Source organism: Pseudomonas sp. GW821-FHT09E12 (assembly GCF_059416085.1).
In genome coordinates, this window is the sequence record NZ_JBWKOM010000010.1 from 1 (window position 1) to 227,901 (window position 227,901).

Below are 227,901 nucleotides of genomic sequence, written 5' to 3' on the forward strand. Positions count from 1 at the left end.
GCGTTACACGCTGCTGTCAACACCTCTTTTTCTCCGCTTTCGACCGAGAAGATCGAATCGTTAACTCGGCGAAAACTGACTGCCGAATCAACTCCTTCGGGCTTCGATGAACTGAAGCGTAACCACTGTCGAAAACCTCGTAACTCGTTGAATCTCAAGGAGTTTTCTGTTTCGACTGCGCCGGAAGTGGGGCGAATTATAGACTTCCAGAATCTGCCGTCAACCCCTAATTTGTCTTTTCTATCAATAACCTGCAAAAACAGATGAATCCTTCTCTATATAAGAAGAGCAGAAACATCATGAGCAATATATTGCTCAAGCGTTTTTAGTTGAGCATCATGTCGGCGCACCAAACCTCCCCCCTTGACCCGGATGATGCCTTGCCATGAATGACCAGCCCCGCAGCCTAGCCTCGACCCTGTTCCCGGTGGGACTGCTGCTTATTGCCATGGCCTCCATCCAGTCCGGCGCCTCCCTGGCCAAAAGCATGTTCCCGATCGTGGGCGCACAGGGCACCACCACACTGCGCCTGATTTTCGCCAGCATCATCATGCTGCTGCTATTGCGCCCATGGCGCGCGAAGCTCACCGCCAAGTCCCTGCGCACCGTCATCGTCTATGGCATGGCGCTGGGTGGAATGAACTTTCTCTTCTATATGTCGCTACGCAGCGTTCCTCTGGGAATCGCCGTGGCCCTGGAATTCACCGGCCCACTGGCCGTGGCCATTTATGCTTCGCGAAAAGCCATCGACTTTCTCTGGATCGCCTTGGCGATTATCGGTCTGCTGCTGTTGATTCCAACCAGCGATACGAGCGCTGGTATCGACCTGATCGGCGCGGGTTATGCCTTGGGAGCCGGGGTGTGCTGGGCGCTCTATATTCTGTTCGGGCAAAAGGCCGGGGCCGACAATGGCATCCAGACTGCAGCGCTGGGCGTGATGATTGCTGCCTTGTTCGTTGCGCCTATCGGCATCGTGCATGCCGGGGCTGCCTTGCTGACGCCCAGCCTGATCCCCATCGCCATCGGCGTGGCCATTCTCTCCACCGCCCTTCCCTACAGCCTGGAGATGGTCGCCCTGACCCGAATGCCGGCGAGAACCTTCGGCACGCTGATGAGTATCGAGCCTGCTTTTGGTGCCTTGTCCGGGCTGCTGTTCCTCCACGAATTCCTGTCGCTCGCGCAGTGGCTGGCTATTGCCTGCATCATCCTGGCGTCAGTGGGTGCGACCCTGACCATGCGCAGCGAATCGAAACCTTTGGTCGCGGCGGATTGATTCCTGGTTGTACATAGCTCTGGTATTTGCCGCTCAATTAGGCCATGTTTAGGCGCTGTAACTCAGCGCCAGTCATGGATTTTTCAGGCAAGGACCGCACAGACGCCAAAGTGACAGCTAACGCAGTCGAACCCGGACAACAGATCCGGGATCAGCAATAGGGACAGGAATGAAACGTTTTTTGATTCTGTTAGCCGTACTGGCCATCGCAGGTTGCGCCGCAACTTCGAAAACCGAGGTCAAGCGCGGAAAGAAGGGCCTGCATATCAACTGCTCCGGCCTGTCCTCCTCCTGGGACAAATGCTACGCCAGCGCTGCTACCTCCTGCGGCCCCAAAGGCTACAAGGTGATCGCCAAATCCGGAGATGCAGTGGAGGACCCGGGCGACTATCCCTTCGGCCTGAATCCCGCCGGCTATACCAGCCGCAGCATGATCGTCATCTGCAAGTAGGCAGCACCTGCCTACTGCACATCCTGCATTGGCAATTGACGAACAATTTCGTCATGGCTCGACTTCAGGACCTGGCGCTGAATATCCGGACTGACCAGCATTCGCGCCACCACCAACGCCCCCACACATTGCGACAGAATCGACCAGGCCAGGCTGTCGCTGCCCAGGGTGCGCGCCCAACTCTGCTGCAAACGGCAAATCCAATCTTGCGCCTGCTGTCGAACCACCTCGTCCGCCCGTGAGATTTCCGCGCCCAAGGTTGGCAAGGCGCAGCCCGTTTCAGGGCTCTCGACATGCGCCATGCTCAAGTAGCGCTTGAGACAGCGCTCAAGCCGCATCCGGTTTTGCTCACCATCGCCCCCCAGACGCTCAAGGCTCTGGCTCAGCTCCCGTTCGACAATAGAACCGAACAGCTCATCCTTGGATGAAAAGTGGCTGTAGAACGCCCCACCACTCAGCCCGATCGCTTTCATCAGGCCATCGACCCCCACAGTCGAAAATCCTTCTTTTTTCGCTGACACTGCGCTGCTCTGCAGCAGCCGTTCCCGGGTTTCCTGCTTGTGACTGGCTGAATAACGCATGACGCCCCTCTCCTCTCTTCGTCTTGACGCTCGGCGGATCGTAGCATAACGTTCGTTTAGTTAACGACCGTTTACCAATAGAGCGATCCCACCATGACTACAGCCACAGAGAACAAGAAAGTCGTTTTGGTCGTCGGAGCCGGCGATGCCACAGGCGGTACAATTGCCAAGCGTTTTGCCCGGGAAGGTTTTGTCGCCTGTGTCACCCGACGCAGCGCGGACAAGTTGCAGCCCCTGGTGGAGGCCATCCAGCAATCGGGAGGCGAAGCCCATGGGTTCGCCTGCGACGCTCGAAAAGAGGAAGAAGTGATTGCCTTGATCGAACAGATCGAGCGCGAGATCGGTCCGATCGAAGCCCTGGTGTTCAATATCGGCGCCAACGTGCCCTGCAGCATCCTTGAAGAAACAGCGCGCAAGTACTTCAAGATCTGGGAGATGGCCTGCTTCTCAGGTTTCCTCAATGCGCGAGAAGTGGCCAAGCGCATGGTCACTCGCAAACGCGGGACCATCCTGTTCACTGGCGCCACCGCGGGCTTGCGCGGCGCTGCGGGGTTTGCCGCCTTTGCCGGAGCCAAGCATGGCATTCGCGCACTGGCGCAAAGCATGGCCCGGGAGCTGGGGCCGTTGAATATCCACGTTGCTCATGTGGTGGTCGATGGCGCCATCGACACGGACTTCATCCGCAACAGTTTCCCGGAAAAGTATGCGCTCAAGGATGAGGACGGCATCCTCAACCCCGAACACATCGCCGACAACTACTGGTATCTGCACAGCCAGCCCCGGGATGCCTGGACCTTCGAACTGGATCTGCGGCCCTGGAACGAACGCTGGTAAACCCTGCGCCACAACAACAAAAAGGGAGCATCACCGATGAGCAAAACCGTCGAGTTCTTTTTCGACCTGGGCAGTCCGACCTCTTACCTGGCCTACACCCAATTGCCAAAGATCTGTGCCCAGACAGGCAGCCAGCTAATTTATCAACCCATGTTGCTCGGTGGCGTGTTCAAGGTCACGGGCAATGCCTCGCCGATCAGCATCCCCGCCAAAGGACGCTACATGCTTCAGGACCTGGCGCGTTATGCCAAACGTTATGAGGTACCACTGGCATTCAACCCGCACTTCCCGATCAACACCCTGCTGCTGATGCGCGCGGTGACCGGCATGCAACTGCGACATCCACAGCGTTTTGTTGCCTTTATCGACTGTCTGTTCCACGCACTCTGGGTCGAGAAGCGCAACCTGAACGATCAGGCCATCGTTGCCGCGGTACTCAGTGAGGGGGGATTCGATCCGCAAGAGGTGCTGGCCCTGACCAACGATGAAGAGGTCAAGAACGCCCTCAAGGACAAGACCGAACAAGCCTTGCAGCGCGGCGTTTTTGGCGCGCCGAGCATGTTCGTCGATAACCAGTTGTTCTTCGGCCAGGATCGCCTGGACTTTGTCCTCGAAGCCCTGAGCTAAGTCAAAGCTTCGGTAAGACAAACAACGCAATTCGCGCTGCCGGCCCAAAGCCGGCAGCGCGATTCATGTTCAGAGGGTTGCGGTACGGGTATTCAGCCATTCCAGCGCCGCGCCCTGCAGCAGCGGACTCAGGCGCCGACGCACTTCAGCGTGGTAGGCGTTGAGCCACTCACGCTCGTCCTGGGTCAGCAGCGAAGGTTCCAGGCAGCGGCTGTCGATCGGGCACAAGGTCAGGGTTTCGAACTTGAGGAACTCGCCGAATTCGCTAGTGCCTGCCTCAAGGTTCATCGCCAGGTTTTCGATGCGCACGCCCCAACGGCCCGGACGATAAGTACCCGGCTCGATCGAGGTGATCATCCCTGGCTGCATCGCGGTTTGCGGTGCTGGCGCCGCCTGATAGGCGATCACTTGCGGGCCTTCGTGGACATTGAGGAAATACCCCACGCCATGACCGGTGCCGTGCCCGTAATCCACGCCTTCGGCCCAGATCGGCGCGCGGGCGATGGCGTCCAGCAACGGCGACAGGATGCCCCGCGGGAATTGCGCCCGGGACAAGGCGATCACGCCCTTGAGCACCCGCGTGCAATCGCGCTTCTGCTCGGCGCTCGGGGTACCGACCGGGACCATGCGGGTGATGTCCGTGGTACCGCCCAGGTATTGGCCGCCGGAATCGATCAGCAGCAGGCCATCACCTTCGATCACCGCATACTCTTCTTCGGTGGCGTGGTAATGCGGCATCGCGCCATTGGCGTTGAACGCGGCGATGGTGTTGAAGCTCAGGGACACATAACCGGGGCGACGGGTGCGCGCCGCGGTCAGGTGCTCGTCGATGGTCAGCTCGGTAATGCGTTCACGGCCCCAGGCCGATTCCAGCCAGGCGAAGAATTCGCAGAGCGCCGCACCGTCCTGCTCCATGGCCTGGCGGATATGCTCGGCATCAGCCAGGCTTTTACGGGACTTGGCCAAGGTCGTCGGATTCAGGCCTTCCAGCAGCGTCACACCATCCCCAAGGTTATCCAGCAAACCGGCGGTAACCCGCGCCGGATCCACCAGCAGGCTGGCGCCGTCGGAAATCGCACTCAGGGCCGCGGCCACTTCGCTGTAGTCACGCAGGGCGATGCCGTCCTGTTCCAGCACGGCACGCAAGGCATCATCGACTTTGCTCAGCGCCACGAACAGCGTCGCCTGCTGTTGGCTGATCAGGGCGAAAGAGACGAACACCGGGTTGAACGAGACGTCACCGCCGCGCAGGTTGAACAGCCAGGCGATGTCGTCGAGGGTGGCGATGAAATGCCAGTCCGCGCCTCGCTCTTTCAGGGTTTCGCGCAGCTTGCCGAGCTTCTCGACCCGGTCGACCGTGGCCTGGGGCGGCAAATGCTGGTAGATCGGCTGGTCCGGCAGGCTCGGGCGGTCGCTCCAGACTTCGTTCAGCAGATCGATATCGGTGCGCAGGCGAGCACCGCGCTCCTGCAGCTTGTTGCCCAGGGTACGCGCCGAAGCCAGCGCCATCACCGCGCCGTCGACCGCGACCACGCCCCCTTCCGGGGTCTGCTCGGCCAGCCAGTCCAACGGGCCGGGCTGGCCCGGCAACAGTTTGACCAACTCGATGCCGCTGCCCTTGAGTTCCTTGGTCGCCTGCTCCCAATAACGGCTATCGGCCCAGACCCCGGCGAAATCCGCCGTCACGATCAGGGTGCCGACCGAACCGTGAAAACCCGACAGCCACTGCCGGCCTTGCCAGTAACCGGGCAGGTACTCCGACAGGTGCGGGTCGGCCGACGGCACCAGCAGGGCATGAATGCCCTCGCGGTTCATCAGCTCGCGGGTGCGCGCCAGGCGCTGGGGGACCACTCCATTGGTCAAGGGCTGCGTACTCATTGTGTCTCCTGCTACCAGGTCAATCATTGTTATTGGATACCGAGGGCATCGACCCTCAGGGTTGGGCAACCGCCCAGAACGCCGGTGCACTGGCGGATGAAGCCTTGATCAGCTGGACGGCCTGATCGATGTCCTGCTCGGTGGTGAAACGCCCCAGGCTCAGGCGGATGGTCCGCCCCGCCGCCCGGGCGTCGAGCCCCAACGCCAGCAACACATGGGACGGCGCATTGCTCGCCGAGTTGCAGGCCGAGGTCGCGGAAAACGCGATGGAGGCACTCAGGGCCGCCGGGTTGAACGCCCCTTCACCGAAGGTGAGGCTCAAGGTGTGGGGAATGCGCTGGGCCGGGCTGCCGTTCAGGCGCAGCCCCGGCACGTCGGCCAATTGTTCGAGCAGACGCTCGCGCAGACGGGCGATGGCCGCCGCTTCTTCGTCGAAATGTTCGGCGGCCAGGGCAAAGGCGGCGCCCATGGCGGCAATCTGATGGGTCGCGAGCGTCCCGGAGCGCAAGCCGCCTTCATGGCCGCCGCCGTGGATCTGCGCCTGCAAGCGCTGCTGCGCGCGCGGGCCGACGTAGAGCGCGCCGATGCCCTTGGGGCCGTAAATCTTGTGGGCGGAAAAGGACATCAGGTCCACCGGCCACTGCGCCAGGTCGATCGCCACCTTGCCCGCGCCCTGGGCCGCGTCGACATGCAGCAGCGCCCCGCGCTCACGGACCACACGGCCAATGCCCGGGATGTCGTTGAGCGTGCCCAGTTCGTTATTGACCAGCATCAGCGACACTAGGAAGGTGTCGTCGCGCAGGGCCTCGCTGACCGCCTCGGGCGTGATCAGCCCGTCGCTGTCCGGCACCAGGTAAGTCACCGCCACGCCGGCAGCCTGCAACTGGCTGGCGGTGTCGAGAATGGCCTTGTGCTCGATCTGGCTGGTGATGATGTGCCCGCCGGAGATGCCCCGGGCCTGGGCCACGCCCTTGAGCGCCAGGTTGTTGGATTCGGTGGCGCCGGAGGTCCAGACGATCTGCTCGGGCGCCGCGCCCACCAGTTGGGCGACCTGCTGGCGCGCCAGCTCGACGCTGCGCCGGGCCTGTTGGCCGAAGGCGTGGGAACTGGACGCCGGATTGCCGAAGTTACCGTTGAACCCCAGACATTCCACCATCACCTGAATGACTCGCTCGTCCACCGGCGTGGTGGCGGCGTAGTCGAAATAGAGAGGACGTTTATTCATCGCAAAAATACCCGCAGAGCCTGTTCCAGGATCAAGGTTCGCTCGGTGCCGAACGCTGATACGCGCCCTTTCGGCAACGCAAAAATGGCAGACCGTCAGCAATACCCGATCGGATGCAGTTAAAGAAGGACAACTTCATTTAAAAGTGCGTAGGAACGCTCCCGAGGGGCAGCTTAACAGGCTCCGGGAGCCGGGTTAAGCGAGGTTCGGCCAGGGGGCCGAAGAACAAGGCGCAAGGCGGGGAAAATCATCACAGGGTTTTGCCGATGCTCACCGGCAGTCCGTCAGCCTGCGCAGGCAAGGCCGTGGCAGATCGACAAATCAGCTGGCCCGGCCATGCAGGGTCACGCTGTGCTCGGCGTTCATTTCGCCCTGCCGGTCGAAACCGAAGGTCCGTTGCGGGGCAAGCAGCTCGACCTTCTTCTGTTGGTATTCGTCAAAGGACAGCCCGCGCCGGTTCAGGGCTTCCAGCGCCAGTTCGCGGGTTTCCTCGGCGGTATAGGGACGCGACTCCGGGCCAGGCTGGCTGGCACAACCGGCCAGCACCGCAGTGGCGACAAGCAAGGAAAAGACAAGCGAACGGTTCATGGCAAAAGCTCCTGGATCTGGGCTGCGAGGCAATGGACACAGGCTACCGTCGCCCTTCCCGGGGCAGAAATCATCACGCTCGATAGTGGCTATCGATTCCCCCTATCGCAGCCCATCGCAGGCGCACATATTCCTAAAAGACCTATAAATATGGAAATAAAGTATTTTTTAGGAATATAAGTAAGCCTTTATAACAGGTCCATCGCGCCGCCTGCTGTTGCCTGAGCAACTGTTCACCAGGCAACAGCCAATCAACAAAACAGTGTCTTCCCAACAACAGCCCGCTCCTGCAACAGCGCCACAAGCCCCGCCACTCAAGGCTTTGCGTCGCTGGTACAGCTCTTGCTCAAGCCCTGGGACTACTCACTGCTCGTTGAGCCCTGTTCAACAAAGGAACTGATCATGTCGCGTCCATTAAAAGTCGTTGCCCTGTCCGGTGGAACCTGGCGCCCCTCGCGCACCCTGGTGCTGACCCAGGCGCTGCTCGCCGAACTGGCGGGGCAATTGCCGATCGAGAGCACGCTCATCGAACTGGGCGACATCGCCCGCCCCCTGGGCGCGGCCCTGTCCCGCCAGGAGCTGGCGGCGGAAGTCGAAGCGCAGTTGCAAGCCATCGAAAGCGCCGACCTGCTGATCGTCGCAGCGCCCGTGTACCGCGGTTCCTACCCGGGCCTGCTCAAGCACCTGTTCGACCTGATCGACCTCAACGCGCTGATCGACACCCCGGTGCTGCTGGCCGCCACCGGTGGCAGCGAGCGTCATGCCCTGGTGCTGGATCACCAGCTGCGGCCGCTGTTCAGTTTCTTCCAGGCCCTGACCCTGCCCATCGGGGTCTATGCCACCGAGGCCGACTTCGCCAACTACCAGATCACCAGCGAGCCCTTGAAGGCCCGCATTCGCCTTGCGGCAGAACGCGCCGCGCCGCTGTTCGGCGTGCATCCGAAAAATCTGCTGAAAATCGCTTAAGGACCTGTCATGGATGTTTTCTGGTTTCTTCCGACTCACGGCGACGGCCATTACCTGGGCACCACCCAGGGCGCGCGTCCGGTCACCCTCAACTACCTCAAGCAAGTGGCCCAGGCCGCGGACAGCCTGGGCTATCACGGCGTACTGATCCCCACCGGGCGTTCGTGCGAAGACTCCTGGGTGATCGCCTCGGCGCTGGTGCCCCTGACCGAACGCCTGCGCTACCTGGTGGCGATCCGCCCGGGGATCATCTCGCCGACCGTCTCGGCGCGCATGGCCGCCACCCTCGACCGGCTGTCCAACGGGCGCCTGCTGATCAACGTGGTGACCGGCGGCGACCCTGACGAGAACCGTGGCGACGGCAGCTTCCTCAGCCACAGCGAACGCTATGAAGTCACCGACGAATTCCTGAGGATCTGGCGCCGGGTGCTGCAAGGCGAAGCCGTGGACTTCGAAGGCAAGCATCTGCATGTGCAGAACGCCAAGGCCCTGTACCCGCCGGTGCAGAAACCTTACCCGCCGCTGTATTTCGGCGGGTCCTCGGACGCCGCCCATGACCTCGCCGCCGAACAGGTGGACGTCTACCTGACCTGGGGCGAACCACCGGCCGCGGTCGCCGAGAAACTCGCCGACGTGCGCGAACGGGCCGCCCGCCACGGCCGCACGGTGAAGTTCGGTATCCGCCTGCATGTGATCGTGCGCGAAACCGCGGAAGAGGCCTGGAAGGCCGCGGACAAGCTGATCGAACACATCAGCGACGACACCATCGCCGCCGCGCAGCAATCCTTCTCGCGCTTCGACTCCGAGGGCCAGCGGCGCATGGCCGCCTTGCACGACGGGCGGCGCGACAACCTGGAAATTGCCCCCAACCTCTGGGCCGGCGTCGGCCTGGTGCGTGGCGGCGCCGGCACCGCGCTGGTGGGCAACCCTGAGCAGGTGGCGGCGCGGATCAAGGAATACGCGGACCTGGGGATCGAAAGCTTCATTTTCTCCGGCTACCCGCACCTGGAAGAAGCCTACCGCTTTGCCGAGCTGGTGTTCCCGCTGCTGCCGGAGCCCTACGCCAGCCTGGCCGGGCGTGGCGTGACCAACCTCACCGGGCCGTTCGGCGAAATGATCGCCAATGACGTGCTGCCGAGCAAAAAAGCGGCTGGAGCTTGAGGGTGTTTATCGCCTGACAGAACGCTATCGCGGGCCAGCCTCGCGCCTACAGAAACCACCTGCACCCTGTAGGAGCGAGCTTGCTCGCGATCGAGCGCCCCGCGCTCGCCTCACAGCCCCACCGATTTCACGGCCCAATAACCGGCCCCGAACGAGGAACACCGCGTGACTGCCAAGCCGCAAAGCGCCTTGTTGTCCCCCTTGCAGACCGCCCGCCAGCTGGCGGCCGAGTTTGCCCTGACCGCCGTCGAACGCGACGAACGCGGCGGTACCCCGAAAGCCCAGCGCGACGCCCTGCGCCAGAGCAGCCTGCTGGCCCTGAGCATTCCCACCCAGTACGGCGGCCTCGGCGCCAGCTGGAGCGAGACCCTGAACATCGTCCGCGAGTTCGCCAAGGTCGACAGCTCCATCGCCCACGTCTTCGGCTTCCACCACCTGATGCTGGCCACCGTGCGCCTGTTCGCCCGCCCGGAACAATGGCAACCCTGGTTCGAACAGACCGCGCGCAAGAACTGGTTCTGGGGCAACGCCCTCAACCCGCTGGACACCCGTACCGTGGTGAAGAACCTCGGCGGCTGGCGCGAGTTCTCCGGCAAGAAGAGCTTCTGCTCCGGCGCCAGCGATTCGGAAATGCTCATCGCCTCGGCGGTCGACGAAAGCAACGGCGGCAAGCTGCTGATTGCCGCCATTCCCAGCGGCCGCAGCGGCATCACCCTGCACAACGACTGGAACAACATGGGCCAGCGCCAGACCGATAGCGGCAGCGCCAGCTTCGAGCGGGTGCGGGTCGAGGAATCGGAACTGCTGCTGGACCCGGGGCCCTTGAGCACGCCCTTCGCCTGCCTGCGCCCACTGATCGCCCAACTGACCTTCACCCACATGTTCCTCGGCATCGCCGAAGGGGCTTTTGAAGAAGCTCGCCAATACACCCTCACCGAAACCCGGCCCTGGCATAAGTCCAGCGCGCAGGAGGCCTATCAGGACCCTTATGTGCTGGGTCATTACGGTGATTTCTGGGTGGCCCTGGAAGGCATGCGCCTGTTGGTGGAGCGCGCCGCGGAGCTGCTGGACAAGGCCTGGGCCAAGGGGCCGAACCTGAGCGCCGAAGAACGCGGCCACCTGGCCACGGCCATCGCCACCGCCAAGGTCGCCACCACGCGCCAGGGCCTGGAGCTGTGCAGCCGCCTGTTCGAGGTCACCGGCGCCCGCTCCACCCACGCCTCCCTGCGCCTGGACCGGCATTGGCGCAACCTGCGCACGCAAACCCTGCACGACCCGGTGGATTACAAACTCCATGAGTTGGGTGACTGGGCCCTGAACCAGTCCCTGCCGACCCCGACTTTCTATTCCTAGCCTTCTGTTCCCGGAGCTTGTCCATGCAGCTTTTGACCCTACCGCCCTCGCCGGCCCTGGCCACCTCGATCCGGGCCACCGCCCAGGTGTTCGAAGACCCGAAATCCCAGGCCTTGCTGGCGCATCTGCAGCAGGTCGCGCCGAGCGAGGCCAGCGTGTTGATCATCGGCGAAACCGGTACCGGCAAGGAGCTGGTGGCGCGCCATATCCACAACCTCAGCGCCCGGCGCAACCGGCCCTTCGTGGCGGTGAACTGTGGCGCGTTCTCCGAGTCACTGGTGGAGGCCGAGCTGTTCGGCCATGAAAAAGGCGCCTTCACCGGGGCCCTGAGCGCCAAGGCCGGCTGGTTCGAAGAGGCCAATGGCGGGACCCTGTTCCTCGACGAGATCGGTGACCTGCCGATGGCAATCCAGGTGAAGCTGCTGCGGGTGCTGCAGGAGCGCGAAGTGGTGCGCCTGGGTTCGCGCAAAAGCATTCCCATCGATGTGCGGGTGCTGGCGGCAACCAACGTGCAACTGGAGAAAGCCATCAACGCCGGGCATTTTCGCGAGGACCTGTACTACCGCCTCGACGTCGTCAGCCTGGAACTAAGCCCGCTGCGCGAGCGCCCCGGCGACATCCTGCCGCTGACCCGGCACTTTATCGAGGCCTACAGCCAGCGCCTGGGCTACGGCGCCGTGACCATCAGCAGCGAGGCCGAGCACAAGCTGCGCAGCTACGGCTGGCCGGGCAATATCCGCGAACTGGAAAACGTCATCCACCACACCCTGCTGATCTGCCGCGACGGCGTGATCGAGCGCGACGACCTGCGCCTGTCGAACATGCGCATCGAACGCCAGGACGACAGCCACCACAGCCACGACGACTCAGCCGAAGCCCTGCTGGAGCGAGCCTTTCACAAACTCTTCGAAGAGCAGGCCGGCGCCCTGCATGAAAAGGTCGAGGACGCGCTGCTGCGCGCGGCCTACCGCTTCAGCCACTACAATCAGGTGCACACCGCCAACCTGCTGGGCCTGAGCCGCAACGTCACCCGCACCCGGCTGATCAAGATCGGCGAACTGGCGGTGAACAAGCGCCGCCCGCCGGAAAAACCCGGCCAGCACGAGCGCACCCTGCAACTGTCGATCTAGCTGGCCAAACGGCAATGCAACGCGTTGTCCGGGCTGCGCTCGATGCTGCGCACCACCTGGAACGAGCCGAAGGTCACGGTCTTGGCCTGGTAGGCACGCAGCAGTTGCCAGAAGTCCTGTTCGCCCTTCTCGAAACTCTGGAAGGCCGCCTCGCCGGCTTCCCGGGTTTGCCATTGCAGGTAGTTGAGCACTCGCCGGCCGTCCTCGCTGGCCTGCACGCTGCCACTCAGGAAGCCCGGGTAGCCCTGGGCCAGGCGCTCGGTCTGCTCGGACAGCGCCGACACCAGGCCGGATTGTTGATGGGGCTCGATTTCGAATTCGATCAATTGCGTAAAGCTGCGGTTTTGCGCAAACGCGTGCATGGCAAGTCCCCACTGACGGATAAACGGAATCTTGTGATTCGAAGTTCCGCAGGGTAAAACCTCCAGTTAAGTAAAGGTCAAGCGACTTTTGCTCATTCCCCACCCGCAGGAGCGCTGCATGCCCAGCCCCGAAACCGTGCACAAGGAACTCACCGTCGGCCAAGTGGCCGCCCGCAGTGGCGTAGCGGTCACCGCCCTGCATTTCTATGAAACCAAGGGGCTGATCAAGAGCAACCGCAACGCCGGCAACCAGCGCCGTTATCCGCGGGAAGTGCTGCGCCGGGTGGCGCTGATCAAGGTGGCGCAGCGCCTGGGCATTCCCCTGGCCGAGATCGGCCAGGCCCTGCGCAGCCTGCCGGACCACCGCGCACCGACGGCCGCCGACTGGAGGCGGCTGTCCGAGCAGTGGAGCCAGGAGCTGGATGAGCGGATCAAGCAACTGACCCTGCTGCGCGACCGCCTCAACGGCTGCATCGGCTGCGGCTGCCTGTCGATGCAAGACTGCCCGCTGCGCAACCAGGGCGATCAGTTGGGCGAACGCGGCCCGGGCGCGCGATTGCTGGAAACCGATTGAGCGGGCGGCCCATCGGTTTCCCCAGCCAGACCGCAGCCTGTGGCAGCGGCTGCACCTCTTCTCCTGATCGCTGGCTCACTGTTGCCAGGCGAACACCTCGTCAGCTCAAGCCAGGCAGTGGACTGCCCGGGCCTATAGTGAACCGACCGGAAAACCGGCCAGGTTCACTTCGACAAACCCATGACAAGAAAGGAGAACCGAGATGAGCGTCAAACCCATCCCCGAGGGTTACCCCAGCATCACGCCCTACCTGGGGATTACGCAGGCTGCCGAGGCTATCGAGTTCTACAAGAATGCCTTCGGCGCCATCCAGGTCATGCGCCTGGACATGCCCGACGGCAGCGTCGGCCATGCCGAGCTGCGCATCGGCGACTGCCCGATCATGCTGGGAACGCCCTGCGATCAGGGGCCACTGAGCAATCCCGACCAATCACCCGCCGTCGGCCTGCACCTGTACGTCAACGATGTCGACAAACAGTTCGCCCAGGCCATCGCCGCTGGTGGCCAGGTGGTGTCCGAGGTCAAGGACCAGTTCTACGGCGACCGCAGCGGCACCCTCAAAGACCCGTTCGGCCACCTGTGGTTTCTCGCCACCCGCAAGGAAGACCTGAGCGAAGAGCAGATCAAGCAGCGGGCCATGGAGATGTTTAAACAGCAGGGATAAGCCCTGTGCCTGAAAACCGTTGATCGCGGGCAAGCCTCGCGCCTACAGACGCGCGTGCTTCTGTAGGAGCGAGCGGGCGGCGATCCGACTTGCCCGCGATAGCCTCCCCCGGACCGTCCCCCTGCCATTGGTCGCGCGGAAACATTTACTTTCATATCGTCTTTCGGGATTTACGATTCTCATTCGTCTTAATTAGATGCAGCAGGTCGCGTTGGCGAAGGTTACGCCGCGGGTTTCTCTCCGGGCTTACCAGCCGCCCGCGGCTCCACTCCTCGAATCAAGACGCGTGCTCAATGTCGAAGAAGTCCCGCTCGAAAATCTGGTTTCTCGTTCACAGCTGGCTGGCCCTGCCCATCTGGTTCTTTGTGCTGATCGTTTGCGTCACCGGCACCCTGGCCGTGGTCAGCCAGGAAATCGTCTGGCTGGCCAACCCCGACATCCGCGCCAGCAAACCCACAGGCGACGCCCAACCGCTGAGCTACGACCAGATCGTCAAAGCCATCAAGCAGGCCGAACCGCAGACCCTGGTCGAAAGCATCAGCACCCCCGACGAAGCGCATTTTGCCCTGACTGTGGGCGTCAGCTACCCCGATGGCCGTTCCGTCGAGGTCTATGTCAACCCGTACACCGGCGTCATCCAGGGCGTCAGCCCGCAATTCAACTTCCAAGCCTTCACCCGCGCCCTGCACGGCTGGTGGCTGGTGCCTTTCACCAACGGCTACAGCTGGGGCTGGTACCTGGTATCGCTGCTCGGCCTGCCGATGCTGGCCTCGCTGGTCACCGGCCTGGTGGTCTACAAGAAGTTCTGGAAGGGTTTCCTCAAGCCGACCCTGCGCCTGCGCCATGGCGCGCGGATTTTCTGGGGCGACTTGCATCGCCTGAGCGGCATCTGGTCGATCTGGTTCATCGCGGTGATCTCCATCACCGGCACCTGGTTCCTGATCCAGGCGATTCTTGGCGACAACCAGATCACCCTTTCCAGCGAACCCATAGTTCCGGTGATCGCTCGCGAAAGCGTGCCGACCTCCGCCGACGGCAGCCCGGCGCCGATGATCGGCGTCGATGAAGCCATCCGCATCGCCACCCAGCAGATCCCGGGGTTCGAGGTCAGCTTCGTCATGCTGCCGAGCAATGCCTACAGCCACCTGTTCATTGGCGGCCGCGGCTGGTACCCGCTGATGTACCAGACCGCCAACCTCAACCCTTACAGCGGCTCGGTCGATACCATGCACCTGTTGTCCCATCGCTCGGCCCTGGAGTTCGTCACCGAGTCCATGCGTCCGCTGCACACCGGTGATTTCGGCGGCATCTGGATCAAGCTGATCTGGTGCTTCTTCGGCCTGCTGCTGAGCATGATGGTGCTCAGCGGCCTGCTGATCTGGACCAAGCGCACCGCCCTGGCCACCGCCGCGGCCATCAAGCGCAGCCACAAGACACCGCGCCCCACCCTCGCCCAGCGCCCGGTTGCGGCCCTGCACAGCGACACGCCGGAGGGCAACCTGTGAGCAAGACAGACAACCCAATGCCGGTTTCGCCCCTGCGCCAATTCTGGCTGAAATGGCGTTTCCACCTGAACATCCTGCTGTTGCTGGTCCCCCTCGGCTTCATGCCCAAGTACTTCGCCGACGCGGCGCTGGCCCGTGGCGACAGCGGCCTGGGCGAACGCGAGGTGGGCGAGGTGCAGGTCGGGCCCTGGAGCCTGCGTCTGGCCGAACTGCGCAACCAAGCACCGCAACTTCAGGGGCCAGCCGGCTATATGAAGGGCTTCAATGCCGCCCTGTGCGACGCCTGCATCGACCAGGTCAAGGCCACCTACCTGCGCATCGGCAAACCCCGCAGCCTGCGCGCCGCCGGGGTGATCTTCTTCGGCACCCCGTACCGCATGGGGGCCAGCCTGCCCGTTCCGGAAAAGACCAAGGCCGACGCCGAGCTGTGGATAACCATGGAAGGCTGGGACGGCAGCCTGCACCAGGCAGCCATCCCCCTGGGCCAGGCATCCCCGGCCACCCTCGCCTGGCTGAACCAACAAGGAGGCAAACCATGATTGCTGTACCCACCGCCCGCCTGCGCCTGCTCGGTGCCGGCGCACTCCTGCTGGCCAGCGCCCTGTTCAGCGGCGGCGCCCTGGCCCATAACCCGATGTGCGAGTGCAAGCAGATCGACGGCGAGCAGATCCGCTGCACCGGCGGCTTCTCCGACGGCAGCGGCGCCCCGGGAGTGACCCTGGACGTGATCGGCTACGACGAAACCATCCTGGTGCCCGGCAAGCTGGGCGCCGACTCCACCCTGACCTTCAAGAAACCCGACGCCGAGTTCTACGTGCTGTTCGACGCCGGCCCCGGCCACGTGGTCGAGATCGACCAAGCCGACATCGAGGCCCCATGAGCACCTCCACCCACCAAGTTGTGCGCCCGGCCGGCGCCGGCCATGAAACCCTCTACGTCCTGCTGCTGTGCCTGTTGATCCTCAGCGTGGCCAGTGCCGTGGTGCTCTGGCACGGCGAAAGCAGCGAAGTGGCGAGCATCGACAGTCATCAGCTGGACGCCCGCCGCGACCTCACCGCCGGCGAACAGGGCCTGTACGCCGACCTGCGGGTGACCCTCGACGAAATCCGCCTGCTGCGCGAAGAAGCCCAGGCCCTGCCGACGCCCGAACAACTGGCCGAGGAAGGTTTCGCGCCCTTTGCCCAGGACGCCAGTTCGGTGAGCCGTGGCGGGCATGCCTGGCAACTGCGGCAACAGGCCTATGTCGGCCTCAGCCAGAACAATCAAGTGGCCGGCTCCTTCCTGATGCGCATCGCCGCCGATCCGGCCGCCGCCCCGGACATCTGGCTCAACCGCGGCCCGTCCCTCGCCGCCCCCGACGACCTCAGCGACGCCGCCCTGGCCAGTGCCGGCTGGCAGCAGGTGGTCGCGCAATTCGATGCCGGAGTGACCCGCCAGCATCGCCACTGAACCCACGCATTCACCCGAGAGAAGACCGCTAGCCCATGCCTATTTCATCTCAACGCCGCCCGCTCCTGCGGGTGCTGCTGGTCAGCCTGTTCGCCCTGTTGCTCAGCCCTCTCGCCACGGCCGACCAGGCCAAGCGCCTGCGTATCGGCATCACCCTGCACCCCTACTACAGCTACGTGGCCAACATCGTCGGCGACAAGGCCGAGGTCGTGCCGCTGATTCCCGCCGGCTTCAACCCCCACGCCTATGAACCGCGCGCCGAAGACATCAAGCGCATCGGCACCCTGGACGTGATCGTGCTCAACGGCGTCGGCCACGACGACTTCGCCGACCGCATGATCGAGGCCAGCGAACGCCCGGACATCCCGGTGATCGAGGCCAACCAGAACGTGCCGCTGCTGGCCGCCACCGGCATCGCCGCGCGCGGCGCCGGCAAAGTGGTCAACCCGCACACCTTCCTGTCCATCAGCGCCTCCATCGCCCAGGTCAACAACATCGCCCGCGAGCTGGGCAAGATGGACCCGGCCAACGCCAAAACCTACACCCAGAACGCCCGCGCCTACGGCAAACGCCTGCGGCAGATGCGCGCCGACGCCCTGGCCAAGCTGACCAAGGCGCCCAACGCCGACCTGCGGGTGGCCACGGTGCACGCCGCCTACGACTACCTGCTGCGCGAGTTCGGCCTGGAAGTCACCGCCGTGGTCGAGCCGGCCCATGGCATCGAGCCCAGCCCGAGCCAGTTGAAAAAGACCATCGACCAGTTGCGTGAACTGGACGTCAAGGTGATCTTCTCCGAGATGGACTTCCCGTCCACCTACGTCGACACCATCCAGCGCGAGTCCGGGGTCAAGCTGTACCCGCTGTCGCACATTTCCTACGGCGACTACAGCGCCGAGAAATACGAGAAGGAAATGTCCGGCAACCTCGACACCGTGGTCCGGGCGATCCAGGAGGCCGGCGCATGACCGCCCTGCACAGCCTGGCCCGCGGCCCGTCCATCGAATTCGACCAGGTCAGCCTGACCCTGGGTCGCACCACCATCCTCGACAACGTCAGCTTCAAGGTGCAACCCGGCACCGTGCATGCGCTGGTCGGCCCCAACGGCGGCGGCAAGAGCTCGCTGATCAAGACCCTGCTCGGGCAGATGCCCCACCAGGGCCAGTTGCGCCTGCAATGGCCGGGCGAGCCGGGGGTGATCGGCTATGTGCCGCAAGCCCTGGAATTCGACCGCGGCCTGCCGATGACCGTCGACGACTTCATGGCCGCCATGTGCCAGCGCCGCCCGGCTTTCCTCGGCCTCAGCCGGCATTACGCCGCGGCCATAGGCGAAGCCCTGGAGCGGGTCGGCATGCAGGACAAACGCAAGCGGCGCATGGGCGCCCTGTCCGGCGGTGAACGCCAGCGGGTGCTGCTGGCCCAGGGGCTGATCCCGGCGCCACAACTGCTGGTGCTGGACGAACCGATGTCGGCCCTCGACGAAGCCGGCATCCAGGTCTTCGAGCGCCTGCTCGGCGACTGGCGCCAGGCCGGGATCACCCTGCTGTGGATCGAGCACGACCTGGAAGCGGTCGGCCGCCTAGCGGACCGGGTCACCGGCCTGCATCGCCGCGTGCTGTTCGACGCCCACCCGCAGCAGGCGCTGACCCCGGAACGCCTGCTGACGCTGTTTTCCACCCACCCGCGCAGCGCGGATATCGTCAGCGGGAGTGTTGCCTGATGAGTTACGAAGCCTTTCGTCTGATGATCCAGGGCTGGGCCTCCTCCGGTTACCTGCCAGAAGCCCTGGCCTATGGGTTTGTGGTCAACGCCCTGCTCGCCGGCTTGCTGATCGGCCCGGTGCTGGGCGGCCTCGGCACCCTGGTAGTGGTCAAGCGCTTCGCGTTCTTCTCCGAAGCGGTGGGCCACGCGGCGCTGACCGGCGTGGCCATCGGCATCCTGCTCGGCGAACCCTACACCGGCCCGTACGGCAGCCTGTTCGGCTACTGCCTGCTGTTCGGCATCCTGCTCAACTACCTGCGCAACCGCACCGGCCTGGCGCCGGACACCCTGATCGGCGTGTTCCTGTCGGTGTCCCTGGCCCTGGGCGCCAGCCTGCTGCTGATCCTCGCCGGCAAGATCAACGTGCACATCCTGGAAAACGTGCTGTTCGGTTCGGTGCTCACGGTCAACGGCAACGATCTGCTGGTGCTGCTGATCGTCGGTGCCCTGGTGATGGGCCTGAGCCTGCCGCTGTACAACCGCATCATGCTGGCCAGCTTCAACCCGCAACTGGCGGCGGTGCGCGGTGTCGCGGTGAAAACCCTGGACTACCTGTTCGTGATCCTGGTGACCCTGATCACCGTGGCCGCGGTGAAAGTCATAGGCGCGATCCTGGTCGGCGCCCTGCTGGTGATCCCGGCGGCGGCCGCGCGCCTGCTGAGCCAGTCGCTCAAGGGCTTTTTCTGGATCTCGGTGCTGATCGCCACGGTCAGCACCCTGTGCGGCATCCTGCTACCGATCCTCTTCGACCTGCCCGTCCCCTCCGGCGCCGCGATCATCCTGGTGGCCGGTGTCGCCTTCGCCCTGGCCGCCGTTGCCCGCGGCATTGTCCCCAGCCTCAAAGGGAATATCGGATAAATGCACAGTTCATTACGTCACCTGACACGCCCCCTGACTTTGGCCCTGGCCCTCGGCGGGCTGAGCAGCGCGCCGGCCCTGGCCCAGCCGGACCGTTTCGAACCGATGCGCGTCACCGCCAACCAGAGCCTGGGCACCACGGCGCTGCACAGCGCCAGCTCACCCAAGCCGCTCACAGTGCTGGCCTCGCTGCCGGTGACCTTCGGCCTCGGCCAGTTGCTGCTGCAAGGCACCGATGTGCGACTCGAACGCGCCGCCCCCGACAATCTGCCGGGCTCGCGCCAGACCGCCTACTTCACCGGTCGCGGCGCCCCGGCGCTGCATAAGCTGGCCCTCGACGCCGACGCGGTGATCGGCCTGCGCTCGATCTGGCCGGACGACCCGCTGTACCCCAATGCGCGGCGCAGCAACATCCGCATCGTCGAAGTCGATGCCGCGCGCCCGGTGGATGGCGCCCTGCCCGGGGTCGCCCTGCAGCCCGGCAAGAGCGACGGCCTGAACAGCCAGCCGTGGCTGTCGAGCAATAACCTGGGACGCATGGCCGATGTGCTGGCCGCCGATCTGGTGCGTCTGGCCCCGGCCGCCAAGCCGAAGATCGACGCCAACCTGGCCAGCCTCAAGCAGCGCCTGCTCAAGCTCAGCGCCGATAGCGAGGGGCAACTGGCCAATGCCGACAACCTCAGCGTGCTCAGCCTCAGCGACCACTTCGGTTACCTGGTCAGCGGGCTCAACCTGGAGCTGCTGGAGGTCGACGCCCGCGCCGACAACGAGTGGACGCCCGAAGCCCTGCAGCAACTGCAAACCCGGCTCAAGGACAACGACGTGGCCATCGTCCTGCACCACCGCCAGCCGTCCGACGCGATCAAGGCCGCCATCAGCGCCGCCGGCAGCCAGTTGCTGGTGCTGCAAACCGACAGCGCCGACCCGCTGGCGGAGTTGGAGAACAGCATCGGCCAGATCACCAGTGCCCTCGCCCCGAAAACCTGACCCGCCACGCCCCGTAGGAGCGAGCTTGCTCGCGATGAACGTCAACGATGACGCGTATTGCCTGAGTGGACGCGTTGTTCTTGCATTTATCGCGAGCAAGCTCGCTCCTACAGGGGAAATGGCGCGGCTTACAAATTCCCCCAAGAATCGCCCGCTTCGGTGGTGCTAGCCTGCTGCTCCCATTGAACGGACAGGAAGCCCGCCATGAGTGACTACCTCAAGCTCAACCAGGCCAACTGGGACGAGCGCGCACCGCTGCACGCGGCCTCGCCGGACTACCAGGCGCAAATGTTTGTCGACGACCCGCGGCACCTGTCCGAGGTGGTGCGTTTCGACCTGCCACTGCTGGGCGACATCAGCGGCCTGCGCGGTGTGCATCTGCAATGCCATATCGGCACCGACACCCTGTCGCTGGCCCGCCTCGGCGCGCGGATGACCGGGCTGGACTTCTCCCCCGCGTCCCTGGCCGAAGCCCGCAGCCTGGCGGCGCGCACCGGGAGCGCCATCGAGTTCGTCGAGTCCGACGTCTACAAGGCCTGCGAGGTGCTGCCCAAAGGCGCGTTCGATCTGGTCTACACCGGTATCGGCGCTCTGTGCTGGCTGCCCAGCGTCGACACCTGGGCGCGTAATGTCAGCGAATTGCTCAAGCCTGGCGGCCGGCTGTTTATCCGCGAAGGCCACCCGATGCTCTGGGCCCTGGACGAAAGCCGCGAGGATGCGCTGGTGGTCGACCTGCCCTACTTCGAGCGCAGCGAACCGCTGGTGTGGGACGACGACAGCACCTACGTCAGTACCGACCGACCGCTCAAGGCCACGGTGACCCATGCGTGGAACCACGGCCTGGGGGAAATCGTCAGCGCGCTGCTCAAGCACGGCCTGGACATCAGCGGCCTGGTGGAACACCAGAGCATCCCCTGGGAAGCCCTTCCCGGGCAGATGCGCTGTGACGAACAAGGCGAATGGCACCTGCAACACGCCCCTTGGCGCCTGCCATTGAGCTACACCTTGCAGGCCGTCAAACGCCTGGGCTGACGCCCACAAAAAAGCCCCGCTTCTCTCACGAGGGCGGGGCTTTTTGCTAACGGCACCTGATCAAATTACCTGTAGGAGCGAGCTGGCTCGCGATAGCGTTATCCGCCTCGACATCCGGCGTTGGCTGGTGGGTCGTTATCGCGAGCAAGCTCGCTCCTACCCAGGTACGTAGCCGCTGCCGCAGGCTGCGATCGACCGGAACGGTCGTCAGCGATCTTAAGAGCGCCGAAGCCCTGGCGGGCTTATCGCAGCCTGCGGCAGCGGCTACAGGTCAACGTCAGTACGCGGTAATCAGTTGGCCGCCTGGGCGTCCATCTTCTGCCGCAGGCTCAGCGGACGCATGTCGGTCCACACCTCTTCGATGTAGGCCAGGCACTCCTTCTTGAAGCCGCTCTTGCCCACGGTGCGCCAGCCCTGTGGCACAGCTTTGTAGTCCGGCCAGATCGAATACTGCTCCTCATGGTTGACCACTACCTGGAAGAGGATGTCCTCGCGGTCGAATACTGAAGTCATTACGTGTCTCCATCGCTATAAGGCTCGCTGCGCTGAACGCGCAGCGGTTGTGAATAAGGAACGTTCCAGGCCCGTGGAAAATTAGAGGCTGGCGACCGCCGCCGCCAACGCCCGGCTGAAAATATCCGCCACCTGATCGATTTGCGCCGCGGTGATCACCAGCGGCGGCAGGAAACGCACCACGCTGCCATGGCGTCCGCCCATTTCCAGGATCAACCCGCGCTTGAGGCATTCACGCTGCACCAGCGGCGCCAGGCGGCTGAACTGCGGCGGATGGCCCAGGGCGTCTTTCTCGCCGGCCGGGTCCACCAGTTCGATCCCCAGCATCAGGCCGCGCCCGCGAATGTCGCCCATCTGCGGATAGTCGCGCTGCAGGATCCGCAGGTGCTCGCGCAAACGCTCGCCCATGGCGGCGGCATGCTCGGCCACCTGGTGTTCCTTGAGGTAGCGCATCACCGCGGAACCGGTGGCCATGGCCATCTGATTGCCACGGAAGGTGCCGGCATGGGCACCCGGCAGCCAGGTGTCGAGCCAGTCGCGGTAGACCACCACCGCCATCGGCAGGCTGCCGCCGATGGCCTTGGACAGCACCACCACATCCGGAATGATCCCGGCGTGCTCGAAGGCGAACATCTTGCCGGTACGAGCGAAACCGCTCTGGATCTCGTCGACGATCAAGGCCACGCCGGCCTTTTCAGTGATCCGGCGCACGCCGCGCAGCCAGTCGAGGTCGGCGGGAATCACCCCACCCTCACCCTGCACCGCTTCGACGATGATCGCCGCCGGCAGCTGCACGCCGGCTTCCGGATCGCTCAGCAGGTTTTCCAGGTAGCTCAGGTTGGCCTTGACCCCCGCTTCGCCACCCAGGCCGAACGGGCAGCGGTAATCGTAAGGGAACGGCAGGATCTGCACGCCGTTGGTCAGCAGCGCACCCAGCGGGCGCTTCGGCCCCAGGCTGCCCATCAGGCTCAAGGCACCCTGGGTCATGCCGTGGTAGGCACCCTGGAACGACAGCACGGTGCTGCGGCCGGTGGCGGTACGGGTCAGCTTCAATGCCGCTTCCACGGCGTCGGTGCCGGTGGGGCCGCAGAACTGGATTTTCGCCTCGGCGGCCAGGGCCGGCGGCAACAGGCCGAACAGGTCCTGGACGAACTGGTCCTTGACCGGGGTGGTCAGGTCCAGGGTCAGCAGCGGCAGCTCATCGGCCAGCACCTGCTGGATGGCCTCGATCACCACCGGGTGGTTGTGGCCCAGGGCCAGGGTCCCGGCACCGGCCAGGCAGTCGATGAAACGCCGGCCTTCGACGTCCTCGACATGAATCCCGCTCGCCCGCTTGAGCGCCAGCGGGATCCGCCGCGGATAGCTGCGGGCATTGGATTCCTGCTGGTTCTGCCGGGCCAGCAACGGCGATTCGGTGAACTGGTAAAGCGTCTCGGCAGGCGCGGGACTGGTCCGCGCGGGCTGATCGTCGACAAGGCTGGTAGCAACTGACATCTCTCGAATCCTCACGCTGATGAGTTGAGCGAAACCGCACACCACACAGGTACGCAGCCGGTTCAGCGCGCACTCGCAGGTTTTCCTGTTCTGGAAACGCATCAGCGACGAGAGGATTTACACCCCGGAGAGGTTTATTGCGTATCAACCATAAAGGTTGTGGCGAACATGAGAATGCCATCGCGGGCAAGCCTCGCTCCTACAGATATCACTTCTGTAGGAGCGAGGCTTGCCCGCGATGAGGCCCTCAGGCCGCTTGCAGCGGCATGGTCAGCTCGACCCGCAAGCCATCGGGCCGGCTGTCGAAATGCAGCACGCAACCGCAGCGCTGGACAATCGCCTGGACGATGGCCAGACCCAGGCCGCAACCGGTGCTCTGGCCGTTGCGCCAGAAGCGCTGGGTCAGGTGCTGCAAGTCATCCTCGGGAATGCCGTCACCGTGGTCGCGCACCTGGAAACGCACGCGATTGCCGATGGTTTCCAGGTTCAGCTCCACCGGTGCATCGCTCGGGGTGTGGCGCAGGGCGTTGTCCAGCAGGTTGCGCAGCGCGGCGATGGCCAGCACCGAGGGCATTTCCAGCGGCGCCGCCGACACCCGCTCGTCGATATGCAGCCTGACCCGCTGCCGGGCGCCGCTGGCGGCGTCCTGGATCGCGGTTTTCGCCACCTGTTCGGCACTGCACTGCACGCCGTCCTCGAACGACAGGCTGCCTTCGACCCGCGCCAGCAACAGCAGCTGCTCCAGGGTCCGGTGCAAGCGGTCGGCGCCTTCTTCGGCGCGCGCCAGGGATTGATCGCGGGCCGCGCCGTCGGTCATCCGCGCCACTTGCAGGTGAGTCTTGATCGCCGTCAGCGGGCTGCGCAATTCGTGGGCGGCGTCACCGGTCAGGCGGCGCTCGCGTTCGAGGGTCTTGCCGATGCGCTGGAACAGTTGGTTCTGGGTTTCCAGCAATGGCCGCAGCTCGCTGGGCAGCGGCTGGATCTGCAACGGCTCCAGGGAGTCGGCGCTGCGGCGCATCAGGGCATCGCGCATGCGGCTCAGCGGCGCCAGGCCCTGGCCGATCCCCAGCCACAACAACCACAGGCAACCGAGCAAGGCCACGCCGACCGGCACCGAAGCCGCCAGCAGCACCGACATGTTCAGCGCTTCACGCTCGACCTGGCGATCGGCGGTGGTGATACGCAGGTCGCCCCGGGCCAGGGTGAAACTGCGCCAGCGCACACCGTCGATCATCTGGTCGTGAAAGCCCATGCGCTCGGCTTCGAGTTTTTCGTCGGGATGGTTATGGCTGCGGGCGAGGATCTCGCCGCGCAGGGAGCTGACCTGGCAGGCCATGCCCCCGGGAATGTTCAGCTGTTCGGCGCTGAAATGGGTGCCCTCGCCCTTGCTCGGCAAGGCCGGCAATTGCTCCAGCAGGCCGGCGACCATGCGCGCCGACGCCACCAGGCGCTGGTCGAGGGAAAACATCATCTGGTTGCGCAGGTCACTGAACATCCAGGCCGCGGCCAGCGCCCAGATCAGCACGAAAGCCGCGCCGATGGTCAGGCTCAGGCGCAAACGCAGGCTCATCACTTACGACTCCTCCCCGCCATCCGCCGGCCCCAGGCGATAGCCCAGGCCGCGCACGGTCTCGACGATGCCGTTGCCGAGTTTGCGCCGCAGGTGGTGGATGTGCACGTTGAGGGCATTGCTTTCCAGTTCGTCGTTGAAACCGTAGACGCTGTCCTTGAGCTGCTCGCTGGACAGCACCCGGCCACGGTTGTGCAGCAGCGCCTGGAGCAGCGCCTGCTCGCGTCGCGACAGGTCCACCGGCTGGCCGCCGAGCTGGGTTTCGCGGGTGCTTGGGTCGTAGGTCAGGCGGCCATGCTCGATCAGGTTGACGCTGCGCCCCGCCACCCGGCGCAACAGGGTATGCAGGCGCGCCGCCAGTTCCCGCAGGTCGAAGGGTTTGAGCAGGTAATCGTCGGCGCCGGCCTGCAGGCCGTCGACCCGGTCGGTGACCGAGTCCCGCGCGGTGAGGATCAGCACGGGGATTTCCAGGCCGTTGTGGCGCAGTTGCTTGAGCAGTTTCAGGCCGTCCTCGTCGGGCAGGCCGAGGTCGAGCACCATCACGTCGAATTCCGCCACGCCGAGCATGGCCCGCGCCGCCGAGGCGGTGGCCACGTGCTCGACCGTCAGGCCCTGGGCCGTGAGGCCGGCCACGATCCCGCTGGCAATCAGCTCATCATCTTCACAGACAAGTACGTGCATGGTGGAACCTGTAGAAAAGGGGTGCATTAAAACCAGCGCCGATTAAGCCGACATTATGCCTGCACCGCTAGTGCCACAAGGCGTGCAGGGTTAATCATCGGTTAATCGCCATCGGCCATTGTGCGGTCACTTGCACCGGTTTAAGGTTTTTCCATGCGTCGTCTGTTCATCCTGTTGTTCATGCTGCTGTCGGGCCTGGCCCAGGCGGGTAACAACCCGTTCGAGGTCAAACCCGACTTTCTCCCGGTCGGCAAAGCCTTCGTCTTCACCTCCGAACGCCTGGCGTCGGGGGAAACCCAGCTGTTCTGGCAGATCGCCGACGGCTATTACCTGTATCAGCAACGGCTGAAATTCGACGGCCTGGCGGAGGCGCACACACCGGCGCTGCCCGAGGGCGAGGCCCACAGCGACGAATTCTTCGGTGCGCAGCAGGTGTATCGCCAGGGCCTGGAACTGAAAATCCCCGCCGGCGCCACCGGCAAGGTCAAGGTCGGCTGGCAAGGCTGCGCCGACGCCGGCCTGTGCTACCCGCCGCAATCTCTGGAAGTGGACCTGGGTGGCAGTCCGGCCGCCGCCAATGCCACCGAAGCCAGCGACCAGGCCCTGGCCAGCGGCCTGCAACAGCGGGCCCTGGGCTGGAGCCTGCTGGTGTTCTTCGGCCTCGGCCTGCTGTTGGCCTTCGCCCCCTGCTCGCTGCCGATGCTGCCGATCCTCGCTGGCCTGGTGGTGGGCAGCGGCGCCAGCCCGCGGCGCGGCTTCGCCCTGGCCGGCAGCTATGTGGTGTGCATGGCGTTGGTCTATGCCGCGATGGGCGTGCTGGCCGCGCTGCTCGGCGCCAACCTGCAAGCCCTGCTGCAACAGCCCTGGCTGCTGGGCAGCTTTGCCGCGGTGTTCGTGATCCTCGCACTGCCGATGTTCGGCTTCTTCGAGATGCAATTGCCGGCGGCCCTGCGCGATCGCCTGGAAAACGCCAGCCGCTCGCGCAGCGGCGGCAGTCTGGTCGGCGCTGGGGTGCTCGGCGCCCTGTCCGGCCTGCTGGTCGGCCCGTGCATGACCGCGCCGCTGGCCGGCGCCCTGCTGTACATCGCCCAGAGCGGCAATGCCCTGCACGGCGGGCTGATCCTGTTCGTCATGGGCCTGGGCATCGGCCTGCCGCTGTTGTTGCTGGTGACCGTGGGCAACCGCTTCCTGCCCAAGCCCGGCCCGTGGATGAACCTGCTCAAAGGCGTGTTCGGCTTCCTCTTTCTCGGCACCGCCATCGTGCTGCTGCGCCCGGTGCTCGACGAATCGCTGTGGATCGGCCTGTGGGGCGCGCTGGCGCTGGTCCTGGCCTACACCGCCTGGCAGCAGATGCGTGCGGCCGGGCGCGCCGGTCATTTGTTCGGCGCAGGTTCAGTGGTGTTCGGCCTGTGGGGCAGCCTGTTGCTGGTGGGCGCCGCCGGTGGCAGCGACGACCTGTGGCGACCGCTGAAGGTCTACAGCGGCGGCAATGGCGTGGCGACCGTCAGCGCCCACGACGCCTTCAGCACCGTCAACGACCCGGCCGCCCTGCAAGGCGCCCTCGACACCGCCAGGGCCCAGGGCCAGTGGGTGCTGCTGGACTACTACGCTGACTGGTGCGTGTCCTGCAAGATCATGGAAAAACAGGTGTTCGGCCAACCCCAGGTCCTCGAGGCCCTGAAAGACGTACGCCTGCTGCGCCTGGATGTGACAGCCGACAACGCCGCCAGCCGCGAACTGCTCAACCGGTATAAAGTGCCGGGGCCGCCGAGCCTGCTGTGGATCGGCCCGGACGGCGAAGAACGCCGCAGCCAGCGGATTACCGGTGAGGTAGACGCGGCTGCCTTCCTGCAACGCTGGACCGCTACCCGAGAAGCCCGTTGATGCTGACCTTTACCATCGGCACCTTTGCCATCGCGCTCAACCACCTGCTGCTGATCAGTGCCCTGGCGCTGGCCACCTTGGTCGGCTGGCGAGTCGCCAAGCGCGGTGGCGAGAACCCGGAATCGGTGCTGTTCGGCCTGTTCCTGCTGGGCATGCTGGCGGCGCGCATCGGCTTCGTGGTCGCCTACTGGAAGCATTATCGCCACGACCTGTGGCAGATCATCGACCTGCGCGACGGCGGTTTCCTCGCCTGGCCGGGGGCCATTGTCCTGCTGCTGGCCGCTCTCGCCTGGGGCTGGCGCCGCCCGGCCCTGCGCCAGCCGCTGGGCGCCGGGGTCGGCAGCGGCCTGGCGTTCTGGCTGCTCGCCACCCTGTCCCTGAGCCTTTTCGAACAAGGCACGCGGCTGCCGGAAATCGCCCTGCGCAACCCCGACGGCGCCACCGTGCAACTGACCAGCTACCAGGGCAAACCCCTGGTGATCAACCTCTGGGCCACCTGGTGCCCGCCCTGCCGCCGGGAAATGCCGGTGCTGGAAAGAGCCCAGCAGCAACGCCCGGACCTGACCTTCCTGTTCGTCAACCAGGCCGAAAGCATGCAGAGCGTCAGCACCTTCCTGGCTACCCAGGAGTTGAACCTGAACAACGTGCTGTTCGACGGCAGCGGCCGCCTGGGCAAGGCCGTGGGCTCCATGGCGCTACCGACTACGCTGTTCTACAGCGCCGACGGGCGCCTGCTCGGCAGCCACCTGGGCGAGCTGTCCGAGGCCAGCCTGGCCCGCGCCCTGGAACATTTCGACTCAGCGCATTCGACCACGGCCACGCAGGCCGCCCCTTCAAGGAAATTGCCATGCCTTTCATCCGCCACCTGCTGAGCCTGTCCCTGGGCGCCGCCCTGCTCCAGGCCCCGCTGCTGCACGCCGAAGAACTGCCACTAGCAATCAAGAACATCGAAGCCAAAGGCGCCAAGATCGTCGGCAGCTTCGATGCCCCGGACGGCCTCAAGGGCTATGCCGCGCAGTACCAGAACCGCGGCATGGCCCTGTACCTGACGCCGGACGGCAAGCATGTGCTGCTGGGCAATCTGTACGACGCCGACGGCAAGGACCTGAGCGCCGAGCCGCTGCAGAAACTGGTGTACGCGCCAATGGCCAAGGCCGTCTGGGCCAAGATGGAAAAGAGCAACTGGATCGCCGATGGCAAGGCCGACGCGCCGCGCGTGGTCTACCTGTTCAGCGACCCCAACTGCCCTTACTGCAACATGTTCTGGGAACAGGCGCGGCCCTGGGTGAACGCCGGCAAGGTCCAGCTGCGGCACATCATGGTCGGCATCATCCGCGAAGACAGCCCGGGCAAATCCGCCGCCCTGCTGGCCGCCAAAGACCCGCAGAAAGCCCTGCAGGACCACGAGAAAGCCGGCAAGGGCAGCAGCCTCAAGCCCCTGGCCAAGATCCCCGCCGAAGTCCAGGCCAAGCTCGACGCCAACATGGCGCTGATGGACGAACTGGAGCTGTCCGCCACCCCGGCGATCTTCTACATGGACGACAAGGGCGAGCTGCAACAGCAACAAGGCGCACCCGCGCCGGACAAGCTGGGCAAGATTTTCGGGCCCAAATAAATGAGATGCGCCACGACCTGACCACTAATGGCCTTTAGCCTTAACGACAGCGTTACACTACTGCCTTTATTCACGCAGACAGGGATGTGACGTTTTGACAGCTCAAGGACAAGCTAGGCTTTTAGACATTCTCGACTACTGGCACAAGGTGGAATTCTTTCTACCTTATGCCCTCGGGAAATATGTTGAGGACTGCAAGAAATGGGAGACCCGATGGCTCTCCCAGGAAATTCTCCAGCAGAGCAAGGACAGCCACTGGCGCAACTTTTCCATACCTGAAGACCTTCAAGTCAAAGGCTTCAATCTCTATATCGGGGTCTTTGACGCCTCCGTCATTGCGACTCTTTGCGAACCGTATCTGGCCGCTTTATCGGTAGACGAGAACACCTTCTACGAAGAGCAGGAACGGGTGGAGCTTGAAGGGTTTACCTGCTTCGCCAAGATCAAGCTCAATGCGCAAGCCGTCCCGCAACTGGATGCCGTGTCACTGTCGACGGCTCCCTGGGCCCTGGGGCAAACGGTGAGCAAAGGGCTTGGTGCGCTTGGCCATCAAGCCTTCGAGGACGCCAAGGAGCAGTTGGTCAAACTGCTGCACAACTTCCACGGACAGCGTCAGCAAAACGATGACCCAGCCTTGATGGCCGAGGAAGTCATGCATCTGCATCAACTGCTGTGCAACTGGGCCAGTTTCACGCCAGAGCAAAACAGCGGTAGCTCGGTCGCATTGCTTCAAGTGCTGACCCAGCCCAAGGTCGAGAAACCACTCACGCAACCCTCTACGGCACAGGCAACGGAAGTCGAGGACGAAGAGGAGCCCGATACCGAGATCGACATCCTCAACAGCTTTTTCATAAAAGACATCGAGCGTGCGATCGCCAGCCTGCAACGCGCAGAACAGCCGCTGCCTTTGCTTCAATACCTGGGCGAAGCCGACCCGGGCAAAAGAATCGACCTGTATACCGACAATGGCCGCAAGGCCATTTACCAGGCCCTGCAACCGCAATGCATAAACCCCGGGCATTGGCCGGATGAGCCGGGCCATGCCATGAGCCTGATGCAACAGTTCGCGATCAATACCGCGCTCGGCACCTTGGAAAACAGCGGGGTGTTCTCCGTTAACGGACCACCCGGGACAGGCAAAACGACGTTGTTGCGCGACATGTTCGCCGAGAACATCGTGCGTCGGGCGCGGGTATTGGCGGGATACAGCGAGGCGGAAGATGCTTTCGTCGGCGGGAAAAAACCGCAGGTCACCTTCAAGGGCATGCCGAATACCTACACCATCCGCGCGCTCAAACCTGAGTTGACCGGCTATGAAATGGTGGTGGCCTCCTCGAACAATGCCGCCGTGGAAAACATTTCCCGAGACCTGCCCAAACGCAAATCCCTGGGAAAATGCTGGAACGACGTGCAGTACCTGCAACCGGTCGCCCATAAGATTGCCGCACAAAAAAGCGATGGCAGCATCAGCGACCTGTCCGACGAGGACAAACCCTGGGGCTTGATCTGCGCCGCACTCGGTAATAGCAACAACCGAAAGGTCCTGCAGGAACGCATGTTCTTCGCCCCGGTAGACTCCACCGAGCCCAATCGGCCACTGACGATTCGGCAATGGGTGGATGAATACAAAGGCCCCACCTTCAAGGATGCCAGCGCAGCCTTCAAAAAAGCCGATGAGGCGGTCAGCAAAGCACTGGAGGAACGAGCCCGTTACGCCAGCCTGCTGGAAGAAATGGCGGCTACCGATGAACAGGCCTTCCTGCGCCTTCAGCAACACTCATTCAATCAGGCCGAACAGACCAGGGCGTCCGCCCAGCAAGCCCTCGACCAACAGCAACAGCAACTTCAAGCAACGGCGCAACATCTGAGCAGCCTTCAGGAACTGGAGCGCTTGATAGATCGCAGCCGTCCGGTCTGGTGGAAGCGCTTGTTCAATACTCAAGCAGCTAAAACCCACCGTGACGAACAACTGGAAAATGCCCGGCTTCAGCGTCTGGCGCATGAAGAGATCAACCGCGCGAAAAGCCTTCTGAACAAAAGCCTCAGACCAGAACTTGAAAGCGCGCAAACCGCATTGCTGTTCTGTAGAAGCGAACTCGATACCCGTCTGGCGCAATGGCAAGACAAGTGCCGATGCCTGGACGACTTCGCCAGCCGCCTGGGCCGTCCGGATTTGCCAAGTCAGCTCAGTGAGCTGGAGAACAGCGAGTTCCAGATCAATGGGCTTTGGCATGATGAAGCACTCAATCGCTTGCGCTCGACCTTGTTCGCCGCGGCTTTGACCCTGCATGAAGCCTGGCTGGCCGAGGTGGCGCCCTCGGGCTCGAACGGCAAGGGCTTCAGCGCCAACCTCGCCGCCATCAGCCTGTTGCTGAGCAACAAGACACCCGAGGATGAGCGACTGACCCAGGTGCTCTGGCAAAGCCTGTTCATGGTGATCCCGGTGGTCTCGAGCACCTTTGCCTCCTTTGCCAACCAGTTCCGTGGGTTGGGTGCTGGCTCTTTGGGCTGGCTGTACATCGACGAGGCGGGACAGGCCGTGCCCCAGGCCGCCGTCGGTGCCTTGTGGCGGGCGCAAAGAGCCATGGTGGTGGGCGACCCCCTGCAAATCGAGCCGGTCTTCACCCTGCCGCAACGCCTGGTCAAGACCCTGGGCCAGCTATCGGTACACACGGCGAACGATGCCTTCGCCCCCAATCGTGTGTCGGTGCAAAGCCTGGCGGACCACAACAATCTGTATGGCAGCGTGTTCAAGAACGACACCGATCAAGAGCTGTGGATCGGCAGCCCGTTGCGGGTCCACAGACGCTGCATCGAACCCATGTTCAGCCTGTCGAATCAGATCGCCTACGGTAACAAGATGGTCTTTGGCCTGCCCAATGCCCACGCCGAACAGGACGCCCCTGTGTACAGCTCCAGTTGCTGGGTCGATATCCCTGGCAATGTCGAACACAAACAGGTTGTCCCCCAGCAGATCGAGTTCATGGTCGATCTGCTCGGGCAGCTGTACCTGCGCGATGGAGAGCTGCCGCAGCTGTACGTGATCTCGCCGTTCAAGGCCGTGCGCCTGGCCCTGCAAAAAGCCATACGCATGGCGGCCTGGGCCCGGCCCAACCATCGCTCGAAATTACCTGCGGGCGAGTTGAAGCAGTGGTTGAAAGCCTCCATCGGCACCGTGCATACCTTCCAGGGTAAAGAACAAGACACCGTGTTCATGCTGCTGGGGGCAGACACCGAGCATGCGGGAGCGGCGCAGTGGGCCGCCTCCAAGCCTAACCTGCTGAACGTTGCCCTCACCCGGGCCAAACGTCGGGTCTATCTGGTGGGGGATTTTGAACTGTGGGGGTCGCTGCGCTACTTCGATGCGGTGAGTCGCGGCAAATTCCCGCTGCAAAGAATGGGGCCTGCTGCCTTTCTGGCAAAACTGAATGCTTTGGAAGAACAGGCCTAAAGTTGAACACCGTCAGCGCCTGACGCTGACCTGAGCGCTCGCCCCCACGGATACCTGATTGTGAAACGACCATCAGGCCCCCGTGGGGGCGAGCCCGCTCACGATGCGCGCTTCAAAAAACAGTATCGGTTCAACGGGCACCGCGCCCATCCAGCAACGCATCCACCACCGCCCTGGCCATTTCCACGGAATGGACCATCGACCAGATCAGCCCACGCTCCAGGCCACTGCCGCGTTCGGTGATTTCATCGCTGACTTCTTCAGCGCATTTGAGCAAGAGCGAGACATGCACCAGGGCTTCTTCGGCGCTGATGCCTTCGCGCACGTGGAACAAGGAATCCTGGGTGACGCGTACCGACGAAGTGGCAGGCAGAGATGCAAACGGCACAGCCTCGACAGACTGCTCGGCCAAGGACTGGCGCAGGGTCTGATTGGCCCGTTTCAGTTCGGGAAAACGGTAGGTGCTGGGGGAATCGCTGGGTGGATCGGGAACTAGCTTTTTCATGGTTGAGTTCCTTGCAGAGAAAAGGAACTGACACCGTTCGCTTGCACACGAATTAAGGTGGCAGCCGTACGCAGGTGTGCAAGACCGAGTCTGCAAGAACACCCGGCAGATCCGAAGATCTCCCGCGCACGGCCGCCATAACACCGCGGACATGAAAACGCTCAATCAACTCTGAGCGTTTATGCGTCTTTGCAGAATTCGGACTTGCACATCCGAGTCATCGATTTGGCGATGACCCAGGCAGCCTAGCCCCGCATACAGGCGCACTCAAGCGCGCAGAAGTTTCTAGGAAATACCTTACAAAAGAAAGCGAATCAGCCCCCTGTAGCCGCTGCCGAGCCTGCGAGGCTGCGATCGGGCTGGGCGGCATTCCGACGAAGCGGCCGCAAACCAGGCGCCGGTGTTTCGCCTGACACACCACGTTGGCAGGTTTGGCGCCTGCTGCGCAGTCGATCGCAGCCTCGCGGAGCTCGGCAGCGGCTACAGGGGCGTCAACATTCGGCATTTGTGCGTAAGGCTCAGGCGAACTCGTCCGGCGCTTCGCGGGCGAGGATGTTTTCCAGCTCGCCGGTGTCTGCCCGTTCGTTGAGGACAGCGCTGACCTGATCGACCCAGACCTTTTCCGAGGCAATCCCGGCCCACGACTGGCTGCCGAAGCCGTGATACGGCCGGTCATCGAAGGTGCTGATCAGCAGTTGGTTGAAGCGCACCGTTTCCAGGTTCTTGCGCTGGATCTGCATCTGCAGAGCCCCCAGCACCTTCTGCTGCTCTTGCGGGTTCGGGCGATAGCTGAAGAGCCGCGGCGAGCTGAGCACCAGGAACTCCGGTGGAAGGTTTTCATCGATGGCCGCCTGCAAGCGGTAATGGCCATCGAGAATCAGGTGGCAGCTCAGGCCGCTGACGTACCACAGCAGGATGGGCGGCAAGCTGCCCTCGCGGGCTTTCTTGCGCCACCATTTGAGGCGCCCGGAATGCGGGTCCACTGCATGCAGGCCGACCACCGCGCCGCCACTCTCGCCCAACTCGACCCAGCGCGCCGCACCGGGTTGCCGGTTGTCGAGGATGTTACGGCCGTAGATCGCCCACTGCGGCATATGGCTCAGGGCGTCTTCGCCGCCCTTGAAGTACCAGGCTTCGGTGCCGCTCAGCAACGGCCGCATCGGCTTGAGGGATTCCGGGCGCAGGGCCCGTACCAGCCAGTAGCCGGGGTAGAAAAAGTCCGGTTGGTGCTGCATCAACTGCTGGACGAAAAAGCGGCTCCAGGCCTTGAGGCGCAGGGCCGGGTCGAGGCGTAGCTGTTGCTCCACCTGGGGCGAATCGATGGGGCACACCAGGGTTTGCGGCCATTGCTCCAGCAGGTGATTGCGTACCAGCCACACGCCGTAAAGGCAGCGGGACATGGTGCCCCAGAGCAGCGTCTGGTCACCCAGCACCAGTTGCATGCGGCGGTGGTTGCCACTGAGCAGGCGCAAGTCCGGCTTGCCGCTGGCTGGGCGCTTGACCTCCACCCCGAGGCCGTTCCAGTTGCCGGCCAGATCCTCGATATCACGCCAGTGAATGTGTTCCGTCATCGCCCCTGTCCCTGAATGAAAACGCCCGGCGCAGGTGCTTGGACCTGCGCCGGGCGCGACTATAGCAGAGGGTCGTGTGGTGGCCGTGGGATCGCATCGCGGGCAATCGAGCGTCGACCGGCCGCTCCTACAGAAGAATGCGATCCACCAGGAAAAATACGGTTTCTGTAGGAGCGCAGCTTGCTCGCGATAACGTCAGCCCAAACGCCGCCGAGGCATCAGCAGGAATGCCGCTCAGCCAAAAACTTCAACAACGCCTCGGTGACAAACGCCGGGTTCTCCAGGTTGGAGATATGCCCCGCTTCGGGCACCAGCTGATAAGGGCAACCAATCAGCTCGGCCATTTCCCGGGTTTCCGCAGGTGGGCGCGGTTTGTCCTGGTCGCCGCACAGCAGCAAGGTGGTCTTGGGGTCCAGCTGGTCCAGGCGCGATAGCAGGTCTGCGCGGCTGAAGGTGATGCGGCCCATGGGCACCACGCTTTCGCGCAGGCGTTCGCTGGGCAGTGCCGCGAGGACCGCGCGGAAGTCCTGGTACAGCGCCGACTGCGGGTCGATGCCAGGACGGAAGAAAATCGGTACCACGATGTCCAGCAGCGGCGACGGGATGGTCCCCGCCTCTTCGATCTGCTTGAACAACGAGAAGTAGTACTGGCGGGTCGGCTCGGGCTCGGCCCCGAGGTAGGTGTCCATCAGCACCAGGCCATTGATGCGTTGCGGCGCCGCCAGGGCCAGGCGCGCGCCCCACATGCCGCCCACGGACAGGCCGACCAGGGTGATGCGTTCGATCTCAAGATGATCCAGCAGCGCCAGCACCTGCCGGGCGATGTCATCCAGTGAAGTGGTGCCTTGCGGCAGCGCGCCAGATTGGCCGTGGCCCCACAGGTCCAGGGCGATCACCCGGTACTGCTTCGACAGCGCCTCGATCTGCGGCGCCCACATGTTCAGGTCCCACAGGTAGCTGCCGGCCAGCAGCACCGCCGGGCCGCTGCCCTGGTCCAGGTAGTGAAGGGCTTGTCCATCAATAGTCGCGAAGGGCATCAACTGTCTCCTGTCAGGTGGGCTGCGAAAAAGCCTCGGTAGACTGTGCCAGTGAAGGGTTGCCGTCAATCGGACAAGTCCGAAGGGCCGTGCAGGCCGTAAGACTTTTTCGCGAGCAAGCTCGCGCCTACAAAGGATGATGAAATCCATATAGGCTGCTGAACGCCTGAACGATGTGTATAACTCCCCTCCAGAAGGGGTAAATAGACTCAACGTTCATATCAGAGAGTGCAAGTTGATCAGAGTCCTTTCATCTTCAACGATGACTCACACTTTGAGCTATATCGGGGTTGCCGCAATAATGATCATCTCGTCCTGGGAAAAACTGTTGGTTACAACTTGCGGACAGCGGAAACAGGCATCGGGGCCCTGTTCATTCCACCAGCGACAGGAGGCTCTTATCGAGCAACGGGGAAGTTTGTCTGTGACCGTTTTTAATTTCTCTACGGTGCGCGATACAAGCTGGCAGCCTCCTTCCTTGTAGTGCTGGCATCGCATTTCCGCACAGGGTGCGGAAATGCGAAATACCTCTGCCGGACTGACAGGGACTGTTGATTCAGCCAGCTCTTTCGTCATGGGTATTGCTTGTGAAAGGTAAGCTACTTCAGGAGCTGCCACCGTGCCATTCACCACCCCGAATATTTTCGCTCCTTCCCATTCCGGCTGAGCACTTGGGCACAGAAGCGCCTTATTTCGACCGTTCTCAATCAATCGGCGGGATTTTTCCAACGATTTGGGTGGCATTTTATTCCCTCCACCAGCATTCCTTCTGTCCCTATTGGCTTGACGAAAAAATGCCGAAAAACCTAGACCTTGCCAATATTGGCAACTTCCTTGAGTTCGCCTACCGCGCTTTGGGGGAGCACTTGAATGTTGAAGTCAATCCTTCCACCATAAATAAGGATTTTATCGCGCAACGCTTCTCCACGAGTATCAAGCGCTCTTTGCAAACCGGTAGCGATTGCAGTGCTTATATCGGCAACAGACAAATTCGCTGTGACGCGGTCAAACTTTTCATTGGACATTTTAATTCTCCAAAACATAGCCGTTGAAATAACTGGAGGCGTGCAAGCAGAACATCAATGGCGTTTTGGTGTCTTGGGGGCTTGGTAATGGCTCGCTTCAAACAGCTCCATGTCCATAAAAACTCCAAAATAACGATCTGCCATTATTGCTGGCGCGGCAATGACTTTGATAGTCAACCCACTGTAAGAGCATAGCCACTAAAGTTAGCGTCAAAAGTCAAATTTGGAAGATGGATTAACTCGAATCACTATAAGTGAAAGACTGAATCGCCCTGATCGCGGAGATACTTCAAAATTTCATTGCGAGCCCCATGAGCAGTTCTGCGAAGGACTCTAATCTCGCACGGTGAGGGATGAATAATTCGACCCGAAGGGCCGAGTTTTTTAGAACAGCGACATCTGCCGCGTCGATGTTGTCGGCGCATTCGAAGCGCGAGCGGTAGCCGGTTTCAAAGATGGGCAGCGGATAGCCGTGGAGGTGACGGTAGCACTCGGGCCAGCCGGGAGTGAGCAGGGCCTCGATGGTAAGGCCCTGCCAGGTTAAGGTTCAGAGTTGGGCGCCATCATGGCGCCCGATTGGGGTGTCCAGGATTATCAGGCCAGTTCAGCTTGCCCACGATAGGGCCAGCACTGGCAACGCTGATTACAACCCCTCCAGCTCCGCCATCAGGTCGCTCAGGCGATCGACCTTCTCCTCGCTGATTTCACTGCTCGCCAGGCCGTCGATGTACTGCGCCAGCTCCTCCACCGTGCTGCACTCGAACATCGCCCGCAGCGGCACGTTGCGTTGCAGGGTTTTCTGCACCCGCGAGGCGATCTGCGTGGCCAGCAGCGAATGCCCGCCCAGCTCGAAGAAGTTGTCCTGGACCCCGACCCGCTCGACCTTGAGCACCTCGGCCCAGATAGCGGCCAGGGTCTGCTCCAGTTCGCTGCGCGGTGCCAGGTAGTCCTGGCTGTGCAGTTGGCCGATCTCCAGGGCCGGCAGGGCCTTGCGGTCGAGCTTGCCGTTGGCGTTGAGCGGCAGGCGCTCCAGCCACAGCCAGTGCAGCGGCACCATGTATTCCGGCAGCTCGACGCGCAGGCGTTGCTTGATGCGCTCCAGGCGTTCCGTCGGGTTCAGGGCCGAGTCGCTGGCTACCAAATACCCCACCAAATGCTTGCCGTTGACGCCTTCCTGCACGCCGACCGCCGCGTCGCGGACTTCCGGCTGTTCGTGCAGGCGGGCTTCGATTTCCCCCAGCTCGATGCGGTAGCCACGGATCTTCACTTGATGGTCGATGCGCCCGACGTACTCCAGCACGCCATCGGCGCGGCGCCGGGCCAGGTCGCCGGTGCGGTACAGGCGTTCGCCCGGGGCACCGAACGGATGCGGCACGAACACCTGCGCGGTGCGCAGCGGATCGCTGACATAACCACGGCCGACCCCGGTACCGGCGACGCACAGCTCGCCCACCGCGCCCAGTGGCACCAGGTCCAGCGCGCCATCCATCAGGTACAGGCGGTTGTTGTCGGTCGGCGTACCGATCGGCAGGTAGCTGCCACGGGTCGAGGCCATGTCGACGCGGTAGAAGGCCACGTCATCCGAACACTCGGCCGGACCGTAGGCGTTGACCAGGCCGATCTGCGGGTAACGCAGCAACCATTGGTGCGCCAGCTCCGGCGGCATCGCCTCGCCGGTCGGCAGCATCCAGCGCAGGCCATCGAGGTCGATGGACTCCTGGGCGAGCATGCCCTGGATCAGCGACGGCACGCTTTCCAGCACGCTGATGCCCTGCACCTGCACATGGGCCAGCAAACCTTGCGGGTCATGGGCGATGGCGTTCGGCACGATGTCCACCCGCGCGCCGAACAGCGGCGCGGCGAGGAACTGCCAGACCGAAATGTCGAAGCTCTGCGACGCGGTCTGGGCGATCACATCGGCCTCGCTCAATTGCAGGTATGGCACCTTGCTCAGCTGGTTGTTGAGCATGCCGCGCTGCTCGACCATCACGCCCTTGGGCAGGCCGGTGGAACCCGAGGTGTAGATCACATAGGCCAGGTTGTCCGGGCCGCTGTAGATCTCCGGGTTGTCCTGCGAATGATCGGCCGCTTGCACCTCCTCCCACACCAGCAAACGTGGTCGGTTGGCGCAGGCGAACTCGTCGAGCAAGGCTTGCGCCTGTGTCTGGCAGGCTGCGGTGCACACCAGCAACGGCGTGCGGCTCAGCTCGATGATCCGCCCCAGGCGCTGGCCCGGCAGGCCCGGGTCCAGCGGCAGGTAGCCGGCGCCGGCCTTGAAGCTGCCGATGATCATGCCCAGCAGGTCCAGGCTGCGCTCGGCCAGCAGGGCCACCGGCTGGTCCAGGCCCACGCCGTTGGCGATCAGGGCGTGGCCCAGGCGGTTACTGCGCTGGTTCAGTTCGGCATAGCTGTATTGCAAGTCCTGGCAACTGGCGGCGATGCGTTGCGGATGCGCCACCACCTGGGCCTCGAACAGTTCGACGTAGCTGCGCTGCAGCGGGTACTCATGCTCGCTCTGGTTGCAGCCGGCGAGCAGGAAGTCCTGCTCTGCTGCGCCCAGCAGCGGCAGCTCGGCCATGTCGCCATGGAAGCCCTGCACCAGCGCCAGCAGCAGGCGCTTGAACTCGCCGAGCAGGCGCTCGATGGTCGCTTGCTCGAAGTAGCGCTGGTCGTAGGACAGGTGCAGCCCCAGGTCATCCCCCGGGTAGCACACCGCGGTCAGCGGGAAGTTGGTGTGGGTGCGGCCGGAATCCGAGGTGGCGTTCAGGCTTTGCGCGCGGTCCAGCACCGAGACTTCCACCGGTGCGTTCTCGAACACGAACAGGCTGTCGAACAGCGGCTGGCCCTTGGGCAGTTCGCTGTTTTCCTGGATCGCCACCAGCGGCAGGTATTCGTACTCGCGCAGCTCCATGTTGCGTTCCAGCAGGCTGCTGAGCCATTGACGCACGCTCAGGCGCTGGCCGTCCTCCGGCAGTTGCACCCGCAGCGCGATGCTGTTGATGAACAGGCCGACGGTGCGCTGCATCTCGGGCATTTCCACCGGACGCCCGGCCACGGTGACGCCGAACAGCACATCACGCTCGCCGCTCAGGCGCCGCAGGACCAGGGCCCAGGCCGCCTGGGCGAAGGTGTTGACGGTCAGCTGATGCTGCTGCGCCAACTCACGCAGTTGCGCGCCGTCGCGGGCATCGAGCCGGGTGTAGCAATCACCGACGATCATGCCGCCGCTGTCGCCGGCGTGTTCGCGCAGGAACGGCCGGTCGCTTGGAATCGGCGTGGTGCGCTCGAAGCCTTGCAGGTTGTTTTTCCACCACTGGCGCGCCTCGGCCAGGCTCTGGCGTTGCAGCCAGCCGATGTAGTCGCGGTAGCGGGGCGGCACGCTCAACTGGGCTTCGCGACCTTCGCCCAGGGCGGTGTAGATCTCGAAGAAGTCGTTCATCAACAGCGAACGGCACCAGGCATCGATCAGGATGTGGTGGTTGCTCATCATGAACCAGTAGCGCGCGGCCCCCACGCGGATCAGCCGCAGGTGGAACGGTGCCTGGCTGAGCAGATCGAAACCGGCCTCGCGTTCGCTTTTCAGCAACGCCTGCAGCTTCGGTTCCTGCTCGTCTTGCGCGACAGCGCTCCAGTCCAGGAACTCGATCGGCGTGCTGCCCGGCTTGTGGATAACCTGCAGCATGTCTTCGCCGACGTTCCAGCAGAAGGACGCGCGCAGGGCTTCGTGACGGGCCACCACCGCCTGCCAGGCCTGGGCGAAACGCGCCGGGTCCAGCTCGCTGTTGATGCGGTAGCGGTCCTGCATGTAGTACAGGCCGGTGCCCGGCTCCAGCAGGGTGTGCAGCAGCATGCCCTCCTGCATCGGGGTCAGCGGGTAGACGTCCTCGATGGCACTGGCCGGCACCGGCAGCGCGTCCAGTTGCGCCTGGGTCAGGTGCGCCAGGGGGAAGTCCGACGGCGTCAGGCCGCCGGCATCGTCCTCCAGGCAATGGACGATCAGGCTGTGCAGTTCGCCGAGGTAGGCCTGGGCCAGCGCGTCGATGCTCTGCACATCAAAACGCTCGCCGCTGAAGGTCCAGCGCAGCACCAACTCGCCGGCGTAGACCTGGCTGTCGACGCTCAGCTCGTTGGGCAGCGGCGCTTCCGGCGAATGGGCGGCGCCCGCCGGCTCGTCCAGCGGACGGAACAGCGCGTCGCTGGCAAAGCTCTGGTCGAACTGGCCCAGGTAGTTGAAGGTGATCGGCGCCTGCGGCAAGGCCGCCATGCGTTGCTGGATCGCCCCGTCGGCCAGGTAGCGCAGCACGCCATAACCCAGGCCTTTATGCGGCACCGCGCGCAGCTGTTCCTTGATCGCCTTGATCGAGGCGCCCTGCCCGGCCGCCGCTTCGATGGCCAGCGGGGTCAGGCGCAGCGGGTAAGCGCTGGTGAACCAGCCGACCGTGCGAGTCAGGTCGATCTCGTCGAACAGGGTTTCGCGGCCATGGCCTTCCAGTTGGATCAGCGCCGACGCTTCGCCGGTCCAGCGGCACAGCACGCGGGCCAGGGCCGTCAGCAGCAGGTCGTTGACCTGGGTGCGGTAGGCGCTCGGCGCCTGTTGCAGCAGCTGCCGGGTGCGCTCGGCATCCAGTTTCACGCTGACGGTCTGCGCATGTTTGCTCTGCCGCCCGCCCTGGGCGTGCTGTACCGGCAGCGTCGCCGCCGGGCCAGCCAATTGGTCCTGCCACCAGCTCAACTCTTCGCGCAGCGACTCGCTGCCGGCATAGGCCTGCAGGCGTGACGCCCAATCGCGCAAGGCGCTGGTTTTCGCCGGCAGGCGCGGCGTCTGCTGAGCTTCAAGCTGACGGTAGAGGTTTTGCAGATCCTCCAGCAGCACCCGCCAGGACACGCCGTCGACCACCAGGTGGTGGATGGCGATAAACAGGCGTTGCTGCGCATCCGGACCGTCCACCAACAGCGCGCGCAACAGCGGTCCGTTGGCCAGGTCGAGGCTACGCTGCGCCTCGGCGAACAGCGCCGGGCATTGCTCCATGGAAGCCACGCGCAGCTGCATCAGCAGTGGCGCCTCGGACAGCGGCTGGTGCTCGGCCCGCCATTGGCCGTCGACCTGGGTGAAGCGCAGGCGCAGGGCGTCATGCTGGGCCAGCACCGCGTGCAGCGCTGGCTCCAACAGCTGCCCATCGAGCACCTGGGTCGGCGCCAGCAGCAGGGCCTGGTTCCAGTGCTGACGCTCGGGGATCGCGCTGTCGAAGAACCAGTGCTGGATCGGTGTCAGGTGCGACTCGCCGCTGAGCAAGCCTTGCTCGGCGACGATCCGCTCGCTGCGGCTGGCCACCGCGGCCAGGGCCTGCACGGTCTGATGCTGGAACAGGTCCCGCGGGCTGAAATGAATGCCCAGCTGACGGGCGCGGCTGACCACCTGGATCGACAGGATCGAGTCGCCGCCCAGTTCGAAGAAGTTGTCGTGCAGGCCGACCTGCCGCAGGTTCAGCACGTCGCACCAGACCTGGGCCAGGGTCTGCTCCAGCTCGTTGCTCGGCGCCACGTACTGCTGGCGGTTGAGTTCCAGGTCCGGGGCCGGCAAGGCGCGGCGGTCGAGCTTGCCGTTGGCGGTCAGCGGCATGCTCGCCAGCAGGACCAGGTGGGTGGGCACCATGTAATCCGGCAGGTGGATTTTCAGCTGGGCCTTGATCGCTTCGCGCAGGGCCGCCTGTTGCTCGTCACTCTGTTCGGCGACATCGGTCACCCCATCCACGACCAAATACCCGGCCAGCTGTTTGCCGCCCGGCATGTCCAGGGCCAGCACCACCGCTTCGCGCACCGCCTCATGTTCCAGCAGGCGGTTTTCGATTTCCCCCAGCTCGATACGGAAGCCACGAATCTTCACCTGATGGTCGACCCGGCCGATGTATTCCACCTGGCCATCGGCGCACTGGCGCACCAGGTCGCCGGTGCGATACAGGCGCCCGCCAGTGGTGCTGAACGGGTCGGCCACGAAACGCTCGGCGCTCATGCCCGGACGCTGGTGGTAACCCTGGGCCAGGCCGGCCCCGCCGACATACAGCTCACCGGTGGCGCCTTGCGGCAGCAGGGCCAGATCGGCGTCGAGAATGTAGGCCACGCGCTCACCGATCACGGTGCCGATCGGTACGCTGCCAGCGCCCTCTTCCAGTTGTTCCGGCGCCAGGCTGGCCAGCGGCATGACCACGGTTTCGGTCGGGCCGTAGGCGTTGAAGAACAGGCTCGGTTTGAACGCCGCGCGGATGCGGCTCAGGTGTTCGCCGGTCAGCGCCTCGCCGCCGGTGATGCACATGCGCACCGGCAGGGTCTGGTCCTGGGTCGCCAGCCACTGCGCCAGCTGGCTGCCGTAGCTCGGGGTAAAGCCGAGGATGTTGATGCGGTGCTCACGGATCAGCTGGCAGATCTCTTGCGCATCCCACTGCCCCTGCGCCCGCAGCACCACCTGGGCGCCGCTGAGCAACGGCACCAGCAGACGCTCGGTGGCGGCGTCGAAGTTGATGGAATAGAAGTGCAGCTCGCAGTCGTCCGGCCGCATGCCGAAGCGCTCGATCACCGCGCGGCAATGCATGGCGATCTCGCCATGGGACACCACCACGCCCTTGGGCTTGCCGGTGGAGCCCGAGGTGTAGATCAGGTACGCCTGGTGCTGCGGCAGGCTGATAAAGGGCAGCTCGCTGGCCGGGTAGTTGGCCAGTTGCGCGCCGTCCTCTTCCAGGCACCAGCGCGCCACGCTGGCTGGCAACTCACCCAAAGCCTGGAACATCGCCGCGTCGCTGAGCAGCAGGCCGATACCACTGTCTTCAATCATGTAGTGCAGGCGGTCCAGCGGGTATTCCGGGTCCAGCGGCACATAGGCGCCGCCGGCCTTGAGAATCGCCAACAGGCCGACGACCATTTCCAGCGAGCGCTCCAGGGCCAGGCCGACCCGCACCTGCGGGCCGACGCCACGCTCACGGAGCATCCAGGCCAGGCGGTTGGCGCGGCTGTCGAGCTCGGCGTAGCTCAGGGTCTGCCCGGCGAATGTCAGGGCCGGCGCGTCCGGGCGCAGCAGCGCCTGTTCGCTGAACAGGTGGTGGATGCACTGGTCCAGGCGGTGTTCGCCGGGCTCGACGCCCAGGCTGTCCAGCAGTTGCTGTTGTTCGACGCGGTCGAGCAGCGGCAACTCGCTCAGGCGCTGCTCGGGGCTCTCTATCAAGGCCGCGATCAAGGCCTCCAGCAGGTTGCGCCAGTGCGCCGCCATGCGCGCGATGCGCGGCTCGTCGAACAGGTCGGTGCTGTAGGTCAGGCAGCAACCCAGGCGATGATCGAGGTCGGTGACTTCCAGGTTGAGGTCGAACTTGGTGGCCCGCGCATCGTTGGCCAGGTACTCGACCGTCATGCCGGCCAGGCTGCGGCTCTGCTGGAACTCCCAGCGCTGGACGTTGCACATCACCTGGAACAGCGGGTTGTAGGCGGCGCTGCGCGGCGGTTGCAGGGCTTCCACCAGATGGTCGAACGGCAGGTCCTGATGGGACTGGCCTTCGATCACGGTGTGCCGCACCTGCTCGAACAGATCAAAGACGCTCATCTGCCCGTCGAGCTGGCAACGCAGTACCTGGGTGTTGAGGAAGGCGCCGATCAGCCCTTCGCTTTCCGGACGGATGCGGTTGGCCACCGGCGCGCCGATGCGCAGGTCGGTCTGGCCGCTATAGCGATAGAGCAGCACGGCCAAGGTCGCGGTCATGGTCATGAACAGGGTCAGGCCATGTTCGGCGTTGAAGCGCCGCACCCGTGCCGCCAGCTCGTCGCTGAGGTCGAAGCGGTACAACTCGCCCTGGTGGCTCTGCACCGGCGGCCGCGGACGGTCGCCCGGCAGTTCCAGCAGCGGATGTTCGTTGCCCAGTTGCACAGTCCAGTAATCCAGCTGGCGCTGACGCTCGCCGGACTCCAGCCACTGGCGCTGCCAGACGCTGTAATCCAGGTACTGCACCGGCAGCGGTTCCAGCGGCGAGTCGCGGTCGTCGATAAAGGCTTCGTACAACGCGCTCAGCTCACGGGCGAAGATGTCCATCGCCCAGCCTTCAGTAACGATGTGGTGCAGGGTCAGCACGAAGTAGTGCTCATGCTCCGCCGCCTTGACCAGGCAGGCGCGCAGCAGCGGACCGGTTTCCAGGTCGAACGGCCGGTGCGCCTCGCCGTCGGCCAGCTGTTGCAGGCGTTGCTCGCGGGCCGTTGCATCCAGCATGGAGAAATCCTTCCAGCCCATGCGCACGCCGGTTTCCCCATGCACCCGTTGTTGGGCCACGCCGTCGACGCTAGGGAACGTGGTGCGCAGGGTTTCGTGACGCAGGATCAGCGCCTGCAGCGCCGCCTCGAAACGCCCGACATCCAGCACGCCCTTGAAACGCGCCATGCCGCCCACGTTGTAGGCCGGGCTGTCCGGCTCCATCTGCCAGAGGAACCACATGCGCTGCTGGGAATAAGACAACGGCACAGGCTGGCTGCGATCGACCTTGGCGATCGGCGGCTGCTGGTTGCGCTTGCCGGTTTCCTGGATCAGCCGCACCTGCTCGGCGAAGTCGCCCAGCTCGCTGGCTTCGAACAAGGCCCGCAGCGGCAACTCGACGTCGCAGGCCTGGCGGGTCCGGGAAATGATCTGCGTGGCCAGCAGCGAGTGGCCGCCCAGGGCAAAGAAATCATCGCGCAAGCCGATGCGCTGCTGCCCCAGCACCTCGCGCCAGATCGCCGCGATCTGCTGTTGCAACTCAGTGACGGGTGCAACGTGTTCACGCACCTGCCATTGCGGTTCCGGCAAGGCGCGGCGGTCGAGCTTGCCGCTCGGGCTCAGGGGCATGGCCGAAAGAAGCATCAGTTGCGCCGGCACCATGTACTCCGGCAGCTCACTGGCCAGGGCGGTTTTCAGGCGCTCGATCTGCGCACCCTCCTCTTCCCCATCCGCGTTGGCGGTGTAATAACCAATCAGTTGCGCACCGGCCGCGGTCTCGCGCACCAGGACCGCCGCCTGGGCCACGCCCTCCTGGGCCAGCAGGCGCGCTTCGATTTCCTGGGGTTCGACCCGAAAGCCGCGCAGCTTGACCTGCTGATCGAGACGCCCGAGGTATTCCAGCGCACCATCGGCCGCCCAGCGCACCCGGTCGCCGGTGCGGTACAGGCGCGCGCCCTCGCTGCTCAGCGGATCAACGACAAAACGTTCGGCGCTCAGCCCCGGACGCCCGAGGTAACCACGGGCCAGGCCGATCCCGGCAATGCACAGCTCGCCCGGCACGCCGGTCGGTACCGGGTTGAGGTCAGCGTCCAGCACCCGGCAGATCACGTTGCCCAGCGGACGGCCGATGGGCGAACGCTGGCCATCGACACTACGGCAACGCCAGTGGGTAACGTTGATCGCGGTTTCGGTCGGGCCGTAACGGTTATGCAGTTGAGCGTTCGGCAGCTGCTCCAGCACCCGGTCGCGCAATTCGGCCGGCAAGGCTTCGCCACCGGAGAACACCCGGCGCAGGCTGCTGCATCCGGCGCTCAGCGGCTCCTCGACGAACAGCTGCAACAGCGGCGGTACGAAGTGCAGCGTGGTCACGCCGTATTGCTGCACCAACTGGGCGATGCGATGCGGGTCGCGGTGTTCGCCCGGCGCGGCCAGCAGCAGGCGGCAGCCGGTGATCAGCGGCCAGAAGCACTCCCACACCGACACGTCGAAGCTGATCGGCGCCTTTTGCATCAGCACATCGCTGGCGTCCAGGCGGTAGCTGTTCTGCATCCACTGCAAGCGTTCGCTCAGGGCCGCGTGGGTGTTGCCCACGCCCTTGGGCTGGCCGGTGGAGCCGGAGGTGTAGATCACATAGGCCAGGTTGTCGCCGTGCAGGTGCAGGCCCGGCGCATGGCTCGGCCAGCCGTCGAGCTTGAGGCTGTCCATGGCGATGGCGCTGACGCCCTCGGCCTGGGGCAGGCGCTCAAGCAGGTGGGTCTGGGTCAGCAGCAGCTCGACGTCACTGTCGGCCAGCATGTAGGCCAGGCGCTCGGTCGGGTAGTCCGGGTCCAGCGGCACATAGGCGCCGCCGGCCTTGACGATCGCCAGCAGGCCGATCAACAGCTGCGGCGAGCGCTCGGCAGCGATGGCCACGCAGACATCCGGGCCGACCCCTTTGTCGCGCAGGTAATGGGCCAGGCGGTTGGCCTGGGCATGCAGCTCGGCAAAGCTCAGCTCGCCGCCCTGCCACACCAGTGCGGTGCGTTCCGGGGTCTGCTGCAGTTGTGCCTCGAGCAGCTCGGGCAGCCATTGGCTGGCCGCCGCGCACGGGGCTTCGCTCCACTGTTGCTGCTGCGCCTGCTCGCAGGGGTTGAGCAACGGCAGGTCGGCGATGGCGGTTTGCGGACGCGCGCAGGCTTCGCGCAGCAGGCTGACGAAATGCTCGGCCAGGCGCTCGACGGTCGCGGCCTCGAACAGTTCGCTGGCGTAGTCGAACGACAGGCTCAGGCGGCCGTTGCGGTCTTCTTCACTGTGCAGTTGCAGGTCGAACTTGGCCTCGCGGCTGTGCCACGGCAACTCCTCGGCCAGCAGCCCGGGCAGCCGTCGCAGGGCGCTGAGGTCGCGCTGCTGGTGGTTGAACATGACCTGGAACAGACCCTGTTCGCGGGCCTGGGGAAAGGCTTCGAGCAGTTGCTCGAACGGCAGGTCCTGATGGGCCTGGGCCTGCAGCGCGGCCTGGCGGGTCTGCGCCAACAGATCAACGAACGGCAGGCGCCCGTCCACCTCGGCGCGCAGCACCAGGGTGTTGATGAAGAAACCGATCAGGCCCTGGGTTTCCAGGCGCGGACGGTTGGCGTTGGGCACGCCGATGCGGATGTCGCGCTGGCCGCTGTAACGATGCAGCAGGCTCTGGAACGCCGTGAGCAATAGCATGAAAGGTGTGGATTCATGGGCCTGGGCGGTCTGGCGAATGGCTTCGCTCAGGCTCGCGCCCAGGCGCAGGCTGTGCCGCGCGGCGCTGTGTTGCCGTTGCGCCGAACGCGGGTGATCGGTGGCCAGGCTCAGGCTCGGGTGCTCGTCGCCCAACTGCTGTTTCCAGTAGGCCAGTTGCCGTTCGCCTTCGCCCTGGGCCAGCCACTGGCGCTGCCAGCTGCCGTAGTCGGCGTACTGCAACGGCAGCGGCGCCAGGCTCGCCGCCTGACCTTGCACGGCGGCGGCATACAGGCGCGAGAACTCGTCGATCAGCACATTCAGCGACCAGCCGTCGGCGATGATGTGGTGCAGGGTCACCAGCAGTTGGTGTTCCTCGTCGTCGAGGCGCACCAGGGTCACCCGGAGCAGCGGGCCTTGTTCCAGGTCGAACCGGGTACGGGCCTCATCCTCACGGATCTGTTGCGCCTGCGCTTCGCGCTCGGCCGCCGGCAGGTCGCTGAGGTCGATCACCTGCAGGTTGAATTCGCTGGCCGGCAGGACCTGTTGCAACGCCTGGCCGTCGCGCTCGAAAAAGCGCGTGCGCAGGGATTCGTGGCGTTCGATCAGTTGCTGGAAGCTGGCGCGCAGGGCGTCTTCGTCCAGCTCGCCACGCAGGCGCAGGCCACCGGGAATGTTGTAGGCGCTGCTGTGCGGGTCGAGCTGCCAAGTGATCCACAGGCGGTTCTGCGCCAGGGACTGGGGCAGCGCCTCGGTGCGCGACAAGGCGTTGATCGCGCCCTGGGCCAGGCCGCCATCCTGTTGCAACTGGGCGACCTGTGCAGCGAACGCGCCGAGGGTCGGCGCCTCGAACAGCAGGCGCAGGTTCAGCTCCAGGCCGAGTGCTTCACGCAGACGCGCGACGACCTGGGTCGCGGCGATGGAGTTGCCGCCCAGCAGGAAGAAGTGATCGTCGCTCGCTACTTGCTCGACTTGCAGCTGTTCGCGCCAGATACGGCCGATCAGCTCTTGCAGTTCGCGGGGCGCTTCGCCACTGGCCTCGCCGACCGCCGCCTGGCGATCGGGGAGCTTGTTATCGGAGAACTGGGCGTAACTGTCGAGGCTGCCATCGGCCAGGCGGTTGCGGCAGGCCGAACGTTGCAACTTGCCGCTGGACGTCTTGGGCAAGGCGCCGGGATTGAGCAGGACCACCACGCTCGGCGCTTGCTGATAGGCCTCGGCCACGGTCTGGCGAATCAGCTTGATCAGCGCGTCCGGCGTGAGGATCTTCTGCACGCTGCGGCTGATTTCCGCGGCGATGCCGATGCCTTCCTGGCCCTGCTCGGTGACGGCGAACGCCGCGACCCGGCCCTTGCGCACCACCTCGACCTCACGCTCGATGGTCTGCTCGATGTCCTGTGGATAAAGGTTGTGCCCACGCACGATCAGCATGTCTTTCAAGCGGCCGGTAATGAACAGCTCGCCATCGCGCATGAAACCCAGATCGCCGGTGCGCAGCCAGGTCCGGCCGGCATGCTCGACGAAGGTCTTGGCCGTGGCCTCGGGGTTGCGCCAGTAACCATGGGCGATGCTCGGGCCGGCAGCCCAGACTTCACCGACCCGGTTCTCTTCCAGCTCGGCCAGGGTATTGGGCTCGACGATCAGCACCGCGTGCTCGGGCTGGCTGGTGCCGCAGCTCATCATGGCGTTGCCGGTGCCCGGCTCGGCGCGGTTCTGCGCCAGGGCCTGCTCGTCCAGGCGCAGGGCCGGGATGCCCTGGCCACGGGTGCCGCCGGCGACAAACAGGGTGGCTTCGGCCAGGCCATAGGAGGCGAAGAAATGATTCGAGGTGAAACCGCAGGCGGTGAACTTCTCGGCGAAGCGTTCCAGGGTGTCCAGGCGGATCGGCTCGGACCCGGAATAGGCCACGCGCCAGCGGCTGAGGTCCAGGCGTTCCAGGGCCGACTCGCTGACCCGCTCGCTGCACAGGCGGTAGGCGAAGTCCGGGCCACCGCTGATGGTGCCGCCGTATTCGCTGATCGCCTCCAGCCAGCGCAACGGTCGGCCGAGGAAATACGCCGGCGACATCAATACGCAGGGCACGCCGCTGAAGATCGGTTGCAGCAGGCCGCCGATCAGGCCCATGTCGTGGTACAGCGGCAGCCAGCTGACGATCACGTCGTCGGGGTTGAGGTCGATACCGAAGCCGCGGCGGATCAGCAGTTCGTTGGCCACCAGGTTGCCGTGGCTGACTTGCACACCCTTGGGCAAGGCGGTGGAGCCCGAGGTGTACTGCAGGAAGGCGATGTCGTCGGCCCGCAGTTCGGTGGCGCTCCAGCCTTCGGCCAGGCTCGCCGCCAGGGTGTCCACACAAAGCAGTTGCGGCGCGTCGGCACCTTGCAGCTCGTCCATCTGCGCCAGGGAATCGCGCAGCCCGCTGCTGGTCAGCAGCAGCCGCGGCTCGGCGTCGGCGATGATCGAGATCAGTCGCTCCTGGTGATGGCGTCGGCTCGACTCCGGTGGATAGGCCGGCACCGCGATAACCCCGGCATACAGGCAGGCGAAAAACGCCGCGACATAGTCCGGGCCGCTGGGGAACAGCAGCACCGCTCGATCGCCCAGAGCGGCATTGGCCTGCAGCGCGGCGGCGATGGTCCGGGCACGCAGATCCAGGTCGCGATAACTGAGGACCACGCTCTGATCCTGCTCTTCGGCAAGGAAGCGCAAGGCCACTTGATCGGGGGTCTGAGCCGCCCGGCGTTGAAGGGCTTGAGCCAGAGTGCTGGGGAGTTCGAACGCGTCCATCATGGGGTTTCCTGCGCGGATTGTGCTTGCACGTAGAGCCGCGGGAAAAAACCGCGACCGTTACATAAACCTTTGAAAAATAAAGGCCCCTGCCCTCGGAATGGGACATCTGGAGAGCGCTGTGGCGGGATGTTCCACCCGGAACCTTTCTCCAATGAGAACGGATGGCGTCTTGAAATAATTAGTCCGCACTCTGCCCTCGAACCCCTTCACAACGTGCGACAACGAGCCGCAGTTCTCACTCTGCACCAAAGATGCTCATTAATTCTCTTTCTCAATTGACAATCATTATCATTCAACATAATTTGTCGCTCGATGTGTAAGACGAATCTGAAATTTCTGTCGTCCTACTAACCCTTTTGCAGCAAGGTGATTTCCATGACGGAACAAGTATCCACAAGCAGGTGCGATTCACCGCTACTCCAGGCCTTTGTCGACAACCGCCTGATCCTGGTCAAGATCGCGGCGCGCATTACCGGCTGTCGTTCCCGTGCCGAAGACGTGGTGCAAGACGCGTTCTTCCGGCTGCAATCGGCGCCGCAGATCACCTCATCGTTCAAGGCGCAGTTGAGCTATCTGTTCCAGATCGTGCGCAACCTGGCGATTGACCACTATCGCAAGCAGGCGCTGGAGCAGAAGTATTCGGGCACTGAAGAAGAGGGTCTGAATGTGGTCGTGCAGGGAGCGTCGCCGGAAACCTCACACATCAATTTCTCGACCCTGGAACACATTGCCGACGCGCTGACGGAGCTGCCCAGCCGCACCCGCTATGCCTTCGAGATGTATCGCCTGCATGGCGTGCCGCAAAAGGACATCGCCAAGGAACTCGGGGTCTCGCCGACACTGGTGAACTTCATGATTCGCGATGCGCTGGTGCATTGCCGCAAAGTCTCGGGCAACCGCGCCGACACCTACGCCCGCCACTGATCCGCGCCGCACGCTACTCCCGCACCTGATCGCGATAGCCACCGTCAGCCACGGCGCTACCGCGAACAGGAAGGCTCCCGCCAGATCTTCTCGACCGCCTGATGCCGTCCGTCCCCCCGCCCCTGCGCCAGAATCAGCAAGGCGGCGCGCTTGTGGGAAAAATCGAAGGCTCTCCCACAATGCAGGCAACGCTCCTGCTGCTCGAGCCTCTGGCCAGCGTCCTCGGCCAGCCATTCGCTCGGCCCGTGGTCGAGGCATAACGAATGCACCAGGGTCGATAACCAGCCGGCCATCCACTCGTCACGCCACCCTTCTTGCCCACGCAAGGCTTGCAGCACCTCGCTGCCCGCCGGTGGCAGTGGCGTGCCAGGCCCGCGGCTGGCACCGCTCGTTTCAATACCGGCCAGGCGCAGCGGTTGCAGGCCAGCGGGATCAGCGGCGCAACGGCAGGTATCGGCAACGGCCACAGCGGACAGCGTATCGAGAGAGGACATGGCACGGACTCAGCGTCATCAGTGTTCAACCAAGTGACGTGAGCCGCACAGGGAAATTTAGGCAAGCCGCCCTGCGGGCGGCTTCATTTGGCCGGTGGCATGACCACGATGCGGTAGGGATCGAAGATCTTCAGCAATTCACCGCTGTCGCGCAGGCGTCCCAGCAACTTGGCGAAGTCTTCGCCGCTGATCGGCGCCATGGGGCGAATCAGCGCGTAGTGGTGGTAGACCTGATCGATCCGATCGGAGGCGAACAATTGCTGCGCCGTGTCGGCATTGTGCGAAAGGAAATCACTGAGGTAGGAACGGGTCACCAGCGCAATGTCGGCACGACCGCGCAGCACCATCAGCAGGTTGCTGTCGTGGGAATAGGTCAGGGTCGCGTTGTAGGTGTCGGCCAGGTACTTGGGGTCGGCATTGAAGTTGGCGAACGCGTAGTGGTAACCGCTGAACAGGGCCAGGCGCTTGCCCTTGAGGTCGGCGAAATACTCCTGGCCGCGGCCGGGCTCGCGCTGGGCGGTGAAGATCTCGGCATCTTCCAGGCCCATGTCGACGCTGGTATGGGGAATGTTCTGCCAGCCCCAGGCCGGGTTCTCGAAAATCGCCATGTCGACGCGGCCTTGCTCGAAATCGCGAAAACGCCGGGGAATCGAGGTCGGCACCAATACGAATTGGTAGTCGCTCTGCAGCGCGTTCAAGGCGTCCACCAGTTGCGGCAGCAGCCCGGTGTCGGCGCCCTGCTCGGGACGCACGGTATAAGGGGGAAAATGCGCCGCCCCCACGCGTACCAACTGCGCAGCGCAGGCCGGAAAAACCGTCAGGGTGGCCAGGCCCCACACCAGCACTCGCAAAGCCGTCCGCATTGGCGAAGACATCAAGGCAACTCACCTCAAGATAAAGAAACAGGGCAATGCCATTAAAACTAGGCGGTTTCCCTGGCTTCAACAACTTTCCACTGAAGAATTAATTACTTGCAGGAGGCCTACGGCTCCTTGAGCACCAGGGTTAGCGCTTCCTCGGCCAGTTGCTCGAGGGTCATGCTGCCCTCGGCGCGAAACCAGGTGGTGGTCCAGGACAGCGCCCCGGTGAGAAAACGCCGGGTAATGAACACATCGCCCTTGATAAAGCCGGCCTCCTTGGCCTCGCCCAGCACCTGCAACCAGATCCGCTCATAAATGTCGCGCAGCGCCAGGACGTCGGCCTGACCCTGGGCCGACAACGAGCGCCATTCGTAGACCAGCACCGCCATGGCCTCGCCGCTGCCACCCATGATCGATTGCAGCTCGCAGCGGATCAGCGCCAGCACCCGCTCGCGCACGCTGCCGGCCTCGGCCAGTTCGGCGCGCATCAGGGCGGTGTTGTAGTGGATGGTTTCCTCCATCACCGCGCGCAGGATGTCGTCCTTGCTCTTGAAGTGATGAAAGATGCTGCCCGACTGGATGCCCACCGCGCCGGCCAGGTCGCGTACCGTGGTGCGCTCGTAGCCTTTGTTGCGAAACAGGTGAGCCGCGGTTTGCAGCAGCTTGCCGCGGGCGCTGTCCGGATCGGTCAGTTGCCCGTTGGCGACCAGCTGGCGCATCACCAGCAAGGCTTTTTGCTCGTCCACGGCCTCTCTCCTACATTCGCTCGATCGTTATGCGGTGCAGCCTCCTGAAACAGGGAGCTTGCGCGCGCAATTTAAGCCCGTGGGGACAACCAAGCAAGCGCTTGGGAATAAGATATTTCCGACGTTTACAAACCAAGCGCTTGCTTGGTAGTCTCGATCCAGTTCTGTCATCGCGTCTTTTTATCGAGTCTTTTATCGAGAGCCCCAGCCATGACCAAGACCCTTCGCATCGGTTGTGCCAGCGCCTTCTGGGGCGACACCTCGAGCGCCGCCGCGCAACTGGTGGAGGGCGGCCACCTGGATTACCTGGTGTTCGACTACCTGGCCGAGATCACTCTGTCGATCATGGCCGGCGCGCGGATGAAGGATCCCACTGCCGGATACGCCACGGATTTTGTCGAGGTCTTGAGCCCGCTGCTGGGCGAGATCGCCCGGCAGGAGATCCGGGTCATCAGCAACGCCGGCGGGATCAACCCGCAGGCCTGTGCCGCGGCCCTGCAAGCGGCCTGCGACCAGGCCGGCGTAGCCCTGAAAATCGCTGTGCTGCTGGGCGACGACCTGCAACCCCGCTTCAAGCAACTGAGCGGCAGCGGCATTCATGAAATGTTCAGCGGTGCGCCGCTGCCGCCGATGTGCGTGTCCACCAACGCCTACCTCGGCGCCCCCGGGATAGTCGAAGCCCTGAAACTGGGCGCCGACATCGTCATCACCGGTCGCGGGGTCGACAGCGCGGTGGTCAGCGCCGCGCTGGTGCATGAATTCGGCTGGTCCTGGCACGACTACGACAAACTGGCCCAGGCCGCTCTCGCCGGGCACATCATCGAATGCGGCGCGCAGTGCACCGGCGGCAACTTCACCGACTGGCGCGACGTGCCGGACTACGAACACATCGGCTTTCCCATCGTCGAGGTCAGCGCCGACGGCCAGTTCGTGGTGAGCAAGCCCGAAGGTTCCGGTGGCCTGGTCACGCCGCTGACTGTCGGCGAACAACTGCTCTATGAGATCGGCGACCCACGGGCCTATCTGCTGCCGGACGTGGTCTGCGACTTCACCCAGGTCAAACTGCGCCAACAGGGCAAGAATGCGGTCAGCGTGCATGGCGCCAAGGGCCTGCCGCCGACCGGCCAGTACAAGGTCAGCGCCACTTACCCGGACGGTTTCCGCTGCACCGCCAGTTGCCTGATCGCCGGCATCGACGCGGTGGCCAAGGCGCGCCGGGTCAGCCAGGCGATCATCGACAAGACCACGCAAATGTTCGGCCAGCGCGGCTGGGCGCCCTACAGCGAAGTCAATATCGAACTGCTCGGCAGCGAAGCCACCTATGGCCCCCATGGTCAGCGCCAGGACAGCCGCGAAGTGGTGATCAAGCTCGCCGTGCGCCATCCGGACAAACGCGCGCTGGTGCTGTTTTCCCGGGAGATCGCCCAGGCCGCCACGGGCATGGCCCCGGGCCTGACCGGCATCGTCGGCGGCCGGCCCACGGTCTATCCGCTGATCCGCCTGTTCTCGTTCCTGATCGACAAAAACGCCTGCACCCTGGCAGTCGAGATGGCCGCCCAGCACCACCGGGTCGAGCTGCCCGAGCTCGACAGCCTCGACGCCAGCGCCCTGCCCGCGCCCCATGCCGTGGCCAGCCCCGTGGGCCGCGCCGACGCCAGCGTGGCGCTGGTCAAGCTGGCGGTGGCGCGCTCCGGCGACAAGGGCAACCACAGCAATATCGGGGTCATGGCCCGCGACCCCGAATACCTGCCGTGGATCGCCGAGGCCCTGACACCCGCCGTCGTGGTGGACTGGATGAGCCATGTGCTGGACCCGGTGCATGGCCGGGTCCAGCGCTGGTACCTGCCGGGCACCCACAGCCTGAATTTCCTGCTGGAGAACGCCCTCGGTGGCGGCGGTGTCGCCAGCCTGCGCATCGACCCGCAGGGCAAGGCCTTCGCCCAGCAGTTGCTGGAAATCCAGATCCCGGTGCCGCAGAGCATCGCTGATACCGTCAACTGAAGGAGGCTTTTCGTGGGCTACGACTCGATTTTCAAACCCGACCTGTTCGCCGGCCAGACCCTAGTCGTCACCGGCGGCGGCAGCGGCATCGGGCGCTGCACCGCCCATGAACTGGCGGCCCTTGGCGCCCGGGTGCTGCTGGTGGGGCGCAAGGCGGACAAGCTGCACAAGGTGGCCGCGGAGATCGCCGAAGACGGCGGCCAGGCCAGCGGGCATGCCTGCGATATCCGCGACGAGGAAGCGGTCAAGGCCCTGGTCAGCGAACTGATCCGTGACCACGGCCCCTTGCATGGCCTGGTCAACAACGCCGGCGGGCAGTACCCCTCGCCCCTGGCCTCGATCAATCAGAAAGGGTTTGAAACCGTGCTGCGCACCAACCTGGTGGGCGGCTTTCTCATGGCCCGGGAAGTCTTCAACCAGTCCATGAGCAAGCACGGCGGCAGCATCGTCAACATGCTCGCCGACATGTGGGGCGGCATGCCCGGCATGGGCCATTCCGGCGCCGCGCGTTCGGGGATGGACAATTTCACCAAGACCGCCGCGTTCGAATGGGGCCATGCCGGGGTGCGGGTCAACGCCGTGGCGCCGGGCTGGATCGCCTCCAGCGGCATGGACACCTACGAAGGCGCGTTCAAGGCGGTGATCCCGACCCTGCGCGAACACGTACCGCTCAAGCGCATCGGCACCGAGTCGGAAGTCAGCGCCGCCATCGTCTTCCTGCTCAGCCCGGCGGCGGCCTTCATCAGCGGCAGCACCTTGCGCATCGACGGCGCCGCCAGCCTGGGTAGCCGTGCCTGGCCGCTGCACAAGGCGTCCCACAGCGAGTCCTACAACGGCTTCCACCGCGCCTACCTGCCGGACGTGCTTAAGGACGAGCCACTCAAGGACGGGAAATAAGCCATGCCAGTCATACAGTCCCAGCTAGATCCCCACGGCCCGCAGTTCCAGCAGAACCGCGAGGCGATGCTGGCCGGCATCGCGCAGATCCGCCAGCTGGAACAGAACCTGCTGGCCAAGGCCGCCGAGGCCAAGGCGAAATTCGAAAAGCGCGGGCAACTGCTGCCCCGCGAACGCCTCAATCTGCTGCTCGACCCCGGCGCGCCCTTTCTCGAACTGGCGAGCCTGGCCGGCTACAAGCTGCACGACGACAAGGATGGCAGCCAGGCCGGTGGCGGGTTGATCGCCGGCATCGGCTACGTCAGCGGCGTGCGGGTGCTGGTGGTGGCCAACAACAGTGCGATCAAGGGCGGCACCATCTCTCCCAGCGGCCTGAAAAAATCCCTGCGCCTGCAGCAGATCGCCATGGAAAACAAACTGCCGGTGGTGACCCTGGCCGAAAGCGGCGGCGCCAACCTCAATTACGCAGCGGAGATTTTCGTCGAAGGCGCGCGCAGTTTCGCCAACCAGGCACGCATGTCGGCCATGGGCCTGCCGCAGGTCACCGTGGTCCATGGCTCGGCCACCGCCGGCGGGGCCTACCAGCCGGGGCTGTCGGATTACGTGGTGGTGGTGCGCGGCAAGGCCAAGCTGTTTCTCGCCGGCCCGCCATTGCTCAAGGCCGCCACCGGCGAGGTGGCCACCGATGAAGAACTGGGCGGCGCCGAGATGCATGCGCAGGTGGCCGGCACCGCGGAATACCTGGCGGAAAACGACGGCGACGGCGTGCGCATCGTGCGGGAAATCCTCGCAGCCCTGCCGTGGAATGCCCGGCTGCCGCTGCAGCCACCCCGGCCTTATGCGGAGCCGCTGTACCCGATCGACGAGCTGCTGGGGCTGATTCCCGACGACCCGAAAAAGCCGTACGACGCCCGGGAAATCATCGCGCGCATCGCCGACGGCTCGAATTTCCTCGAGTTCAAGGGCGAGTTCGACCAGCAGACCCTCTGCGGCCATTTGCAGATCCAGGGACGCCCTTGCGGTTTTATCGGCAATAACGGGCCGATCACCCCGAAAGGCGCAAGCAAGGCCGCGCAGTTCATTCAGTTGTGCGACCAGAGCGGCACCCCGCTGCTGTTTTTCCACAACACCACCGGTTTCATGGTCGGCACCGAGTCGGAGCAGCAGGGCGTGATCAAGCACGGTTCCAAGCTGATCCAGGCGGTGGCCAATGCCCGGGTGCCGAAGCTGACAATTGTGGTCGGCGGCTCCTACGGCGCCGGCAACTACGCCATGTGCGGCCGCGGCCTGGACCCGCGCTTCATCTTCGCCTGGCCCAACAGCCGTACCGCGGTGATGGGCGGCGCCCAGGCCGGCAAGGTGCTGCGCATCGTTACCGAGGCCAAGCACGCCAAGCAGGGCCAGGCGGCCGATCCGCAGATGCTGGATATGCTGGAACAGGTCACGGCGCAGAAACTCGACAGCCAATCCACGGCCTTGTATGGCAGCGCCAACCTGTGGGACGACGGGCTGATCGACCCACGGGATACCCGCACCCTGCTGGGTTATCTGCTGGATATCTGCCACGAGGCGCAGGTGCGTCAGCTACAACCCAATAGCTTCGGCGTCGCACGGTTCTGACCTGTAGCCGCTGCCGCAGGCTGCGATAAGACCCGAAGGGTCTTCGAGGGCCTCAAGAGCAGGTCCCCTGAGGGGCCGATCGCAGCCTTCGGCAGCGGCTACAGGGACAGCGAGCAGTTCCGCAACGACGGTGTTTTCGGCCTGCGGCAGCGGCTACAGGGGTAACAAGGTTCAGGGATTGCGTCACTCAACTTGAGGAGAACAATAAAAATGATCTTCACCCAGGAACATGAAGAACTGCGGCGCACGGTGCGCAACTTTGTCGAGCGCGAGATCAACCCGCATGTCGAGGAATGGGAAAAGGCCGGGCGCTTTCCGATCCACGAGATTTTCCGCAAGGCCGGCGAACTGGGCCTGCTGGGCATTTCCAAGCCGGAGAAATTCGGCGGCATGGGCCTGGACTACAGCTACTCGATCGTCGCCGCCGAAGAGTTCGGCACCATCCATTGCGGCGGCATCCCGATGTCCATCGGCGTGCAGACCGACATGTGCACCCCGGCCCTGGCGCGCTTCGGCTCCGACGAGTTGCGCGAGGAGTTCCTGCGCCCGGCCATCAGCGGGGAAATGGTCGGCTGCATCGGTGTCTCCGAAGTCGGTGCCGGCTCCGACGTGGCCGGGCTCAAGACCACCGCGCGCAAGGACGGCGACGACTATGTGATCAACGGCAGCAAGATGTGGATCACCAACTCCCCCAGCGCCGACTTCATCTGCCTGCTGGCCAACACCTCGGACGACAAACCCCACGTCAACAAGTCGCTGATCATGGTGCCGATGAACAGCCCCGGCATCAGCCTCAGCCCGCACCTGGACAAGCTCGGTATGCGCAGTTCGGAAACCGCCCAGGTGTTTTTTGACAACGTGCGCGTGCCCCAGCGCTATCGCATCGGCCACGAAGGCGCGGGCTTCATGATGCAGATGCTGCAATTCCAGGAAGAGCGGCTGTTCGGCGCGGCCAACATGATCAAGGGCCTGGAGTATTGCGTCGACAGCACCATCGAATATTGCAAGGAGCGCAAGACCTTCGGCAGCGCGCTGATCGACAACCAGGTGATCCACTTCCGCCTGGCCGAGCTGTCCACCGAAATCGAATGCCTGCGGGCCCTGGTGTACCAGGCCACCGAGCAATACGTGCGCGGTCAGGACGTCACCCGCCTGGCGTCCATGGCCAAGCTCAAGGCCGGGCGCCTGGGCCGCGAAGTCAGCGACAGCTGCCTGCAATACTGGGGCGGCATGGGCTTCATGTGGGACAACCCGGTGGCCCGCGCCTACCGCGACGTGCGCCTGGTTTCGATCGGCGGCGGTGCCGACGAAATCATGCTGGGCATCATCTGCAAACTCATGGGCATCCTGCCGGGGAAAAGAAAATGAGCCGCCTGCCCGCCTGCGAAACCCTGCTGCTGGCGCCCCGTGGCGGCGTCCTGTACATCACCCTCGATCGCCCGGACAGCCGCAACGCCATGAGCCTGCACATGGTCGCCGAACTGCGCGCGGTGCTGGCGGCGGTACGCGATGACCGCGGCATTCGCGCCCTGGTCCTGAGGGGCGCCGGCGGGCACTTCTGCGCCGGCGGCGACCTGAAAGACATGGCCAATGCCCGTGCCCAGGGCGCCAGTGCCTATCAGGAACTGAACCGGGCGTTCGGCACACTGCTCGAGGAAGCCCAGCACAGCCCACAGGTGCTGATCGTGCTGCTGCAGGGCGCGGTGTTGGGTGGCGGCTTCGGCCTGGCCTGTGTCAGCGATATCGCCATCGCCGATCATCAGGCGCAGTTCGGCATGCCGGAAACCAGCCTCGGCCTGCTGCCGGCGCAGATCGCGCCGTTTGTGGTCAAGCGCATCGGCCTGACCCAGGCCCGTCGGCTGGCCCTGACCGCCGCGCGCTTTGATGGCAACGAAGCCGAGCGACTGGGCCTGGTGCATTTTGTCGAAGACGGCCCAGAGGCCCTGGCCGAGCGCCTCGATGAGGTGCTGGCCCATGTGCTGTGCTGCGCGCCCGAGGCCAACGCCGCGACCAAAGCCCTGTTGCTGGCCAGCGCTGAAGAACCGCTGGCGCCGCTGCTCGATCGCGCGGCGGAACAGTTTGGCGCCGCCGTCACCGGTGCCGAAGGCATCGAAGGAACCATGGCCTTCGTGCAGAAACGCAAACCGGCGTGGGCCTCATGAGCCCCATCGCGAGCAAGCTCGCTCCTACCGGTCCGTGACTGGCCTACGCCTTTGTAGGAGCGAGCTTGCTCGCGAAATGCCCGACCAAACACCACCGATCTCAGGAAACCACCTCATGCCCGCCTTCAGCAAAATCCTGATCGCCAATCGCGGTGAAATCGCCTGCCGCATCCAGCGCACCGCCCAAGCCCTGGGTTATCGCACCGTGGCGGTGTTCAGCGATGCCGACGCCGATGCGCTGCATGTGCGGATGGCCGACGAAGCGGTGCGCATCGGCCCGGCGGCGGTCCAACAGTCCTACCTGAACAGCCAGGCGATCCTCGACGCGGCCCGGCGCACGGGCGCCGACGCGCTGCATCCCGGCTACGGCTTTCTGTCGGAGAACGCCGAGTTCGCCAGCGCCTGCGAGGCAGCCGGCATCACCTTTATCGGCCCCAGCGCCGAGGCCATCGAATTGATGGGCAGCAAGCGCCTGTCCAAGCTGGCGATGCTCGCGGCGGGCGTCCCCTGCATCGCCGGTTATCAGGGCGCGGAACAGGACGATGCGACCCTGCAACGCGAAGCCGAACGCATCGGCTACCCGCTGATGATCAAGGCCAGCGCCGGTGGCGGTGGACGCGGCATGCGCCTGGTGCAGCGAGCCGATGAGCTGCTGGCCCAGGTGCGTACCGCGCGCTCCGAGGCGCTGCACGCCTTCGGCAGCGACGAGTTGATTCTGGAGCAGGCGCTGATCGAACCGCGGCATGTGGAGATCCAGGTGTTCGGCGACCGCCACGGCCAATTGATCTACCTCGGCGAGCGCGATTGCTCGATCCAGCGCCGTCATCAGAAAGTCGTCGAGGAAGCGCCCTGCCCGGTGATGACCGCCGAGCTGCGCCAGGCCATGGGCGAGGCCGCCCTCAAGGCCGGTCGGGCGGTGAATTATGTCGGCGCCGGCACCGTGGAGTTTCTCCTCGATGCACGGGGGCAATTCTACTTTCTGGAAATGAACACCCGCCTGCAGGTCGAACACCCGGTCACCGAAATGATCACCGGCCTGGACCTGGTGGCCCTGCAACTGCAGGTGGCGGCCGGTCAACCGCTGCCGCTGCGCCAGGAACAGCTCGAACTCAAGGGTCATGCCATCGAAGTGCGGCTGTATGCCGAGGACCCGGCGCAGGATTTCCTGCCGCAAACCGGCCAGGTACGGCGCTGGGAACCGGCGCTGGGTGCCGATGTGCGCATCGATCACGGCCTGCTGGAAGGCCAGAGCGTCAGCCCGTTCTATGACCCGATGCTGGGCAAGCTCATCGCCCACGGCGCCACCCGCGAAGAGGCGCGCCGCAAGCTGTTGCGCGCGGTCGAGGACTCGGTGCTGACCGGCGTGGCGAGCAACCAGAAGCTGTTGGCGAACCTGCTTCGCCACCCTGGCTTTGCCAGCGGCGAATTCAGCACCGCCTTTATCGCCGAACATTTCACCGACGATCCAAGCCTGCGCCCGCAACCGCCAAGCGGCGCTGAACTGGCCCTGGCCGCGGCACTGTTTTATCAGCACGCGGCCCAGCGTCATGGCGCGGCGCTGGCCGGCTGGCGCAACAACGCCAGTGTGCCGCTGCACTATCGCCTGGGCTCGGGTGAAACCCTGTGGAACCTTGAACTGAATAACCAGGCCGGAACGCTGCGGATTCAACACGCCGACCAAGGCTTCGAGGTACAGCTGCTGGAGACGGATGGCCGCTGGGCCTGCGCGACCATCGACGGTATCCGCCGCCGCTACGCCTACACCCTGGAAGCCGGGCAGCTCTGGCTGTTCACCCGTCCTGGCAGCCTGCACCTTCAAGACCTGAGCCACGCGCCGGTCGCCAGCCAGGACGGCGCCCACAGCGGCATGCTCAAGGCGCCCATGGACGGCGCCATAGTCGACGTACTGGTCAGCGAGGGCGCGACCGTCAGCAAGGGGCAACTGCTGCTGGTGCTGGAGGCGATGAAAATGGAGCATCCGCTGAAGGCCGGGATCGATGGTGTGATCAAGCGGCTGCAGGTCAACCTGGGCGATCAGGTGAAAAACCGCCAGATTCTGCTGGAGGTGGAATAAGCCGCTAGGCGCAGACGTCGGGTTTGGCTACGCTCAAGCCTCATCGGGATGTTGAAGCTGGAGCCTGTGATGCCCCACTGGTTGGTAATTGATCTGGAAGCCACCACGGACGAAGGAGGCTGGCCGCTGACCGACATGGAAATCATCGAGATCGGCGCCACCCTGGTGAACCGCGAAGGGCGTGAACTGGACCATTTCCAACGCTTCGTGCGCCCGCTGCGGCGGCCGATGCTGACACCGTTCTGCCGTGAGCTGACCCACATCACCCAGGCCCAGATCGACGGCGCCCAGCCGTTGAGCGAAGTCTGGCCGATGTTCGAACGCTGGCTGGGCCAGCATCACACGCGCCTGGAGGGCTGGGCCAGCTGGGGCGACTACGATCGCAAGCAACTGCTGCAGGAGTGGCAACGCTCGCAACTGCATAGCGCCCTCGCCCAACTGCCGCACATGAACCTCAAGCAACGCTTCGCCAAGGCCCGCCGCCTCGAACGACCGCTGGGTCTGAACGGCGCGCTGCAACTGGCCGGGCTGCAGTTCACCGGCCAGCAGCATCGCGCCCTTGAAGATGCCCGCAATACGGCGCGTTTATTGCCTCTGATTCTTCCCGGCTGATCCGTCCGCGCAACAGGTGACGCATCTGAAGGCCTTGTGCATACTGGCCGGCCTTTTTGACCCCTTTTTGAGGAATCGCCCATGTTTAAAGTCAACGAGTACTTCGACGGCACCGTCAAGTCGATTGCCTTCGGCACGGCCGAAGGTCCCGCCACCATCGGCGTCATGGCTCCGGGCGAATACGAGTTCGGCACGGCTCAACGGGAAATCATGCACGTGGTTTCCGGCGCCCTGACCGTCAAGCTGCCTGACAGCAACGACTGGGAAACCTTTGCCGCCGGCAGCCAGTTCAACGTACCGGCCAACAGCAAGTTCCAGCTGAAAGTGGCCGTCGACACCGCCTACCTGTGCGAATACCGCGGCTGATCCTCGGCGATAAAAAATGCCCGTATCTGGCGATACGGGCATTTTTCGTTTCTACGCCACCGACTATTCCAGCACCGTGACCGGCATGCCGACTTCCAGGCGGCCAATGCCATCGTTCACCAGGTTCTGCCCGAACATCGCCCCGCCTTCTTGCGCCCGGTACTGCTGCAGCGTGGCCAGCGGTTCACGGTCGGCGCTGCGCTCGCCGGTCTGCGGATCGATGGTGGTGAGAATGCAACGCGCACAAGGCTTGACCACCCGAAACTCGATATCGCCGATGCGGATGCGTTTCCAGCCATCTTCGGCAAAGGCCGGGCAGCCCTCGATCACCAGGTTCGGGCGAAAGCGCAGCATTTCCAGGGGACGGCCGACACGACTGGACAGGTCTTCCCGGGAGGACTCGCCAATCAGCAACAGCGGAAAACCGTCGGCGAAGGCCACCTGATCGTCATCCTTGCCGTAACCGGCCTGAGTGGTGCGCGCACGCTCCGGTGGGACCTGTACCAGGCGGGTCGGCTTGCCGATGAAATCGCTCAGCCAGGCATGGGCTTCGTCGCCGGCATCCGGTACGCGCAGGGTATCGCGCCAGATGGTCACGCCACGTAACGGGGCATCCGCACCAGGCAGTGGCACATCGAGGGATGGGTAGCCGGGAGCACTGAGGGTCAGCCCTCCCTCGGCGTTCCAGAGCGCCGAAAGCTGGCTCATGTGCGGGACCGCACGCTGGGTCAGGAAGCGTCCGCTGGGCTCATCGACCAGCATCCAGCGTCGGTCTCCCTCCAGCCCCAGCCTGTCCAGCGCGACCTGTTGCAGGGACTCGCCCTTGCCGGATTTCAAGGGGTATCGATAAAGCGCGCTGAGACGCATGGCCAGCTCCCGGGTGGCAAAGAAAGCAACCTTATACGAGCCGGCCCGCGAATCAAAGAAGCAGCTGCCGCGCAGGCGTCGCTCCGGCCACGGCTCCCGTCAGGCGGGAACTTCGTCCAGCATCAGGCGCTGGCGCACCACGTCGACCAGTTTGTCCGGCTGGAACTTGGACAGGAAGTTGTCGCAACCGACCTTCTTCACCATCGACTCGTTGAAGCTGCCGGACAGGGAGGTATGCAGCACCACATAAAGGCCGCGCAGACGAGGATCATTGCGGATTTCGGTGGTCAGGCGATAGCCGTCCATTTCCGGCATTTCGGCGTCGGTGAACACCATCAGCAGCTTGTCGGTCATGTCGACCCCGGTATCGGCCCAGGCCTTGAGCATCTTCAGGGCCTTCAGGCCGTCGCTGGCAATGTGCATCTTCACCCCCAACTGACCCAGGGTGTCGCGCAATTGCGACAGCGCCACGTTGGAGTCGTCCACCAACAGCACTTCACGGCCGCGGGCACGTTCGAGGACCGGATCGTCGAGCTTGTCGCGCGACACCTTGGCGTTGTACGGAACGATTTCGGCCAGGACCTTTTCCACGTCGATGATCTCGACCAGTTGATCGTCGACCTTGCTGATCGCCGTCAGGTAATGCTGGCGCCCGGCACTGGTCGGTGGCGGCAGGATGGCTTCCCAGTTCATGTTGACGATGCGGTCGACACCCCCCACCAGGAAGGCCTGCACCGAGCGGTTGTACTCGGTGACGATGATGGTGCTGTTGGGACCCGGCACCAGCGGCCGCATGCCGATCGCCTGGGACAGGTCGATGACCGGCAGCGTCTGCCCCCGCAGGTTGACCACGCCACAGACGAACGGATGGCGCTGGGGCATCAGCGTCAGCTTCGGCAATTGCAGGACTTCCTGCACCTTGAACACGTTGATCGCGAACAACTGTCGCCCGGCCAGACGGAACATGAGGATTTCCAGGCGATTCTCACCCACCAGTTGTGTGCGTTGGTCTACCGTGTCGAGAATGCCGGCCATGTAATGACTCCTGGGCTTGTTCTGATGAATTCACTAACGTGGGTTATCGGCGCAATTCACCGAATCTTGACCCGCATACAAAATGCCATGCAAAGGCATTGATGTCACATTAACATCATGCTTTACTGGCTTCGCGATTTCACTCACACAACTTCCCCGCCGCGACCTCTATTTCAGCGCTTGGTTCCCCTTTATAAGGGAATCCCCTATCGGCAATCAGGACCAACCTGATATTCGCAATATCCAATAGCCATTAATGTGACGCCATTCTCATTGCATGAATGGAGTCAGGCTTTTGTTTGTGATCGCAGGAAGATGGGCTGGTGCCCCTTCGAGCCCCCCCGCCTCCGCTGTCCAAGCGTGGCCGACACACCGTGCTCGGCAGTCTGTCGCCTGCAGACTAAACACCAGCACAGCGTCTTCGTCCATTGAGAACCAATCAGATTCGTCCTATATCCCACGGCATAACCGACGTAATACCTTACAGCCGCTCACAAAACGGACCATTCCATCATCTGACGTGGCGTCGTGGAGACAAGCATGCTGATCGACGATAAAGAGTGGCACCAGTCACCCGACTTTCTGCTTGAGGCAGAAGCACTATTGGCCAAGTCTGTTGAATGCCTGAACCATCTCAACCTGATCAGGAACGATCAGGACGCCATCGATTGCATGTTGTCCACCCTGCTCAAACTGGCCGAGAAAACCGACGGGCTGGCGCTGCGCAGCACCGCCGAATTCTCGCGCCAGGTTCATGCGTTGCTGGATCACTCCCATCCTCATCCGGACATGAACGAGCAGATCCTCGACACCCTCGGGGAATGCTTCAGCCTGATGGCCTGGCAGCTTGAACTCGTCGATCCGGTGACTGGGCAGTTGAACCTCGATGGCAACGAACAGGCCACCCTCATCGAATCCCTCGCCGTGCAAATCGACCCTCTGCCCGCCCCCCTGTCCTGCCACCAAAATTCGTTCAAAGTTTTTTCGATCGCCAAGAGAAACGCATAGACCCTGTCGTTAATACCTAACTTCAGTCGTTAGATATGTCGTGACATTGACCAGCATCATGTCGTTATCCAATATTTCATGCCTGTTAACGACAGAACCAACTAACACAACTAAATAAAACCAATCCCGAGACTTCAAGTGTTCTGAATCTCGCCTACCCGTTCGCCAAGGCCAGATACAGTCACTGTTTGAGCGGAGCCAGTTAAAACAAGCGAATCGGAACATACGTCCCAAAAGGCAATATTCCTGACCCGCTGGACATATATAGAGGCGCGACCAACGGTAGCTAAGCTGATACTATGCCAGCCACTAAACGATATCCTTAATGGCACTGTGATTTCAGATTGATCTTGTTACACACCTGATCAGTGCAAGGCTTGCTCCCAACGAATAGACCGCGTTAATTGAAGCCGCATACTCAAATAATACCGTTTTCCAAACCGGGGCCCGTCAGTCGACTTGACCGGTCTCCCCGCAGCGAACATTCATTGGCTCCATCCGCTATGTACGCCAGCCTCAAGTCAACTGCCACCAGGCTTCTCTCTCGAATAAACCTGCGCTGGCTCAACCTGTTGCTGTGCTCATGCTCGGCACTTGGAAGTCTGGCCGTCTATTGCCTGTCGACGACCTTTCCCCTCAGCCTGCTGATCCTGAATCTGGCGGCCCTGGCCAGTGTCTGGGCCTATTACGGCGATTCGCGCAATTCGATCAAGTTCCAGCCTCAGGAACTGGCGGATCGCTTGCTGGAAGTCCAGGAAAACGAGCGCCATCGCCTCAGTCGTGAATTGCATGATGATATTGGTCAGTTGTTGACTGCCGCCAAGCTGCAAAGCGAATGGCTCAAGCGCCGCCTGCCCGAAGACCTGCAACAGCATTGCACGACGCTTCAAAGCACATTGGAAGAAACCCTGGCCAAGGTGCGCGATGTATCGGCCATTCTTAATCCCCGGCAATTGGCCAGCCTGGGCCTGGAAGCCAGCCTGCGGGCACACTTGCTGAAGACCCTGGAAAACACTTCCGTGCACTGGAGCCTGGAATGCAAGCAACGCCTGGCAGGCATCCCCGAGGAGATGGCGGTGGCCGCCTTTCGCATCACTCAGGAAGCCGTCACCAACATGCTGCGCCACGCCCAGGCGGATAACCTGCTGGTACGCCTGCAACGCCTGCCCGAGGGCCTTTCGCTGTTTATCAGCGATGATGGCTGTGGCTTTTCCCCAGCGGCCAATCCTGGCGCGCAAGGACAACGCGGCATGGCGGGCATGGCGGAAAGAATCGCGCAACTGGGTGGCACCCTGAAGGTTTCCAGCCAGCCCGACCAGGGCACACAAATCGAAGCACTCTTCCCCTGGGCGCCTCGCGCACTCGAACGGGCCAGTACGAATAAGGTTTTACATTGACCTGCAATTTACTTCTGGTGGATGACCACTCGCTCATCAGGGCTGGCGTGCGTGCCCTGGTCATGGACATTCCTGGCTATGCCGTGATCGGCGAAGCCAACGATGGCGCACAAGTACTGGAAATGGTCGAGAGGCTGTCGCCGGACATTATCCTTCTGGATATTTCCATGAAGGATATCAGCGGCCTTGAAGCCCTGAAGAGACTCAAGGTGGTGCATCCGCAGAGCAAAGTACTGATTCTCTCGATGCACACCGATCCGGCGCTGATCATGCAGGCCCTGGAATCCGGTGCTCATGGTTATCTGCTCAAGGACACTACCGCCAACGAGCTCGAGCACGCGCTCGACGCCTTGCGCAACAACGAGCGTTATCTCAGCCCGGCCATTGCCCACACGGTGATCAACCAGGCGCTGATCCGCGTGCAGAAGCCCCATCCGGAACCCGTCGAAACCCATAACCTGACCGCACGCCAGCTGGAGATCCTGCGCCTGATCGTTCGCGGCAAATCGACCCGCGAAATCGCTCATGGGCTTGGCCTGAGCATCAAGACCGTGGAAACCCACCGCTCGCAGATCATGAAACGCCTGCAGATCTATGATGTGGCCGGCCTGGTCCTGTTTGCCGTCCGCGAACAGATCATCAGCCTCGACGATTAAGACGCCGAAGCCGCCAACAGCGGGGAGTCTTCCGGCAAATGCACCCGCAATGCCCCTGGGAGCGCGCGAAAACGCAGGTTTTCGCCTTGCAGGGGCTCACCGTCGAGATTGATATCCAGCCCCTCGGACACCTTGATTTCAACCCAGGGCAGGCGCGTGCGCACAAACAGGTTGTCGATCCCCCAGCCGCCGGCCAGCAGGTCCTTCAAGGTCCCCACCAACTCCTGGGGGGCCGGCAGGATACTGACATCCAGCAATCCGTCATCGGCCATCGCCTCAGGGCACAGCAGATGACCACCACCGGCCTGGCGCCCGTTGCCGATCCCCAGGGCCAACAGCTCGCCGCGCCAATGGAAATCCGGCCCCTGCAGTTCACCGTATGCCGCATGCAGTTCGTTGAAACGAGACAAACCAGTGAACAGATAGGCCGCGCCCCCTAGAATCTTTTTCAGGTCCTCGGAGGTATTGGCCGTCACCTGGCTGCCGAACCCGCCCGTGGCCATGTTGAGAAATACCTGGCCACCGACCTCGCCGAGGTCGATCGCCCGTGCCGGCACGTCGAGCAGGTTCAATGCCTCATGGGGCAGCAACGACACGCCGGCCGCCCGCGCGAAATCATTGGCCGTCCCCAGCGGCAGCAATACCAGGCTGGCATCGTTGGCCTGCGCCGCCATGGCCTCGGCGATATCACGCAAAGTGCCATCACCGCCCCCCGCGATCAGGCGGGTGTAACCAGTCACGAGGGCTTCATCCACCAGGCGCTGGGCGTCGCCCGCCTCCCAGGTCAGGCGGACCGCCAGCTCCCAACCCTCTTCACGCTTGCGTTCGACAGCGTCGCGGACCTCTTCGTTGAGGGCCTGCTTGCCGTGCAGTATCAGCATCGCCTTGCGTTCGCTCATCGCTCATCACTCCTGTCATTCGAGGGCCATTGAAGGATGTTGACCCTCGGTCCATGAGAAAAAGTCCGATCGGGATGTAATCAATTTGTCGCCGTCAGGCCGTCTGCTGGCTGACCGGTAACTTTTCTGACCGCAGATTGAGAATCACCTGAATTGACCCGAAACAGACAATCGGAGAATGTTCATGGCAGGCGAACGACGCCTCAAACAGGGAAGCGAAACACATGGATGACAAGAAATGCTTTGAACGCTCGAACTCCGCGCTCACTCGGCTGGAAGGGAGCATCCTGCTCAGTACAGGCAAACACCCGGAACTGAGTGTCCATCAAGTACATACCCGTGACCACGAGCATAAGCCCGACAGCAAGCTTCATGCCTTGCTCAAGAAGCTCGCGTGGGTGTTGGCCTATGCCGGGTTTCTATCGGCACTGCTGTCCTGGGGACTGAACAGCCGTTTTGGCTTGCTGATCCTTTTACTCCTGCGTTGATAGGCAGGGCCCTGGAGGATGGACCCGGCGCTGCCAACCAGGTCCGCCTCCCCTGGAGTCAGCCCAGGACTTCACTCAATGGGATGAAGTTGACCCAATCGCCCTCAACCAGCGTTCGCTCTTCCAGTACCTCGACCAGCCCCTCGGCCCAGGCGGCACTGCGCAAGACCCCGGAACTCTGGTTCCGGTAGATGATTGCCCTGCCCTGCTCCAGACGCCCACGCAGATACTCTCGTCGATTCCCCGGTTTCGACCAGGCAAACCCGGCTGGAACCTGGAACTGCAAGGGCTGCAGCTCCTTCACTCCCTGGCGCCGCAAAATATAGGGGCGAGCCAGCAAGGCAAAGGTCACCAGTGTCGAGGCCGGGTTACCCGGCAGGCCGATCACCGGCACGCCGCGGAAATGCCCGAAGGTCAATGGCTTGCCCGGCTTGATCGCCAGCTTCCAGAGCGCAAGCTCGCCCTCTTCTCTTAAGGCGATGCCCAGGAAATCCGCCTCGCCCACCGATACACCACCGGTGGACAGGATCAGGTCCACATCCGCCAGTTCGGCAAGGCGCCGCCGGGTCGTGGGCAGATCGTCGGGCAGGATCCCGCCGTCGACCACTTCACAGCCCAGCCGCTGCAACCAACTGCACAGCAGGACACGGTTGCTGTTGTAGATCTGCCCTGGACCCAGCGCTTGCCCGGGTTCTACCAGTTCGTCGCCGGTGGAAAGCACGGCGACCCGCACTCGACGCACCACCTCCAGTTCCGCGCAACCCAAGGAAGCAGCGAGCCCCAGCTCGATCGGCCCCAGCTGCGTTCCGGCCACCAATACACACTCGCCGACCTTGGTTTCCTGGCCTTGGGGACGAATGTTCTGCCCGGCGCTGAGCGGCTCGGTAAAGGACACCCGCCCATCGGCCTGAACCTCGGCGTTCTCCTGCATTTCCACGCAGTCGGCTCCCGCCGGGACCGGCGCCCCGGTGAAGATGCGTGCGCAGGTACCGGGCGCCAAAGGCTCAGGCGCCTGGCCGGCGAAAATGCGCTGGCTGACCACAAGGGCCTCACCACTCCAATCCGCGGCACGCAAGGCATAACCGTCCATGGCGCTGTTGGGCCAGGGCGGAAGATCCAGGGTGGAAATCAAATCGTCGGCCAAGACCCGGCCTTGAGCTGCCGCCAGCGGCAGCCGCTCGCGCTCGAGAATGGGAGTAGCCTCGGCCATCTCCAGCAAACGGGCCAATGCGGCCTCGACCGGCATCAAGGCACCGGTCTTGCCCGGCTTACCCACGGGATTCACAAGGTGCCGCCTGTTTCAGGTGCGTGACGAAATTGCACGGCCGGTGCCGCGAGTCCAGCTGCTCGGCGAGGATGCCGTCCCAACCGGTACGCACCGCGTTGGTCGAGCCCGGCAGGCAGCACACCAGTGTGCCGTTGGCCAGCCCGGCCAGGGCCCGCGACTGCACGGTGGAAGTGCCGATGTCGGCCACCGAGATCTGACGGAACAACTCGCCAAAACCGTCGACCTGTTTGTCGAGCAGGCAAGACACAGCTTCCGGGGTGCTGTCGCGGCCGGTAAAACCGGTGCCGCCAGTGATCAGCACCACCTGGACCAGGTCGTCGGCGATCCAGGTCGCCACTTGTGCGCGAATCTTGTAGAGATCGTCCTTGAGCAGGACGCGCGCGGCCAGGTTATGGCCTGCAGCGCTCAGACGATCGACGAAGACCTGGCCGGAGGTATCGGTCTCCAGGGTCCGGGTATCACTGACAGTCAGCACCGCGATATTCAAGGGTGCAAAAGGTACATCAGCCTTGGCTTTCATAGGCTCGATCCAGTTGTAGGAGAAACAGCCCGGTGTTATATCACAGCGCTCTCTTTGACCGCCCCTGTGGAGACGTGCCATGACCCCGCGCACAGATTTGCCACCCTGCTCCATTCTGCTCCTGGCCGGTGGACGCGGCCAACGCATGGGCGGAAGGGACAAGGGGCTGATCGAGCGGCAGGGCCGGCCATTGATCGCCCACCTGCATCGACTGACCCGCGGCCTGAGCGATGACCTGATCATTTCCTGCAACCGCAATCGCCGGCAGTACGCGCCTTATGCCGACCAACTGGTGCAGGACGAAAGCAATGACTTCCCGGGGCCGTTGGCAGGTATTCGTGCCGGATTGGCCGTCGCCCGGCATGCCCGACTGCTGGTGTTGCCTTGCGACGTGCCGCGCATCGATGCGCAACTGATCGACGCCATGCGGCAAAGCGCCGCCCTGCATCCGGACAAACCGCTGATGCTGCGCCATGGCGAGCACTGGGAACCCTTGCTGTGTATCATTCCGCGCACGCTGCTCGGCACCTTCGACGGAGCCTGGCAGAACGGTGAGCGCAGCCCCGGACGTATCATGCGCGGGCTGGATGCTCAGGCCCTGCAATGTCCGGCAAACGATCCCCGATTGGCTAATCTGAATACACCAGAGCTGTTAAGCCAGCAGCACGGCGTGTCAGAATGCCCTTAACTCAAGGAACTTGCAGGCGTTGTATACGTCTCAAGCACAGCAACTAAAAGTATTCATCTCGGAGACACATAATGATTCAGCGGACTCTCGCCACTCTCATGCTTGCACTGGGCCTTGCCACTCTCGCCGGTTGCGCATCGCCTACTGTGATCACCCTGAATGACGGTCGCGAAATCCAGGCCGTCGATACGCCGAAATACGATGAGGATTCCGGTTTCTACGAGTTCGAACAACTGGACGGCAAACAAACCCGCATCAACAAGGATCAGGTTCGTACGGTAAAAGAGCTGTAATCCATACCGTTACAGCCTCGAACGATAAAGCCCGCTTTCGCGGGCTTTATCGTTTCTGGCAGCAGCAAGCAGTTGCCTGGATTACCACTGCAAGGTGATCCGACTCTCGAACTCGCGCTCCTCCCCTGTCAGCGGGTCGGTAAAACGCAGGCCCTGGGCCAGCAGCTTGAGCGGCTTGGCGTAATCGTCCTCCACATCCTTGAGCGCATTGGGATAAAACGGGTCGTTGCAGATCGCCGCCCCCAGCGCACTCATGTGCACCCGCAACTGGTGCTTTTTGCCGGTCACCGGATACAGCCCATAACGCCAGAGGTCACCGTTCTTTTCCCGGACCTCCAGTGCCGTTTCCGTATTAGGCGTACCAGGTCCTTCCTGCATGCGGAAAAAGGGTTCGCCATCGACCAGGCGGCTTTTATGCACCCGTGGAAACTCAAGACCGGGCAAGGCCGGTGCGATGGCCTCGTAGCGCTTGTCGATCCTGCGCGTAGGGAACAGCGACTGATAGGCCGAGCGGCTTTGCGGATTGGCCGAAAACAACACCAGGCCCGCCGTATGCCGGTCGATGCGATGCAGAGGCACCAGGTGGGGATTGTCCAGGCTGCGGATCAAGCGGCGCAGCAAGGTTTGCTCGACATACTCCCCCGCCGGGGTGACCGGCAGGAAATGCGGCTTGTCCGCCACCACCAGGTGCTCATCGACGTAAAGAATCGACTCCTGCACCGGGATGATCTTTTCGTCGGGCACTTCGCGAAAATAATGAATGCGCAGGCCTTCGCGGTACGCCAGGTCGACACCGATCGGTAGTCCCTGTCCATCGAGCACCCGGCCACGGGCGATCCGGCTCAGCCACTGCTCGCGGCTGATGGTGCTGAAATGGTCACACAGGCAATCCAGTACGGTTGGCCATGAACCGGGGGGCAGGTACAGGGTGCTGGCCTGATGCTGTGTGGCAAAAAAAGGTACGGAAGACATACAAAAGCTCGAGCGGACAATGCAGAGCGGCATTATCCAACATGGGTCCCGGGGAGCCTAGGAGAGTTTCACCCTCCAGAACCTGCGACTAAGCCCGGGCCACGCCGGCTTGCGCGGCGGCATCGGTGAACTCCTTCAGCCAGCGCAGCACATCGACCGCCTCCCAGCGAGCCGGGTCATACAGCGCATACAACAACCCCTGGTACCCCACCACGTCCAGTTGCCGGTGATAACCCGCACGCTGGAACAGGGCTTCGATTTCGGCAAAGCAGGTATTGAAATGCAGCTTGTTGAACGGTGTCTTGCCTTCCGTGACCAGGCCGTCCAGGCGCAGTTCGAGTACCGCTTCGCGCACCACATCGGCGGACATGCGGTTCACACTGCTCTTCAATTGTTCGACATTGACCATCATCAGTCCTTCTACCCTCTCATTCATCCACTGAGCACACGCCCGGCGCATCGATATCAGCCACGGCCGACATAACTGACCACCCACAACACCACGCCCCAGATTTGCGCCGAGTCCCGATCGTCCAGGGGGATCGGTGCAATCGAAGGTCGCGCCGCCTTGAGCAGCAGCCCACCCTTGGGATCGGGCGCCAGCAGGCGCACGCCATAGGCGTCTTCGCCATCGAGATGGGCCACCACATACTGATCCACCGCCGGGGCCGCCGAACGATCGACGATCAGCCGGTCGCCGGGATAGATCCCGAAGCCCAGCAGGCTGTCGTCATCCACCAGCACCGCGCGGATCTGCGGCGCTCCGAGCCCCACGGTACGATCCAGGGAAAAACCGCCTTCGAACGTGAGCCCGGCGGCAAATCCGTCGTGCCCTGCATGCTCGGGCGACAGGTGTTGCAAACGCTCGGCGCGGGCGAGGATTGTGAGAGACATGACGAACCATCCCGATAACTGTACGCTTATACAGTAAACGAATAATCGGGATCCCGCCAAGGGATTGCAGCGCAGGCGACAAACGGAAAGGGTCGTGCCAGCGACAGGCCGGCTCAGCGCAGGAAGGCCACCACCTGCTCGGCATCGAACGGCCAGCCCAGCTCGGCGCCGTTGTCCACGCGGTGCAGGACCGGGATACGCAGGCCATACACCTCGAACAGGGTTTCGTCTTCCGCGATATCCACCAGCTCGACCATCAGCCCGTGCTCCACCAGCGGCATCAACTCCGCCTCGGCGAGTTCGCACAGGTGGCAGCCCAGGGTGCCGAACAGCTGACATTCAGGAGGCATGACATACAGACCGAAAAGAGACAGGCGCTTATTCTAGGCCCGCGGGAAAAAGCCGTCGACCGATGAACGCAGCACCCTGCGGTCAGCAGCAATCATCGACAAGCATTCTGCCAAACAGCTGATGCAGGTCAGCGCCGCCAACTTGCGGTTGAGCGACCCTCGCGGCTTTTTTTGCCTCTACGCTCTGTCATTACAACCCGCCGCCCGGAGATGTCTGTGTTCGCCAATCTGTTGATCATCCTCGCTTCATCCCTGGTGGTGATCGCCCTGTTCCGCCGCCTGCGCCTGCCGCCCGTGCTGGGCTACCTGTGCGTAGGCCTGCTGGTGGGGCCGACCGCCTTCGGCTGGGTCAACGACAACGAAAACCTGCCTGATCTGGCGGAGCTGGGGGTGGTGTTTCTGCTGTTTTCCCTGGGACTGGAGTTTTCCGTATCGAAAATGCTGGCCCTGCGCCAGGTGGTATTCGGCCTGGGCAGCCTGCAAGTGCTATGCAGCGGCGCCATCCTCGGCGGCCTGCTGATCCTCGCCGGTGTGCCGCCGATCCCGGCGCTGCTGCTCGGCGCGGGCCTGGCGCTGTCCTCCACCGCCATTGTCAGCAAGGAGCTGGGCAGCCTCGGGGAAATCTTCAGCAGCCACGGGCAGAATGCGATCGGCGTGTTGCTGTTCCAGGACGTGGTGGCCGTGCTGTTGCTGACCCTGGTGCCGGTATTCGCCGGCAACACCGAACAGGCCTGGTACTGGGCCCTGCCCCTGACGCTGGGCAAGACCGCCCTGCTGTTCATCGGCCTGGCGCTGGCCAGCCGCTGGTTGCTGCCACGGCTGTTCCACGAGGTGGCCGCCTCCCATTCCGCCGAGCTGTTCGTGCTGCTGGCCCTGGTCATCGTCCTGCTGACCGCCTGGCTGACCCACCTGCTCGGCCTGTCCCCCGCCCTTGGTGCGTTCCTCGCCGGCATGCTGCTGGGGGAAAGCCGTTACCGGCACCAGATCGAGGCCGATATCCGGCCGTTCCGCGACATTCTGCTGGGGCTGTTTTTCGTCAGCATCGGCATGTTGATCGACCTGCAATTGTTCGCCAGCCATGCCCTGTTGATCCTCGGCCTGACACTGGCCCTGATGCTGATCAAGGGCGCCGTGGTGGCACTGTTGCTCAAGCTGCGCGGCAGCGACGGCGAGACGGCCTGGCGCAGTGGCCTGGCCCTGGCCCAGGGCGGCGAGTTCTGTTTTGCGCTGATGGCGCAGATGCAGCAGAGCCAGTTGATGCCAGCCGAGCTGAGCGGCCTGCTGCTGGCCGCGACCTTCTGTTCGATGCTGCTGACGCCCCTGCTGCTGCGCGCCGCGCCGGAGATTGCCGCGCACCTGCACCGCAAGCCGAACCAGGAGGCCCACCTGGAAGAAATCAGCGCCCTCAACGCCACATTGCAGGACCATGTGGTGATCTGCGGATATGGCCGCGTCGGCCAGTCGATCGGCCGTTTCCTGCGCCGCGAACAGCAGCGCTTCATTGCCCTGGACGACGACCCGGTGCGGGTCCAGGAAGCCGCGGCCGGCGAAAGCTGCGTGCATTACGGCGACTCCCGCCGCGCCGAGCTGCTGGCGGCGGTCGGCCTCGAACGCGCGCGCCTGCTGGTGATTGCCGTGGACAAGACCGACATCGCCCTCAACGTGCTGAAAAGCGCGCGCCGGATCAACAGCGAAGTGCCGATCCTGGTGCGCACCCGGGACGACAGCCAACTGGCCGAACTGAAAGCCGCCGGTGCCAGCGAAGTGGTGCCGGAGCTACTGGAGTCGAGCCTGATGCTGGCGTCCCATGCGCTGGTGATGCTCGGGCTGCCGGAACACCAGGTACAGATCAAGGTCGATGAGGTTCGCCACAACCGCTATCGCCTGCTGCATGGTTTCTACCATGGGGCGCAGACCGACCTGCTGGACAATCGCGGCCAGCCGCGGGTGCTGATGCATGCGGTCAATCTCGGCAGCGCGGCCCACGCCTGCGACCTGGCCCTCGGCGAGCTGGCGCTGGAGCAATTGGGCGTGGATGTGCAAGGCGTGCAACGCGATGGCCGCGACCTGGAGCTGGCCGCCGGCACCCTGCTGCAAGCCGGTGATACGGTGTTGATGTCCGGCCCGCTGGCGGCCATCGAAGCGTCGGAGGCGCGCCTGCTCGGCGGCCAATGATCAGCGGCAAGCAGCCCTGGCCGGGTACTCCAGCCAGGGCCGCATGGGCTCAGTCCTGGCTGACCGCGCCGATCTTGTGCAGCGACAGGTCGGCGCCGTAGTACTCCTGCTCCTGCGTCAGGCGCAGGCCGCAGAGCGCCTTGATCGCGCCGTACACCATAAAGCCGCCGACCAGCGCCACCAGCACGCCCAGGCCGGTACCGATCAACTGGCTGACCAGGCTGACGCCGCCCAGGCCGCCCAAGGTGCTCTGGCCGAAGATCCCGCAGGCGATACCGCCCCACACGCCGCACAGCCCGTGCAGTGGCCAGACACCCAGCACATCGTCGATCTTCCAACGGGTCTGGGTGGCGATAAAGCACCAGACGAACAGCGCGCCGGCAATCGCCCCGGTGATCAGCGCGCCCACCGGGTGCATCAGGTCGGAGCCGGCGCAGATCGCCACCAGCCCGGCCAGCGGGCCGTTGTGCAGGAAGCCCGGGTCGTTGCGCCCGACGATCAGCGCCGCCACGGTGCCGCCGACCATGGCCATCAGCGAATTCACCGCCACCAGCCCGCTGACCGCCTGCAGGGTCTGCGCGCTCATCACGTTGAAGCCGAACCAGCCGACAATCAGGATCCACGACCCCAAGGCCAGGAACGGGATGCTCGACGGCGCGAATGCCACCAGCTTGCCGTCGCGATAACGACCGTTGCGCGGCCCGAGCAACAGCACCGCGGCCAGCGCCAGCCAGCCGCCCATGGCATGCACCACCACCGAGCCGGCGAAATCATGGAAGCCCGCGCCGAAGCTCGCCAGCAACCAGGCTTGCAGGCCATAGTTACCGTTCCACACCAGGCCTTCGAAGAAGGGATAGATAAAGGCCACGATCAGCGCCGTGGCGCAGAGCTGCGGGACGAACCGCGCACGCTCGGCGATGCCGCCGGAAATGATCGCCGGGATGGCCGCGGCGAACGTCAGCAGGAAGAAGAACTTCACCAGTCCGTAGCCGTGATCGGCGCTGATCACCGCCGCCGGTTGCAGGAAGCTGACGCCGTAGGAGATCCAATAGCCTATAAAGAAATAGGCCAGGGTCGAGACCGCGAAGTCGCTGAGGATCTTCGACAAGGCGTTGACCTGGTTTTTCTGGCGCACCGTGCCCACCTCGAGAAAGGCGAAGCCGGCATGCATGGCCAGGACCATGACCGCACCGATAAGGATGAACAGGGTATTGGAACCATGGACCAGAGTGTCCACAGCGCTTTGCAGATTTTCCATGGAATGGGCAGACCTGATATTCAGGAAAAAGCCGCGAGCCGCTCGAACGTTTTTTGCACCAACTTGGCACCCAAGGTCCTGTCGACCCAGGTATTACGACCCATTTTGGCGCGACGCTTTTGCGAGAGGGATGTATCGCTCGGGGTGTTTCCATAAGTGTTGATTTTTTAGGGTAAGGTTTTAGCTGCCAGGCACCGCATCCTGCGCGCTTTCGGCGCAACCACCCGTGTTTACGCACCAGGACAAAGCAAAAGCTGTACCAGACAATTGCACTGAACCTTCGCGCAAGGCTCATACTCGAACCCTTCAGAACGCCACTACGGAGATAACCATGGCCAGCAAAACCACCAAGACAGCTCAAGAAACACTGATGGCGGACTTTCAGGCACTGGTCAGTGACACGGAACGTCTGCTGGAACACACCGCCACCCTGGCTGGCGACCAGGCAGACCAATTACGCACACAGATTCACGACAGCCTGCTGCGCGCCCGCGAGACCCTGCAACTGACCGAACAATCGCTGCGCGAACGCGGCCAGGCGGCAGTCACCGCCACCGAAGACTATGTGCAGAGCAACCCCTGGCAAGCAGTGGGCATCGCGGCGGGTGTGGGCTTTCTGATCGGCCTGCTGGCGACCCGGCGCTGATATGGCTATCGATGAATCCGGCTCCACGGCGGGCCAAGGCTCTTCAACGCGGCGCCTGGGTGCTGCTTTCCTGGGTTTGTTGCACAGCCACGTCGAACTGTTCGGCATCGAGTTGCAGGAACAGAAAGCCAGAACCGTCAGCCTGCTGCTGTTCGCCGGGCTGGCCCTGGTGTTCGCCCTGCTGCTGTTGATAGGACTATCGGCGCTGGTGCTGATCCTGTTCTGGGACACCTATCGCCTGACCGCCATCATCGGGCTGTGCGTCTTCTATACGCTGGCGGCGCTGTTCTGCGCCCTGCGCCTGAAGGCGGCGATTTTCGACGAGTCCTCGCCCTTCCACGCCACCCTTGAAGAGCTGGCCAACGACAGGGAGCGCCTGCTGCCATGAGCCTGCCTGACATCCCGCAAACCAACTCCCGGCGCGAGATGCGCAAGGCGCTGATCCGCCTGCGCATGGAAATGCATCGCCAGGAAATCCGCCACGAATCCCAACAGTTGTTGCAACCCTTGCAGCGGGTCCGTGGCCTTGGCCAGAGCTGGCAACAGGGCTTGGGCATCAAGCACGCGCCGTTGTGGGGCGTGGCTGCCGTGACCCTGTTGGGTTTTCTCACCGGCAAAGGCGCCAAGAGCGGCAGCGTCAGAAGCTTCGCCCGGCTGGTGCGGCTCAGCGCCGGCCTGTTGCCGCTGATCAAGCTGGTCATGCAAGGCTCTTCGAACAAGCACTGAGCCGGCGCCATCTGGCTGCATTCTTGCAATCATTCCCGCAATAGCTGCGCACCCGACCTCTCCCGCGAGAGGTCGGGTCGTGCCTGCCTGTTGCGTCGGCGCAGCGCCAGAATCAACAAGATCAACCAAGGAGGCCCCGTGATCGACGGGCAACCGCTTGCCTGCTTTCAACCCTTCATCGACACCGCCACCGGCCGTATTGCCGGTGTCGAAGCCCTGGGCCGCCTGCGCCAACCGAACGGCCAGCTGCTATCGGTCGGCCCATTGTTCAACGATCCCCGGACCTCCTCGAGTGCCCTGCGGCGGCTCGACCGGCTGATTCGCGCCGACGCCCTGGGCCGCCTGCATGAAGCGCCCGCCGACTGGTTCCTGAGCATCAACATCTCGCCCCGCTGGATCAGCCGCCTGCGCGCCGGCCAGCCCTTGCCGAGCCTCAGGCAATTGCAGCAACAGGGCGTCGATCCGCGGCGCGTGGTCTTCGAAATCACCGAACTGAGCGGCAACAGCCAGCGCCTGAGCGAAGTGGTGGCGCGCTACCGCGAAGCCGGCGTGCGGATCGCCATCGACGACTTCGGTGCCGGTTACTCCCAGCTCGACCGGGTGCTGGCCCTGCAACCGGACATTCTCAAGCTCGACATGCGCCTGTTCCAGGCCGCGGCCCGTGGCGGGCCCAGCAGCGACGTGGTCAAGGCCCTGGCGCAGATGGCCGAGAAAACCGGCTGCTGGATCATCGCCGAGGGGGTCGAGAGCGAAACCGAACTCAACTTCGCCCTGGAATGCGGCTCGCGGTATGTCCAGGGCTTCCTGTTTGCCCGGGCCGAGCAGGCGTTCTTCGCCAGCGACGCTTTCGTCGCGCCTTTTGCCCGGGTGCGCCAGCGCTATGTGCAACAGAAACTGGCCGAGCGCGGACGCCTGATGCAGATGCGCCAGCAACTCGCGGAGCTGATGACCCTGCTGCAGGACTGGGCCCAGGCCCGGGCCCCGATCGAACGGTTGCCCCAGCTGGATGCCTTTCCCTGGTTGCTGCGCTTCTATCAATGCGATCGCCACGGCACCCAGCTGACACCGAACCTGGAATGGCGCCACGACCGCTGGCAGGCCGACCACAGCTACGTCGGCCACAACTGGTCGTGGCGTCCGTACTTCTACCACCTGCTGGCCGAGGGCTGGGACGAGCGGCGGCTGACCCTGTCGAACACCTACCGCGACGCCACCAGCAACCAGTACTGCCTGACCGCCGGGCAGTTCTTCGACAATGGCCAGCGCCTGCTGCTGATCGATATCGATGCCGCGGGGCTTTAGTGGCGTGCGTGGTCGGCCCCGTTATTCAGCGTGTTCCCCTTGCAGGCGCTGGCGTGAACCGGGAAGCTAGCCCATCAGTCATTCGACGGAGAGACCCCGCCTTGGATTGGCATACCCTGCTTACCCGCGAACGCCTCGGAAAGCCGCTGCACAGCCCTGAAGAACTGGGCCGCAGCCCCTTCCACAAGGACCACGACCGCATCATCTTCTCCGGTGCCTTTCGCCGCCTGGGCCGCAAGACCCAGGTGCACCCGGTGTCCAGCAACGACCACATCCACACGCGCCTGACCCACTCCCTGGAAGTCAGCTGTGTCGGTCGCTCCCTGGGCATGCGGGTCGGCGAGACCATTCGCGACGCCCTACCCGAGTGGTGCGAACCCAGCGACCTGGGGATGGTGGTGCAATCGGCCTGCCTGGCCCACGATATCGGCAACCCGCCGTTCGGCCACTCCGGCGAAGACGCGATCCGCCACTGGTTCCAGCAGGCCGCCGGGCGCGGCTGGCTGGACGCCATGCACGAAAACGAGCGCAACGACTTCCTCAACTTCGAAGGCAATGCCCAGGGGTTCCGGGTGCTGACCCAACTGGAATACCACCAGTTCGACGGCGGCACGCGGCTGACCTACGCCACCCTCGGCACCTACCTGAAGTATCCCTGGACCGCGCGCCACGCCGACTCCCTGGGCTACAAGAAGCACAAGTTCGGCTGCTACCAGAGCGAATTGCCGTTGCTCGAACAGATCGCCACCAAGCTCGGCCTGCCGCAACTCGAGGAACAACGCTGGGCCCGCCATCCGCTGGTGTACCTGATGGAAGCCGCCGATGACATCTGCTACGCCCTGATCGACCTCGAGGACGGGCTGGAGATGGAGCTGCTCGACTATGCCGAAGTCGAGTCGCTGCTGCTCGGGCTGGTGGGCGACGACCTGCCGGAAACCTATCGCCAACTCGGCCCGCGGGACTCGCGCCGGCGCAAGCTGGCGATCCTGCGCGGCAAGGCCATCGAGCACCTGACCAACGCCGCCGCCCGGGCCTTCGTCGAACAGCAGGACGCCCTGCTCAGCGGCACCCTGCCGGGCGATCTGGTGGAGCATATGCACGGCCCGGCCAAGCGTTGCGTGCTCAATGCCAAGGACATTGCGCGCAAGAAGATCTTCCAGGACAAGCGCAAGACCCTGCACGAGATCGGCGCCTACACCACCCTGGAAATCCTCCTCAATTCGTTCTGCGGCGCCGCGCTGGAACAACACGGCGGACGCACGCCGTCGTTCAAGAACCGGCGGATTCTCGACCTGCTGGGCAACAACGCGCCGGATCCGAACGGTTCGCTGCATGCCTCCTTCCTGCGCATGATCGACTTCATCGCCGGCATGACCGACAGCTACGCCAGCGAAATGGCCCGGGAAATGACCGGGCGTTCCAGCCCGCAATGACCCGCCGTCGAGCGGCTACCTCGCGTTATCGAGGTGGCCGTTCGGGCGGTTTCTCGTGAGTCGACAACTAAGGGATTCCCCTAGTCTGTTGTAAGGCAGTAACCGGACACCGTCGTTACTTCAACTTTGAGATCCCGGCCATTTCACACTGCATTGAGAGTGCCGTTCACTTCCAGCAAGTTCGCCAGACACCATCCAGATCGACAATATTCCACGCAACCGCGCCCAGCTAGAGCACTTGCTCTATAACTAGCGATATTGACCGATACATGCCGCCCGACAAGCAAGCCAACTAGGCTGAATTAAACAGATCGTTAACGCCACAACCAAACATCCTACCTTTACCTTTCGATACATCTGCCTAGCCTTCAGGCAGAAACCCTTGCAGCACAAGGCCCCTACGGATCCACCACGATTACAAATTCCGTACAAATCAACTTTATCGTTTCCGCTAGTCTCGAACCGTAATGGGTTAACCAGGATTAATTTCACTCCGCGACAGATCGTTCCCCTTTCATGACCCTGCCCGAGTGATCGGTGCAAAAAACAAATAGCAAGCGAACTAAGTACCTACACTAAAACTTCGGCTTCACCTGTTAGTTCAGCAGGCATTTGCAAAATAATTTCACCTCTCGCTGTAACAAAGAGCGCGCCCAGGACTCAAGCGTCAAAATGGAAGTGAGTACACGGAATGAATCCGTGTCGATAAGTTGTTCCCGCACTTCCTCATCCGTTTTCCACTATTAAGGATGTCGAGTGCCCTATACGTCCTCAAGTCACCCAAGCTGTCACCCTGGCCTGCGCGGCTGGTTGCTGCTCTCGCTGCTGGCCGGGGCCCTGCCCGTGGCCGCCGCCGATATGCCACAACCGGGTCAGGAAGCCCTGCGCCTGCAGCAACAGCAACAGCGCGACCTGCAACAACTGCAGCTGGAACAGCGCCAGCGCCAGTTGCAGCGCGGCAGCTTCGGTACGCCGGCGGTGGCTCCCGCCGAAACCGCCCAGGGTAGCGAGGATGAACAGTGCTGGGCCCTGAGCGGCACGCGGATCGCCGGTGTCACGCTGTTCAAGAAAGACCGGCTGAACCGCCAGCTCGAACCCTATATCGCGCCCTGCATGGGCGTGAACGGGATCAACCGCCTGTTGGCGCAGATCACCCGGATCTATGTCGAGGCCGGTTACATCGCCAGCCGCCCTTACCTGAGCAGCGCCCCCGCCGCCGGCCATTCGCTGGACATCGTGGTCGACGAAGGGTATGTCGAGGCCGTCGAACTGGCCGACCAGAGCCTGCCGGTTTCCCTGGCCGGGGCCTTTCCCGGCATGCTCGGCGAACCGCTGAACCTGCGCGACCTGGAACAGGGCCTGGACCAGCTCAATCGCCTGCGCTCCCTCGACCTGACCGCCGATATCGCCCCCGGCAGCCAGCCCGGCGCCTCGCGGATCATCCTGCGCTCGCGCAGCAGCGGCGCTTCGCGCTGGGCCCTGGGGCTGGGTGTGGATAACCTCGGCAGCGCCAGTACCGGGCGCGATCGCAACTCCGTCAACCTGAGCCTCGACAGCCCACTGCAACTCAACGACGCGCTCAACCTGAACTTCAGCGACACCCTCAATCACGGTCCGCGCTACAGCCGCAGCGCCAGCGTTTTCTACTCGATCCCCTACGGCTATTGGACCTACAGCCTGTTCGCCAGCCATGCCGAGTACCGTGCGCCGTTCAAGCTCAGCAGCGTGACCTTCTACAACAGCGGGCGCACCGACCTGCTCAGCCTGCGCGCCGACCGCGTGCTGTGGCGCGACCAGGGCCACCAGTTGAGCGCCAACCTGCAACTGGCCCACAAGGATGTCGACAGCTACCTGGAGAAGGTCCGCCTGGGCATCCAAAGCCCGACCCTGACCGTGGCCGAAGCCGGGCTCAACCTGTTCTGGCTCGACAGCGCGGTGTGGAACCTCGACATCAATTATGCCCAGGGCCTGACCTGGTTCGGCGCCGACCGCGACTCGCAACAGGTGCAGAAAAACCTGCCGCAGGCGCAGTTCCGCAAGTACCGCGCCAGCCTCAGCCAATGGCGCAATGGCCGCTTCGGCAGCCAGCCCTGGCAGTGGCAGAGCCAGCTGTCGCTGCAGTACAGCCCCGACCCGCTGCCGGCCATCGAACAACTGCTGGGCACCGACGACTCCGCCGTGCGCGGCTATCGCGAAAACAGCGCCTCGGGCGCCATCGGCGGGATCTGGCGCAACACCCTGCGCCTGCCGTTGCAGAACGATCTGTCGGTCAAGCTGACCCCGCGCCTGGCCTTCGACCACGGCCGGATCAAGGCGCAAGAGGGCGCCAGCAGCGAGCGCCTGAGCAGCGCCAGCATCGGCCTGAACCTGAGCTGGAAGAACGTGCAAGTCGACGTCGACTACCAGCACAGCCTGGAAACACCCGACCGTTTCCACCATGAATCGCCCACCTGGCTGACCCGCCTGAGTGTGCAGATCTGAGGTTCCGCGAACCGTGCATCAGCCTGAAAAAAACAGCCGAGCCTGAACACCACAGCAGCGTTGCAACGAACAACGCGCACTGCCACTCGGCCCACACATAGAGAGCTTCTTATGCCCGACAACACATCTGTGTTTCACCTGTCCCCCAGGGGCAAACTGCGCCTGGCCATCGCCAGCCTGCTTCTGGTCTCCCATCTGCCGCAGGCGCTGGCCGGCGGCATCACCGTGGCCCCGGGCCCGGGCGGCATCCCGCAGCTGCAGAACCAGAACGGCGTGCCTATCGTCAACATCGTCGCGCCCAATGGCGCCGGGCTCTCCCATAACCAGTTCCTCGACTACAACGTCGATCGCCAGGGCGTGGTGCTGAACAACTCCCTGCAAGCCGGCGCCTCGCAACTGGCCGGGCAGCTGGCTGCCAACCCGCAGTTCCACGGCCAGGACGCCAGCGTGATTCTCAACGAGGTGATCAGCCGCAACGCCTCGGCGCTCAACGGCACCCAGGAGATCTTCGGCCGCGCCGCCGACTATGTGCTGGCCAACCCCAACGGCATCTCGGTCAACGGCGGCAGCTTCATCAATACGCCGAACGCCAGCCTGCTGGTCGGCCGCCCCGAGCTCAACGACGGCAAGCTGCAAGCCCTGAGCACCCGTGACGCCAAGGGCCAGTTGACGGTCGAGGGCCGAGGCCTGAGCAACACCAAGGGCAGCATCAACCTGATCGCCCCACGCATCGACAGCCAGGGCGACCTTACGGCCGGCGACCAGCTCAACCTCACCGTCGGGCGCAACCGCGTGGACCCGGCCAGCGGCAAGGTGCTGAGCACCGACCCGGCCGGTAACACCCAGGAGCAGCGCATCGACGCCAGCCTGTTCGGCGCCATGCAGGCCGGACGCATCAACATTGTCAGCACCGCCGAAGGCGCGGGCGTGCGGGTCGGCGCGGTGCAGGTCAAGGGCCGCGACGGGGTGGATATCGCCTCCGCCGGCGACCTGCACATCAGCGGCCAGGCCAGGCCCGACAGCCTCGACGCCATCCGTGCCGGCGTGCACAGCAGCCAGGGCGACGTGCAGTTGCGCAGCGGCCAGGACCTGACCCTCGCCGCCACCGATGTCAGCGCTCGCGATATCAAGCTCGACGCCGGGCGCAACCTCACCCTGAGCGCCATCGAAAGCCGCAAGCTCCAGGAAAAGCGCGAGCAGTGGCACAACAGCACCATCGGCATCACCTGGGAAACCTACGACCGTACCCTGACCGACAGCGACAGCCGTCAGCACGGCAACCAACTGACTGCCCGCCGCGATGCCGAGCTCAAGGCCCGCGCCAATACCGAAATCAAGGCCAGCCAGATCAAGGCGGAAAAAAACCTGACGCTCGACAGCGGTGCCGACCTGCGCCTGACCGCCGCCACCGAAACCCACGAACAACGCGATCAGGGCCGGCACCGCAAGCACCTGTGGAAAGCCGACTGGGACAAGTCCAGCAGCGAGCAACGCAGCATCACCAGCCAACTGGAGGCTGGCGACGACCTGCACCTGACCAGCGGCAAGCAACTGCAACTGCAGGGCGCCGAACTGGCCAGCACCAATATCCAGCTGACCGGGCGCCAGGTGGACATCACCAGCGCCAGCCGCACCCAGAGCAACAGCGACAAGTCCTATTCCGGCGACCTGGTCGGTGGCAGCTTCTTCGGCAAGAACGGCGACGGCGACAAGGGCAAGACCCTGAACAAGGGCAGCAAGGTCAATGCCAAGGGCGACCTGATCGTCAAGGCCGACGAGGTCCGCATCAGCGGCAGCCAGGCCCGCGGCGGCAAGCAGGCCAGCGTGATCAGCGAAAAAGGCTCGCTGACCATCGACGGCGTGCAGGACCGCTCTCACGACAACAGCTACAGCAAGGACAGCAAGTTCTTCGGTATCACCAAGGACGAAAGCCGGCAGAACCGCAAAGACAGCACCACCGTCACCAGCGACCTGCGCTCGGACAGCAACCTCAAGCTCGAAAGTGCCAAGGACATCGCCATCAGCGGCGCGTACGTAGCCGCGACCGGCGAGCTCAAGGCCGAGGCCAGCGGTGACATCAAGATCGACTCGGCGCAAAACAGCTCGCAGAGCGAAAGCACCACCCACACCCGTGGCTTCGACGCCTATGCCAAGGAAAATGCCCCGGGCACCCGGCAATACCGCGCCGGCGTGCGTTACGAAGACCAGCAGAAAACGGTCAAGACCGACGACACCCAGCAACAGGGTTCGAGCCTCAGCGGCGGCAGCCTGCAAGTCGCAGCGGGGGGCAACCTGAGCGTCAAGGGCGGCGACCTGAAAGCCACCCACGGCGATGCCAGCCTCAGCGGCCAGCAGGTCGAGCTGCTGGCCGATCACGACCAAAAGAGCAGCAGCACCGACACCCGCACCACCGGCGGCGGCTTCTACTACACCGGCGGCCTGGACCGCGCCGGCAACGGTGTGGAGTTCGCCCACAGCAGTACCCAGGACACCCGCGATACCCGCACCGCCAACACCACCGGCATCAATGCCACCGGCAACCTGACCATCAAGGCCGGCAACGCCCTGGTGACCGAGGGTGCACAGGTCAAGGCCGGCGACAAGCTGCTGGTGAAGGCCGAGCAGGTCGACAACCGCGCGGCGCACGACAGTGAGTCCACCAGCCACAAGGAAAACACCTGGAGCGCCGATATCGGCGCCAACGTCGAATACAAGGGCCTGACCCGCCCGGTGGAGAAAGCCATCGAAGGCGTGGCCCAGCGCAAGTTCCATCAACCGGGCCTGCTCGATGCCCTGGAACAACCCAATGTTGGCCTGGACGTGGAAGTCGGCCACCAGAACAAACAGCGCACCGAGCAAGGCAGCACCGCCGTGGTCAGCCAGTTCACGGGTGGCCAGGTCGAGGTCAAGGTCGCCGGCCAGCTGCAGGATGAAGGCAGCCGCTACGAGGCGACTCAAGGTGCGCTGAAGATCGACGCCGGCAGCCAGGTGGCCAAGGCCGCCAGCGATACCCACAGCAGCAGCGAGCAGGCACTGGACGCCAAGACCGGCGTGCGGGTCTACACCACCACTGGCGAGGACGTGAACGTGCGTGGCAGCGGCGCCGGCGGCAGCAGCGACAAGCGCAGCGACAGCAGCAAGGCGGTAGTCGGCAGCTATGTGGGCAAACAGGGTGTGGACATCGCGCTGAACGGCGATGGCCAGTACGAAGGCAGCCGGTTCGATGGCGGCGACGCCGGCGTCAAGCTGCACAGCGGCGGCGAACTGGCGCTGAACCAGGCCAATGACCGCCAGAACAGCAGCGACTCCAGTCTGCGCGGCGATGCCTCGCTCACCGTCGGCAGCGCACCGGGCGCCAACGGCAATAACCTCAACCTCGGCGCCGGCGTACAACTGGACCACAAGCGCCTGGATCAGCAGGACAGCCAGGCGCGGGTGGCAACTATCCAGGGCAAGGGCCCGATCGAGTTGACCAGCGGCGGCGACCTGATCCTCCAGGGCACCACCATCGGCAGCAAGACCGCCAAGACCGGCGACATCAACCTGAACGCCGGCGGCAAGCTCGACCTGCAGGCCGCGGTCGATACCCATAGCAGCCAGGGCAGCAACCTCGGTGGCGGCCTGACGGGCGGCGCCAGCAAGACCAGCAGCGAGCAGAGCAGCGGCAAGAGCGCCAACCTGAGCGCCAACTTCAACATCGGCCGGGTCTCGGAACAGGACCAGAGCCAGACCGGCGGGCAACTGCACAGCAATGGCCAGGTAACACTCGCCAGCGGCTCCGACAGCACTACCGCGCTGCACCTGCAGGGCACCCAGATCGAGGCCAAGGGTGTCACCCTCAGCGCCGACCAGGGCGGGATCTACCAGGAGTCGGCGCAGTCCACCCAGGCCCACAACAACTGGGGCCTGACCCTGGGTGCCGGCGGCAACGGCGGCAAGACCACCCGGGCCGACGCCGGCGAACACGAATCGCCGAAAACCGATCGCGGTATCCACGCCCGGGCCAAGATCGATGTCGAGCAACTGCACAGCACCACCCAGCACAACAGCCTGATCAAGGCCGACCAGGTGACGCTCAATAGCAACGGCGACACCCATCTGGCGGGGGCGCGCATCGACGCCAATCAGGTCGATGGGCGGATCGGTGGCGATCTCAAGGTAGAGAGCCGCAAGGACCAACTCAGCAGCACCACGGTCAACCTCGACGCCCGCCTGGATGCCGAGAAAAACCAGCCTGGCGTGGTCGATAAGCTGACCAAACAGACCGGCCCGCTCAAGGACAAGCTGCAGGCCAAGGCCGAAGGCGGTTTCGACAAGCACCGCGAGAAGCTGGAAAACGTCGTCGACAAAGGCACCGAACGCCTGACTGCGGCCAAGGACAACCTGGTGAACAAGGCCGAAATCGCCAAGGAACGCCTGGGCGAGAAATTCACCCGCAGCGGCAGCTATGACGTCAACCCGGAACCCAAGGGCGCCTTCGGTCGCGGCGTAGACAAAGCCAAGAGCTACCTCGCCGACAAGACCGAAGCCTTGGGCGATCGCTTCTCCAGCCTCAAGGAACGGGTCTGGCCGAAAACCAGCGACAGCTACGCCGTCAGCGAGAAAACCGGCGCTGGCAGCAAGCTGACCAACACCGCGCAAGGCGTGCTGTTCGGCGACAAGAGCGGCAACACCTCCTACACGCCGACCCTGAACCTGAATGTCAGCCGTCAGAGCAAGGACAGCGTGGCAGAGGCTTCTGGCATCAGTGGCAGCCGCGGGGTCAACCTGCAGGTGTCGGGTGAAACCCAGCTCAGCGGTGCACGGATCGGCGCCAGCGAAGGCAAGGTCGACCTCGGCGGCTCGACCGTCAAGAGCACCGCACTGGCGGGCACGGATTACCGCGCCGACGTCGGGCTCAACCTGTCGAAGTCGCCGGTCAACCTGGTCCTCGGCGCCAAGGATGAGCTGACCCGCAAGCAGGACGACGCCACCCGCAACGACCAGGCGTTCAACCTGGGGCCGCTGCGCGTCGGTGGCCATAGCGACAGCCAGCTGCTGCAGGCCGGCATCGATCAGAAAGCGCCCTGAGGCAAGCGCTCCGTGAGCGGCTGCCCCCCATGAACGGGGGGCAGCCTTGCCTGGCTCCCTTCTCTTCTCAGCGCCCTTTATTGCCCTGCGAAAAAGTGCACTAAACCTCCAACATCTCCTTACCTTTTACATGGCTGGATACTCATTCCTACTTTCAACTGAAAAACTGCTGTAATCCGAAACCGTCTTTCATGTAAGAACTGCCTTATTGTCCCCAACCCCGCCTTAACCCGCATATATCCACTGTCCTGCCTGCGCTAAGGTCCAGACCTGTATTTATTTCCACGGGTTTGACCATGAGTTCTGTTTTCATCATCGACGACCATCCCGTTATCCGACTGGCCATCCGCATGTTGCTGGAACATGAGGGTTATAAAGTCGTCGGCGAAACCGATAACGGTGTCGATGCCCTGCAAATGGTTCGCGACAGCATGCCGGACCTGATCGTGCTCGATATCAGCATCCCCAAGCTCGACGGGCTGGAACTGCTGCTGCGTTTCGGCGCCCTGGACAAGTCCTTGCGGGTGCTGGTGCTGACGGCGCAATCGCCGGCCCTGTTCGCCGCGCGCTGCATGCAGGCCGGGGCCTGCGGCTATGTGTGCAAGCAGGAAGACCTGAGCGAAGTGCTCAGCGCCATGAAGGCGGTGCTATGTGGTTACAACTACTTTCCGAGTCATGCCCTGCAAACGCCGCGTCAGGATGAAACGGCAAACAACGAACTGAGCCGCTTGATGTTGCTCAGCGATCGGGAATTGATGGTGTTGCAACTTTTTGCCAAGGGCAGCACCAGTACGCAAATAGCCAACAGCATATTTCTCAGTGGCAAGACCGTCAGTACCTATAAAAAAAGAATCATGCACAAACTTCGCGCGACTTCCATGGCGGAACTTATCGAGTTGGCACAACGTCACGAACTGGTGTGAGAAACAGGATGTTCAAACCCATTCTTTATTATTTAACCCTGACGGCCACGGCAGTTTCGCTGTTCCTGTTGTTTGGCCTGGTCGAGGCCGGGCAACCAGAGTCCGCAATGACATCCCTCCCTCAGTGCCCTGACACGGCGCCTTGTCTTGAATCGGCCACCGCCCCGCCTCTCGATAACGGCCATCGCGGGCTGCTCCTGCTCGCAGGCCTGGTGCTCGGCGTGCCGCTGCTGGCGTCCCTGGGCTGGAATGCCTGGCTGCACCGGCGACTGACCCAGCAGCAACAGGCCACCCATGACTTCAGGCAGCAGCTCGCATTCATGCAGGCCTGGATCGACGGCGTGCCGCATCCGACTTACGTGCGCGACCGCCAGGGCCTGCTGCAAAGCTGCAATGCCAGCTACCTGGAAAGCTTCGCCGCCCGGCGCGAAGAGGTCATCGGCAAAAGCCTGTTGCAGGGACTTTTGGACGATCCCCAGCAGGCCCGCGAATATCATGCCGACTACCAGCGCGTCATGGCGCAAGACCGTCCGCTGCTGCGTGACCGGCCACTGCGCCTGAACGCAGAGGAACTGACCGTCCAGCACTGGGTCCTGCCCTACCGGGACGCGAACGGCGAGGTCCAGGGCATCATTGGCGGCTGGGTCGATATCAGCGAACGCCATCGGCTCAGCGACAGCCTCAAGGCCGCCCAACAACAGGCCGAAGCGGCCAGCCTGGCGAAAAGCGCTTTCCTGGCCAGCACCAGCCACGAACTGCGCCGCTCCATGAATGCCCTGATCGGTGCGCTGGAACTGCTGCGGCAGCGCTCCGACAGCCAGTCCCAGGATCGTCCGGTCATTGAAATGGCTTATCGCTCGACCCGGGCGATGCAGGGTCTGGTCGACGGCACCCTCGATATCGCCCGCATCGAATCGGGGTGCCTGGACCTGGCGCCCGAATGGCTCGAACCGCGCGCCCTTGTCGAATCCATCGTCAGGGAGTTCGACAGCCAGGCCCGGGAGAAGCACCTCAAGCTGCTACCGACCTTCCACTCCAGCGTCGAGCCGGTCGATGTGCTGCTCGACCCACTGCGTTTCAAGCAGGTTCTGGGCAACCTGCTGCACAACGCGATCAAGTTCACCGAACAGGGTCAGGTCAAAATCCATCTCGACCTGCAAGCGGCCACGCAGCCGCAACAGGTGCGGCTGATGCTGCAAGTGACGGACAGCGGCATCGGCATCGACGAGCAGGATCAGCACAGGCTGTTCGAACCCTTCTTCCAGGCCCAGGCTCGCACCCCATCCAGACCTGACGGCGCAGGGCTGGGCCTGACTATTTGCCGCCACCTCTGCGAGCTCATGCAGGGCACGCTGCAACTGACCAGCCAGCCGGGCATAGGCACGGAAGTCCGGGTCCTGTTGCCGCTGGCCTGTCAGCCAGCGCGAAAACCCGCGCCCCTCGTCGAACCACTCATTGCCCCTGCCACCCGGGCCTTGAACGTACTGGTGATCGATGACCATGCGGCGGACCGCCTGCTGCTGAGCGAACAACTGCACTTTCTCGGGCACCGTTGCCGCACCGCCGAAGACGTCGAGCAAGGCTTCGAGCTCTGGTGCAAGGGGTTCTTTGACTTGCTCATCGTCGATTGCAACATGCCGGGCATGCACGGCTACGACCTGGTCCGCGCCATCCGCGAGCATGAACGCCTGGAGTCCCGCGCGGCTTGCCGGGTATTGGGGGTGACCGCCAGCCCCAGGCCGCGAGAGAGGCAGCAGTGCGAACAGGCCGGCATCGATGACTGCCTGTTCAAGCCTGTCGGCCTGGCGACCCTCGGCCATAAACTGGCGGGCCTGCAACCGCGGCCCTGGAATGGCGTGTTCAGCCTGAAGGCGCTGCGCACCCTGTCCCGCGGCAAACCGCAGTTCGCCCTGCGCATCCTTACCGAACTGCTGCATTGCAGCTACCGGGACCGCCAGCAACTGATGGCCCTGCCCTGCGAGCCCCCGCCCCAGGCACTGGCGGAACTCGCCCACAAGATCAAGGGCTCGGCCCTGATGGTGCAGGCAAAAGACCTTGAAACGCAGTGCGAAGCCCTTGAGCAGGCTGTTTTGCAAGACGCGGACAGGCAAACCCTGATGCAGCGCAGAACCGCCCTGGAACAGGCCATGCTCAAGCTCGAACGGGCCCTGCTGTGGCAAATCGATCAACAGCACAGCCCGGCTACGACCTGATCCCCATCACCAGCGCAGCAACTTGTGGTGCGGCTAGTTGCCAGGCAAATATCAAAAAGCCACTATCCTGTCAGTCGACCCCAAAAGCCTCATGGCAATGCAATTCGCAACGCCCCCCGGAGCTGCCTCCCCTGAGCGCAATGCACCTGCCTTAACTATGCTCAAACGTTGAGTTGCGCATCACGCGCCCCCTGGAGAGAGCTGCAATGCCAAGCACGCTGTCGTTCGATAAACGCCGATTTCCTCTCCATGTGCATATCAGCGTGATGTTCACCTGTCTGCTTCTGCTGACCGGCGTGGTGCTGGGCTTTTTCAATTACCAGCAGACCACCCGCATCATCCTTTCCAGCAGTGAAAAACTGTTCCAGCGCATCGAACAGGACGTGCAACTGGACCTGAAAGCGACCTACGAACCGATTCGCCATCTGCTCAGCCTGCTGGTGGGCAACCCGGCCATCCAGACCGGCGACCTCGAGCAACGCCTGGCGCTGCTTGGGCCTTTCAGCCAATCGCTCAAGGACAACCCCGACCTGGCCTCACTCTATGTGGGTTATGCCGATGGGGATTTTTTCATGGTCCGGCCCTTGCGCACCCAGGCTTTGAAACAAGCTCGCCAGGCCCCTGAAGCCGCGGCCTATGAAGTCTGGAGCATCGAGCGAGACCGCCACACCGGGCAACTGCATTCGCAGTCGCTGTTCTACGACGCCAGCCTCGACCCCGTCAGCCGCCGCGACAACCCCCAGGAATCCTACGACCCGAGCGCCCGCAACTGGTTTGCGGGCGCCAAGGACAACACCGATCAGATCACCACCGAGCCCTACGTCTTTTTCTCGACCCGCAACGTCGGCACCACCCTCGCCCGCCGCAGCGGCAACCAGGCGGTGATCGGGGCCGACCTGACCCTGGAACAACTCTCAGCGACCCTGGCCAAGCATCGGGTCACGCCCAGCACCGAAATCGCCCTGGTGGATGGCCACGGCGATGCCGTGGCCTACCCGGACAGCCGTCGCCTGATCGTCGAAGAACAGAGCGCCCGGCTGATCCGCGCCAACGACCTGAACCCGGCTCTCGACGCGTTGCTGCAAGGCAAGGCCCAGGGCAACCGCCTGCGGCTCGGGGATCGCCAATGGATAGTTGCCCGCCGGCACCTGCAGGAAGGTGGACCCGGTGGGTTGCAGCTGGCGCTGCTGGTGCCCGAGGACGAGTTGCTGACGGACGCCTATCGCCTGCGCTGGCAAGGCGCACTCATCACCTTGGGCATTCTGCTGTTGTGCCTGCCGCTCGGCTGGCTGACCTCGCGCGTTCTGGTCAGGCCGCTGCGCGCCCTGGTGCAGGAAGCCGATGCCATCCGCAGCTTCGATTTCGATTACCCGCTGACGCGCCGCTCGCCCGTGCTGGAAATCGACCAGTTGAGCGTGTCGATGGCCCGCATGAAGGACACCCTGGCCAGCTTTTTCGAGATCACCGCCAGCCTTTCCGCGGAAACCCGCTTCGACCCGCTGCTGCAACGGGTGCTGGTTGAAACCATGAAGATCGGCCAGGCCCAGGCCGGGCTGATCTACCTGCGCGAAAACGATGGCATGAACCTCAAGCCCCACGGCCTGATCATCGCCGATGTTGTCCAGGACCTGCAGGCATTCGATGTACGCAGCCAGGACATCCAGCACGAGGCAAGCCCCGCATGGCTGCGGCAACTGGCGAACGGCGAGAGCCTGGTCACGACCCTGGGGTTCGAGCAGGCGGCCGACCTGCAAGGCGTGTTGCTGGCGATGAACTGCCCCAGCGTGCACCTGATCGGTATCCGCCTGCACAATCGCCACAACGAAACCGTCGGCATCCTTGTGCTGCTGCTGGCCGACAGCGGCCAGGAAGCCGACCTGAAAAAACTCGGCCCGGACCGCGTCGCGTTCCTGCAGGCGGTTTCCGGCGCCGCGGCGGTCAGCATCGACAGCCAGCGCCTGCAGAACCGGCAAAGACAATTGCTCGACGCCTTCATCCAACTGCTGGCCGGCGCGATCGACGCCAAGAGCCCGTACACCGGCGGGCATTGCCAGCGGGTGCCGGCGCTGACACTAATGCTCGCCCAGGCCGCCGCGGCCAGCCAGCAGCCGGCGTTCAGCGCCTACCAGCCCAGCGAAGATGAGTGGGAGGCCTTGCATATCGCCGCCTGGTTGCACGACTGCGGCAAGATCACCACCCCCGAGTACGTGGTCGACAAGGCCACCAAGCTGGAAACCCTGAACGACCGTATCCATGAAATCCGCACCCGCGTCGAGGTACTCAAGCGCGATGCCTGGATCGACTACTGGCAGGCTCGCGCCCAGGGTGGCGATGAGGTTTCCCTGGCCGCGACCCGCGATGCAAGCCTGGTGGAACTGGACGACGACTTTGCCTTTATCGCCCATTGCAACCTGGGCACCGAAGCCATGGGCGAGGCCGATCTGCAACGGTTGGCGAGGATCGCCCAGCGCACCTGGAGCCGGACGCTGGACGACCGCCTGGGCGTGTCATGGGAAGAAAACCACCGCCAGCAACGCACACCGGCGCCGACCCTGCCGGTCACCGAACAGTTGCTGGCCGACAAGCCCGAGCAACTGATCGAACGCAACCCCGCCGAGCTGATCCCGGCGGACAATCCCTGGGGCTTCAAGCTCGATGTGCCGCCTTACAAATACAACCGTGGCGAGCTGTACAACCTGAGCATTGGCAAAGGCACGCTGACCCGGGAAGAGCGCTACGTGATCAACCATCACATGGTGCAGACCATCCTGATGCTCAACCACCTGCCCTTCCCTAGCCACTTGAGCAGCATTCCCGAGATCGCCGGCGGCCATCACGAGAAAATGGATGGCAGCGGTTATCCCAAGCAGCTGAAACGGGAGCAGATGAGCCTGCCGGCGCGGATGATGGCGATCGCCGATATCTTCGAAGCCCTGACGGCGGCGGACCGTCCCTACAAGAAAGGCAAGACCCTGAGCGAAGCGCTGGGCATCATGGCAACCATGTGCCGCACTGCCCATATCGATCCGGAACTGTTCGAGCTGTTCATCCAGACCGGGATCTACCAGAAGTACGCTGACCGCTTCATGGAACCGCAGCAGATCGACGGGGTAGACCCCGAGGCCGTGCTGGGCAAGGCCGGGCTCAGGGTCTGACGAGGCTCAGCAGTCGGTCAGGCGCAGGAAGATCGCCGCCAGACGCTCGATGCCGGCCTGGTCCTCGAGGGTGAAGCGGGCGATTTTCGGGCTGTCCAGGTCCAGCACGCCGATCAGCCGCCCTTCTTTGACCAGGGGCACCACCAGCTCACTGTTGGAAGCGCTGTCGCAGGCGATATGCCCGGGGAACGCGTGCACATCCTCGACCCGCTGGGTCTGCAGGCTCGCCGCGGCCGCGCCGCACACACCACGACCGAAGGGAATGTGCACACAGGCGATCTGGCCCTGGAACGGGCCGAGCACCAGTTCCTCGTTGCGATTGAGGTAGAACCCGGCCCAGTTCAAGTCGTCCAGCTGGTTGAATAGAAACGCCGAGAATTGCGCGGCGTTGGCGATGAAATCGCGCTCGTCGGCCAGCAACGATTCCAGCTGGGCGCACAGCAAGGCATAGCCGTCCAGGCCTTTGCCGGTGTTCTGCAGATCGATCATGCTTTTTGCTCCAACAACTTCAAACCTACCCAGTAGCGCGCGAACTGATACGCGCAGCGACCATTGCGATTGCCACGGCCGGTGGCCCAGCGCACGGCGAGGATGTCCAGGGCTTCATCACGCTGCCATTGCAGGCCCGCCTTGCGTCCCAACTCGCCGATCCAGTGCTCGACCACGTTCAGGTAGTGCTCCTGGGTGAAGGGGTAGAACGACAACCACAGGCCAAAACGGTCCGACAAGGCAATCTTGTCTTCCACCGCTTCGCTCGGGTGCAGCTCGCCATCGACGCGCTTCCAGTTCTCGTTGTCGCTTTCCTTCTCCGGAACCAGGTGCCGGCGGTTGGACGTGGCGTACAGCAGCACATTGTCCGGGGCCTGCTCCAGCGAGCCGTCGAGCACGCTCTTGAGGACCCGGTAGTCGCCCTCGCCCGACTCGAACGACAGGTCGTCGCAGAACAGCACGAAACGCTGCGGCAGCTTGACCAGTTGCTCCACCACCCGCGGCAGGTCGGCCAGGTGATCGCGCTCGATCTCGATCAGGCGCAGGCCGTGCTGGGCATGCTCGGCCAGCAGCGCGCGGACCAGCGACGATTTACCGGTGCCGCGCGAGCCCCACAGCAAGGCGTGGTTGGCCGGCAGGCCGTCGAGAAACTGCCGGGTATTGCGCCCCAACTGGTCGCGCTGGTTATCGACCCCGATCAGGTCGGACAGGCGCATGTCCAGGCTGACGTCCAGCGGCAGCAGAAAACCGCTGCGGCCTTCACGCTGCCAGCGCGCGGCCAGGCATTGGGTCCAGTCGATGGCTTGTCGCGGCGCGGGCAACAGCGGCTCGATACGCGCCAGAACCGCATCGGCGCGCTCAAGAAAAGCATTCAATCGAGATTCCACGACTTCTCCTCGGGCAGGTTCCCAGTAATGATGTGGCACGCAGACGCAACGACCTTGCGCATGCCAGGTCTACCGCAGGCGAACGGCGCCGGGCCCTGCCGGCACACACTGATGATCAGCTATGCTTGCCCAGCGAAGGGAAACGGAAATTGGTTCAACACCCCATGGACATCAAGTTCACCAACCGCCTGTCTTACAAGCAAGCCAGGCTCACTGTGCTGGTCGGTTTTGTCCTGGGGACGGCGCTCAGTCTGCTGCAAATCGGCATCGATTATGCCAGTGAAGATGCCTCCATCAACCGGGAAATCAACGCACTCCTGGAAATCAGCCACAATCCGGCCTCGCGTATCGCCTACAACATCGACGCCGAGCTCGCCCAGGAGCTGACGCTCGGCCTGCTGCGCTCGCCGGCGATCATCCGCGCCCGGCTGGTCGACAACAACGACACTTTGCTGGCCAACGTCACCCGGCCGGCCCAGCAAAGCTCCTACCGGATGCTCAGCGACTTCCTGTTCGGCGCCAAGCGCGAGTTCCAGGACCGCCTGTACCTCGATCACCTGCCCTCGGAATCCCTCGGCGTCCTGCACCTGGAAGTCGACACCTACTCATTCGGCAGCCGCTTCCTGCGCCGTGCGGAAATCACCCTGATCAACGGTTTCGTGCGCAGCCTGATCCTCACCGGGCTGCTCCTGGCGCTGTTCTACGTGATGCTGACCAAACCCCTGGTCGGCGTCATTCGCGAACTCAGCGGGCGCGATCCGCGCAGCCCCGACCAGACCCGGCTGGACTTCCCGCCCAGCCACGAACAGGACGAGATCGGCGTGCTGGTCAAGGTCGCCAACCAGCAGTTCGACAACATGGCCACCGAGATCCAGCAACGGCGCAATGCCGAAAACCGCCTGACCGACTATCTCGGCCAGCTGGAAAACATCGTCTCGGCGCGCACCACCGAGCTCAAGGCGATCAACGACCGGCTGAGCCAGTCCAACGAAGAACTGGAAGTCGCCCGTAGCACCGCCCTCGACATGGCCCAGGCGCGTGCCGCCTTCCTGGCCAACATGAGCCATGAAATCCGCACGCCGCTCAACGGCCTGCTGGGCATGATCGCCCTGTCGCTGGACAGCCCGCTGAACGCCGAACAACGCCAGCAACTGTCGATCGCCCACGACTCCGGCAAAGTGCTGGTGGAGCTGCTCAACGATATTCTCGACATGTCCAAGTTCGACGCCGGCCAGCTGGAGCTGGAGCGCATCCCCTTCGACCTCGGGGTACTGGTGGAAGACACCGCCAACCTGCTGTCGCAGAACGCCGCGCCGAGCGTCGAGCTGGCCTGCCTGATCGAGCCGGAGTTTCCGGCCCTGGTCCTCGGCGACCCCACGCGCGTGCGGCAGATCGTTAGCAACCTGCTGTCCAACGCCCTCAAGTTCACCCGCTTCGGCCGTGTCGATGTGCGCCTGCGTACGTTCGAGGACGGGGTCAGGATCGAAGTCTGCGACACCGGCATCGGGATCGCCCGCGAGGCCCAGGTGAAGATCTTCCAGCCCTATACCCAGGCCGGTGCCGGGATCACCCGGCAATACGGCGGCACCGGCCTGGGCCTGGCCCTGACCTACAACCTCTGCGAAGCCATGCAGGGGCGCCTGAGCATCAGCTCGGAGGTGGGTTTCGGCAGCCAGTTCTGTGCCGACCTGCCGCTGCCCTGCCACACGCCAGCCAGCCCACCGCCGCCGCTGCACGGCCAGGTACTGGCCATTACCTCCGAAGGCAGTGGCCTGGCCGAACTGTTGAGCGTGCAGTTGCCGTTCTGGGGGCTGGAGTATCGGCGCTGCGATCTCGACGAGTCACTGCTCGGGCAGAAGCCGGACCTGTTGATCACCGACTGCCCGGAATGCCTGTTCGGCCTGCGCCCGAGCATCAGCGCGCCGATTCTGCTGGTCACCGCCTACGGCAGTTTCCTGCCCAGCGAAGAAGCCAGCGCCCTGGCGCCGTTGCAGCAACAGGCGCGGCCATTGGCGCGCAACGCCCTGTATCAGACCCTGCGCCGGGCCCTGCTGGCCGAAACCGCGGTGATCAATGAAACCCAGTTGGAAACCCTGGCGCCCCTGCGCCGCGCCTTTATCCTGCTGGTGGAGGACAACCCGGTGAACCAACTGGTGGCCAAAGGTATGTTGAGCAAGCTCGGCTGCGAGGTGACGGTCGCCTCCCAGGGTGCCGAGGCCCTGGACGTGCTGGAGCACCAGCATTTCGACCTGGTGCTGATGGACTGCAACATGCCGGTGATGGATGGCTACGAGGCCAGTCGGCAGATCCGCCGCAGCGGCCGCTGGCCGGACCTGCCGATCGTCGCCCTGACCGCCAATGCCATGCCCGAAGAGCGCGAGCGCTGCCGGGCCGCGGGCATGAGCGACTACCTGTCCAAGCCCTTCCGCCGTGAAGAGCTGATTGCCCTGCTGGACCTCTGGGTGCCGACTACGACAGCGCTTTGACCTGGGCCAGCAGACGGTCCAGGCCATGGCGCAATTCGCTCAGGCTGTCGAGGTCGACCCCGCTGTCGCATAACAGCGCCGCCTTGAGCGGCGGCACCTGATCGCGCAGCGCCAGGCCGGCCGCGCTCAGGCTCAGGTGCACCTCGCGCTCGTCGCGGGACGATCGCTGGCGCTGCACCAGTTGCAGCTGTTCAAGGCGCTTGAGCAACGGCGTCAGGGTCCCGGAATCCAGCGCCAGGCGTTCCCCCAGCGCCTTGACCGTCGGCAGCTCGGGGGGCGTGGCCTGCCATTCCCAGAGCACCAGCATCACCAGGTACTGCGGGTAGGTCAGCCCCAACTGGTCGAGCATCGGTTTGTAGCCCCGCACCACGGCCCGCGAGGCGGCGTACAGCTTGAAGCACAGCTGGCTGTCGAGTTTCAGCGAATCGGCGAACAGGTCGGTCATTTGAGCAGGGCTTCGATCTCGCCGGTCAGGTCCTGAGGCTTGGTGGCCGGGGCGAAACGCTTGACCAGCGCGCCGTCCTTGCCGATCAGGAACTTGGTGAAGTTCCACTTGATGCCCTGGGAACCCAATACCCCCGGCGCGCGTTTTTTCAACTGCACGAACAGCGGATGCGCCTCGGCGCCATTGACGTCGATTTTCTTGAACAGCGGAAAGCTGACGCCGTAGTTCAGCTCGCAGAACTCGGAAATGGCCCCTTCGTTGCCCGGCTCCTGCTTGCCGAACTGGTTGCAGGGAAAGCCCAGCACCACCAGGCCCCGGTCCTTGTAGGTCTGCCACAGTTCTTCCAGGCCCTTGTACTGCGGGGTGAAACCGCACTTGCTCGCAGTGTTGACCACCAGCACGGCCTTGCCGGCGAAGTCGGCCAGGGTCTTTTGCTCGCCCTTGATGGTGGTGCACGGGATGTTCAGCAATGTGTCACTCATGGTGCGGACTCCAGAAATGAAAGGTCCGATAAAAGTAGTACTCAATTAAATTGTGCGCAATTTAATAAATCGAAAAGCGATTCCGAAAAATCGCCTTGGCCGCTCGCTCCGGTCAGCGTGGAACCAGGTCCAGGCACACCGAGTTGATGCAGTAGCGCAGGCCGGTCGGCGGCGGACCGTCCGGGAACACATGCCCCAGGTGCGCATCGCATTTGGCGCAGACCACTTCGGTACGGATCATGCCGTGGCTCAGGTCACGGATCTCGACCATGGCGCTCTCGCCGATCGGCTCGTAGAAGCTCGGCCAGCCGCAACCGGAATCGAATTTGGCCCTGGAGTCGAATAACGGCGCATTGCAGCAGATGCAGTGATACACACCGTCGGTCTTGGTGGCGTTGTACTTGCCCGAGAACGGTCGTTCGGTGCCTTTGAGACGACAGACGTTGTACTGCTCCGGATCGAGCATGGCACGCCATTCTTCAAGGGTTTTTTCCAGCTTTTCCATGGTCCTTCCTCTGCAACTGAAAAAGCCCGATCTGTATCTTTTCCACGGATCGGGCGGCACGTATGATTGCGCCTCGTTAGACGCCAGTCTGGCAGCCGTGTTACACGGGTTCAAACGGATTTTGCCGCCGCGAACCCAGGCTTCAGGCCTGTGTGCAAACGCAGGATTCCCAGTACGGTAGCTCACTCACCGTCTGGATCGTTCATTTTCGGGAACACATCGCCATGCAGGTCAGCAAATCGAACAAGCTCGCCAACGTCTGTTATGACATTCGCGGCCCAGTGCTCAAGCACGCCAAACGCCTGGAAGAGGAAGGCCATCGCATCCTCAAGCTGAACATCGGCAACCCGGCGCCTTTTGGTTTCGAAGCGCCGGACGAAATCCTCCAGGACGTGATCCGCAACCTGCCGACCGCACAGGGCTACAGCGACTCCAAGGGCCTGTTCAGCGCACGCAAGGCCGTCATGCAGTACTACCAGCAAAAGCAGGTGGAAGGCGTCGGCATCGAAGACATCTACCTGGGCAACGGCGTTTCCGAACTGATCGTCATGGCCATGCAGGCCCTGCTCAACAACGGTGACGAAGTGCTGGTCCCGGCCCCGGACTATCCGCTGTGGACCGCGGCCGTAAGCCTGGCCGGCGGCAACCCGGTGCACTACCTGTGCGACGAGCAGGCCAACTGGTGGCCGGACATCGCCGACATCAAGGCCAAGATCACTCCGAACACCAAGGCCCTGGTGATCATCAACCCGAACAACCCGACCGGCGCGGTGTACCCCAAGGCAGTGTTGCTGGACATGCTCGAACTGGCACGCCAGCACAACCTGGTGGTGTTCTCCGACGAGATCTACGACAAGATCCTCTACGACGATGCCGTGCACGTCTGCACCGCCTCCCTGGCGCCGGACCTGCTGTGCCTGACCTTCAACGGCCTGTCCAAGTCCTACCGGGTGGCCGGTTTCCGTTCCGGCTGGGTGGCCATTTCCGGTCCCAAGCACCACGCCCAGAGCTACATCGAAGGCATCGACATGCTGGCCAACATGCGCCTGTGCGCCAACGTGCCGAGCCAGCACGCCATTCAAACGGCGCTGGGCGGCTATCAGAGCATCAACGATCTGGTGCTGCCACCGGGCCGCTTGCTGGAACAGCGCAACCGCACTTGGGAACTGCTCAACGACATCCCCGGCGTCAGTTGCGTCAAGCCCATGGGCGCGCTGTACGCCTTCCCGAAAATCGACCCGAAAGTCTGCCCGATCCACAACGACGAGAAATTCGTCCTGGACCTGCTGCTCTCGGAGAAACTGCTGGTGGTTCAGGGCACCGCCTTCAACTGGCCATGGCCGGACCACTTCCGCGTCGTGACCCTGCCACGGGTCGATGACCTGGAACAGGCGATCGGTCGTATCGGCAGCTTCCTCAAGTCGTATCGCCAGTAAGCCTTGCAACGCAGTGCGGCCGCCCCGGTCGCACTGCGATTAATTCAGCAACACTTCTGTACTCCCTGCTACGCCTACCCTTCTGTATCTTTGCCTTGCGCCTTGTGCCCAGTGGTTGCATGCCTCTGAAGTGCGGCTCGGCTTCCGGTGGCTGCCCAACTGCGACAGAAAGCTCATGCAAGCGTCTAAAATCAGCCTGCAGGACACAGTTTGAAATAGTCACCCGGTTGAATAGGCCGGTGCCGCACCTTATATACCCCGCGGAACGCTACATCTTTAGCATGAGGAGATTTCTACAACCATGATGCGCATCCTGCTGTTCTTGGCCACTAACCTGGCGGTCGTGCTGATTGCCAGCATCACCCTGAGCCTTTTCGGCTTCAACGGGTTCATGGCGGCCAATGGGGTTGATCTCAACCTCAATCAGCTGCTGGTTTTCTGTGCGGTCTTTGGTTTCGCCGGTTCCCTGTTCTCGCTGTTCATCTCCAAGTGGATGGCGAAAATGAGCACCAGCACCCAGATCATTACCCAGCCTCGTACTCGTCATGAGCAATGGCTGCTGCAAACCGTCGAGCAACTGTCCCGCGAAGCCGGGATCAAGATGCCCGAAGTCGGTATTTTCCCGGCCTACGAGGCCAACGCCTTCGCCACCGGCTGGAACAAGAACGACGCGCTGGTTGCGGTCAGCCAGGGCCTGCTCGAGCGTTTCTCGCCCGATGAAGTGAAAGCCGTGCTGGCCCACGAGATCGGTCACGTGGCCAACGGCGACATGGTCACCCTGGCGCTGATCCAGGGCGTGGTGAACACCTTCGTGATGTTCTTCGCGCGCATCATCGGCAACTTCGTCGACAAGGTGATCTTCAAGAACGAAGAAGGTCAGGGCATCGCCTACTACATCGCGACCATCTTCGCCGAACTGGTCCTGGGCATCCTGGCCAGCGCCATCGTCATGTGGTTCTCGCGCAAGCGCGAATTCCGTGCCGACGAAGCCGGCGCGCAACTGGCCGGTACCGCGGCAATGATCGGCGCCCTGCAACGCCTGCGCTCGGAACAGGGCCTGCCGGTGCACATGCCCGACACCTTGAATGCCTTCGGCATCAACGGTGGCCTCAAACAAGGCCTGGCTCGCATGTTCATGAGCCACCCTCCACTGGAAGAGCGTATCGACGCCCTGAGCCGTCGTCGCGGCTGATAACGCTGGCAAACACAAAAAAGGGCGACGCAAGTCGCCCTTTTTCATGGTCTGGAAAAAGGCCGGGGCTCAGCGCGCCAGCAAGCGATAGACCCGTTCTTCGAGGCGGGTCACGCCGCCCTGGAGAAACTTCCAGCTCTCGCCAAGAATGTCCCGCACCTCCTCGACCTGCAGCTGCCAGCGCTTACCGAGCAAGACCTTGACCTCGTCATCGAGCACGGCGAAAGGCGGCCCCGCCATCAGCGCCTGGTCGTAATCCAGAGTGATCAGCAGCCCCTGGCAGCCCTGAGGCAGGACCGACTGCAGATGCGCCGCATACCGCTCACGCATCTGCGGCGGCAAGGCGATCAACGCCGCGCGGTCGTACAACGCCTGGCAGCCGGCGACATCCGTGGCCTGCAGGGCAAAAAAGTCGCCGCACCAGAGCTGGATCGGGCCGTACTCATAGACTTTGAATCCACCTCGAAGCTCAACCTGCGGCTGCACCTGCTGTTCGCTGAAAAAGTCCTGGATGGCCTTCTCCGACAACTCGATACCCAGCACCTGATGGCCCTGGCTGGCCAGCCAGCTCAGGTCCCGGCTCTTGCCGCACAGCGGCACCAGTACCCGCGAACCCGACGCCAGCTCCAACTGGGGCCAGTAGCGTTGCAGGTAAGGATTAACCTCGGACAAATGGAAGCCGATCTGATTCTGTTCCCACCGTTTGTGCCAAAACTCCGGCTGCATAAATCACCCTGAAATTCGATCAAAAACCACAAAAACTTATATTAGATTCAGATCAATGATCTGATTGAAGATGGTGCATCTTAACGCTCAGGACCTTATTCATGCTCCCTAGCCTGTTCATCTCCCACGGATCACCGATGCTCGCCCTGGAACCCGGCGCCAGCGGCCCGGCCCTCGCCCGCCTGGCCGCCGAGCTACCGCGCCCCAAGGCCATAGTGGTGGTGTCGGCCCACTGGGAAAGCCAGGACCTGCGGGTCAGCAGCAACCCGCAACCGCAAACCTGGCATGACTTCGGCGGCTTTCCCGCCGCGCTGTTCGCCGTGCAATACCCCGCCCCCGGCCAGCCTGAACTGGCGGAACAGGTGGCGCAGTTGCTCAGGGCCGATGGCCTGCCGGCGCAGCTCGACGACCAGCGCCCGTTCGACCACGGGGTCTGGGTGCCGCTGTCGCTGATGTACCCACAGGCGGATATTCCGGTGGTCCAGGTGTCTCTGCCCAGTCGCCTTGGACCAGCCCTGCAGACTCAGGTCGGGCATGCCCTGTCCAGCCTGCGGCAACAGGGGGTGTTGTTGATCGGCTCGGGCAGTATTACCCACAACCTGCGCGAACTGGATTGGCACGCCGGCCCGGAAAGCGTCGAGCCGTGGGCCAAGGCGTTCCGCGACTGGATAATCGAGAAACTCGCCGCCAATGATGAAGCCGCGTTGCATGACTACCGTCGCCAGGCGCCGAATGCCGTACGTAGCCACCCCAGCGATGAACACCTGCTGCCGCTGTACTTCGCCAGAGGCGCCGGTGGCGAATTCAGCATCGCCCATCAAGGCTTCACCATGGGCGCGCTGGGCATGGATATCTATCGCTTCGGTTGATGCCCTTGCCGGGCCTGGCGCATCACGATGCGACAACTGATCCAACCCCCAGGCAAAAAAAATCCCCGCACCAGGCGGGGATTTTTTCGTTCAACCAATCAGCTCAGTACTGATCAGTCTTCACGATAGCGACGCAGCTTCAACTGCTTGCCGGCCACGCGAGTGTCCTTCAGCTTGGTCAGCAGACGCTCCAGACCTTCCTCCGGCAGCTCGACCAGGCTGAAGCTGTCACGCACCTGGATGCGACCGATGGCTTCGCGGGCCAGGCCGCCTTCGTTGAGGATGGCGCCCAGTAGGTTCTTGGCCGCGATACCGTCACGCGCGCCCAGCGCGGTACGGCAACGGGCACGACCTTCAGCCAGAGGCATCGGTGCGCGACGCTCACGCTCGCCGCGATCAGGACGATCGCCGGAACGCTCAGGACGGTCGCCACGTGGCGCGCTGTTCGGCACCAGTGGGCGTTCCTTCTCGATCGCTGCCAGGTTCAGCGCCTGACCGTTGGTGGCCTTGCGCAGCAGGGCCGCGGCCAGGGCACGCGGGCTGCAACCGATATCGGCGGTCAGGCGATCCAGCAGATCACCGTGGGTCGATTCAGCGTCAGCGACCAGCGGCGACAGGCTGTTGGTCAGCTTCTTGATGCGCGCGTCGAGAACGGCTTGAGCGTCCGGCAGACGAACCTCGGCAACCTTCTGACCGGTTACACGCTCGATCACTTGCAGCATGCGGCGCTCACGTGGAGTCACCAGCAGCAGCGCACGACCTTCGCGACCGGCACGGCCGGTACGGCCGATACGGTGCACGTAGGATTCCGGGTCGTACGGCATGTCCACGTTGAATACGTGGGTGATGCGCGGTACGTCCAGGCCACGGGCGGCAACGTCGGTCGCCACAACGATGTCCAGGCGGCCATCCTTGAGGGAGTCGATCACACGCTCACGCTGGTTCTGGGCGATGTCGCCGTTCAGCGCAGCGGCCTTGTAGCCTTTGGCTTCCAGGGCACTGGCCAGGTCCAGGGTCGCTTGCTTGGTGCGCACGAACATGATCAGGGCGTCGAAATCTTCCACTTCCAGCAGGCTGAGAACAGCAGAAGTCTTCTGGTCAGCGTGAACCAACAGGTGAGCCTGTTCGATCGCGGTGACGGTCTGAGTCTTGCTCTGGATCTTGACGTGTTTCGGGTCCTTCAGGTGACGCTCGGCGATCGCACGGATCGACTGCGGCAAGGTGGCCGAGAACAGTACGGTCTGACGGGTTTCCGGCATGGCCTTGAAGATGACTTCCAGGTCATCCATGAAGCCCAGTTTCAGCATTTCGTCGGCTTCGTCGAGAACCAGGTGGTTCACGGTAGCCAGGACTTTTTCGTCGCGACGCAGGTGGTCGCACAGACGGCCCGGAGTGGCGACAACGATCTGTGCGCCATTACGGATTGCTTTCAGTTGTGGGCCCATCGGCGCGCCGCCGTAGACAGCCACAACAGTTACGCCCGGCATTTGCTTGGCGTAGGTTTCGAAAGCGGTTGCAACTTGCAGCGCCAACTCACGGGTTGGGGCCAGGATCAGAGCTTGCGGCTCGCGCTTGGACGGATCAATGCGGTGCAGGATAGGCAGGGCGAACGCGGCGGTCTTACCGGTACCGGTTTGCGCCTGACCAATCATATCGTGACCGGCGAGGATGATCGGGATCGACTGCTGCTGAATGGCCGAAGGCTCTTCATAGCCGGTAGCGACTACTGCAGCGACAATATTGGGATGAAGTTCAAGAGCGGCGAAGCCGCCGATTTCCTGGGTCATGGGTCTGCCTCTAAGTGCATCCGCAAAGACCCATGCTCCAAAGCTGCGCATGCCGTGTAAGACTCAAGAGTCACCCTGGCAGCTTTGTCGGCGGGGATTTGCGAAAACGATTGAAAGAAATGAACGTCAAGGATAGTCCGCGCAGCGGACAAGCAGCCGAAGCTGACTTCGGGGAATTGCATCACCTAAACGAGGCCCGGTTAAAGGCCGGCGCGCACTATACCGGAATTACTCAAAAAAGGGAGTTTTTTTTATCGGAAAAACCCGCTGAATACCTAGTTGTCACAGGCTTTGCGGATAATCCGGCAAAGGTCTATTTTGCACAGGCCCACGCCTGTCGGGGGATGACGCTTAAACGGTTCATCTTGCCGGCCGATACCGTCGGTCCGAGACACTCTTTACCGTCCGAGGAAATGCCCCATGAGCCAGCCCAGTTGCAGTCGCGTCAGCCGTGAACAACGTGGTCATCTCTTCCTCATCGGCCTGGACCGGGTCGCCAAGCGCAATGCCTTCGACCTGCAGCTGCTCGATCAACTCAGCCTGGCCTACGGCGAGTTCGAGGCCAGCAGCGAGGCCCGGGTCGCCGTGGTGTTCGGCCATGGCGAGCACTTCACCGCGGGGCTGGACCTGGCCAACGTCGGGGCGAAACTCGCCGAAGGCTGGCAGGCACCGGCCGGCGGTTGCGATCCCTGGGGCGTCTTCGCCGGGCCACGGGTCAGCAAACCGGTGATAGTCGCGGTGCAGGGCTACTGCCTGACCATAGGCATCGAGCTGATGCTGGCGGCGGATATCAACCTGTGCGCCAGCAATACCCGCTTCGCCCAACTGGAAGTGCAACGCGGCATCTTTCCCTTTGGCGGCGCCACCCTGCGCCTGCATCAGATCGCCGGCTGGGGCAATGCCATGCGCTGGTTGCTCACCGGCGACGAATTCGACGCCCATGAAGCCCTGCGCCTGGGGCTGGTGCAGGAGGTGATGGCCAGCGAAGACCTGCTGCCCCGCGCCCTGGCCCTCGCCGAACGGATCGCCTGTCAGGCGCCGCTGGGGGTTCAGGCGACCCTGATGTCGGCCCGACAAGCGCGGCTCGAAGGAGAAAGCGCGGCAGCGCAGGGGCTGCCGCCGCTGGTGAAGGTGCTGTTGAACAGCGAGGACGCCAAGGAAGGTGTGCGAGCGATGGTCGAGAAGCGCCCGGGGGTGTTCAAGGGGTGTTGAGCGGCCTGAACCCGTGGTGAATGTGAGGTCCTATCGCGGGCAAGCCTCGCTCCTACAGATGCGCTCGGCCAGCAAACTCAGGTCGCCGGACGGATGCACTTGATCAACGACTGCAACGAATAGCCCAGGCGTGGCGCCAGCGCCTCAGCCCGGGCGCTCAGACCGTCCATGTCCAGACCCTGCTCCAGGTCGGACGGCACGATCAGAATCACGTTGCCCTCCTTCACCGGCAGCTCCCAGTAGTGCCGATGGTAAAGCCCGCGCAGCAAGGCCGCACCGAGCGGCTTGCCATCGTCGGTGGCCCACTGGTTGATCACCAGCCAGCCGCCCGGGTTGAGACGCTTCTGGCAGTTTTCCAGGAACCCCCAGGCCAGGTGCCCGACGCCCGGTCCGACATCGGTGTACAGGTCGACGAAAATCAGGTCCGCCGACTCGGCGCTGTCCAGCAGCTCGAGCGCATCGCCCACCCGGATATACAGACGCGGATCGTCATCCAGCCCCAGGTACTCGATAGCCAGGCGCGGCACGTCGGGGCGCAGCTCGATGGCCTCGACATCGTCCAGCGGCAGGAACTTGAGGCAGGCCTGAGTCAGGGTACCGGCGCCCAGGCCGAGAAACAGCGCGCTCTCGGGCTGCTCATGGCACAGCGCGCCGATCAGCATGGCGCGGGTGTAGTCGTACTCCAGCCAGCTCGGGTCGGCTGTAAACACACAGCTCTGCTCGATGGCATCGCCAAATTCGAGGAAGCGGTAATCCGCCACTTCCAGTACCCGAATCATGCCGAACTCATCGTGCACTTCGGCGAGCAGGCGCTCGACGCGCTCCTCAGTCATCTCTTCTCCTAGCCGCGACGGGGCTCAACCTCGCCGTTGCGATAAACCGGCCGCTCGGCGCCGAGCGGGAAAGGCGCGATTGTCCGCGAACCGGCGGGAACAGGTCACGCACTAATTGCTGATAACATGCCTGTCCGACCTTAAAAACACCCGAGTCCGTGATGAGCCAACCCTGGAGCCCTGACAGCTGGCGCGCCCTGCCGATCCAGCAACAACCCGTCTACCCCGACGCCGCACACCTGTTGCAGGTCGAGCAGACCCTGGCCAGCTACCCGCCGCTGGTGTTTGCCGGCGAAGCCCGGGAGTTGCGCCGCCAGTTTGCCGAAGTGACCCAGGGCCGCGCCTTTCTGCTGCAGGGTGGCGATTGCGCCGAGAGCTTCGCCGAGTTCTCGGCGGCGAAGATCCGCGACACCTTCAAGGTCCTGCTGCAGATGGCGATCGTCATGACCTTCGCCGCCGGTTGCCCGGTGGTCAAGGTCGGGCGCATGGCCGGCCAGTTCGCCAAGCCGCGCTCGGCCAATGACGAAACCATCAATGGCGTGACCCTGCCGGCCTACCGCGGTGATATCGTCAACGGCATAGGTTTCGATGCGAAAAGCCGGGTGCCGGACCCGGACCGCCTGCTGCAGTCCTATCACCAGGCCACCGCCACCCTGAACCTGCTGCGCGCCTTTGCCCAGGGCGGTTTTGCCGACCTGCACCAGGTGCACAAATGGAACCTGGACTTCATCGCCAACTCCGCCCTGGCCGAGAAATACAGCCAGCTGGCCGACCGCATCGACGAAACCCTGGCCTTCATGCGCGCCTGCGGCATGGACAGCTCGCCGCAGCTGCGCGAGACCAGCTTCTTTACCGCCCACGAGGCGCTGCTGCTGAACTATGAGGAAGCCTTCGTCCGTCGCGACAGCCTGACCAACGACTATTACGACTGCTCGGCGCACATGCTGTGGATCGGCGATCGCACCCGCCAGCTCGACGGCGCCCACGTCGAATTCCTGCGCGGGGTGAATAACCCGATCGGGGTCAAGGTGGGCCCGAGCATGAACACCGAGGAGCTGATCCGCCTGATCGACATCCTCAACCCGGACAACGATCCAGGCCGCCTGAACCTGATCGTGCGCATGGGCGTGAACAAGGTCGGCGACCACCTGCCGCAGCTGATCCGCGCGGTGGAAGGCGAAGGCAAGAAGGTGCTGTGGAGTTCCGACCCGATGCACGGCAATACCATCAAGGCCAGCAGCGGTTACAAGACCCGCGATTTCGCGCAGATCCTCAATGAGGTGAAGCAGTTCTTCCAGGTCCACGAAGCCGAGGGCAGTTATGCCGGCGGTATCCACATCGAGATGACCGGGCAGAACGTCACCGAGTGCATCGGTGGTGCGCGGCCGATTACCGAAGATGCTTTGTCGGATCGCTACCATACCCATTGCGACCCGCGGATGAACGCCGATCAGTCGCTGGAGCTGGCGTTCCTGATTGCCGAGACCTTGAAACAGGTCAAGCGTTGAACTCCTAGCATTCGATCATCCAGGGCAAGGTACTGGATGATCGATGCTGGTCAAAGAAACGCGCGCAAGCGCTGGGCGCTGGCCCTTGGGCAATTGAGCTGGACGTCGGCCAGCCCCAGCCAGTTGGCCATGCTCCGCAAGCTGCTCGCCAGCGCCTGCATCCCCTGCTCGTCCAACCCCAGATCCTCCTCATGCACGGCATGCACCGCCAGGCGCCCCTGCGCCCTTTCTGCCCGCAGGTCGACCCGCGCGGCGATCCGTTCGTGGTGCAGAAACGGCAACACGTAATAGCCGTACACCCGCTTGTGCTGCGGGGTGTAGATCTCCAGGCGATAGCGGAAATCGAACAGGCGCTCGGTGCGACTGCGTTCCCAGATCAGCGAATCGAAGGGAGAAAGCAAGGCGCTGGCCGGCACGCTGCGCGGCACCTTGGCCTCTGGCAGGCAATACGCCGCTTGCTTCCAGCCCGCCACCTCGCAGGCCAGCAGTTCGCCGCCCTCCAGCAGTTCCGCCAGGCGCGCCCGGCTGTCTGCCAGCTCCAGGCGAAAATAGTCGCGCAGATCCTTCTCGGTGGCCACGCCCAGGGCGCTGGCGGCATGCAGTAGCAAACCGCGCTGGGCATCGGCCTCGCTGAGCGGCGAATGCTGCAGGATGCTCGAAGGAATCACCCGCTCCGGCAAGTCGTACAAGCGCTCGAATCCACGCCGGCCAGCGACCGTCACCTCACCGGCGGCGAACAGCCATTCCAGCGCATGCTTCTCCGCACTCCAGTCCCACCAAGGGCCGGCGCGTTCCTCACGGGTCGACAGGCTGCCCGCCCCGAGGGCGCCCTGTTCCTCGACCGCGGCCAGCACCCGGCGAATAGTCGCCTGCTGCTCCTGGCCAAAACGCGCCAACTGCTGGTAGATCCCCTGCCCCTGGCTGGCCCGCTGCATGCGCCAACGCATCAGCGGGTACAGCGACAGCGGCAGCAACGAGGCTTCGTGGCCCCAGTATTCGAACAGCGTGCGTTGCCGTCCCTGGCTCCAGGCAGCCTGGTCCAGCAGTTGCGCGGGATAGTCGCCAAGGCGGGAAAACAGCGGCAGGTAGTGCGAACGCACCAGGGCGTTGACCGAATCGATCTGCAGGATACCCAGGCGCGCGATCAGGCGATTGAGCTGTGCGGGCCTGATCGTCGCAGGCAGCGGCCGCCCGGAAAAACCCTGGGCGGCCAGCGCCAGACGCCGAGCCTGCTTGAGGGAAAAGGACAGTTCTGCGGGCATGGCAATCTCCTTGTCTGCCCGCAAACTACCTCAGTGAGAAGTGGCTTGTGTAGCGCTTTGACGCTCATTTGTGCATCGGATCGTCCCAGAACGGTCGCACGGTCTCCCGCTCCACATCCGCGCGACTGAGGCCGATATCCTTCAGCGCCTCGTCACTCATGCCGGCCAGCATGTTGCGTTCACGGTGCAGCTCATGCCAGCGGACAATTCTCTGCAACAGGTGCCGCAAGGAAGTGCCATGCCATGCAAACCGGTGAGCCAGTACAAAACCTTTTTGACCTTTCATCGTCTTGCCCTCCAGTGGGGATGGCTCAAGTCTCCACCCAGGGCTAAGATCAATCCAACGAATGTTTCTTATGCAATACATCTCGGAGTTTGATGAATTGTCCAGCTACCCAAGCATTGATACCGAGGTCCTGCGCACCTTCGTCGCCATCGCCGACCAGGGCGGTTTCACCAAGGCCGGGGAGCAGGTCAATCGCACCCAGTCCGCGGTGAGCATGCAGATGAAGCGGCTCGAGGAAGATGTGCTGCAACGCCAATTGTTCCAGCGTGAGGGCCGGCAGGTACGCCTGACCGCCGAAGGCCAAGTGCTGCTGGGTTACGCACGGCGCATCCTGAAACTGCACAGCGAGGTGTTCAACACCCTGCGCGAGCCGCACATGGTCGGCACCGTGCGCATCGGTACGCCGGACGATTATGTGATGCGCTTTCTACCGGGGATCCTGTCGCGTTTTGCCCAGGCCTATCCCTTGATCCAGATCGAAGTGCATTGCGAGTCCTCCAAGCAACTGCTGCTGCGCCAGGATCTGGACCTGTCTATCGTCACCCGCGAGCCGGGCAGCGAAATCGGCCAGTTGCTGCGCAAGGAACGTTTCGTCTGGGCCGAGGCCCAGGGGTTCTGCCCCCACGAACAGACGCCGCTGCCCCTGGCGATGTTCAACAGTGATTGCTTCTGCAGGCAGTGGGCCTGCAATGCGCTGGACGCCGCCGGGCGCGACTATCGCATCGCCTATAACAGCTCCAGCCTGTCGGCACTGATGGCCGTGGTCAGCGCCGGCCTGGCGATCACCGCTCAGCTGGAAAGCCTGATCACCCCGGACATGCGCATCCTGGGCGCCGCCGAGGATCTGCCCCTGCTGCCCGAGGCCAGCATCATGCTGGTGCGCAACCTCAACACGCCTTCACCCATCACCGAATGCCTGGCCGAGCACATAGTCGAAGGCTTCAAACTTTAAAGGCGAGCATCACCGCGCAGACCACCAGGAAGCCGCAGAACAGCCCGCGCAGCATTCGCTCGGGCAGCGCATGGGCGATTTTCACGCCCCAACTGATGCTCAACAGCCCACCCGCCGCCAGCGGCAGGCCGATCATCCAGTCCACTTCCTGATGCACCCCGTAGGTCACCAGGGTCACCCCGGTGCTGGGCAGGGCCAGGGCCAGCGACAGCCCCTGGGCGACCACCTGGGTGGTGCCGAACACGCTGGTCAGCACCGGGGTGGCAACCACCGCGCCGCCGACGCCGAACAGCCCGCCCATGGCCCCGGAAGCCGCACCCAGCACACCGAGCCACGGCCAGGGATAGCGCATCTGCGCCGAAGCCGGGGCATTGGCCAGGAACATGCGCAACAGGTTGTAGGCCGACAAGGCCACCAGGAACGCGACGAAGCCGATCCGCATGACTTGGGCATCGATGCCCACCGCCCAGATCGAACCAAGCCAGGCAAAACTGAAGCCCATCAGGGCCAACGGCAACGCATGGCGCGCCTCGATCCGGTTGCGCTGGTGATAACGCCACAGCGCGAGCATCACGTTCGGCACCACCATCACCAACGCCGTGCCCTGGGCGATCTGCTGGTCCAGCCCGAACAGCACGCCCAGCACCGGAATCGCAATCAGTCCTCCACCGATCCCGAACAAGCCGCCCACCGTGCCCAGCGCCGCGCCCAATACCACATACATCGCTAAATCGATCACCGCCGCTCTCCTCACTCAGGCCTTGCATGCTACGCAGTCGGCTCTGGTGCGGAAACGCACAGCAACGCACAATGGCTTTGCCAAATTCGCACAAGCAAATGTCCGCCATGAACCCCAATGCCCTCACCGACCAGCTCGGTCTGTTCCTCGATGTGCTGGAAGCCGGGAGTTTTTCCGCTGCCGCCCGCCGGCATCCCTTGACCCCTTCGGCGGTGGCCCGGCGTATCGACAGCCTGGAAAACGCCGTCGGCAGCAAGCTGTTCATGCGCACCACCCACGCGGTGGTGGCGACGGCGGCTGGCCAGGCCTTTGCCGAACGCGCCCGACGCATCGTCGCCGAACTGCAACTGGCGCGGGCGGAAGCCGTGTCCTTGAGCCACGCGCCGGAAGGCCTGATCCGCATCGACGCTCCCGCGGCGTTCGGCCGGCGACACCTGGCGCCGGCGATCGCCGATTTCCTGATGCTCTACCCGGGGCTCGATGTGCAGTTGCACCTGATCGACAGCTTCGTCGACATGCAGGGCTCGCACCTGGGCAAGGTCGATCTGGTACTACGCGCCGGACAAAGGGTCGATACCCGGATGGTGGCGACGTCATTGGCGAGCATCGTGCGCATCGCCTGCGCCAGCCCGGCCTACCTCAAGCTGCGCGGCACCCCGGTGCATCCCGCCGAGCTGAGCCAGCACGACGGCCTGGACTGGGACGGCCTGGCCCCACTGTTCGCCTGGCGCTTCGAACTGGACGGGCAGTTGCAGACTCATCGCCCACAACGCATCCGCATGAGCGCCAACAATGCCGAGGCCCTGCTATCCGGAGCCCTGGCCGGGCTGGGCATCGCCCACCTGCCGACCTGGCTGGCCAGCGAATACCTGCTGCGTGGGGAACTGTTGCCGCTGTTCTGCGAAACCGGCCTGCCCAAACCGGAAAGCGCCGGCATCTACGCCTTGCGCCTGGAACAGCACACCAACGCTCGCAGCCGCCTGTTGCTGGAATACCTGAAGACTCGCTTCAGTCCGATTCCGCCCTGGGATCTGGCCCTGCAGAGCGCCATGGGCTGAGCACTCGTGAGAATTATCTGGCGCATTAAAGATTCGCCCGCTAGATTCAGGGCGAGTATCGATCAAGGCCCGACCATGAACACCAAAGGCTCCACCCCGGAAAAATGTGACGATCTGCTGCTGGATAACCAGCTGTGTTTCGCCCTTCACTCGACTTCGTTGCTGATGACCAAAGTCTATAAACCACTGCTGCAGGAGCTGGGCCTGACGTATCCCCAGTACCTGGCAATGATGGTGCTCTGGGAGCAGGACGGACTGACCGTCGGCGAGATCAGCAATCGCCTGCTGACCGATCCCGGTTCATTGACGCCCTTGCTCAAGCGCCTGGAAGCCGAGGGATTGCTGAGCCGGACCCGCAGCCGCGAAGACGAACGGGTGGTGATCATCGAGCTGACCGAGCAAGGGCGGGCCCTGTATGACCGGGCGCGCGGCGTTCCCCAATGCATCCTCGGCGCCAGCGGCCTGACCCTGGAGCAACTGCGCAAACTGCAGGCCGACCTGCTGAACCTGCGTGGCCATCTGCAAGACAGTCTTTAACGGCGCTCTCGCGAGCACACCCCGCCCCTCTCCAGGAGCGCTTGCTCGCGATTCTCTCTGTTTCGATGCCGCTAATAGCGTATCGACGAAAAAATTTCTCGATAAAAATATTATTTAAATCATTCTCTTAGCCAAAAAACATGGACTGCTGGCAAGCGTTTCCGAGTTTTTTTCAAAAATTTATCTTGCACACTAAATATTTGAGCGATACATTTATTTCGCATTTACTTAGCGCGCAAATATTTAGTGCAAAACTTCGAAACCCAAGAGGCTCACACCATGCAAACTCTCTATACCGCAGTCGCAACCGCAACCGGTGGCCGTGATGGTCGCGCCGTCTCCAGCGACAACATCCTCGACGTCAAACTCTCCACCCCCAAAGAACTCGGTGGTGCCGGCGGCCAGGCGACCAACCCTGAGCAACTCTTCGCCGCCGGCTACTCCGCCTGCTTTATCGGCGCCCTGAAATTCGTCGCCAGCCAAAGCAAGCGCAAGATCCCGGACAACGCGTCGATCACTGCGCACGTCGGCATCGGCCAGATTCCTGGCGGCTTCGGCCTGGACATCGACCTGCATATCAGCCTGCCAGGTCTTGAACAGAACGACGCGCAGTCCCTGGTCGAAGCGGCTCACCAGGTCTGCCCTTACTCCAACGCCACCCGCGGCAACGTCGACGTACGTCTGCACGTGACTGTCTAACCCAGCTGCGCGCCAGCGCCCGCACCGCCCAGGAGACGAACATGAACACTTTCAGCAAGGTCTTGACCGGTAGCCTTCTCGCCCTGTCCATCAACACGGCGTTCGCCGAAGGCGGGGTCGAACACAACACCCAGGCGTTCCTCGACGCCTTGAACGCCGGCAGCGGCAAGCCGATGGAACAGATGACACCCAAAGAGGCCCGAGCCGTGCTGGTCGGCGCCCAGGCCGGGGTCAAGCTGACGCTGCCCAAGGCGGATGTCAGCCAGAAGACCATCGACGTCGACGGCCAGGCCATCAGCCTGACCGTCGTCAGGCCGGCCGGGGTGAAAGGCACGTTGCCAGTGTTCATGTTTTTCCACGGCGGCGGCTGGGTGCTGGGAGACTTCCCGACCCACGAACGGCTGGTGCGGGACCTGGTGGTGGGGTCAGGGGCGGCGGCGGTATTCGTCAATTACACGCCGTCCCCGGAAGCTCATTACCCGGTGGCGATCAATCAGGCTTACGCGGCCACCCAATGGGTGGCCGAGCATGGCCGGGAAATCAACGTCGACGGCAAGCGCCTGGCGGTTGCCGGCAACAGCGTCGGCGGCAACATGGCCGCCGTGGTCAGCCTGATGGCCAAGGACAAGGGCACGCCGGCGATCCGGTTCCAGCTGTTGTTGTGGCCGGTGACCGACGCGAATTTCGAAACGGCGTCGTATAACCAATATGCCGAGGGGCACTTTCTCAGCAAAAACATGATGAAGTGGTTCTGGGACAACTACACCACCGATGCCCGGCAGCGTAACGAGATCTACGCTTCACCGCTGCGCGCCACCAGCGCCCAGCTCAAGGGCCTGCCACCCGCGCTGATCCAGACGGCCGGCGCCGACGTACTGCGCGACGAAGGCGAAGCCTATGCCCGTAAGCTGGACGAAGCCGGCGTGACCGTGACCTCGGTGCGCTACAACGGGATGATCCATGACTACGGCCTGCTCAACGTGGTCAGCCAGGTACCCGCGGTGCGTTCGGCACTGCTGCAGGCATCCGATGAGCTCAAGCAACATCTGAAGTAAGTTTGCCACCCAGGCCTTCGGCCACAAAAAAGCCCGACTCAATGGTCGGGCTTTTTCGTGGCTAAGGATTCAAGCAGGGGCTTAAACCTTGGCGCGGCCTTTGTAGGAGCCGCCTTCGCGAGTATCGATCTCGATCATGTCGCCGATTTCGATGAAGTCAGCAACCGACAGTTCGGTACCGTTCTTCAGTTTGGCAGGCTTCATCACCTTGCCGGAAGTGTCGCCGCGAGCGGAGCCTTCGGTGTAGTCAACCTGGCGCACGATGGTGGTCGGCAGGTCAACGGAAACCAGACGGTCTTCGAAGAACACGGCTTCGCAAACGTCGGTCATGCCTTCTTCGATGAACGGCAGAACGGCTTCGATGTCTTCAGCGTTCAGCTCGTACATGGTGTAGTCGGTGGTGTCCATGAACGTGTAGGTGTCGCCGCTGATGAACGACAGGGTCGCTTCTTTGCGATCCAGGATCACGTCGTCCAGTTTGTCGTCCGCACCGTAAACGGTTTCGGTCTTGTAACCGGTCAGCAGGTTCTTCAGCTTGGTCTTCATGATCGCGCTGTTACGACCAGACTTGGTGAATTCAGCTTTCTGAACCAGCCAAGGATCGTTGTCGATACGGATCACGGTACCGGGTTTGAGTTCTTTACCAGTTTTCATTGCGAATATCCGAATTTGGATGGGATTTACAAAAATCTAGGCCGCGTATCATATCCAATTTAGGTAAAACTGCACCAGCGCCGCAGCAAGATCGGGCTGCGAGCCCTGTTCCAGACACCACTTTTCGGCGTGAGCAGCCACTTCCGGCCAGTGTTCGAGCAGCTTTTTCCAGCCTTGCGCCATCTCGCCTCCGGCATTCCAGGCCCGCCACAGGTCGATCAGCGCCGCCTTGGCCTCTGGCGACAGCCCCTGCGTATAAAGCTCGAGAAAGGCGTCGAGCTTGTCCAGGTGAATGTCTTCGTCCTGTTGATAAATGTGCCAGAGCATCGGCCGGCCGGCCCATTGCGCACGCACGAACGAGTCCTCACCGCGTACCGCGTTGAAATCGCAGGACCACAGGAGCTGGTCGTATTCCTCCTGTCGGACGAACGGCAGCACCTGTACCGTCAAGGCCCCACGGACCTGCACCGCACCCGCCGCCAGCGCCTCGACACCCAGCCAGTGTTGTACGTCACCGAGGATCCGCCCTTCGGGAACCAGCAGATGGGTAGCCCGCGAGTCGGCAGCCAGCGCTTGCAGCCAACTGGCCAGGCCGGCGTTCTCATAGGCGAACAGCGACATCAATCGCGCGCCAGGTGCTGCAAATACGCCGAGCCCTTCCAGGAAACGTTGCCGGGCCAGGGGGTCTTGCTGAAATGCCCTGCGCCGCTCCAGCAATCCAGCCTCGCGTAACAGCCCACCGGTGCCGGCTTGAAACCCGGGGAAAAAGAAGTACTTCTGCACGCCCTTGAACTTCACCGAGGGCAGGCCGTGGCAGCCGGTCACCCAGGTCTCGGCGCTGAGGTAATCGAGGTTCAACCACAAAGGGGTATGTTCACGCTCGGCCATCGCCTCCATATAAGCCGCTGGCAACTGGCAGGCAAAGGCCGCGATCACCACATCGGCAGCCGCCACCGGCGACCACTCGGTTGGCCAGTGACGCACATCGACACCTTCCTGCCATTGCTGAGGCAAGGTGATATCGATGGACGGACACAAACGCTCGAAGGCCCGCAGGTCATCCACCCACAGCCGCACCGCGCACTGATGCTCGGCCACCAGTTGCCGGGCCAGCCGCCAGGTCACGCCGATATCGCCGTAGTTGTCGACGACGCTGCAGAAAATATCCCAGGAGGCTTTCATTCCGGGCTCCATTTGGCAAAGGCGCCGATTGTCCGCATAAATGGTCACAGACAGAAGAGCCAACGCCGATAATCTTCGTGCGACAATCGCAGCTTGCCGACACCGCCTGCCAGGAGGCTGCCATGCCCTATCGCCCGACATCCCGTCGATCATTACGTATCAGCGTAAACGCACTTCAACTCAGCGGCAGTATTGCCCTGGGATTGTGGCTGGGTTTTCTGGCGATCGCCCTGACCTGCTGGCTGGCCTGGCGTTTTCTGTTCGACCAGCAATTGGCGCCCGTCGCCCAGGCCGTGCAACAGCTGGCAAAACCGCCCAGCGCGGAATCGGCGGCGTCCAACCGCATGTTCGAGCAGTACCAGGAAAACCTGCGTAAAAACGAACAACAGCAGGCCCTGGATAATGCGCGCAGCAACCTGCGCAACCAGTCCAACCCGAAATGCCAGTTCTGGTTGCAACAGGACCAGACGGCGCCGAGCGAAAAGAGCCGGGCCAACGTCCTGCAATTCTGCGATTGATCATGAACAAACCTACGGTCCACCAACTGATTCTCGACAAACTCCGTGGCGATCTGGAGATCGCTCAGCGTGCGGCGCAGACCGCCTATGAGACGGCGACCCACGAAGAGAACATTGCCGAAAACAAATACGACACCCTGGGGCTCGAGGCCTCCTATCTCGCCGCCGGCCAGGCCAGGCGCGTCGAGGAAATCCGGCAGGCGCTGGCGCTCTGCCAGAACCTGACCCTGCGCCCGTACGACGAGCAAGTTGGTATCCAGGTCGGCGCGCTGCTGGGCCTCGAAGACGAAAACGGCCACGAACAATGGCTGTTCCTGGCGCCGGATGGGGCGGGACTGAAGGTAGAGGTGGTGGGGCAACCGGTGACTGTCATCACCCCTCGTTCACCGTTGGGCAAAGGCCTGCTGGGCAAGTTCGAGGGGGATGAACTGGAGATCGTCGTCGCGGGCGCTCGGCAACAGTTCGCTGTCACCGAGGTCAAGTAAGCCCGACTTAGTGGACAGGCAGTTCGACGCCGTCGAACAGCTCTTCGAGTTCCTGCTTGTTGTGGCACTGAATGGCCTTGGCCATCACTTCGCGCGTCAGGTGCGGCGCGAACTTCTCGATGAAGTCGCACATGAAACCACGCAGGAAAGTGCCGCGACGGAACCCAATCTTGGTGATGCTCGACTCGAACAGTTCGCTGGCATCCAGTACCACCAGATCGCTATCAAGCTTGGTATCGACCGCCATCTTGGCAACGATGCCCACACCCAGGCCCAGGCGTACGTAAGTCTTGATCACGTCGGCGTCGGCGGCAGTGAACACCACCTTCGGCGTCAGGCCGCGATGGCTGAAGGCTTCGTCGAGCTTGGAGCGGCCGGTAAAACCGAACACGTAAGTCACGATCGGGTATTCGGCGAGGGTTTCCAGGGTCAGCTTCGGCAGCTTGGTCAGCGGGTGGCCCTGCGGTACCACTACGCAACGGTTCCAGCGGTAGCACGGCATCATCACCAGATCGCCGAACAGCTCCAGCGCTTCGGTGGCGATGGCGAAGTCGACGGTGCCATCGGCAGCCATTTCGGCGATCTGCATCGGCGAGCCCTGATGCATGTGCAACGCCACATCCGGGTACTGCTTGATAAAGCTGCTGATCACCGGCGGCAAGGCATAACGGGCCTGGGTATGGGTGGTGGCGATCGACAGGGTGCCTTTCTTCTCGTTGGAGAATTCCTGGGCGATCTGCTTGATGCTTTCGACCTTGCGCAGGATCTCGCCAGCGGTGGTGATGATGCGTTCGCCAGCCGGGGTGACGCGAGTCAGGTGCTTGCCGCTACGAGCGAATACCTCGACCCCCAGCTCGTCCTCGAGCAGGCGGATCTGCTTGCTGATACCCGGTTGCGAGGTATAAAGGCTTTGGGCTGTAGCAGAGACGTTGAGGTCGTGGTGCGCCACTTCCCAGATGTAGCGCAATTGTTGAAGCTTCATATGAATCCCTCAAAGCAGGTAGACGCCACGGGCATCAGCGACGGTATATAACTATATTAATGGTTCGAAGAATAAATCTAGAACTTTTCTTCAGAAAATTCCAACAAGCGCGTCAGATATCTCCGAGCCGCCGACGCTGAACCAAGGGCACCAGGTAAACCGGAACCTTGGCCAGTTGCAGTACCCTGGCTGCCGTCCTGCCCAATGGAGTTTCACCGCCCGCCCCATGGCTGTGACTTCCTACGATCAACAAATCCACAGAGAGTTTCGACGCCTGCTCGAGAATGACGTGCGAGGGGTCCCCCTGAAAGACCCTGACCGACTGAATCAGCGCGAGATCCTGCATGCCCTCCCCCAACTCTTCGCGAAAGCTGTCGAGCACCCGTTGCTCGATATTCGCCATCACCGTACTCAGACCCTGACTGTGAAACTCATTCAGGGCCTGTTCGTCGAGATAACTCTGCAACACCGACTCGGCAAACAGTCCCATGGGCTCCACCGCATGAACCACGTGCAATTCGGCATTGAATGTTCGAGCCAGCTCCAGGGCATGTTGCATCACGTAGGGCGCATACAGACCGAGGTCAGTGGCATACAGCATCGAACGAATCATATGACCTCCTCGACTGCCAATATGGCGGAGATTGATTCAGCTTAGCAGTGCCAAGGCGACTACGACGTCCCGCGCAAGCCCGTGAACATTGAGCTAAACCTTGGTTTCGTTGCTGATACCGTGGGGTACGTGACCGGTGGCGACCACTTCGCGGGCCAGTTCGCAATGACCCGCCTGATCGTCGAAGAACACATCGGCGGCGAAGGCTTCGAGAAAGGCGGCTTTCTCCAGGCCGCCCAGGAACAACGATTCGTCCAGGCGGATATCCCATTCGCGCAGGGTGCGGATCACCCGCTCATGGGCCGGTGCCGAACGCGCAGTCACCAGGGCGGTGCGGATCGGACAACCATCGTCGGGGAATTCGCGCTGCAACAGATTGAGCGCGGCGAGGAAGCCTTTGAACGGCCCCCCACGCAACGGCTCGCGGGCGGACTCGCGCTCCTTGGCCTGAAAGGCTTCCAGGCCACCGAGCTGATAGACCCGTTCCGACTCATCGGAAAACAGCACGGCGTCACCGTCGAAGGCGATCCGCAGTTCGGCGCTGGCGGCGCGTCGGGCGCCACCGGAAAGAATGGTCGCCGCGGCGAACCCGGCGTCCAGTGCGCTGCGCACATCTTCGGCATGGGTGGAAAGAAACAGGTCGCAGCCAAAGGCCGCGAGGTAGGGATAAGGGCTGCGCCCACCAACAAACGCGGCCCGGGAAATATCCAGGCCGTAATGCTGAATCGAGTTGAAGACCCGCAGGCCCGTGTCGGCACTGTTACGCGACACCAGCACCACCTCGACCCGCGCCCGGCCGAGGCTGGCATTGAGGCTCAAGAGTTTTTTCACCAGGGGAAAAGCATCGCCCGGTTCGAGGGATTCCTCCTCGTGATCGATCTGATACTTGCGGTAAGCTTCGACCCCCTCGGCCAGATAGACCTTATGGCTCTCGCTGAGATCGAACAGGGCCCGCGATGAAATCGCCACCACCAGTTTACCGCCCAAGCCCTTTGCCATATCCCTTCCCCCCGATGCTGCGATCAACCGTTATGCCGGTCGATAAAACTCAATGCCTGATACAAGGCTTCCATTTTCGGCAGCTCGCATCCCGCCGCCTTGGCCGCGGCCAATGGCGCGGCATAGATGGCCGACAACTCCAGCGCACGTTTGTGCTGGTAGTCGTGGTACATGCTCGGCCAATAGTCCGGCATGCCTTCGGTCACCTTGAACAAGTGCTCAGCATAGCCGTCCGGCATGCTGTGACCGCAGGCCAGGGCGCCTTGCACCACTTCACGCATCAAGGCCTGAATCAGCTCGCGGCTGTCGGCATCGGCCATCAGCGGCGTGGTGCTGGCGTTGAGCAATACCGACAAACCGTTATAGGGCACGTTCCACACCAGTTTCTGCCAGCGCGCCTGCTGCAGGTTGGCCATGGCCTGGGAGCCGATACCGGCCTTGCGGAACAGCGCCGCCCCCTCTTCCACTATTACCTGGCGTTGCGACTCGTCCTGCGCTGCCGGGCCACTGTGATACCCCAGGTTCACCGCGCCCAGCGCCTGATGCTCGATCACCCCGGGGCCGGCACGGTGCACGCAGATAAAACACAGGCCGCCCAACAGATGCAGCGAGTCGGGAAGCAGGTCGCGCAGGCCATCTTCCACATCCAGGCCATTCTGCAACAACAGCACCTTGGCGCCGGGAGCCGCCGCGCGAAGAATCGCCGGAGCCAGCTCGGCGTTGCTGGTGGTCTTGGCACCCACCAGCAGCCAATCGCAGGGCGGCATGTCTTCGGCACTGGCATAGGCCTGGACCGGGTTCAGGGTCAGCTCACCATGCACCGCGCTATGCAGTTGCAACCCTCGCTCGGTAACCGCGGCGAATTCGCTGCGCAGCAGGAAATGCACATCCAGGCCGGCTCGCGCCAGCAGCATCCCGTAGAAACCACCGATCGCTCCGGTACCGATAATGCCGATTCGCGGCGTGTGGACTGCTTCCATCAAGGCAGCTCCTCTGGAATTCGGTTCAGCGCCTGCGCCAGGCGCTCGCTGAGCTCGCCGGGTGTCAGACGCGACTGCAAGGCCCCATAAAACTCACCGTCGCGCACCACGAACAGTGCCGGCAAGTGAAACACCTGATAGCGCTCGACCGCGCCGCCATTGTTCCCCGCATCGATCCAGCACAACCGCTCGATCGGCAGATCGAAGCCGGGCAACTGCTGCCTGGCCCAGCGACAGCTGGCGCAGCCGACGCTGGTGAATATCACCATTGAAACACCGCTCATCGCCAACAACCGCTGATCGATATCGAAATCAGTCAGCTCCAATTCGACCACTATACTGGGGGAAACAATGTCACATAGCCGACACTCGGAGTCTGCGTTCATGGGACGTTTCATTCCTCATCCTGACGATGTTCCGGTTGAGATGACCTTACGCGAGCACGCATGTATTTCGCGTCAACGGTTGCACACTATCAGCCTCGGCGGCATGGCTTGCAATTATCACCGCGCCTGGCGCCGCGGCACCGCACTGGAAATCTGCATCCCCACTCTGGGTGAAAACGCCCGCTACAACGGCTATGTGGCCTGGTGCCTGCGACGCAAGCATGGCTATCTGGTGGGGATCGCCTTCATCGACGAACAGACCCTGTTCCATGCCCGGATGAGTGAGCAGGTGTGCCAGATCACCCACTACTGCCACCTGCATGAGCCCCAGGCTGAGCAGCGACAGATCGAAGCCCTGGCCCAGCAATGGGTCGAACAGCATGCCGCCGAGTTCTCCCATGACCGGGTTCACCAGGCTTTTATGCAGCCAGCGCTGGATTAAACCCGCCTCTGCCCATTGTCGAGCCCCGGTGTAACGCGCTAAGGTTCGGCTCCCCGACGCGCTTAAATCCGCTGTGCACCGCCGCGCGGGGATCGCTGGCGGCCGGCACCCGTGACCTGACGAGTAACACGATGGCTGATTTACCGATCAACGACCTTAACGTCGCCTCCAACGAAACCCTGATCACTCCCGACCAGCTCAAGCGTGACATCCCGCTGAGCGACGCCGCCCTGCGCACCGTGACCAAGGGTCGCGAAGTGATCCGCAATATTCTCGATGGCACCGACCACCGCCTGTTCGTCGTCATCGGCCCGTGCTCGATCCACGACATCAAGGCGGCTCACGAATATGCCGAGCGCCTGAAAGTCCTGGCCGCCGAAGTCTGCGACACCCTTTATCTGGTGATGCGCGTGTACTTCGAGAAACCACGGACCACCGTTGGCTGGAAAGGCTTGATCAACGACCCGTACCTGGACGACTCGTTCAAGATCCAGGACGGCCTGCACATCGGTCGCCAGCTGCTGCTGGACCTGGCCGAGATGGGCCTGCCGACCGCCACCGAAGCGCTGGACCCGATCTCCCCGCAATACCTGCAGGACCTGATCAGCTGGTCGGCGATCGGTGCACGTACCACCGAATCCCAGACCCACCGCGAGATGGCTTCCGGCCTGTCCTCGGCGGTAGGTTTCAAGAACGGCACCGACGGTGGCCTGACCGTTGCCATCAACGCCCTGCAATCGGTTTCCAGCCCTCACCGCTTCCTCGGCATCAACCAGGAAGGCGGCGTATCCATCGTCACCACCAAGGGCAATGCCTACGGTCACGTGGTTCTGCGCGGCGGCAATGGCAAGCCGAACTATGATTCGGTCAGCGTGGCCCTCTGCGAGCAGGCGCTGAACAAGGCGAAGATCAAGCCGAACATCATGGTCGACTGCAGTCACGCCAACTCCAACAAGGACCCGGCCTTGCAGCCGCTGGTGATGGAGAACGTGGCCAACCAGATTCTCGAAGGCAACCAGTCGATCATCGGCCTGATGGTCGAAAGCCACCTGAACTGGGGCTGCCAGGCAATTCCCAAGGACCTGGCCGAACTGCAATACGGCGTGTCGATCACCGATGCCTGCATCGATTGGGAAAGCACCGAGAAAACCTTGCGCAGCATGCACGCCAAGCTCAAGGACGTCCTGCCAAAACGGGTTCGTACCTGACCCCGTATCGCAGACACAAAAACGCCGGGCCAAGCCCGGCGTTTTTTTGGCGTCCCCGCTCAGAGTTTCGCGGCGTGGCGCTGATGGCGCTCCATATAGCGCTCCACATATGAGCACGACGGAATTACCGTGTAACCCATGCGGTCAGCATATTCCAACGCCTGCTCGGTCAGTGCTGCGGCAATACCACGACCACGCAGCGCGTTAGGCACGAACGTCCGATAAATATCCAGGGTCTGCTTACCCAGGTCCATATAGGTCAGGTAGGCACGATGACCGTCCACATTGGTCTCGAATTGATGACCAGCCTGGTCATGGTGGATGGACAACGCCTCGCTCATCACTACTCCTCGCGGGTCTTGGATTCTGACCCCTACCTTACCGATGTTTTTCCGGCGAAGGAACAACTACGCCACCCCGTGCCTGTCTGGACACCGAGGAGAGCTTGCCGCTCTCGCATGACCGAGCACGTTTCAAATAGTAGGCACCATTGGCACCAATGCTCAAGGGACGCTTGCGTTCAAGCTACTGGCATCAGGCCAGTTTGCTGTCGATGCGTCCTCAGACCTGTTCCCAGATACATGCAAAACGCTCGATCAAACCGCCTGAGGATCAACAACCTGAACATCGCCGGATGTTGAGATTTAAGACGAACCCACCCATTTAAAGTCACCTCAACATGGACAAAGATGCGTGAGGCGCCCCACAGATTCTGAACAAAAGTGTAGACGAGTCGATATAGATAGACTTTAGCCTACACTCCGCAAGCGCCGTGCAAAGGGGTTCTACGGCAGATACGGTCAACAAGCGCAACCTCCCAACAGGGTGACAAGGTTGCGTATTTTTTATACAGATCAATAAAAAGTTGCTCGAAAAAGATTCAACGCCTAGAATTTTTTTTGCTTCTTGCGCTACGTCAGTTTACTTACTACAAGTAATGGGTAGTATGTACGCCGGCCATTTCATCACTCGGATGAGATAGCTACTTAATAGAAAGTCCTTGAAGGGGAACACGATGAACAACGTTCTGAAATTCTCTGCTCTGGCTCTGGCCGCAGTTCTGGCTACCGGTTGCAGCAGCGTATCCAAAGAAACCGAAGCTCGTCTGACTGCAACTGAAGACGCAGCAGCTCGTGCCCAGGCTCGTGCAGACGAAGCCTACCGTAAAGCTGATGAAGCTCTGGCTGCTGCTCAAAAAGCACAACAGACTGCTGACGAAGCTAACGAGCGCGCTCTGCGTATGCTGGAAAAAGCTAGCCGCAAGTAATAATCCCTCGGGATTATTATCGAGCCGACCCATTTATTGGGTCGGCTTTTTTATTGCCCGGGTTTTCTTGCGGCAATAAAAAACCCGTCGACGCCCGGAGGCATCGACGGGTTACTGTTCCAGCCGTTACTGCTGCATATCGATAGGCAGCGCCGATACTACGGGTGCAGTGGTCGGTACGGCGATCTCTACCGGTAAACCATCTTCGGCCGCCACCACGTCACGCACCACATCCCAGTTCATCCGCAAGTTATTGGCCAGGTCTTCACGCTTGAGCAAGGCGTTGATCACCGCGGTGTGCTTGTCCACGACCGACGGATTGCCCTTGTCATCCAGCGGCGTGTGAGCTTCCAGATAGACTTTGCCAGCGCTGATACCAAACTTGTACGGATCGTTGAGAATTCGCACCGATGTCCCCACTGGCACCATGCTCGCCATTTCCAGGACGTTGTTGTTGAACATCCGGAAGCAGCCGTGGCTGGTGCGCATGCCGATCCCGAACTTCTTGTTCGAACCGTGGATCAGGTAGCCCGGCGTGCCCAGGGTGAACTTGAATGGCCCCAACGGATTGTCCGGACCCGCCGGCACCACGTTTGGCAGCGGGTCACCGTCGGCGGCGTGCTCGGCCTTGATCGAGGCTGGCGGAGTCCAGGTCGGATTCGGCGTCTTCGCGACAATGCTGGTATGGGCGATCGGCGACCCCCAACCTTCCCGGCCGATACCCAGGGGGAAGGTGTACACCACGTTCCGCCCTTTCGGGTAGTAGTACAGGCGATATTCAGCCAGGTTGATCACGATGCCTTCACGAGGTCCCGGCGGCAGGATGAAACGCGTAGGCAACACCACTTCGGTGCCCGCGCCCGGCAACCAGGGATCCACTCCCGGGTTGGCCGCGACCATCTCGTAATAGCCCAGATCGTAGGTCGTGCCCAGGTCGGCAAAGGTGTCTTCGTACTTGGCTTTGATCACCTGTACCTGACCGACGATATCTTCGCCCGGTGGAGGTAGAGGCAGTTCCAATGCGGCAACGGGGCCGGCCACACAGAAGGCGGCAAGCGTCAGGCAACGGGTGACGACAGGAAAGCGCGGCAACATCCGGAAAATCCTTCGCATGATCAACGAGTAAAAAAGTGATTGTACACCCGCCCCCGTGGCTGCGGGAGCGACAGCTGCATCAGCGCAAGAAGGGAGCCGGGCGAGAACTTGCTGCCTTACAGCTCGAAACGCAACTCTGGCCAGATCGGTGGCGTGCCGCGCTTTTGCGATTCGAGGATCGCCCGGCACAACGGACACAGGCGCTGGTCCTGGAAAATGGTCCGGTCGACACTCGACCAGCGCGGTTGCGCGGGCAGCAAGGTGCCGCACAACGTGCGATCGGCAGAGCCGCCCAGCTCCAGCTGACGCGTCACCAGGTGCACCCGGACTTCCTGGCAGGCGAACAGGTCGAGCTGTTCGTCAGGCTCGATCAGTTGGTAGGCAAACAGGGACCAGGCGGGACGCGGCATCGGGGGCTCCAAATCGGGGGCGCCACATTAGCCGAAACACTGCCGGTAGAAAAGCGTCAAAGCAGCGGTTTTAGCGTCGGCCAGACATTTTCCAGCAACTTGCCCTGAGCGGTGACCGCAGGGTGGATGCCATCGGCCTGCATCAGCTCGGGATTGCCGCCAACTCCTTCCAGAAAAAATGGCACCAGCGCTACGTTTTTTTCATTCGCGAGCTTGCTGTACACCTCGGCAAACGCCTGGGTATAACGCACGCCGTAATTGGGTGGCAGCTGCATGCCAAGCAACAGCACCTTGGCACCACTGGCCTTGGAACTGTCGATCATCGAAGCAAGATTTTGTTGCAATTGCGTGGGCTGTTGCCCACGCAGGCCATCGTTGCCGCCCAACTCGAGAATCACCAGCTCTGGCTTGTGCTCTGCAAGCAGCGCCGGCAGCCGCGCCTGGCCACCTGCGCTGGTGTCTCCACTGATGGAAGCATTGACCACCTTATCGTTGAAACCTTCGCTCTTGAGCCGTTGCTCGAGCAGTGCCACCCACCCCTGCCGGGTATCCAGGCCGAAAGCCGCGCTGATACTATCGCCAACGATCAGGACTGTACCCGCCGCTGCGTTCTGGGCCATGCATATCAAGGCCAGGCCAGCACTCAAAAACCACACACGCATCGGATTCTCCATGGGCGCAAGCATTCTCACTGCGCGGAACCTTAGCAAAGTGGTTCCCAGCGCGGAAGGTGAACTGACCATCCTGCACGAACTCAGCCTGGAACTGAACAAAGGCGACAGCCTGGCCATCGTCGGCAGTTCCGGCTCCGGAAAATCCACCCTGCTCGGCCTGCTGGCCGGGCTCGACCTGCCCAGCAGCGGCGAGGTTACCCTGGCAGGTCGCAGCCTCGGCACATTGGACGAAGACCAGCGCGCCCGAATCAGGGCCGAGCATGTGGGCTTTGTCTTCCAGTCGTTCCAACTGCTCGACAGCCTCAATGCCCTGGAGAACGTCATGTTGCCCATGGAGCTGGACGGCCGTCGGGATGCCCGCGAGCGTGCGACCGAACTGCTCCAGCGCGTCGGTCTCGGGCAGCGCCTGAGTCACTCGCCTCGCCAGCTCTCCGGCGGCGAACAACAGCGGGTGGCCATCGCCCGCGCCTTCGCCGCCGAACCTGACGTGCTGTTCGCCGATGAGCCGACCGGCAACCTCGACAGCCACACCGGCGAGCGCATCAGCGACCTGCTGTTCGATCTGAACAAGGAAAGCGGTACGACGCTGGTCCTGGTCACTCACGATGAACGCCTGGCCCATCGTTGCCGGCGCCTGATCCGCCTTGAAGCCGGCCTGCTGGTCGCCCCCCTGGAGCCTTGATGGCACGCCTGCCGCTGTTGCGCCTGTTCAGCCTTGCCGTTCGCCAACTTCTGCGCGACGCCCGCGCCGGAGAACTGCGGGTATTGTTCTTCGCCCTGGTGGTGGCTGTAGCCGCCAGCACCGCCATAGGCTATTTCGGTGCGCGCCTCAACGGCGCGATGCTGCTGCGCGCCACGGAGTTTCTCGGCGCGGACCTGCTGCTTGAAAGCAGCTCTCCAGCAAGGCCAGAACAGATACAAAGCGGCCGGGAACTGGGCCTGCAACATGCGCTGGTGGTGGAGTTCTCCAGTGTGATCGCCACCGACAATGGCATCCAGCTTTCCAGTATCAAGGCCGCGGACGACGCCTACCCGTTGCGCGGCGAACTGAAAAGCGCCCCGGCCCCTTACGCGACGGAAGAAACCGGCGGTGGTCCACAACCGGGTGAAGCCTGGGTCGAAGCCCGACTATTGACCGCGCTGGACCTGAAAATCGGCGACAGCATCGACGTCGGGATGAAAACCCTGCGCCTGAGCCGGGTACTGACTTACGAACCGGATCGCGCCGGCAACTTCTATAGCCTGACCCCCAGGGTCCTGATCAACCTGAGCGACCTGAACGCCACCGGCGTGGTGCAACCGGGCAGCCGGGTCAGTTACAAGGAGCTCTGGCGCGGTCCGGGAAGCGCCCTGGAAACCTATCGCCAATTGATCAAGCCAGGCCTGGCGGCCAATCAGCGCCTGCAGGATGCCCGAGATGGCAACCGCCAGATCGGCGGAGCCCTGGGCAAGGCCGAGCGCTACTTGAACATGGCCAGCCTGGTGGCGGTGCTGCTGGCAGGCGTGGCGGTTGCCCTGTCCGCTGCGCGCTTCGCTTCCCGCCGTTTCGACGCCAGCGCGCTGCTGCGCTGCCTGGGCCTGTCCCGCCGGGAAACCATGCTGCTGTTCACCCTGCAACTGGCCCTGCTCGGCATCCTGGCCAGCATCGTCGGCGCGCTGCTCGGCTGGCTCGCCCAGCTTGGGCTGTTTTACCTGCTGCATGACCTGCTACCCACCGATGTGCCTCCTGGCGGGCTGCTTCCCGCTGTCGCCGGTATCGGCACCGGCCTGGTGGCACTTGGCGGTTTCGCCTTGCCGCCACTGGCGGCGCTGGGGCGTGTCCCACCCTTGCGGGTGTTGCGCCGTGACCTGCTGCCGATCCCCCCAAGCACCTGGATGGTGTATGGCGCCGCCTTGCTGGCCCTGGGCTTGATCATGTGGCGCCTGAGCCTGGATCTGCTGTTGACCTTTGCCTTGCTCGGCGGCGGCGTCATTGCTGCCCTGGTTCTGGGCGGATTACTGCTGCTGGCCCTGCAGAGTCTGCGTCGCTTGCTGGCCAAGGCATCGCTGCCATGGCGCCTGGGGCTGGGCCAACTGCTGCGGCATCCTTTGGCCGCTGCCGGGCAATCCCTGGCCTTCGGCTTGATTCTGCTGTCGATGGCCTTGATTGCGCTGTTACGTGGAGAATTGCTCGACACCTGGCAAAACCAGTTGCCCAAGAACGCACCAAACTATTTCGCGCTGAATATCCTGCCCGCGGACAAACAAGCTTTCACCGACAAGCTGGTGGCGCTTTCCGCCCCTTCCGCGCCGCTGTATCCGGTAGTGCCAGGGCGGCTGATCAGCATCAACGGCGAACCGGTCCGGGAAATCGTCAGCAAGAACTCCAGTGGCGATCGCGCCGTGCAGCGCGATTTGAGCCTGACCTGGGCCGCGGATCTGCCAGCGGGCAATAAGATCACCAGCGGCTCGTGGTGGGCACAACAGCCCGAAGGGGATTTACCTGGCGTCTCGGTCGAGGCCCAGGTGGCCGAAAGCTTGAAACTCAAACTCGGCGACCAGATGACATTCAGCGTCGGAGGGGTCAATCGCGAGGCCAGGGTGACCAGCCTGCGGGAAATCAACTGGGACAACTTCCAGCCCAACTTCTTCATGATCTTTCAGCCGGGCACGCTGCGGGATCTGCCCGCCACTTACCTGACCAGCTTCTATCTGGCTGCGGGTCATGACCAGCAGGTGGTCGAGTTGTCCAGGGCGTTTCCGGCAGTGACCATCCTGCAAGTGGAGGCTCTGCTCGAACAACTGCGCAGCATCCTGGCCCAGGTCACCCTGGCCGTGGAATACGTGCTGCTGTTTGTACTCGCCGCCGGCATGGCCGTGCTGTTTTCCGGACTGCAGGCCACCCTGGACGAGCGTATTCGTCAGGGCGCCCTGCTACGGGCGCTGGGTGCGGAACGACAATTACTGGTCAAGGCCCGGCGTATCGAGTTCGGGCTGCTGGGAGCCGTCAGCGGGCTACTGGCGGCATTGGGATCGGAACTGGTGAGCCTGGTGCTGTATCGGTTTGCCTTCGTCCTACCCTGGCATCCACATCCTTGGCTGTTGCTCCTGCCTGTTATCGGTGCCCTGCTGATCGGCGGTGCCGGTGTCTACGGGACACGCCGGGCATTGAATGCCAGCCCACTGACAGTACTGCGCGAGGGGTAAGCCCCTCGCAGGCAGTTCATTTCACGTATTCGATCTGATTGATCCACCAGCACATTTCTCCACCAGGCGTCTGCACTATCGCCTCGTCGCCGACTTCTTTCTTCAAGAGCGCCCGGGCCATGGGTGAATCGATAGAGATGTAATCCTTCTGCCCGTATATCTCGTCATAACCGACGATACGGAAACGCTTGGTTTCACCCTCTTCATTCTCGATATCGACCCAGGCGCCGAAGAAAACCCGACCCTCCTGTTCCGGCGAATAAGACACGACCTTCATGTCTTCGAGTCGCTTGCGCAAGTAGCGAACCCGGCGATCAATTTCCCTCAGGAGTTTCTTGTTGTATTGATAATCGGCGTTTTCACTTCTGTCCCCCAGGGAGGCCGCCCAAGTGACTTTCTGCGTCACATCCGGACGCTTCTCCCGCCATAGGTAATCCAGCTCGCTTTTCAGAGCCTCGAAACCTTCCTGCGTAATGAGCTTGGTACTCAATTGGTTAAATTCCCCATGCAGAGCCTTATGAGCCGTTCAGCATTATGGGTCAACCGGAGCACTGAGAACCAATATTGAGCAAAATAAATCTTCCAGTAAGACGCATGCCATCGGAACATCCACCATCTAGAATGAATCGATCTCTAGGCTCTGTATGAAAAGCGACTGCCTTGGTCATGCGAGGTAAAAACAAGCTCATGTGCAAGTCCGATCAGAACGCTCATCAAAGAACATGCATGCCCCCCATTTCTCCCGTCTCCTGCCCAACCATTACTAGCCGACTATTTCATACAGATCACATATTGCCTTACATGAAAAAACACCCAGAGACTAAAATAGACACTTGCGATTTCAACTGAGGCGCCTTACTCGTCGTCGTTGAATAAGGTACTAGATATGCTATGCAGACTATTATTGAAGGTCACTGTCTCATTGAAGCCTTTTACAATATTGCTCAGTTTTTTACGGGTACTGGATAGCTGCGCTAATCTTTCCACAAGCTCGGCATTTTTTTGCTGGATCCCGATGTCCCGTTTTTCAAGCTCGGATGCACGAACACTTTGTTTTACAGAAATTTCTTCAAGACGTTGTTGCTCCAACTGCAATAGCTCAGAGCGCCGCGCAACACTTCGCTCTCGGGACTCCACACTTTCAGCCAACTGCTGTAGCGCAACGCTGCGTTCGGCAATCACCTTGGAGTTGTGCTCTGCGGATTTATCGATAGCGATCCTCTCTTGTTGAATCTGGCTTTGTAACTGGCGCAAGTATTCATCCTTTTCCTGAAGCTTGCGTTCTCGCTCCTGCAATTGCTCCTTTAAAAGCTCCAAGGCCTCCTGCTGCTTCACTGCAATCAATTTTTGTTGTGCCAGTTCCTGCGCCATATGTGCAAGATTCGACAACGTGTTCTCTACATCAAAAAGCAGATGATCGGTATCCGCCCCCTGAGATACAACTTCGGTATCGGGAGCCGTATCCATCAGGAACTGATCCTTATCCAGCGAATGCTCTAGTGAGGCTTCACAACCGTCCGACTCATCCGGCATTGCATCCACAGCATTTTCACCAGACTGATCGATATCAGGGATGGTTTGAAGCTGCCTGTCTACCAAAGTCGGAACTCTGTCAGACATCGACAGGTCGTACTCATTTCCCTGGGTTAATTCCACATCATCCTCCGAAGTCAAATCGCGAACCACCTCCGCCAAGTCAGCCAGTGTGTTCTGTATACCTTGATGCAGACGTACGGCATCGACCTCCGGGTCAGCAGACTGGTCAGCATCTACTCTATGTGTTGTAACACCTGACAGGAGAGCATCATTCCTGGATGAGTCGACATGACTTTCGACATTGGTGATAGCTAAGCCAGCAATACCCTGTTGAAGATCCTCGGCCAATAACGAGGTCTCAGTAGAGCCCTCCCTTACATAAGCCTCGGTTTCAGCGTCCTTTTGGCATAATTCATATGGCTCTCCAATCGGCTCAGATCTGGACGGGGCATCATCAGGCAGGTCCCCTTCAAGGTCCTCAACAGTTTCTGGCGAACCATACTCGTTCGAGTCAGGAACCTCGTCCACACACTCTGTGGCATCTTTTGCAGCAGGGGGATTTTGAGAGGTCGTCTCAATAGAAACATCAAGGGCTGGAACGCTGAGTTCGGTGTCATCAATTGCAGGCAGACAAACTGTCGAAGCTTCTGATGATATGAGTTTCACCACCAAGTTTTTCTTGATGGTGAGTGAACGATGCTCGGAAAGGTTCCCCGTCGGTATCACACAGCCTTTAAGGTCAATCAGATGGTAGGGAGTGCCAACACTGCCAGCAGCACCTTGTTGTCGAATCTCAAGCCGCGTTGCATGAGTAACTATCTCTTTGAAGACCTGAATAACCAGACGCCAATCGCGTTCGCTTTCAATCGAACTCAGCGCATACTCTCCCCCCTTTTTATGCAACATCGCAATATAAACTCGCGACTCTCCGACTTCAGCGCCCTCATTTAAGCTATAGGCAAGAAAATTACGCCTCAGCATAGGAATTGCAAAACTGCAGAGCACCGCACCATTCAGCACTTCTTGCTCTGCGTTTTCGATGGAAATAGTTCGTAGCAGCATCGCTGACTTAGGCTCCGTCATATATCTAAAAACATATCACACGGAGTAAAAAATACCTCCTAACAACACATGCCAGCAACCGGACAATTCCCATTCTTCAGGTAGAACTATCCGACAACTCACTACCAGAAAAGTCAACGCTTTCGATTTACCATGTTATGGCTGACAGCCTTGACAACTCCGATCTCATTTAAGAGGAATATTCAAGCCCTTCTGCGGACTGAGCTTGAACAGCCACCAATCATAATTCGACCATAGCATGACTAACCCTCCCGCCAGCAGTAGCAGTACTAGCCCGGCCCCTCCTGTCAATATCAGTCGTTGCTGCCAGCTAAAAAAACACAGCGCGACACCAGCCACCCCCATCAACATCGCTAGAGAAGGAGCAAACCAGTAGATAAAACGATCAAGACGCAAAAGAGTGTTGAATAACCAAGAGCCTTTCAGATGAGAGGTCGGTCTAAAGATAATAATATGCATAGCGAGCGTGGCTTGGCCAGATAAAAACGGAGCTCAACCATAACTTAGCCACACAATGACAACTATCAGATTCGTCTGATTTAGTTTTCAGAGTGCTCGGATAACATACGCAGGGCACCCTCCCCCTAAATATCGAGATGCCTTGCATGGGAAGTATCATCATCGTCGACGACCATCCGTTGATTCGACTCGCCATAAGAACCGTTCTGGAACCTCACGAACACAACATCGTCGCGGAGGCGGACAACGGGGCCGACGCCGTCCAGCTGGTACGCAAGCATCTTCCAGACCTGCTCATCCTGGACTTGAACATACCCAACCTCGACGGTTTTTCCGTTATCTCCCATATAAAGTCCGCTGGACTGCCAATAAAGACACTGGTGCTGACTTCCAGCAACTCCAAGAACTTCGCCTTGCGCTGTTTGCAGGCTGGTGCGGCCGGGTTTCTGTGCAAGAACGATAATCTGAACGAACTGGCTAATGCGGTAAAAGCCATATTGTCGGGGTATAGCTATTTCCCCGAGGATACAATCAGCACCTTGCAACAGAATACAAACGCCGCCTGCCAAGAGAGTGTCTTGATTGCCCAACTGACCGACCGGGAAATCACCGTCCTGAAACTGCTGGCAAGCGGTCTGAATAATCAGAAAATCGCGGATGCGTTGCTGATCAGCCACAAGACGGTGAGCACCTATAAGGTCAGGCTGCTAAAACGGTTCAATGTTTCCAATCTGGTAGCGCTGGCGGAGCTGGCCAAACGCAACTCCGTAGTTTGAACCCCCGATATCGATGCAGCCTTTAGCTGGGATTCAGAAACATCGCCCCCACCTCGACAGCCAGGTTGATCACCTACGGTACTTACCTGCGGGTGATCAGCCCCTGTCGAGCCACGCGGGTCAGATGCCGGATGACTTCCGCAGCATTTTCCGAGCTGGGCGCCTGTATCACCGCAAGGTCAAAACTGTCGTTGGCAAAACGAGCCAAGGGCTCGCCGTCTTCGATGAACTGGATGAGAAAGGCCGAAGGGCCTGTGCTACGACGTGGCCAGCCATCGAGATAACGCAGCAATGTCGGCTGGTGTGTGCCGCCAAGAAGAATTTTTGGATTGCGCTGAACAAGATTCGCCGTGATTGGCGCAAGACGTACAGGAGGGTGGAGTGCATTCATCGTGTCGTGTCTCTGCCTCAATTTTCTGCCGGGCAGGTGAGAGGCAACACCGAACCAGCGCTTTAGCGGTATTTCGAAGCCGGTAGAGCTTCTGTCGGTGATATTCCGAATCACCTGGCGCCCCGCAAGTAGCTGTTTAAATCGGCGCATGGGCAACAATCCTAGAGAAGCCGACGGGGTAGTGTCAAGAATCCCCAATAACGAAATCAGCAACGAAAAAGGCCCGCTACAAGCGGGCCTTGGGTGTTTTCCGGAAGTTACTTGGCAATCGCCGCATCGAGTGACAATTTGCCTGCGCCTTCGATCAGAACCGCAATGGTGCCACCGAGCAGAGCCAGGGCGAACTCATAGCCATTGTTCGCCATGAACAGGCCATTGCTGATGTGCACGGAGAAAATCGCCACCAGCAAGGTGAAGCTCAACCCCAACGCGGCAGGACGTGCCAACAGACCGATAATCAGCGCCAGACCGCCGAAGAACTCGGTACCGCCCGCTAACAGCGCCATCAGGTGTCCTGGTGCCAGGCCGATGCTCTCCATCCACTGTGCCGTACCTGCCAATCCATAACCGCCAAACAGGCCGAAAAGCTTTTGCGCGCCGTGAGCGGCGAAAATGATGCCGACAAAAACTCGCAGGACGGTCAGGCCGTAGCCTGCACGGGTGTTCAGTACGGTTTTGATCAGTGTGCTCATGCTGTGTAGTCCTTTGTAGTGTTGGGTAATGGGTCGCTATATTAATCAAAAAATCTCATGTTAAAAGTGCAAAAATAGCAAGATAACAATCAACTTTATCGATTATTTCCTTGAGACGACCTTACGCGCTTGCGGCTCCAACGATTCGCGTTCCCGGTCAAAGGCCAAATAGTATTTGTTGACGCTATTAACATAGCTGACGGCGCCCATTCCGACCTGTTCCATGGCAATGCGCTCGACCTGGAAAAACCACTGATTGGGGTTCAACCCGCGTCGCCGGGCTTCGGTCCGCATACCCTGTACTCGCTCCGGCCCCATGTTGTAGGCCGCCAGGACAAATGCCATACGCTCGCGCTCGTTGAGCTTGGGACTGGAAAAGAACTTGCGCCGGATCAACGCCAGGTACTTGGCTCCGGCCAGCACATTGTTATCGAGGGTCTGGATGTTATTGACCCCTACCCGCTGGGCGGCTGACGGGGTGATCTGCATCAGGCCGGTCGGGCCGCTGCCGCTCCTGGCAGAGGGCTGCAACGACGACTCCTTGAAGGCCAGCGCCGCCAGGTTCAACCAGTCCATGTTCTGGGCATCGGCATGCTTCTGTAATACCGGGCGCAATTTTTCCAGGCGCTGGCGATCGGCCCGGGTCAAAGGGTTATGCACCTGATACAGGCGTCGATAGATGCGCAAGAACGCAACGTCCTGATCCGCCGGAGCCTTATAGACCTTCAGGAAACGATCGATGCTCGCCCGCAGCATCGAGGCATCCCGCCGCACGAACCAGTGCTCCTCGCCAGGCTCGCTGATGACCAGTTGCCGATCAAAACGCAGCTTTGGCAGGACTTTGCCCCAGCGCTCGGCAATGGGCTTCTCGACGATGGTCAGGTGAAAGATCCCGCCCTGGACCATTTCCAGGACATCTTCGACTGCCAGGCTCGGATCGACCCACTCGACCTTGACCGGCGCCAGCTTATGCAGCGCCAGTTTCTGATTGATCTGGCTCACCGCATCCCCAGCAGCGCTGCCTGTGGTCAGCGCCAGGGTCTTGCCGGAGAGTTGTTCAGGTCGGGTGTAGCGCCGCTCGCCCTTGATTCCCACCAGCAGCAACGGCACGTTGCTGGCGACCGGTTCACTGGGGCTTACCGCTTGCCCCGGTAGCGCCTCCAACAACTCTCCCGGAGCGACCAGATCCCCCTCGCCACGCTGCAGCGCACCGAGCAATTGATCCTTGGCTTTGGGAATGATCTTGAGACTGATTTCCTGACCGTCACGAGCGTGACCATTGAGGTACTGCTCAAAGGCGCGCAGACGGTGATATTCGACACCGATGGCCTGGCCCTGGACTTCACCGGAGCTATTGCGACTCTGGTTGACCAGCACGCGCAAGACCCGGCTGCTGCGAATGTCCGCCAGGTCGCGGACCTTGCCCGCTACGGCCGCTTCCGGAGGGCCAGCCAAGCGTGCTACCGCCGGCAGGGGCAGCAGCAACGACAAGCACAACGCTAGCAAAATCGAGGGTCGCGTCATCCGCTCTCCGGGAAGAATACTGTCCGGGTTTTCGAGCAATGGCGAAAACGCGGGCGACAGAAACAGAGCGCCTAGAGCGCTGACAAGATGCGAAAGACTGGCACAACCACGGCTGGCAAACCAACCGCAGCCTTTCTTCCGGCATCAAGAGACAGCTTCAACTCGTTGTAGTTCTTGGCTTTTCTTATAAATCTACAGCTCTGATATGCTTTCCGGCCGCAGGCGGAGATAGCACCATGCAACTCATCGATATCGGCGTCAACCTGACCAATCCAAGTTTCGCCGAAAAACATCGTGCAGTACTGGACCGTGCCTATGCCGCCGGTGTCTGCCAACTGGTGCTCACTGGCACCAGTGTCGAGGGCAGCGAACAGGCACTCGAGCTGTCGCGGCAACTGGATGAAAGTGGCCACCAACTGTTCTCTACCGCCGGGATTCATCCGCATTGCGCCAGCGACTGGAATGCCGACAGCGCACAGCGCTTGCGCAGCCTGCTCAAGGAAAGCAGCGTCAAGGCCGTGGGCGAATGCGGCCTGGACTTCAATCGGGACTTCTCCCCCCGAGGGCAACAGGAAAAAGTGCTGGAGGAACACCTGGCCCTGGCCGTTGAACTGCAACTGCCGGTCTTCCTCCACGAACGCGACGCCAGCCAGCGCCTGCTGGAAATAGTCCGCGACTTTCGTGACCGCTTGCCGGCCGCGGTGGTGCATTGCTTCACCGGCGAACAGCGCGCGCTGTTCAACTATCTGGACCTTGACCTGCACATTGGCATCACCGGGTGGATCTGCGACGAGCGCCGTGGCACTCACTTGCACCCGCTGGTACGAGAGATTCCCCGCGGTCGCCTGATGCTCGAAAGCGACGCCCCCTATCTGTTACCCCGCAGCCTGCGCCCCAAGCCGAAGAACGGTCGCAACGAACCGGCCTACCTGACCGAAGTGTTGCGCGAGGTGGCCCTGCATCGCGGCGAGAGCCAGGAAGAGCTGGCGGCCCACAGTACCGCCAGCGCCCGAGCCTTCTTCGCCTTGCCCGAGATTGCTTGACGCATATCAAGATTTGACTCTCTGCATAGCGGCACAATAATGGCACCTTGCCAATACTGTTCCGCTTAATCAGAGAAGACCTTCCATGGGTGCCTGGCTCAGCAATATCTCATTGAAATACAAGTTCTGGGCGGTCAATGCGGTCGCCTTCGTGACCACCCTGCTACTGGTCCTGTACGCCGTCCAGCTGGAGCAGCAAGCGCGTAGCCAGGCCTCACAAAACAACGCCAGGGCCCAGGCGAGCCTGCTCGGCGCATGGCCCTCCAGGCAAGCGCTGCCCAATGCCGAGAATCTGCTGAGCTTCGCGGCCGGCCAGACCCCCAGCCTCGATCAGCGCTCCCTGCCGCAGTTGAGCAATGCCAATGGATGGGTGGCCTTCGATGAAATGCCGCTGTTCGGCGAAAACCCTCTGATCGGCGCGCAAGTGCTGCCCCGGGCCGATGGCCAACGGATTGCGGTGCTTGCCCATGGGCCAAGCCTGCGTCAGGTGTTCAGCGAACGCTTCAGCCAGTACGCGGTGGCCGTGTTCATTCTGATGCTGGCGATGCTCGGTGCTTCGCAACTGTTGATCCGTTTCCTGCTCAGCCAACTGAACACCCTCAAGGATGTGATGCTGCATGTGGAGAAGACCGGCGACCTGTCGGCCCGCGTGCCTCTGTCGTGCACGGACGAGGTCGGCCAGATGGCCAGCGCCTTCAATGCGATGCAGGCGGGTTACCAGCGGGTGGTCAACACCGTCGCCAATACCGCCCGGCAACTGGATATCGGCGCCGCACGCCTGGCATCGAGCATGAACGACGTGCGTCACGGCATGCTGGGCCAGCAAAGCGAAACCGATCAGGCCGCGACAGCGATCAACGAAATGTCCGCCACCGTCTATCACATCGCCCAGCACGCCGGCGCCACCCGGGATCGCTCCCAGGCCGCCGATGTCCTCGCCGGCAGCGGCCAGGAAGTGGTCAGCCGCGTGCAGAAGTCCATCTCCGGGCTCTCCAGCGGCGTGCAACAGACCGCCGAGATGATCCAGCGCCTGGCCGAGGACAGTCAGAAGATCAATGGCGTGGTCAACGTGATCCACAGCATTGCCGAGCAAACCAACCTGCTGGCGCTCAATGCCGCAATCGAAGCGGCGCGCGCCGGTGAAATGGGCCGGGGGTTCGCGGTGGTCGCCGATGAAGTACGCAACCTCGCCAAACGGGTGCAGACCTCCACCGACGAAATCACCCGGATGGTCTCCGCCCTGCAGGCAGGTACCCGCGACGCGGTGGACTTCATGCAGGAAAGCTCGTTCAAGGCGGACGATTGCGTGCAGCAGGCACAGGAAGCCGGCGCAGCGCTGGCGGAAATCACCACGGCCGTGGCGCAGATGCGTGAAAGCAATACCCAGATTGCAGTGGCCGCCGAGCAGCAAAGCCAGGTGGCGGAAGAAATGAATCGCGCCGTGGTGAGTATTCGCGACGTCACCGAAAACACGGTGCAACAGACTGTCGACTCGGCGACCACCAGCAACGAACTGGCGACCCTGGCTGGGGAACTGAGCAAGGCCATCGGTCAATTAAAGCTTTAAAAACGCGAGTTTCGTTGCAGCAGGATCAGCCTCCCTGCCGCGGCGAAACCCTTGCCAAGCTATCGCCCCCATAGCCAGCCTTGATTCGCCGCCCCCTCGCGTGGGGCCTATCCTTTGATACATAGGCTTCTACGAATCAAGGATCACTGTCATGGGTAAACGTCACCCCAACCTCCCCGCCTGGCAATGGCGCTCCTACCCGCATAACCACCGCAACCCGACCAACCTGGTGTTGCACCTGATTGCAGTGCCGCTGTTCATCGTCGGCTTTCTGTTGCTGGTTTCAGGAGTATTCGGCTTGAGCTTCACCAACGTCGCCATCGGCGTGGTCGGCCTGCTCGCCGCTTTGGGCCTGCAGCGTCACGGCCATAGCCTGGAGGCCCAAGCCGCCGAGCCGTTCAGTGACCGTAAAGATGCAGTCCAGCGCCTGCTGGTAGAACAATTCGTGACCTTTCCACGCTTCGTCCTCAGCGGCGCCTGGTGGCGTGCATGGCGCAAGCGCCACCGGCATTGAGAGGGGTTCAACCGAAGATGGTGACCGTCTGCCGGCTGAGCGCAATCAACCGGCCTTCGGCACTCCAGAGTGCCGCGGCCGCATGCCCGTAACCGTCACGGGCATGTTCGATATTCACCCGGTACTTGCACCAGTCCAGGGTGCTCAACGCCAGCAGCGGCTGCACGAATTCAATGGTCCAGGTCAGGGTACTGCCGGGTGCCGGGCTGGTCAGGTGTGGTAACAAGGCCGGCGGCCAGGCGTCCACCAGTGCGAGGATATGCGCCTCAGTCATGGGCTCTTCCTTGACGTCGCCCCGCAGGCGCACCCAACCGCCCATGTCCCGCGACTTGTTGCCGGTGAACGGCATGCCACCGATGCTCCAGCGCATTGCCAGATGGCGCATGAACTCCGGCGTCACGCCCTTGACGTAAGGCAGTTCCGGGCACTCGTCCCAATGTTTCATGCTGGGCGCTTCCTCGGCGACAACCGTCACCTCGGACGGCCGAGAGGCACCAAAACTGCCCTGTACCAGGGTCACTACCTGACCGTTCTGCACCGCACGCCCCAGCACCTGGCTGACGGCCTTGCCTTCGCGCAGCACCTCGACTTCAAAGCTGACCGGCACATCGGGGGTGACCGGACCGACAAAGGTGATCGCCAGTGAACGCACCGGACGTTCGGCGGGGACTTTTGCGCGCATGGCTTCATACTGCAAAGCCGCCACCAATCCGCCGAAACTGGCCCGCCCCTGCGCCCACTCGGTTGGAATCGACAGTTCCAACGGATGGTGGCGGACGGCATCGAGCAAATCGCAAAAGCGCATGAGCACCTCTGATCAAGAAAAGGGTTCGAGGATCTTAACCAGCAGCGCACACGCGTAAAGCACTTGTTCCCGCCAAAAAGACTGACAGATAAGCCGCCAGCCGGGAGTCAGCTACGGAAACAGGTAGCGCTCAGCTTGTCGAGCACCCGATCGGCACGCCCCTCGGCCTTATGCATGGTGGCGTGCCAGACCGGAACACAAGGCAACAGGTCCGCCTGCCGTTCGGCCTGGGCCAGCCATTGCCAGCAATCATGCCAGTCGCCCAGCGCGCCCTGAGCAGCCTTCAAGCGAGAGACCGCCTTGGGCGACAGTTCGGCCAGTTCGGGATAAGCCTCGGCGGCGTAGCGCACACGCTTGATCAGCAGGCGCAAACGGTGCCGATCGTGAGCCGGATCGTGCAGGGCCTCGTCCAGTGCCTTCCATTGCTTGGACAGGCGCTTTTCGATGCGTTTGCGCAAGCCGCGCAACAGCTCCTGACGTTGCGCCGCCCGCAGGAAACGCGGGAAGGCATCCAGCACTAGCAGCAGTTGCTGGAGTTCGGAGCCCGTCGCCACTGTCCGGTATTCATCCGCCAACCCCGCGGTACGGCGTTCCGCGGCCTGATGGTAGTCATGCTGATGCAGGTACGCAGCCAGGACCTCACGGTCGCGTAACGGCGTCGTCAGTTGCCCGACCGCCGAAGCCGCCGCTTCCAGTTGCTCGACACCAGGCAAGCCGCGCAACGCTCGCAACAGGCTGCGCAAGCGGCGCACCGTGGTACGCAGATCGTGCAGCGCCTCGGGGTCGGTCACCGCCTGCAAACGCGCCTGGCACGCCAGCAAGCGCACCTCCAGCCCCAACACCTGCGCCACCAACCGATCAACCAAGGCAGACATCATTGACTCCCGAAACGAATGACCCGGCTCGCAGCACAAAGACTGCGGCCGGGCCCTGGCATGACTGGCAGGCGCGCTCACGACGCCTGCGAGACGGAAACTGAAGAGCGCTCTTCAGTCTAGCGGCAAACGACAGCCTTGCGATCAGCGGCCGGCGCGCGACTCACGAATATAGAAACGGGCTTTCTCGGCTTTTTTGGTGCAGCCCTCGAAGGCTTCGAATTGCTGCTGGGTCTTGGCCCCGGTCAGCAGCGACAGGGCCTTGGAATAGCTGACTGTGCCAGCGAAACCTTCGGCCTTGGCCAGGTCCAGTTCATGCCAGGCCGCATCCAGTTGCGTACCGCAGCTGTCGCGATAGGCGGTCTTGCCAGCACAACCACCGAGTACCAATGCAATCAACGGTAGACAGATCCAGGCTTTCATCAATGACACCTCAAAGTAGGGGGGGAAACAGTCGTGAACGATAAGAAGCAATTGCGAACAATAAAAACAATCGTGAACGTAAGACGATCGCCGCCACTAAAAGTGCCTTGGCTCGTCAGGGAAAATATAGCCGCGCGAGCATAACCCCATGCGGCAAAACACTGGAAAAAATCCCTCTATCCAGGGCCCGCAGAGGCCGTCAGTGATTGAACCGAGACCCTCGATGGGTGCATTGTGGAAACCTGTCTGGCGAAGGATCGAGTCATGAAGAAGCGTGTCGCACTGGTCCTGGGCTCTGGTGGTGCCCGGGGTTACGCCCACATCGGGGTGATTGAGGAAATCGAAAGACGTGGTTACGACATTGCCTGTGTCGCGGGCTGTTCCATGGGAGCGGTGGTCGGTGGTATCTACGCCGCCGGCAAACTGGACGACTACCGCAGCTGGATCGAAAGCCTGGACTATCTGGATGTGCTGCGGCTGGTGGATGTCAGCTTTCGCCTGGGGGCGATACGCGGGGAGAAAGTATTCGGCCAGATCCGCAAGATCGTCGGCGAAATCAACATCGAAGACCTGCGCATCCCTTACACCGCAGTGGCCACCGACCTGACCAACCAGCAGGAAATCTGGTTCCAGGAAGGCTGTCTGCACCAGGCCATGCGGGCTTCGGCGGCGATCCCCAGCCTGTTCACCCCGGTCATGCAAGGCAATCGCATGCTGGTGGACGGCGGCCTGCTCAACCCGCTGCCCATCGTGCCGGTGGTCTCCAGCCACTGCGACCTGATCATCGCCGTCAACCTCAACTCGACCAACCAGCGTCGTTACCAGTTGCCGGTGATCCAGCGCCCCGCCGCCTTCAAGAGCCGCTTCGACAGCCTGATCAACTCCCTGGGCTCGCACCTGCCCTTTCGCCGCAAGCAAGCCGAACAACTGCTGCTGCTCGAACAGGAAGCACTGCGCAGCGAGGCAGCCGACATCGGCAACCCCTGGATCGAATCCGCCGAGCCTGAAGCGCAGCAACCGGCCGCGGCTCCGGAAACCGATGGCGCCCCGAAATCGGCCACCGGCTCGTTCATTATCGATAACGTCGGCCCCGCTTCCCTGCTGGACCTGATCAACCAGAGCTTCGAGGTCATGCAGACCTCGCTGGCCCAGTACAAGATCGCCGGCTACCCGCCGGACATCCTGATCAACGTACCCAAGCGGGTGTGCCGCTTCTTCGAGTTCTACAAGGCTCCGGAGCTGATCGCACTGGGACGGGAAATTGCCAGCGACACCCTGGACCGCTACGAGAACGAACTGAACTGAAAGAGGGCCGCGAGCCCGCTCACTCCTCCGCCCCCAGCAAACGGTACCCCACCCCGGCCTCGGTCACGATAAAGCGTGGCCGGGTCGGATCGTCCGCCAGCTTCTGCCGCAGATGCCCGACCACGATACGCAGGTAATGACTGTCCTCGGTGTGCGTCGGCCCCCAGATATCCTTGAGCAGTTGCTGCTGGGTGATCACCCGCCCCGGGTGCCGCGCCAGTTGCGCCAGCACGGCGTATTCCTTGCGCGTCAACGCCACTTCGGCACCGTCGAGCAGTACCCGGCGATACGCCAGGTCCACGGTCAGCGGGCCGAAATCCAGGGCTGCTTCCTGCGCTTCGCCGACGGGCGCCTGGCGCAACAGCGCACGAATACGCGCCAGGAACTCCTGGATGCCAAAGGGCTTGGTCACGTAGTCGTTGGCGCCACCGTCCAGCGCTTCGACCTTCTGCCCCTCGCTGGCCCGCACCGACAACACCAGCACCGGTACGCCCGACCACTCGCGAAACTCGCGCAACACCTGTTGGCCGTCCATATCCGGCAGGCCGAGGTCGAGCACCAGCAGGTCCGGCTTGTTCAGCGCCGCCTGGGCCAGGCCTTCGTTGCCGGTGCCGGCTTCGAGCACTTTGTAGCCCTGGGACACCAGGCTGATGCGCAGGAATTTACGGATCTGCGGCTCGTCATCGATGACCAGGATGGTCGCGGTCTGGCTCATGGTTTCGCTTCAAGACAAATAAGTGGCGCAAGAGTAGCGCAGGCGTGGCTCTGGATCGTAAAGAACATATGCGGCCCTCCTGGCCTCGTTGGATTGACGCTTTTTTACCGGCACTCAGGCCTCTCCTTCAAACTCGGGTTGCGCCTGCAGCGGCAGGCACAAGGTGATGCAGGTACCACGCCCATCGATCCCCTCGCCCACCGTGATGCGCCCGCCATGGGCACCGACCATGCCCTGACAGATCGCCAGCCCCAGGCCGGTGCCCTGCCCGCCGCGATCACCCCGAGCCGCGGTGTAGAACATGTCGAAAATCCGCGGCCGGTCTTCCACTGGAATTCCCGGCCCCTCGTCGCTCACGGCAAACAGCAGCTCGGTATCGCGGGTCCCGACACTCAGTTGCAAACGGCCGTTGGCCGGTGAAAAGCGCGCGGCGTTTTCCAGGACATTGATCAGCGCCTGTTCGATCAGCGCCGCATGCACGAACAGCAACGGCAGTTCGGCCGGCAATTCGGTGCTGACCCGCAGCGGCGCCAGCACCACTCGCAGGCGATTCAGCGCGCTGCCAACGATATCGGCCGGCGCCACCCAGTCTCGCGCCAGCTTCAACGAGCCATGGCCAAGACGAGTCATGTCCAGCAGATTCTGAATGTAGCGATCCAGGCGCTCGGCCTCATCCCGCGTGCCTTCGAGCAGTTCGCGACGGTCTTCCAGGGGGATTGCCTCCCCCAGCGCCAGCAGGCTGTCGATGCTGCCGCGCATCGAGGTCAAGGGGGTACGCAGGTCATGGGACACCGAGGCCAACAGCGCACTGCGCAATTGCTCGGTTTCGCCGTGCAGGCGCGCCGCTTCCAGATCTTCGGCCAACTGTGCCCGGGCCAAAGCCTGGGCCAGGGGCTGGCTCAAGGCACTCAACAGGCGACGACGCTGGGCGTTGAGCTCCTCGCCTTCTTTCGGACAGACTCCAAGCAAGCCCAGCGGGCCCTCGTCGACGGATAAAGGCCACCACCACCAGCGCCCGAAAGGCAGGGTTCCGGTGCCCATCCCGGCCGGTTGATCGTGTTGCCAGGCCCAGTCGGCGGCGGCCCGTTCGGACTCGGAAAACTGCAAGGGCCCACCCGTCTCGACCTTCCAGCCACCCTGCCCGTCGCGATTGAGCAGGCACAGTTGCAGTTCCTTCCAGCCATTGAGGTGCTGCGCCGCGGCACTGATCACCGCCTGCCGGTCGGTGGCGGCGGTGAGCTTGCGCGACAGGTCCAGCAGCTCGCTGGTTTCTTCCTGGGTGTCGCGCAATGCCTGCAACTGCCGACGCTGGCGCGCCGCCAGGTTGCCGGTCAGGGCCGCCATCAACAGGAAGAACAGCAGCGTCAGCACGTCTTCCTCGCGCTGGATGGCGAAGGAGAACGTCGGCGGAATGAACAGGAAATCGTAGGTCAGGAAGGACAACGCCGCGCACACCAGTGCCGGCCCGAGACTGCTGCGCACCGCCACCAGCAGCACCGCGGCGAGGAACACCAGGGAGATGTTCGGCAACGCCAGCACGCTCGCCACCGCCCACGACAGCCCCGAAGCCAGGACCGTCGCCAGGACCGCCAGGGCGTAGTCGAACCAGACCAGCGAACGCTCCACCCGCAGGCGCGGCTGGCCGGGTTCGTCCTCGCTGTCGAGCACGTTGATTTCCAGGCCCTGGGCGTTGCGCAGCAGGCGCGCCGCCAGGCCGCCGCCGAACAAACGGCGGCGCAGGCGTTTGCGTGACTGCCCCACCAGCACCAGGCTGGCGCGCCGCTCCGCGGCATGCTGGATCAGGGTCTTGGCCACCTCGCCGGCCCGCAGCAGGACCACCTCGCCGCCCAGGCGCTCGGCCAGTTGCTGGGCACTTTGCAGGCGCTGGCGAGCTTGCTCGTCAGGCACCCGGCCGTCATCCACATGCACCAGGCTCCAGGGCAGATGCCGCCGCCGGGCGACATGGCTGGCATGACGCACCAGGCGCTCGGCCTGGGCATCGCCATCGACCCCTACCAGCAAGCGTCCGCGCACCGCCGGCGCGGCCTGCCCGAGCTTGCGATACCCCTGGGCCAGATCGTCGTCGACCTGCGCCGCCGCGGCCTGCATCGCCAGCTCGCGCAGCGCAGTGAGGTTGGTCTGGGTGAAGAACGCATCGATCGCCGCCCGGGCCTGCTCCGGCACATACACCTTGCCTTCGCGCAGGCGCTCCAGCAGTTCTCGCGGCGGCAGGTCCACCAGCAGCAACTCGTAGGCTTCCTGCAGTACCCAGTCGGGCAGGGTCTCGCGGACCTGCACCCCGGTAATGCCGCGGACCTGATCGTTGAGGCTTTCCAGATGCTGCACGTTGACCGTAGTGAAGACGTCGATACCGGCCGCCAGCAGTTCCTGAACATCTTGCCAGCGCTTGGCGTGCCGGCTGCCGGGGGCGTTGGTATGGGCCAGTTCATCCACCAATACCAGCTTGGGCTTGGCCTTGAGCAGGCCGTCGAGGTCCATCTCTTCGAGCATGACCCCGCGGTATTCGGAACGCACCAGCGGCTGTTGCGGCAAACCGCCGAGCAAGGCTTCGGTTTCCGCCCGGCCATGGGTTTCCACCACCCCGGCCAGGACCGTCACCCCCTGACGCAATTGCGTGTGCGCCGCCTGCAACATGGCGTAGGTCTTGCCGACGCCCGGGGCGGCGCCAAGGAAGACCTTGAGGCGGCCGCGGCCGTCATGGGACAGATCGGCTAACAGGGCGTCGGCGCGGCCGGAATCACTCATGCATTGTTCTCTCTGGACTCAAATCATCGACATACAAACTTGTAGCAGCTGGCTACAGGGCGAGCTTTTCCAACGCCCTGTTCAAGGCCAGCACATTCACCACCGGCGGGCCAACCAGAGGCTGCTCGACATGGGCATCCACCAGTTGCTGCAACGTGGCGACCGGCAGGTTGCGCGCCGCCGCGACCCGCGCCAGTTGATAGTTAATCGCCGCCGGTGGCAAGTGCGGATCCAGGCCGCTGCCCGAAGTCGTCAGCAACGCCAGCGGTACCGGCCCCTGCCCTGGCACCGCCAGCTTGTTGGCATCGTCGATCACGCGGGTGGCCAGGGCCGGGTTGCTCGGTGCCAGGTTACTCGCGCTGCTGGACACCGTGGCAAAGGCCCCGGCCGATGGACGCGGGTGGAACCAGCTGTCGCCGCTGAAATCCTGGGCAATCAGGGCCGAGCCACGGACCTGGCCCACGCCATCGAGCACCAGGCTGCCATTGGCCTGTTTCGGGAACGCCACCTGGGCCACACCGGTGACCACCAGCGGATAGGCCACGCCAGTGATCAGGGTCATCAACACAATCAGGCTCAAGGCCGGACGCAATACAGTGGACATCATCAAATCCTCGATTCGGTTAACGGGTTTACCCGGACTCCGTAGGAACCCGCTTGCTAGCGATGCGGTGCGTCTGGCGCACTGGGTTGACGCCATCGCCAGCAAGCTGGCTCCTACAGGGTCGCGGGGTTACACCAGATGCAAAGCCGTCAGCAGCATGTCGATCAGCTTGATGCCCAGGAACGGCACCAGGATCCCGCCCAGGCCATAGATCAGCAGGTTGCGGCGCAGCAGATGGGCCGCGCTGGCCGCCTGCACCCGCACCCCGCGCAGGGCCAGCGGAATCAGCACGACTATGATCAGGGCGTTGAACACGATCGCCGAAAGAATCGCGCTCTGCGGGCTGCTCAGTTGCATGACATTGAGCACGCCGAGCTGTGGATAAATCGCCGCGAACAGCGCCGGCAAGATCGCGAAGTACTTGGCGATGTCGTTGGCAATGGAAAAGGTGGTCAGGGCGCCACGGGTCACCAGCAGCTCCTTGCCGATCTGGACTACGTCCAGCAGCTTGGTCGGGTCGCTGTCGAGGTCGACCATGTTCGCCGCTTCGCGCGCCGCCTGGGTGCCATCGTTCATTGCCATGCCGACGTCGGCCTGGGCCAGCGCCGGGGCGTCGTTGGCGCCGTCGCCGCACATGGCGACCAGGCGACCGTCATTCTGCTCGTGGCGAATGCGCGCCAGCTTTTTCTCCGGCGTGGCTTCGGCCAGCACGTCATCCACCCCGGCCTCCGCGGCAATGGCGGCGGCGGTCAGCGGGTTGTCGCCGGTCACCATCACGGTACGGATCCCCAGCTTGCGCAGCTCGGCGAAACGCTCGCGGATACCGGGCTTGACCACGTCCTTGAGGTGGATTGCTCCCAGCAGCTTGCCCTCGGCGCACACCAGCAGCGGCGTGCCGCCACTCTGGGCAATCTTGTCGATCTCCCGGGACAGCGCCGGGGCCAGGTCGCCACGTTGCAGACCGACGAAGGCCAACACCGAATCCACCGCGCCCTTGCGATAGACCCGCCCCTGATAGTCGACACCGGACAGCCGGGTCTCGGCACTGAACGGCACGGCGGTCAGCATTTCGGCGCCCGGCTCGGGCTGTGGATAAAGCCCGCGCAGGTATTCGACGATGGATTTGCCTTCCGCCGTGTCGTCCGCCAGCGAGGCCAGCAAGGTGGCCTCGGCCATTTCCTGGTGATTGACCCCAGGCGCTGCGTGGATGGCCGCGCAACGACGGTTACCGAAGGTGATGGTGCCGGTCTTGTCCAGCAGCAGGACATGCACGTCACCCGCCGCTTCCACGGCACGACCGGATTTGGCGATCACGTTCAGCCGCACCAGGCGGTCCATCCCGGCGATCCCGATGGCCGACAGCAGGCCACCGATGGTGGTCGGAATCAGCGTCACCAACAATGCCACCAGGAACACCAGCGGCAGGCTGCCATTGGCAAAGTGGGCGAACGGCTGCAGGGTCACGACCACGATCAGGAAGATCAGGGTCAGGCCGATCAGCAGGATATCCAGGGCCACTTCGTTCGGGGTCTTCTGGCGCTTGGCGCCTTCCACCAGGGCGATCATGCGATCGAGGGTCGACTCGCCCGGATTGCTGGTAATACGCACCAGCAACCAGTCGGACACCAGCCGGGTATTGCCGGTCACCGCCGAGCGATCGCCGCCAGACTCGCGGATGACCGGTGCCGACTCGCCGGTGATCGCCGCTTCGTTGACTGCGGCAATGCCTTCGATGACTTCGCCGTCACCGGGGATCATCTCGCCGGCCTCGACCCGCACCACGTCGCCTTTGCGCAGATTGGCGGCAGGGATCACCTGGAAGCTGCCATTGGCCTTTTTCAGACGTGCACTCAGGCCTTCGCTGCCGGCCTTGAGACTGTCGGCGCGGGCCTTGCCACGGCCTTCGGCCAGGGCTTCGGCGAAGTTGGCGAACAGCACGGTGAACCACAGCCAGAGGGCGATCTGCGCGGCGACGAAGGTCGGCACCGCGGTATCCGGCACCAGGCACAGTACCGTGGTCAGGATCGCAGTCAGCTCGACCACCAGCATCACCGGCGAACGTTGCAACTGGCGTGGGTCGAGCTTGACGAAGGCCTGTACCAGCGCCGGACGCCACAGGGCTGCGATCGAGGTTTTCTGTTGTTCGGCAGCAGTGTGTTTCGAAGCCGCGGTTTTAGCGCCGGGCATTTCGGTTACAGCCTTCTTGGAAGCAGGAACATGCATATTCATCATTAAGTCCTCAGCCCTTCATTCCAAAGGCAGCCAAGCTCAAGTGGTCGGCAATCGGGCCCAGCGCCAGGGTCGGCAAAAAGGTCAGTCCGCCCACCAGCAAGATGGTCATGGTCAGCAGCGTGACGAACAGCGGACCATGGGTCGGGAAGCTGTTCTGGCCGACCGGCGCGGTCTTTTTCAGCGCCAGGCTGCCAGCCAGGGCCAGCACCGGCAGGATGTAGCCGAAGCGGCCGATCAACATGCCCAGGCCCAGCATCAGGTTGTGGAACGGGGTGTTGGCGCCCAGGCCGGCGAAGGCCGAACCGTTGTTGGCGCTGGCCGAGGTGTAGGCGTACAGCAACTGGCTGAAACCGTGGGCGCCAGGGTTGCTCACCGCCGCCACCGGCCCCGGCAGGCTCGCGGCGATGGCGCTCAGTACCAGCACGCCGACCGGCATCACCATCAGCGTCACCACCAGCAACTGCACTTCCTTGGCCTGCAGCTTCTTGCCCAGGTATTCCGGGGTGCGCCCGATCATCAGGCCGGCGAGGAAGACCGCGATCAGCACGTTCAGCAACATGCCGTAGAGGCCCGCGCCGACGCCGCCGAAGATCACCTCGCCGACCATCATGTTGATCAGCGCGACCATGCCGCTCAGCGGACTGAGGCTGTCATGCATGCCGTTGACCGACCCGTTGGAGGCCGCGGTGGTGGTCACCGACCAGAGCACGGTGGCGGTGGTCCCGAAACGCACTTCCTTGCCCTCGAGCGGTGCGGTCTGCTCGACCGCAACGTTGTTCAGGGTCGGGTTGGGCTGGTACTCGGCCCACAGCGAGGTCGCGCCACCGATCAGGAACAGCGCCAGCATGCAGGCGATGATCGCCCGGCTCTGGCGCAGATCCTTGACGTAGTGGCCGAAAGTGAACACCAGGGCCACCGGGATCAGGATGATCGAGGCCACCTCGAACAGGTTGCTCCAGGCCGTCGGGTTCTCGAACGGATGCGCCGAGTTGACGCCAAAGAAGCCCCCGCCGTTGGTGCCCAGTTGCTTGATGGCGATCTGGCTGGCGGCCGGGCCCAATGGAATCACCTGATCGACGCCTTGCAGGGTCACGGCGTGGACATACTGGGCGAAGGTTTGCGGGACGCCCTGCCAGACCAGGAACAATGCCAGCAGCAGGCACAGCGGCAGCAGGCACAGCGGCAGCAGGCCGTAGAGGGTGGCACGGGTCATGTCGACCCAGAAGTTGCCCAGGGTCTTGGTCGACTTGCGGCCGATGCCACGACACAGTGCAACCAGCACCGCCAAACCGGTGGCGGCGCTGACGAAGTTCTGCACAGTCAGGCCGATCATCTGGCTCAGGTAGCTCAGGGAGGCTTCACCGCTGTAGGACTGCCAGTTGGTGTTGGTCATGAAACTGACCGCGGTGTTGAATGCCAGCGTCCACTCCTGCCCCGGCAGGTTCTGCGGGTTGAGCGGCAGATGGTCCTGGAACAACAGAATCGTGAACAGCAACAGGAAGCCGGCCAGGTTGAACGCAAGCAGGGCCAGGGTGTATTTCTGCCAGCTCTGTTCGCTTTGCGCATCGACGCCCGAAAGCCGGTAACAAGCGCGTTCGACCGGCCCCAACAGCGGCGTCAGCCAGGTGCGCTGGCCCTCCATTACCTTGTAGTAGAACCGCCCCAGGAAAGGCGCGGGCAGCAGCACCAAGGCAAAGAAGCCGAGGATCAGCCAATAGTCATAACTGTGCATAGCCGCTCCTAGTTCCGATCCGCGCGCAACAGCGCAACCAGTAGATAGATGAACAGCCCCACTGCCAGCAGCAGGGACACCCCGTCCAGAACGCTCATGGAATCTCTCCGTCGTACGGCAATCGCCGCGTGTGGGGCATTGTCCGCAGGGAGGCTGTAAAGGAACGAGATCGAGGGCGTGGGCGACGCATAAAGAAAGCGTAAAGAAAGGCTTTACGCGGGATTTACACCAGCCATCGGCGTGGCCAGGGGGAGGGATCGCCAGCCGGTTTGCTGCGGTACCGGAAAAGCACGATGCACGTAGAAACGAGCCTGCTCGCGATCGCGCGCCTCCAGGCTCTGCCGCCCTCCTCTGTTGCACGGCTGTGCACCAACCCAGGTGCCTTCGCCCCCGAAACAACTGGAAACATCCTCGATACGACAGCTTTTTACGCTTTACGACGGCCGTTTTCGCTCTGGCATGAGCGGTGCAGTGAGCAGTCCCGAGCATTTCATTCCGTTCCGGGAGCCACGCATGAACACACAACTCAAACCAACGCTGGGCACGCTGCATTTATGGGGGATCGCGGTCGGGCTGGTGATCTCCGGGGAATACTTCGGCTGGAGTTATGGCTGGGGCGTCGCCGGCACCCTGGGCTTTCTGCTGACCTCGCTGATGGTCGCGGCCATGTACACCTGTTTCATCTTCAGCTTCACCGAACTGACCACCGCCATTCCCCATGCAGGCGGCCCTTTTGCCTACAGCCGCCGGGCCTTCGGTGAAAAAGGCGGGCTGATCGCCGGGCTGGCGACCCTGATCGAATTCGTCTTCGCGCCACCGGCCATCGCCCTGGCGATCGGTGCCTACCTGAATGTGCAGTTCCCGGCCCTGGACCCGAAGCATGCGGCGGTCGGCGCCTATATCGTGTTCATGGGGCTGAACATCCTCGGGGTCAAACTCGCCGCCACCTTCGAGTTGGTGGTCTGCGTACTGGCGGTGGCGGAACTGCTGGTGTTCATGGGTGTGGTCGCGCCGGCCTTCAGCTTCAGCCACTTCGCCCTCAACGGCTGGGCGGGCTCGGACACCTTCGGCGCGCCGGCGATTGCCGGAATGTTCGCGGCGATTCCGTTCGCCATCTGGTTCTTCCTCGCCATCGAAGGCGCGGCCATGGCTGCCGAAGAAGCCAAGGACCCGAAACGCACCATCCCCAAGGCCTACATCAGCGGCATTCTGACCCTGGTGCTGCTGGCCATGGGCGTGATGTTCTTCGCCGGTGGCGTGGGCGACTGGCGCACCCTGTCGAACATCAACGACCCGCTGCCCCAGGCGATGAAAGCCGTGGTCGGGGACAACTCCGGCTGGCTACACATGCTGGTGTGGATCGGCCTGTTCGGCCTGGTGGCGAGCTTCCACGGCATCATTCTTGGCTACTCGCGGCAGTTCTTCGCCCTCGCCCGCGCCGGCTATCTGCCGTCGTCGCTGGCCAAGCTGTCACGCTTCCAGACGCCGCACCGCGCCATCATCGCCGGCGGCCTGATCGGCATCGCCGCCATCTACAGCGATGGCCTGATCAACCTGGGAGGCATGACCCTGACTGCGGCGATGATCACCATGGCCGTATTCGGCGCCATCGTGATGTACATCATGAGCATGCTCAGCCTGTTCAAGTTGCGTAAGGCCGAGCCGCACCTGGAACGCACCTTCCGCGCACCGGGCTACCCGCTGGTCCCCGCCATTGCCCTGACACTGGCCGTGGTCTGCCTGGTGGCAATGGCCTGGTTCAACAGCCTGATCGGCCTGATTTTCCTCGGTTTCATGGTGGCCGGTTTCATCTATTTCCAACTGACCGCGCAACTGCGCGCCGATGCGCCGGCGGATGCAATGCTGACCGGGCTCCGAGGGGATGGCATCTCTCTGTAGTTGGCTTGCATGGCCGAATGCGACCTTCGAGAAGATTGATGCAAGAGAGGTTGCCGGGGCAGATCAGGCCTACAATGGAACCACTGCAAAACGCTGTAACTCGAAGTGGTATGGCAACTCGACGGGCGAAACTCCTCGCCCGCCGGTATGCCCTCAAGGAGAGCCCTATGCCCTGGTATGCCTGGTTGATTCTGGTCGTTGCAATCGGCTCGATCGTTGGCGGTCTGATGATGTTGCGCGACACCGCCAACAAGGTGGAACTGACCGATGAGCAACGCAAGCGCGTTGCTGAACGCAACGCGGAAGCGGACGCCAAGGACGCGCAGGACCGCTGACTGGATAACCCGATCGAACAGCCCCGCCCTTCTCGAAATGGCGGGGCTTTTTTATCCCTGCGGCCGGCAGCGCTATTTCTCCCAGGCAGCCTTGGCGATGTGCAGGCCATGCAAACCTTTGTAGGCCGCCCGCTCAGGCTGGCTCCAGCCTTCGAGCAATGCCTCGTCGAGCCGATAGATCTCCACACCCAACGGCCGACAGACGCTGAGTGGGTCCTGAGCCTCCGGGCCCCACATGGGCAGCGACAGATCGCCACCCGGGCAGGTCGACAACGCGCACAACAGATCGATTTCGGCAAAGAACTCCAGGTAATCGCCCTTCTGCGCGGGGCAGGCCTTCATGAAGTACATGTCGTCATGATTGAGCCCGGTGCACTGGAAGATGTTCAGCACGTCATGCACATCGAACTCGGTCAGGCCGTGGGGCAGGACCGCGCGCGTCAGGTTGGAATGGCAATGGTGATGGAAGTCCTCCCCGGTGAGCATGCGGTTCACGTAAGGATCGCAGCGCGTGCCGAGCAGGTCGTGCAAGCGCCCGCCATGCTCGTCGATCCCGTAACCGGCCAGGCTGTCATCGGTGATGGTCACCAGTGGCCGCAAAAACGGCAGGTTCGACCACAACCGGTCATGGGTACTGACATGCGCGCCCTGCAACTGCCGGGTACGCGCCGCCCACAGACGCTCCCGCGGATCGTTGGCATTCCAGACGTTGAAGTCCCCGACCTGCGGGCCGGCCGGCGTGGTCACCCGGAACACATGCCCGGCCGGCACATGCCAGGCACGCCCGGTACGGATCGGCACTTCGAATTGCTCGATCAAGGTGCGCTGGTCCTTGCTGTCACGGACCCGCTCATAAAAGGCCGTGTCCACCTGCAGGGCCGAACCTTTGCTGACCTGATAAGCCGCGGGATAGTCTTTGTACATGGTTGAAACCCTCGATCAGTGGCGGGAAGAGTGGCTGAGGATGTCGAGCAGCAGCCGTTCGGAATCGTCCAGGTAAACCGCCAGGGTTTCGCTGGCGGCCTGCTTGTCGCCAGCGGCGAGCAAGTCATGGATCTGCCGGTCGCGGGCCAGCCAGGGCGATTGAAAATGCTGCTCGTCAGGGGCGGCACAAAACACCAGGCGCATCTGCGCCACGACGTTGGTGAAGAACTCATCGAACAAGGGGCTGCGCATCAGACCAACGATGTGTCGATGAAAGGCCAGGCTGTGGGTGCCCACCGAGCGCCAGTCCTCGCGCTCGCGGGCGAGCTCGCTGGCCTCGATAGCCTCGAGCATCCGGTCGGACTGGTAGTCGCGCAGCGGTTTGCTGGAGGCAATGGCCTGCAACTCCAGGGTACGGCGCACCTGGAACAGATCCCGCACTTCATCGATGCCCAGCCTGCGCACCGTGACGCCTTTGTTGCGTGCATAGCGGGTCAGGCCTTCCTGCCCCAGGCGATGCAAGGCCTCGCGAATGGTGTTGCGCGAGGCGTTATAGGCGCAGACCAGATCGTTTTCCACCAGGGCCATGCCCGGCAGCAAGCGACCGCCGATGATATCGGCACGTAATTCGAGGGTTATCTGATCGGCCAGGGACAGTACGTTGCTCATGAATATCGCCTTGCGATTGTTGAACAATCTATGGATATCCAATAATCACTATTCATGCCAACTGATACTTGGCTCACTGACGAACCATGTCTTTCTAGCCATTCAGTAGGAAAAAATGAGGTTTCCGGGGTTAATAGTGCAATCCCCCTTCCATCAACCTTGGGTAAGATGACTCCCTAGCTGTGGAGACTTCCCCGATGCGTTACTCGCACGACCATAAAGCCCAAACCCATCAACGCATCATCAAGGAGGCCGCCGAGCGCTTTCGGCGCGACGGTATCGGGGCGACAGGCCTGCAACCATTGATGAAAGCCCTGGGCCTGACCCATGGCGGTTTTTACTCGCATTTCAAATCCAAGGACGAACTGGTCGAAAAAGCCCTGCAGGCCGCGGCGGAAGAACTCGATGCGCACTGCGCCACGCTATTTGCCCAGGAACAACCCCTGCCGGCCTTTATCGACAGCTACCTGTCCGAGTGGCATCAGACCTCCCCGGGTGAAGGCTGCCCGCTGCCCACCATGTCATCGGAGCTGGGCCTGCGCGGGCAAGCCAGCCCCACCACTGATGCGGTACTCAATGCACGACTTGCACAGGTAGAGGCCTGTCTCGAAGGAGAAAATACCGCCGACCAGAGCCTGGTGATCATGTCGACCCTGGTCGGGGCCCTGGTGCTGTCGCGCAGTGTCGAGAACCCCGACCTGGCCAAACGGATACTGGAGGTAACACGCGAGCATCTGAAAAAACAGGATGGTCAGGCGGAATGATCTCCACCAACCTCCCGCCTCGACACCGTTATTTGTAACGAGCAGCCGCACTGCTTTTCGACAGGTTTGGCCCCAGGGCAAAACGCGCAGCTACAAAGGCCTCCCAGTCAGCCGAGTCAGGTAGCGAGGGAATGGTGATCAACTCACCCTGATCAAAACCGGCCAGAGCCGCATCCACCATCTCGGTGGCTTCCATGATCATCTCGGCTGGAATCCCTTGGGCGTCGATGCCCGAGCGCTCCCAGATCTCAGTGCGGGTCACCCCAGGCAATACCGCCTGGACCTGCCCCCCCTTACCGTCCAATTCCGCAGCAAGCGACTGAGTCAGGCTCAGGACATAGGCCTTGGTCGCGCTGTAGGTCGCATTAAAACGCTCGGGAATCAGCGCCACCACCGAAGCGATGTTGATGATCGCTCCTCTTCCCGCCGCCGAAAAGCTGGCGGCGGCCGCAGCAGCCAGACGAGTGACCGCGACCACATTCAACTGGATCATTGCCTCCAACTGATCGGTGTCGGCAACGGCCAGGCCTCCGTCAGCCGCGATACCGGCATTGTTCAGCAACAGACTGATGCTCGAGTCGGAGCGCAAGCGCTGCTCGACCTTCAGCACATCGACCTGGAGCGTCAGATCGGCCTTCAACACTTCGACCTGCACCTTGTGCTCGGCCCGTAACCGGGTCGCGGCGGTTTGCAGGCGCTGCTCATCGCGTGCAACCAGCAACAGATCGTAACCACGAGCGGCCAGCCGCTCGGCATAAACCGCACCGATGCCAGATGAAGCACCGGTGACAAGTGCCAGCCCCTTGGGGGAAATCGAATTCATGACGGCTCTCCAGAAAAGTGCTTGAGAAGGGAAAGACAAGGAATTGATACGCTGTTTGGGAAGCGGTTTGATTATAGTCATAATTTAATAAAATATTACGATCATAATTCTATCAATACGATAGATAACATTGAATGGCACAACCTTGCTTATGGTGGGCCCGAAAAACGCAAGGCCGATCAGTGATCGGCCTTGCGCATGAATTGAAGCGTCAGTTGACCTTCAATTTGTCCCGGTTGCTTTCCAGAATCGCCTTGCCGATTCCCTTGACCTCGAGCAGTTCGTCCACTGACGAGAAAGCTCCATTAGTTTCACGATATGCAACAATTGCCTTGGCCTTTACCTCACCGACTCCCAACAACTCACGCTGCAACGTAGCCGCATCAGCCTTGTTGATATCGACCGTGGCAGTTTGTGGGGCAACAGCCGCAGTCACGACTGGCGCCGTGCTTGCTGCCTCCTGTTTCGACACGGGAGCAGCAATTACACTGATAGAGGCGCTAGTCAGCAGGGCAAAAAGCAAGGAATAGAAATAATTTGCACGCATAAGTGACACTCCATGACACCGTTGATAGAGATGCAGCTTTTCCGAAGCTGCCCCTCAAACTTAGGTCATGGTGATGCACTGTCAAAAAGGGATTAATTACAGCTTATGTAATAGTAAAGCCTCATCCATCTGCTCGGTGTTCCGACTCACCGGCCCGATACTTCACCGCCAGGATGAGCAAAGGTACATAGGCCATGATTACCCCCAGTCCTCCGTCAAGCTTCTGCATAGCGACGCACAGACCGATGGGTAACAGCCAGAGAAGGTTGATCAATGCAACGCCCAAGGTCACCGGGAAATGACTTCCCAGTTGGCGTGAAGCGAATTGATAACCATGGCTGCGATGAGCTTCATAGATACACTCTCCACGTAAAAAACGCCGGATCAAGGTAAAGGTCGCATCAACGATGAACACCCCGAGCAAAATGCACCATACCCACAGGAAATCGGCGTTTCTCCAGGCGGCCTGCAGTGAAAGAATACCCAGCACAATCCCCAGGAAACCGCTGCCGATATCACCCATGAAGATTTTCGCCGGCGGGAAATTCCAGTACAGGAAACCCAGAGCGGAGGTGGCAAGCAGCAACGGCGGCCAGATCAGCTCGTCATATCCCGACAACCAATAGATCAGGCAAATGCTCAGGCAGGATGTCACGGCTTCGACACTGGCAATCCCATCGATGCCATCCATGAAGTTGTAGAGGTTCAACATCCAGACCAGATACACCACCGCCAGCCCATGCCCGATCCAGCCAAGCTCCAGCGTCATGCCGAACACCTCGAGCGCCGGCAATCCTCCCAGCCAGAACAACGCCCAGAGACTACCCGCAAAATGTCCGAGCAAACGCCAGCGGGCTGCAATAGGCCGGTGATCGTCCATAAACCCGAGCAAAGCAATGCCAGCACCAGCGACTGACAGGCTCCAGACCAGATTCTGGCTGATAGCGCCAAGCATTCCGGCCAAGGGCAAGGCAATAAGGAAGGTCAGGACAATGCCTACTCCGCCACTACGCGGTGTAGGAATGGAATGGGAGCTGCGTGCGTTCGGAATCTCCATCAGCCTTTGAGTAAGCGCATAACGAAGAAAAACACCGGTCACCGCCAGCGAGAAGATCGCCATGATCGGTAGCGACCACAAAAGTCCAATCCAAGGAAACCATAGGTCAGACGATGCTTGAAAGTTCAAGGTGTCGACTCCAACGGCATGTCGTGGCAGCGAAGTCTGGAACCAGACTGCGGTCCCGGCTGACCACTTCAATATGTTTTTTATTTTTGTAGTTGCAGAGCAGAACGTTTTTTCAGACGGGTCAGGATGGTGGCCATCCCGGCGGCGCTCGCTCCGTGTAAGTACAACAAGAATACGGGTAATGCCGGTTGGTGTAACTGCCCCTCAGCGCCAGACAGAAAGCTTTCTGGCGGGCGAGGGGCTTTATCGGTGCAACTAAGGCTCGAGACGACGCTGTTGATAAATCCAGTCGACAATCTCGCTATCCGGAGTGTAGCCACTGACCGTGTCGCGCAACAGTTGCCGGACTCTTGAGTAATCATCCTGGTCGACTGCCAACAGCAATTCGCCCAGCCTGGCCTTCAATACATCCCAAGGTAGATAGTCTTCGTTGGCGCTCATGATCATTGGATGCTGTGTCGCCACGACGTTGTCGCCGATCAACAGTTCTTCGTAAAGCTTTTCGCCCGGCCGCAGTCCAGTGAACTCGACGGCTATGTCGCCGTGGGGATTCTTTTCGGAACGCAGACTCAACCCGGACAGATGAACCATCTTCTCGGCCAGTTCGACAATCCTGACCGGCTCGCCCATATCCAGCACAAACACATCCCCCCCCTGCCCCATGGAGCCCGCCTGGATCACCAACTGGGCAGCTTCCGGGATAGTCATGAAATAACGCGTTATACGGGGATGCGTGACGGTCAGCGGTCCACCGGACTTGATCTGCTTGTGAAACAACGGAATGACCGAGCCGGAAGAACCCAGCACATTGCCAAAACGCACCATGGTAAAGCGGGTTTTATTCACCCGGGAAACATTGGCGTGCTCTCCGAACAATACTGGAGCTACCTCACGACTCAGAGCCTGCAGCGTCATTTCGGCCAGACGTTTGGTACTGCCCATGACATTCGTCGGGCGTACCGCTTTATCCGTAGAAATCAGCACGAAGTTCGCGACATTCGCACGAAGAGCGGCCTGCGCCGTGCTCAATGTGCCCATCACATTATTCAACAGGCCTTCAGCAATATTGTGCTCGACCATGGGGACATGCTTGTAGGCTGCGGCGTGATACACCGTATCCACATGCCAGGTTTGCATGATGTCGAGCAACTTTTCCTGATTACGCACAGACCCCAGGATGGGCAGCAACTTCACGGACAGCGACTCGCGCACGATACGCTGTTCGAGCTCTTGCAAGATGCTATAAAGATTGAACTCACTGTGCTCGTAGAGCAGCATCGTGGTCGGGCGCAACGCAAGAATCTGACGGCACAGTTCCGAACCGATCGAGCCACCGGCCCCCGTGATCAGTACCGACTGCTCCTTGATGCAATGCTCGAGCAACTCTTCCTGGGGGGGGACCGAGTCGCGCCCCAACAGGTCGGCAATATCGACTTCTTGAATATCATCGACCTTGACCCGTCCGCTCGCCAGATCCATAAAGCCCGGCACACTCTGCACGTGCAGGCCGAACCCCTCTAGAAAACTCAGGATCTCTCGGCGGCGCGTACGATTTGCAGAAGGGATCGCCAACAGGATCTGCTGAGCACCGGTCACATCGATCATTTGCTGAATATGTTTGGGCTTATAGACGTGCAGCCCGGAAATCACTCGCTCGGCAATATTGCTGTCATCGTCGATGAATGCCACCGGGCGCATCAGGCGACCCATCCGCAAAGCGGCGACCAACTGGTTACCCGCTGCACCGGCGCCGTAAATGGCCACCTTCGGCAAACCGTCATCCCGGCTAGTAAAGGGAACATGCTGCGCGGCCGTGAACCAGTCGCCCAGGAAGTACTGGCGCATCGCGAGACGCAACCCGCCGATCATCACTAGGCTTAGCCACCAATAGTTGAAGATTATCGATCTGGGTACCAGCGGTTGACGGCTGCTGCTCCAATACACGATCAGGGCGAGAATGAGCGCCGACAGGCTGACAGCCTTGATAATGGTGATCAGCGCATCGTTGCCGAAATAACGCATGACGGCGCGGTACATGCCGAAGCGTATGAACAATGGGATGGCGACAACAGTGGCACTCAAAAATAACCAGAGGTAATCAGCAAAGGGATTGACCAGCTCATCGACGCCTAAACGAACGACAAAAGCCATCCAGAGGGCAAACCAGACGAGGATAACGTCAGTCACCACCTGAAAGGCACGCTTTTGCCGGCGCGTTAATCCCAGTAAAAAGGCTCTCAACTTATCCATAACACCTTGAACACCTCTATTACTCCTGAAATATATCTGGTGCCACACTGGGTGATCCCAAGAAGTTCCATTTTATGACAACAGGCAAGCCCGCTTTACAGCCCAGCAGCCGAATTCTTTTTGTACGGGGAGCGAAAACCGCTCCACCGCACAAGTTTGGCTGATAGTTACCGTGCGGCCAGTTGCATGACCTCTTTGAGCACCGAGCACGTTTTCTCGATTTCAGATGCCTTCAGCGTAGGGTGTACCAGGAACATGAGGCTGGTTTCACCCAGCTCTCGAGCAATCGGCAAACGAGTCGCGGGGCGCCAGTCAGTATTGTCGAAGGCTTTTTCCAGATAGACCTCGGAGCAGGAGCCGGAGAATACCGGGACTTCCCGCGCTGTAATCTCCGCGAGAATACGGTCCCTGTCCCACCCGTCCTTGAGCTGTTGCGGTTCCACGAACACATAGCACTTGTAGGCCGCATGAACGCTGCCTTCGGGTATGGCTGGAGTACGCAGACCATTCAGTTGGCGAGCACAATCCCAAATCTGCTGTGCATTCTGCAGACGGCTTGCCTGCCAATCGGTCATGCGCTTGAGTTGAATCCGGCCAATCACCGCCTGGACTTCCAGCATCCTCCAGTTAGTGCCAAAGCTTTCGTGCACCCAGCGGAAACCTGGTGGATGCTCGCGCTCATAGACAGCCTCCCAGCTCTTGCCATGGTCCTTGAAGGCCCACATGTCTGCCCACAACTGGCGATCGTTGGTGGTGACCATGCCGCCCTCGCCACCCGTGGTCATGATCTTGTCCTGACAGAAAGACCAGGCACCGACATGACCGATCGAACCGACGGGACGCCCTTTGTACAGGGCCCCATGGGCCTGCGCGCAGTCCTCGATCACCTTGAGATCGAACTCTTGCGCCAGCGCCATGATCGGGTCCATATCACAAGGCCAGCCAGCCAGGTGCACACAGATGACCGCGCGGGTGCGTGGGGTCATTACGGCACGAATGGTCTGCGCAGTGAAGTTCTGCGAGTCGCGATCTACATCAGCGAAAACCGGAGTCGCCCCGGCATTGACAATGCTGGACACCGATGCGAGGAACGTACGGGAGGTGACGATCACTTCGTCGCCGGCGCCGATACCCAGCGCCTTAAGGGCCAGGTCCAAGGCAACCGTGCCGTTAGCCAGCGCAATGGCGTATTGAGTACCTGCCCATGCCGCGAATTCCTTTTCGAACTCGCGCCCTTGCGTACCGGTCCAGTAATTGACTTTGTTGGACAGGATCACATCACGTACAGCATTGGCCTCTTCGTCGGAAAAGGAAGGCCAGGGAGAAAAAGGTGAGTTCAACACAACCAATACCTGTCAGTTTTCATTCGAAAATATGGAGAGCTCCTCATGAGCTCCTGCTGTCTACAAAAAGCGGGGGGTGCTTTAAACACCGGGCCCCATTATCCGGGCAGGCACGCCTGCGACGATAACGTTGTCCGGCACGTCTTTGATCACTGCCGCGCCGGCACCAATCATGACTTGCGCCCCAATGTTCACAAGCTGCCGCACACTGGCACCAATACCTACCCAGCTCAGATCCTGCACCGATACGCCACCGGCAAGCCGGGCACCAGGGCTGATATGTACACAGTCGCCCAGGCGGCAATCATGATCGACGCTACAACCTGTATTTAGAATGGCCCCCGCGCCAACGATCGCATCAGCATTCACCACAGCCGCGGCAAACACAACCGACCCTTCACCGAGGCTGGCATACCGGCTGAACGTACAGCCAGGATGCAACAGGCTTATCAGCCTGGCACCCACCGCCTTGAGCTGAGCAAGCTTGGCCTGACGAATACGATTATTGCCGATCGCGACAATCACACCGTCATAGTGATCCAGATTGGCCAGAAGCGCCGCGGTATCACCCACGACATCCCAGGCACCATTGCGTCGCCGCTCGGGCCAGGCATCGTCAAAAAACTCGACAATTTTCCAGCCACAGCACTCAGCCGTATCAGCAACGACCTTGCCATGCCCGCTGGCTCCCAGCACTGCCAGCCGGTTCATCGCTTGGTCCCGGTAAACTTGGCGGCGGTGACTTCGCCTTCCGCGCTAATACCATCACGGATAACGACCTTCTTGATCGTCAGGAAGATGACCTTCAGATCCAGCCATAACGACTGGTTATCCACATACCAGACATCCAGATTGAATTTTTCTTCCCACTCCAAGGCGTTCCGTCCATTGATCTGGGCCCAGCCGGTCACACCCGGACGCACCTCATGGCGACGATACTGTTCGCTATTATAGAGCGGCAGATACTCCATCAGCAGAGGTCGAGGCCCTACCAGGCTCATATCGCCCTTCAACACATTCCACAGTTCAGGCAGCTCATCCAGGCTGCTCGAACGCAGGAAGCTGCCGAACGGCGTCATGCGCTCCGAATCCGGCAGTGGATTGCCCTTCGCGTCATGAGCATCGCGCATCGTACGGAACTTGACCATCTCGAAGGGCTTGCCCTCCTTGCCCGGCCGGACCTGGCGGAACAACACGGGCGAACCGAGTTTCTTGCGGATCTGCCAGGCGACTATCGCCATGACCGGTGCCAGCAGCAACAGGCCCAGTATCGAAGCAAGCAGATCGAACCCACGCTTGATCATCAGGCCACACCCTCCAGCCAATCGACAAATCGATCCGCCAACTTACGACGATCGAACTCTCTGACCGCCAGCTCACGACCTCTCAGGCCTTTGGCCTTGAGTTCTTCACGGACATCGGCTGCTTGTATCAGGGCATCGGCGAACAGCGATGGGTTTTCCGGCGGCACGACAAAACCGCAATCTTCCTTGCTGATCATTTCGGCCAGCCAGCCTGGATAGTTATTCAGAACAGGCAATGCCGAAGCAATGTAGTCGAAAAACTTGTTGGGTGAGGTGCCGTAATAGAAAGCAGGAACATTGGCGAGCAACTGCAAGCCAAGATCTGCGCTGGCCATCAGACCAGACAACTTCGCTTTGTTCACCGGATCGTGAAAGATCACATTATCCAGCCCTTCCCTGGCCGCTCGCTGCTGCAGCGCCGGCTTCAGCTTGCCCTGCCCGATCAGTACCAGGCGGATATCGTCACGCTGGCGAAGTTTCAGTTCCTTCGCCGCATCCAGTACCGAATCCAGTTTGTTGGCAACGCCGTGGGTACCGGCAAAGACCGCCATCAGTTGATCTTTTTCCACACCGGCAGGCCGCCATGGCTCGGCGGGCGCATTAAAAATGTCAAGGTCACAGCCATTGGGGATCATGGTGATCCGATCGCGTGCAACACCGCGATGGGCGATACCGTCGACAATACCCGGGGAAAGCCCGATGACTCGGTGAGCGGAACGATAGCTTGCCCATTCAAGCAGCGACATGGCAGACAGAATCAGAGGGTTGCGAATGACGCCCATTGCCTTGGGGAGTTCGGGCCAGAGATCGCGGACTTCGAATACAAACGGCTTGTTGCGCAACCAGCGGGCAAAGATACCGGGGATCCCTGCCGTCAATGGTGTTGTCGTGGCAAAAACCAGATCGTAACGCTCGGTCAGCGCCAAGCCGATACTGCGAAATGCAAATTTCAGGAAACTGAGTGTACGGGTGAACAGACCATCACTGTTGGAGTACGCCAGATCGAACTCGATTATTTCGATTCCGTCGACGGTGCCCTTGCGTTTCCCTCCGACAAAAGGCCCTTCCAACCCTGTCTGCCCACCGCCGTAGCTACCGCATACCATGGAAACCTGATGCCCTCGAGCAATCAGACGACGGGCCATTTCGTAGGAACGAATACCAGTCGCTCCTTTCGGAGTGGAAAAATGCTGATGAAAATAAAGAATTTTCATGTTTACCAGTGATACTCCGTAATCAAAACACCCGCCGAATCCACTTCTATTTCAAGCACCGGCACTTCAGTCTTCTGCAAGTAGTAACGAGACTCCCAGCCCTTAACCAGCTCCTGCCGGACAATCGACATGCTGCCCGTTACCGATATCCGGTGCGAACCGTTGCTCAATACGCCATCCGACATCTGCCAATCGCCAGGCTGCAAACGCCAGCGCAGAACCGCGCCGGCTTTGAACCCTTTGATCTCATCCCGAACCTGTAACCCGGTATCGCTCAGACGCACCTGGCGTGTGTGAGAGGCACCAGCGTTGTCGCTATAGCTGGCACCGCAGGTAGTGGCCTCCGGTGTATCGCTCAGACCATCGACCTTGCGCGTACGCAACCAGTCGCCAAACAGGAAACGACTGAGTCTTGGCATCTGGTCACGCCCGTCGAATTGCACGGTGTTATGGCTGACGGTACCTGGGAAATAGCTCAGCCATTGAGCCGAGGTGTTATAGCTATAGGTTCCTGCGTCGCGCAGCAGATTGAGGCCCGAACGCCAGAGATCCACGTGCAAGGCATCGGCCTGGCTGGGTCGAAAACGAAAACGCGGATAACGTAGCACGGCAAGGGTGTCTACGCGTCGCAACAGTGCATATCCACCCTGGTCGAACAGCTGGCTAGCCGGGCGCTCGACAACAGCCGACGGCGCGGACAGTTGCAGCCACTGCAAAGGCAAATCCCACGCCCCTGGAGCCGCATAGGCTCTTTTTCCGCAGAACAGCGCCATGGCCAACTGAACCGCCGGCCTGAAATCGCGGTAGTCAGTGTCCGTCAGCGGCAACAGCCGCGCGCCATCATTGGCCCCTATGTTCGGCGCATCCCCGGAACTCTCGTCAACCAGCGAAAACAGCCAATTCGTAGCGGCCCGCATCCTGGATTGAAAGGTTGCGGAGAAGGCCTCGAGTCCGGCCTTGACTCGCCAGACCTCGACCATGGAAAAGGTATCGAGCATGACCCGGTGATAATTGACCGAGTACTGGCTGAAACTACCGTCCAGCTCAATCAATCGAGCGGCACGGTTCTCCAGCCACCTACGTCCCAATCGCTGCCAACGCAGCCCTTCGGGATGATTGCACAGTGCCAGCCAGCTACCACCGACAAACAAGGCCGCAGCTTCAGAGGTGCCGTGATTGTTGTCCTGGGCCATCGCATAACTCAGCGTTGGCTCGATACGCTTGAGATGCAGTCGAACAAGCTCCATCAACCCAGGCAACGGCGTCGACGACTGCTCGAGAATGATCGCCGTCATCGCCAGGTGCAAAACACGAATGGAAGCCTCCTGACCGCACTTCCAGTTCGGACCGCAATAAGGAGGGTTATTCTTGCACCAGTGCGTCAACCACTGGTTCAGCCGCTCCATCTGCGAGGCATCGTCTGAGCAGGCTCGCTGAGCGAATGCCAGCGTCCAGTCTAGACGCGACGCTTCCCAGATATTCTTGATGTCGCCAACAGCTGCATCAAAGTCAGGGATGCGCCACCACTCCCTTTCGGGATCCGGAACCCGAATCCCACTGAGCGGGTTCAGGTGCCAGTCAGGCGCATTGTCTGAAACAGGAATGGCCCAACACCCGTAATAGCGGGCCTGGGTATCCCATTGGGTATTGACGGGCAATGAGTTGGCGCGTCTGGCACTGGGCACAAAAAAAGGCCCTTGAGGCATATCAGCGCAAAGACGTCTGACAGGGTTCAACCCGGTCTTGACCCCAAGCCGATACGTCAATGCGCGAACCAGATTGCCGCCCCCTAGCGCGGCGGCAGTTCTGGCTTTAGTAATAAAAAGGCTCATTGCTCACGCAGGATCCGCGAAATCTCGATACTCACTCGCGCCACTTCGAAGATTTCATCGGAGGAGATCGGTGTCGCCTTACCAGACCCCACGGCAGCAAGGAATGCAGCCGCACACTCGCTTTGCCCCTTGTTCTGTTTCCACAGGTTGAGCTTGTTAAAGCCCGGCCAGCCGAAACCTTTCAATTTACGGAAGTTATCCAGTTGCAGGACACGGCCCGCGACAAAGACTTCTACGCGCTCTTTTGGAAAGCTCGATGCGCCATTGGCCAGGTAATGAATGGTACCGAAAGAACCATCTTCAAAACCCAGAATGATCGCAGCTTTATCTTCGGTGATTTCCAAGGCGTCCGTATCGCCCATTCTACGGGCCTGGATCGAAACGATTTTGCTACCGGCCAGGAAACGCATCAGATCGATGAAGTGGCAGGCCTCGCCGATAATTCGTCCGCCGCCAACCGCAGGGTCCTGTGTCCAGTGATTCGCGGGAATAGCGCCGGCATTCATCGTCATGACAAAGGATTTCGGCTCTTTTACCGCTGCGAGCAAAGCTTTCATCTTCTGCACTTGCGGCGAAAAACGTCGATTGAAGCCCACCATCAGATGAGGTTTGAGGCCCTTCTCGACAGCACTCTGATAGGCCTGCTCAACCATCGCCAACTCTTGGGTTTCTATGGCCAATGGTTTTTCGACAAATACGTGTTTGCCGGCCTCGAGCGCCTGAGCGACAAAACGAGCATGGCTATCGTGACGGGTGACAATCGCCACGGTATTGATCAGGTCGTTGCCCAGCATCGCCCCAATATCTGTCGATGCTTCCGCAAATCCGGCCTTGCTGCCGTGGATGACTCCGTTGATCCCACCTGCGGTCACGATCGTATGGAATTGCGCGCCTGCCGCCTTGAAAGCAGGAATCAGCATTCTTGAGGCGTAGTTTCCAGCACCGATGAAACCCACCACGGGTTTGACCGGGTTGAAGCTCGCGACCGCTTCCGGTGCCAACACCACTTTCTTGATGTTGCGCTCAGCCGCACTTGAAGAATATTGCAGGATGATGCCCAGCGCGGAATTATCCGCCGTGAGCGTCTGATAAGCATCTGCCGCGTCTTCAAAGGCAAAACGATGGGAAATCAGCGAATCGACTTCCAGTTGGCCACTGGCAAGCATGTCCAGCACAGCCTCGAAGTTACGTTGCTCAGTCCAGCGAACGAAACCGATCGGGAAGTCATTGCCCTGATCTTCATATGTAGGGTCATAGCGCCCTGGGCCGTAGGAGCATGAAACCTGGAATGTCAGTTCTTTTTCATAGAAATCGGCCCGATTCAGCTCCAGGCCGGTGACACCTACAAGCACAATGCGCCCGCGCTTGCGACACATATGCGCGGCTTGGGTGACCGGATCAGTCGACTTGGTGGAGGCGGTAATGATAACGCCGTCAACACCTCTGGAACGGCTGAACATCATACCGGCGGCAACAGCATCCTCGCCCTTGCCCGGATTGCAGGTTTCGGCACCGTAGCTACGCGCCAGGGCCAGTTTCTGGTCATCAAAATCTATGGCAAGCACACGGCAGCCCTGGGCACGCAAAAGCTGGACAGTCATCAGACCGATCAGACCAACGCCGGTGACGACAAAGGCCTCTCCCAGCGTCGGCTGAGCCAGCCGGATACCTTGCAGGCCGATGCTGGCCAGGACGGTAAACGACGCTGCTTCGTCACTGACCGAATCCGGAATGACGGCACAGAGGTTTTTCGGAACGATCACCACATCGGCATGAGGACCATTGGAAACGACTCTGTCACCTTGTTTGAAACCGGAAACATGATTGCCTACTGCCGCGACAACACCGACGTTGCAATATCCCAGCGGCAAAGGTTGCGCCAGCTTCGAGCGAACGGCTTCTACAGTGGTTGCCAAACCGTCGGTCTGGACCTTCTGCAGAACCATACGGACCTTATCGGGTTGCTGACGGGCCTTTTCCAGCCAGTTAGCCCGGCCAAAGCCCACAAGCATGCGCTCCGTGCCAGCAGAAATCAGCGTATTGGTCGTGTTGATCTGTAAAGCGCCACTACGAACAGTCGGGGCAGGCGCATTAACCAATGACGTCTCACCGCTAGCCATATTCTGAACAACCTGCTTCATGCATTCGTACCAATAAAGTTAAAAATTTCACTCATCACTGAGAATCTTGTGTCTAGCCGCCTAGATTAACATCGGTTCATACAATCCGTATTTACACAGAACCCCTGATTCCCGCGCAACCTTGGTTGCGCGGGGCCTCGCTGCTCTCAGCGATCAAGGGCGAAGTTGCCATCAAGGTACTGTTTGCACCACAACTCCATACAAACGATGCCAAACAAGGTGTAGGCCGCATCAATGCGCCCTGAACGATCAGCCTCGATCAGGCGCGCCACCGCTTGCGGATCAAAAATTCCTCGCTGAAGCAACGAGGCTGGAGACAGCACTTCATCGACTAGCGGCTTCAATCGCCCCTGCAACCAGTTGCGCAACGGCACACCGAAGCCGGTTTTAGGCCGGTAAATGATGTCGTGCGGCAGATAAGGTTCCATCGCTTTTTTGAAGATCCATTTTCCTTCACGGCCTTTCTGCTTGATGTCGGAAGGCAACGAACCCGCCAAGCGCACCAGATCCAGGTCGAGCAATGGCACACGCACTTCAACGCCCGCGGCCATCCCCATCTTGTCGGTGTAATTGAGGTTGTGATCCGTGAGGAAGTGCTTGCATTCCAGAGTGAGCATCTTGTCCAGCGGAGTCACGTCGGAAGGCAAACGCGAAAGTGTCTCACGCATCGGCGCAAACAGATCGTCCGCCGCCAACTGGCGACGCAGATCCGGTGCCAACAGGCCGTAAGCCTGCTCGGGCTCCAACCAAAGGAAATAACTGATCAGGCGATCGTCGGTTGGAAGATCCGCATAACGAAAAGCCTTCCCGAGACGCCGGGACAGTGGCGACGACGCAGGGAGCAAATTGGAGGCATTGGCAAGCACCGACCGAAGCGGTTTAGGCAAGCCGCCCCACCACCGCTCCTGGGCCAAGGCGAAATGCCGACGATAACCGGTGAAGATATCGTCTCCGCCCGCACCGGACAGCAGCACCTTGATACCGTTCTGGCTCGCCAATTCAGAGATAAACAAGGCATTCAGGGCAGCCGGGTCCGGAGTTGGTTCATCCAGCAGATAAACCATCTCAGGCAGTCGGTCCATCATTTCATCGCCAACGCCGACCACATGCAGATCCACATCCAGGTGCTTGGCAACTTTCTGCGCATAAGGAAGATCGTCAGCAAACCCTTCATTTGACGTGGCGCCATTATCGATACGGATACTGAAACACTGCAGTCGTCCCTTGTTCTGCATCTCCTGTGCAGCAAAGGCGACTATCGCACTGGAGTCCAACCCTCCGGACAGAAAAGAACCCAGCGGGACGTCCGAAACCAGCTGTCGCTTGACTGCGGTTCTAACCGCGTCAGCCACCTCGATAGCAACATCATCGACTTTCTTCGCCAGTTTCTTTTCCGCAATAGGCAACTCGTAGTAAAACCAGCTCTTTTCAATACGTCCATTACGAACGCACAGTGCCTGCCCTGGAAGAACCTTCTTGATATCCCGGACGATTGTTTTCTCTCCCGGCGACCATAAGAAGCCGAGATGAGCCAGCACAGCCCGCGGATCGATTTCGGTGGTACCAAAACCACTGCGAATGAGCCCTTTCATTTCACTAGAAAAAGCAAAGCAGCCATCACCGGAATGGATATAAAGAGGTTTTACACCAAGTTGATCGCGCGCCACCCAGAGCGTATTCGTGTCCCGTTCCCAGAACACAACGGCAAAAATACCGTTCAGCCGATTCAAGCACTCAATGCCATAACGACAAAACAATGCAAGCAACACCTCGGAGTCGGACTGGCTGGAGAAAACATCTCCCGCCGCCTCCAGATGGGCTCTCAGCTCGCGGAAGTTATAGATTTCACCGTTGAAGACCATGACCACACGGCCGTCTGCCGAAACCATGGGTTGGTGTCCGGCAGACGTGGTATCGAGGATAGACAGGCGGACCTGTCCCAACCATACGCCCACATCAGTATCAGCCCAGATCCCCTTGTCATCCGGACCACGACGTCGAATGAAAGAAAGTGCCGAAGAGAAATCAATGGACTCTCGCGTCCCGTTATGTATGTAGCCCAGAATTCCGCACATAAGAGTCTCTAGATCGAATTATTAACAGGTTCTTGGCGCTTTGAGCTTAATAATAAAAAGGGGATCAGAATAGAGGCAACGAGAAGAGCCACCGAAGCCAATTCCCCTCTGAACAAATGAAGCATGGAAGCAACGGTCAGCGCATATACACCCAATGCCCGGTCGCTTTTTGGGTTGTTGATGGTAGCACCGTAGAGCCATCCCCATAGGACCCCAAGCAGCAAGCCTCCTAGTAGAACACCAAGAGTTCCAAAGTTCATGTAAAGCTCACCAAATATTCCAGGTGGCAATGTCGTACCTTCCCTCAACCACATGTTCGGCCAGAAAGCGCCTGTAAACACTCCAGCAGCAGTCATAGGCTTGTTAGGAAAGATTCCGGATGGAATTAAAATCAAAACGATCATTAACAGTGTCGTACCGTTTTGCCAGTCAAGAAGCCGCGGCATGGCATCAACCAGTACACTCATGGTCTGCAACTGCATGAGATTCCCTGTAAACTGTATGGCCAAGAAGTTAACAAAGGATAAAAATACACCTTGCTCATCATTGATAAACGAAAACTTCCCCGACACCAAAAACTCTTGTTTGAATAGGTGGTAAGCCATCAAGGAAACAAACATCACAAAACCAAGCACAGCCCCTTTTATCAGACTAACGCGCTGAACCCGGTAATGCCTGACGATAATCAATGAAAGCACGATAATAAAAATAGTCGATTTCTGCCCCTGCAACCCGCAAACAAAAATCCCAACCAAAAAATACAACCAAAAGAGAACCCGTTCGGAGAGCCCCTTCTTTTCCCCTCGTGTTAAGCGAATAAACCACGCCAACGAAACAGAAAGAAGCAAGTTCTGCAAAAGAAAGAAACCATTCAAACCAGCAAACGCCCTGATTCGATCACTAGCACCTTGAATCAGCCCTGACAGCCCACCTAGCGCAATCAGAATTATGACAAGCGCCAACAGAGCAACTGCCGTAAATACAAAAGACCGAAAAAAGAATATTTTCGTACTCACAATACAACGAACCGCCGCAGGCATATTCAGCTGAAGCCTACGCCCCAAATAACAGCCGAGCAGCACAAAAAAGAGCGCCGCTGTATATAAAATCAGAGCGCTCCGGATAGCTAAACTTTTATCAGAAAAGTTAAAATTCCAAATCTGACTGAAACCGTCAAAACTCATAATAAACGGATACAGCGGAACGATAACCCCTGCAAACCAAATCACAAAAAAGAAAAAACCCACGCTAAAACAATCAAAACTTTCCTTTCTTGCTGAAGGCATAAACCAGCTTTTCCTCGACATGACCAGCCTCTCTCTGATAATTATAAAACAGCTAAGCGGATTTTTACCGCAGAGAGTAGGAGCACTGCTGATAGCACTGCGCCAGCCGAATAAGCCATAACCCCAGCCCATCCTTCCAGAATCGGAATTCCCACATAGAGAAGAATCAGTACAAGTAAACCTTCCAAGATATTGACCTTGAGGCTCAATCCAAATACACGAAGTGCCACCAACATTGTGCCGCACGCGAGAGCAATTGCTTTCAACGGCAACGTTAACGCCAAGACCATCACATAGAGAGCAGTGGTTTTATAGGCTCCACCGATAAAAAGCCACCAGGCTGATGATATGAGAATCAGCAGCAACGCCACAGCAGAAGATACTTTCAACATGCTTTTCAAAGCAGAAGAGTACTTTTTGCGGAGCTCATCAGGATGGCCGAGCGCCTCGACCAGATCGGGTAACGCTCGCTGGGCAATGATAGCCAAAGGTAACAATCCGAGAACTAAGCTTAGTATCGCGATTCCAAAAAAACCAATCTCTTCGGTTCTGACATGAAGGGCAGTCAGCATCAGAACCGGCAAGCTATCAACCAATAGACGAACAAACAAACTGGCATTAATAGTTACACCGGACTTGGCAGTAATCATCAATTGCTTCTTATCTACTGCGGCAAAATTCAGGGCCGGTAGAATATAAGCTCTGAGCCTCCACCACACAGCTATCAGACAGAAAAGCTCCCCCAGATAACGAGCCGCCATCCATCCCCGCACCCCGTAAAGTTTGGTGAGTATGACGTGCAGCACAACGCCCGCCGCGGTGACTAGCATTAGTACAAGATAAATCTCCCTTATCGCCTTCGCGCCCTGGGCAAAACCTGTACTGACACGAAGAAAATTAGTCAACACGACTAAACCACAAGTTGTAAAGACATAGGAGCTTATTGCAGAAGTCAGCACAAATTCATGAACGATATATATGCCAAAAATAACGATGCCAGACGCTAACGAGACAAGTAAAAAAACCTGCCGAAGCACCGCGCTTTGACAGGATGCATCGCTATAGGCCGCTGTATCGCGGATAGCGATACTTTGCATCCCCAAACTGCCAGCCAATACAACGAGCGCTATGACTGTCTCCAGAGAACGGACAACCCCTACAACTGAAGGGTCGACCCAAGGCGTAATCAAAAACTGGCTGATGATAACGCCACCTTGAATACAAGCGGTGATAACAAACAGCTGTAATAGCCTCGAACTCTCGAAAATACTGATCAGACGGGCTAGCACGCAGTACCACCATTAGTATTATTAATTATTATCAATGAAGTTACCCTTTCTTTTCTGGCGATAGTGAATCCAGAACACTTTTCAATGCAGCCCGGCGAGATGCGATCGAATAGTTAGAGGAAATCCATTGATGCCTAGCCTGCGCTTCTCCCTCCGCAATAGGTGTAGCCACTACCATTTCCATGGCTGCGGTAATCTCTTTCTGGCTGTCCGGCTGGACCCAGTAAGCAAACTCCCCAGCGACCTCAGGTACCGCACCTCTTGGCGAGGTGATTACTCGCGCCCCACAGGCCAAAGCCTCGCCTATTGCATGGCCAAACCCCTCGTAAAGGGTAGGCTGAACATAAGCAAGACATTTACGGTAATGTTCAAGCTTCTCTTCGTCGGAAATCATCCCAACAAACTCGACCTTGTCTGCAACACCCAATCTATGCGCAAGGCTTTTCAGCTCATCCAGATAGTCACCATGCTTACCAGCTACTACCAACCGAAGCTTGCTCGCTTTTTTCGCAACTTCTGCAAATGCCTCAATAGTCGGAATGAGACCTTTACGAATAGCATTAGTCCGGCTTGTCCAAGTAACGGTAAAAAAGTAATCTGACTCAGCAGACGGAGATTCGCCCGGTGAATAGAACTCTGTATCAATTGCCAATGTGGCATAGACAGGATTTTTTACTGGAAGGTTGGAAGTAACCTCTTCACACTCGGACTTCGAGATAAACAGGTTTCTATCGGCCAATAACAAAGAGCTACGTAGCACAAGCTTCTGCCACCATGGCCGATCCAGATAACAGAGACCTGGAATTTCTTTTCGGCAGGTGGAGTAGTCAAAAGCTCCAGTTACCACAACCGGTCGGCGGCGAAGTTTTCCCGCGAGCAAAGGAAAAGGTGAGTGCCCCCACCACCAGCAAAAATAAAGATCAGCCTTCCAATCCAGAGTCCCTGGCGTCCCGGATAGCACAACCTCATGCCCGAGCTCTTTAAGAATCCGAATATCGACCCTATAAAACTCAACTTTATCAAACAACTCACGCCAATTGGCGTGAGCTGACATATTCGCAAAAAAACATATACGCACAGTTCACCAACCCGCTATAGCCATTAACCTTGGACGCTTATCTTTTGCTGATACATGGAGAGAAGTGTCTCATGCAAACTAGGCATCTCTAACACCCCCACAGTATCGAAAAGTTTGGCTGAACTTCCATAAAGTTCTTTTACTTCATCGCTCCGGACGAAAGCCGGGTCCACTACTATATTAGGCCGATACCCAGCAATCTGTACCATTTCGTCAATCACGCTGAGCAAGGAAATACTCCGCCCCGAACAGATATTGACAAACTCACTATGCTTTTCGCATGTCAAAAGGCGCGCATAGGCCTCAACCACGTATCTCACATCGGAAAGATCGCGAGAAACGTCCAGATTCCCCAATCTGATTTCCTTTTCACCTCTGGCAAAAGCACCGACGATCTTGGAAAACACAAAGGACTCCGATTGGCCTGGCCCCGTGTAGTTAAAAGGCCGCGTCACCAATATAGGCAAGCGAACAAACCACTTACGGAGCAGCGCCTCCATGGCGAACTTGCTCAGAGCATAATGGTTCATCGGCTGTGGCTGGGCAGACTCCACGATAGGTGACGAAAGCGCGTTGCCGTAAATATTGGCGCTACTGGCAATTACCACCTTTTCGATGTCTATTTTCGACTCGATGATAGCGGTAAGCAGACTTTCCGTACCCAGTACATTGACTCGGTAGTAGGACAGCGCATCACTGCCCGTCACATGTGCCAAGGCAGCCAAGTGGATGACATGAGTCGGTTGAACCTGCTTGATCCAATCGCACAACCGATCAGTCTCATTAAGGTCAGCTTCCAAGTGATCAAACTCACAAGGTAGTCGCTGCCCTCCCAGGCCGGCAACCTGCCAGCCAGCCTGGGTCAGAGTCTCGGCCAGGTGCCTCCCGGTAAAACCGGAGAGGCCCGTGATCAAGACCCTGCGGTCATTAGTGTGAGACGCCATTACGAGCCCTTCTCAAGTCCGCCTCTACCATCAATTGGCAAAGTTGCTCCAGCGTCGTTTCAGGCTTCCAGCCCAGGCGCTCCTTGGCGAAGGAGGGATCACCGATCAACAATTCCACTTCTGCAGGTCGGTAGAAACGAGGGTTAACTTTGACTCGAGTCACACCTGTCCTACGGTCGACACCAAACTCGTTCTCCCCACTTTCACGCCAGTCGATATCAACACCGACAGCCTTGAAACTCATGGAGACAAAGTCACGAACGGTTTCAGTGCGATTTGTAGCCAGTACAAAAGTTTCCGGAGTATCGATCTGCAACATGCGGTGCATGCCATCTACGTACTCTTTGGCAAAACCCCAATCACGCTTGGCATCCATATTGCCGAGTTCCAGAACTTGCTGAGTACCTATTTCAATATTAGCTACCGCGTCGGTAATTTTTCGAGTAACGAACTCTTTACCTCTCAGCGGGGATTCATGATTAAACAAAATACCGCTGGTAGCGAAGATACCATAAGACTCACGATAGTTTATCGTGGTCCAATGAGCGAACAACTTCGCCACCCCATAAGGGCTCCGAGGATAAAACGGGGTACTTTCGGATTGGGGAACAGCTTGAACCAATCCAAACATCTCAGAAGTCGATGCCTGATAATAACGTATCTTGGGGTTCACGATCCGAATTGCTTCAAGCAGATTAAGCGCACCAACACCCGTAATCTGAGCCGTAGTGATAGGCTGATCAAAAGAAACACCAACAAAACTTTGGGCTGCGAGGTTATACACTTCATCTGGCTTGCAGTTTTCAATCAAGCGAATAGTCCCAGCCAGATCGGTCAAGTCAAACTCGACAAGATGCAGCCGATCATGATTCAGGACACCTAACTCTTCCATCCGCCAGAAGTTTACAGAACTTGTACGCCGATATGCTCCGTATACCTCATAACCTTTTGACAATAACAACTCAACAAGGTAAGCCCCATCCTGACCAGTAACCCCGGTGACCAGCGCATTCTTCCGCATTTGTACAGCCCCTATTTAAATCTTATACACGACCGTAAGTATCATCAAATCGAACAATATCATCCTCACCCAAGTAACTTCCGGACTGAACCTCGATGATTTCAAGAGGTATCGTGCCCGGATTGGAAAGACGATGAACATGCCCAACAGGAATATAAGTACTCTGGTTTTCGTTCAGCTGAAAAACCCGATCCTCACAGGTAACTTCTGCTGTACCAGAAACCACAATCCAGTGCTCTGCACGATGATAATGTTTCTGCAAGCTCAGCGTTGCCTTTGGCTTGACCAATATCCGCTTCACTTGAAAACGTGAGCCAGAATCAATGCTGTCGTACCAACCCCAAGGCCGGTGAACGCGACGATGCAGTTTGGTCTCACTCCGCGAGCAGACATTCAATGCTTCGACAATCGCCTTCACGCCCTGACTGCGCTCCTTGTTGGCAACCAAAACAGCATCAGGCGTCTCGACGATCACGATATTGTCGAGCCCAACAGCGGTCACCAGACGGTGAGAAGCATAAACCAGCGTATTGGCGCTGGATTCGACAATCACGTCACCATGAGTTGCATTGTGGCTGTCATCCTTCTCGCTTGAGCGCCAAACGGCATCCCACGCCCCAAGATCAGACCAGCCTGCATCCATCGCCAGCATCTTGAGTTGCAACTCAGGATGCTTCGCGCAATGCTCAATCACCGCGTAGTCTATTGATTCCGACGGGATAAGAGAGAAGGCATCGGCCTGAGGCCGAATAAATCCACTATCCTGAGCTCTCTCGGCCCAGGCTTTCTCAGTGGCCAGGTAAATATCTTCCCTGAAAATTTTTAGCGCCTTCAACCATACGGATGCTCGCAGAACGAAAATACCACTGTTCCAGAAATAACTACCTTCATCCAGATACTTCTGTGCAGTTTGCAGTCCGGGTTTTTCAACAAAGGCGTCGACTCGCTTAACTTCAGCGGCATCTGTTGAATGAATATAGCCATAGCCTGTTTCAGGGCGATCAGGCTTTATACCCAATATGACAATATCGCCGTCCGCTGCAACTTCAACAGCCTTGCTGATTGACTGGGTGAACATCTGCACATCGAGAATCATTTGATCAGCAGGCGCCACAACCAGAATTGGATCGACCTGTGACAGCTCATCCCGCGCATAGAGAGCAGCCAGTGTGAGTGCGGGCGCCGTATTACGCCCTATAGGCTCGAGAATGATGGAGCTCTTGCTCAGTTTCATCTCCCGAATCTGGTCCAGACACAGGAAACGGTGCTCATCATTGGCGACGATACAAGGTGGCAGCAAATCCGAGCCTGGCGCAGCTATCCCTATCAACCTACCGATGGCTTGCTGAAACAAGGTTTCACGACCTGATATAGCTAGAAACTGCTTAGGGTAGAGCGTTCTGCTAAGGGGCCACAGGCGCGTCCCGGCGCCTCCGGACATGATTACCGGAAGAATCTTCATACAAACCAGATCCCGCGAGTATCAACTACCTGACGCCCCTCCAAAGCCGACGACGGGACAGCCTTGAACTGCTTGTGATCCACCAGAAGCAAAAGAACATCCGCCCGACTGAAGGCCTCTTCTATCGCACACAGTTCCACACCAGGCAATACCAGGGCTGCCGGCAAAGACTCGATATTGGGTTCGACTGCCAGGACTTTGCCAGAGTGAGAGCCCGCAATGTGCTTGGTAATTTCCAACGATGGACTCTCTCGCAAGTCATCGATATCAGGCTTGAATGCCAGACCAAAACAGGCAATAACAACATCTTTCTCGGACTTTTCAGGATTGTGCGAAAGATGCTCAGCCACCGCGGCATCAACTTTTTCAACAACCCAAGATGGTTTGGAATCATTGACCTCACGAGCAGTTTTGATCAGTTTCGCCTGCCCTTCGGCCTGACTGACGATGAACCAGGGGTCGACGGCAATACAATGCCCCCCCACGCCGGGACCAGGCTGCAGGATATTGACTCGAGGATGTCGGTTAGCCAGCTTGATGAGTTCCCACACATCTACACCGAACTTATCGCAGATCATAGAAAGCTCATTGGCAAACGCGATATTGACATCACGAAAGCTATTCTCGGTCAACTTGCACATTTCCGCTGTGCGCGCGTTGGTAAGAATGCACTCACCTTCTACAAACAGCTTGTAAAGACGGGTAGCGGCCTCAGAACACTTAGGTGTCATACCACCAATAACCCGGTCATTTTGCACCAACTCACGCAGCACATGGCCAGGCAATACGCGTTCCGGGCAATGAGCAACTCGAATATCCGATGCCTCGCCATGAGTCTGAGGGAAGGTCAGGTCCGGACGCACCTCGGCCAGCCACTGCGCCATCTGCTCGGTTGCCCCTACAGGCGAAGTGGATTCGAGAATAACCAGGTCACCCTTTTTCAGAACAGGCGCAATCGACTTGCTTGCAGACTCGATATAAGAAAGATCTGGAGCATGATCACCCTTGAAGGGAGTAGGTACCGCAATCAAAAAAGCATCTGCAGGTTCTGCACGAGTGCTGGCACGCAAATACCCTTCGGTTACGGCAGCATGAACTACGATATCAAGATCAGGCTCTACGATATGGATCTGCCCACAGTTGATGGTATCTACGGCTTTCTGGTTAACATCAACACCAACAACTTTTATCTTTCGCGAAGCAAACACTGCAGCAGTGGGTAAGCCGATATACCCTAGGCCAATCACGGAAATAGTGGAAAAGCTCATAACGAAACCTTACTTTTTAAAAGTGGCAAGAGTATTAATAATCCGGGCACAGGCATTACCATCACCATAAGGATTATGAGCAAAGCTCATTTCCTGATAAGCATCGCTATCAAGCAAAAGCTCGCGCAGATTGCTGGTAATCTTTTCCTTCTCAGTTCCGACCAACCTGACGGTACCGGCTTCGATGGCCTCCGGGCGCTCAGTAGTATCACGCATAACTAGCACTGGCTTACCCAGGGACGGAGCTTCCTCCTGCACACCGCCGGAGTCCGTCAGAATCAAGTAGGAACGGTTCATCAAATAGACGAAAGGAAGATAATCCAATGGTTCGATGAGATGAATATTATCGATACCAGACAGCAAACGATTAACAGGTTCGCGCACATTAGGGTTCAAGTGCACAGGATAAACAATTTCAACATCATCAAATTCACGAGCAATAGAAGCCAGTGACATACAGATTCTTTCAAATCCATCACCAAAGCTTTCGCGGCGATGTCCCGTCACAAGAATCAAGCGGCGTTCTGTTGAAAGAAACTTGAACTGCTCCGAAAACTGCTGATTCAGCCTAGTGTTAGATCCGAGCTTTTCAACAACATTGAGCAAGGCATCAATAACAGTATTGCCAGTTACATAAACCGACTCCGGAGGCACCCCTTCCTGCAACAGATTCTGTTCGGATTTTTGGGTAGGCGCGAAGTGAAGGCGCGCCAAAGCCCCTGTCAACTTCCGATTAGCCTCTTCCGGCCACGGCGAATAAAGATTGCCTGTACGCAGCCCTGCCTCGATATGCGCTACAGGGATCTGATGATAATAAGCTGCGAGGGTTGTTGCGAAAGTAGTTGCTGTATCACCATGCACCAGAATGATATCCGGCTTATAAGTGGCAAATACACCCTTCATTCCCTGTAGGATACATGTGGTTACATCGGTAAGGTCTTGGCCTGGCTTCATGATATTTAGATCGAAGTCCGGCTCAAGCTCGAATAACTCCAGCACTTGATCGAGCATTTCGCGATGCTGACCCGTGACACAGATTTTTGCGTCAAAACGCTCATCCGCACGCAATGCCAAAGCCAGTGGTGCCATTTTTATGGCTTCCGGCCGCGTCCCGAAAACACTCAAGATCTTTAAAGTCATTAGATTACCAATGATTCCATATCATTATTTATTCAGCAGTTCAGCCTGAAGCTTTATTACCGCCACACCATTGCCTGACCTATCGAACCACATAAGATCGGACGATTCCGCACCAATCGCAGACATATCACAGGGCATAATACATTATTCGGATACGCCCAGTGAACGATGCCTCACAAGCAGAGCTTTTCGCAGATACCAACAGAAAGCGCCCAGCAGCCACTATTTAGCCACTACCGATTACCTAATAGAGCCACAAATGCATTCAACACGGAATTTGAAGCGAGTAACCTTCAGCCACGCCATCCTCCAGCATCATAATGACCATTATGCCTGAACTGACTGAGCAATTCTGGGCGCCAAGCCAAGTTTTTTATGGTGCTAGAAGCGCCAAAGTGAGGCCTCGAACCGGGAAAATCACTACCGACCTGCCCGTAAAAGAAGAAAAACACCTGAGCCGATAGCCACTGGAAGCCTTTCCGCAAGGCAGCATCGATGCATGAACTGAGCTCACGCCAAAGAAATGTCAAGCCCGTCAAGCAAAAAAACCTGAGGCAACCTCAGTAGCTTCTGAACACAGGCTCCAGTCCAACCTGAAAACACAGCCAACTCAGCGACCTACACGCGCCAAAGCTGAAACAACCTTTTTCAGGAGGACACAGCAGACCGACCTCTAGCTATCAAATAAACAACAAGCACCAGCCCGCTACTCCCGACCAAGCCGATCAGCAACCCCAATGCAAGAATCATGGACTTCACCGGCTTTACCGGCGTGTCATATCGAGCAATACCGCCATCCATTCGATAGACAGACACATCACCAACTTTGACCTCAATCCCTTTATAAAAGTCATACTTACCTTGCAACTCACGCAAACGACCAATAAAGGGGTCATCGGATTTGCGCAACTCCATATTTTCAATCTCAGCCTTCAAAGCCTTGGCCCCGCGCATATAAGCAGGTTGGCCCGCTATATTGCCAGCAACCTCGATGGCCGAGTTTCCTGTTATGATCAACGGCTTTTCAAGCCCCAATGCTTCCGCAACTTGTAATGCCTCCTGAAGCCTAACAATAGAGTCCCCCCGCTCTTTCTGGCTAACATCACGCAATGCTGCAATCTGCTGCTCGACGTTTCGCGCCCCCACCTCAGCCTCACGCCTTACGTTGGCCAATAGCTCCTGCTTTGCCAGATCACTGGCACGAGCTACATATTGGTGAACCCACTCTACAGATTGAGCAGGACTGTCACTGCGCGCAGTAATGGAATAACGATCAGCAAAATCCTTGCCTGGCAGAGCGATGCTCAACCTTTTGGAAAAGCCTGAGTACAATCCATCTTGCGCCCCTTGGCGCTCCTCCTCACTCAAAGAAGGCAGATAGACGTTGTTAAAAAAATCTTGCCGGAGCGACTCAGCCTGAAAATAGGAAATAAATACACCATATACATCTTTAATAGTATAAGGGGTTAACTGAGAATCCTTAGTTCGACCATAGTTAAAGTTTTCTATATCTTTCTGAGTTGGAGGCACCACATATCCTTTGGCTTCATACTCAGGCTTACTCAAAAAGGCAAAGGCGGCGGCAAATAGCACCGACAGTAACGTAAAAATCAGTATCCAAGCCTTTTTATCCCAAAGAACCCGAACAAGCTCCTGCAGATCCACCTCTTCATCTTTCTTGCTCACCATCAAGTCGCCCTGCATGCAAATCAACCTTTTAATTAAACACCCTGACTCAAAAATGCGCCAACAACCCCATACCAGACATCCAAGAAAATCTCCTCATGCTAGCCAGTCTTTGACACCATAGCCACACTACAGGCAACCACTATTTTTTTTGCCCACCCTTGAGCACAGCCCTTAACAATGAACCAAAAATCATACCAATCAACAATGAAAATATAATGTAGATAGAAACAGGAAATGCAGAAATAGAGCGACCCAGAAAGCTCAATACAACAGCCTCCCGGTTCTCCAACACAAAAATGAGAATCGACAAGGCAAAAGCAAAAAAAACAATCGCGAGCAGCACACGCCTCAAAGTACGCATATGATCCCTCCCGCAAAAAACATCACACCTCCTCCTCTTCCTCATTCACACGATCCCGAAGCTCTTTGCCCGGCTTGAAATGTGGAACGAACTTGCCATCCAAACTGACAGACTGACCTGTCTTCGGATTGCGACCTACGCGCGGTGCACGATAGTGCAGGGAGAAGCTACCAAAGCCCCGAATCTCGATGCGATCTCCGGTTGCGAGGCATTGGGACATTTGCTCAAGCATGGTCTTGATGGCCAACTCCACATCCTTGGATGAGAGTAGCCCTTGATGGGTGACAATTCGTTCGATCAACTCCGACTTCGTCATATTTTTCCCTTCTTTTTCAAGCAGCTAGATAAGCGCTTCAAAGGTTTTAGCACGACCGGGGGATTTTGAACAGCCCAAGCATTGACTTATCTCCCCCCTTGCTAAAACGCCACAAACGAGGGCATTCAACAGCGCCTAAAACGAAAACTCCGCAGCAATTTGACCTCCCACCACGCCATCCTACTAGCGGCATATGACAAGCATGGTCCGAGTGAGGTAACCCGCAGGATTCCAGCCAAAGGGATAGTCACCCTCCTCGTCCTTGGCATCACTAGACCTGGTAATGACCTTATAGCCATCCCCCTTGCATTCACGCTCAGCACGCTTGTAGCACTTGTCCCATCCAGCCCCAAGACCGGAGCAATCGATCTCGATACCGCTGACACCACGGACTGCATGGACCTTGGCATTGGTCGTACAGCCCACCAAGACTAGAAGAACTGCGAAAACCACAATGAGACTCTTCATCTACTTCCTTATACCGGGCAATCGCCCCACCATCATTCAGCTCAAGCAAGCCTAGCCCTAAATAGGTTATTGATCCGCTTAAGAAAATAGACACCCGAATGACTCTATTGGTTTCCCCCCTCGACAGATGCAAGCCAGAACCCAAATCGCAGACACAAAAAAGGGCGACCGAAGTCGCCCTTTTTCTATGGTCTGACAGAACTTAGTTCTGCTTTTCCATCTGTGCACGCAACAGGTCGCCCAGAGTGGTAGGACCAGCAGCGATATCCGAAGCAGCTGGCTTGTCGCGCAGGCTCTGGATAGCCTCTTTCTCGTCTTCAACATCTTTCGACTTGATCGAGAGCTGGATTACACGGCTCTTACGGTCAACGCTGATGATCTTGGCTTCAACTTCTTCGCCCTCTTTCAGGACGTTACGAGCATCTTCGATGCGATCACGGCTGATTTCGGAGGCTTTCAGAGTCGCTTCGATATCGTTGGCCAGGGTGATGATGGCGCCTTTGGCGTCAACTTCTTTTACAACACCCTTAACGATTGCACCCTTGTCGTTCTCTTGAACGTACTCGGAGAACGGATCGCTTTCCAGTTGCTTGATACCCAGGGAGATGCGCTCACGCTCTGGGTCAACCGACAGGATAACGGTGTCCAGCTCGTCGCCCTTCTTGAAGCGGCGTACGGCTTCTTCGCCCACTTCGTTCCAGGAGATGTCGGACAGGTGAACCAGACCGTCGATGCCACCGTCCAGACCAATGAAGATACCGAAATCGGTGATCGACTTGATGGTGCCGGAGATTTTATCGCCCTTGTTGAACTGGCCAGAGAAATCTTCCCATGGGTTAGATTTGCACTGCTTGATGCCCAGGGAGATACGACGACGCTCTTCGTCGATGTCCAGAACCATAACTTCCACTTCGTCGCCGACTTGTACGACTTTCGAAGGATGGATGTTCTTGTTGGTCCAGTCCATTTCCGAAACGTGCACCAGACCTTCAACACCTTCTTCCAGCTCAGCGAAGCAGCCGTAGTCGGTCAGGTTGGTTACACGAGCGGTAACGCGAGTGCTTTCTGGGTAACGGGCTTTGATAGCAACCCATGGATCTTCGCCCAGCTGCTTCAGGCCCAGGGAAACACGATTGCGCTCGCGATCGTACTTCAGAACCTTGACATCGATCTCGTCGCCAACGTTGACGATTTCGGAAGGATGCTTGATGCGCTTCCAAGCCATGTCGGTAATGTGCAGCAGGCCATCGACGCCACCCAGATCGACGAATGCGCCGTAATCGGTGAGGTTTTTGACGATACCTTTGACTTGCTGACCTTCCTGCAGGGATTCCAGCAGAGCTTCACGCTCAGCGGAGTTCTCGGCTTCGAGGACGCTACGGCGGGAAACGACAACGTTGTTGCGCTTCTGGTCGAGCTTGATGACTTTAAACTCGAGCTCTTTGCCTTCCAGGTGCGTAGTGTCGCGCACTGGACGGACGTCAACCAGAGAACCTGGCAGGAACGCACGGATGCCGTTAACGTCGACAGTGAAGCCGCCTTTAACCTTACCGTTGATAACGCCCTTGACCACTTCTTCGGCTGCGAAGGCTGCTTCCAGAACGATCCAGCATTCAGCGCGCTTGGCTTTTTCACGGGACAGCTTGGTTTCGCCAAAGCCGTCTTCAACCGAATCCAGAGCAACGTGAACTTCATCACCAACATTGATGGACAGTTCGCCAGCATCGTTGTAGAACTGCTCAAGCGGGATCAGCGCTTCAGACTTCAGACCAGCGTGAACGGTTACCCAACGCGCCTGGTAGTCGATGTCGACGATAACACCGGTGATGATGGAGCCTGCCTGAAGGTTCAGGGTTTTTAGGCTTTCTTCAAAGAGTTCCGCAAAGCTTTCGCTCATTTTAATTCCTGTTGATAAGGGCGAAGAATACGCCCATCTGCCACATCCCAGACAATGTGGGTTACGTTCATATAAAAGAAGGACCGCAGGACTATGACTGGTCCCCTGCGCTCCTCCTTGGTCACCCGGCGATATCGCGAATGGCGATTTCGCTCAGGATGCGTTCCAGCACCTGCTCGATGGACAACTCCGTGGAATCCAGCTGTATAGCGTCAACCGCCGGTTTGAGCGGGGCGACTGCTCGCTGGGTGTCGCGCTCATCGCGCGCACGAATCTCATCTAGCAGACTCGACAGACTAACACCATCGACTTTTCCCTTCAACTGCAAGTAACGACGGCGCGCGCGCTCCTCGGCACTTGCGGTGAGAAATATCTTCAGGGGCGCATCGGGAAATACCACTGTCCCCATGTCGCGCCCATCGGCCACCAGCCCCGGCGGTTCCTGAAAAGCTCGCTGACGCTGCAACAGCGCGTCGCGCACGGCCGGCAGCGCCGCAACCTGGGAGGCCCAGGCGCCGACCTGCTCGTTGCGTAAGTCGTCGGTGACGTCATCACCTTCCAGAATGATGCGTTGCGGATGACCTTCGGTCGCTCCGACGAATTGCACATCCAGATGAGCCGCCAGCAGTTTCAGCGACTCCTCATTGGTCAGGTCGACACCATGATTGCGCGCGGCAAAAGCCAGCAAGCGGTACAGGGCACCGGAATCCAGCAGGCACCAGCCCAAGCGCTTGGCCAGAATCCCGGCAATGGTGCCCTTGCCCGAGCCACTTGGCCCATCAATGGTGATGACTGGCGCCTTGATGTTCACGACTGGGCCTCTTGCGCAACACGAATGCCGACTTGTGCACATAGCGCAAGGAAGTTCGGGAAGGACGTGGCAACGTTGGCGCAATCATGGATGCGGATTGGCGCATTGGCACGCAATGAAGCCACGCTGAAAGCCATGGCGATACGGTGATCGCCATGCCCGTGCACTTCGCCGCCGCCAATCTGGCTGCCATCGATGATGATACCGTCCGGCGTCGGCTCGCACTTGACGCCCAGGGCCAGCAAACCATCGGCCATTACCTGGATGCGGTCGGACTCCTTGACCCGCAACTCTTCGGCGCCACGCAGTACGGTACGCCCTTCAGCGCAGGCTGCGGCAACGAACAGCACCGGGAATTCGTCGATCGCCAGCGGGACCAGCTCTTCCGGAATCTCGATCCCCTTGAGCTTCGCCGCGCGAACCCGCAGGTCCGCCACAGGCTCGCCGCCGACCTCACGCTGGTTTTCCAGGCTGATATCAGCCCCCATCAGGCGCAGGATATCAATTACCCCGGTACGAGTAGGGTTGATACCAACATGCTCGAGCACCAGCTCGGAACCTTCGGCGATGGACGCAGCCACCAGGAAGAAGGCCGCCGAGGAGATATCCGCAGGCACTTCGATATGGGTCGCCTGCAGCTTGCCGCCGGACTCGACCGAGGCCGTGGCGCCGTCGACCGCTACCGGGTAACCGAAGCCGCGCAGCATGCGCTCGGTGTGATCGCGGGTTGGCGCAGGCTCGGTCACAGTGGTCTTGCCTTCGGCGTACAGGCCAGCCAACAGCAGGCAGGACTTAACCTGGGCACTGGCCATTGGCATGGTGTAAGTCAGGCCCTTGAGCTTGTGGCCACCACGGATGGTCATCGGTGGACGCCCTTCCGCTGCGGTTTCAATGACCGCCCCCATCTCGCGCAGCGGATTGGCTACGCGATTCATCGGACGCTTGGACAGCGATGCATCGCCCGTCAGCACGCTATCGAAACTCTGCGCGGCCAACAGGCCGGACAGCAGGCGCATCGAGGTGCCGGAGTTGCCCAGGTAGATCGGCCCCGGAGCCGGCTTCAAGCCATGCAGGCCGACGCCATGAATGGTCACGCGACCATGGTGCGGACCTTCGATCACCACGCCCATGTCACGGAAAGCCTGCAGCGTCGCCAGGGCGTCTTCGCCCTCGAGGAAGCCTTCGACTTCAGTAGTACCGTCAGCCAGGGAGCCGAGCATGATCGAACGGTGAGAAATCGACTTGTCGCCCGGTACACGAATCCGCCCAGTCAGGCGGCCACCAGGATTTGCCAGGAAAATCAGGTTATTGGAGTTCATAGCGTCCACATAGGCCCGACGGGCCAGGATTTTACTGAAATGCTCGCGAGCAACCCGGGCGCGAGTGAATACGCCCAACAACTGGTGCCCATCCCCTGCATCGACCGCGTCGCGCAAGGCGTCGAGGTCGTTGCGAAATGTATCGAGTGTGCGCAGGACAGCTTCGCGATTGGCGAGGAAGATGTCGTGCCACATGACCGGGTCACTACCGGCGATTCTCGTGAAATCACGGAAACCGCCCGCAGCGTAGCGGAAGATGTCCAGATTTTCACTGCGCTTGGCCAACGAATCGACCAGACCGAACGCCAGCAAGTGCGGCAGATGACTGGTCGCCGCCAGCACTTCATCGTGGCGCTCGACCTGCATGTGCTCGACATCGGCCCCCAGCTCTCGCCAAAGCTTGTCGACCACCGCCAGCGCTGCCGGGTCGGTCTGCTCCAGCGGCGTCAGGATCACCTTGTGGCGACGGAACAACTGGCCATTGGCGGCTTCCACCCCGCTCTGTTCGGAACCGGCGATCGGATGTCCCGGAACGAAGCGCGGCGGCATGCCGCCAAAAGCCTCGGTCGCCGCTCGCACCACATTGCCCTTGGCGCTGCCGACATCGGTCAGGATCGCCTGCCCCAGATCCATACCAGCCAGAATCGCCAGCAACTTTTCCATGGCCAGAATCGGCACCGCCAGCTGGATCACATCAGCGCCCCGGCACGCCAGCGCCAGGTCTTCTTCACAGCGATCCACCACACCCAACTCAACGGCCAGCTTGCACGATTGCGGATCGAGATCGACACCGACCACTTCGCGGCATACGCCACTTTCACGCAGGCCCTTGGCAAAGGAACCGCCGATCAGTCCCAGACCGACCACCACCAGGCGACCGATCATAGGCACCGCAGGTTGCACTGGAATGACATCAACCACGAGCCAGAACCTTGGCCAAAGCCTCGAGGAAACGGGCGTTTTCAGCCGGCAGGCCAATGGTCACGCGCAGGTGATTCGGCATGCCGTAGTTGGCCACTGGACGCACGATCACCCCTTCACGCAACAAACCCTGGAACACCGGTGCGGCAATCCGCCCGACATCCACCGCAATGAAGTTACCCCTGGAAGCGATCCAGCTCAGGCCCAGCCCCCGGAAGCCGGCTTCCAACTGCTGCATTCCCGCCTCGTTCAAGCGACGGCTCTCGGCCAGGTAATCGGTATCCTCCAGCGCCGCACACGCCGCCGCCAGGGCCAGGCTGTTGACATTGAAGGGCTGGCGAACGCGATTGAGCACATCGGCAACGGTCGGAGTCGACAAACCATAACCCACGCGCAACGCAGCCAGGCCGTAGGCCTTGGAGAAGGTTCGCGAAACCAGCAGGTTCGGATAGGCCGCCAGGAAATCCAGGCCATCCGGCAGATCGCTACCTTCGGCATATTCGATGTAAGCCTCGTCCAGCACCACCAGTACATGCGCTGGTACGTCCTGGAGGAAATCGTCCAGCACCTCGGCGCTGAACCAGGTGCCGGTCGGATTGTTCGGGTTGGCGATAAAGACCACCCGGGTATCGGCATCAATGGCCTGCAACATGGCCGGCAGGTCATGCCCCCAGTCTTTGGCCGGAACCACACGGGCTTCGGCCCCCACGGCCTGGGTAACGATCGGATAGACCGCAAAGGCGTGTTCGCTGAACACCGCATTCAGGCCAGGCGCCAGATAGGCACGGGCGACCAGCTCCAGAATGTCGTTGGAACCATTGCCCAGGGTGACCTGCGCCAGCTCGACGCCACAGCGTTCGGCCAGCAGGGTTTTGAGCGCAAAACCATTGCCATCCGGATAGCGGGTCAGCTCGGCCAGCTCTTCGCGAATCGCCGCCAGCGCCTTGGGACTGGCGCCCAGCGGGTTTTCGTTACTCGCCAGCTTGACGATTTTCGCCGGATCGATATCCAGCTCGCGTGCCAGTTCGTCCACGGGCTTGCCCGGAACGTAAGGCGAAAGTTGTTGCACGCCCGGCTGTGCCAGAGCGAGGAAGTCGCCACTCATTGTTAAAGCCTCAGAGAACCGCTTTCGGGTAGGAACCCAGCACCTTGAGTGCCACTGCTTCCTGACTGATCTTTTCCAGCACACCCTTGATCAATGGATCGCGGTGGTGGCCGACGAAGTCGATGAAGAACACATAGGTCCACTTGCCGCTGCGCGAAGGCCGGGTTTCGATACGCGTCAGATCGATACCGTTGTCATGGAAAGGCACCAGCAGCTCATGCAGAGCGCCGGGCTTGTTGCTCATGGAAACGATGATCGAGGTCTTGTCGTCGCCAGTCGGCGGCACTTCCTGGTTGCCGATCATCAGGAAGCGCGTGGAGTTGTCCGGGCGATCCTCGATTTTCTCGGCCAGACGGGTCAAGCCATACAGGCTCGCCGCCATATCGCCGGCGATGGCTGCCGAGTTCCACTCGCCCTTGACCCGCTTGGCCGCTTCGGCGTTGCTAGAAACCGCCACCCGCTCGACATTCGGATAATGGGCATCCAGCCACTTGCGGCACTGCGCCAGGGACTGAGCATGGGAGTAGATGCGGCTGATGCTGTCAGTCTTGGTGTTTTCACCGACCAGCAGATGATGGTGGATACGCAGCTCGACCTCGCCGCAGATCACCATGTCGTGCTCCAGGAAACTGTCGAGGGTGTGGTTGACCGCACCCTCGGTGGAGTTTTCCACAGGCACCACGCCAAAGTTCACCGCTCCCGCCGCCACCTCACGGAACACTTCGTCGATCGCCGCCATTGGCTTGCTGATCACCGCGTGACCGAAGTGCTTCATGGCCGCGGCCTGGGTGAAGGTACCTTCCGGACCGAGGTAAGCCACTTTCAGCGGCTGCTCGAGCGCCAGGCAGGACGACATGATTTCACGGAACAGCCGTGCCATCTCTTCGTTGCCCAACGGCCCCTGATTGCGCTCCATCACCCGCTTGAGCACCTGAGCTTCACGCTCAGGACGATAGAACACCGGCACTTCGCCTTCGGCCAGCGAGGCCATCTTTACTCGCGCGACTTCCTGGGCGCAGCGCGCGCGCTCACTGATCAGCTCCAGGACTTTCTCGTCCAGAGCGTCGATGCGCAGGCGAAGTGCCTTGAGTTCTTGCTCAGACATTAGCCGTGTTCCTTCTCGAACTCTGCCATGTAGGCCACCAGCGCGTTGACCGCATTGATGTCGACAGCGTTGTAAATGGAGGCGCGCATGCCGCCTACCGAACGGTGCCCCTTGAGGTTCAGCAGGCCGCGCGCGTCGGCGCCGGCCAGGAACGGCTTGTCCAGACGGTCATCGGCCAGGCGGAACGGCACGTTCATCCACGAGCGGTCCGACTTGTTGATCGGGTTGCTGTACAGGCCGCTGGCGTCGATGAAGTCGTACAGGGTGCGCTGTTTGACGTCATTGAGCTTGGCGATGGCTTCCACCCCACCCTGCTCCTTGAGCCACTCGAACACCAGGCCGGACAGGTACCAGGCCAGGGTCGGCGGAGTGTTGTACATCGAGCCGTTGTCCGCCGCGACCTTGTAGTTGAGCATGGTCGGGCACAGCGCGCGCGCGCGACCCAGCAGGTCCTCGCGAACGATATTGACCAGGATGCCGCTCGGGCCGATGTTTTTCTGCGCGCCGGCATAGATCATGCCGAAACGGGAGATATCCACAGGGCGCGAGAGGATGTCGGAAGACATGTCGGCCACCAGCGGAACGTCGCCGGTTTCCGGGATCCACTGGAATTCCAGGCCGCCGATGGTTTCGTTCGGCGCGTAGTGCACGTAGGCCGCGTCTTTCGACATCTGCCACTCGTTCTGGCCAGGGATGGCGAAGTAATCGTAAGGCTTGGCGGTGGCAGCCACATTGACATGGCCGTAGCGCGAGGCTTCTTCAATGGCTTTCTGCGACCAGATACCGGTGTCGATATAGTCGGCCGTGCCATTTTCCGGCAACAGGTTCAGAGGGATCTGAGCAAATTGCTGGCTGGCGCCGCCTTGCAGAAACAGCACTTTATAGTTCGAGGGGATATTCAGCAGATCACGCAGATCCTGCTCGGCCTTGGTGGCGATGGAGACGAACTCATCGCTGCGATGGCTCATCTCCATGACCGACAGGCCCTTGCCATGCCAATCCAGCAATTCGGCCTGGGCACGCAACAGGACAGCTTCAGGTAGCGCAGCGGGACCTGCGCAGAAGTTATAGGCTCGTTTGCTCACATCCACTCTCGCTATGCATTCACGGTAGCGGACAGAGCAAACACTCTGCCCTGCTACGATTTATTTAGTCTTGCGACTCTTCTTCGCCCGCGGCGTCAGCCTGCTGGCCTTCGACGGCATCATCCGCGTCGGTCGCCGTATCCAGCACGGCGCCCTCGAGCACCTCGCCATCCTCGTCTTCCAATTCGTCGCCTTCGACTTCCGACGGCTCCTGAACCCGCTCCAGGCCTACCAGCGTTTCGTCGCTGGCCAGCTTGATCAAGGTCACACCCTGGGTGTTACGGCCCAGGCTGGACACTTCATCGACCCGGGTGCGCACCAGGGTGCCCTGGTCGGAAATCAGCATGATTTCCTCGCCGTCGAGCACCTGGACCGCTCCGACCAGGCGGCCGTTACGTTCGTTGCTGACCATGGCAATAACGCCTTGACCGCCGCGCTTGTACTCAGGGAACTCGGTGATCGCCGTGCGCTTGCCATAACCACGCGCCGAAGCGGTGAGGATCTGGCTGCCTTCTTCCGGAATCAGCATGGAGATCAGCTTCTGCCCTTCCGGCAGACGCATGCCACGCACACCACGGGCGGTACGGCCCATGGCACGAACGTCGGACTCCTTGAAGCGAGTCACCTTGCCACCATCGGAGAACAGCATGACTTCGCGCTCGCCATCGGTGATCGCGGCGGAAATCAGCACGTCGCCTTCGTCCAGCTCCAGCGCGATCAGACCAACGCTGCGCTGACGGCTGAAGGATTCCAGCGGGGTCTTCTTCACGGTGCCGTTGGCGGTCGCCATAAAGATGTAGTGACCCTCGGTGTATTCCTCGACCGGCAGCATGGTGGTGATGTATTCACCGTCATCCAGCGGCAGCAGGTTGACCAGCGGACGACCGCGGGCGGCACGGGAAGCCTCGGGGATTTCGTAGGTTTTCAGCCAGTAGACCTTGCCCTTGCTGGAGAACAGCAACAGCGTGGTGTGACTGTTGGCCACCAGCAGGTGAGCGATGTAGTCCTCATCCTTGACGCCGGTTGCCGACTTGCCTTTGCCGCCACGACGCTGGGCCTGGTACGCGGCCAGCGGCTGGGTCTTGGCATAGCCACCGTGGGAAATGGTCACGACGCGTTCTTCTTCCGGGATCATGTCGCCCAGGGTCAGGTCGAGACGGGCATCGAGGATCTCGGTGCGACGCACATCGCCGTATTCGGCGCGAATCACTTCCAGCTCTTCGCGGATCACTTCCATCAGGCGCGTGGCGCTGTTGAGGATGCGGATCAGCTCGCCGATCTGGTTGAGGATCTCCTGGTACTCGGCCAGCAGTTTTTCATGCTCGAGGCCGGTCAGGCGGTGCAGACGCAATTCCAGAATGGCTTGCGCCTGCTCTGGCGACAGGAAGTACTTGCCGTCGCGCAGACCGTATTGCGGATCGAGGTTCTCCGGACGGCAGGAATCCGCGCCGGCACGCTCGACCATGGTCATCACCGCGCTGGATTCCCAAGGCGTGCTGATCAGCGCTTCCTTGGCTTCCGACGGGGTCGGCGAGGCCTTGATCAGGGCGATGACCGGGTCGATGTTCGACAGGGCAACGGCCTGGCCTTCGAGAATGTGACCACGCTCACGAGCCTTGCGCAGTTCGAACACGGTGCGGCGGGTCACCACTTCACGACGGTGACGCACGAAGGCTTCCAGCAGGTCCTTCAGATTGAGGATCCGCGGACGACCGTCGATCAGCGCAACGATGTTGATACCGAACACGCTCTGCAGCTGGGTCTGGGCGTAGAGATTGTTGAGGATCACCTCCGGCACTTCGCCACGACGCAGCTCGATCACTACGCGCATACCGTCCTTGTCGGACTCGTCGCGCAGCTCGGTGATGCCTTCGAGCTTCTTCTCCTTGACCAGCTCGGCGATCTTCTCGATCAGACGCGCCTTGTTCAGTTGGTAAGGCAGCTCGGTGATGACGATCTGCTGGCGGCCACCGACCTTGTCGATGTCCTCGATGATCGAGCGGGCACGCATGTAAATGCGCCCGCGACCGGTACGGTAGGCTTCGATGATGCCTTCGCGACCATTGATGATCGCCGCGGTCGGGAAGTCCGGACCCGGGATGTGCTGCATCAGCTCATCGACGGTCAGCTCCGGGTTGTCGATCAGGGCCAGGCAACCGTCGATGACTTCGCCGAGGTTGTGCGGCGGAATGTTGGTCGCCATGCCCACGGCAATACCGCTGGAACCGTTGACCAGCAGGTTGGGGATCTTGGTCGGCATGACCGCGGGGATCAGTTCGGTGCCGTCGTAGTTCGGCACCCAGTCCACGGTTTCCTTGTGCAGGTCGGCCAGCAGCTCGTGCGCCAGCTTGGTCATGCGCACTTCGGTGTATCGCATGGCCGCCGCGTTGTCGCCGTCGACCGAACCGAAGTTACCCTGGCCGTCTACCAGCAGGTAGCGCAGGGAGAATGGCTGGGCCATACGAACGATGGTGTCGTACACCGCGGTATCACCGTGCGGGTGATACTTACCGATCACGTCACCGACAACACGGGCAGATTTCTTGTACGGCTTGTTCCAGTCGTTACCGAGCTCGCTCATCGCGTACAGCACACGCCGGTGCACGGGCTTCAAGCCATCGCGCGCATCAGGCAGTGCCCGCCCGACGATTACGCTCATCGCGTAGTCGAGATAGGACTGTTTCAGCTCGTCTTCGATATTGACCGGGAGGATTTCTTTGGCCAGTTCGCCCATGAGAAGCCTGATTCCTTTTTCTGGTGAAACTTCGTCACATCCATATGGGACGAACGAAGCTCGCCGCTGCAGGCCTAGTGCCATGCACCGACTTACGACAAATCAACAAGTTATGCCATGGATTTGCGCAGTGAAGGCGGTCACTTCGGACCACCTTGGAAACCGCCGGATGTTATCACAATCGCCGCCACGCACCTATCCCCCTGATGCGCATGGAGCATAGTTAGTTGACCGGTGACAGGCTGATAAGAGACGAGAGAAGCTCAGAGGCTGATTTCGTGCGTAAATGCGGATTTTTTCCCGGACTGACGACCACCCCACGGCAGCCGTCAGCGAAACCTTTTGCAAAACGATCTCAGTGCAAGCGCTTGCGGCACATCAATTGGGCCATTTTCGCAGTGTCGGGACGCTCGACTATGCCTTTCTCGGTAACGATGGCGTCGATCAGGTCCGCCGGGGTGACGTCGAATACCGGGTTGTAGGCCTGCACATCCGCCCCTACCCGCTTGCCACCGACCTCGAGCAACTCCTTGCCATCACGCTCCTCGATCGGAATGTCTTCGCCACTGGCCAGGGCCATGTCGATGGTCGAACTCGGCGCGACCACCATGAAACGCACGCCGTGGTGCATTGCATTGACCGCCAGCTGATAGGTGCCGATCTTGTTCGCCACATCGCCATTGGCGGTAATGCGGTCGGCGCCAACGATCACCCAAGTCACGCCCTTGGTTTTCATGATGTGCGCGGCAGCGGAGTCGGCATTCAAGGTCACCGGGATGCCCTCGTTGGCCAGCTCCCAGGCAGTCAGCCGCGAGCCTTGCAGCCAGGGACGGGTTTCATTGGCATACACCCGCTCGACCATACCTTCGATAAAGGCCCCGCGAATCACCCCCAGGGCCGTTCCGAAGCCGCCGGTCGCCAGGGCGCCGGTGTTGCAGTGGGTCAGGATGGCCTGGGCATTGCCCTGATGCCGGCGAATCAGGTCGACACCCAACTGGGCCATGGTCAGGTTGGCTTCGCGGTCGCTTTCATGAATGGCCAGGGCTTCCGCCTCCAGCACCGCCAGCGGGTCGGCGTGGCCCTTGAGGCGCTCCAGGCGTTCACGCATGCGGTTCAGCGCCCAGAACAGGTTGACCGCGGTCGGACGCGAATCGGCGAGCAGTGCGAAGTCTTCTTCCATCGCCGCCTGCCAGGCACCACCGGCGGCAAAACGCGCGCGCGCTGCCAGGACCACGCCATAGGCTGCGCTGATACCGATCGCCGGCGCGCCACGCACCACCATTTCGCGAATGGCCTGCGCGACGCCAGCCGCGCTGGTGTAGGCAATCCAGCTTTCCTCGAAGGGCAAAATACGCTGATCGAGCAGATACAGGGCGTCATCCCGCCAATCGATGGCCTTCACCTTCTCCGCTGCCAACAGTCGATCGCGCATCCCTCACCCCGCACTCATGAACAAAAGCCGCCGATTATAGCGATCCCCCGGCGAAGACGCTCGGGTATACTTCGCCATCCTCCACAAACGCCCTGGAACCGATCTTCGATGCCGAACCCTGTCGTTGCGCTCGACCTACTCCTGTTGCCGACCTGGCTGGTGCCTGTTGAACCGGCCGGCGTGGTGCTCAAGGAGCACGGCCTGGGTATCCGCGACGGCCGCATCGTGTTCATCGGCCCGCGCGCCGCGGCCTTGAAGCTGCAGGCTGCCGAGGTCCGCGAGTTGCCGGGCATGCTGCTCAGCCCTGGCCTGATCAACGCCCACGGCCACGCGGCGATGACCCTGTTCCGCGGCCTGGCCGACGATCTGCCGCTGATGACCTGGCTGGAGAACCACATCTGGCCCGCCGAAGCCAAATGGGTCGATGAAGCCTTCGTCCGCGACGGTACCGACCTGGCCATCGCCGAACAACTCAAAGGCGGTATCAGCTGCTTTTCCGACATGTACTTCTTTCCGAAGGTTGCCAGCGAGCGCGTGCACAACAGCGGCATTCGGGCGCAGATCGCCATTCCGGTCCTCGACTTTCCGATTCCGGGCGCCCACAGCGCCGACGAGGCCATCCGCCAGGGCGTCGAGCTGTTCAGCGACCTCAAGCATCATCCGCGCATCAAGATCACCTTCGGTCCCCACGCGCCCTACACGGTCAGCGACGAAAACCTGGAGAAGATCCGGATCATTGCCGAAGAACTCGATGCCTCCATTCATATGCACGTCCATGAAACCGCCTTCGAGGTGGAACAGGCCGTCGCCCGGCACGGCGAGCGGCCCCTGGCCCGCCTGGCGCGACTGGGACTGCTCGGGCCGCGCTTCCAGGCCGTACACATGACCCAAATCAGCGATGACGACCTGGCTTTGCTGGTAGAAACCAATAGCAATGTCATTCATTGCCCGGAGTCGAACCTGAAACTGGCCAGCGGCTTCTGCCCGGTGGAACGGCTGTGGCAGGCTGGCGTCAATGTTGCAGTAGGCACCGACGGGGCCGCCAGCAACAACGACCTGGACCTGCTCGGTGAAATCCGCACCGCCGCATTGCTGGCCAAGGCCGTGGCAGGCTCGGCCACCGCCCTGAATGCCCACCAGGCGCTGCGCATGGCCACCCTCAACGGCGCGCGGGCCCTGGGCCTGGAGAGCGAGATCGGCTCGCTGGAACTCGGCAAGGCCGCGGACCTGGTGGCCTTTGACCTGTCCGGCCTGGCGCAGCAACCGATCTATGACCCGGTTTCGCAGCTTATATATGCCACCGGCCGCGATTGCGTGAAACACCTTTGGGTCGCCGGCAAGCAATTGCTCGACGACCGGCGCCTGACGCGCCTGGACGAACAACAGCTGCACGCCACGGCGACAGCCTGGGGCCGGCGCATCAGCGGCCATACCGAATAGCAGGAACCCTCGAGCCCCGGCTCGAGACCGACAGCCAGAATTTTCCAGATTCAGAGGATTACCCATGAGTAACGTCGACCACGCCGAAATCGCCAAATTCGAAGCCCTCGCCCATCGTTGGTGGGACCGCGAGAGCGAATTCAAACCGCTGCACGATATCAACCCGCTGCGGGTCAACTGGATTGACGAACGCGTCAACCTGGCCGGCAAGAAAGTCCTCGACGTCGGTTGCGGCGGCGGCATCCTCAGCGAAGCCATGGCCCAGCGCGGCGCCACGGTAACGGGTATCGACATGGGCGAGGCCCCGCTGGCGGTGGCACAACTGCATCAACTGGAGTCCGGGGTAAACGTCGAGTATCGGCAGATAACCGCCGAAGCCCTGGCCGAGGAAATGCCCGAGCAGTTCGACGTCGTCACCTGCCTGGAAATGCTCGAGCACGTGCCGGACCCCTCCTCGGTGATCCGCGCGTGCTTTCGCATGGTCAAGCCCGGCGGCCAGGTGTTCTTCTCCACCATCAACCGCAATCCGAAGGCTTATCTGTTCGCCATCATCGGCGCCGAATACATCATGAAGCTGCTGCCGCGCGGCACCCATGACTTCAAGAAATTCATCCGACCTTCCGAACTGGGCGCCTGGAGCCGTGACGCCGGCCTGACCGTCAAGGACATCATCGGCCTGACCTACAACCCGCTGACCAAGCACTACAAGCTGGCCGCCGACGTCGACGTCAACTACATGATCCAGACCCTGCGGGAGGAATAAGCCCATGCGTATCAGAGCAGTTCTTTTCGACATGGACGGCACCCTGCTCGACACCGCGCCGGACTTCATCGCCATCTGCCAGGCCATGCGCGCCGACCGCGGCCTGGCGCCGATCGCAGACAAACATATCCGTGACGAAATCTCCGGTGGCGCCCGGGCGATGGTCGCCGTGACCTTCTCGATGGACCCGGAATCCCCGGGGTTCGAGGAGCTGCGCCTGGAGTTTCTGGAGCGTTACCTCAAGCATTGCGCGGTGCACAGCAAACTGTTCGACGGCATGGCCGAGCTGCTGGCCGATATCGAGAAGGCCAATCTGCTCTGGGGCGTGGTCACCAACAAGCCGGTGCGCTTTGCCGAGCCAATCATGCAGCAGTTGGGCCTGGCGGAACGTTCCGCCCTGCTGATCTGCCCGGATCACGTGAAGAACAGCAAACCCGATCCGGAACCATTGATCCTGGCGTGCAAGATGCTCGACCTCGACCCGGCCAGCGTACTGTTCGTCGGTGACGACCTGCGCGACATCGAATCGGGCCGCGACGCAGGCACCAGGACCGCCGCCGTGACCTACGGTTACATCCATCCGGACGACAATCCCAAGCACTGGGGCGCCGATGTGGTGGTCGATCATCCGCTGGAACTGCGCCTGGTCCTGGACCAGGCGCTGTGCAGCTGCTGATATGCCCTGGCTTTCGCTTCTGATTTCCCGAGGTTTTTATGTTTGATTATTCCGCCCGCCCCGAACTGCTCAAAGATCGGGTCATCCTGGTCACCGGCGCCGGTCGTGGCATCGGTGCCGCTGCCGCCAAGACCTTCGCCGCCCATGGCGCCACCGTGCTGTTGCTGGGCAAGACCGAAGCCAACCTGACCCAGGTCTACGACGAGATCGAAGCCGCCGGCCATCCTCAGCCGGTGGTGATTCCGTTCAACCTGGAAACCGCCCTGCCGCACCAGTACGACGAACTGGCTGCTATGGTCGAAGCCGAGTTCGGCCACCTCGATGGCCTGCTGCACAATGCCTCGATCATTGGTCCGCGCACACCGCTGGAACAGCTGTCGGGCGAGAACTTCATGCGGGTGATGCAAGTCAACGTCAACGCCATGTTCATGCTGACCAGTACCCTGCTGCCGCTGCTCAAGCTGTCCCAGGACGCCTCGGTGGTGTTCACCTCCAGCAGCGTTGGCCGCAAGGGCCGTGCCTACTGGGGCGCCTATGGCGTTTCGAAATTCGCCACCGAAGGCCTGATGCAAACCCTGGCCGACGAAGTCGACGGCGTCGCACCGGTTCGCGCCAACAGCGTCAATCCGGGCGCTACCCGCACCAGCATGCGCGCCCAGGCCTACCCGGGGGAAAACCCGAGCAACAACCCGGCCCCCGAGGAGATTATGCCGGTCTACCTGTACCTCATGGGTCCGGACAGTACCGGGATCAACGGCCAGGCATTCGACGCCCAGTAATCCTTTCTTTGGCCGCGGCGGAATACCGTCGCGGCACTCCTTTCCCGGCAGTCTTCCACCCTGTCATCGCCAGACAAATGCCACCCCGGGCCACGCCAAGCCTTGGCACTGTCAGCCAACCCGCTGAATTCAAAAGCGTTTTAATCGGATGAAGCGAATGGCATGACTTTCGCTCTCATCTCCCTCAAATAGGCAGTGTATTGGCGAAACTCAGCGACGATCGAGTCGGGGCTTATAACGGCCCGTAAAGCGGATTAGACTGTGATCGCTTGTCCTACGGGACTGATGGAACAGTATGACGTGCAGCCATGAGCCGCTCTCACCCAGCCAGTAAGACTGCATTACGTGCCCAGGGGCTCACGCCATATGAAAATACCGACCCAGACCAACGCAATTGACTTCAATAGCGCCAAATTGCAACGCCTGGGCTTTGGCCAGCAGCCACCACTCCTGCAACGCCCGGTCAGCCTTGCCCAGTTGCGCCAGCAACTGAGCCTGCAATTACAGACCAGCCTGGAGCCTCAACGCATTCTCGGCCTGTTCTTCCGCGAAACCCAACGCCTTGTGCCCCTGGATGCCCTGGTTTACCAGCACAAGCCCAGCGACCTGCGCCTGGAGTTCGGCCAGCGCGGCCGCCACTCCATCAGCTACAGCCTGAGCCATGAAGGCGAGACCATGGGCGAGCTGGTATTTCGGCGCAATCAGCGTTTCAGCAACCAAGAACAGGGCCATCTGGAATCCCTGCTGTCCACCCTGCTTTATCCGATGCGCAACGCTCTGCTCTATCGGGCCGCGACCCGTAGCGCCCTGCGCGACCCTTTGACCGATACCGGCAACCGGATCGCCATGGACCAGACGCTGCAACGGGAAATCGAAATGACCCGCCGCCACCTGCACCCACTGTCGCTGCTGATGCTGGATATCGATCACTTCAAGAGAATCAACGACAGCCACGGCCACAGCGCCGGCGATGAAGTGCTCAAGGCTGTTGCCGCGGCCATCAAGGCGCAGTTGCGCAACGTCGACATGGTGTTTCGTTTTGGCGGCGAGGAGTTCCTGATCCTGCTGTCCAACACCGGACGCGATGCCGCCGCCATGGTGGGAGAACGACTGCGCCAGGCGGCCCAGGCCAAGGATTACTGGGCGGATGGCAAGTTGATCGAGCTGACGGTCAGCCTGGGTTGCTCGACCCTGCTGCCAGGGGAATCAGCCGACAGCCTGCTGCGCCGTGCGGACAGCGCGCTGTATGTGGCCAAGCGCGAAGGCCGCAACCGCCTGGCGATGGCCGGCTGAGAGAATGGCTGGGGCCGCCTCCATCGGAGGCCGCCATTCAACCTTCGACCAGCGCCATCCGCTCACGGGCCGCCGGGGTCTTTTCCTGTTGCATGCAACGCTCCAGGAACAGGTACATGTAGTCATAACTCTTGCAGATCGCCTGGCGCAGCTCGCCCTGCAAGGCTTTGCTCGGCTTCATGCCGGCCAGGGTACAGATGATTTCCAGCGCCTCCCAAGGATGCGCATCGTCGTACTGGGCATGCATTTTCAGCCACTTCATCGCCCGCTTGCGCTCTTCTTCGGGAAAGGCCGCCGCATACACGCCGGAGGAGCAGACCAGCGCCGACCACTCACCCGTGGCGCCCTCGATTGCGTAGTTGGTCGCAGCGATCGCCACGATCAATGAGTCGGCGGAGCTGGTGTGCCAGCACCAATGACTCAAAGCGTGCAGCTCCGGTGGGACCTGTTGCGCCTGCAGATCTTCCAGGCTCACGCCATGGGCGCGGCTCCAGTTCACCCAGTAATCGGCATGATTGAGCTCGACCCGGATATTGCGCATCAGCCAGCGCCGCGCCATGTCCTCACCGGGGTGACGGGCGAAGCGGGTCTTGGTCAGGTTCTGCGCCATGTACAGGGCGAACTGCTCGACAACCGGCCAGCCGCCGATCAGGTACTGACGCATGGTTTTGTTGCTGAGCTTGTTGTCGCGCATGCGCTGGTACAGTTCGTGGTCGACCACGCGGCGCTTGCTCTCGCTGCAATCCTGGATCAGCTGCTGGGCCCAGGCCGGATAACTTGCAGCGTCCATGAGCGGACCGGTTCTGTTGAATGCGTCGATCACTGTCGGGGCTCCTTTTGATGGTGATGGTACGGATCAGCGAGAGATTCAACGGAACGTGCCAGGAGCCTTGAACAACAGAGGCTGTGGTCGCGAAGGCCGGCACTGCAGACTGTCGCAGGTGAAGAGTTGCGGGCGCTCGATCAGGTAGCCCTGAGCGTAATCCACGCCAATCTCCAACAATGCCTGCTCAATCTGCGGTGTTTCGACAAACTCGGCAATCGTGCGTTTGCCCATCACATGACCGATATGGTTGATCACCTCGACCATCGCGCGATTGATCGGGTCGTCCAGCATATCTTTTACGAAACTTCCATCGATCTTGAGGAAGTCTACAGGCAAATGTTTGAGATAAGCGAATGACGACATTCCCGCACAAAAGTCATCCAACGAAAAGTGACAGCCCAAGCCCTTGAGCTCGTTGATAAATCGAATCGCACTGCCGAGATTGGAGATAGCGCTGGTCTCGGTGATTTCAAAACAAATCAGGTCCGGTGGCACACCGTGGACGATGAACTGCTCGCGCAGGAAGTCCAGGAAAGCCTCGTCACCGATGGTCGCGCCCGACAGATTGATCGCACACATCGCCAGGGGCCCTTCGCGTTCCTCGCGGATGCATTCGGCGATGATCTTGAACACATTCTCCACCACCCAACGGTCAAGGGAGGTCATCAGGCCGTAACGCTCGGCGGCCGGAATGAAGCTGTCGGGCAGGATCATCCGCCCCGCCTCGTCGTGCAGGCGCAGCAGAATCTCGATATGCCCGCCGAGCCGGTCCACATGACCCAGAGCGGCTATTTCCTGGGCATAAAGACAGAAGCGGTTTTCCTCCAGGGCCATATGCAGACGCTGTACCCAGGCCATTTCACCGAACCGCAGAGACAGCTCCGAGTCGTCCGCATGATAGACCTGGACCCGGTTGCGCCCTTTCTCCTTGGCCATGTAGCACGCCATGTCCGCTGCCCGCAGTGATGCTTCGAGGGTGGTCGGGGTTTGCGCCACATGCACCAGGCCAATGCTGACCGTGGTGACGAAGGGCCGGCCCTTCCAGACAAAATGCAGGTTCTGCACCGTCTGGCGCAGGCCTTCGGCGATCTTTTCCGCCGCTTCCGGCGAGCAGTTCTCCAGCAGGATGCCGAACTCATCGCCCCCCAGGCGCGCCAGGGTATCGCCCTCGCGCAGGCCCGACTGGAGCAAGGCGCAGATATGCCGGAGCAACTCATCCCCTGCCGCATGGCCGCAGGTATCGTTGACCAGCTTGAACTGGTCCAGGTCGAGGAACATCAGGGCGTGCCGCCCCGGTTGCCGGCTCAAGCTGTGCAATGCCTGCTCCAGGCGGTATTCGAACTCGCGACGGTTCGCCAGGCCAGTCAAGGCGTCGTGGGTCGCCTGCCAGGACAGATTGGCGATGTACTGGCGCTCCTGGGTCATGTCGTGCAGCACCAGCACCGTACCGCTGACCTTGCCGGCGTTCTGGATAGGCGCGCCGACCAGGGTCACCGACACCGTGCTGCCATCCAGGCGCTGGATCAGCTTCGAGTGCTCGCTGCCACCACTGAGCTGGCCACTGAGAATGTGCTCGATCAGGGTAAAGCCGTCGGTCTGGGCATTTTCATCCAGCAGATTGAACAAGGCCGCCAGCGGCAGCCCCATGGCCTGCTCGGCCTTCCAGTGGGTCATTTCCTCGGCGGCCGGGTTCATGTAGGCGATGGCGCCGTCCACGTCGGTGGTGATGACGCCGTCGCCAATGGATTGCAGGGTGATCTGCGCCCGTTCCTTTTCCAACTGCAGGGCGCTGGCAAATTCATGACGCTGGGCCAGCAGCTTATGGGTGCGCAGCAAGGCCAGAACAATCAGCCCCAGCGCGGTGGCCAGGTTGGTGATCAGCAACAGCCGCAGGATGACCCGCGAGCCCTCGCCCAAAGCATCGCTAAAGGCCTTGGCAGCGGGCGTCACGCCATCGTTGATGGCGAAAATCTGGTTCTTCCAGCGCTGGATATCGGCTTCGGAGGCCTGGTTGCTGGTAATGCTGCGGTGCATTTCATGGGCCACGCTGTCGAGTTGCACCAGATAACTGTCGCCCACGGTCCACAGGTCGATGGCTTTTTCCAGGTAGCTGAAATGGCGGAAGTTCAGGTACAGCCAGATCACGCTGTCGCTGTCGTCAGGGTGGTTGCCACCCTTGAGAATCCCCGCCCGCGCGGCATTCAGGTCGGGCGGTTGCTGATCCAGCGCGACCCGCAGCTCATGCCCGCCCTGAGGCACGGCAATAGCATTCTGGTACTTCAGAAAGATCGATTCGTCGCGGCTGTCGGCGTAGAGATTGAGGTAGTAGATGGCGTCCTTCTGGCCCTTGGACCAAAGGCTCTCCCCGGCAACGTAACCACGTACCGCCGAAAGGACATATAAGCTGAGGCCACCCAACAGCGCTTGAAACAACACCACCGCAATAAATGGCCAGACGATGCCCAATAACCGTGGCGTTCCGAGAGTCCGCTTTTGCTTCATGAGGTCCCTTGCATAAGCACTGCCAGATGAACACCCGAGGAAATACCGCTCCTGACAGCACAGACTAGGCTAATTTCCGCCGCTTCGAGCGCACAGGCCGTGACGTTCGAGCACGCTGCCAGTCAAGACACGACAGGGCCGCGCCCCAGGAGGGTCATTTCCACCAGAGAATTCAAGCACTAAGCACAGAAAACCGGATAAAACTCAAGGTCGCTGGACTTGCTGCAAGTGCCCGTAAAGCTTGGCGTAAAGGCCGCCGTCGGCAATTAGCTGCTGATGGTCGCCATCTTCGGCAATCTGCCCGCCATCGAACACCAGAACCCGATCCGCCTGTTTTACCGCGGACAGGCGGTGGGCAATGATCAGCGTGGTCCGGCCATGGAGGAAACGCGTCAGCGCCTGGTGCAGGTTGTACTCGGTGGCGGCGTCCAGCGCGGAGGTGGCTTCGTCGAGGATCACCACCTTGGGTTCGGCCAGGACCATCCGCGCGATGGCCAGGCGCTGGCGCTGGCCGCCAGACAGACGCACGCCGGAACGGCCGACCACACTGTCCAGGCCGTTGGCCAGGGCGCGGACCGTCGAGTCCAACTGGGCAATTTCCAACGCCCGCCAACAGGCCTCGTCGCTGCGCTCGCGGCCCATGGTCAGGTTGGCGCGGATGCTGTCGTTGAACAGCGCCGGATGCTGCAACACCACCGCCACATTTTCCCGCAGGGTTTCCAGGCCGATTTCCTGCTGGGTCTTGCCGCCAAAACGAATCACGCCCGCCTGCGGTGTGTAGAGCCCCAGCAACAGCTGAACCAAGGTACTTTTGCCGCCGCCGCTGGCGCCGACGATCGCCACCTTCTCCCCCGGCTCGATCGACAGGTTCATTTGGTCCAGCACCAGTTCGTCGCCGTAGCCGAAACTCAGGCCGCTGACTTCGATACCCACGGTCTCGCGCCCCTGGAACGGGTCGAAACCGCCGGCATACTGCGGCTCGTCGGCCCGCGACAGTAGCTCGTTGATGCGCGACAACGCGCCACCGGCGGCATAGTAGGCGTACTGCAGGTTCAGCAGTTGTTCCACCGGGCCGATCATGAACCACAGGTAGCTGAATACGGCCAGCATCTGGCCGATGGACAGATCGGAAAACAGCACGGTGAGCATGGCCGCCGCACGAAAGATATCGATCCCGAACTGGAACAGCAGCCCGCTGGCGCGATTGGAGGCGTCGCTCTTCCATTGCGAAGCCACCGCGTAGTCCCGCACATCCTGGGCACGCCGGCCGAGACGGCCGAGGAAAAAGCCCTGGCGGTTGCCCGCACGGACTTCCTGGATCGCATCCAGGGTTTCGGTCAGGGCCTGGGTGAAACGCGAGGTGCTGTCGTTCTCGAGCTTTTTCAGGTGCTTGACCCGCTTGCCCAACTGCACCGTGGCGTAGATCACCAGGGGATTGAACAACAGGATCAGCAGCGCCAGCTGCCAATGCATCCACATCAGGATGCCAGCAGTGCCCACCAGCGTGAGCATGGCCACCAGAAAACGGCTGAGGGTTTCGCCGACAAACTTGTCGAGGGTGTCGAGGTCGGTGACCAGGTGAGTCGTCACCGTACCGCTGCCCAGGCTTTCATACTCGCCCAGGGAAATGCGCTTGAGGCGCTCGATCAGCCGCAGACGGATGCGATAGACAATGTCCTTGGCCAACCCGGCAAACAACCGCGCCTGCAGCACGTTGAACAGCAGCGCCGAGCAACGCAGCATCAGGGTGATCAACAACATCAGGCCGATGTAGCCGGCGGCGCTCTGCCAGCCCGCGGGCAAGGCGTGGTTCATCACCTTCAGCGCAGCATCGCCATGCCCCAGCAGCACTTCGTCCACCAACAGCGGCAGCAGCAACGGGATAGGCACGCTGCACAGCGTCGCCAGGACGGCCACGCCATTGGCGATCCACAGGGCTTTTTTATGCTGCAGTGCCAGCCGGCGGACTTGCGCCCAGCTCAGGCGATCGACGGGTTCCGGCGCTTGTGGATCACGCACAGGCGGCACGCTCCAGCCAGCGGCCGAGCAGTGGAGACAGCTCACTCAGGGGCTGGTAGCCATTGGTCAACAAGGCCAGCTGGCCATTGCGCTCGGCCAGCATCGTCGGGAAGCCGGCAATCCCCAGGTCCTGGACCCAGGTGAAATCGGCGGCGGTCGCGGCATGCTGCTCGGCGCGATCGAACGCCTCGGCGAACTCGATGCGCGGCACGCCCGCTTCCTCGGCCAGTTCCACCAGAACGCTGGCGCGAGTGACATCCCGGCCTTCGACGTAAAAAGCCCGCTGGATCAGGCGCAAGAGTTTCCAGGCGCAATCCGGCGCCAGGCTGCGCGCCGTGACGATGGCGCGGCACGCAGGCTCGGTGTCATAGACAAAACCGTCGGGCAAGGCACCCTCGAACTTGAACGGCTGGCCGGTGGCCTCGGTGACCGCCTGCCAGTGTTCGAGGATATAGCGGCGGATGGTCGGCTCCAGTGCCGAGCCACTGCCGGTCCGCAGGCCGCCCACCACCAGATGCAACTCGACGCCCGCGGCCCGCGCCTGCTCGACCAGGGCCTCGGCCACTGGAGCGAAGCCCCAGCACCACGAACACATCGGGTCCATCACATAGAGCAGGCGGGCAGACATGGCTCAGGCCTCGGAAGAAGATTGCTTGTAGTTGTAACCGATCGGGTGCGGCATGTTGCGAGCCTTGGCCAGTTCAATCTGCTTCTGCCGGTCGATGGCGCTGCGGCGAGTTTTCTCGCTCAGCGTGTCCCAGCAGTGCGGGCAACTGATACCCGGCACATAGTGCTCGCTGGCGCGATCCTCGACGCTTACCGGCGTGCGGCAGGCATGACATTGATCGTAGTCGCCTTCGCTGAGGTCGTGACGCACGGTCACCCGATTATCGAAGACGAAACAGTCGCCCTGCCATTTACTCTCTTGCTGCGGCACCTCTTCGAGGTACTTGAGGATACCGCCCTTGAGGTGGAAGACCTCGCCGAAGCCTTCGCTGAGCATGTAGCTCGAAGCTTTCTCGCAACGAATGCCGCCGGTGCAGAACATCGCGACTTTCTTGTGCTTGCTCGGGTCGAAGTTGGCTTTGATGTAGTCGGGGAATTCGCGAAAACTGGTGGTCTTCGGGTCGATGGCACCTTCGAAGGTGCCGATCGAAACCTCGTAGTCGTTGCGGGTGTCGATCAGCAGCACTTGCGGGTCGCTGATCAGCGCGTTCCAGTCCTGCGGTTCGACATAGGTGCCGACCTTCTTGTTCGGGTCGACGCCGGGTACGCCCAGGGTCACGATCTCTTTCTTGAGCTTGACCTTGGTGCGGTAGAACGGCTGCTCGTCGCAGTACGATTCCTTGTGATCGATGTCGACCATGCGCGGGTCGTTCTTGAGCCAGGCCAGCAGCCCGTCGATGCCTTCGCGGCTACCGGAAACGGTGCCATTGATACCTTCTTCGGCGATCAGCAGGGTGCCCTTGATGCCGTTGTCGAGCATCGCCTTGAGCAGCGGTTCGCGCAGGGCAACGTAATCTTCGAGGGTGACGAACTTATACAGTGCCGCCACGACAATCTGTTGTGTCATGGGTAATTCTCCAGGTGGCTACCCTCGCAAAGGGTGAACCGGATGCAAAAAAAAACGCGCCGACTGAGCGGCGCGTTGCGGATTCTAGCAAAAAACCTGTGGTTAATGCTTGCTGCCGCCAGCGCAGGTCGGCGAGGCCGGGGCCACGCCGATCTTCGCCCATTCCTCTGGCGTATAGGTATGCAGCGCCAACGCATGAAACTGGCCCATCAGCTCGCCCAGGGTCGCGTAGACCTTCTGGTGACGCTTGACGCTGTTGAGCCCGGCAAACTGCTCGCTGACCAGCACGGCCTTGAAATGGGTCTCCAGGCCGCGACTGTGCATGTGGCTTTCATCCAGCACCTGCAAATGCTCAGGCTGCAATGCGCCCAGTGCCGATTCGATACGTTGTTGCATGGTCATTCCTGGCTCCGCTTACTTCTTCTTCGCCGGTGCGGCCTTAGGCTCGAGTTCGGCGGTCATGTCGGCCAGCAGCTTGTTGACTACCGGTACCGCGCTTTCCAGCTTGGCCTGGGTCATCTGGGCCGATTGCTGGGTCAGCTGCGGCATTTTTTCCAGGACTTTCTTGCCCAGCGGCGACTGGTAGAACGCCACCAGGTCCTTGAGCTCGGATTCGCTGAAGTTGCTGGTGTAGAGCTTGACCATGTCCGGCTTCAGCTTGTTCCAGCCGATGGCCTGGTCCAGGGCGGCGTTGGCCTTGGCCTGGTAGGTTTCCAGCACGGCTTTTTTCGACTCTGGGGCTTTGGTCTGTTCAAAACGCTGGGCGAACATTTGCTGCACTTGCATGTACACCGGAGTGCCCAGCTTGTCAGCGTGCGCCAGGGTCAGGAAAGCTTCGGCACTGGCGTTGTGGCTGGCGGTATCGGCAAGCACCTGGCCGCTGGCACAAACCAGAACAACCGCGGTACATATGGCACGAAGACGAGTCATCGAGTTTCCTTTTCTAGCAGGCGAGGTATAACCCCAAGGGCGACCATTCTGCGCCTAAAAAACTCTGTCGCTCAACCCCAAGCCTTGTGGTGCCTGCATTTGCTCGACCAAATGACACAAAAGGCGCTTTATGGAACCCAGGCTGTGGATCACGGCCTAAACTGCGCAATCAGACCTACAGGAGTGAGCACGATGAGTCGAATCGAAACCGACAGCCTTGGCCAGGTTGAAGTCCCGGACGACGCCTATTGGGGCGCCCAGACCCAGCGTTCGCTGATCAACTTCGCCATCGGCAACGAGCGCATGCCGCTGTCGGTCCTGCATGCCCTGGCGTTGATCAAGAAGGCCGCGGCCCGGGTCAACGACCGCAACGGCGATCTGCCGGCCGACATTGCCCGCCTGATCGAACAAGCCGCCGACGAGGTGCTGGACGGCCAGCATGACGACCAGTTCCCACTGGTGGTCTGGCAGACCGGCAGCGGCACCCAGAGCAACATGAACGTCAACGAGGTGATCGCCGGTCGCGCCAACGAACTGGCCGGCAACCCGCGCGGCGGCAAGACCCCGGTGCACCCCAACGACCATGTGAATCGCTCGCAAAGCTCCAACGACTGCTTCCCCACGGCAATGCACATCGCCGCGGCCCAGGCGGTGCAGCAGCATCTGTTGCCCTCGATCGCCGAGCTGTCCGGCGGCCTGGCCGAACTCGCGGCACGACACATGAAGCTGGTGAAAACCGGGCGCACCCACATGATGGATGCCACCCCCATCACTTTCGGCCAGGAGCTGTCGGCCTTCATCGCGCAACTGGACTACGCCGAGCGCGCCATTCGCGCGGCCCTGCCAGCGGTCTGCGAGCTGGCCCAGGGCGGTACCGCCGTCGGCACCGGACTGAACTCGCCCCATGGTTTCGGCGAGGCGATCGCCGCCGAGCTGGCGGCCTTGTCCGGCCTGCCGTTTGTCACCGCGCCGAACAAGTTCGCCGCCCTCGCCGGCCACGAACCCCTGACCACCCTCTCCGGCGCGCTGAAGACCCTGGCGGTGTGCCTGATGAAAATCGCCAACGACCTGCGCCTGCTGGGCTCCGGGCCACGGGCCGGGCTGGCCGAGGTCAGGCTGCCGGCCAACGAACCGGGCAGCTCGATCATGCCGGGCAAGGTCAACCCGACCCAGTGCGAAGCCCTGTCGATGCTGGCCTGCCAGGTGATGGGCAACGACGTGGCCATCGGCTTCGCCGCCAGCCAGGGCCATCTGCAACTGAACGTGTTCAAGCCAGTGATCATCCACAACCTGCTGCAATCGGTGCGCTTGCTCGCCGACGGCTGCAGCAACTTCCAGCAGCACTGCATCGCCGGCCTGGAGCCCGACCCGGTGCAGATGGCCGACCACCTGGAACGCGGGCTGATGCTGGTCACCGCCCTCAACACCCATATCGGCTACGACAAGTCCGCCGAGATCGCCAAGAAAGCCTATGCCGAGAACCGCACCTTGCGTGAAGCGGCCCTGGAGCTGGGTTACCTGACGGACGAAGAGTTCGATGCCTGGGTGCGTCCGGAAAACATGCTGGAGGCTGGCAAGCAGGGCTGATGGAAGGCGGTGATTGAACAGACGCTATCGCGGGCAAGCCTCGCTCCTACAGGATAGGGGCTTGCCTGCGATCGACGAGAACGCGCCCTAGCTCTGCGGCACGTCCATACGCACCCGCCGCGCCTTGAGCCCGGCCATCAGCGACGGCCCCAGGGCCGTCAAGGCCGACCCCAGCACCACCAGCACCGCCCCGCCATACCCCAGGCCGTTGATCTGTTCGGCATGCACATATTCGGGCCACAACCAGGCCGCCATCGCCACTGCGGCGAAGGTCACCAAGGGCGTGATCGCCAGCGTGGCGCTGACCCGCGACGCTTCCCAATGGGCCAGCGCTTCGGCAAACGCACCGTAGGCGATCAGGGTATTCAGGCAGCAGGCCAGCAACAGCCAGCCTTGCAGCGGGCTCAATTCAAGCGCTTCGAGAGGATGGGCCCACGGGGTGAGCAACAGCGCGCAGAACAGGTAGATCACCATCATCACCTGCAAGGAATTCCACACCGTCAGCAACTGCTTCTGGCCCAGGGCGTAGAAGGTCCAGACCGCCGAGGCGGCGAGCACCGTCAGCACACCGGCGGTGTAGGTGCTCAAGGACGTCAGCAGCTCGGTCAGGCGCTGATTGAAAAACAGCCCGAAACCGATCAGCAGCACCGCCAGGCCAATCCCCTGCCCCAGGCTGAAACGCTCCTTGAACACAAACAGGCTGGCGATCAGCAGCAGGATCGGCCCCATCTGCACCACCAGTTGCGCAGTGCCGGGGCTCAGCAGGTTCAGCCCCATCAGGTACAGCACGTAGTTGCCCACCAGCCCGCAAACCGCCATCAGTACCAGCCAGCCGCCGCGCGGCCCGAGCACGCGCCAACTGGGCAAGCGCTTGACCGCCGCCAGGTAGATCAGCAGGAAACCACCGGATACCAACAGGCGAAACCAGGTCACGGTCACCGGGTCCATCACCAGCAACACTTGCTTGAGCTTGATCGGCAAGATGCCCCACAGCAGCGCCGTCAGCAGTGCGAGGAACAAGCCGTAGACCCAGCGACCGGACGAGATGTGCATGCGACCCCCAAAAGCCTGATGGAGAGAGCCCGCATTCTAGGCCCGGGGCCGTGACTTACACAGAGACAGTTGGAGGGGGAACGTAAACAGGATGGTGCAGGTCGCAAAAAGCATCGCGGGCAAGCCTCGCTCCTACAGAAGCACCACCATTCTGTAGGAGCGAGGCTTGCCCGCGATAGGTTCCACCCCGTCTGACGGCTTAACGCACCGCTTCGAACAACCCGGTCGCGCCCATGCCACCGCCGACGCACATGGTGACGATGCCGTAGCGCAGGTTGCGCCGTTGCAGTTCCCGCACCAGGTGGCCGACCTGGCGCGAACCGGTCATGCCGAACGGGTGGCCGATGGAAATCGAGCCGCCGTTGACGTTGTACCTGGCGTTGTCGATCTGCAGCCGGTTGCGGCTGTACAGGCATTGCGAGGCGAAGGCCTCGTTCAACTCCCAGAGGTCGATGTCGTCCACTTGCAGGCCCTTGGCCTTGAGCAGCCTGGGTACCGAGAACACCGGGCCGATGCCCATTTCGTCCGGCTCGCAGCCGGCCACGGTGAAGCCGCGGAAGAACGCCTTGGGCTTGAGCCCCAGCGCCAGGGCCCGCTCCAGGCTCATGACCAGGGTCATGGAGGCGCCATCGGACAATTGCGAGGAGTTGCCGGCGGTCACCGAGCCGTCTTCGGCGAACACCGGTTTCAAACCGGCCAGGCTTTCCAGGGTGGTGTCTGGGCGGTTGCAGTCGTCGCGATCGACCACACCGTCGAGAATCTGCACCTGGCCGCTGTTCTTGTCCTCGACCCGGTACTTCACCGCCATCGCCACGATCTCGTCGTCGAACAGTCCGGCCGCCTGGGCCGCCGCAGTGCGCTGCTGGCTTTGCAGGGCATACAGGTCCTGCTCCTCGCGGCTCACGTTATAACGCCGGGCGACCACCTCGGCGGTCTGGCCCATGGGGAAATAGATGCCCGGCACCTGCTCCTTGAGCAGCGGGTTTATCAGGTTGTCGGTGTTAACGCTTTTCATCGTCAGGCTGATGGACTCGACCCCGCCGGCGACAATGACGTCACTGCAACCGGACGCGATCTGGTTGGCCGCGATGGCGATCGCCTGCAGGCCGGACGAACAGAAACGGTTGAGGGTCATGCCCGCGGTACCGGTGCCCAGGCGCGACAGCACCGCGACGTTGCGCCCGATGTTGTAGCCCTGGGCGCCTTCGTTGGAACCGGCGCCGACGATGCAGTCCTCGACGCTGGCCGGGTCGATACCGTTGCGGCTCAGCAGCGCATTGACGCAATGGGCGGCCATGTCATCCGGACGGGTCTGGTTGAACTTGCCGCGAAAGGACTTGGCCAGGCCGGTCCGCACGCTATCGACGATCACCACTTCACGCATGGCATACCTCATTTTTGTTGTCGGTTGTGAGTGGCTCGAGCATAGATCCAGCCCTTGCCCGGCCGCGACGATCATTCATCCGGCGTATGCAAAACCATCGCGGTGCTGGGTTTATCCAGTGACCCGCTCACAACCCGCGGCGGTTATTTCTTGTCCTTCTTGCCTTTCCTGTCCTTTTTCTCGGACTTGTCGAATGCCTCTTCCAGTGCGCGGTTGAGGGTGTGCAATACCTTGACCCGGGCCCAGCGCTTGTCGTTGGCCTCCACCAGGGTCCAGGCCGCGACCTCGGTGCTGGTGCGGTCGACCATGTCGCCGACGGCGGCGCGGTAGGCATCCCATTTGTCGCGGTTGCGCCAGTCGTCCTCGGTGATCTTGAAACGCTTGAACGGAATCTCTTCACGGGCCTGGAAACGCTCCAGCTGGGTCTGCTTGTCGATCGCCAGCCAGAACTTGACCACGATCACCCCGGCGTCCTCGAGCTGCTCCTCGAAGTCGTTGATCTCGCCATAGGCGCGCAACCAGTCCGCCGGGCTGCAAAAGCCCTCGACCCGCTCCACCAGCACCCGGCCGTACCAGGAACGGTCGAACACGGTGAACTTGCCCCGCGCCGGAATATGCCGCCAGAAGCGCCACAGATACGGCTGGGCCCGCTCGTCCTCGGTCGGCGCGGCAATCGGCACGATGCTGTACTGGCGCGGGTCCAGCGCCGCCGCTACCCGGCGAATCGCCCCGCCCTTGCCGGCCGCGTCATTGCCCTCGAAAACCGCCACCAACGCGTGCTTGCGCATGCGCTTGTCGCGCAGCAGGCCGGCCAGGCGCGCCTGCTCGGTAATCAGTTGCTCCTCGTAGTCGTCCTTGTCCAGTTGCTGGCTCATGTCCAGGCTGTCGAGCAGGGTCAACTTGTCGACGGCCTCGCCCAGCGGCGCCACATGGGACTCGACTTCGAGCGTCGGCCGGTTGAGCGCGCTCTGCAGGCCCTCGAGGAGAATCTTGCCCACCGCCAGGCTGCGGTAATGCGGGTCCACGCCTTCGATCACATGCCAGGGCGCGTAGTCGCGGCTGGTGCGGCGTAACACCCGCTCGCCGTATTTGACGAACTTGTCGTAGGTCTCCGACTGCTGCCAGTCCAGCGGGCTGATGCGCCAGCTGTGCAGCGGGTCGTCCTGCAAGGACTTGAGGCGGGCCTTCATCTGTTTCTTGGACAGGTGGAACCAGAACTTGAAGATCAGCGCGCCTTCGTCGCAGAGCATCTTTTCCAGGCGCTCGGCGCCGGCGATGGCCTGGTCGAAACGGCCGTCCTTGAACAGTTCGTGCACCCGCCCCTGGAGCATCTGGCTGTACCAGTTGCCGAAAAACACCCCCATGCGGCCCTTGGCCGGGAGCATCCGCCAGTAGCGCCAGGCCGGTGGCCTCGCCAGTTCTTCGTCGGTCTGCTGGTCGAAGGTACGGACCTCGATCAGGCGTGGGTCCATCCACTCGTTGAGCAGTTTCACCGTCTCGCCCTTGCCGGCGCCTTCGATGCCGTTGATCAGCACGATCACCGGAAAACGGGCTTTCTGCTTCAGCTCGAACTGGGCCTCCAGCAGGGCTTCGCGCAGGGCCGGGACTTCGGCGTCAAAAGTTTTTTTGTCAATGGCGTGACCGATTTCGGCAGATTCGAACATGAGCGACTCCCTGGCAAGATGGAGCAAGACTAGCGGATCGACCTAGGTTTTGTCGGCCCCGAACATACCGCTTATTGCCGTGGATCATTACCCGGTGTGTCGATCGGCTAGAATGGCCGCCTTGCCGCTACCGAGCCGAACATGAGCGCCGAATTGCCCCCTCCCCAGCCCCACGCCCAGCTCGACTGGGACGACCAGGGTCGCCCGCGTTCGCGGGTCTTCGACGATGTGTATTTCTCCACCGAGTCGGGCCTGGACGAAACCCGCCATGTGTTTCTCGAACAGAACCGCCTGCGCGAGCGTTTTGCCGCGTTGCCGCCCAGTGGCTGCTTCGTCATCGGCGAAACCGGCTTCGGCACCGGCTTGAACTTCCTCTGCGCCTGGCAGTTGTTCGAACAACAGGCTGACCCCAGCGCACGCCTGCATTTCATCAGCGTGGAAAAGTACCCGCTGACGCCAGCCGACCTGCAGCGCGCCCTGGCCCTGTGGCCGGAACTGGGGCCGCTGGCCGAGCGCCTGTTGCGCGCCTATGTCGCGGTGCACCAGGGCTTTCAGCGCCTGGTGCTGGACGAGGGCCGGGTCACCCTGACCCTGCTGGTCGGCGATGCCCTGGAGCAATTGCCGCAACTCGACGGGCAGGTCGACGCCTGGTTCCTCGACGGCTTCGCCCCGGCGAAAAACCCCGAGATGTGGACCGCCGAGCTGTTCGCCGAACTGGCGCGCCTGGCCGCGCCGGGTTCGAGCATCAGCACCTTCACCAGCACCGGCTGGGTGCGCCGCCTGCTGAATGCCGCGGGCTTCAAGATGAAGCGCACCCCGGGCATCGGCCACAAGTGGGAAGTGCTGCGCGGCGAGTTTCTCGGCTGGCCCGAAGACACGCCGCTGCCTGCCGCCAGCAAGCCCTGGTTCGCTCGCCCCACGCAACAAATCCAGGACAAACACGCCCTGGTGATCGGCGCCGGCCTGGCCGGTTGCGCCAGCGCCGCCAGCCTCGCCGCGCGGGGCTGGCGGGTCAGCCTGCTGGAGCGCCACGGGCAACTGGCCCAGGAGGCCTCGGGCAATCCCCAGGGCGTGCTGTACCTGAAACTCTCGGCCCACGGCACCGCCCTGTCGCAGATGATCCTCAGCGGTTTCGGCTACACCCGGCGCCTGCTCGAACAGCTGCAACGGGGCGTCGACTGGGACAGCTGCGGCGTGCTGCAACTGGCCTTCAACGCCAAGGAAGCCGAGCGCCAGGCGCAGTTGGCGGCGGCCTTCCCGGCGGACCTGCTGCATCAGTTGGACCAACCCCAGGCCCAGGCCCTGGCCGGCGTCGGCCTGGCCCACGGTGGGCTGTTCTACCCGGAAGGTGGCTGGGTGCATCCGCCGGCCCTGTGCCAGTGGCAAGCCGCACACCCGCGGATTCGCCTGCTGCCCCACCACGATGTAGTGGAATTGCGCCGGGGCGATGGCCAGTGGCAGGCCTGGGACGGCGAGCGGTTGCTGGCCAGTGCCGAGGTGGTGATCCTCGCCGGCGCCGCCGAGATCAAACGCTTTCCCGCCAGCGCCGAGCTGCCGCTCAAGCGCATCCGCGGGCAGATCACCCGCCTGCCGCAGACCGCGCGCAGCCAGAGCCTGGCCACCGTGGTGTGCGCCGAGGGTTATGTCGCCCCCGCGCGACTGGGCGAACACACCCTGGGTGCCAGTTTCGATTTCAAGAGCGAAGACCTGACACCCACCGCCGCCGAGCATGCGGGCAACCTGCAAATGCTCGAAGAGATCTCCCAGGACCTGGTGGAACGCCTGGAAGCCGATCGGCTGCAAGCGCAAACCCTCGAAGGACGGGCCGCCTTCCGTTGCACCAGCCCGGACTATCTGCCGATCGTCGGTCCCCTGGCGGACCAGGCGGCATTCGCCGAGGTCTACGCGGTGCTGGGCAAGGACGCGCGCCAGGTTCCGGACCTGCCCTGCCCCTGGCTGGACGGCCTGTATATCAACAGCGGCCACGGCTCGCGCGGCTTGATCACCGCGCCGCTGTCGGGCGAGTTGCTGGCCGCCTGGCTGGACAACGAACCGCTGCCCCTGCCGCGCAGCGTGGCCGAAGCCTGTCACCCCAATCGCTTTGCCTTGCGTCGGTTGATTCGCGGCAAGCCATGAAATAAAGCAGCGATGCCAGCCGCCCTGGCATCGCTTGGCCATCTCCCGCAAACGCCCACGGGCCCTGCCCGCACGGCAAAACTCCAGGCAGATCAAGGCCTTTGCCCCAGCCCGCAACGCACTTGCGCCCCGCCGCTTATAACCCATCGGTCTAAAACTCCAGGGGATCACCTGGGTCAGTTTCCGGGTACCTGCCATTTCTGGCCGGTCGCGATTCACCCCTCCCCAACGGAAAAACCGGTAAGGACTTATGTGCGGATTAGCTGGAGAACTACGTTTTGATCATCAACCCGCCGACCTGGCAGCGGTTGAACGAATTACCCACCACCTCGCCCCTCGCGGCCCCGACGCCTGGGGTTTCCATAGCCAGGGCCCGATAGCCCTGGGCCATCGGCGCCTGAAAATCATGGACCTGTCGGACGGCTCGGCCCAGCCGATGATCGACAACCAACTGGGCCTGTCCCTGGCCTTCAACGGCGCGATCTACAACTTCCCAGAACTGCGCGCCGAGCTGGAAAGCCTGGGCTACGCCTTTTATTCCGGCGGCGACACCGAGGTGCTGCTCAAGGGCTATCACGCCTGGGGCGCCGAGCTGCTGCCGCGGCTCAACGGCATGTTCGCCTTCGCCATCTGGGAGCGGGACGCCAAGCGCCTGTTCATCGCCCGCGACCGCCTGGGCGTCAAGCCGCTGTACCTGTCGCGCACCGGTCAGCGCCTGCGTTTCGCCTCGGCCTTGCCGGCGCTGCTCAAGGGCGGCGACATCAACCCGCTGCTCGACCCGGTGGCGCTCAATCATTACCTGAACTTCCATGCCGTGGTGCCGGCGCCGCGCACCCTGCTGGCGGGCATCGAGAAACTGCCGCCGGCCACCTGGATGCGCATCGAAGCCGACGGCCGCACCGAGCAGCGAACCTGGTGGACCCTGCCCTACGGCCCGCGCGCCGATGAAACCGGGCTGACCCTGGAAGACTGGCGCGACCGCGTACTCGACAGCACCCGCGAAGCCGTGGCGATCCGCCAACGGGCGGCAGTGGATGTCGGCGTGCTGCTGTCCGGCGGCGTCGATTCGAGCCTGCTGGTCGGCCTGCTGCGGGAAGTCGGGGTGGATAACCTGTCGACCTTCTCCATCGGCTTCCAGGATGCCGGCGGCGAACGCGGCGACGAGTTCCAGTATTCGGACCTGATCGCCCAACACTACGGCACCGATCACCATCAGTTGCGCATCGACGAGCGCGAGATCATCGAACAGCTGCCGGCGGCGTTCCGCGCCATGAACGAACCCATGGTCAGCCACGACTGCATCGCCTTCTACCTACTGTCGCGGGAAGTCGCCAGGCACTGCAAGGTGGTGCAGAGCGGCCAGGGCGCCGACGAACTGTTCGCCGGTTACCACTGGTACCCGCAGGTGGAGGGCGCCAGCGATCCCTACGCGGCCTACCGCGAGGCGTTCTTCGACCGCAGCTACGACGATTACGCGGCCACCGTGCAGCCGCAGTGGCTGACCGCCAACGACGCCGCCGGCGATTTCGTCCGCGAGCATTTCGCCCAGCCCGGCGCTGCCGCGCCTGTGGATAAAGCCCTGCGCCTGGACAGCACGGTGATGCTGGTCGACGACCCGGTCAAGCGTGTGGATAACATGACCATGGCCTGGGGCTTGGAGGCGCGCACGCCGTTCCTCGACTACCGGCTGGTGGAGCTGTCGGCGCGGGTGCCGGCCCGGTTCAAACTGCCCGATGGCGGCAAGCAGGTGCTCAAGGAAGCCGCGCGGCGGGTGATCCCCAGCGCGGTGATCGACCGCAAGAAAGGCTACTTCCCGGTGCCTGGCCTCAAGCACCTGCAGGGCGCCACCCTGGACTGGGTACGTGAACTGCTGCTCGACCCGAGCCAGGACCGCGGCCTGTTCAACCCGGCGATGCTCGACCGCCTGCTGACCGATCCACAAGGCCAGCTGACGCCGTTGCACGGCTCCAAGCTGTGGCAACTGGCGGCGCTGAACCTGTGGCTCAGCGAACAAGGAATCTGACCATGAAACCCCATGCCACGGCTTACAGCCAACGCTTGCTGCGCGGTCAGGCGCCCTCCTACGAGCGTCTGCAGGCGCGTTTCGCCGAAGATCGCAGCGCCCTCGGCACCGACCCGATTGCCGTGCATTGCGGCTGGGGCCGGCTGCTGATCGGCCATACCTTTCCCGACCCGACGAGCCTGGCCGAGGAGCTGCTCAACGAACACCCCGGCGAACGCGACATCGCCCTGTATGTCGCCGCACCCCAGCAGATCCTCGGCCTGGAACCGACCCAGTTGTTCCTCGACCCGTCGGACACCCTGCGCCTGTGGTTCAGCGACTACCGCCAGGCCACCCGGGTGTTTCGCGGCTTCCGCATCCGTCGGGCGCAGAGCGCGGCGGACTGGCAGGCCATCAACCAGCTGTACCTGGCCCGCAACATGCTGCCGGTCGACCCGAGCCTGCTGACCCCGCGCCATGCCGGCGGGCCGGTGTACTGGCTGGCCGAAGACGAAGACAGCGGCGCGGTGATCGGCAGCGTCATGGGCCTGGACCACCAGAAGGCCTTCCACGATCCGGAGCACGGCAGCAGCCTGTGGTGCCTGGCGGTGGACCCGCATTGCACCCGCCCGGGGGTCGGCGAAGTGCTGGTCCGGCACCTGATCGAACACTTCATGAGCCGTGGCCTGAGCTACCTCGACCTGTCGGTGCTGCACGACAATCGCCAGGCCAAGTGCCTGTACGCCAAGCTGGGTTTCCGCACGCTGTCGACCTTCGCCATCAAGCGCAAGAACGGCATCAACCAGCCGCTGTTCCTCGGCCCCGGGCCCGAGGCGCAGTTCAACCCTTACGCGCGGATCATCGTCGAGGAAGCCCATCGCCGCGGCATCGACGTGCAGGTCGACGACGCCGAAGCCGGGATGTTCACCCTCAGCCATGGCGGCCGCCGGGTGCGTTGCCGTGAATCCCTCAGCGACCTGACCAGCGCCATCAGCATGAGCCTGTGCCAGGACAAGAGTCTGACCCACAAGGTACTGAAACAGGCCGGGCTGAACCTGCCGGCGCAACAACTCGCGGGCAACGCCGACGACAACCTGGCGTTTCTCGACGAGCATGAACGGGTGGTGGTCAAGCCACTCGACGGGGAACAAGGCCAAGGTGTGGCCGTGGATCTGCGCACCATCGAAGAAGTGCAACAGGCGATCGACAACGCCCGGCGGTTCGACAGCCGGGTGTTGCTCGAGAGCTTCCACGAGGGCCTGGACCTGCGCATCCTGGTGATCGGCTTCGAGGTGGTTGCCGCCGCCATTCGCCGGCCGGCCGAGGTGATCGGCGACGGCCAGCACTCCATCAGGCAGCTGATCGAAGCGCAAAGCCGACGTCGCCAGGCCGCCACCGGCGGCGAAAGCAAGATCCCCCTGGACCATGAAACCCAGCGCACCCTGCACGCCGCCGGGCACGGCTACGACAGCATCCTGGCGGCCGGCGAACGGCTGTTCGTGCGGCGCACCGCCAACCTGCATACCGGCGGCACCCTGGAAGATGTCACCGCGACTCTGCATCCGGAACTGGTGGACGCCGCGATCCGCGCGGCGCGGGCGCTGGATATCCCGATGGTCGGCCTCGACCTGATGGTGCCGGCGGCGGACCAGCCGCGGTACGTGTTCATTGAGGCCAACGAGCGCGCCGGCCTGGCCAACCATGAACCGCAGCCGACGGCCGAGCGCTTTGTCGACCTGCTGTTTCCCCACAGCCAGCCGGCGGTTTGAAAGCCTTGTGCTGACCGTCGCGGCCTCATCGCGGGCAAGCCTCGCTCCTACAGGGATCGCCGCCTTGCTCGCGATGCCTTTTCATCATCAGGAGTTTCCATGACCCGATCGATTCCCGAACCGGACCTCAACTACCTGCAGAAAGTCCTCCTGGAAATGCTCGCCATTCCCAGCCCCACCGGCTTCACCGACACCATCGTGCGTTATGTGGCCGAGCGCCTGGAAGAACTGGGCATTCCCTTCGAGTTGACCCGCCGCGGCACCATTCGCGCCACCCTCAAGGGGCAGAAGAACAGCCCGGACCGCGCCGTCTCGGCGCACCTGGACACCATCGGCGCCAGCGTGCGCGCAGTGAAAGACAACGGCCGCCTGACCCTGGCCCCGGTCGGCTGCTGGTCCAGCCGTTTCGCCGAGGGCAGCCGAGTCAGCCTGTTCACCGACAACGGCGTATTGCGTGGCAGCGTGTTGCCGCTGATGGCCTCCGGGCACGCCTTCAACACCGCGGTGGACGAGATGCCCATCAGTTGGGACCACATCGAATTGCGCCTGGACGCCTACTGCACCACCCGCGCCGACTGCGAGTCGCTGGGCATCGGCGTCGGCGATTTCGTCGCGTTCGATCCCTTGCCGGAGTTCACCGAAAGCGGCCATATCAGCGCCCGCCACCTCGACGACAAGGCAGGGGTCGCGGCGCTGCTGGCCGCGCTCAAGGCCATCGTCGACAGCGGCGAGCCACTGATGATCGACTGCCATCCGCTGTTCACCATCACCGAAGAAACCGGCAGCGGCGCGGCGGCGGCCCTGCCCTGGGACGTCAGCGAATTCGTCGGCATCGACATCGCCCCGGTCGCCCCCGGCCAGCACTCCAGCGAGCACGCGGTGAGCGTGGCCATGCAGGACTCCGGCGGGCCTTACGACTATCACCTGTCGCGCCACTTGCTGCGCCTGGCCACGGAACACGAATTGCCGGTACGCCGCGACCTGTTCCGCTACTACTTCAGCGATGCCCATTCGGCGGTCACCGCCGGCCACGATATCCGTACCGCCCTGCTGGCCTTCGGTTGCGACGCCACCCACGGCTACGAGCGCACCCATATCGACAGCCTGGCGGCCCTCAGCCGCCTGCTGGGCGCCTACATCCTCAGCCCGCCGGTGTTCGCCAGCGACGCACAGCCGGCCCAGGGCTCCCTGGACCGTTTCAGCCATCAGCTGGAACACGACACACAGATGGAAAGCGACACCCGGGTGCCGTCGGTGGACAGCCTGGTGGGGCAAAAGTCCTGAGGTGAAAAGCCCTGAAGGGAAAAGCCCGGCCCCGCGCGAGGTTTGCCTAGCCGCGCGGGGCCCGGCGCAGTAGGATCCGGGATTGTTTGCCGGAGGCCCGTATGCTGATTCCCCATGACCAACTAGAAGTCGACACCCTGACCCGCCTGATCGAAGACTTCGTCACCCGCGACGGCACCGACAATGGCGACGACACCCCGCTGGAAACCCGCGTCCTGCGCGTGCGCCAGGCGCTGACCAAGGGCCAGGCGGTGATCGTCTTCGACCCGGACAGCGAGCAGTGCCAGTTGATGCTCAAGCACGACGTGCCCAAGGAATTGTTCGACTGATTCCCGCCCGGGACCGGGCGCCATCGCGGCGCCCGCAACCCGGCAAGTTCCTAACCGTTGGTAAAGCGCGGCCCGAACAGAATGATGCTCGCGCCGATCACGCACAGCGCCACCCCCAGCCAGTCCGAACTCAGCGGCCGCACCCGCTCCACCATACCCAGCCAGCCGATCGAGGCGATGATGTAGATCCCGCCGTACGCCGCATAGGCGCGGCCGGCGTAGCTCGCTTCGATCTTGGTCAGCAACAGGGCGAAGAGCATCAGGCTCGCCAGCGCCGGGACCATCCACCAGGCGCTTTTGCCCTGGCGCAGCCACATCCAGAAGGCGTAGCAGCCGGCGATCTCGAACAACGCGGCGAGGAAGAACCACAGGTAATTGAGCATGCAAGGTCTCGTCAGGGATGCCAGATGCTGGCAACCCTAACGACGCGCCGGGGCAGGAGCAAGCTCAGCTGGCGTTTTGCTTGGCCTTGGCGCGCATTTTATCGGCCATGAGGGTCATTTCGTCGTACAGCAACTGCGGGTTCTTCTGCTTCAGAGCCCAGGCCATGCGCCCCTGTTCGTGGGGCAGGATCATGAATTCGCCGGCGGCGACCCGGGTGTAGATGTAGTCGGCGATGTCCGCCGCGCTGATCGGCGAACTTTCCAGCAGCTTGCCGACCTGGGCCTTCATCGCCGGGGTCGGGCCACGGAACGAATCCAGCAGGTTGGTCTGGAAGAACGACGGGCATACCACGTGCACGCCGATTTCCTGCTGGGCCAGTTCGATCAACAGGCTTTCGGACAGGGCCACCACGCCGGCCTTGGCCACGTTGTAGTTACTCATCGCAGGGCCCTGCATCAAGGCCGCCATCGAGGCGATATTGATGATCCGGCCCTTGCTCTTTTCCAGCAGCGGCAGGAACGCCTTGCAGCCCTTGACCACGCCCATCAGGTTGATCGCGATCTGCCAGTCCCAGTCCTCCAGGGACAATTCGCTGAAGAAGCCGCCGGAGGCCACACCGGCGTTATTGACGATCACATCGATGCCGCCGAGCTTGACCTCGCAGGCCTGGGCGAAGGCGGTCAACTGGCTGTAGTCACGCACGTCGCAACGTTGCACGAAGCCATCGCCGCCGGCTTCGCGTACCAGCCTGAGGGTTTCCTGCAGGCCGGGTTCGCTGACATCCGACAACGCCAACTGCCAGCCTTCGCGCGCCCAACGCAGAGCGATTTCGCGACCCAGGCCGGATCCGGCGCCAGTGATCATCATGCGATTTTGCATAGGAGTTGCCTTGTTGTTCCGGGGAAGATGAGGCGAGTGTAGCGAAGGATTTTGTGCCGCCCACGCACCATCAGATTGCTGAATGCCCCAGGCAAACCGGGGCCTCGGTGCAACTTCCCGCGGTGTTGCACGTTCAACTCGATGGCCACCGGCAGCAGGTACGAAAAGAAATAGGCCTGCGTGCAAAAAGCATTAAAAAAACTTGGAATCATCCTTCAAGGCACAGAGTCCGAATGATTAAGCGGTACGGATTAATTGCCTTCGAGTCCAGCCGCGCCTTCGATCCTCCAATAAGGAAAACGACATGGGCACAATCCTGATCATTATTCTGATTCTTCTGCTGATCGGTGGTCTTCCAGTGTTCCCGCACTCCAGAAGCTGGGGTTATGGCCCGTCCGGCATCATCGGTGTGGTGCTGGTGGTATTGCTGGTTCTCCTGTTACTGGGCCGGATATAGCTTTCGCCAGTTCATGTCCGGCACTTTAATAACCGTCAAAAAAAAGAGGCCCGAGGGCCTCTTTTTCATTAGCGCAATGAATCAGTCCGGCGTGCCGTGCACCACGCCTGCGGTGTTATCCAACAGGCTCTTGGTAGCGGTTTGCAGGAAAGCTTCCAGCTTGTGCTTCAACTCGGCGGTACGCGGTGCGTCCGGCACCACTTCGGCATGCGGATTGGCGCCCAGTTCGTACTGGTAGATCTTCGGCGCCATTTCCTTCTCGCGCGGCAGTACCAGGATCTGGTCGGCGGTGACGATAGCCGTGGTCTGCTCGCTGCCCGACGGCTTGATCACGCCAAAGCCGGTGTCGCCTTCCGGCAGGTTGAGCAGGTCGCGGCCCCAGCACTGGTGACGCACTTCGCCACCGAGGCGGCCCATGATGGTCGGCACGATATCGACCTGGGTGCCCACAGTGTGGTTGCGCTGGCCGAATTTTTCCTGGATGCCCGGAGCGATCATCAGCATCGGCACGTTGAAGCGGCCCAGGTCCATTTCGGTGATCTGGCGCTCGTTACCGAAACCATGGTCACCCACGATCACGAACAGCGTCTCCTTGAAGTACGGCTCCTTGCGCGCCTTCTCGAAGAACTGGCCAAGGGCCCAGTCGGAATAGCGCATGGCGGTCAGGTGTTCGTTCAGGCTGCCACGGTCGGTCACCTTCTCCACCGGCAATGGCGTCGGCAAGGCGTACGGGGTGTGGTTGGACAGGGTCTGCAGCAGGGCATAGAACGGCTTGCCGTTTTCCCGCGCCTTCAATTCTTCCAGGCCACGGTTGAACATGTCCTGGTCGGATACACCCCAGGTCGGATCGGAGAACACCGGATCGACGAAGTCGTTGCGACCGACGAAGTTGGTCATGCCCTGGTTGCTGAAGAAGCCCGACTGGTTGTCCCAGGCGAAATCGCCGTTGTAGACATACACGTCGTCATACTTGCGGGCGCTCAACACCTGCGGCAGGCCGGACAGCTTGTGGCTGCCTTCCGGGGTCTGCATCAGGTATTCGAAACCCGGCAGGTTGGGGAAGCAGGCCATGGTGGCGAACATGCCCTGGTGGGTATGGGTGCCGTTGGAGAAGAAGCGGTCGAACAGCAGGCCTTCCTTGGACAGTTGGTCCAGGTACGGGGTGATATTGCCTGGAGCGCCCAGGGCACCCACCGAGTGACCGGCCATGCTTTCCATCAGGATCACGACCACGTTCTTGATCGGCAGGGTCTTGGCGGCCGGTGGCGTGTAGTCGCGGCGCACGGCGGCGATATCGGCGTCCACCAGCTTGTCGTCCGGCATCACCAGCAGGTCGCGCACCACTTGCTGCGCCTCGGGCTGCGGCAGGGTGGCTTTCCAGATATTGCTGCGGTCCTCGCCCATCCGGCTCTTGGCCGCCTCGACCAGCGACAGCGTGCCGTTGAGGCCCAGCTGGTTGGCGAAGTTCGATTCGGTGGTGTAGACGTCACCCCAGCGCAGTGGCGGGCCCTGGCGCAGGGTGCCGCGGGCGGCGACCACGCAGACCAGCAGGCAGACCACGAATACGCCGATACGGGCGTACCACGGGGCGACCTGCCGGGTGCCGATGCTGCCACCACTGAACGGGCCACGCGGCCGGGTCGCGCGGTCGGCGCCCTTGAACGCCAGGCTCAGCAGCCAGGTGCCGATCGCCCAGGCCAGCAGGTAGCGCACCACCGGGAAGCCGTACCAGAGCATGCTCATCACGGTTTTCGGGTCTTCCTTCACATACTGGAAGACCAGGCCGTTGAGGCGCTGGTGGAACTCGCGGTAGAAATCCATCTCCATCAGGCCGAGGAACAGCGCGATGCTCGAAACGATGGTCAGCCAGAAGCGGAAGAAACCGCGAGCCGCCATGGCCCGGGCACTGAACAGCGCCAGCAGCAGCGGGATGCTGAGGTAGACCACCAGGCGCACATCGAAGCGCAGGCCGTTGGCGAAGGCTTCAAGGAAGGTCGAGGCCGGTGTGTCGAGGATCATCTCGCGGTTGTAGACCAGCAGCGCCACGCGCAGCAAAGACAGCATGACCATCATGGCCAGCGCGCAGAGCAGCGTATAAGCCAGATGCGATTTGACGGTCGGTTGCAGCAGGCGACTCGAGGCTCGCTGCTGACTCAGGACGTCCGGGTTTGCCATATCGTTTTAGGACCCAATGGAAGTTGAAGTTGCGAAAAGAATGCAGCTGCGCTTTGCCCTCTTGTAGCCATTCAAGGCTGGGGGGGATGGCGCGGTGCGCAAATGTTGCACGATCAGCAGCGGCATTGCCATTGATTACTGGCAGGCGCCCTCCCCTGGCCGGCAATGGCCCAGAGCCAGGGATCGCAATCGGAGATCGCACGGGAGCAGCGGAAAAACAGCGCTGGCGAATTGTCATGGAGACTTTGTGAAAATTTCGTGCAGCGCATATTTGGTCACATAAAAAAGGGCCTGGCGGCCCCTTTTGAACCCCACGCCAGCCTTCAGAGCCGTACGTTGCCGCGCGGCCCGGCAATCGCCCAGATGATCAGGCCCAGCACCGGCAACAGGATGATCAGCAACACCCAGAGGATTTTCATCCCGGTTTCGGCACTGCTTTTAAGCACATTGATGATCGCCCAGATGTCCAGCGCGAGGATGATCAGTCCAACCAGCGTATTGAAAGTGGAACCCATGGTGTCGCTCCTAAATGAGGGCTTGCCCACTTAGGATAGTCGGCTGGCAGCGGGGTTCCTTTTTATTGCCTGCGCGGTTGGCC

201 protein-coding genes and 1 pseudogene are annotated in these 227,901 nt (G+C 61.4%); 89 read left to right on the top strand and 113 right to left on the bottom strand.

Going from position 1 to position 227,901, the window contains the following annotated elements; translation table 11 throughout:
- The 3 genes from AC07PQ_RS25560 to AC07PQ_RS25570 all read left to right on the top strand — a co-directional run.
- On the top strand, positions 1-267 hold a 267-nt coding region (locus AC07PQ_RS25560; protein ID WP_493186458.1), incomplete at its 5' end, for a hypothetical protein.
- Positions 268-385: 118 nt separating this feature from the next.
- Positions 386-1,273 (top strand): threonine/homoserine exporter RhtA, encoded by an 888-nt coding sequence (gene rhtA, locus AC07PQ_RS25565; protein ID WP_007930397.1) that lies wholly within the window; start codon positions 386-388, stop codon positions 1,271-1,273.
- Positions 1,274-1,442: 169 nt separating this feature from the next.
- On the top strand, positions 1,443-1,724 hold the full coding sequence (locus AC07PQ_RS25570) for a hypothetical protein (RefSeq protein WP_007930399.1): 282 nt from the start codon (positions 1,443-1,445) through the stop codon (positions 1,722-1,724).
- Between the two features lie 11 nt (positions 1,725-1,735).
- Here AC07PQ_RS25570 and AC07PQ_RS25575 read toward each other — a convergent pair whose 3' ends face one another.
- Positions 1,736-2,305: a TetR/AcrR family transcriptional regulator gene (locus AC07PQ_RS25575; protein WP_007930401.1), complete on the bottom strand. Its 570-nt coding sequence runs from the start codon at positions 2,303-2,305 to the stop codon at positions 1,736-1,738.
- Positions 2,306-2,398: 93 nt separating this feature from the next.
- On the opposite strand from AC07PQ_RS25575, the gene AC07PQ_RS25580 reads away from it, so the two are divergent.
- Both AC07PQ_RS25580 and AC07PQ_RS25585 read left to right on the top strand, forming a co-directional pair.
- Entirely contained in the window at positions 2,399-3,139 is a 741-nt protein-coding gene (locus AC07PQ_RS25580) for an SDR family oxidoreductase (RefSeq protein ID WP_493186457.1), read from the top strand.
- Between the two features lie 36 nt (positions 3,140-3,175).
- A complete protein-coding gene (locus AC07PQ_RS25585) occupies positions 3,176-3,766 on the top strand; it encodes a 2-hydroxychromene-2-carboxylate isomerase (protein WP_493186456.1) in 591 nt (196 codons plus the stop codon).
- Between the two features lie 69 nt (positions 3,767-3,835).
- Here AC07PQ_RS25585 and AC07PQ_RS25590 read toward each other — a convergent pair whose 3' ends face one another.
- The 3 genes from AC07PQ_RS25590 to AC07PQ_RS25600 all read right to left on the bottom strand — a co-directional run bounded on the left by AC07PQ_RS25590 (position 3,836) and on the right by AC07PQ_RS25600 (position 7,457).
- The gene (locus AC07PQ_RS25590) at positions 3,836-5,644 is read right to left on the bottom strand and encodes an aminopeptidase P family protein (protein WP_493186455.1); all 1,809 of its coding nucleotides are present in this window, start codon (positions 5,642-5,644) and stop codon (positions 3,836-3,838) included.
- Positions 5,645-5,699: 55 nt separating this feature from the next.
- Positions 5,700-6,869, bottom strand: coding sequence for a cysteine desulfurase family protein (locus AC07PQ_RS25595; protein WP_493186454.1), 1,170 nt, complete (start codon positions 6,867-6,869; stop codon positions 5,700-5,702).
- 321 nt (positions 6,870-7,190) lie between these two features.
- A complete protein-coding gene (locus tag AC07PQ_RS25600; protein WP_007930409.1) occupies positions 7,191-7,457 on the bottom strand; it encodes a hypothetical protein in 267 nt (88 codons plus the stop codon).
- A gap of 402 nt (positions 7,458-7,859) precedes the next feature.
- Between AC07PQ_RS25600 and msuE the strand changes: the two genes are divergently transcribed.
- The 4 genes from msuE (at position 7,860) to AC07PQ_RS25620 (ending at position 12,067) form a co-directional block, all read left to right on the top strand.
- A complete protein-coding gene (gene msuE / locus AC07PQ_RS25605) occupies positions 7,860-8,423 on the top strand; it encodes an FMN reductase (protein WP_007930411.1) in 564 nt (187 codons plus the stop codon).
- Positions 8,424-8,432: 9 nt separating this feature from the next.
- Complete coding sequence (gene ssuD, locus AC07PQ_RS25610; RefSeq protein WP_493186453.1) at positions 8,433-9,584, top strand: FMNH2-dependent alkanesulfonate monooxygenase; 1,152 nt, start codon at positions 8,433-8,435, stop codon at positions 9,582-9,584.
- A gap of 165 nt (positions 9,585-9,749) precedes the next feature.
- Entirely contained in the window at positions 9,750-10,937 is a 1,188-nt protein-coding gene (locus AC07PQ_RS25615; protein ID WP_493186452.1) for an acyl-CoA dehydrogenase family protein, read from the top strand.
- A 23-nt stretch (positions 10,938-10,960) separates the two neighbouring features.
- The gene (locus tag AC07PQ_RS25620; RefSeq protein ID WP_493186451.1) at positions 10,961-12,067 is read left to right on the top strand and encodes a sigma-54 interaction domain-containing protein; all 1,107 of its coding nucleotides are present in this window, start codon (positions 10,961-10,963) and stop codon (positions 12,065-12,067) included.
- On the opposite strand, the gene AC07PQ_RS25625 is transcribed toward AC07PQ_RS25620, so the two are convergent.
- Positions 12,064-12,429: an antibiotic biosynthesis monooxygenase gene (locus AC07PQ_RS25625; protein ID WP_028683023.1), complete on the bottom strand. Its 366-nt coding sequence runs from the start codon at positions 12,427-12,429 to the stop codon at positions 12,064-12,066. The two genes, AC07PQ_RS25620 and AC07PQ_RS25625, sit on opposite strands and share 4 nt — an antisense overlap.
- A gap of 118 nt (positions 12,430-12,547) precedes the next feature.
- On the opposite strand from AC07PQ_RS25625, the gene soxR reads away from it, so the two are divergent.
- From soxR to AC07PQ_RS25680, 11 genes are all read left to right on the top strand, one after another.
- Complete coding sequence (gene soxR, locus AC07PQ_RS25630) at positions 12,548-13,003, top strand: redox-sensitive transcriptional activator SoxR (RefSeq protein ID WP_007930416.1); 456 nt, start codon at positions 12,548-12,550, stop codon at positions 13,001-13,003.
- A gap of 202 nt (positions 13,004-13,205) precedes the next feature.
- Positions 13,206-13,667: a VOC family protein gene (locus AC07PQ_RS25635; protein WP_007930417.1), complete on the top strand. Its 462-nt coding sequence runs from the start codon at positions 13,206-13,208 to the stop codon at positions 13,665-13,667.
- A gap of 293 nt (positions 13,668-13,960) precedes the next feature.
- Positions 13,961-15,172: a PepSY-associated TM helix domain-containing protein gene (locus tag AC07PQ_RS25640; RefSeq protein WP_493186450.1), complete on the top strand. Its 1,212-nt coding sequence runs from the start codon at positions 13,961-13,963 to the stop codon at positions 15,170-15,172.
- A gap of 17 nt (positions 15,173-15,189) precedes the next feature.
- Entirely contained in the window at positions 15,190-15,711 is a 522-nt protein-coding gene (locus AC07PQ_RS25645) for a PA2404 family protein (RefSeq protein ID WP_009044891.1), read from the top strand.
- Positions 15,708-16,052, top strand: coding sequence for a hypothetical protein (locus tag AC07PQ_RS25650; protein WP_007930420.1), 345 nt, complete (start codon positions 15,708-15,710; stop codon positions 16,050-16,052). Before AC07PQ_RS25645 ends, AC07PQ_RS25650 begins: the two co-directional genes overlap by 4 nt.
- Positions 16,049-16,621: a DUF6162 family protein gene (locus AC07PQ_RS25655; protein WP_493186449.1), complete on the top strand. Its 573-nt coding sequence runs from the start codon at positions 16,049-16,051 to the stop codon at positions 16,619-16,621. Before AC07PQ_RS25650 ends, AC07PQ_RS25655 begins: the two co-directional genes overlap by 4 nt.
- A 35-nt stretch (positions 16,622-16,656) precedes the next feature.
- Positions 16,657-17,586, top strand: a complete 930-nt coding sequence (locus AC07PQ_RS25660; protein WP_493186448.1) for a metal ABC transporter substrate-binding protein — start codon at positions 16,657-16,659, stop codon at positions 17,584-17,586.
- On the top strand, positions 17,583-18,338 hold the full coding sequence (locus AC07PQ_RS25665) for a metal ABC transporter ATP-binding protein (protein WP_007930424.1): 756 nt from the start codon (positions 17,583-17,585) through the stop codon (positions 18,336-18,338). The genes AC07PQ_RS25660 and AC07PQ_RS25665 overlap by 4 nt, the downstream gene beginning before the upstream one ends.
- Positions 18,338-19,237 carry a metal ABC transporter permease gene (locus AC07PQ_RS25670; RefSeq protein WP_085531635.1) on the top strand — a complete coding sequence of 300 codons (900 nt, stop codon included), beginning with the start codon at positions 18,338-18,340 and terminating at the stop codon, positions 19,235-19,237. Before AC07PQ_RS25665 ends, AC07PQ_RS25670 begins: the two co-directional genes overlap by 1 nt.
- Complete coding sequence (locus AC07PQ_RS25675) at positions 19,238-20,224, top strand: metal ABC transporter solute-binding protein, Zn/Mn family (protein WP_493186447.1); 987 nt, start codon at positions 19,238-19,240, stop codon at positions 20,222-20,224.
- A gap of 204 nt (positions 20,225-20,428) precedes the next feature.
- Complete coding sequence (locus AC07PQ_RS25680) at positions 20,429-21,256, top strand: class I SAM-dependent methyltransferase (protein ID WP_493186446.1); 828 nt, start codon at positions 20,429-20,431, stop codon at positions 21,254-21,256.
- Positions 21,257-21,547: 291 nt separating this feature from the next.
- Here AC07PQ_RS25680 and AC07PQ_RS25685 read toward each other — a convergent pair whose 3' ends face one another.
- The 4 genes from AC07PQ_RS25685 to AC07PQ_RS25700 form a co-directional block, all read right to left on the bottom strand.
- The gene (locus AC07PQ_RS25685; RefSeq protein WP_023967560.1) at positions 21,548-21,769 is read right to left on the bottom strand and encodes an MbtH family protein; all 222 of its coding nucleotides are present in this window, start codon (positions 21,767-21,769) and stop codon (positions 21,548-21,550) included.
- An 81-nt stretch (positions 21,770-21,850) separates the two neighbouring features.
- Positions 21,851-23,263 carry an aspartate aminotransferase family protein gene (locus AC07PQ_RS25690; RefSeq protein WP_493186445.1) on the bottom strand — a complete coding sequence of 471 codons (1,413 nt, stop codon included), beginning with the start codon at positions 23,261-23,263 and terminating at the stop codon, positions 21,851-21,853.
- Positions 23,264-23,510: 247 nt separating this feature from the next.
- A complete protein-coding gene (locus AC07PQ_RS25695) occupies positions 23,511-24,833 on the bottom strand; it encodes an ATP-binding protein (protein ID WP_493186444.1) in 1,323 nt (440 codons plus the stop codon).
- A 3-nt stretch (positions 24,834-24,836) separates the two neighbouring features.
- Complete coding sequence (locus AC07PQ_RS25700) at positions 24,837-25,514, bottom strand: response regulator (RefSeq protein WP_007922871.1); 678 nt, start codon at positions 25,512-25,514, stop codon at positions 24,837-24,839.
- Positions 25,515-25,667: 153 nt separating this feature from the next.
- Between AC07PQ_RS25700 and dsbD the strand changes: the two genes are divergently transcribed.
- From dsbD to AC07PQ_RS25720, 4 genes are all read left to right on the top strand, one after another.
- Complete coding sequence (dsbD, locus tag AC07PQ_RS25705; protein WP_493186443.1) at positions 25,668-27,398, top strand: protein-disulfide reductase DsbD; 1,731 nt, start codon at positions 25,668-25,670, stop codon at positions 27,396-27,398.
- Entirely contained in the window at positions 27,398-28,270 is an 873-nt protein-coding gene (locus AC07PQ_RS25710; RefSeq protein ID WP_007922874.1) for a TlpA disulfide reductase family protein, read from the top strand. The genes dsbD and AC07PQ_RS25710 overlap by 1 nt, the downstream gene beginning before the upstream one ends.
- Positions 28,246-29,013 (top strand): thiol:disulfide interchange protein DsbG, encoded by a 768-nt coding sequence (gene dsbG / locus AC07PQ_RS25715; protein WP_493186442.1) that lies wholly within the window; start codon positions 28,246-28,248, stop codon positions 29,011-29,013. Before AC07PQ_RS25710 ends, dsbG begins: the two co-directional genes overlap by 25 nt.
- Positions 29,014-29,422: 409 nt before the next feature.
- A complete protein-coding gene (locus tag AC07PQ_RS25720) occupies positions 29,423-32,464 on the top strand; it encodes a DEAD/DEAH box helicase (protein WP_495072395.1) in 3,042 nt (1,013 codons plus the stop codon).
- A 130-nt stretch (positions 32,465-32,594) separates the two neighbouring features.
- Here the strand turns inward: AC07PQ_RS25720 and AC07PQ_RS25725 are convergent, their stop codons facing one another.
- From AC07PQ_RS25725 to AC07PQ_RS25755, 7 genes and pseudogenes are all read right to left on the bottom strand, one after another.
- On the bottom strand, positions 32,595-32,969 hold the full coding sequence (locus AC07PQ_RS25725; RefSeq protein ID WP_493186440.1) for a DUF6124 family protein: 375 nt from the start codon (positions 32,967-32,969) through the stop codon (positions 32,595-32,597).
- 518 nt (positions 32,970-33,487) lie between these two features.
- Positions 33,488-34,540 (bottom strand): hypothetical protein, encoded by a 1,053-nt coding sequence (locus tag AC07PQ_RS25730; protein WP_493186439.1) that lies wholly within the window; start codon positions 34,538-34,540, stop codon positions 33,488-33,490.
- A 218-nt stretch (positions 34,541-34,758) separates the two neighbouring features.
- Complete coding sequence (locus AC07PQ_RS25735) at positions 34,759-35,577, bottom strand: alpha/beta fold hydrolase (protein ID WP_493186438.1); 819 nt, start codon at positions 35,575-35,577, stop codon at positions 34,759-34,761.
- A gap of 279 nt (positions 35,578-35,856) precedes the next feature.
- Positions 35,857-36,321 (bottom strand): hypothetical protein, encoded by a 465-nt coding sequence (locus AC07PQ_RS25740; protein WP_081502420.1) that lies wholly within the window; start codon positions 36,319-36,321, stop codon positions 35,857-35,859.
- Positions 36,322-36,383: 62 nt separating this feature from the next.
- Positions 36,384-36,602 (bottom strand): hypothetical protein, encoded by a 219-nt coding sequence (locus tag AC07PQ_RS25745; RefSeq protein WP_007922888.1) that lies wholly within the window; start codon positions 36,600-36,602, stop codon positions 36,384-36,386.
- 289 nt (positions 36,603-36,891) lie between these two features.
- Positions 36,892-37,134: pseudogene (locus AC07PQ_RS25750) on the bottom strand (hypothetical protein); the annotation flags it as partial.
- Positions 37,135-37,245: 111 nt separating this feature from the next.
- A complete protein-coding gene (locus AC07PQ_RS25755) occupies positions 37,246-50,301 on the bottom strand; it encodes a non-ribosomal peptide synthetase (protein ID WP_493186437.1) in 13,056 nt (4,351 codons plus the stop codon).
- A gap of 375 nt (positions 50,302-50,676) precedes the next feature.
- Here AC07PQ_RS25755 and AC07PQ_RS25760 point away from each other — a divergent pair, with 375 nt between their 5' ends.
- A complete protein-coding gene (locus AC07PQ_RS25760; protein WP_007922891.1) occupies positions 50,677-51,225 on the top strand; it encodes an RNA polymerase factor sigma-70 in 549 nt (182 codons plus the stop codon).
- 56 nt (positions 51,226-51,281) lie between these two features.
- On the opposite strand, the gene AC07PQ_RS25765 is transcribed toward AC07PQ_RS25760, so the two are convergent.
- The 3 genes from AC07PQ_RS25765 to AC07PQ_RS25775 all read right to left on the bottom strand — a co-directional run bounded on the left by AC07PQ_RS25765 (position 51,282) and on the right by AC07PQ_RS25775 (position 53,325).
- The gene (locus AC07PQ_RS25765; protein ID WP_007922893.1) at positions 51,282-51,719 is read right to left on the bottom strand and encodes a hypothetical protein; all 438 of its coding nucleotides are present in this window, start codon (positions 51,717-51,719) and stop codon (positions 51,282-51,284) included.
- Between the two features lie 83 nt (positions 51,720-51,802).
- A complete protein-coding gene (locus AC07PQ_RS25770) occupies positions 51,803-52,594 on the bottom strand; it encodes a substrate-binding periplasmic protein (RefSeq protein ID WP_007922895.1) in 792 nt (263 codons plus the stop codon).
- Between the two features lie 107 nt (positions 52,595-52,701).
- Positions 52,702-53,325: a TetR/AcrR family transcriptional regulator gene (locus AC07PQ_RS25775; protein ID WP_009044910.1), complete on the bottom strand. Its 624-nt coding sequence runs from the start codon at positions 53,323-53,325 to the stop codon at positions 52,702-52,704.
- 210 nt (positions 53,326-53,535) lie between these two features.
- Between AC07PQ_RS25775 and AC07PQ_RS25780 the strand changes: the two genes are divergently transcribed.
- From AC07PQ_RS25780 to ppnP, 8 genes are all read left to right on the top strand, one after another.
- Positions 53,536-55,326 carry an acyclic terpene utilization AtuA family protein gene (locus tag AC07PQ_RS25780; protein ID WP_493186436.1) on the top strand — a complete coding sequence of 597 codons (1,791 nt, stop codon included), beginning with the start codon at positions 53,536-53,538 and terminating at the stop codon, positions 55,324-55,326.
- Positions 55,327-55,338: 12 nt separating this feature from the next.
- A complete protein-coding gene (locus AC07PQ_RS25785; protein ID WP_007922898.1) occupies positions 55,339-56,223 on the top strand; it encodes an SDR family oxidoreductase in 885 nt (294 codons plus the stop codon).
- A 3-nt stretch (positions 56,224-56,226) separates the two neighbouring features.
- On the top strand, positions 56,227-57,843 hold the full coding sequence (gene atuC, locus AC07PQ_RS25790) for a geranyl-CoA carboxylase subunit beta (RefSeq protein ID WP_492571794.1): 1,617 nt from the start codon (positions 56,227-56,229) through the stop codon (positions 57,841-57,843).
- 210 nt (positions 57,844-58,053) lie between these two features.
- The gene (gene atuD / locus AC07PQ_RS25795) at positions 58,054-59,211 is read left to right on the top strand and encodes a citronellyl-CoA dehydrogenase (protein ID WP_007930006.1); all 1,158 of its coding nucleotides are present in this window, start codon (positions 58,054-58,056) and stop codon (positions 59,209-59,211) included.
- Positions 59,208-60,005, top strand: coding sequence for an enoyl-CoA hydratase/isomerase family protein (locus tag AC07PQ_RS25800; RefSeq protein WP_493186435.1), 798 nt, complete (start codon positions 59,208-59,210; stop codon positions 60,003-60,005). Before atuD ends, AC07PQ_RS25800 begins: the two co-directional genes overlap by 4 nt.
- Positions 60,006-60,120: 115 nt before the next feature.
- Positions 60,121-62,079: an acetyl/propionyl/methylcrotonyl-CoA carboxylase subunit alpha gene (locus AC07PQ_RS25805; RefSeq protein ID WP_493186434.1), complete on the top strand. Its 1,959-nt coding sequence runs from the start codon at positions 60,121-60,123 to the stop codon at positions 62,077-62,079.
- 69 nt (positions 62,080-62,148) lie between these two features.
- Positions 62,149-62,691 (top strand): 3'-5' exonuclease, encoded by a 543-nt coding sequence (locus AC07PQ_RS25810; protein ID WP_493186433.1) that lies wholly within the window; start codon positions 62,149-62,151, stop codon positions 62,689-62,691.
- Positions 62,692-62,772: 81 nt separating this feature from the next.
- Positions 62,773-63,057: a pyrimidine/purine nucleoside phosphorylase gene (gene ppnP, locus AC07PQ_RS25815; RefSeq protein ID WP_007930001.1), complete on the top strand. Its 285-nt coding sequence runs from the start codon at positions 62,773-62,775 to the stop codon at positions 63,055-63,057.
- Between the two features lie 63 nt (positions 63,058-63,120).
- Here the strand turns inward: ppnP and AC07PQ_RS25820 are convergent, their stop codons facing one another.
- Together AC07PQ_RS25820 and AC07PQ_RS25825 are read right to left on the bottom strand one after the other, a co-directional pair.
- On the bottom strand, positions 63,121-63,924 hold the full coding sequence (locus AC07PQ_RS25820; RefSeq protein WP_062825103.1) for an MOSC domain-containing protein: 804 nt from the start codon (positions 63,922-63,924) through the stop codon (positions 63,121-63,123).
- Between the two features lie 99 nt (positions 63,925-64,023).
- Positions 64,024-64,959 (bottom strand): chemotaxis protein CheV, encoded by a 936-nt coding sequence (locus AC07PQ_RS25825; protein WP_009044919.1) that lies wholly within the window; start codon positions 64,957-64,959, stop codon positions 64,024-64,026.
- 540 nt (positions 64,960-65,499) lie between these two features.
- On the opposite strand from AC07PQ_RS25825, the gene AC07PQ_RS25830 reads away from it, so the two are divergent.
- The 3 genes from AC07PQ_RS25830 to AC07PQ_RS25840 all read left to right on the top strand — a co-directional run bounded on the left by AC07PQ_RS25830 (position 65,500) and on the right by AC07PQ_RS25840 (position 68,020).
- Positions 65,500-65,967: a hypothetical protein gene (locus tag AC07PQ_RS25830; protein WP_007929998.1), complete on the top strand. Its 468-nt coding sequence runs from the start codon at positions 65,500-65,502 to the stop codon at positions 65,965-65,967.
- Between the two features lie 503 nt (positions 65,968-66,470).
- Positions 66,471-67,364 (top strand): sensor histidine kinase, encoded by an 894-nt coding sequence (locus AC07PQ_RS25835; protein WP_007929997.1) that lies wholly within the window; start codon positions 66,471-66,473, stop codon positions 67,362-67,364.
- Positions 67,361-68,020, top strand: coding sequence for a response regulator transcription factor (locus tag AC07PQ_RS25840; RefSeq protein WP_037035568.1), 660 nt, complete (start codon positions 67,361-67,363; stop codon positions 68,018-68,020). Before AC07PQ_RS25835 ends, AC07PQ_RS25840 begins: the two co-directional genes overlap by 4 nt.
- Here the strand turns inward: AC07PQ_RS25840 and yegS are convergent.
- Positions 68,017-68,919: a lipid kinase YegS gene (yegS, locus tag AC07PQ_RS25845; RefSeq protein WP_007929994.1), complete on the bottom strand. Its 903-nt coding sequence runs from the start codon at positions 68,917-68,919 to the stop codon at positions 68,017-68,019. The genes AC07PQ_RS25840 and yegS overlap by 4 nt on opposite strands.
- Before the next feature lie 224 nt (positions 68,920-69,143).
- Here yegS and AC07PQ_RS25850 point away from each other — a divergent pair, with 224 nt between their 5' ends.
- Positions 69,144-69,407: a hypothetical protein gene (locus AC07PQ_RS25850; protein WP_007929992.1), complete on the top strand. Its 264-nt coding sequence runs from the start codon at positions 69,144-69,146 to the stop codon at positions 69,405-69,407.
- A gap of 58 nt (positions 69,408-69,465) precedes the next feature.
- Here the strand turns inward: AC07PQ_RS25850 and AC07PQ_RS25855 are convergent, their stop codons facing one another.
- A complete protein-coding gene (locus AC07PQ_RS25855) occupies positions 69,466-70,653 on the bottom strand; it encodes a molybdopterin molybdotransferase MoeA (protein ID WP_493186465.1) in 1,188 nt (395 codons plus the stop codon).
- 22 nt (positions 70,654-70,675) lie between these two features.
- Complete coding sequence (gene moaB / locus AC07PQ_RS25860) at positions 70,676-71,215, bottom strand: molybdenum cofactor biosynthesis protein B (protein ID WP_007923271.1); 540 nt, start codon at positions 71,213-71,215, stop codon at positions 70,676-70,678.
- Between the two features lie 79 nt (positions 71,216-71,294).
- Between moaB and mobA the strand changes: the two genes are divergently transcribed.
- Both mobA and AC07PQ_RS25870 read left to right on the top strand, forming a co-directional pair.
- Positions 71,295-71,903: a molybdenum cofactor guanylyltransferase MobA gene (mobA, locus tag AC07PQ_RS25865; protein ID WP_493186432.1), complete on the top strand. Its 609-nt coding sequence runs from the start codon at positions 71,295-71,297 to the stop codon at positions 71,901-71,903.
- A 71-nt stretch (positions 71,904-71,974) separates the two neighbouring features.
- Complete coding sequence (locus AC07PQ_RS25870; RefSeq protein ID WP_007923269.1) at positions 71,975-72,196, top strand: YgdI/YgdR family lipoprotein; 222 nt, start codon at positions 71,975-71,977, stop codon at positions 72,194-72,196.
- 81 nt (positions 72,197-72,277) lie between these two features.
- Here AC07PQ_RS25870 and AC07PQ_RS25875 read toward each other — a convergent pair whose 3' ends face one another.
- The 4 genes from AC07PQ_RS25875 to AC07PQ_RS25890 all read right to left on the bottom strand — a co-directional run bounded on the left by AC07PQ_RS25875 (position 72,278) and on the right by AC07PQ_RS25890 (position 74,412).
- Entirely contained in the window at positions 72,278-73,168 is an 891-nt protein-coding gene (locus tag AC07PQ_RS25875; protein ID WP_007923268.1) for a pseudouridine synthase, read from the bottom strand.
- Positions 73,169-73,256: 88 nt separating this feature from the next.
- Positions 73,257-73,577 carry a hypothetical protein gene (locus AC07PQ_RS25880; RefSeq protein WP_007923266.1) on the bottom strand — a complete coding sequence of 107 codons (321 nt, stop codon included), beginning with the start codon at positions 73,575-73,577 and terminating at the stop codon, positions 73,257-73,259.
- 56 nt (positions 73,578-73,633) lie between these two features.
- Entirely contained in the window at positions 73,634-74,062 is a 429-nt protein-coding gene (locus tag AC07PQ_RS25885) for a S24 family peptidase (RefSeq protein ID WP_007923264.1), read from the bottom strand.
- A 113-nt stretch (positions 74,063-74,175) separates the two neighbouring features.
- Positions 74,176-74,412 (bottom strand): glutaredoxin family protein, encoded by a 237-nt coding sequence (locus AC07PQ_RS25890; protein WP_493186431.1) that lies wholly within the window; start codon positions 74,410-74,412, stop codon positions 74,176-74,178.
- A 216-nt stretch (positions 74,413-74,628) separates the two neighbouring features.
- On the opposite strand from AC07PQ_RS25890, the gene AC07PQ_RS25895 reads away from it, so the two are divergent.
- Positions 74,629-76,587: a monovalent cation:proton antiporter-2 (CPA2) family protein gene (locus tag AC07PQ_RS25895; RefSeq protein ID WP_493186430.1), complete on the top strand. Its 1,959-nt coding sequence runs from the start codon at positions 74,629-74,631 to the stop codon at positions 76,585-76,587.
- Positions 76,588-76,636: 49 nt separating this feature from the next.
- Here AC07PQ_RS25895 and AC07PQ_RS25900 read toward each other — a convergent pair whose 3' ends face one another.
- A complete protein-coding gene (locus AC07PQ_RS25900; protein ID WP_493186429.1) occupies positions 76,637-77,845 on the bottom strand; it encodes an ammonium transporter in 1,209 nt (402 codons plus the stop codon).
- A gap of 331 nt (positions 77,846-78,176) precedes the next feature.
- Between AC07PQ_RS25900 and AC07PQ_RS25905 the strand changes: the two genes are divergently transcribed.
- The 10 genes from AC07PQ_RS25905 (at position 78,177) to AC07PQ_RS25950 (ending at position 95,794) form a co-directional block, all read left to right on the top strand.
- A complete protein-coding gene (locus AC07PQ_RS25905) occupies positions 78,177-78,491 on the top strand; it encodes an ElaB/YgaM/YqjD family protein (protein WP_007923257.1) in 315 nt (104 codons plus the stop codon).
- Position 78,492: 1 nt separating this feature from the next.
- Positions 78,493-78,879: a phage holin family protein gene (locus tag AC07PQ_RS25910; RefSeq protein ID WP_007923256.1), complete on the top strand. Its 387-nt coding sequence runs from the start codon at positions 78,493-78,495 to the stop codon at positions 78,877-78,879.
- Positions 78,876-79,217, top strand: coding sequence for a hypothetical protein (locus tag AC07PQ_RS25915; protein ID WP_007923255.1), 342 nt, complete (start codon positions 78,876-78,878; stop codon positions 79,215-79,217). Before AC07PQ_RS25910 ends, AC07PQ_RS25915 begins: the two co-directional genes overlap by 4 nt.
- A gap of 138 nt (positions 79,218-79,355) precedes the next feature.
- Entirely contained in the window at positions 79,356-80,519 is a 1,164-nt protein-coding gene (locus AC07PQ_RS25920) for an EAL domain-containing protein (protein WP_007923254.1), read from the top strand.
- Between the two features lie 101 nt (positions 80,520-80,620).
- On the top strand, positions 80,621-81,952 hold the full coding sequence (locus tag AC07PQ_RS25925) for a deoxyguanosinetriphosphate triphosphohydrolase (protein WP_007923253.1): 1,332 nt from the start codon (positions 80,621-80,623) through the stop codon (positions 81,950-81,952).
- A gap of 858 nt (positions 81,953-82,810) precedes the next feature.
- Positions 82,811-84,433 carry a ShlB/FhaC/HecB family hemolysin secretion/activation protein gene (locus AC07PQ_RS25930; RefSeq protein ID WP_493186464.1) on the top strand — a complete coding sequence of 541 codons (1,623 nt, stop codon included), beginning with the start codon at positions 82,811-82,813 and terminating at the stop codon, positions 84,431-84,433.
- 111 nt (positions 84,434-84,544) lie between these two features.
- Positions 84,545-89,503, top strand: a complete 4,959-nt coding sequence (locus tag AC07PQ_RS25935) for a hemagglutinin repeat-containing protein (protein WP_493186428.1) — start codon at positions 84,545-84,547, stop codon at positions 89,501-89,503.
- Positions 89,504-89,799: 296 nt separating this feature from the next.
- Positions 89,800-90,426: a response regulator transcription factor gene (locus AC07PQ_RS25940; RefSeq protein ID WP_007931447.1), complete on the top strand. Its 627-nt coding sequence runs from the start codon at positions 89,800-89,802 to the stop codon at positions 90,424-90,426.
- 107 nt (positions 90,427-90,533) lie between these two features.
- Positions 90,534-92,639, top strand: coding sequence for an ATP-binding protein (locus AC07PQ_RS25945; RefSeq protein WP_493186427.1), 2,106 nt, complete (start codon positions 90,534-90,536; stop codon positions 92,637-92,639).
- A 206-nt stretch (positions 92,640-92,845) separates the two neighbouring features.
- Positions 92,846-95,794, top strand: coding sequence for an HD domain-containing phosphohydrolase (locus AC07PQ_RS25950; RefSeq protein ID WP_493186426.1), 2,949 nt, complete (start codon positions 92,846-92,848; stop codon positions 95,792-95,794).
- A gap of 6 nt (positions 95,795-95,800) precedes the next feature.
- On the opposite strand, the gene AC07PQ_RS25955 is transcribed toward AC07PQ_RS25950, so the two are convergent.
- Both AC07PQ_RS25955 and AC07PQ_RS25960 read right to left on the bottom strand, forming a co-directional pair.
- On the bottom strand, positions 95,801-96,283 hold the full coding sequence (locus AC07PQ_RS25955; protein ID WP_493186425.1) for a GAF domain-containing protein: 483 nt from the start codon (positions 96,281-96,283) through the stop codon (positions 95,801-95,803).
- Positions 96,280-97,170, bottom strand: coding sequence for an ATP-binding protein (locus AC07PQ_RS25960; RefSeq protein WP_007931443.1), 891 nt, complete (start codon positions 97,168-97,170; stop codon positions 96,280-96,282). The genes AC07PQ_RS25955 and AC07PQ_RS25960 overlap by 4 nt, the downstream gene beginning before the upstream one ends.
- A 164-nt stretch (positions 97,171-97,334) precedes the next feature.
- On the opposite strand from AC07PQ_RS25960, the gene AC07PQ_RS25965 reads away from it, so the two are divergent.
- Positions 97,335-99,656 (top strand): hybrid sensor histidine kinase/response regulator, encoded by a 2,322-nt coding sequence (locus AC07PQ_RS25965; protein ID WP_007931442.1) that lies wholly within the window; start codon positions 97,335-97,337, stop codon positions 99,654-99,656.
- On the opposite strand, the gene AC07PQ_RS25970 is transcribed toward AC07PQ_RS25965, so the two are convergent.
- The 3 genes from AC07PQ_RS25970 to msrB form a co-directional block, all read right to left on the bottom strand.
- Complete coding sequence (locus tag AC07PQ_RS25970; protein WP_007931441.1) at positions 99,640-100,101, bottom strand: MarR family winged helix-turn-helix transcriptional regulator; 462 nt, start codon at positions 100,099-100,101, stop codon at positions 99,640-99,642. The two genes, AC07PQ_RS25965 and AC07PQ_RS25970, sit on opposite strands and share 17 nt — an antisense overlap.
- Positions 100,098-100,583 (bottom strand): glutathione peroxidase, encoded by a 486-nt coding sequence (locus tag AC07PQ_RS25975; protein ID WP_007931440.1) that lies wholly within the window; start codon positions 100,581-100,583, stop codon positions 100,098-100,100. The genes AC07PQ_RS25970 and AC07PQ_RS25975 overlap by 4 nt, the downstream gene beginning before the upstream one ends.
- A gap of 112 nt (positions 100,584-100,695) precedes the next feature.
- On the bottom strand, positions 100,696-101,088 hold the full coding sequence (gene msrB, locus AC07PQ_RS25980; protein ID WP_007931439.1) for a peptide-methionine (R)-S-oxide reductase MsrB: 393 nt from the start codon (positions 101,086-101,088) through the stop codon (positions 100,696-100,698).
- A 224-nt stretch (positions 101,089-101,312) separates the two neighbouring features.
- Between msrB and AC07PQ_RS25985 the strand changes: the two genes are divergently transcribed.
- A complete protein-coding gene (locus AC07PQ_RS25985; protein ID WP_007931438.1) occupies positions 101,313-102,524 on the top strand; it encodes a pyridoxal phosphate-dependent aminotransferase in 1,212 nt (403 codons plus the stop codon).
- A 301-nt stretch (positions 102,525-102,825) separates the two neighbouring features.
- Positions 102,826-103,716, top strand: coding sequence for a protease HtpX (gene htpX / locus AC07PQ_RS25990; protein ID WP_007931437.1), 891 nt, complete (start codon positions 102,826-102,828; stop codon positions 103,714-103,716).
- A gap of 69 nt (positions 103,717-103,785) precedes the next feature.
- Here htpX and AC07PQ_RS25995 read toward each other — a convergent pair whose 3' ends face one another.
- Entirely contained in the window at positions 103,786-104,442 is a 657-nt protein-coding gene (locus AC07PQ_RS25995) for a thiopurine S-methyltransferase (protein WP_493186424.1), read from the bottom strand.
- Between the two features lie 101 nt (positions 104,443-104,543).
- Here AC07PQ_RS25995 and AC07PQ_RS26000 point away from each other — a divergent pair, with 101 nt between their 5' ends.
- On the top strand, positions 104,544-105,311 hold the full coding sequence (locus AC07PQ_RS26000; RefSeq protein ID WP_007931435.1) for a DODA-type extradiol aromatic ring-opening family dioxygenase: 768 nt from the start codon (positions 104,544-104,546) through the stop codon (positions 105,309-105,311).
- A 113-nt stretch (positions 105,312-105,424) separates the two neighbouring features.
- Here AC07PQ_RS26000 and AC07PQ_RS26005 read toward each other — a convergent pair whose 3' ends face one another.
- Complete coding sequence (locus tag AC07PQ_RS26005) at positions 105,425-107,098, bottom strand: DEAD/DEAH box helicase (RefSeq protein ID WP_007931434.1); 1,674 nt, start codon at positions 107,096-107,098, stop codon at positions 105,425-105,427.
- Between the two features lie 119 nt (positions 107,099-107,217).
- Between AC07PQ_RS26005 and AC07PQ_RS26010 the strand changes: the two genes are divergently transcribed.
- Together AC07PQ_RS26010 and AC07PQ_RS26015 are read left to right on the top strand one after the other, a co-directional pair.
- Entirely contained in the window at positions 107,218-107,553 is a 336-nt protein-coding gene (locus AC07PQ_RS26010; protein WP_164485202.1) for a hypothetical protein, read from the top strand.
- Positions 107,519-108,310, top strand: a complete 792-nt coding sequence (locus AC07PQ_RS26015; protein ID WP_007931433.1) for a crotonase/enoyl-CoA hydratase family protein — start codon at positions 107,519-107,521, stop codon at positions 108,308-108,310. Before AC07PQ_RS26010 ends, AC07PQ_RS26015 begins: the two co-directional genes overlap by 35 nt.
- Before the next feature lie 77 nt (positions 108,311-108,387).
- Here the strand turns inward: AC07PQ_RS26015 and AC07PQ_RS26020 are convergent, their stop codons facing one another.
- Positions 108,388-109,143, bottom strand: a complete 756-nt coding sequence (locus tag AC07PQ_RS26020) for a spermidine synthase (RefSeq protein WP_007931432.1) — start codon at positions 109,141-109,143, stop codon at positions 108,388-108,390.
- Between the two features lie 161 nt (positions 109,144-109,304).
- On the opposite strand from AC07PQ_RS26020, the gene AC07PQ_RS26025 reads away from it, so the two are divergent.
- Complete coding sequence (locus AC07PQ_RS26025; protein ID WP_007931431.1) at positions 109,305-110,651, top strand: class II 3-deoxy-7-phosphoheptulonate synthase; 1,347 nt, start codon at positions 109,305-109,307, stop codon at positions 110,649-110,651.
- A gap of 50 nt (positions 110,652-110,701) precedes the next feature.
- On the opposite strand, the gene AC07PQ_RS26030 is transcribed toward AC07PQ_RS26025, so the two are convergent.
- Both AC07PQ_RS26030 and AC07PQ_RS26035 read right to left on the bottom strand, forming a co-directional pair.
- Positions 110,702-111,913 (bottom strand): winged helix-turn-helix domain-containing protein, encoded by a 1,212-nt coding sequence (locus AC07PQ_RS26030; protein WP_007931418.1) that lies wholly within the window; start codon positions 111,911-111,913, stop codon positions 110,702-110,704.
- A gap of 64 nt (positions 111,914-111,977) precedes the next feature.
- A complete protein-coding gene (locus tag AC07PQ_RS26035; protein ID WP_493186423.1) occupies positions 111,978-112,199 on the bottom strand; it encodes a DUF1127 domain-containing protein in 222 nt (73 codons plus the stop codon).
- 97 nt (positions 112,200-112,296) lie between these two features.
- On the opposite strand from AC07PQ_RS26035, the gene AC07PQ_RS26040 reads away from it, so the two are divergent.
- Positions 112,297-113,151, top strand: a complete 855-nt coding sequence (locus tag AC07PQ_RS26040) for a LysR substrate-binding domain-containing protein (protein WP_162136185.1) — start codon at positions 112,297-112,299, stop codon at positions 113,149-113,151.
- Here AC07PQ_RS26040 and AC07PQ_RS26045 read toward each other — a convergent pair.
- Positions 113,141-113,890 carry a sulfite exporter TauE/SafE family protein gene (locus tag AC07PQ_RS26045; protein ID WP_101338707.1) on the bottom strand — a complete coding sequence of 250 codons (750 nt, stop codon included), beginning with the start codon at positions 113,888-113,890 and terminating at the stop codon, positions 113,141-113,143. The two genes, AC07PQ_RS26040 and AC07PQ_RS26045, sit on opposite strands and share 11 nt — an antisense overlap.
- Positions 113,891-113,997: 107 nt before the next feature.
- Between AC07PQ_RS26045 and AC07PQ_RS26050 the strand changes: the two genes are divergently transcribed.
- The 4 genes from AC07PQ_RS26050 (at position 113,998) to AC07PQ_RS26065 (ending at position 117,239) form a co-directional block, all read left to right on the top strand.
- Complete coding sequence (locus AC07PQ_RS26050; RefSeq protein WP_025805488.1) at positions 113,998-114,948, top strand: LysR family transcriptional regulator; 951 nt, start codon at positions 113,998-114,000, stop codon at positions 114,946-114,948.
- Between the two features lie 75 nt (positions 114,949-115,023).
- The gene (locus AC07PQ_RS26055; RefSeq protein ID WP_202697182.1) at positions 115,024-115,485 is read left to right on the top strand and encodes a MarR family winged helix-turn-helix transcriptional regulator; all 462 of its coding nucleotides are present in this window, start codon (positions 115,024-115,026) and stop codon (positions 115,483-115,485) included.
- Positions 115,486-115,764: 279 nt separating this feature from the next.
- Positions 115,765-116,184, top strand: a complete 420-nt coding sequence (locus AC07PQ_RS26060) for an organic hydroperoxide resistance protein (RefSeq protein WP_007931402.1) — start codon at positions 115,765-115,767, stop codon at positions 116,182-116,184.
- Between the two features lie 41 nt (positions 116,185-116,225).
- Complete coding sequence (locus tag AC07PQ_RS26065) at positions 116,226-117,239, top strand: alpha/beta hydrolase (protein WP_007931400.1); 1,014 nt, start codon at positions 116,226-116,228, stop codon at positions 117,237-117,239.
- An 81-nt stretch (positions 117,240-117,320) separates the two neighbouring features.
- On the opposite strand, the gene AC07PQ_RS26070 is transcribed toward AC07PQ_RS26065, so the two are convergent.
- Together AC07PQ_RS26070 and earP are read right to left on the bottom strand one after the other, a co-directional pair.
- Positions 117,321-117,893 (bottom strand): elongation factor P, encoded by a 573-nt coding sequence (locus tag AC07PQ_RS26070; RefSeq protein ID WP_007931398.1) that lies wholly within the window; start codon positions 117,891-117,893, stop codon positions 117,321-117,323.
- Positions 117,894-117,941: 48 nt separating this feature from the next.
- Positions 117,942-119,075: an elongation factor P maturation arginine rhamnosyltransferase EarP gene (gene earP / locus AC07PQ_RS26075; RefSeq protein ID WP_493186422.1), complete on the bottom strand. Its 1,134-nt coding sequence runs from the start codon at positions 119,073-119,075 to the stop codon at positions 117,942-117,944.
- 122 nt (positions 119,076-119,197) lie between these two features.
- Here earP and AC07PQ_RS26080 point away from each other — a divergent pair, with 122 nt between their 5' ends.
- Positions 119,198-119,593, top strand: a complete 396-nt coding sequence (locus tag AC07PQ_RS26080; RefSeq protein WP_007931389.1) for a hypothetical protein — start codon at positions 119,198-119,200, stop codon at positions 119,591-119,593.
- 2 nt (positions 119,594-119,595) lie between these two features.
- Complete coding sequence (locus AC07PQ_RS26085; RefSeq protein WP_007931388.1) at positions 119,596-120,078, top strand: GreA/GreB family elongation factor; 483 nt, start codon at positions 119,596-119,598, stop codon at positions 120,076-120,078.
- Positions 120,079-120,085: 7 nt separating this feature from the next.
- Here the strand turns inward: AC07PQ_RS26085 and cysB are convergent, their stop codons facing one another.
- The 5 genes from cysB to AC07PQ_RS26110 form a co-directional block, all read right to left on the bottom strand.
- A complete protein-coding gene (gene cysB, locus AC07PQ_RS26090; protein WP_007931387.1) occupies positions 120,086-121,060 on the bottom strand; it encodes an HTH-type transcriptional regulator CysB in 975 nt (324 codons plus the stop codon).
- Between the two features lie 112 nt (positions 121,061-121,172).
- Positions 121,173-121,673, bottom strand: a complete 501-nt coding sequence (locus AC07PQ_RS26095) for a universal stress protein (protein WP_007931386.1) — start codon at positions 121,671-121,673, stop codon at positions 121,173-121,175.
- Positions 121,674-121,766: 93 nt separating this feature from the next.
- On the bottom strand, positions 121,767-122,672 hold the full coding sequence (locus AC07PQ_RS26100; protein ID WP_007931385.1) for a 5'-nucleotidase: 906 nt from the start codon (positions 122,670-122,672) through the stop codon (positions 121,767-121,769).
- A gap of 23 nt (positions 122,673-122,695) precedes the next feature.
- Positions 122,696-123,652, bottom strand: coding sequence for a putative 2-dehydropantoate 2-reductase (locus AC07PQ_RS26105; RefSeq protein WP_493186421.1), 957 nt, complete (start codon positions 123,650-123,652; stop codon positions 122,696-122,698).
- Positions 123,652-124,038 carry a thioredoxin family protein gene (locus tag AC07PQ_RS26110; protein ID WP_037035927.1) on the bottom strand — a complete coding sequence of 129 codons (387 nt, stop codon included), beginning with the start codon at positions 124,036-124,038 and terminating at the stop codon, positions 123,652-123,654. Before AC07PQ_RS26110 ends, AC07PQ_RS26105 begins: the two co-directional genes overlap by 1 nt.
- On the opposite strand from AC07PQ_RS26110, the gene AC07PQ_RS26115 reads away from it, so the two are divergent.
- Together AC07PQ_RS26115 and AC07PQ_RS26120 are read left to right on the top strand one after the other, a co-directional pair.
- Positions 124,037-124,480: a PilZ domain-containing protein gene (locus AC07PQ_RS26115; RefSeq protein ID WP_007931382.1), complete on the top strand. Its 444-nt coding sequence runs from the start codon at positions 124,037-124,039 to the stop codon at positions 124,478-124,480. The genes AC07PQ_RS26110 and AC07PQ_RS26115 overlap by 2 nt on opposite strands.
- A gap of 131 nt (positions 124,481-124,611) precedes the next feature.
- The gene (locus AC07PQ_RS26120) at positions 124,612-125,688 is read left to right on the top strand and encodes a 3-deoxy-7-phosphoheptulonate synthase (RefSeq protein WP_101338713.1); all 1,077 of its coding nucleotides are present in this window, start codon (positions 124,612-124,614) and stop codon (positions 125,686-125,688) included.
- 59 nt (positions 125,689-125,747) lie between these two features.
- Here AC07PQ_RS26120 and AC07PQ_RS26125 read toward each other — a convergent pair whose 3' ends face one another.
- Positions 125,748-126,029, bottom strand: coding sequence for a GNAT family N-acetyltransferase (locus AC07PQ_RS26125; protein ID WP_007931380.1), 282 nt, complete (start codon positions 126,027-126,029; stop codon positions 125,748-125,750).
- 674 nt (positions 126,030-126,703) lie between these two features.
- Between AC07PQ_RS26125 and oprI the strand changes: the two genes are divergently transcribed.
- Positions 126,704-126,955, top strand: a complete 252-nt coding sequence (gene oprI, locus AC07PQ_RS26130) for an outer membrane lipoprotei OprI (protein WP_003448337.1) — start codon at positions 126,704-126,706, stop codon at positions 126,953-126,955.
- 126 nt (positions 126,956-127,081) lie between these two features.
- Here oprI and AC07PQ_RS26135 read toward each other — a convergent pair whose 3' ends face one another.
- The 3 genes from AC07PQ_RS26135 to AC07PQ_RS26145 all read right to left on the bottom strand — a co-directional run bounded on the left by AC07PQ_RS26135 (position 127,082) and on the right by AC07PQ_RS26145 (position 129,122).
- Positions 127,082-128,050, bottom strand: a complete 969-nt coding sequence (locus tag AC07PQ_RS26135; protein WP_007931379.1) for a L,D-transpeptidase family protein — start codon at positions 128,048-128,050, stop codon at positions 127,082-127,084.
- Positions 128,051-128,166: 116 nt separating this feature from the next.
- Positions 128,167-128,460, bottom strand: a complete 294-nt coding sequence (locus tag AC07PQ_RS26140) for a hypothetical protein (RefSeq protein ID WP_007931378.1) — start codon at positions 128,458-128,460, stop codon at positions 128,167-128,169.
- Between the two features lie 56 nt (positions 128,461-128,516).
- Positions 128,517-129,122 (bottom strand): arylesterase, encoded by a 606-nt coding sequence (locus AC07PQ_RS26145; RefSeq protein WP_007931377.1) that lies wholly within the window; start codon positions 129,120-129,122, stop codon positions 128,517-128,519.
- A 10-nt stretch (positions 129,123-129,132) separates the two neighbouring features.
- Here AC07PQ_RS26145 and AC07PQ_RS26150 point away from each other — a divergent pair, with 10 nt between their 5' ends.
- Positions 129,133-129,816: an ABC transporter ATP-binding protein gene (locus tag AC07PQ_RS26150; protein ID WP_007931376.1), complete on the top strand. Its 684-nt coding sequence runs from the start codon at positions 129,133-129,135 to the stop codon at positions 129,814-129,816.
- A complete protein-coding gene (locus tag AC07PQ_RS26155) occupies positions 129,816-132,320 on the top strand; it encodes an ABC transporter permease (protein ID WP_493186420.1) in 2,505 nt (834 codons plus the stop codon). The genes AC07PQ_RS26150 and AC07PQ_RS26155 overlap by 1 nt, the downstream gene beginning before the upstream one ends.
- Before the next feature lie 16 nt (positions 132,321-132,336).
- On the opposite strand, the gene greB is transcribed toward AC07PQ_RS26155, so the two are convergent.
- The 3 genes from greB to AC07PQ_RS26170 all read right to left on the bottom strand — a co-directional run bounded on the left by greB (position 132,337) and on the right by AC07PQ_RS26170 (position 135,398).
- Positions 132,337-132,810: a transcription elongation factor GreB gene (greB, locus tag AC07PQ_RS26160; RefSeq protein ID WP_007931374.1), complete on the bottom strand. Its 474-nt coding sequence runs from the start codon at positions 132,808-132,810 to the stop codon at positions 132,337-132,339.
- A gap of 365 nt (positions 132,811-133,175) precedes the next feature.
- A complete protein-coding gene (locus AC07PQ_RS26165) occupies positions 133,176-134,918 on the bottom strand; it encodes a hypothetical protein (RefSeq protein ID WP_493186419.1) in 1,743 nt (580 codons plus the stop codon).
- Positions 134,919-135,104: 186 nt separating this feature from the next.
- Positions 135,105-135,398, bottom strand: a complete 294-nt coding sequence (locus AC07PQ_RS26170; protein ID WP_037035922.1) for a hypothetical protein — start codon at positions 135,396-135,398, stop codon at positions 135,105-135,107.
- A 146-nt stretch (positions 135,399-135,544) separates the two neighbouring features.
- Between AC07PQ_RS26170 and AC07PQ_RS26175 the strand changes: the two genes are divergently transcribed.
- Complete coding sequence (locus AC07PQ_RS26175; protein WP_007931372.1) at positions 135,545-136,174, top strand: response regulator transcription factor; 630 nt, start codon at positions 135,545-135,547, stop codon at positions 136,172-136,174.
- An 82-nt stretch (positions 136,175-136,256) separates the two neighbouring features.
- On the opposite strand, the gene AC07PQ_RS26180 is transcribed toward AC07PQ_RS26175, so the two are convergent.
- From AC07PQ_RS26180 to AC07PQ_RS26190, 3 genes are all read right to left on the bottom strand, one after another.
- Entirely contained in the window at positions 136,257-136,565 is a 309-nt protein-coding gene (locus AC07PQ_RS26180; RefSeq protein WP_101339469.1) for a hypothetical protein, read from the bottom strand.
- A gap of 257 nt (positions 136,566-136,822) precedes the next feature.
- A complete protein-coding gene (locus tag AC07PQ_RS26185; RefSeq protein WP_007931371.1) occupies positions 136,823-137,257 on the bottom strand; it encodes a DoxX family protein in 435 nt (144 codons plus the stop codon).
- Positions 137,258-137,359: 102 nt separating this feature from the next.
- Positions 137,360-138,781 (bottom strand): MltF family protein, encoded by a 1,422-nt coding sequence (locus AC07PQ_RS26190; protein WP_493186418.1) that lies wholly within the window; start codon positions 138,779-138,781, stop codon positions 137,360-137,362.
- Between the two features lie 236 nt (positions 138,782-139,017).
- On the opposite strand from AC07PQ_RS26190, the gene AC07PQ_RS26195 reads away from it, so the two are divergent.
- The 3 genes from AC07PQ_RS26195 to AC07PQ_RS26205 all read left to right on the top strand — a co-directional run bounded on the left by AC07PQ_RS26195 (position 139,018) and on the right by AC07PQ_RS26205 (position 141,905).
- Positions 139,018-139,824 (top strand): TatD family hydrolase, encoded by an 807-nt coding sequence (locus AC07PQ_RS26195; protein ID WP_053262174.1) that lies wholly within the window; start codon positions 139,018-139,020, stop codon positions 139,822-139,824.
- Between the two features lie 85 nt (positions 139,825-139,909).
- The gene (locus AC07PQ_RS26200) at positions 139,910-141,391 is read left to right on the top strand and encodes a methyl-accepting chemotaxis protein (RefSeq protein WP_007931365.1); all 1,482 of its coding nucleotides are present in this window, start codon (positions 139,910-139,912) and stop codon (positions 141,389-141,391) included.
- Between the two features lie 151 nt (positions 141,392-141,542).
- Positions 141,543-141,905 (top strand): Mpo1-like protein, encoded by a 363-nt coding sequence (locus AC07PQ_RS26205; protein ID WP_007931363.1) that lies wholly within the window; start codon positions 141,543-141,545, stop codon positions 141,903-141,905.
- Between the two features lie 7 nt (positions 141,906-141,912).
- Here AC07PQ_RS26205 and AC07PQ_RS26210 read toward each other — a convergent pair whose 3' ends face one another.
- The 3 genes from AC07PQ_RS26210 to AC07PQ_RS26220 all read right to left on the bottom strand — a co-directional run bounded on the left by AC07PQ_RS26210 (position 141,913) and on the right by AC07PQ_RS26220 (position 144,008).
- Positions 141,913-142,710, bottom strand: coding sequence for an acyl-CoA thioesterase (locus AC07PQ_RS26210; RefSeq protein WP_007931362.1), 798 nt, complete (start codon positions 142,708-142,710; stop codon positions 141,913-141,915).
- Between the two features lie 107 nt (positions 142,711-142,817).
- Positions 142,818-143,585 (bottom strand): CHAD domain-containing protein, encoded by a 768-nt coding sequence (locus AC07PQ_RS26215; protein ID WP_493186417.1) that lies wholly within the window; start codon positions 143,583-143,585, stop codon positions 142,818-142,820.
- Between the two features lie 144 nt (positions 143,586-143,729).
- Positions 143,730-144,008 carry a hypothetical protein gene (locus AC07PQ_RS26220; RefSeq protein ID WP_007931360.1) on the bottom strand — a complete coding sequence of 93 codons (279 nt, stop codon included), beginning with the start codon at positions 144,006-144,008 and terminating at the stop codon, positions 143,730-143,732.
- A 264-nt stretch (positions 144,009-144,272) separates the two neighbouring features.
- On the opposite strand from AC07PQ_RS26220, the gene AC07PQ_RS26225 reads away from it, so the two are divergent.
- Positions 144,273-145,313 (top strand): patatin-like phospholipase family protein, encoded by a 1,041-nt coding sequence (locus AC07PQ_RS26225; RefSeq protein ID WP_007931359.1) that lies wholly within the window; start codon positions 144,273-144,275, stop codon positions 145,311-145,313.
- A gap of 19 nt (positions 145,314-145,332) precedes the next feature.
- Here AC07PQ_RS26225 and AC07PQ_RS26230 read toward each other — a convergent pair whose 3' ends face one another.
- The 6 genes from AC07PQ_RS26230 to kdpF form a co-directional block, all read right to left on the bottom strand.
- Entirely contained in the window at positions 145,333-146,028 is a 696-nt protein-coding gene (locus AC07PQ_RS26230; RefSeq protein ID WP_007931358.1) for a response regulator, read from the bottom strand.
- Positions 146,029-146,142: 114 nt separating this feature from the next.
- Positions 146,143-148,794: a DUF4118 domain-containing protein gene (locus tag AC07PQ_RS26235; protein WP_493186416.1), complete on the bottom strand. Its 2,652-nt coding sequence runs from the start codon at positions 148,792-148,794 to the stop codon at positions 146,143-146,145.
- A gap of 52 nt (positions 148,795-148,846) precedes the next feature.
- Positions 148,847-149,398 carry a potassium-transporting ATPase subunit KdpC gene (gene kdpC, locus AC07PQ_RS26240; RefSeq protein ID WP_493186415.1) on the bottom strand — a complete coding sequence of 184 codons (552 nt, stop codon included), beginning with the start codon at positions 149,396-149,398 and terminating at the stop codon, positions 148,847-148,849.
- A gap of 129 nt (positions 149,399-149,527) precedes the next feature.
- Complete coding sequence (gene kdpB / locus AC07PQ_RS26245; protein WP_277589373.1) at positions 149,528-151,627, bottom strand: potassium-transporting ATPase subunit KdpB; 2,100 nt, start codon at positions 151,625-151,627, stop codon at positions 149,528-149,530.
- Between the two features lie 10 nt (positions 151,628-151,637).
- Positions 151,638-153,362, bottom strand: coding sequence for a potassium-transporting ATPase subunit KdpA (gene kdpA, locus AC07PQ_RS26250; protein WP_493186414.1), 1,725 nt, complete (start codon positions 153,360-153,362; stop codon positions 151,638-151,640).
- Between the two features lie 8 nt (positions 153,363-153,370).
- Entirely contained in the window at positions 153,371-153,460 is a 90-nt protein-coding gene (gene kdpF / locus AC07PQ_RS26255) for a K(+)-transporting ATPase subunit F (protein ID WP_007899818.1), read from the bottom strand.
- Between the two features lie 415 nt (positions 153,461-153,875).
- Here kdpF and eat point away from each other — a divergent pair, with 415 nt between their 5' ends.
- Together eat and AC07PQ_RS26265 are read left to right on the top strand one after the other, a co-directional pair.
- The gene (eat, locus tag AC07PQ_RS26260; RefSeq protein ID WP_007931353.1) at positions 153,876-155,261 is read left to right on the top strand and encodes an ethanolamine permease; all 1,386 of its coding nucleotides are present in this window, start codon (positions 153,876-153,878) and stop codon (positions 155,259-155,261) included.
- Positions 155,262-155,428: 167 nt separating this feature from the next.
- The gene (locus tag AC07PQ_RS26265) at positions 155,429-155,596 is read left to right on the top strand and encodes a DUF2897 family protein (RefSeq protein WP_007931351.1); all 168 of its coding nucleotides are present in this window, start codon (positions 155,429-155,431) and stop codon (positions 155,594-155,596) included.
- A 72-nt stretch (positions 155,597-155,668) separates the two neighbouring features.
- Here AC07PQ_RS26265 and AC07PQ_RS26270 read toward each other — a convergent pair whose 3' ends face one another.
- Together AC07PQ_RS26270 and AC07PQ_RS26275 are read right to left on the bottom strand one after the other, a co-directional pair.
- Complete coding sequence (locus AC07PQ_RS26270) at positions 155,669-156,520, bottom strand: urea carboxylase-associated family protein (protein WP_081360182.1); 852 nt, start codon at positions 156,518-156,520, stop codon at positions 155,669-155,671.
- A gap of 15 nt (positions 156,521-156,535) precedes the next feature.
- Complete coding sequence (locus AC07PQ_RS26275; RefSeq protein ID WP_493186413.1) at positions 156,536-157,189, bottom strand: GntR family transcriptional regulator; 654 nt, start codon at positions 157,187-157,189, stop codon at positions 156,536-156,538.
- Positions 157,190-157,386: 197 nt separating this feature from the next.
- On the opposite strand from AC07PQ_RS26275, the gene AC07PQ_RS26280 reads away from it, so the two are divergent.
- Positions 157,387-157,953: a TetR/AcrR family transcriptional regulator gene (locus AC07PQ_RS26280; RefSeq protein ID WP_493186412.1), complete on the top strand. Its 567-nt coding sequence runs from the start codon at positions 157,387-157,389 to the stop codon at positions 157,951-157,953.
- A 28-nt stretch (positions 157,954-157,981) separates the two neighbouring features.
- Here the strand turns inward: AC07PQ_RS26280 and AC07PQ_RS26285 are convergent, their stop codons facing one another.
- From AC07PQ_RS26285 to mtnA, 31 genes are all read right to left on the bottom strand, one after another.
- The gene (locus tag AC07PQ_RS26285) at positions 157,982-158,776 is read right to left on the bottom strand and encodes an SDR family NAD(P)-dependent oxidoreductase (RefSeq protein ID WP_493186463.1); all 795 of its coding nucleotides are present in this window, start codon (positions 158,774-158,776) and stop codon (positions 157,982-157,984) included.
- Positions 158,777-158,987: 211 nt separating this feature from the next.
- A complete protein-coding gene (locus tag AC07PQ_RS26290) occupies positions 158,988-159,323 on the bottom strand; it encodes a ComEA family DNA-binding protein (RefSeq protein ID WP_493186411.1) in 336 nt (111 codons plus the stop codon).
- Positions 159,324-159,444: 121 nt separating this feature from the next.
- Positions 159,445-160,470, bottom strand: coding sequence for an MraY family glycosyltransferase (locus tag AC07PQ_RS26295; RefSeq protein WP_493186462.1), 1,026 nt, complete (start codon positions 160,468-160,470; stop codon positions 159,445-159,447).
- 294 nt (positions 160,471-160,764) lie between these two features.
- Complete coding sequence (locus AC07PQ_RS26300) at positions 160,765-162,759, bottom strand: polysaccharide biosynthesis protein (RefSeq protein ID WP_493186410.1); 1,995 nt, start codon at positions 162,757-162,759, stop codon at positions 160,765-160,767.
- A 167-nt stretch (positions 162,760-162,926) separates the two neighbouring features.
- A complete protein-coding gene (locus AC07PQ_RS26305; protein WP_493186409.1) occupies positions 162,927-164,102 on the bottom strand; it encodes a DegT/DnrJ/EryC1/StrS family aminotransferase in 1,176 nt (391 codons plus the stop codon).
- A gap of 81 nt (positions 164,103-164,183) precedes the next feature.
- Complete coding sequence (locus AC07PQ_RS26310) at positions 164,184-164,813, bottom strand: acetyltransferase (RefSeq protein WP_101338725.1); 630 nt, start codon at positions 164,811-164,813, stop codon at positions 164,184-164,186.
- Positions 164,810-165,406, bottom strand: coding sequence for a sugar transferase (locus AC07PQ_RS26315; protein WP_101338726.1), 597 nt, complete (start codon positions 165,404-165,406; stop codon positions 164,810-164,812). Before AC07PQ_RS26315 ends, AC07PQ_RS26310 begins: the two co-directional genes overlap by 4 nt.
- The gene (locus AC07PQ_RS26320; RefSeq protein WP_101338727.1) at positions 165,406-166,620 is read right to left on the bottom strand and encodes a glycosyltransferase family 4 protein; all 1,215 of its coding nucleotides are present in this window, start codon (positions 166,618-166,620) and stop codon (positions 165,406-165,408) included. Before AC07PQ_RS26320 ends, AC07PQ_RS26315 begins: the two co-directional genes overlap by 1 nt.
- Before the next feature lie 2 nt (positions 166,621-166,622).
- Complete coding sequence (locus AC07PQ_RS26325; protein ID WP_493186408.1) at positions 166,623-168,452, bottom strand: heparinase II/III family protein; 1,830 nt, start codon at positions 168,450-168,452, stop codon at positions 166,623-166,625.
- Positions 168,449-170,593 carry a bi-domain-containing oxidoreductase gene (locus AC07PQ_RS26330; protein ID WP_493186407.1) on the bottom strand — a complete coding sequence of 715 codons (2,145 nt, stop codon included), beginning with the start codon at positions 170,591-170,593 and terminating at the stop codon, positions 168,449-168,451. The genes AC07PQ_RS26325 and AC07PQ_RS26330 overlap by 4 nt, the downstream gene beginning before the upstream one ends.
- Before the next feature lie 146 nt (positions 170,594-170,739).
- Complete coding sequence (asnB, locus tag AC07PQ_RS26335) at positions 170,740-172,668, bottom strand: asparagine synthase (glutamine-hydrolyzing) (RefSeq protein ID WP_101338730.1); 1,929 nt, start codon at positions 172,666-172,668, stop codon at positions 170,740-170,742.
- Positions 172,669-172,676: 8 nt separating this feature from the next.
- Positions 172,677-173,975, bottom strand: coding sequence for an oligosaccharide repeat unit polymerase (locus tag AC07PQ_RS26340; protein ID WP_493186406.1), 1,299 nt, complete (start codon positions 173,973-173,975; stop codon positions 172,677-172,679).
- Positions 173,976-173,995: 20 nt separating this feature from the next.
- Positions 173,996-175,243: a lipopolysaccharide biosynthesis protein gene (locus tag AC07PQ_RS26345; protein ID WP_493186405.1), complete on the bottom strand. Its 1,248-nt coding sequence runs from the start codon at positions 175,241-175,243 to the stop codon at positions 173,996-173,998.
- A gap of 40 nt (positions 175,244-175,283) precedes the next feature.
- Complete coding sequence (locus AC07PQ_RS26350; protein WP_223816043.1) at positions 175,284-176,297, bottom strand: glycosyltransferase family 4 protein; 1,014 nt, start codon at positions 176,295-176,297, stop codon at positions 175,284-175,286.
- 47 nt (positions 176,298-176,344) lie between these two features.
- Positions 176,345-177,235: a GDP-mannose 4,6-dehydratase gene (locus tag AC07PQ_RS26355; RefSeq protein WP_493186404.1), complete on the bottom strand. Its 891-nt coding sequence runs from the start codon at positions 177,233-177,235 to the stop codon at positions 176,345-176,347.
- A 13-nt stretch (positions 177,236-177,248) separates the two neighbouring features.
- Positions 177,249-178,286 carry a GDP-mannose 4,6-dehydratase gene (gene gmd / locus AC07PQ_RS26360; RefSeq protein ID WP_101338734.1) on the bottom strand — a complete coding sequence of 346 codons (1,038 nt, stop codon included), beginning with the start codon at positions 178,284-178,286 and terminating at the stop codon, positions 177,249-177,251.
- A gap of 22 nt (positions 178,287-178,308) precedes the next feature.
- The gene (locus AC07PQ_RS26365) at positions 178,309-179,748 is read right to left on the bottom strand and encodes a mannose-1-phosphate guanylyltransferase/mannose-6-phosphate isomerase (RefSeq protein WP_101338735.1); all 1,440 of its coding nucleotides are present in this window, start codon (positions 179,746-179,748) and stop codon (positions 178,309-178,311) included.
- Positions 179,745-181,016: a UDP-N-acetyl-D-mannosamine dehydrogenase gene (gene wecC / locus AC07PQ_RS26370; RefSeq protein WP_101338736.1), complete on the bottom strand. Its 1,272-nt coding sequence runs from the start codon at positions 181,014-181,016 to the stop codon at positions 179,745-179,747. Before wecC ends, AC07PQ_RS26365 begins: the two co-directional genes overlap by 4 nt.
- Before the next feature lie 9 nt (positions 181,017-181,025).
- Positions 181,026-182,156 carry a non-hydrolyzing UDP-N-acetylglucosamine 2-epimerase gene (wecB, locus tag AC07PQ_RS26375; RefSeq protein WP_097137571.1) on the bottom strand — a complete coding sequence of 377 codons (1,131 nt, stop codon included), beginning with the start codon at positions 182,154-182,156 and terminating at the stop codon, positions 181,026-181,028.
- 648 nt (positions 182,157-182,804) lie between these two features.
- Positions 182,805-183,860, bottom strand: coding sequence for an LPS O-antigen chain length determinant protein WzzB (locus AC07PQ_RS26380; RefSeq protein WP_493186403.1), 1,056 nt, complete (start codon positions 183,858-183,860; stop codon positions 182,805-182,807).
- 124 nt (positions 183,861-183,984) lie between these two features.
- A complete protein-coding gene (locus tag AC07PQ_RS26385; RefSeq protein WP_493186402.1) occupies positions 183,985-184,206 on the bottom strand; it encodes a hypothetical protein in 222 nt (73 codons plus the stop codon).
- Positions 184,207-184,228: 22 nt separating this feature from the next.
- The gene (gene ihfB, locus AC07PQ_RS26390; protein ID WP_008042113.1) at positions 184,229-184,522 is read right to left on the bottom strand and encodes an integration host factor subunit beta; all 294 of its coding nucleotides are present in this window, start codon (positions 184,520-184,522) and stop codon (positions 184,229-184,231) included.
- Positions 184,523-184,705: 183 nt separating this feature from the next.
- On the bottom strand, positions 184,706-184,990 hold the full coding sequence (locus tag AC07PQ_RS26395) for a hypothetical protein (RefSeq protein WP_007931319.1): 285 nt from the start codon (positions 184,988-184,990) through the stop codon (positions 184,706-184,708).
- A 202-nt stretch (positions 184,991-185,192) separates the two neighbouring features.
- Complete coding sequence (gene rpsA / locus AC07PQ_RS26400; protein WP_007931318.1) at positions 185,193-186,887, bottom strand: 30S ribosomal protein S1; 1,695 nt, start codon at positions 186,885-186,887, stop codon at positions 185,193-185,195.
- A gap of 121 nt (positions 186,888-187,008) precedes the next feature.
- Complete coding sequence (gene cmk / locus AC07PQ_RS26405; RefSeq protein WP_007931317.1) at positions 187,009-187,698, bottom strand: (d)CMP kinase; 690 nt, start codon at positions 187,696-187,698, stop codon at positions 187,009-187,011.
- Positions 187,695-189,902 carry a bifunctional prephenate dehydrogenase/3-phosphoshikimate 1-carboxyvinyltransferase gene (locus tag AC07PQ_RS26410; RefSeq protein ID WP_493186461.1) on the bottom strand — a complete coding sequence of 736 codons (2,208 nt, stop codon included), beginning with the start codon at positions 189,900-189,902 and terminating at the stop codon, positions 187,695-187,697. The genes cmk and AC07PQ_RS26410 overlap by 4 nt, the downstream gene beginning before the upstream one ends.
- A 28-nt stretch (positions 189,903-189,930) precedes the next feature.
- Positions 189,931-191,043, bottom strand: coding sequence for a histidinol-phosphate transaminase (gene hisC / locus AC07PQ_RS26415; RefSeq protein WP_493186401.1), 1,113 nt, complete (start codon positions 191,041-191,043; stop codon positions 189,931-189,933).
- 10 nt (positions 191,044-191,053) lie between these two features.
- On the bottom strand, positions 191,054-192,148 hold the full coding sequence (gene pheA, locus AC07PQ_RS26420) for a prephenate dehydratase (RefSeq protein WP_009045010.1): 1,095 nt from the start codon (positions 192,146-192,148) through the stop codon (positions 191,054-191,056).
- Positions 192,148-193,233, bottom strand: coding sequence for a 3-phosphoserine/phosphohydroxythreonine transaminase (gene serC, locus AC07PQ_RS26425; protein ID WP_493186400.1), 1,086 nt, complete (start codon positions 193,231-193,233; stop codon positions 192,148-192,150). Before serC ends, pheA begins: the two co-directional genes overlap by 1 nt.
- A gap of 64 nt (positions 193,234-193,297) precedes the next feature.
- On the bottom strand, positions 193,298-195,967 hold the full coding sequence (gene gyrA, locus AC07PQ_RS26430) for a DNA gyrase subunit A (protein ID WP_101338743.1): 2,670 nt from the start codon (positions 195,965-195,967) through the stop codon (positions 193,298-193,300).
- 355 nt (positions 195,968-196,322) lie between these two features.
- A complete protein-coding gene (gene mtnA, locus AC07PQ_RS26435) occupies positions 196,323-197,399 on the bottom strand; it encodes an S-methyl-5-thioribose-1-phosphate isomerase (RefSeq protein WP_007932210.1) in 1,077 nt (358 codons plus the stop codon).
- Positions 197,400-197,507: 108 nt separating this feature from the next.
- Here mtnA and AC07PQ_RS26440 point away from each other — a divergent pair, with 108 nt between their 5' ends.
- The 5 genes from AC07PQ_RS26440 to AC07PQ_RS26460 all read left to right on the top strand — a co-directional run bounded on the left by AC07PQ_RS26440 (position 197,508) and on the right by AC07PQ_RS26460 (position 202,350).
- Entirely contained in the window at positions 197,508-198,839 is a 1,332-nt protein-coding gene (locus AC07PQ_RS26440; protein WP_007932211.1) for a TRZ/ATZ family hydrolase, read from the top strand.
- A gap of 64 nt (positions 198,840-198,903) precedes the next feature.
- Positions 198,904-199,602, top strand: a complete 699-nt coding sequence (gene ubiG, locus AC07PQ_RS26445) for a bifunctional 2-polyprenyl-6-hydroxyphenol methylase/3-demethylubiquinol 3-O-methyltransferase UbiG (protein ID WP_007932212.1) — start codon at positions 198,904-198,906, stop codon at positions 199,600-199,602.
- A gap of 4 nt (positions 199,603-199,606) precedes the next feature.
- Positions 199,607-200,278, top strand: a complete 672-nt coding sequence (mupP, locus tag AC07PQ_RS26450) for an N-acetylmuramic acid 6-phosphate phosphatase MupP (RefSeq protein WP_493186399.1) — start codon at positions 199,607-199,609, stop codon at positions 200,276-200,278.
- A 38-nt stretch (positions 200,279-200,316) separates the two neighbouring features.
- On the top strand, positions 200,317-201,057 hold the full coding sequence (locus AC07PQ_RS26455) for a YciK family oxidoreductase (RefSeq protein WP_007932214.1): 741 nt from the start codon (positions 200,317-200,319) through the stop codon (positions 201,055-201,057).
- A 366-nt stretch (positions 201,058-201,423) separates the two neighbouring features.
- Positions 201,424-202,350 (top strand): GGDEF domain-containing protein, encoded by a 927-nt coding sequence (locus tag AC07PQ_RS26460; RefSeq protein WP_493186398.1) that lies wholly within the window; start codon positions 201,424-201,426, stop codon positions 202,348-202,350.
- A 37-nt stretch (positions 202,351-202,387) separates the two neighbouring features.
- Here AC07PQ_RS26460 and AC07PQ_RS26465 read toward each other — a convergent pair whose 3' ends face one another.
- The 7 genes from AC07PQ_RS26465 to AC07PQ_RS26495 form a co-directional block, all read right to left on the bottom strand.
- Entirely contained in the window at positions 202,388-203,140 is a 753-nt protein-coding gene (locus tag AC07PQ_RS26465) for an iron-containing redox enzyme family protein (RefSeq protein ID WP_219734992.1), read from the bottom strand.
- Between the two features lie 78 nt (positions 203,141-203,218).
- The gene (locus tag AC07PQ_RS26470; RefSeq protein WP_007932218.1) at positions 203,219-205,678 is read right to left on the bottom strand and encodes an EAL domain-containing protein; all 2,460 of its coding nucleotides are present in this window, start codon (positions 205,676-205,678) and stop codon (positions 203,219-203,221) included.
- Positions 205,679-205,882: 204 nt separating this feature from the next.
- Entirely contained in the window at positions 205,883-207,697 is a 1,815-nt protein-coding gene (locus AC07PQ_RS26475) for an ABC transporter ATP-binding protein (RefSeq protein WP_493186397.1), read from the bottom strand.
- Entirely contained in the window at positions 207,690-208,292 is a 603-nt protein-coding gene (locus AC07PQ_RS26480) for a DsbA family protein (RefSeq protein ID WP_493186460.1), read from the bottom strand. The genes AC07PQ_RS26475 and AC07PQ_RS26480 overlap by 8 nt, the downstream gene beginning before the upstream one ends.
- 36 nt (positions 208,293-208,328) lie before the next feature.
- Positions 208,329-209,270 carry an oxygen-dependent tRNA uridine(34) hydroxylase TrhO gene (gene trhO / locus AC07PQ_RS26485; protein ID WP_007932227.1) on the bottom strand — a complete coding sequence of 314 codons (942 nt, stop codon included), beginning with the start codon at positions 209,268-209,270 and terminating at the stop codon, positions 208,329-208,331.
- Between the two features lie 102 nt (positions 209,271-209,372).
- Positions 209,373-209,672 carry a BolA family protein gene (locus AC07PQ_RS26490; RefSeq protein WP_007932228.1) on the bottom strand — a complete coding sequence of 100 codons (300 nt, stop codon included), beginning with the start codon at positions 209,670-209,672 and terminating at the stop codon, positions 209,373-209,375.
- Positions 209,673-209,684: 12 nt separating this feature from the next.
- On the bottom strand, positions 209,685-210,200 hold the full coding sequence (locus tag AC07PQ_RS26495; protein WP_007932229.1) for a DUF2059 domain-containing protein: 516 nt from the start codon (positions 210,198-210,200) through the stop codon (positions 209,685-209,687).
- A 192-nt stretch (positions 210,201-210,392) separates the two neighbouring features.
- Here AC07PQ_RS26495 and AC07PQ_RS26500 point away from each other — a divergent pair, with 192 nt between their 5' ends.
- Positions 210,393-211,787: a class II fumarate hydratase gene (locus AC07PQ_RS26500; protein ID WP_007932231.1), complete on the top strand. Its 1,395-nt coding sequence runs from the start codon at positions 210,393-210,395 to the stop codon at positions 211,785-211,787.
- Positions 211,788-211,874: 87 nt separating this feature from the next.
- On the opposite strand, the gene AC07PQ_RS26505 is transcribed toward AC07PQ_RS26500, so the two are convergent.
- The 3 genes from AC07PQ_RS26505 to pap form a co-directional block, all read right to left on the bottom strand.
- Positions 211,875-212,840 (bottom strand): DMT family transporter, encoded by a 966-nt coding sequence (locus AC07PQ_RS26505; RefSeq protein WP_493186396.1) that lies wholly within the window; start codon positions 212,838-212,840, stop codon positions 211,875-211,877.
- 199 nt (positions 212,841-213,039) lie between these two features.
- Complete coding sequence (locus AC07PQ_RS26510) at positions 213,040-214,224, bottom strand: thiolase family protein (protein ID WP_007932234.1); 1,185 nt, start codon at positions 214,222-214,224, stop codon at positions 213,040-213,042.
- A 143-nt stretch (positions 214,225-214,367) separates the two neighbouring features.
- A complete protein-coding gene (gene pap, locus AC07PQ_RS26515) occupies positions 214,368-215,888 on the bottom strand; it encodes a polyphosphate:AMP phosphotransferase (RefSeq protein ID WP_493186395.1) in 1,521 nt (506 codons plus the stop codon).
- Positions 215,889-216,041: 153 nt separating this feature from the next.
- Here pap and mnmC point away from each other — a divergent pair, with 153 nt between their 5' ends.
- The 5 genes from mnmC (at position 216,042) to AC07PQ_RS26540 (ending at position 223,408) form a co-directional block, all read left to right on the top strand.
- Positions 216,042-218,024, top strand: coding sequence for a bifunctional tRNA (5-methylaminomethyl-2-thiouridine)(34)-methyltransferase MnmC2/FAD-dependent 5-carboxymethylaminomethyl-2-thiouridine(34) oxidoreductase MnmC1 (gene mnmC, locus AC07PQ_RS26520; protein WP_493186459.1), 1,983 nt, complete (start codon positions 216,042-216,044; stop codon positions 218,022-218,024).
- Between the two features lie 250 nt (positions 218,025-218,274).
- A complete protein-coding gene (locus AC07PQ_RS26525) occupies positions 218,275-220,047 on the top strand; it encodes an N-acetylglutaminylglutamine amidotransferase (RefSeq protein ID WP_493186394.1) in 1,773 nt (590 codons plus the stop codon).
- A gap of 2 nt (positions 220,048-220,049) precedes the next feature.
- Positions 220,050-221,795: an N-acetylglutaminylglutamine synthetase gene (gene ngg / locus AC07PQ_RS26530; protein ID WP_493186393.1), complete on the top strand. Its 1,746-nt coding sequence runs from the start codon at positions 220,050-220,052 to the stop codon at positions 221,793-221,795.
- 99 nt (positions 221,796-221,894) lie between these two features.
- On the top strand, positions 221,895-223,079 hold the full coding sequence (locus AC07PQ_RS26535) for an osmoprotectant NAGGN system M42 family peptidase (protein ID WP_087092386.1): 1,185 nt from the start codon (positions 221,895-221,897) through the stop codon (positions 223,077-223,079).
- A gap of 101 nt (positions 223,080-223,180) precedes the next feature.
- Complete coding sequence (locus tag AC07PQ_RS26540; RefSeq protein ID WP_007932245.1) at positions 223,181-223,408, top strand: YheU family protein; 228 nt, start codon at positions 223,181-223,183, stop codon at positions 223,406-223,408.
- A gap of 50 nt (positions 223,409-223,458) precedes the next feature.
- Here the strand turns inward: AC07PQ_RS26540 and AC07PQ_RS26545 are convergent, their stop codons facing one another.
- On the bottom strand, positions 223,459-223,791 hold the full coding sequence (locus tag AC07PQ_RS26545; RefSeq protein ID WP_007932246.1) for a YnfA family protein: 333 nt from the start codon (positions 223,789-223,791) through the stop codon (positions 223,459-223,461).
- A 64-nt stretch (positions 223,792-223,855) separates the two neighbouring features.
- On the bottom strand, positions 223,856-224,671 hold the full coding sequence (locus tag AC07PQ_RS26550; protein ID WP_007932248.1) for an SDR family oxidoreductase: 816 nt from the start codon (positions 224,669-224,671) through the stop codon (positions 223,856-223,858).
- Positions 224,672-224,975: 304 nt separating this feature from the next.
- Here AC07PQ_RS26550 and AC07PQ_RS26555 point away from each other — a divergent pair, with 304 nt between their 5' ends.
- Complete coding sequence (locus AC07PQ_RS26555; RefSeq protein WP_003226960.1) at positions 224,976-225,128, top strand: DUF3309 family protein; 153 nt, start codon at positions 224,976-224,978, stop codon at positions 225,126-225,128.
- Between the two features lie 81 nt (positions 225,129-225,209).
- Here the strand turns inward: AC07PQ_RS26555 and AC07PQ_RS26560 are convergent, their stop codons facing one another.
- Positions 225,210-227,303: an LTA synthase family protein gene (locus AC07PQ_RS26560; RefSeq protein WP_493186392.1), complete on the bottom strand. Its 2,094-nt coding sequence runs from the start codon at positions 227,301-227,303 to the stop codon at positions 225,210-225,212.
- Positions 227,304-227,626: 323 nt separating this feature from the next.
- Positions 227,627-227,818, bottom strand: coding sequence for a PLDc N-terminal domain-containing protein (locus AC07PQ_RS26565; RefSeq protein WP_007932252.1), 192 nt, complete (start codon positions 227,816-227,818; stop codon positions 227,627-227,629).
- Positions 227,819-227,901 lie beyond the last annotated feature (83 nt).

What these genes read in the sequence shown, in the direction of transcription:
- AC07PQ_RS25575 (WP_007930401.1), bottom strand. Translation starts at nt 2,305, where the DNA reads ATGCGTTATTCAGCCAGTCACAAGCAGGAAACCCGGGAACGGCTGCTG.
- gyrA (WP_101338743.1), bottom strand. Translation starts at nt 195,967, where the DNA reads ATGGGCGAACTGGCCAAAGAAATCCTCCCGGTCAATATCGAAGACGAG.
- AC07PQ_RS25830 (WP_007929998.1), top strand. Translation starts at nt 65,500, where the DNA reads ATGCTGATCGACGATAAAGAGTGGCACCAGTCACCCGACTTTCTGCTT.
- dsbD (WP_493186443.1), top strand. Translation starts at nt 25,668, where the DNA reads ATGCGTCGTCTGTTCATCCTGTTGTTCATGCTGCTGTCGGGCCTGGCC.
- AC07PQ_RS25740 (WP_081502420.1), bottom strand. Translation starts at nt 36,321, where the DNA reads ATGCCACCCAAATCGTTGGAAAAATCCCGCCGATTGATTGAGAACGGT.
- AC07PQ_RS26350 (WP_223816043.1), bottom strand. Translation starts at nt 176,297, where the DNA reads ATGTCAGCTCACGCCAATTGGCGTGAGTTGTTTGATAAAGTTGAGTTT.
- AC07PQ_RS25935 (WP_493186428.1), top strand. Translation starts at nt 84,545, where the DNA reads ATGCCCGACAACACATCTGTGTTTCACCTGTCCCCCAGGGGCAAACTG.
- AC07PQ_RS25650 (WP_007930420.1), top strand. Translation starts at nt 15,708, where the DNA reads ATGATTGCTGTACCCACCGCCCGCCTGCGCCTGCTCGGTGCCGGCGCA.
- hisC (WP_493186401.1), bottom strand. Translation starts at nt 191,043, where the DNA reads ATGAGTGGCGACTTCCTCGCTCTGGCACAGCCGGGCGTGCAACAACTT.
- AC07PQ_RS26185 (WP_007931371.1), bottom strand. Translation starts at nt 137,257, where the DNA reads ATGAGCACACTGATCAAAACCGTACTGAACACCCGTGCAGGCTACGGC.
- ihfB (WP_008042113.1), bottom strand. Translation starts at nt 184,522, where the DNA reads ATGACGAAGTCGGAGTTGATCGAACGAATTGTCACCCATCAAGGGCTA.
- AC07PQ_RS26120 (WP_101338713.1), top strand. Translation starts at nt 124,612, where the DNA reads ATGGCTGATTTACCGATCAACGACCTTAACGTCGCCTCCAACGAAACC.
- AC07PQ_RS26155 (WP_493186420.1), top strand. Translation starts at nt 129,816, where the DNA reads ATGGCACGCCTGCCGCTGTTGCGCCTGTTCAGCCTTGCCGTTCGCCAA.
- AC07PQ_RS26440 (WP_007932211.1), top strand. Translation starts at nt 197,508, where the DNA reads ATGCCGAACCCTGTCGTTGCGCTCGACCTACTCCTGTTGCCGACCTGG.
- AC07PQ_RS25710 (WP_007922874.1), top strand. Translation starts at nt 27,398, where the DNA reads ATGCTGACCTTTACCATCGGCACCTTTGCCATCGCGCTCAACCACCTG.
- AC07PQ_RS25745 (WP_007922888.1), bottom strand. Translation starts at nt 36,602, where the DNA reads ATGTCCAATGAAAAGTTTGACCGCGTCACAGCGAATTTGTCTGTTGCC.
- yegS (WP_007929994.1), bottom strand. Translation starts at nt 68,919, where the DNA reads ATGAGCGAACGCAAGGCGATGCTGATACTGCACGGCAAGCAGGCCCTC.
- pap (WP_493186395.1), bottom strand. Translation starts at nt 215,888, where the DNA reads ATGTTCGAATCTGCCGAAATCGGTCACGCCATTGACAAAAAAACTTTT.
- AC07PQ_RS26535 (WP_087092386.1), top strand. Translation starts at nt 221,895, where the DNA reads ATGACCCGATCGATTCCCGAACCGGACCTCAACTACCTGCAGAAAGTC.
- AC07PQ_RS26030 (WP_007931418.1), bottom strand. Translation starts at nt 111,913, where the DNA reads ATGCCCGCAGAACTGTCCTTTTCCCTCAAGCAGGCTCGGCGTCTGGCG.
- AC07PQ_RS25965 (WP_007931442.1), top strand. Translation starts at nt 97,335, where the DNA reads ATGGACATCAAGTTCACCAACCGCCTGTCTTACAAGCAAGCCAGGCTC.
- msuE (WP_007930411.1), top strand. Translation starts at nt 7,860, where the DNA reads ATGTCGCGTCCATTAAAAGTCGTTGCCCTGTCCGGTGGAACCTGGCGC.
- AC07PQ_RS25590 (WP_493186455.1), bottom strand. Translation starts at nt 5,644, where the DNA reads ATGAGTACGCAGCCCTTGACCAATGGAGTGGTCCCCCAGCGCCTGGCG.
- AC07PQ_RS26315 (WP_101338726.1), bottom strand. Translation starts at nt 165,406, where the DNA reads ATGATCAAGCGTGGGTTCGATCTGCTTGCTTCGATACTGGGCCTGTTG.
- AC07PQ_RS26025 (WP_007931431.1), top strand. Translation starts at nt 109,305, where the DNA reads ATGAGCCAACCCTGGAGCCCTGACAGCTGGCGCGCCCTGCCGATCCAG.
- AC07PQ_RS26140 (WP_007931378.1), bottom strand. Translation starts at nt 128,460, where the DNA reads ATGCCGCGTCCCGCCTGGTCCCTGTTTGCCTACCAACTGATCGAGCCT.
- AC07PQ_RS26495 (WP_007932229.1), bottom strand. Translation starts at nt 210,200, where the DNA reads ATGACTCGTCTTCGTGCCATATGTACCGCGGTTGTTCTGGTTTGTGCC.
- ssuD (WP_493186453.1), top strand. Translation starts at nt 8,433, where the DNA reads ATGGATGTTTTCTGGTTTCTTCCGACTCACGGCGACGGCCATTACCTG.
- AC07PQ_RS26150 (WP_007931376.1), top strand. Translation starts at nt 129,133, where the DNA reads ATGGGCGCAAGCATTCTCACTGCGCGGAACCTTAGCAAAGTGGTTCCC.
- atuC (WP_492571794.1), top strand. Translation starts at nt 56,227, where the DNA reads ATGCCAGTCATACAGTCCCAGCTAGATCCCCACGGCCCGCAGTTCCAG.
- trhO (WP_007932227.1), bottom strand. Translation starts at nt 209,270, where the DNA reads ATGACACAACAGATTGTCGTGGCGGCACTGTATAAGTTCGTCACCCTC.
- AC07PQ_RS26480 (WP_493186460.1), bottom strand. Translation starts at nt 208,292, where the DNA reads ATGTGTTCGTGGTGCTGGGGCTTCGCTCCAGTGGCCGAGGCCCTGGTC.
- AC07PQ_RS26280 (WP_493186412.1), top strand. Translation starts at nt 157,387, where the DNA reads ATGCGTTACTCGCACGACCATAAAGCCCAAACCCATCAACGCATCATC.
- AC07PQ_RS26005 (WP_007931434.1), bottom strand. Translation starts at nt 107,098, where the DNA reads ATGACCCAGGAAATCGGCGGCTTCGCCGCTCTTGAACTTCATCCCAAT.
- AC07PQ_RS26490 (WP_007932228.1), bottom strand. Translation starts at nt 209,672, where the DNA reads ATGACCATGCAACAACGTATCGAATCGGCACTGGGCGCATTGCAGCCT.
- AC07PQ_RS26165 (WP_493186419.1), bottom strand. Translation starts at nt 134,918, where the DNA reads ATGCTGCTACGAACTATTTCCATCGAAAACGCAGAGCAAGAAGTGCTG.
- AC07PQ_RS25620 (WP_493186451.1), top strand. Translation starts at nt 10,961, where the DNA reads ATGCAGCTTTTGACCCTACCGCCCTCGCCGGCCCTGGCCACCTCGATC.
- AC07PQ_RS26395 (WP_007931319.1), bottom strand. Translation starts at nt 184,990, where the DNA reads ATGAAGAGTCTCATTGTGGTTTTCGCAGTTCTTCTAGTCTTGGTGGGC.
- AC07PQ_RS25655 (WP_493186449.1), top strand. Translation starts at nt 16,049, where the DNA reads ATGAGCACCTCCACCCACCAAGTTGTGCGCCCGGCCGGCGCCGGCCAT.
- AC07PQ_RS26565 (WP_007932252.1), bottom strand. Translation starts at nt 227,818, where the DNA reads ATGGGTTCCACTTTCAATACGCTGGTTGGACTGATCATCCTCGCGCTG.
- AC07PQ_RS26135 (WP_007931379.1), bottom strand. Translation starts at nt 128,050, where the DNA reads ATGTTGCCGCGCTTTCCTGTCGTCACCCGTTGCCTGACGCTTGCCGCC.
- AC07PQ_RS25825 (WP_009044919.1), bottom strand. Translation starts at nt 64,959, where the DNA reads ATGGCCGGCATTCTCGACACGGTAGACCAACGCACACAACTGGTGGGT.
- AC07PQ_RS25695 (WP_493186444.1), bottom strand. Translation starts at nt 24,833, where the DNA reads ATGAGCCTGCGTTTGCGCCTGAGCCTGACCATCGGCGCGGCTTTCGTG.
- AC07PQ_RS25850 (WP_007929992.1), top strand. Translation starts at nt 69,144, where the DNA reads ATGGATGACAAGAAATGCTTTGAACGCTCGAACTCCGCGCTCACTCGG.
- AC07PQ_RS25670 (WP_085531635.1), top strand. Translation starts at nt 18,338, where the DNA reads ATGAGTTACGAAGCCTTTCGTCTGATGATCCAGGGCTGGGCCTCCTCC.
- AC07PQ_RS26210 (WP_007931362.1), bottom strand. Translation starts at nt 142,710, where the DNA reads ATGCGCTTTTGCGATTTGCTCGATGCCGTCCGCCACCATCCGTTGGAA.
- AC07PQ_RS26055 (WP_202697182.1), top strand. Translation starts at nt 115,024, where the DNA reads ATGAACACCAAAGGCTCCACCCCGGAAAAATGTGACGATCTGCTGCTG.
- AC07PQ_RS25685 (WP_023967560.1), bottom strand. Translation starts at nt 21,769, where the DNA reads ATGACTTCAGTATTCGACCGCGAGGACATCCTCTTCCAGGTAGTGGTC.
- AC07PQ_RS26070 (WP_007931398.1), bottom strand. Translation starts at nt 117,893, where the DNA reads ATGAAAACTGGTAAAGAACTCAAACCCGGTACCGTGATCCGTATCGAC.
- oprI (WP_003448337.1), top strand. Translation starts at nt 126,704, where the DNA reads ATGAACAACGTTCTGAAATTCTCTGCTCTGGCTCTGGCCGCAGTTCTG.
- AC07PQ_RS25665 (WP_007930424.1), top strand. Translation starts at nt 17,583, where the DNA reads ATGACCGCCCTGCACAGCCTGGCCCGCGGCCCGTCCATCGAATTCGAC.
- AC07PQ_RS25640 (WP_493186450.1), top strand. Translation starts at nt 13,961, where the DNA reads ATGTCGAAGAAGTCCCGCTCGAAAATCTGGTTTCTCGTTCACAGCTGG.
- AC07PQ_RS25995 (WP_493186424.1), bottom strand. Translation starts at nt 104,442, where the DNA reads ATGCAGCCGGAGTTTTGGCACAAACGGTGGGAACAGAATCAGATCGGC.
- AC07PQ_RS26235 (WP_493186416.1), bottom strand. Translation starts at nt 148,794, where the DNA reads ATGAGTGATTCCGGCCGCGCCGACGCCCTGTTAGCCGATCTGTCCCAT.
- AC07PQ_RS26200 (WP_007931365.1), top strand. Translation starts at nt 139,910, where the DNA reads ATGGGTGCCTGGCTCAGCAATATCTCATTGAAATACAAGTTCTGGGCG.
- AC07PQ_RS26215 (WP_493186417.1), bottom strand. Translation starts at nt 143,585, where the DNA reads ATGTCTGCCTTGGTTGATCGGTTGGTGGCGCAGGTGTTGGGGCTGGAG.
- AC07PQ_RS25585 (WP_493186456.1), top strand. Translation starts at nt 3,176, where the DNA reads ATGAGCAAAACCGTCGAGTTCTTTTTCGACCTGGGCAGTCCGACCTCT.
- AC07PQ_RS26460 (WP_493186398.1), top strand. Translation starts at nt 201,424, where the DNA reads ATGAAAATACCGACCCAGACCAACGCAATTGACTTCAATAGCGCCAAA.
- AC07PQ_RS25600 (WP_007930409.1), bottom strand. Translation starts at nt 7,457, where the DNA reads ATGAACCGTTCGCTTGTCTTTTCCTTGCTTGTCGCCACTGCGGTGCTG.
- asnB (WP_101338730.1), bottom strand. Translation starts at nt 172,668, where the DNA reads ATGTGCGGAATTCTGGGCTACATACATAACGGGACGCGAGAGTCCATT.
- AC07PQ_RS25755 (WP_493186437.1), bottom strand. Translation starts at nt 50,301, where the DNA reads ATGATGGACGCGTTCGAACTCCCCAGCACTCTGGCTCAAGCCCTTCAA.
- AC07PQ_RS25810 (WP_493186433.1), top strand. Translation starts at nt 62,149, where the DNA reads ATGCCCCACTGGTTGGTAATTGATCTGGAAGCCACCACGGACGAAGGA.
- mtnA (WP_007932210.1), bottom strand. Translation starts at nt 197,399, where the DNA reads ATGCGCGATCGACTGTTGGCAGCGGAGAAGGTGAAGGCCATCGATTGG.
- AC07PQ_RS25910 (WP_007923256.1), top strand. Translation starts at nt 78,493, where the DNA reads ATGGCTATCGATGAATCCGGCTCCACGGCGGGCCAAGGCTCTTCAACG.
- AC07PQ_RS25955 (WP_493186425.1), bottom strand. Translation starts at nt 96,283, where the DNA reads ATGATCGATCTGCAGAACACCGGCAAAGGCCTGGACGGCTATGCCTTG.
- AC07PQ_RS25760 (WP_007922891.1), top strand. Translation starts at nt 50,677, where the DNA reads ATGACGGAACAAGTATCCACAAGCAGGTGCGATTCACCGCTACTCCAG.
- AC07PQ_RS26525 (WP_493186394.1), top strand. Translation starts at nt 218,275, where the DNA reads ATGTGCGGATTAGCTGGAGAACTACGTTTTGATCATCAACCCGCCGAC.
- AC07PQ_RS26285 (WP_493186463.1), bottom strand. Translation starts at nt 158,776, where the DNA reads ATGAATTCGATTTCCCCCAAGGGGCTGGCACTTGTCACCGGTGCTTCA.
- AC07PQ_RS26145 (WP_007931377.1), bottom strand. Translation starts at nt 129,122, where the DNA reads ATGCGTGTGTGGTTTTTGAGTGCTGGCCTGGCCTTGATATGCATGGCC.
- AC07PQ_RS25835 (WP_007929997.1), top strand. Translation starts at nt 66,471, where the DNA reads ATGTACGCCAGCCTCAAGTCAACTGCCACCAGGCTTCTCTCTCGAATA.
- wecB (WP_097137571.1), bottom strand. Translation starts at nt 182,156, where the DNA reads ATGACTTTAAAGATCTTGAGTGTTTTCGGGACGCGGCCGGAAGCCATA.
- AC07PQ_RS25890 (WP_493186431.1), bottom strand. Translation starts at nt 74,412, where the DNA reads ATGCCTCCTGAATGTCAGCTGTTCGGCACCCTGGGCTGCCACCTGTGC.
- ngg (WP_493186393.1), top strand. Translation starts at nt 220,050, where the DNA reads ATGAAACCCCATGCCACGGCTTACAGCCAACGCTTGCTGCGCGGTCAG.
- AC07PQ_RS25945 (WP_493186427.1), top strand. Translation starts at nt 90,534, where the DNA reads ATGACATCCCTCCCTCAGTGCCCTGACACGGCGCCTTGTCTTGAATCG.
- AC07PQ_RS26340 (WP_493186406.1), bottom strand. Translation starts at nt 173,975, where the DNA reads ATGTCGAGGAAAAGCTGGTTTATGCCTTCAGCAAGAAAGGAAAGTTTT.
- AC07PQ_RS26020 (WP_007931432.1), bottom strand. Translation starts at nt 109,143, where the DNA reads ATGACTGAGGAGCGCGTCGAGCGCCTGCTCGCCGAAGTGCACGATGAG.
- AC07PQ_RS25660 (WP_493186448.1), top strand. Translation starts at nt 16,657, where the DNA reads ATGCCTATTTCATCTCAACGCCGCCCGCTCCTGCGGGTGCTGCTGGTC.
- AC07PQ_RS26290 (WP_493186411.1), bottom strand. Translation starts at nt 159,323, where the DNA reads ATGCGTGCAAATTATTTCTATTCCTTGCTTTTTGCCCTGCTGACTAGC.
- AC07PQ_RS26095 (WP_007931386.1), bottom strand. Translation starts at nt 121,673, where the DNA reads ATGATTCGTTCGATGCTGTATGCCACTGACCTCGGTCTGTATGCGCCC.
- AC07PQ_RS25940 (WP_007931447.1), top strand. Translation starts at nt 89,800, where the DNA reads ATGAGTTCTGTTTTCATCATCGACGACCATCCCGTTATCCGACTGGCC.
- AC07PQ_RS25880 (WP_007923266.1), bottom strand. Translation starts at nt 73,577, where the DNA reads ATGGTCAATGTCGAACAATTGAAGAGCAGTGTGAACCGCATGTCCGCC.
- kdpC (WP_493186415.1), bottom strand. Translation starts at nt 149,398, where the DNA reads ATGTCCACTGTATTGCGTCCGGCCTTGAGCCTGATTGTGTTGATGACC.
- AC07PQ_RS26010 (WP_164485202.1), top strand. Translation starts at nt 107,218, where the DNA reads ATGAACGTCAAGGATAGTCCGCGCAGCGGACAAGCAGCCGAAGCTGAC.
- AC07PQ_RS26555 (WP_003226960.1), top strand. Translation starts at nt 224,976, where the DNA reads ATGGGCACAATCCTGATCATTATTCTGATTCTTCTGCTGATCGGTGGT.
- AC07PQ_RS25570 (WP_007930399.1), top strand. Translation starts at nt 1,443, where the DNA reads ATGAAACGTTTTTTGATTCTGTTAGCCGTACTGGCCATCGCAGGTTGC.
- AC07PQ_RS26125 (WP_007931380.1), bottom strand. Translation starts at nt 126,029, where the DNA reads ATGAGCGAGGCGTTGTCCATCCACCATGACCAGGCTGGTCATCAATTC.
- AC07PQ_RS26230 (WP_007931358.1), bottom strand. Translation starts at nt 146,028, where the DNA reads ATGAGCCAGACCGCGACCATCCTGGTCATCGATGACGAGCCGCAGATC.
- AC07PQ_RS26410 (WP_493186461.1), bottom strand. Translation starts at nt 189,902, where the DNA reads ATGATCGGTCGCCTGGTGGTGGTCGGTCTGGGACTGATCGGCGGTTCC.
- gmd (WP_101338734.1), bottom strand. Translation starts at nt 178,286, where the DNA reads ATGCGGAAGAATGCGCTGGTCACCGGGGTTACTGGTCAGGATGGGGCT.
- AC07PQ_RS25975 (WP_007931440.1), bottom strand. Translation starts at nt 100,583, where the DNA reads ATGAGTGACACATTGCTGAACATCCCGTGCACCACCATCAAGGGCGAG.
- htpX (WP_007931437.1), top strand. Translation starts at nt 102,826, where the DNA reads ATGATGCGCATCCTGCTGTTCTTGGCCACTAACCTGGCGGTCGTGCTG.
- AC07PQ_RS25735 (WP_493186438.1), bottom strand. Translation starts at nt 35,577, where the DNA reads ATGCCCTTCGCGACTATTGATGGACAAGCCCTTCACTACCTGGACCAG.
- AC07PQ_RS25950 (WP_493186426.1), top strand. Translation starts at nt 92,846, where the DNA reads ATGCCAAGCACGCTGTCGTTCGATAAACGCCGATTTCCTCTCCATGTG.
- AC07PQ_RS25730 (WP_493186439.1), bottom strand. Translation starts at nt 34,540, where the DNA reads ATGACGGAACACATTCACTGGCGTGATATCGAGGATCTGGCCGGCAAC.
- AC07PQ_RS25625 (WP_028683023.1), bottom strand. Translation starts at nt 12,429, where the DNA reads ATGCACGCGTTTGCGCAAAACCGCAGCTTTACGCAATTGATCGAATTC.
- rhtA (WP_007930397.1), top strand. Translation starts at nt 386, where the DNA reads ATGAATGACCAGCCCCGCAGCCTAGCCTCGACCCTGTTCCCGGTGGGA.
- AC07PQ_RS25700 (WP_007922871.1), bottom strand. Translation starts at nt 25,514, where the DNA reads ATGCACGTACTTGTCTGTGAAGATGATGAGCTGATTGCCAGCGGGATC.
- wecC (WP_101338736.1), bottom strand. Translation starts at nt 181,016, where the DNA reads ATGAGCTTTTCCACTATTTCCGTGATTGGCCTAGGGTATATCGGCTTA.
- AC07PQ_RS26000 (WP_007931435.1), top strand. Translation starts at nt 104,544, where the DNA reads ATGCTCCCTAGCCTGTTCATCTCCCACGGATCACCGATGCTCGCCCTG.
- AC07PQ_RS26170 (WP_037035922.1), bottom strand. Translation starts at nt 135,398, where the DNA reads ATGCATATTATTATCTTTAGACCGACCTCTCATCTGAAAGGCTCTTGG.
- AC07PQ_RS26065 (WP_007931400.1), top strand. Translation starts at nt 116,226, where the DNA reads ATGAACACTTTCAGCAAGGTCTTGACCGGTAGCCTTCTCGCCCTGTCC.
- msrB (WP_007931439.1), bottom strand. Translation starts at nt 101,088, where the DNA reads ATGGAAAAGCTGGAAAAAACCCTTGAAGAATGGCGTGCCATGCTCGAT.
- kdpA (WP_493186414.1), bottom strand. Translation starts at nt 153,362, where the DNA reads ATGCACAGTTATGACTATTGGCTGATCCTCGGCTTCTTTGCCTTGGTG.
- AC07PQ_RS25875 (WP_007923268.1), bottom strand. Translation starts at nt 73,168, where the DNA reads ATGTCTTCCGTACCTTTTTTTGCCACACAGCATCAGGCCAGCACCCTG.
- AC07PQ_RS26550 (WP_007932248.1), bottom strand. Translation starts at nt 224,671, where the DNA reads ATGCAAAATCGCATGATGATCACTGGCGCCGGATCCGGCCTGGGTCGC.
- ubiG (WP_007932212.1), top strand. Translation starts at nt 198,904, where the DNA reads ATGAGTAACGTCGACCACGCCGAAATCGCCAAATTCGAAGCCCTCGCC.
- AC07PQ_RS25770 (WP_007922895.1), bottom strand. Translation starts at nt 52,594, where the DNA reads ATGTCTTCGCCAATGCGGACGGCTTTGCGAGTGCTGGTGTGGGGCCTG.
- AC07PQ_RS25900 (WP_493186429.1), bottom strand. Translation starts at nt 77,845, where the DNA reads ATGGAAAATCTGCAAAGCGCTGTGGACACTCTGGTCCATGGTTCCAAT.
- AC07PQ_RS26560 (WP_493186392.1), bottom strand. Translation starts at nt 227,303, where the DNA reads ATGGCAAACCCGGACGTCCTGAGTCAGCAGCGAGCCTCGAGTCGCCTG.
- AC07PQ_RS26275 (WP_493186413.1), bottom strand. Translation starts at nt 157,189, where the DNA reads ATGAGCAACGTACTGTCCCTGGCCGATCAGATAACCCTCGAATTACGT.
- AC07PQ_RS25580 (WP_493186457.1), top strand. Translation starts at nt 2,399, where the DNA reads ATGACTACAGCCACAGAGAACAAGAAAGTCGTTTTGGTCGTCGGAGCC.
- AC07PQ_RS25970 (WP_007931441.1), bottom strand. Translation starts at nt 100,101, where the DNA reads ATGACCGACCTGTTCGCCGATTCGCTGAAACTCGACAGCCAGCTGTGC.
- AC07PQ_RS25805 (WP_493186434.1), top strand. Translation starts at nt 60,121, where the DNA reads ATGCCCGCCTTCAGCAAAATCCTGATCGCCAATCGCGGTGAAATCGCC.
- AC07PQ_RS25635 (WP_007930417.1), top strand. Translation starts at nt 13,206, where the DNA reads ATGAGCGTCAAACCCATCCCCGAGGGTTACCCCAGCATCACGCCCTAC.
- AC07PQ_RS25780 (WP_493186436.1), top strand. Translation starts at nt 53,536, where the DNA reads ATGACCAAGACCCTTCGCATCGGTTGTGCCAGCGCCTTCTGGGGCGAC.
- mobA (WP_493186432.1), top strand. Translation starts at nt 71,295, where the DNA reads ATGACCCCGCGCACAGATTTGCCACCCTGCTCCATTCTGCTCCTGGCC.
- soxR (WP_007930416.1), top strand. Translation starts at nt 12,548, where the DNA reads ATGCCCAGCCCCGAAACCGTGCACAAGGAACTCACCGTCGGCCAAGTG.
- AC07PQ_RS25930 (WP_493186464.1), top strand. Translation starts at nt 82,811, where the DNA reads ATGCCACAACCGGGTCAGGAAGCCCTGCGCCTGCAGCAACAGCAACAG.
- AC07PQ_RS25725 (WP_493186440.1), bottom strand. Translation starts at nt 32,969, where the DNA reads ATGAAAAAGCTAGTTCCCGATCCACCCAGCGATTCCCCCAGCACCTAC.
- AC07PQ_RS26320 (WP_101338727.1), bottom strand. Translation starts at nt 166,620, where the DNA reads ATGAAAATTCTTTATTTTCATCAGCATTTTTCCACTCCGAAAGGAGCG.
- AC07PQ_RS25800 (WP_493186435.1), top strand. Translation starts at nt 59,208, where the DNA reads ATGAGCCGCCTGCCCGCCTGCGAAACCCTGCTGCTGGCGCCCCGTGGC.
- AC07PQ_RS25915 (WP_007923255.1), top strand. Translation starts at nt 78,876, where the DNA reads ATGAGCCTGCCTGACATCCCGCAAACCAACTCCCGGCGCGAGATGCGC.
- AC07PQ_RS26325 (WP_493186408.1), bottom strand. Translation starts at nt 168,452, where the DNA reads ATGAGCCTTTTTATTACTAAAGCCAGAACTGCCGCCGCGCTAGGGGGC.
- AC07PQ_RS26465 (WP_219734992.1), bottom strand. Translation starts at nt 203,140, where the DNA reads ATGGACGCTGCAAGTTATCCGGCCTGGGCCCAGCAGCTGATCCAGGAT.
- AC07PQ_RS26455 (WP_007932214.1), top strand. Translation starts at nt 200,317, where the DNA reads ATGTTTGATTATTCCGCCCGCCCCGAACTGCTCAAAGATCGGGTCATC.
- AC07PQ_RS26205 (WP_007931363.1), top strand. Translation starts at nt 141,543, where the DNA reads ATGGGTAAACGTCACCCCAACCTCCCCGCCTGGCAATGGCGCTCCTAC.
- mupP (WP_493186399.1), top strand. Translation starts at nt 199,607, where the DNA reads ATGCGTATCAGAGCAGTTCTTTTCGACATGGACGGCACCCTGCTCGAC.
- AC07PQ_RS25645 (WP_009044891.1), top strand. Translation starts at nt 15,190, where the DNA reads ATGCCGGTTTCGCCCCTGCGCCAATTCTGGCTGAAATGGCGTTTCCAC.
- AC07PQ_RS26180 (WP_101339469.1), bottom strand. Translation starts at nt 136,565, where the DNA reads ATGAATGCACTCCACCCTCCTGTACGTCTTGCGCCAATCACGGCGAAT.
- moaB (WP_007923271.1), bottom strand. Translation starts at nt 71,215, where the DNA reads ATGAAAGCCAAGGCTGATGTACCTTTTGCACCCTTGAATATCGCGGTG.
- AC07PQ_RS26500 (WP_007932231.1), top strand. Translation starts at nt 210,393, where the DNA reads ATGAGTCGAATCGAAACCGACAGCCTTGGCCAGGTTGAAGTCCCGGAC.
- AC07PQ_RS26380 (WP_493186403.1), bottom strand. Translation starts at nt 183,860, where the DNA reads ATGCAGGGCGACTTGATGGTGAGCAAGAAAGATGAAGAGGTGGATCTG.
- AC07PQ_RS26085 (WP_007931388.1), top strand. Translation starts at nt 119,596, where the DNA reads ATGAACAAACCTACGGTCCACCAACTGATTCTCGACAAACTCCGTGGC.
- AC07PQ_RS26195 (WP_053262174.1), top strand. Translation starts at nt 139,018, where the DNA reads ATGCAACTCATCGATATCGGCGTCAACCTGACCAATCCAAGTTTCGCC.
- AC07PQ_RS26330 (WP_493186407.1), bottom strand. Translation starts at nt 170,593, where the DNA reads ATGAAGCAGGTTGTTCAGAATATGGCTAGCGGTGAGACGTCATTGGTT.
- earP (WP_493186422.1), bottom strand. Translation starts at nt 119,075, where the DNA reads ATGAAAGCCTCCTGGGATATTTTCTGCAGCGTCGTCGACAACTACGGC.
- pheA (WP_009045010.1), bottom strand. Translation starts at nt 192,148, where the DNA reads ATGTCTGAGCAAGAACTCAAGGCACTTCGCCTGCGCATCGACGCTCTG.
- AC07PQ_RS26190 (WP_493186418.1), bottom strand. Translation starts at nt 138,781, where the DNA reads ATGACGCGACCCTCGATTTTGCTAGCGTTGTGCTTGTCGTTGCTGCTG.
- AC07PQ_RS26265 (WP_007931351.1), top strand. Translation starts at nt 155,429, where the DNA reads ATGCCCTGGTATGCCTGGTTGATTCTGGTCGTTGCAATCGGCTCGATC.
- AC07PQ_RS26050 (WP_025805488.1), top strand. Translation starts at nt 113,998, where the DNA reads ATGAACCCCAATGCCCTCACCGACCAGCTCGGTCTGTTCCTCGATGTG.
- AC07PQ_RS25680 (WP_493186446.1), top strand. Translation starts at nt 20,429, where the DNA reads ATGAGTGACTACCTCAAGCTCAACCAGGCCAACTGGGACGAGCGCGCA.
- AC07PQ_RS25905 (WP_007923257.1), top strand. Translation starts at nt 78,177, where the DNA reads ATGGCCAGCAAAACCACCAAGACAGCTCAAGAAACACTGATGGCGGAC.
- AC07PQ_RS26110 (WP_037035927.1), bottom strand. Translation starts at nt 124,038, where the DNA reads ATGAACGCAGACTCCGAGTGTCGGCTATGTGACATTGTTTCCCCCAGT.
- AC07PQ_RS26470 (WP_007932218.1), bottom strand. Translation starts at nt 205,678, where the DNA reads ATGAAGCAAAAGCGGACTCTCGGAACGCCACGGTTATTGGGCATCGTC.
- AC07PQ_RS26545 (WP_007932246.1), bottom strand. Translation starts at nt 223,791, where the DNA reads ATGCTCAATTACCTGTGGTTCTTCCTCGCCGCGTTGTTCGAGATCGCC.
- AC07PQ_RS26035 (WP_493186423.1), bottom strand. Translation starts at nt 112,199, where the DNA reads ATGAAAGGTCAAAAAGGTTTTGTACTGGCTCACCGGTTTGCATGGCAT.
- ppnP (WP_007930001.1), top strand. Translation starts at nt 62,773, where the DNA reads ATGTTTAAAGTCAACGAGTACTTCGACGGCACCGTCAAGTCGATTGCC.
- AC07PQ_RS25765 (WP_007922893.1), bottom strand. Translation starts at nt 51,719, where the DNA reads ATGTCCTCTCTCGATACGCTGTCCGCTGTGGCCGTTGCCGATACCTGC.
- atuD (WP_007930006.1), top strand. Translation starts at nt 58,054, where the DNA reads ATGATCTTCACCCAGGAACATGAAGAACTGCGGCGCACGGTGCGCAAC.
- AC07PQ_RS26105 (WP_493186421.1), bottom strand. Translation starts at nt 123,652, where the DNA reads ATGGAAGCAGTCCACACGCCGCGAATCGGCATTATCGGTACCGGAGCG.
- AC07PQ_RS25820 (WP_062825103.1), bottom strand. Translation starts at nt 63,924, where the DNA reads ATGCGTCTCAGCGCGCTTTATCGATACCCCTTGAAATCCGGCAAGGGC.
- cysB (WP_007931387.1), bottom strand. Translation starts at nt 121,060, where the DNA reads ATGAAGCTTCAACAATTGCGCTACATCTGGGAAGTGGCGCACCACGAC.
- AC07PQ_RS25690 (WP_493186445.1), bottom strand. Translation starts at nt 23,263, where the DNA reads ATGTCAGTTGCTACCAGCCTTGTCGACGATCAGCCCGCGCGGACCAGT.
- AC07PQ_RS26300 (WP_493186410.1), bottom strand. Translation starts at nt 162,759, where the DNA reads ATGGATAAGTTGAGAGCCTTTTTACTGGGATTAACGCGCCGGCAAAAG.
- AC07PQ_RS25885 (WP_007923264.1), bottom strand. Translation starts at nt 74,062, where the DNA reads ATGTCTCTCACAATCCTCGCCCGCGCCGAGCGTTTGCAACACCTGTCG.
- AC07PQ_RS26060 (WP_007931402.1), top strand. Translation starts at nt 115,765, where the DNA reads ATGCAAACTCTCTATACCGCAGTCGCAACCGCAACCGGTGGCCGTGAT.
- AC07PQ_RS26510 (WP_007932234.1), bottom strand. Translation starts at nt 214,224, where the DNA reads ATGCGTGAAGTGGTGATCGTCGATAGCGTGCGGACCGGCCTGGCCAAG.
- AC07PQ_RS26505 (WP_493186396.1), bottom strand. Translation starts at nt 212,840, where the DNA reads ATGCACATCTCGTCCGGTCGCTGGGTCTACGGCTTGTTCCTCGCACTG.
- kdpF (WP_007899818.1), bottom strand. Translation starts at nt 153,460, where the DNA reads ATGAGCGTTCTGGACGGGGTGTCCCTGCTGCTGGCAGTGGGGCTGTTC.
- AC07PQ_RS25985 (WP_007931438.1), top strand. Translation starts at nt 101,313, where the DNA reads ATGCAGGTCAGCAAATCGAACAAGCTCGCCAACGTCTGTTATGACATT.
- AC07PQ_RS26175 (WP_007931372.1), top strand. Translation starts at nt 135,545, where the DNA reads ATGGGAAGTATCATCATCGTCGACGACCATCCGTTGATTCGACTCGCC.
- AC07PQ_RS26225 (WP_007931359.1), top strand. Translation starts at nt 144,273, where the DNA reads ATGAAGAAGCGTGTCGCACTGGTCCTGGGCTCTGGTGGTGCCCGGGGT.
- eat (WP_007931353.1), top strand. Translation starts at nt 153,876, where the DNA reads ATGAACACACAACTCAAACCAACGCTGGGCACGCTGCATTTATGGGGG.
- AC07PQ_RS26365 (WP_101338735.1), bottom strand. Translation starts at nt 179,748, where the DNA reads ATGAAGATTCTTCCGGTAATCATGTCCGGAGGCGCCGGGACGCGCCTG.
- AC07PQ_RS26100 (WP_007931385.1), bottom strand. Translation starts at nt 122,672, where the DNA reads ATGGCAAAGGGCTTGGGCGGTAAACTGGTGGTGGCGATTTCATCGCGG.
- AC07PQ_RS26115 (WP_007931382.1), top strand. Translation starts at nt 124,037, where the DNA reads ATGGGACGTTTCATTCCTCATCCTGACGATGTTCCGGTTGAGATGACC.
- AC07PQ_RS26385 (WP_493186402.1), bottom strand. Translation starts at nt 184,206, where the DNA reads ATGCGTACTTTGAGGCGTGTGCTGCTCGCGATTGTTTTTTTTGCTTTT.
- rpsA (WP_007931318.1), bottom strand. Translation starts at nt 186,887, where the DNA reads ATGAGCGAAAGCTTTGCGGAACTCTTTGAAGAAAGCCTAAAAACCCTG.
- AC07PQ_RS25595 (WP_493186454.1), bottom strand. Translation starts at nt 6,869, where the DNA reads ATGAATAAACGTCCTCTCTATTTCGACTACGCCGCCACCACGCCGGTG.
- AC07PQ_RS26015 (WP_007931433.1), top strand. Translation starts at nt 107,519, where the DNA reads ATGAGCCAGCCCAGTTGCAGTCGCGTCAGCCGTGAACAACGTGGTCAT.
- AC07PQ_RS25675 (WP_493186447.1), top strand. Translation starts at nt 19,238, where the DNA reads ATGCACAGTTCATTACGTCACCTGACACGCCCCCTGACTTTGGCCCTG.
- kdpB (WP_277589373.1), bottom strand. Translation starts at nt 151,627, where the DNA reads ATGAATATGCATGTTCCTGCTTCCAAGAAGGCTGTAACCGAAATGCCC.
- AC07PQ_RS26310 (WP_101338725.1), bottom strand. Translation starts at nt 164,813, where the DNA reads ATGAACCGGCTGGCAGTGCTGGGAGCCAGCGGGCATGGCAAGGTCGTT.
- AC07PQ_RS26080 (WP_007931389.1), top strand. Translation starts at nt 119,198, where the DNA reads ATGCCCTATCGCCCGACATCCCGTCGATCATTACGTATCAGCGTAAAC.
- AC07PQ_RS25855 (WP_493186465.1), bottom strand. Translation starts at nt 70,653, where the DNA reads ATGCCGGTCGAGGCCGCATTGGCCCGTTTGCTGGAGATGGCCGAGGCT.
- AC07PQ_RS26270 (WP_081360182.1), bottom strand. Translation starts at nt 156,520, where the DNA reads ATGTACAAAGACTATCCCGCGGCTTATCAGGTCAGCAAAGGTTCGGCC.
- AC07PQ_RS26220 (WP_007931360.1), bottom strand. Translation starts at nt 144,008, where the DNA reads ATGAAAGCCTGGATCTGTCTACCGTTGATTGCATTGGTACTCGGTGGT.
- AC07PQ_RS26540 (WP_007932245.1), top strand. Translation starts at nt 223,181, where the DNA reads ATGCTGATTCCCCATGACCAACTAGAAGTCGACACCCTGACCCGCCTG.
- dsbG (WP_493186442.1), top strand. Translation starts at nt 28,246, where the DNA reads ATGCCTTTCATCCGCCACCTGCTGAGCCTGTCCCTGGGCGCCGCCCTG.
- AC07PQ_RS25870 (WP_007923269.1), top strand. Translation starts at nt 71,975, where the DNA reads ATGATTCAGCGGACTCTCGCCACTCTCATGCTTGCACTGGGCCTTGCC.